This is a genomic window from Pseudochrobactrum sp. B5 (assembly GCF_001939785.1).
In the GTDB taxonomy this organism is placed as follows: domain Bacteria; phylum Pseudomonadota; class Alphaproteobacteria; order Rhizobiales; family Rhizobiaceae; genus Pseudochrobactrum; species Pseudochrobactrum saccharolyticum.
This window is the reverse complement of sequence record NZ_MOYL01000002.1, coordinates 1-230,686: the sequence shown is the minus strand read 5'-3', so window position 1 is coordinate 230,686 and position 230,686 is coordinate 1. Positions and strand designations below refer to the sequence as shown.

Annotated in this window: 213 protein-coding genes, 2 tRNA genes, 4 pseudogenes and 1 riboswitch (1 of these 220 cut by a window edge); of the genes and pseudogenes, 84 read left to right on the top strand and 135 right to left on the bottom strand. The window is 51.4% G+C overall.

Features of this window, described 5'->3' with window-relative positions; all coding sequences use genetic code 11:
* On the bottom strand, positions 1–238 hold the 5' portion of the coding sequence (locus BKD14_RS07590) for an L-serine ammonia-lyase (protein ID WP_075654957.1). Its footprint begins 1,166 nt before the window's first position; only the first 238 of its 1,404 coding nucleotides appear in the window; its start codon is at positions 236–238; its stop codon lies off the left edge, out of view.
* 1,081 nt (positions 239–1,319) lie between these two features.
* Here BKD14_RS07590 and BKD14_RS07585 point away from each other — a divergent pair.
* Entirely contained in the window at positions 1,320–2,282 is a 963-nt protein-coding gene (locus tag BKD14_RS07585) for a heparan-alpha-glucosaminide N-acetyltransferase (RefSeq protein WP_083646999.1), read from the top strand.
* Between the two features lie 35 nt (positions 2,283–2,317).
* On the opposite strand, the gene BKD14_RS07580 is transcribed toward BKD14_RS07585, so the two are convergent.
* Positions 2,318–2,704: a MerR family DNA-binding transcriptional regulator gene (locus tag BKD14_RS07580; RefSeq protein ID WP_022711931.1), complete on the bottom strand. Its 387-nt coding sequence runs from the start codon at positions 2,702–2,704 to the stop codon at positions 2,318–2,320.
* 278 nt (positions 2,705–2,982) lie between these two features.
* Entirely contained in the window at positions 2,983–4,404 is a 1,422-nt protein-coding gene (gene mgtE / locus BKD14_RS07575) for a magnesium transporter (RefSeq protein ID WP_075655737.1), read from the bottom strand.
* A 498-nt stretch (positions 4,405–4,902) separates the two neighbouring features.
* Between mgtE and BKD14_RS07570 the strand changes: the two genes are divergently transcribed.
* Both BKD14_RS07570 and BKD14_RS07565 read left to right on the top strand, forming a co-directional pair.
* The gene (locus BKD14_RS07570; RefSeq protein ID WP_022711934.1) at positions 4,903–5,262 is read left to right on the top strand and encodes a hypothetical protein; all 360 of its coding nucleotides are present in this window, start codon (positions 4,903–4,905) and stop codon (positions 5,260–5,262) included.
* Entirely contained in the window at positions 5,263–5,610 is a 348-nt protein-coding gene (locus BKD14_RS07565; protein WP_022711935.1) for a VanZ family protein, read from the top strand.
* A 130-nt stretch (positions 5,611–5,740) separates the two neighbouring features.
* On the opposite strand, the gene BKD14_RS07560 is transcribed toward BKD14_RS07565, so the two are convergent.
* Positions 5,741–7,006 (bottom strand): Glu/Leu/Phe/Val dehydrogenase, encoded by a 1,266-nt coding sequence (locus BKD14_RS07560; protein WP_075654953.1) that lies wholly within the window; start codon positions 7,004–7,006, stop codon positions 5,741–5,743.
* Between the two features lie 371 nt (positions 7,007–7,377).
* A riboswitch (cobalamin riboswitch) is annotated at positions 7,378–7,574 on the top strand.
* Positions 7,575–7,637: 63 nt separating this feature from the next.
* Here BKD14_RS07560 and metE point away from each other — a divergent pair.
* From metE to BKD14_RS07545, 3 genes are all read left to right on the top strand, one after another.
* A complete protein-coding gene (metE, locus tag BKD14_RS07555) occupies positions 7,638–9,986 on the top strand; it encodes a 5-methyltetrahydropteroyltriglutamate--homocysteine S-methyltransferase (protein ID WP_075655735.1) in 2,349 nt (782 codons plus the stop codon).
* Between the two features lie 372 nt (positions 9,987–10,358).
* Positions 10,359–11,213, top strand: a complete 855-nt coding sequence (locus tag BKD14_RS07550) for an acyl-CoA thioesterase (protein WP_245293594.1) — start codon at positions 10,359–10,361, stop codon at positions 11,211–11,213.
* Positions 11,214–11,423: 210 nt separating this feature from the next.
* On the top strand, positions 11,424–11,927 hold the full coding sequence (locus BKD14_RS07545) for a Dabb family protein (RefSeq protein WP_083646925.1): 504 nt from the start codon (positions 11,424–11,426) through the stop codon (positions 11,925–11,927).
* A 69-nt stretch (positions 11,928–11,996) separates the two neighbouring features.
* On the opposite strand, the gene BKD14_RS07540 is transcribed toward BKD14_RS07545, so the two are convergent.
* The 7 genes from BKD14_RS07540 to BKD14_RS07510 form a co-directional block, all read right to left on the bottom strand.
* The gene (locus BKD14_RS07540; RefSeq protein WP_075655729.1) at positions 11,997–13,169 is read right to left on the bottom strand and encodes an iron-containing alcohol dehydrogenase; all 1,173 of its coding nucleotides are present in this window, start codon (positions 13,167–13,169) and stop codon (positions 11,997–11,999) included.
* 34 nt (positions 13,170–13,203) lie between these two features.
* Positions 13,204–14,589 (bottom strand): aldehyde dehydrogenase family protein, encoded by a 1,386-nt coding sequence (locus tag BKD14_RS07535; RefSeq protein ID WP_075654951.1) that lies wholly within the window; start codon positions 14,587–14,589, stop codon positions 13,204–13,206.
* A 27-nt stretch (positions 14,590–14,616) separates the two neighbouring features.
* The gene (locus BKD14_RS07530; RefSeq protein WP_022711943.1) at positions 14,617–15,987 is read right to left on the bottom strand and encodes a glutamine synthetase family protein; all 1,371 of its coding nucleotides are present in this window, start codon (positions 15,985–15,987) and stop codon (positions 14,617–14,619) included.
* A gap of 82 nt (positions 15,988–16,069) precedes the next feature.
* Positions 16,070–17,140, bottom strand: coding sequence for a TRAP transporter substrate-binding protein (locus BKD14_RS07525; RefSeq protein WP_075654949.1), 1,071 nt, complete (start codon positions 17,138–17,140; stop codon positions 16,070–16,072).
* 175 nt (positions 17,141–17,315) lie between these two features.
* Positions 17,316–18,641 (bottom strand): TRAP transporter large permease subunit, encoded by a 1,326-nt coding sequence (locus tag BKD14_RS07520; RefSeq protein WP_075654947.1) that lies wholly within the window; start codon positions 18,639–18,641, stop codon positions 17,316–17,318.
* Positions 18,638–19,198 carry a TRAP transporter small permease subunit gene (locus BKD14_RS07515; protein ID WP_075654945.1) on the bottom strand — a complete coding sequence of 187 codons (561 nt, stop codon included), beginning with the start codon at positions 19,196–19,198 and terminating at the stop codon, positions 18,638–18,640. The genes BKD14_RS07520 and BKD14_RS07515 overlap by 4 nt, the downstream gene beginning before the upstream one ends.
* A 129-nt stretch (positions 19,199–19,327) precedes the next feature.
* Positions 19,328–20,101: an N-formylglutamate amidohydrolase gene (locus tag BKD14_RS07510; RefSeq protein WP_075655727.1), complete on the bottom strand. Its 774-nt coding sequence runs from the start codon at positions 20,099–20,101 to the stop codon at positions 19,328–19,330.
* A gap of 216 nt (positions 20,102–20,317) precedes the next feature.
* Here BKD14_RS07510 and BKD14_RS07505 point away from each other — a divergent pair, with 216 nt between their 5' ends.
* Together BKD14_RS07505 and BKD14_RS07500 are read left to right on the top strand one after the other, a co-directional pair.
* Positions 20,318–21,163 (top strand): MurR/RpiR family transcriptional regulator, encoded by an 846-nt coding sequence (locus BKD14_RS07505; protein ID WP_022711948.1) that lies wholly within the window; start codon positions 20,318–20,320, stop codon positions 21,161–21,163.
* A 265-nt stretch (positions 21,164–21,428) separates the two neighbouring features.
* On the top strand, positions 21,429–22,664 hold the full coding sequence (locus BKD14_RS07500; protein WP_075654943.1) for an MFS transporter: 1,236 nt from the start codon (positions 21,429–21,431) through the stop codon (positions 22,662–22,664).
* Between the two features lie 76 nt (positions 22,665–22,740).
* Here the strand turns inward: BKD14_RS07500 and BKD14_RS07495 are convergent, their stop codons facing one another.
* Positions 22,741–23,844 (bottom strand): branched-chain amino acid ABC transporter substrate-binding protein, encoded by a 1,104-nt coding sequence (locus BKD14_RS07495; protein ID WP_022709445.1) that lies wholly within the window; start codon positions 23,842–23,844, stop codon positions 22,741–22,743.
* A 116-nt stretch (positions 23,845–23,960) separates the two neighbouring features.
* Positions 23,961–26,582 (bottom strand): PAS domain-containing sensor histidine kinase, encoded by a 2,622-nt coding sequence (locus tag BKD14_RS07490; RefSeq protein WP_075654941.1) that lies wholly within the window; start codon positions 26,580–26,582, stop codon positions 23,961–23,963.
* 551 nt (positions 26,583–27,133) lie between these two features.
* On the opposite strand from BKD14_RS07490, the gene BKD14_RS07485 reads away from it, so the two are divergent.
* Complete coding sequence (locus BKD14_RS07485; RefSeq protein ID WP_075654939.1) at positions 27,134–28,285, top strand: flagellar biosynthetic protein FliO; 1,152 nt, start codon at positions 27,134–27,136, stop codon at positions 28,283–28,285.
* A gap of 95 nt (positions 28,286–28,380) precedes the next feature.
* On the opposite strand, the gene dksA is transcribed toward BKD14_RS07485, so the two are convergent.
* Complete coding sequence (gene dksA / locus BKD14_RS07480) at positions 28,381–28,797, bottom strand: RNA polymerase-binding protein DksA (protein WP_022709440.1); 417 nt, start codon at positions 28,795–28,797, stop codon at positions 28,381–28,383.
* A 474-nt stretch (positions 28,798–29,271) separates the two neighbouring features.
* Here dksA and BKD14_RS07475 point away from each other — a divergent pair, with 474 nt between their 5' ends.
* The 4 genes from BKD14_RS07475 (at position 29,272) to BKD14_RS07460 (ending at position 33,326) form a co-directional block, all read left to right on the top strand.
* On the top strand, positions 29,272–29,796 hold the full coding sequence (locus BKD14_RS07475) for a histidine phosphatase family protein (protein ID WP_075654937.1): 525 nt from the start codon (positions 29,272–29,274) through the stop codon (positions 29,794–29,796).
* Positions 29,797–29,968: 172 nt separating this feature from the next.
* Positions 29,969–31,444, top strand: a complete 1,476-nt coding sequence (locus BKD14_RS07470) for a YcjX family protein (protein WP_075654935.1) — start codon at positions 29,969–29,971, stop codon at positions 31,442–31,444.
* A 9-nt stretch (positions 31,445–31,453) separates the two neighbouring features.
* The gene (locus tag BKD14_RS07465) at positions 31,454–32,509 is read left to right on the top strand and encodes a TIGR01620 family protein (RefSeq protein WP_022709437.1); all 1,056 of its coding nucleotides are present in this window, start codon (positions 31,454–31,456) and stop codon (positions 32,507–32,509) included.
* Positions 32,510–32,789: 280 nt separating this feature from the next.
* On the top strand, positions 32,790–33,326 hold the full coding sequence (locus BKD14_RS07460; protein WP_028233258.1) for a hypothetical protein: 537 nt from the start codon (positions 32,790–32,792) through the stop codon (positions 33,324–33,326).
* Positions 33,327–33,374: 48 nt separating this feature from the next.
* Here the strand turns inward: BKD14_RS07460 and BKD14_RS07455 are convergent, their stop codons facing one another.
* The 4 genes from BKD14_RS07455 to folP form a co-directional block, all read right to left on the bottom strand.
* A complete protein-coding gene (locus BKD14_RS07455; RefSeq protein ID WP_075654933.1) occupies positions 33,375–34,040 on the bottom strand; it encodes an O-methyltransferase in 666 nt (221 codons plus the stop codon).
* 68 nt (positions 34,041–34,108) lie between these two features.
* On the bottom strand, positions 34,109–34,636 hold the full coding sequence (gene folK, locus BKD14_RS07450; RefSeq protein ID WP_075654932.1) for a 2-amino-4-hydroxy-6-hydroxymethyldihydropteridine diphosphokinase: 528 nt from the start codon (positions 34,634–34,636) through the stop codon (positions 34,109–34,111).
* Positions 34,633–34,995, bottom strand: coding sequence for a dihydroneopterin aldolase (gene folB, locus BKD14_RS07445; RefSeq protein WP_022710840.1), 363 nt, complete (start codon positions 34,993–34,995; stop codon positions 34,633–34,635). The genes folK and folB overlap by 4 nt, the downstream gene beginning before the upstream one ends.
* A 112-nt stretch (positions 34,996–35,107) precedes the next feature.
* A complete protein-coding gene (folP, locus tag BKD14_RS07440; RefSeq protein WP_075654931.1) occupies positions 35,108–35,974 on the bottom strand; it encodes a dihydropteroate synthase in 867 nt (288 codons plus the stop codon).
* A gap of 193 nt (positions 35,975–36,167) precedes the next feature.
* Here folP and BKD14_RS07435 point away from each other — a divergent pair, with 193 nt between their 5' ends.
* Positions 36,168–36,803, top strand: a complete 636-nt coding sequence (locus BKD14_RS07435) for a DUF922 domain-containing protein (RefSeq protein ID WP_075654930.1) — start codon at positions 36,168–36,170, stop codon at positions 36,801–36,803.
* A 203-nt stretch (positions 36,804–37,006) separates the two neighbouring features.
* Here BKD14_RS07435 and BKD14_RS07430 read toward each other — a convergent pair whose 3' ends face one another.
* Positions 37,007–38,032 (bottom strand): NAD(P)/FAD-dependent oxidoreductase, encoded by a 1,026-nt coding sequence (locus tag BKD14_RS07430; RefSeq protein ID WP_022710837.1) that lies wholly within the window; start codon positions 38,030–38,032, stop codon positions 37,007–37,009.
* Between the two features lie 463 nt (positions 38,033–38,495).
* The gene (locus BKD14_RS07425) at positions 38,496–38,819 is read right to left on the bottom strand and encodes a 2Fe-2S iron-sulfur cluster-binding protein (RefSeq protein WP_028233614.1); all 324 of its coding nucleotides are present in this window, start codon (positions 38,817–38,819) and stop codon (positions 38,496–38,498) included.
* 621 nt (positions 38,820–39,440) lie between these two features.
* On the opposite strand from BKD14_RS07425, the gene BKD14_RS07420 reads away from it, so the two are divergent.
* The 3 genes from BKD14_RS07420 (at position 39,441) to BKD14_RS07410 (ending at position 47,661) form a co-directional block, all read left to right on the top strand.
* Entirely contained in the window at positions 39,441–44,180 is a 4,740-nt protein-coding gene (locus tag BKD14_RS07420) for a kinesin (RefSeq protein WP_075654929.1), read from the top strand.
* Between the two features lie 198 nt (positions 44,181–44,378).
* Positions 44,379–45,830 (top strand): NAD-dependent succinate-semialdehyde dehydrogenase, encoded by a 1,452-nt coding sequence (locus BKD14_RS07415; protein ID WP_075654928.1) that lies wholly within the window; start codon positions 44,379–44,381, stop codon positions 45,828–45,830.
* A gap of 268 nt (positions 45,831–46,098) precedes the next feature.
* On the top strand, positions 46,099–47,661 hold the full coding sequence (locus BKD14_RS07410) for an ABC transporter substrate-binding protein (RefSeq protein ID WP_245293616.1): 1,563 nt from the start codon (positions 46,099–46,101) through the stop codon (positions 47,659–47,661).
* A gap of 68 nt (positions 47,662–47,729) precedes the next feature.
* Here the strand turns inward: BKD14_RS07410 and BKD14_RS07405 are convergent, their stop codons facing one another.
* Positions 47,730–48,179 (bottom strand): universal stress protein, encoded by a 450-nt coding sequence (locus tag BKD14_RS07405; protein WP_075654927.1) that lies wholly within the window; start codon positions 48,177–48,179, stop codon positions 47,730–47,732.
* A 321-nt stretch (positions 48,180–48,500) separates the two neighbouring features.
* Here BKD14_RS07405 and BKD14_RS07400 point away from each other — a divergent pair, with 321 nt between their 5' ends.
* Positions 48,501–49,073, top strand: coding sequence for a hypothetical protein (locus BKD14_RS07400; protein WP_022711693.1), 573 nt, complete (start codon positions 48,501–48,503; stop codon positions 49,071–49,073).
* A gap of 70 nt (positions 49,074–49,143) precedes the next feature.
* Here BKD14_RS07400 and BKD14_RS07395 read toward each other — a convergent pair whose 3' ends face one another.
* Positions 49,144–49,941, bottom strand: coding sequence for a hypothetical protein (locus BKD14_RS07395; protein WP_022711694.1), 798 nt, complete (start codon positions 49,939–49,941; stop codon positions 49,144–49,146).
* A gap of 193 nt (positions 49,942–50,134) precedes the next feature.
* A complete protein-coding gene (locus BKD14_RS07390; RefSeq protein ID WP_022711695.1) occupies positions 50,135–50,944 on the bottom strand; it encodes a helix-turn-helix transcriptional regulator in 810 nt (269 codons plus the stop codon).
* Between the two features lie 255 nt (positions 50,945–51,199).
* On the opposite strand from BKD14_RS07390, the gene BKD14_RS07385 reads away from it, so the two are divergent.
* The gene (locus BKD14_RS07385) at positions 51,200–52,405 is read left to right on the top strand and encodes an MFS transporter (RefSeq protein ID WP_075654926.1); all 1,206 of its coding nucleotides are present in this window, start codon (positions 51,200–51,202) and stop codon (positions 52,403–52,405) included.
* A gap of 149 nt (positions 52,406–52,554) precedes the next feature.
* Here the strand turns inward: BKD14_RS07385 and BKD14_RS07380 are convergent, their stop codons facing one another.
* Entirely contained in the window at positions 52,555–52,827 is a 273-nt protein-coding gene (locus BKD14_RS07380) for a hypothetical protein (RefSeq protein ID WP_075654925.1), read from the bottom strand.
* A 190-nt stretch (positions 52,828–53,017) separates the two neighbouring features.
* Here BKD14_RS07380 and BKD14_RS07375 point away from each other — a divergent pair, with 190 nt between their 5' ends.
* Positions 53,018–53,386, top strand: coding sequence for a hypothetical protein (locus tag BKD14_RS07375; protein ID WP_139316356.1), 369 nt, complete (start codon positions 53,018–53,020; stop codon positions 53,384–53,386).
* A gap of 36 nt (positions 53,387–53,422) precedes the next feature.
* Here the strand turns inward: BKD14_RS07375 and BKD14_RS07370 are convergent, their stop codons facing one another.
* On the bottom strand, positions 53,423–53,947 hold the full coding sequence (locus BKD14_RS07370; RefSeq protein WP_075655723.1) for a GNAT family N-acetyltransferase: 525 nt from the start codon (positions 53,945–53,947) through the stop codon (positions 53,423–53,425).
* A gap of 380 nt (positions 53,948–54,327) precedes the next feature.
* On the opposite strand from BKD14_RS07370, the gene BKD14_RS07365 reads away from it, so the two are divergent.
* Positions 54,328–54,951 (top strand): GGDEF domain-containing protein, encoded by a 624-nt coding sequence (locus tag BKD14_RS07365; RefSeq protein ID WP_245293593.1) that lies wholly within the window; start codon positions 54,328–54,330, stop codon positions 54,949–54,951.
* Between the two features lie 95 nt (positions 54,952–55,046).
* Here BKD14_RS07365 and BKD14_RS07360 read toward each other — a convergent pair whose 3' ends face one another.
* From BKD14_RS07360 to BKD14_RS07290, 15 genes are all read right to left on the bottom strand, one after another.
* Positions 55,047–56,120, bottom strand: coding sequence for a linear amide C-N hydrolase (locus BKD14_RS07360; protein WP_075654922.1), 1,074 nt, complete (start codon positions 56,118–56,120; stop codon positions 55,047–55,049).
* A gap of 26 nt (positions 56,121–56,146) precedes the next feature.
* On the bottom strand, positions 56,147–56,905 hold the full coding sequence (locus BKD14_RS07355; protein WP_348625523.1) for a hypothetical protein: 759 nt from the start codon (positions 56,903–56,905) through the stop codon (positions 56,147–56,149).
* A 219-nt stretch (positions 56,906–57,124) separates the two neighbouring features.
* Positions 57,125–57,445 (bottom strand): Dabb family protein, encoded by a 321-nt coding sequence (locus tag BKD14_RS07350; RefSeq protein ID WP_075654920.1) that lies wholly within the window; start codon positions 57,443–57,445, stop codon positions 57,125–57,127.
* An 8-nt stretch (positions 57,446–57,453) separates the two neighbouring features.
* Positions 57,454–59,109, bottom strand: coding sequence for a GMC family oxidoreductase N-terminal domain-containing protein (locus BKD14_RS07345; RefSeq protein ID WP_075654919.1), 1,656 nt, complete (start codon positions 59,107–59,109; stop codon positions 57,454–57,456).
* A gap of 39 nt (positions 59,110–59,148) precedes the next feature.
* The gene (locus BKD14_RS07340) at positions 59,149–59,925 is read right to left on the bottom strand and encodes a 3-ketoacyl-ACP reductase (RefSeq protein WP_075654918.1); all 777 of its coding nucleotides are present in this window, start codon (positions 59,923–59,925) and stop codon (positions 59,149–59,151) included.
* Positions 59,922–61,457: a GMC family oxidoreductase gene (locus tag BKD14_RS07335; protein WP_075654917.1), complete on the bottom strand. Its 1,536-nt coding sequence runs from the start codon at positions 61,455–61,457 to the stop codon at positions 59,922–59,924. The genes BKD14_RS07340 and BKD14_RS07335 overlap by 4 nt, the downstream gene beginning before the upstream one ends.
* 9 nt (positions 61,458–61,466) lie before the next feature.
* Entirely contained in the window at positions 61,467–62,582 is a 1,116-nt protein-coding gene (locus BKD14_RS07330) for an ABC transporter ATP-binding protein (protein ID WP_075654916.1), read from the bottom strand.
* Between the two features lie 3 nt (positions 62,583–62,585).
* Positions 62,586–63,470, bottom strand: coding sequence for a carbohydrate ABC transporter permease (locus BKD14_RS07325; protein WP_022709424.1), 885 nt, complete (start codon positions 63,468–63,470; stop codon positions 62,586–62,588).
* Positions 63,470–64,348: a sugar ABC transporter permease gene (locus BKD14_RS07320; protein WP_022709423.1), complete on the bottom strand. Its 879-nt coding sequence runs from the start codon at positions 64,346–64,348 to the stop codon at positions 63,470–63,472. The genes BKD14_RS07325 and BKD14_RS07320 overlap by 1 nt, the downstream gene beginning before the upstream one ends.
* A 151-nt stretch (positions 64,349–64,499) precedes the next feature.
* Positions 64,500–65,729, bottom strand: coding sequence for an ABC transporter substrate-binding protein (locus tag BKD14_RS07315; protein ID WP_245293615.1), 1,230 nt, complete (start codon positions 65,727–65,729; stop codon positions 64,500–64,502).
* A gap of 211 nt (positions 65,730–65,940) precedes the next feature.
* Complete coding sequence (locus tag BKD14_RS07310) at positions 65,941–67,467, bottom strand: aldehyde dehydrogenase family protein (protein ID WP_075654914.1); 1,527 nt, start codon at positions 67,465–67,467, stop codon at positions 65,941–65,943.
* Entirely contained in the window at positions 67,467–68,246 is a 780-nt protein-coding gene (locus BKD14_RS07305) for an enoyl-CoA hydratase/isomerase family protein (RefSeq protein WP_075654913.1), read from the bottom strand. The genes BKD14_RS07310 and BKD14_RS07305 overlap by 1 nt, the downstream gene beginning before the upstream one ends.
* The gene (locus BKD14_RS07300; RefSeq protein ID WP_075654912.1) at positions 68,239–69,864 is read right to left on the bottom strand and encodes an acyl CoA:acetate/3-ketoacid CoA transferase; all 1,626 of its coding nucleotides are present in this window, start codon (positions 69,862–69,864) and stop codon (positions 68,239–68,241) included. The genes BKD14_RS07305 and BKD14_RS07300 overlap by 8 nt, the downstream gene beginning before the upstream one ends.
* Before the next feature lie 4 nt (positions 69,865–69,868).
* Positions 69,869–70,879 carry a Gfo/Idh/MocA family oxidoreductase gene (locus tag BKD14_RS07295; protein ID WP_075654911.1) on the bottom strand — a complete coding sequence of 337 codons (1,011 nt, stop codon included), beginning with the start codon at positions 70,877–70,879 and terminating at the stop codon, positions 69,869–69,871.
* Positions 70,876–71,925, bottom strand: a complete 1,050-nt coding sequence (locus BKD14_RS07290) for a LacI family DNA-binding transcriptional regulator (RefSeq protein ID WP_075654910.1) — start codon at positions 71,923–71,925, stop codon at positions 70,876–70,878. Before BKD14_RS07290 ends, BKD14_RS07295 begins: the two co-directional genes overlap by 4 nt.
* A gap of 168 nt (positions 71,926–72,093) precedes the next feature.
* Between BKD14_RS07290 and BKD14_RS07285 the strand changes: the two genes are divergently transcribed.
* From BKD14_RS07285 to BKD14_RS07270, 4 genes are all read left to right on the top strand, one after another.
* Entirely contained in the window at positions 72,094–73,266 is a 1,173-nt protein-coding gene (locus BKD14_RS07285; protein WP_075654909.1) for a dihydrodipicolinate synthase family protein, read from the top strand.
* Between the two features lie 126 nt (positions 73,267–73,392).
* Positions 73,393–74,712: an Hsp70 family protein gene (locus BKD14_RS07280; RefSeq protein WP_075654908.1), complete on the top strand. Its 1,320-nt coding sequence runs from the start codon at positions 73,393–73,395 to the stop codon at positions 74,710–74,712.
* Positions 74,713–74,788: 76 nt separating this feature from the next.
* Positions 74,789–75,031 (top strand): YdcH family protein, encoded by a 243-nt coding sequence (locus BKD14_RS07275; protein WP_028233253.1) that lies wholly within the window; start codon positions 74,789–74,791, stop codon positions 75,029–75,031.
* A gap of 209 nt (positions 75,032–75,240) precedes the next feature.
* Positions 75,241–75,990: a F0F1 ATP synthase subunit A gene (locus tag BKD14_RS07270; protein ID WP_075654907.1), complete on the top strand. Its 750-nt coding sequence runs from the start codon at positions 75,241–75,243 to the stop codon at positions 75,988–75,990.
* A 25-nt stretch (positions 75,991–76,015) separates the two neighbouring features.
* Here BKD14_RS07270 and BKD14_RS07265 read toward each other — a convergent pair whose 3' ends face one another.
* Positions 76,016–76,942: an alpha/beta hydrolase-fold protein gene (locus tag BKD14_RS07265; protein ID WP_245293592.1), complete on the bottom strand. Its 927-nt coding sequence runs from the start codon at positions 76,940–76,942 to the stop codon at positions 76,016–76,018.
* Between the two features lie 214 nt (positions 76,943–77,156).
* Here BKD14_RS07265 and BKD14_RS07260 point away from each other — a divergent pair, with 214 nt between their 5' ends.
* The 7 genes from BKD14_RS07260 (at position 77,157) to BKD14_RS07230 (ending at position 80,541) form a co-directional block, all read left to right on the top strand.
* Complete coding sequence (locus BKD14_RS07260; RefSeq protein ID WP_075654906.1) at positions 77,157–77,618, top strand: calcium-binding protein; 462 nt, start codon at positions 77,157–77,159, stop codon at positions 77,616–77,618.
* Between the two features lie 18 nt (positions 77,619–77,636).
* Positions 77,637–77,978 carry a hypothetical protein gene (locus tag BKD14_RS07255; RefSeq protein WP_245257278.1) on the top strand — a complete coding sequence of 114 codons (342 nt, stop codon included), beginning with the start codon at positions 77,637–77,639 and terminating at the stop codon, positions 77,976–77,978.
* Positions 77,979–78,206: 228 nt separating this feature from the next.
* Positions 78,207–78,404 (top strand): hypothetical protein, encoded by a 198-nt coding sequence (locus BKD14_RS07250; RefSeq protein ID WP_022709411.1) that lies wholly within the window; start codon positions 78,207–78,209, stop codon positions 78,402–78,404.
* A gap of 153 nt (positions 78,405–78,557) precedes the next feature.
* Positions 78,558–78,857 (top strand): hypothetical protein, encoded by a 300-nt coding sequence (locus BKD14_RS07245; protein ID WP_245257277.1) that lies wholly within the window; start codon positions 78,558–78,560, stop codon positions 78,855–78,857.
* A gap of 39 nt (positions 78,858–78,896) precedes the next feature.
* A complete protein-coding gene (locus tag BKD14_RS07240) occupies positions 78,897–79,142 on the top strand; it encodes a hypothetical protein (RefSeq protein WP_022709409.1) in 246 nt (81 codons plus the stop codon).
* 228 nt (positions 79,143–79,370) lie between these two features.
* On the top strand, positions 79,371–80,057 hold the full coding sequence (locus BKD14_RS07235; RefSeq protein WP_075654905.1) for a hypothetical protein: 687 nt from the start codon (positions 79,371–79,373) through the stop codon (positions 80,055–80,057).
* 220 nt (positions 80,058–80,277) lie between these two features.
* Positions 80,278–80,541, top strand: coding sequence for a hypothetical protein (locus tag BKD14_RS07230; RefSeq protein WP_022709407.1), 264 nt, complete (start codon positions 80,278–80,280; stop codon positions 80,539–80,541).
* A 95-nt stretch (positions 80,542–80,636) separates the two neighbouring features.
* Here the strand turns inward: BKD14_RS07230 and BKD14_RS07225 are convergent, their stop codons facing one another.
* Positions 80,637–80,924 carry a hypothetical protein gene (locus BKD14_RS07225; RefSeq protein ID WP_075654904.1) on the bottom strand — a complete coding sequence of 96 codons (288 nt, stop codon included), beginning with the start codon at positions 80,922–80,924 and terminating at the stop codon, positions 80,637–80,639.
* A gap of 292 nt (positions 80,925–81,216) precedes the next feature.
* On the opposite strand from BKD14_RS07225, the gene BKD14_RS07220 reads away from it, so the two are divergent.
* The gene (locus BKD14_RS07220; protein WP_022709405.1) at positions 81,217–81,711 is read left to right on the top strand and encodes a DUF2165 domain-containing protein; all 495 of its coding nucleotides are present in this window, start codon (positions 81,217–81,219) and stop codon (positions 81,709–81,711) included.
* A gap of 172 nt (positions 81,712–81,883) precedes the next feature.
* On the opposite strand, the gene BKD14_RS07215 is transcribed toward BKD14_RS07220, so the two are convergent.
* Positions 81,884–82,306 carry a VOC family protein gene (locus tag BKD14_RS07215; RefSeq protein ID WP_075655719.1) on the bottom strand — a complete coding sequence of 141 codons (423 nt, stop codon included), beginning with the start codon at positions 82,304–82,306 and terminating at the stop codon, positions 81,884–81,886.
* An 824-nt stretch (positions 82,307–83,130) separates the two neighbouring features.
* On the opposite strand from BKD14_RS07215, the gene BKD14_RS07210 reads away from it, so the two are divergent.
* On the top strand, positions 83,131–84,234 hold the full coding sequence (locus BKD14_RS07210; RefSeq protein ID WP_075654903.1) for a porin: 1,104 nt from the start codon (positions 83,131–83,133) through the stop codon (positions 84,232–84,234).
* A gap of 255 nt (positions 84,235–84,489) precedes the next feature.
* Here the strand turns inward: BKD14_RS07210 and gcvA are convergent, their stop codons facing one another.
* Positions 84,490–85,392: a transcriptional regulator GcvA gene (gene gcvA, locus BKD14_RS07205; protein ID WP_075654902.1), complete on the bottom strand. Its 903-nt coding sequence runs from the start codon at positions 85,390–85,392 to the stop codon at positions 84,490–84,492.
* A gap of 117 nt (positions 85,393–85,509) precedes the next feature.
* Between gcvA and BKD14_RS07200 the strand changes: the two genes are divergently transcribed.
* The gene (locus BKD14_RS07200) at positions 85,510–86,430 is read left to right on the top strand and encodes an EamA family transporter (protein ID WP_245293591.1); all 921 of its coding nucleotides are present in this window, start codon (positions 85,510–85,512) and stop codon (positions 86,428–86,430) included.
* Between the two features lie 432 nt (positions 86,431–86,862).
* Here the strand turns inward: BKD14_RS07200 and BKD14_RS19075 are convergent, their stop codons facing one another.
* Entirely contained in the window at positions 86,863–87,084 is a 222-nt protein-coding gene (locus BKD14_RS19075) for a hypothetical protein (RefSeq protein ID WP_139316355.1), read from the bottom strand.
* Positions 87,085–87,370: 286 nt separating this feature from the next.
* Here BKD14_RS19075 and BKD14_RS07195 point away from each other — a divergent pair, with 286 nt between their 5' ends.
* Positions 87,371–87,682 carry a hypothetical protein gene (locus BKD14_RS07195; RefSeq protein WP_075654901.1) on the top strand — a complete coding sequence of 104 codons (312 nt, stop codon included), beginning with the start codon at positions 87,371–87,373 and terminating at the stop codon, positions 87,680–87,682.
* Positions 87,683–87,944: 262 nt separating this feature from the next.
* Here BKD14_RS07195 and BKD14_RS07190 read toward each other — a convergent pair.
* A tRNA-Thr gene (locus BKD14_RS07190) sits at positions 87,945–88,020 on the bottom strand.
* 141 nt (positions 88,021–88,161) lie between these two features.
* On the opposite strand from BKD14_RS07190, the gene BKD14_RS07185 reads away from it, so the two are divergent.
* Both BKD14_RS07185 and BKD14_RS07180 read left to right on the top strand, forming a co-directional pair.
* On the top strand, positions 88,162–88,935 hold the full coding sequence (locus BKD14_RS07185; RefSeq protein ID WP_022711433.1) for an NAD kinase: 774 nt from the start codon (positions 88,162–88,164) through the stop codon (positions 88,933–88,935).
* 371 nt (positions 88,936–89,306) lie between these two features.
* Complete coding sequence (locus BKD14_RS07180) at positions 89,307–90,842, top strand: DEAD/DEAH box helicase (protein WP_075654900.1); 1,536 nt, start codon at positions 89,307–89,309, stop codon at positions 90,840–90,842.
* A gap of 56 nt (positions 90,843–90,898) precedes the next feature.
* Here the strand turns inward: BKD14_RS07180 and sufA are convergent, their stop codons facing one another.
* Positions 90,899–91,279 carry a Fe-S cluster assembly scaffold SufA gene (sufA, locus tag BKD14_RS07175; protein ID WP_075654899.1) on the bottom strand — a complete coding sequence of 127 codons (381 nt, stop codon included), beginning with the start codon at positions 91,277–91,279 and terminating at the stop codon, positions 90,899–90,901.
* 311 nt (positions 91,280–91,590) lie between these two features.
* On the opposite strand from sufA, the gene BKD14_RS19000 reads away from it, so the two are divergent.
* Positions 91,591–92,445, top strand: a complete 855-nt coding sequence (locus tag BKD14_RS19000) for a hypothetical protein (protein ID WP_139316354.1) — start codon at positions 91,591–91,593, stop codon at positions 92,443–92,445.
* A gap of 57 nt (positions 92,446–92,502) precedes the next feature.
* On the opposite strand, the gene BKD14_RS07165 is transcribed toward BKD14_RS19000, so the two are convergent.
* Positions 92,503–92,949 carry a carboxymuconolactone decarboxylase family protein gene (locus BKD14_RS07165; protein ID WP_075654898.1) on the bottom strand — a complete coding sequence of 149 codons (447 nt, stop codon included), beginning with the start codon at positions 92,947–92,949 and terminating at the stop codon, positions 92,503–92,505.
* A gap of 86 nt (positions 92,950–93,035) precedes the next feature.
* Here BKD14_RS07165 and BKD14_RS07160 point away from each other — a divergent pair, with 86 nt between their 5' ends.
* Positions 93,036–93,530, top strand: a complete 495-nt coding sequence (locus BKD14_RS07160; RefSeq protein ID WP_075654897.1) for an Rrf2 family transcriptional regulator — start codon at positions 93,036–93,038, stop codon at positions 93,528–93,530.
* Between the two features lie 37 nt (positions 93,531–93,567).
* Here BKD14_RS07160 and BKD14_RS07155 read toward each other — a convergent pair whose 3' ends face one another.
* From BKD14_RS07155 to BKD14_RS07130, 6 genes are all read right to left on the bottom strand, one after another.
* Complete coding sequence (locus tag BKD14_RS07155) at positions 93,568–93,975, bottom strand: SUF system Fe-S cluster assembly protein (RefSeq protein WP_139316353.1); 408 nt, start codon at positions 93,973–93,975, stop codon at positions 93,568–93,570.
* 5 nt (positions 93,976–93,980) lie between these two features.
* Positions 93,981–95,225 carry a cysteine desulfurase gene (locus BKD14_RS07150; RefSeq protein WP_075654895.1) on the bottom strand — a complete coding sequence of 415 codons (1,245 nt, stop codon included), beginning with the start codon at positions 95,223–95,225 and terminating at the stop codon, positions 93,981–93,983.
* A 130-nt stretch (positions 95,226–95,355) separates the two neighbouring features.
* Positions 95,356–96,627, bottom strand: a complete 1,272-nt coding sequence (sufD, locus tag BKD14_RS07145; protein WP_139316352.1) for a Fe-S cluster assembly protein SufD — start codon at positions 96,625–96,627, stop codon at positions 95,356–95,358.
* A 14-nt stretch (positions 96,628–96,641) separates the two neighbouring features.
* Positions 96,642–97,397 (bottom strand): Fe-S cluster assembly ATPase SufC, encoded by a 756-nt coding sequence (gene sufC / locus BKD14_RS07140; RefSeq protein ID WP_022711442.1) that lies wholly within the window; start codon positions 97,395–97,397, stop codon positions 96,642–96,644.
* A 90-nt stretch (positions 97,398–97,487) separates the two neighbouring features.
* On the bottom strand, positions 97,488–99,011 hold the full coding sequence (gene sufB, locus BKD14_RS07135) for a Fe-S cluster assembly protein SufB (protein WP_075654893.1): 1,524 nt from the start codon (positions 99,009–99,011) through the stop codon (positions 97,488–97,490).
* 221 nt (positions 99,012–99,232) lie between these two features.
* Positions 99,233–100,447 (bottom strand): cysteine desulfurase family protein, encoded by a 1,215-nt coding sequence (locus tag BKD14_RS07130; protein WP_075654892.1) that lies wholly within the window; start codon positions 100,445–100,447, stop codon positions 99,233–99,235.
* Between the two features lie 287 nt (positions 100,448–100,734).
* On the opposite strand from BKD14_RS07130, the gene BKD14_RS07125 reads away from it, so the two are divergent.
* A complete protein-coding gene (locus BKD14_RS07125) occupies positions 100,735–101,409 on the top strand; it encodes an alpha/beta hydrolase (RefSeq protein WP_022711445.1) in 675 nt (224 codons plus the stop codon).
* Between the two features lie 41 nt (positions 101,410–101,450).
* Here the strand turns inward: BKD14_RS07125 and BKD14_RS07120 are convergent, their stop codons facing one another.
* Positions 101,451–102,572: an anhydro-N-acetylmuramic acid kinase gene (locus BKD14_RS07120; protein ID WP_075654891.1), complete on the bottom strand. Its 1,122-nt coding sequence runs from the start codon at positions 102,570–102,572 to the stop codon at positions 101,451–101,453.
* Positions 102,573–102,823: 251 nt separating this feature from the next.
* Between BKD14_RS07120 and tyrS the strand changes: the two genes are divergently transcribed.
* Positions 102,824–104,077: a tyrosine--tRNA ligase gene (gene tyrS, locus BKD14_RS07115; protein WP_075654890.1), complete on the top strand. Its 1,254-nt coding sequence runs from the start codon at positions 102,824–102,826 to the stop codon at positions 104,075–104,077.
* A 71-nt stretch (positions 104,078–104,148) separates the two neighbouring features.
* Here the strand turns inward: tyrS and BKD14_RS07110 are convergent, their stop codons facing one another.
* On the bottom strand, positions 104,149–107,790 hold the full coding sequence (locus BKD14_RS07110) for a DUF3971 domain-containing protein (protein ID WP_075654889.1): 3,642 nt from the start codon (positions 107,788–107,790) through the stop codon (positions 104,149–104,151).
* A gap of 382 nt (positions 107,791–108,172) precedes the next feature.
* Here BKD14_RS07110 and bcp point away from each other — a divergent pair, with 382 nt between their 5' ends.
* Together bcp and BKD14_RS07100 are read left to right on the top strand one after the other, a co-directional pair.
* Positions 108,173–108,670 (top strand): thioredoxin-dependent thiol peroxidase, encoded by a 498-nt coding sequence (bcp, locus tag BKD14_RS07105; protein WP_075654888.1) that lies wholly within the window; start codon positions 108,173–108,175, stop codon positions 108,668–108,670.
* A 356-nt stretch (positions 108,671–109,026) separates the two neighbouring features.
* Positions 109,027–109,386, top strand: coding sequence for a hypothetical protein (locus BKD14_RS07100; protein WP_075654887.1), 360 nt, complete (start codon positions 109,027–109,029; stop codon positions 109,384–109,386).
* A gap of 68 nt (positions 109,387–109,454) precedes the next feature.
* Here the strand turns inward: BKD14_RS07100 and prfB are convergent.
* The 3 genes from prfB to BKD14_RS07085 form a co-directional block, all read right to left on the bottom strand.
* Positions 109,455–110,583, bottom strand: a protein-coding gene (prfB, locus tag BKD14_RS07095; protein ID WP_116087919.1) for a peptide chain release factor 2 whose coding sequence is annotated in 2 segments (ribosomal slippage) — positions 109,455–110,513 and positions 110,515–110,583 — 1,128 coding nt in all. Because the reading frame shifts where the segments join, the coding sequence is not laid out codon by codon here.
* A 137-nt stretch (positions 110,584–110,720) separates the two neighbouring features.
* Positions 110,721–113,189, bottom strand: a complete 2,469-nt coding sequence (locus tag BKD14_RS07090) for a penicillin-binding protein 1A (RefSeq protein WP_022711452.1) — start codon at positions 113,187–113,189, stop codon at positions 110,721–110,723.
* Positions 113,190–113,570: 381 nt separating this feature from the next.
* Complete coding sequence (locus BKD14_RS07085; protein WP_245293590.1) at positions 113,571–114,680, bottom strand: N-acetylmuramoyl-L-alanine amidase; 1,110 nt, start codon at positions 114,678–114,680, stop codon at positions 113,571–113,573.
* A gap of 1 nt (position 114,681) precedes the next feature.
* On the opposite strand from BKD14_RS07085, the gene BKD14_RS19530 reads away from it, so the two are divergent.
* Positions 114,682–114,873, top strand: coding sequence for a hypothetical protein (locus BKD14_RS19530; RefSeq protein WP_245293589.1), 192 nt, complete (start codon positions 114,682–114,684; stop codon positions 114,871–114,873).
* 1,135 nt (positions 114,874–116,008) lie between these two features.
* Positions 116,009–118,984, top strand: coding sequence for a ribonuclease E/G (locus tag BKD14_RS07075; protein ID WP_075654884.1), 2,976 nt, complete (start codon positions 116,009–116,011; stop codon positions 118,982–118,984).
* Positions 118,985–119,191: 207 nt separating this feature from the next.
* On the opposite strand, the gene BKD14_RS07070 is transcribed toward BKD14_RS07075, so the two are convergent.
* On the bottom strand, positions 119,192–120,340 hold the full coding sequence (locus tag BKD14_RS07070; protein ID WP_139316351.1) for an aminotransferase class I/II-fold pyridoxal phosphate-dependent enzyme: 1,149 nt from the start codon (positions 120,338–120,340) through the stop codon (positions 119,192–119,194).
* Positions 120,341–120,889: 549 nt separating this feature from the next.
* Between BKD14_RS07070 and BKD14_RS07065 the strand changes: the two genes are divergently transcribed.
* From BKD14_RS07065 to aat, 6 genes are all read left to right on the top strand, one after another.
* Positions 120,890–122,227, top strand: a complete 1,338-nt coding sequence (locus BKD14_RS07065; RefSeq protein ID WP_116087922.1) for a M48 family metalloprotease — start codon at positions 120,890–120,892, stop codon at positions 122,225–122,227.
* 108 nt (positions 122,228–122,335) lie between these two features.
* Positions 122,336–123,109, top strand: a complete 774-nt coding sequence (locus BKD14_RS07060) for a DsbA family protein (protein ID WP_022711458.1) — start codon at positions 122,336–122,338, stop codon at positions 123,107–123,109.
* Positions 123,110–123,287: 178 nt separating this feature from the next.
* Positions 123,288–123,737, top strand: coding sequence for a type II 3-dehydroquinate dehydratase (aroQ, locus tag BKD14_RS07055; RefSeq protein WP_022711459.1), 450 nt, complete (start codon positions 123,288–123,290; stop codon positions 123,735–123,737).
* 218 nt (positions 123,738–123,955) lie between these two features.
* A complete protein-coding gene (accB, locus tag BKD14_RS07050) occupies positions 123,956–124,429 on the top strand; it encodes an acetyl-CoA carboxylase biotin carboxyl carrier protein (protein WP_022711460.1) in 474 nt (157 codons plus the stop codon).
* Positions 124,430–124,533: 104 nt separating this feature from the next.
* A complete protein-coding gene (gene accC, locus BKD14_RS07045) occupies positions 124,534–125,889 on the top strand; it encodes an acetyl-CoA carboxylase biotin carboxylase subunit (protein ID WP_075654881.1) in 1,356 nt (451 codons plus the stop codon).
* Between the two features lie 5 nt (positions 125,890–125,894).
* Positions 125,895–126,509: a leucyl/phenylalanyl-tRNA--protein transferase gene (gene aat / locus BKD14_RS07040; protein ID WP_022711462.1), complete on the top strand. Its 615-nt coding sequence runs from the start codon at positions 125,895–125,897 to the stop codon at positions 126,507–126,509.
* A gap of 12 nt (positions 126,510–126,521) precedes the next feature.
* Here the strand turns inward: aat and BKD14_RS07035 are convergent.
* The 12 genes and pseudogenes from BKD14_RS07035 to BKD14_RS06980 all read right to left on the bottom strand — a co-directional run.
* A pseudogene (locus BKD14_RS07035) lies at positions 126,522–126,860 on the bottom strand (DUF2155 domain-containing protein); the annotation flags it as partial.
* A 309-nt stretch (positions 126,861–127,169) separates the two neighbouring features.
* Positions 127,170–127,565, bottom strand: a complete 396-nt coding sequence (locus BKD14_RS07030) for an NADH:ubiquinone oxidoreductase subunit NDUFA12 (RefSeq protein WP_022711464.1) — start codon at positions 127,563–127,565, stop codon at positions 127,170–127,172.
* 216 nt (positions 127,566–127,781) lie between these two features.
* On the bottom strand, positions 127,782–128,285 hold the full coding sequence (locus tag BKD14_RS07025) for a GNAT family N-acetyltransferase (RefSeq protein ID WP_022711465.1): 504 nt from the start codon (positions 128,283–128,285) through the stop codon (positions 127,782–127,784).
* The gene (gene gatB, locus BKD14_RS07020) at positions 128,285–129,784 is read right to left on the bottom strand and encodes an Asp-tRNA(Asn)/Glu-tRNA(Gln) amidotransferase subunit GatB (protein WP_022711466.1); all 1,500 of its coding nucleotides are present in this window, start codon (positions 129,782–129,784) and stop codon (positions 128,285–128,287) included. Before gatB ends, BKD14_RS07025 begins: the two co-directional genes overlap by 1 nt.
* A gap of 247 nt (positions 129,785–130,031) precedes the next feature.
* The gene (locus BKD14_RS07015) at positions 130,032–130,499 is read right to left on the bottom strand and encodes a GNAT family N-acetyltransferase (RefSeq protein WP_139316350.1); all 468 of its coding nucleotides are present in this window, start codon (positions 130,497–130,499) and stop codon (positions 130,032–130,034) included.
* A 103-nt stretch (positions 130,500–130,602) separates the two neighbouring features.
* Positions 130,603–132,021 (bottom strand): trigger factor, encoded by a 1,419-nt coding sequence (tig, locus tag BKD14_RS07010; RefSeq protein ID WP_075654880.1) that lies wholly within the window; start codon positions 132,019–132,021, stop codon positions 130,603–130,605.
* A 412-nt stretch (positions 132,022–132,433) separates the two neighbouring features.
* On the bottom strand, positions 132,434–133,900 hold the full coding sequence (locus BKD14_RS07005; RefSeq protein ID WP_083646922.1) for an amidohydrolase family protein: 1,467 nt from the start codon (positions 133,898–133,900) through the stop codon (positions 132,434–132,436).
* A gap of 295 nt (positions 133,901–134,195) precedes the next feature.
* Positions 134,196–134,278, bottom strand: a tRNA-Leu gene (locus BKD14_RS07000).
* Positions 134,279–134,412: 134 nt separating this feature from the next.
* The gene (locus BKD14_RS06995; protein WP_075654879.1) at positions 134,413–134,994 is read right to left on the bottom strand and encodes a GDYXXLXY domain-containing protein; all 582 of its coding nucleotides are present in this window, start codon (positions 134,992–134,994) and stop codon (positions 134,413–134,415) included.
* Positions 134,991–136,166, bottom strand: a complete 1,176-nt coding sequence (locus BKD14_RS06990; RefSeq protein WP_075654878.1) for a DUF2157 domain-containing protein — start codon at positions 136,164–136,166, stop codon at positions 134,991–134,993. The genes BKD14_RS06995 and BKD14_RS06990 overlap by 4 nt, the downstream gene beginning before the upstream one ends.
* Before the next feature lie 93 nt (positions 136,167–136,259).
* Complete coding sequence (locus tag BKD14_RS06985) at positions 136,260–137,198, bottom strand: sterol desaturase family protein (RefSeq protein WP_075654877.1); 939 nt, start codon at positions 137,196–137,198, stop codon at positions 136,260–136,262.
* A gap of 83 nt (positions 137,199–137,281) precedes the next feature.
* A complete protein-coding gene (locus BKD14_RS06980) occupies positions 137,282–137,728 on the bottom strand; it encodes a hypothetical protein (protein ID WP_175576079.1) in 447 nt (148 codons plus the stop codon).
* 458 nt (positions 137,729–138,186) lie between these two features.
* Between BKD14_RS06980 and BKD14_RS06975 the strand changes: the two genes are divergently transcribed.
* A complete protein-coding gene (locus tag BKD14_RS06975) occupies positions 138,187–138,339 on the top strand; it encodes a DUF1127 domain-containing protein (protein WP_022711474.1) in 153 nt (50 codons plus the stop codon).
* 395 nt (positions 138,340–138,734) lie between these two features.
* The gene (gene trmFO, locus BKD14_RS06970) at positions 138,735–140,138 is read left to right on the top strand and encodes a methylenetetrahydrofolate--tRNA-(uracil(54)-C(5))-methyltransferase (FADH(2)-oxidizing) TrmFO (protein ID WP_028233777.1); all 1,404 of its coding nucleotides are present in this window, start codon (positions 138,735–138,737) and stop codon (positions 140,136–140,138) included.
* Between the two features lie 128 nt (positions 140,139–140,266).
* Here trmFO and BKD14_RS06965 read toward each other — a convergent pair whose 3' ends face one another.
* The 4 genes from BKD14_RS06965 to yajC form a co-directional block, all read right to left on the bottom strand.
* The gene (locus BKD14_RS06965) at positions 140,267–141,142 is read right to left on the bottom strand and encodes a phytoene/squalene synthase family protein (protein ID WP_245293588.1); all 876 of its coding nucleotides are present in this window, start codon (positions 141,140–141,142) and stop codon (positions 140,267–140,269) included.
* Between the two features lie 4 nt (positions 141,143–141,146).
* Positions 141,147–141,536 carry an Mth938-like domain-containing protein gene (locus tag BKD14_RS06960; RefSeq protein WP_075654875.1) on the bottom strand — a complete coding sequence of 130 codons (390 nt, stop codon included), beginning with the start codon at positions 141,534–141,536 and terminating at the stop codon, positions 141,147–141,149.
* Positions 141,537–141,725: 189 nt separating this feature from the next.
* Positions 141,726–144,080: a protein translocase subunit SecD gene (gene secD, locus BKD14_RS06955; RefSeq protein ID WP_245293587.1), complete on the bottom strand. Its 2,355-nt coding sequence runs from the start codon at positions 144,078–144,080 to the stop codon at positions 141,726–141,728.
* A 186-nt stretch (positions 144,081–144,266) separates the two neighbouring features.
* Positions 144,267–144,608 carry a preprotein translocase subunit YajC gene (gene yajC / locus BKD14_RS06950; protein WP_022711479.1) on the bottom strand — a complete coding sequence of 114 codons (342 nt, stop codon included), beginning with the start codon at positions 144,606–144,608 and terminating at the stop codon, positions 144,267–144,269.
* 468 nt (positions 144,609–145,076) lie between these two features.
* On the opposite strand from yajC, the gene BKD14_RS06945 reads away from it, so the two are divergent.
* Complete coding sequence (locus BKD14_RS06945) at positions 145,077–145,943, top strand: ATP-binding protein (protein WP_075654874.1); 867 nt, start codon at positions 145,077–145,079, stop codon at positions 145,941–145,943.
* Positions 145,944–146,050: 107 nt separating this feature from the next.
* Here the strand turns inward: BKD14_RS06945 and BKD14_RS06940 are convergent, their stop codons facing one another.
* The 12 genes from BKD14_RS06940 to BKD14_RS06885 form a co-directional block, all read right to left on the bottom strand.
* Positions 146,051–147,511 (bottom strand): LysM peptidoglycan-binding domain-containing protein, encoded by a 1,461-nt coding sequence (locus BKD14_RS06940; protein ID WP_075654873.1) that lies wholly within the window; start codon positions 147,509–147,511, stop codon positions 146,051–146,053.
* Between the two features lie 198 nt (positions 147,512–147,709).
* Positions 147,710–148,387 carry a protein-L-isoaspartate(D-aspartate) O-methyltransferase gene (locus BKD14_RS06935; protein WP_022711482.1) on the bottom strand — a complete coding sequence of 226 codons (678 nt, stop codon included), beginning with the start codon at positions 148,385–148,387 and terminating at the stop codon, positions 147,710–147,712.
* Positions 148,388–148,524: 137 nt separating this feature from the next.
* Positions 148,525–149,976 (bottom strand): serine--tRNA ligase, encoded by a 1,452-nt coding sequence (gene serS, locus BKD14_RS06930; RefSeq protein WP_075654872.1) that lies wholly within the window; start codon positions 149,974–149,976, stop codon positions 148,525–148,527.
* Between the two features lie 155 nt (positions 149,977–150,131).
* Positions 150,132–150,968: a twin-arginine translocase subunit TatC gene (gene tatC / locus BKD14_RS06925; RefSeq protein ID WP_022711484.1), complete on the bottom strand. Its 837-nt coding sequence runs from the start codon at positions 150,966–150,968 to the stop codon at positions 150,132–150,134.
* The gene (tatB, locus tag BKD14_RS06920; protein ID WP_075654871.1) at positions 150,965–151,615 is read right to left on the bottom strand and encodes a Sec-independent protein translocase protein TatB; all 651 of its coding nucleotides are present in this window, start codon (positions 151,613–151,615) and stop codon (positions 150,965–150,967) included. Before tatB ends, tatC begins: the two co-directional genes overlap by 4 nt.
* Before the next feature lie 111 nt (positions 151,616–151,726).
* Entirely contained in the window at positions 151,727–151,951 is a 225-nt protein-coding gene (locus tag BKD14_RS06915) for a twin-arginine translocase TatA/TatE family subunit (protein ID WP_022711486.1), read from the bottom strand.
* A gap of 285 nt (positions 151,952–152,236) precedes the next feature.
* Positions 152,237–152,947 (bottom strand): SMC-Scp complex subunit ScpB, encoded by a 711-nt coding sequence (scpB, locus tag BKD14_RS06910; protein WP_075655703.1) that lies wholly within the window; start codon positions 152,945–152,947, stop codon positions 152,237–152,239.
* A gap of 35 nt (positions 152,948–152,982) precedes the next feature.
* Entirely contained in the window at positions 152,983–153,828 is an 846-nt protein-coding gene (locus BKD14_RS06905) for a ScpA family protein (RefSeq protein WP_083646988.1), read from the bottom strand.
* A 94-nt stretch (positions 153,829–153,922) separates the two neighbouring features.
* Positions 153,923–154,945 (bottom strand): beta-N-acetylhexosaminidase, encoded by a 1,023-nt coding sequence (nagZ, locus tag BKD14_RS06900; protein WP_075654869.1) that lies wholly within the window; start codon positions 154,943–154,945, stop codon positions 153,923–153,925.
* 190 nt (positions 154,946–155,135) lie between these two features.
* Positions 155,136–158,723 (bottom strand): SPOR domain-containing protein, encoded by a 3,588-nt coding sequence (locus BKD14_RS06895; protein WP_075654868.1) that lies wholly within the window; start codon positions 158,721–158,723, stop codon positions 155,136–155,138.
* 189 nt (positions 158,724–158,912) lie between these two features.
* Positions 158,913–160,670 carry an arginine--tRNA ligase gene (gene argS / locus BKD14_RS06890; RefSeq protein WP_075654867.1) on the bottom strand — a complete coding sequence of 586 codons (1,758 nt, stop codon included), beginning with the start codon at positions 160,668–160,670 and terminating at the stop codon, positions 158,913–158,915.
* A gap of 129 nt (positions 160,671–160,799) precedes the next feature.
* The gene (locus BKD14_RS06885) at positions 160,800–161,999 is read right to left on the bottom strand and encodes a deoxyguanosinetriphosphate triphosphohydrolase (protein ID WP_139316348.1); all 1,200 of its coding nucleotides are present in this window, start codon (positions 161,997–161,999) and stop codon (positions 160,800–160,802) included.
* Positions 162,000–162,264: 265 nt separating this feature from the next.
* On the opposite strand from BKD14_RS06885, the gene erpA reads away from it, so the two are divergent.
* Both erpA and xth read left to right on the top strand, forming a co-directional pair.
* Complete coding sequence (gene erpA / locus BKD14_RS06880) at positions 162,265–162,591, top strand: iron-sulfur cluster insertion protein ErpA (protein ID WP_075654866.1); 327 nt, start codon at positions 162,265–162,267, stop codon at positions 162,589–162,591.
* A gap of 80 nt (positions 162,592–162,671) precedes the next feature.
* Positions 162,672–163,451 carry an exodeoxyribonuclease III gene (xth, locus tag BKD14_RS06875; protein WP_075654865.1) on the top strand — a complete coding sequence of 260 codons (780 nt, stop codon included), beginning with the start codon at positions 162,672–162,674 and terminating at the stop codon, positions 163,449–163,451.
* Between the two features lie 102 nt (positions 163,452–163,553).
* Here the strand turns inward: xth and BKD14_RS06870 are convergent, their stop codons facing one another.
* Positions 163,554–164,312, bottom strand: a complete 759-nt coding sequence (locus BKD14_RS06870) for a tetratricopeptide repeat protein (RefSeq protein WP_139316382.1) — start codon at positions 164,310–164,312, stop codon at positions 163,554–163,556.
* A gap of 765 nt (positions 164,313–165,077) precedes the next feature.
* Here BKD14_RS06870 and BKD14_RS06865 point away from each other — a divergent pair.
* From BKD14_RS06865 to BKD14_RS06855, 3 genes are all read left to right on the top strand, one after another.
* On the top strand, positions 165,078–165,620 hold the full coding sequence (locus tag BKD14_RS06865; RefSeq protein ID WP_245293586.1) for a thermonuclease family protein: 543 nt from the start codon (positions 165,078–165,080) through the stop codon (positions 165,618–165,620).
* 133 nt (positions 165,621–165,753) lie between these two features.
* On the top strand, positions 165,754–166,416 hold the full coding sequence (locus BKD14_RS06860) for a uracil-DNA glycosylase family protein (RefSeq protein WP_075654864.1): 663 nt from the start codon (positions 165,754–165,756) through the stop codon (positions 166,414–166,416).
* 118 nt (positions 166,417–166,534) lie between these two features.
* Positions 166,535–167,014 carry an Lrp/AsnC family transcriptional regulator gene (locus BKD14_RS06855; protein ID WP_022711499.1) on the top strand — a complete coding sequence of 160 codons (480 nt, stop codon included), beginning with the start codon at positions 166,535–166,537 and terminating at the stop codon, positions 167,012–167,014.
* A gap of 444 nt (positions 167,015–167,458) precedes the next feature.
* Here BKD14_RS06855 and cobT read toward each other — a convergent pair whose 3' ends face one another.
* Positions 167,459–168,484: a nicotinate-nucleotide--dimethylbenzimidazole phosphoribosyltransferase gene (cobT, locus tag BKD14_RS06850; RefSeq protein WP_075654863.1), complete on the bottom strand. Its 1,026-nt coding sequence runs from the start codon at positions 168,482–168,484 to the stop codon at positions 167,459–167,461.
* Between the two features lie 180 nt (positions 168,485–168,664).
* Here cobT and BKD14_RS06845 point away from each other — a divergent pair, with 180 nt between their 5' ends.
* Together BKD14_RS06845 and dusA are read left to right on the top strand one after the other, a co-directional pair.
* Positions 168,665–169,369, top strand: a complete 705-nt coding sequence (locus BKD14_RS06845; protein WP_075654862.1) for a TIGR02281 family clan AA aspartic protease — start codon at positions 168,665–168,667, stop codon at positions 169,367–169,369.
* A gap of 88 nt (positions 169,370–169,457) precedes the next feature.
* Positions 169,458–170,498 carry a tRNA dihydrouridine(20/20a) synthase DusA gene (gene dusA / locus BKD14_RS06840; RefSeq protein WP_280949115.1) on the top strand — a complete coding sequence of 347 codons (1,041 nt, stop codon included), beginning with the start codon at positions 169,458–169,460 and terminating at the stop codon, positions 170,496–170,498.
* Positions 170,499–170,650: 152 nt separating this feature from the next.
* Here the strand turns inward: dusA and BKD14_RS06835 are convergent, their stop codons facing one another.
* From BKD14_RS06835 to BKD14_RS06820, 4 genes are all read right to left on the bottom strand, one after another.
* Positions 170,651–171,811, bottom strand: a complete 1,161-nt coding sequence (locus BKD14_RS06835) for an alpha-D-ribose 1-methylphosphonate 5-triphosphate diphosphatase (RefSeq protein ID WP_075654860.1) — start codon at positions 171,809–171,811, stop codon at positions 170,651–170,653.
* Between the two features lie 23 nt (positions 171,812–171,834).
* Positions 171,835–172,584 carry a DUF1045 domain-containing protein gene (locus BKD14_RS06830; protein ID WP_022711504.1) on the bottom strand — a complete coding sequence of 250 codons (750 nt, stop codon included), beginning with the start codon at positions 172,582–172,584 and terminating at the stop codon, positions 171,835–171,837.
* 343 nt (positions 172,585–172,927) lie between these two features.
* Positions 172,928–174,385, bottom strand: a complete 1,458-nt coding sequence (locus BKD14_RS06825; RefSeq protein ID WP_075654859.1) for an NAD-dependent succinate-semialdehyde dehydrogenase — start codon at positions 174,383–174,385, stop codon at positions 172,928–172,930.
* A 115-nt stretch (positions 174,386–174,500) separates the two neighbouring features.
* Positions 174,501–175,457, bottom strand: a complete 957-nt coding sequence (locus BKD14_RS06820; protein ID WP_075654858.1) for an AEC family transporter — start codon at positions 175,455–175,457, stop codon at positions 174,501–174,503.
* Positions 175,458–175,827: 370 nt separating this feature from the next.
* Here BKD14_RS06820 and BKD14_RS06815 point away from each other — a divergent pair, with 370 nt between their 5' ends.
* The 7 genes from BKD14_RS06815 to purB all read left to right on the top strand — a co-directional run bounded on the left by BKD14_RS06815 (position 175,828) and on the right by purB (position 183,134).
* Positions 175,828–176,109, top strand: coding sequence for an acyl carrier protein (locus tag BKD14_RS06815; RefSeq protein ID WP_075654857.1), 282 nt, complete (start codon positions 175,828–175,830; stop codon positions 176,107–176,109).
* A 259-nt stretch (positions 176,110–176,368) separates the two neighbouring features.
* Positions 176,369–177,532 (top strand): beta-ketoacyl-ACP synthase, encoded by a 1,164-nt coding sequence (locus BKD14_RS06810; RefSeq protein ID WP_075654856.1) that lies wholly within the window; start codon positions 176,369–176,371, stop codon positions 177,530–177,532.
* Between the two features lie 12 nt (positions 177,533–177,544).
* Positions 177,545–178,819, top strand: a complete 1,275-nt coding sequence (locus BKD14_RS06805; protein WP_075654855.1) for a beta-ketoacyl-ACP synthase — start codon at positions 177,545–177,547, stop codon at positions 178,817–178,819.
* A 55-nt stretch (positions 178,820–178,874) separates the two neighbouring features.
* Positions 178,875–179,903, top strand: coding sequence for a zinc-binding dehydrogenase (locus BKD14_RS06800; protein WP_075654854.1), 1,029 nt, complete (start codon positions 178,875–178,877; stop codon positions 179,901–179,903).
* Positions 179,904–179,991: 88 nt separating this feature from the next.
* Positions 179,992–180,915, top strand: a complete 924-nt coding sequence (locus tag BKD14_RS06795) for a lipid A biosynthesis lauroyl acyltransferase (protein WP_075654853.1) — start codon at positions 179,992–179,994, stop codon at positions 180,913–180,915.
* A gap of 115 nt (positions 180,916–181,030) precedes the next feature.
* Positions 181,031–181,708 (top strand): ribulose-phosphate 3-epimerase, encoded by a 678-nt coding sequence (gene rpe / locus BKD14_RS06790; RefSeq protein WP_075654852.1) that lies wholly within the window; start codon positions 181,031–181,033, stop codon positions 181,706–181,708.
* Positions 181,709–181,820: 112 nt separating this feature from the next.
* Positions 181,821–183,134 (top strand): adenylosuccinate lyase, encoded by a 1,314-nt coding sequence (gene purB / locus BKD14_RS06785; RefSeq protein WP_075654851.1) that lies wholly within the window; start codon positions 181,821–181,823, stop codon positions 183,132–183,134.
* A 324-nt stretch (positions 183,135–183,458) separates the two neighbouring features.
* On the opposite strand, the pseudogene BKD14_RS06780 reads toward purB, so the two are convergent.
* Positions 183,459–184,256, bottom strand: a pseudogene (locus BKD14_RS06780) (VOC family protein); the annotation flags it as partial.
* 330 nt (positions 184,257–184,586) lie between these two features.
* Here BKD14_RS06780 and BKD14_RS06775 point away from each other — a divergent pair.
* A complete protein-coding gene (locus BKD14_RS06775; protein ID WP_075654850.1) occupies positions 184,587–185,135 on the top strand; it encodes an alpha/beta hydrolase in 549 nt (182 codons plus the stop codon).
* Positions 185,136–185,175: 40 nt separating this feature from the next.
* Here the strand turns inward: BKD14_RS06775 and BKD14_RS06770 are convergent, their stop codons facing one another.
* Together BKD14_RS06770 and BKD14_RS06765 are read right to left on the bottom strand one after the other, a co-directional pair.
* A complete protein-coding gene (locus tag BKD14_RS06770; protein WP_075655694.1) occupies positions 185,176–185,943 on the bottom strand; it encodes an HpcH/HpaI aldolase/citrate lyase family protein in 768 nt (255 codons plus the stop codon).
* Positions 185,944–186,105: 162 nt separating this feature from the next.
* The gene (locus tag BKD14_RS06765; protein WP_075654849.1) at positions 186,106–186,426 is read right to left on the bottom strand and encodes a DUF1476 domain-containing protein; all 321 of its coding nucleotides are present in this window, start codon (positions 186,424–186,426) and stop codon (positions 186,106–186,108) included.
* 314 nt (positions 186,427–186,740) lie between these two features.
* Here BKD14_RS06765 and purC point away from each other — a divergent pair, with 314 nt between their 5' ends.
* From purC to BKD14_RS06715, 9 genes are all read left to right on the top strand, one after another.
* Positions 186,741–187,505: a phosphoribosylaminoimidazolesuccinocarboxamide synthase gene (gene purC, locus BKD14_RS06760; protein WP_022711521.1), complete on the top strand. Its 765-nt coding sequence runs from the start codon at positions 186,741–186,743 to the stop codon at positions 187,503–187,505.
* 107 nt (positions 187,506–187,612) lie between these two features.
* On the top strand, positions 187,613–187,855 hold the full coding sequence (gene purS / locus BKD14_RS06755; RefSeq protein WP_022711522.1) for a phosphoribosylformylglycinamidine synthase subunit PurS: 243 nt from the start codon (positions 187,613–187,615) through the stop codon (positions 187,853–187,855).
* A gap of 173 nt (positions 187,856–188,028) precedes the next feature.
* Positions 188,029–188,700: a phosphoribosylformylglycinamidine synthase subunit PurQ gene (purQ, locus tag BKD14_RS06750; protein WP_022711523.1), complete on the top strand. Its 672-nt coding sequence runs from the start codon at positions 188,029–188,031 to the stop codon at positions 188,698–188,700.
* 93 nt (positions 188,701–188,793) lie between these two features.
* Positions 188,794–189,444 (top strand): glutathione S-transferase family protein, encoded by a 651-nt coding sequence (locus tag BKD14_RS06745; RefSeq protein ID WP_022711524.1) that lies wholly within the window; start codon positions 188,794–188,796, stop codon positions 189,442–189,444.
* Positions 189,445–189,537: 93 nt separating this feature from the next.
* On the top strand, positions 189,538–189,936 hold the full coding sequence (locus BKD14_RS06740) for a hypothetical protein (protein ID WP_075654848.1): 399 nt from the start codon (positions 189,538–189,540) through the stop codon (positions 189,934–189,936).
* A gap of 101 nt (positions 189,937–190,037) precedes the next feature.
* The gene (purL, locus tag BKD14_RS06735) at positions 190,038–192,269 is read left to right on the top strand and encodes a phosphoribosylformylglycinamidine synthase subunit PurL (protein ID WP_075654847.1); all 2,232 of its coding nucleotides are present in this window, start codon (positions 190,038–190,040) and stop codon (positions 192,267–192,269) included.
* Between the two features lie 200 nt (positions 192,270–192,469).
* Positions 192,470–192,703, top strand: coding sequence for a BolA family transcriptional regulator (locus tag BKD14_RS06730; RefSeq protein ID WP_022711527.1), 234 nt, complete (start codon positions 192,470–192,472; stop codon positions 192,701–192,703).
* A 260-nt stretch (positions 192,704–192,963) separates the two neighbouring features.
* A complete protein-coding gene (gene grxD / locus BKD14_RS06725) occupies positions 192,964–193,296 on the top strand; it encodes a Grx4 family monothiol glutaredoxin (protein ID WP_022711528.1) in 333 nt (110 codons plus the stop codon).
* Positions 193,297–193,870: 574 nt separating this feature from the next.
* The gene (locus tag BKD14_RS06715; protein WP_022711531.1) at positions 193,871–195,160 is read left to right on the top strand and encodes a multidrug effflux MFS transporter; all 1,290 of its coding nucleotides are present in this window, start codon (positions 193,871–193,873) and stop codon (positions 195,158–195,160) included.
* Positions 195,161–195,211: 51 nt separating this feature from the next.
* Here the strand turns inward: BKD14_RS06715 and BKD14_RS06710 are convergent, their stop codons facing one another.
* From BKD14_RS06710 to BKD14_RS06700, 3 genes are all read right to left on the bottom strand, one after another.
* Positions 195,212–196,036: an inositol monophosphatase family protein gene (locus BKD14_RS06710; protein WP_075654845.1), complete on the bottom strand. Its 825-nt coding sequence runs from the start codon at positions 196,034–196,036 to the stop codon at positions 195,212–195,214.
* Positions 196,037–196,048: 12 nt separating this feature from the next.
* Entirely contained in the window at positions 196,049–196,906 is an 858-nt protein-coding gene (gene ttcA, locus BKD14_RS06705) for a tRNA 2-thiocytidine(32) synthetase TtcA (RefSeq protein WP_075655692.1), read from the bottom strand.
* Positions 196,907–197,123: 217 nt separating this feature from the next.
* A complete protein-coding gene (locus BKD14_RS06700) occupies positions 197,124–198,239 on the bottom strand; it encodes a P1 family peptidase (protein ID WP_210215502.1) in 1,116 nt (371 codons plus the stop codon).
* Between the two features lie 1,281 nt (positions 198,240–199,520).
* Between BKD14_RS06700 and uvrA the strand changes: the two genes are divergently transcribed.
* On the top strand, positions 199,521–202,442 hold the full coding sequence (gene uvrA, locus BKD14_RS06695; protein ID WP_075655688.1) for an excinuclease ABC subunit UvrA: 2,922 nt from the start codon (positions 199,521–199,523) through the stop codon (positions 202,440–202,442).
* Positions 202,443–202,528: 86 nt separating this feature from the next.
* Here the strand turns inward: uvrA and BKD14_RS06690 are convergent, their stop codons facing one another.
* Positions 202,529–204,088 (bottom strand): bifunctional ADP-dependent NAD(P)H-hydrate dehydratase/NAD(P)H-hydrate epimerase, encoded by a 1,560-nt coding sequence (locus BKD14_RS06690; RefSeq protein ID WP_075654844.1) that lies wholly within the window; start codon positions 204,086–204,088, stop codon positions 202,529–202,531.
* 377 nt (positions 204,089–204,465) lie between these two features.
* Here BKD14_RS06690 and BKD14_RS06685 point away from each other — a divergent pair, with 377 nt between their 5' ends.
* Together BKD14_RS06685 and glnA are read left to right on the top strand one after the other, a co-directional pair.
* A complete protein-coding gene (locus tag BKD14_RS06685) occupies positions 204,466–204,804 on the top strand; it encodes a P-II family nitrogen regulator (RefSeq protein ID WP_028233793.1) in 339 nt (112 codons plus the stop codon).
* Between the two features lie 66 nt (positions 204,805–204,870).
* Entirely contained in the window at positions 204,871–206,280 is a 1,410-nt protein-coding gene (gene glnA, locus BKD14_RS06680) for a type I glutamate--ammonia ligase (RefSeq protein WP_022711540.1), read from the top strand.
* Between the two features lie 177 nt (positions 206,281–206,457).
* On the opposite strand, the gene BKD14_RS06675 is transcribed toward glnA, so the two are convergent.
* The 4 genes and pseudogenes from BKD14_RS06675 to BKD14_RS06660 form a co-directional block, all read right to left on the bottom strand.
* A complete protein-coding gene (locus BKD14_RS06675) occupies positions 206,458–207,258 on the bottom strand; it encodes an ATP12 family protein (RefSeq protein WP_075654843.1) in 801 nt (266 codons plus the stop codon).
* Between the two features lie 41 nt (positions 207,259–207,299).
* Positions 207,300–207,953 (bottom strand): HAD-IA family hydrolase, encoded by a 654-nt coding sequence (locus BKD14_RS06670; protein ID WP_075654842.1) that lies wholly within the window; start codon positions 207,951–207,953, stop codon positions 207,300–207,302.
* A 71-nt stretch (positions 207,954–208,024) separates the two neighbouring features.
* Positions 208,025–208,960 (bottom strand): annotated as a pseudogene (locus tag BKD14_RS06665) (DMT family transporter); the annotation flags it as partial.
* A 58-nt stretch (positions 208,961–209,018) separates the two neighbouring features.
* Positions 209,019–210,002 (bottom strand): RluA family pseudouridine synthase, encoded by a 984-nt coding sequence (locus tag BKD14_RS06660; RefSeq protein ID WP_022710968.1) that lies wholly within the window; start codon positions 210,000–210,002, stop codon positions 209,019–209,021.
* 507 nt (positions 210,003–210,509) lie between these two features.
* Between BKD14_RS06660 and BKD14_RS06655 the strand changes: the two genes are divergently transcribed.
* Positions 210,510–212,306: a glucan ABC transporter ATP-binding protein/ permease gene (locus tag BKD14_RS06655; RefSeq protein ID WP_022710967.1), complete on the top strand. Its 1,797-nt coding sequence runs from the start codon at positions 210,510–210,512 to the stop codon at positions 212,304–212,306.
* A 165-nt stretch (positions 212,307–212,471) separates the two neighbouring features.
* On the opposite strand, the gene BKD14_RS06650 is transcribed toward BKD14_RS06655, so the two are convergent.
* From BKD14_RS06650 to rpsM, 6 genes are all read right to left on the bottom strand, one after another.
* A complete protein-coding gene (locus BKD14_RS06650; protein WP_075654840.1) occupies positions 212,472–213,785 on the bottom strand; it encodes a replication-associated recombination protein A in 1,314 nt (437 codons plus the stop codon).
* A gap of 101 nt (positions 213,786–213,886) precedes the next feature.
* A complete protein-coding gene (locus BKD14_RS06645) occupies positions 213,887–215,359 on the bottom strand; it encodes a DegQ family serine endoprotease (RefSeq protein ID WP_075654839.1) in 1,473 nt (490 codons plus the stop codon).
* Between the two features lie 295 nt (positions 215,360–215,654).
* Positions 215,655–216,080, bottom strand: coding sequence for a 50S ribosomal protein L17 (rplQ, locus tag BKD14_RS06640; RefSeq protein WP_022710964.1), 426 nt, complete (start codon positions 216,078–216,080; stop codon positions 215,655–215,657).
* Positions 216,081–216,122: 42 nt separating this feature from the next.
* Positions 216,123–217,136 carry a DNA-directed RNA polymerase subunit alpha gene (locus BKD14_RS06635; protein WP_022710963.1) on the bottom strand — a complete coding sequence of 338 codons (1,014 nt, stop codon included), beginning with the start codon at positions 217,134–217,136 and terminating at the stop codon, positions 216,123–216,125.
* A gap of 105 nt (positions 217,137–217,241) precedes the next feature.
* The gene (rpsK, locus tag BKD14_RS06630; RefSeq protein ID WP_022710962.1) at positions 217,242–217,631 is read right to left on the bottom strand and encodes a 30S ribosomal protein S11; all 390 of its coding nucleotides are present in this window, start codon (positions 217,629–217,631) and stop codon (positions 217,242–217,244) included.
* 236 nt (positions 217,632–217,867) lie between these two features.
* Positions 217,868–218,236 (bottom strand): 30S ribosomal protein S13, encoded by a 369-nt coding sequence (gene rpsM / locus BKD14_RS06625; protein WP_075654838.1) that lies wholly within the window; start codon positions 218,234–218,236, stop codon positions 217,868–217,870.
* Positions 218,237–218,340: 104 nt separating this feature from the next.
* Between rpsM and BKD14_RS19430 the strand changes: the two genes are divergently transcribed.
* Positions 218,341–218,535: a hypothetical protein gene (locus tag BKD14_RS19430; RefSeq protein WP_075654837.1), complete on the top strand. Its 195-nt coding sequence runs from the start codon at positions 218,341–218,343 to the stop codon at positions 218,533–218,535.
* A gap of 183 nt (positions 218,536–218,718) precedes the next feature.
* Here the strand turns inward: BKD14_RS19430 and BKD14_RS06615 are convergent, their stop codons facing one another.
* The 24 genes and pseudogenes from BKD14_RS06615 to BKD14_RS06500 all read right to left on the bottom strand — a co-directional run.
* Entirely contained in the window at positions 218,719–219,303 is a 585-nt protein-coding gene (locus BKD14_RS06615; protein ID WP_075654836.1) for an adenylate kinase, read from the bottom strand.
* Positions 219,300–220,640: a preprotein translocase subunit SecY gene (secY, locus tag BKD14_RS06610; RefSeq protein ID WP_075654835.1), complete on the bottom strand. Its 1,341-nt coding sequence runs from the start codon at positions 220,638–220,640 to the stop codon at positions 219,300–219,302. Before secY ends, BKD14_RS06615 begins: the two co-directional genes overlap by 4 nt.
* A 152-nt stretch (positions 220,641–220,792) precedes the next feature.
* Complete coding sequence (gene rplO / locus BKD14_RS06605) at positions 220,793–221,266, bottom strand: 50S ribosomal protein L15 (RefSeq protein ID WP_075654834.1); 474 nt, start codon at positions 221,264–221,266, stop codon at positions 220,793–220,795.
* A 20-nt stretch (positions 221,267–221,286) separates the two neighbouring features.
* Positions 221,287–221,484 (bottom strand): 50S ribosomal protein L30, encoded by a 198-nt coding sequence (rpmD, locus tag BKD14_RS06600; protein WP_022710956.1) that lies wholly within the window; start codon positions 221,482–221,484, stop codon positions 221,287–221,289.
* 48 nt (positions 221,485–221,532) lie between these two features.
* A complete protein-coding gene (rpsE, locus tag BKD14_RS06595) occupies positions 221,533–222,093 on the bottom strand; it encodes a 30S ribosomal protein S5 (protein WP_022710955.1) in 561 nt (186 codons plus the stop codon).
* A 276-nt stretch (positions 222,094–222,369) separates the two neighbouring features.
* Positions 222,370–222,732, bottom strand: a complete 363-nt coding sequence (gene rplR / locus BKD14_RS06590) for a 50S ribosomal protein L18 (RefSeq protein ID WP_075654833.1) — start codon at positions 222,730–222,732, stop codon at positions 222,370–222,372.
* A gap of 12 nt (positions 222,733–222,744) precedes the next feature.
* Positions 222,745–223,278, bottom strand: a complete 534-nt coding sequence (rplF, locus tag BKD14_RS06585; RefSeq protein ID WP_022710953.1) for a 50S ribosomal protein L6 — start codon at positions 223,276–223,278, stop codon at positions 222,745–222,747.
* Positions 223,279–223,318: 40 nt separating this feature from the next.
* Positions 223,319–223,717 (bottom strand): 30S ribosomal protein S8, encoded by a 399-nt coding sequence (gene rpsH / locus BKD14_RS06580; RefSeq protein ID WP_075654832.1) that lies wholly within the window; start codon positions 223,715–223,717, stop codon positions 223,319–223,321.
* Positions 223,718–223,730: 13 nt separating this feature from the next.
* Positions 223,731–224,036, bottom strand: a complete 306-nt coding sequence (rpsN, locus tag BKD14_RS06575; RefSeq protein ID WP_022710951.1) for a 30S ribosomal protein S14 — start codon at positions 224,034–224,036, stop codon at positions 223,731–223,733.
* A gap of 26 nt (positions 224,037–224,062) precedes the next feature.
* Complete coding sequence (gene rplE / locus BKD14_RS06570) at positions 224,063–224,620, bottom strand: 50S ribosomal protein L5 (protein ID WP_022710950.1); 558 nt, start codon at positions 224,618–224,620, stop codon at positions 224,063–224,065.
* The gene (rplX, locus tag BKD14_RS06565; RefSeq protein WP_022710949.1) at positions 224,613–224,924 is read right to left on the bottom strand and encodes a 50S ribosomal protein L24; all 312 of its coding nucleotides are present in this window, start codon (positions 224,922–224,924) and stop codon (positions 224,613–224,615) included. The genes rplE and rplX overlap by 8 nt, the downstream gene beginning before the upstream one ends.
* A gap of 13 nt (positions 224,925–224,937) precedes the next feature.
* Positions 224,938–225,306: a 50S ribosomal protein L14 gene (rplN, locus tag BKD14_RS06560; RefSeq protein ID WP_022710948.1), complete on the bottom strand. Its 369-nt coding sequence runs from the start codon at positions 225,304–225,306 to the stop codon at positions 224,938–224,940.
* A 79-nt stretch (positions 225,307–225,385) separates the two neighbouring features.
* Positions 225,386–225,616 (bottom strand): 30S ribosomal protein S17, encoded by a 231-nt coding sequence (rpsQ, locus tag BKD14_RS06555; RefSeq protein ID WP_022710947.1) that lies wholly within the window; start codon positions 225,614–225,616, stop codon positions 225,386–225,388.
* A 12-nt stretch (positions 225,617–225,628) separates the two neighbouring features.
* On the bottom strand, positions 225,629–225,829 hold the full coding sequence (gene rpmC / locus BKD14_RS06550) for a 50S ribosomal protein L29 (RefSeq protein WP_022710946.1): 201 nt from the start codon (positions 225,827–225,829) through the stop codon (positions 225,629–225,631).
* Positions 225,830–225,840: 11 nt separating this feature from the next.
* Positions 225,841–226,254, bottom strand: a complete 414-nt coding sequence (rplP, locus tag BKD14_RS06545; protein WP_075654831.1) for a 50S ribosomal protein L16 — start codon at positions 226,252–226,254, stop codon at positions 225,841–225,843.
* A gap of 39 nt (positions 226,255–226,293) precedes the next feature.
* The gene (gene rpsC / locus BKD14_RS06540; RefSeq protein WP_022710944.1) at positions 226,294–227,004 is read right to left on the bottom strand and encodes a 30S ribosomal protein S3; all 711 of its coding nucleotides are present in this window, start codon (positions 227,002–227,004) and stop codon (positions 226,294–226,296) included.
* Positions 227,004–227,393, bottom strand: coding sequence for a 50S ribosomal protein L22 (gene rplV / locus BKD14_RS06535; RefSeq protein WP_022710943.1), 390 nt, complete (start codon positions 227,391–227,393; stop codon positions 227,004–227,006). Before rplV ends, rpsC begins: the two co-directional genes overlap by 1 nt.
* A gap of 2 nt (positions 227,394–227,395) precedes the next feature.
* The gene (rpsS, locus tag BKD14_RS06530; RefSeq protein WP_022710942.1) at positions 227,396–227,674 is read right to left on the bottom strand and encodes a 30S ribosomal protein S19; all 279 of its coding nucleotides are present in this window, start codon (positions 227,672–227,674) and stop codon (positions 227,396–227,398) included.
* 15 nt (positions 227,675–227,689) lie between these two features.
* Positions 227,690–228,523, bottom strand: a complete 834-nt coding sequence (gene rplB / locus BKD14_RS06525; RefSeq protein WP_022710941.1) for a 50S ribosomal protein L2 — start codon at positions 228,521–228,523, stop codon at positions 227,690–227,692.
* Positions 228,524–228,543: 20 nt separating this feature from the next.
* Positions 228,544–228,837, bottom strand: coding sequence for a 50S ribosomal protein L23 (locus BKD14_RS06520; RefSeq protein ID WP_022710940.1), 294 nt, complete (start codon positions 228,835–228,837; stop codon positions 228,544–228,546).
* Positions 228,834–229,454 carry a 50S ribosomal protein L4 gene (gene rplD, locus BKD14_RS06515; protein WP_022710939.1) on the bottom strand — a complete coding sequence of 207 codons (621 nt, stop codon included), beginning with the start codon at positions 229,452–229,454 and terminating at the stop codon, positions 228,834–228,836. Before rplD ends, BKD14_RS06520 begins: the two co-directional genes overlap by 4 nt.
* Complete coding sequence (gene rplC / locus BKD14_RS06510) at positions 229,454–230,182, bottom strand: 50S ribosomal protein L3 (protein WP_022710938.1); 729 nt, start codon at positions 230,180–230,182, stop codon at positions 229,454–229,456. Before rplC ends, rplD begins: the two co-directional genes overlap by 1 nt.
* A 26-nt stretch (positions 230,183–230,208) precedes the next feature.
* A complete protein-coding gene (gene rpsJ / locus BKD14_RS06505) occupies positions 230,209–230,517 on the bottom strand; it encodes a 30S ribosomal protein S10 (RefSeq protein ID WP_002964363.1) in 309 nt (102 codons plus the stop codon).
* A gap of 81 nt (positions 230,518–230,598) precedes the next feature.
* A pseudogene (locus tag BKD14_RS06500) lies at positions 230,599–230,686 on the bottom strand (elongation factor Tu); the annotation flags it as partial.

Below are 230,686 nucleotides of genomic sequence, written 5' to 3'. Positions count from 1 at the left end.
GCAAAAACCCGCAAAGACCGAGAATAACCGCCCGATCCGTCGCATGGCCGATACCGGTAAAAGCCAGCGAACCATGCAGATAGGCCTTGATACGTGTCACTTTCGCATTATGCGGACGTGGCCACTCGCCGTCTTTCAGCTCTTTCAGAAACTGATGCCCTGCCGTCATCGGCCCCATTGTATGGGAACTGGACGGCCCGATGCCAATTTTAAACAGATCAAAAACTGACAGGAACATAGAAGATACCGTTCTTTCATATCCAGAGCATATCGCAGTTAAATGGACTCATTTAGCGTCCGCGAATATGCGACAAAGCAAAGAATCCAGAGCGAGCGCTATGATCCAATCTGGACGTAAACCGCTCTAAAAGTGCAGGCAAATCACCGCCCGCAAACTCCCTCATCTCAAGCCCTATATAACCCGTTATGCGGTTCTGTAAAACCGGATCAGATAAGTGTCTCACTTAATATGGTGGCAACATGCGCGGATTGCACCAAAAAACAGCAAGAAAGCGACAATGTTTGAAATATCGCCCTTTGAAAAAGCAGGCTCCAGAGCATTTCACAGTCAAGTTGGATCAACTTGACGCTCTTAAATTCGCCAAGTTGGATCAACTTGACGGCTGTGATAATGCGGCAAATTAAAGAATCTAGAGCGAGCACTGTGATCCAATCTGGACGTAAACCGCTCCAGCAAAACCGACAGCACAATAAAAAATCACCGGGCTTAAAAGCACCGGTGATCTGAACGCTCTGAAATTTCTTTTGAATATCCGTAATTACACGGAGAACAAATAGGTCAACAAAATTACAGCGGCCAATCCAATAACTGCCCAAAGGGTTACACCCCAGCAGGACTTCTGAACTGTTTCATCCATGGAATATTTTACTCGTTTCCGGTATTTCATTCATGAGAACATGCACCGCACTCATTGCTATGCCTGTCCCTTATTTATAATCCAAAGCCGGTTCACAAGCAATCTGCAATTGCGACGAAACCATGACATAGCAGCTATGCAAATTTACCATGATAGAAATTACCATTTAAATTCAATTATCTAATTGTAAAACCTCATCTTGTCATATTTACCATTTCGGCCAAATTCTGTCTGAACTACATGTAATAACCACACATTAAAGCCAGTTACCCTCCGTTACCGCACCAGTCTGACCACCAAATCACGACAAATCTCCTGTCATCTGTCAGCTTGTCACCGGCATGAACTCATTATAGCTATAGGCAATCAAATCCGTACAAACGCATCAGCTGAAAGTCTGCAATGAATCCGGCCAGCACTGCCATTAACGCTGAAACACCGATGAAATCCGGTTCACGTCTTGGACGATTGGATATTGCCCGCGGGCTGGCACTGATTGCCATGGCGATTTATCATTTCGGCTGGGATCTGGAGTTTTTCGGCTATCTGGTGCAAGGCAGCGCCAGTCAGGGCTGGTGGCGGATTTTTGCCCGCTGCATCGCTTCCAGCTTTCTCTTTCTGGTCGGCTTCAGTCTGGTGCTTGCCCATGGCCGCGCCATTCGCTGGCAGCCATTTTTCAAACGTCTAACGCAAGTGGTTATTGCCGCCGCCGCAATCAGCCTGCTGACATGGTTTTTCATGCCGCAAGGCTTTATCTTCTTCGGCATTCTGCATCAGATCGCACTGGCAAGCCTGCTCGGCCTGTTATTCCTGCGCATGCCCGTATGGATCACTGTTGCACTGGCCGCAGCAATCATAGCAACACCGGTTTATTTCCGCGCAGAAATTTTCGACCATCCGGCACTGTGGTGGGTTGGTCTTTCGACCATTAATCCGGTTTCCAACGATTATGTGCCGCTGTTTCCGTGGTTTGGCGCAGTGCTGCTTGGCATTGCGGCGGCGCGTATCATGCAGTCAACCGGTTTGCTGCGCTTGCTGCAAGGCGGGATCAAACCGCAATGGCTGGAACGTCTGCTCATCTTTATCGGCCGTCACAGCCTGATCTTTTATCTGGTGCATCAACCGGTTCTGATCGGTCTGCTCTATGGGGTTTCGGCAATCTTTCCGCCGTCACCGGCAATTCAGGCGGCCAATTTTGTCCAGCAATGCACTGTTCAGTGCAGCGCCGACAGCGATCCGCAACTATGCCGGATCTATTGCGATTGTATGCTGGAAAATATCCAGAGCAACCAGCTGACCAATCTCTTGAAAAGCAGCACCACAACAGATGAAGAGCGCGAAAAACTCAGCACATTCTCCGCGCAATGTGTCGCTAAAACGCAAGAAGGGCAGCCTGTTCAATAAGAATAGACTGCCCTTCCGATTAATTAAACGTGCTGTCAGGTACGCACACCCAGCTCGGCCATGCGTCCGATGCAGGCTTCTTCAACCTGATCCAACTCGCTCAATGTCTCGTCAATATCGCGGCGTTTCTGGCGTAAATCCTCGCGCTTTTCTTCAACGCGCTTAATGAGCAGGCGCAGCTGACCGGCCTCACCCGGCGGTTCGCGATACATCTGGATAATTTCGTGAATTTCAGCAATCGAAAAGCCGAGCCGTTTGCCACGCATAATCTGTTTAAGCAAATGCCGGTCTGAAGGACGGAAAAGACGTGTCCGACCACGACGCAGAGGATGAATTAACCCCTCGTCTTCATAAAAGCGCAGAGTTCGTGTGGAAATCCCAAACTCCCTCGTCAGCTCCGTAATCGAATAATATTCACGCATTCAGTCCACCAACTTGTTTTCTTCTCTTTGTGACATCGCATTTACGTAAAAGTCAATATTTCATTCGCAATTGCTTGATAGTCATTGCCGGATTAGTTTTGCCGGATTGTTTTTGGGAGTACCCGAAAAACAATCCGGCCTGTAAAAATCTCATTTTTGCTGTAAATCGCGAAAATCCCCGCTCACAAAGCAAAATATCATTCAATATTAAATAATAAAAAATACGCAACAAAAAATCGCATAAGACGCATATTACGCAACTTTAAAACACACAGGATTTAAGAGAACGAGAAGCCGAACCACCAGGTCGCCAGACCGAGAAAGGCGAAGAAGCCGATCACATCCGTCACAGTGGTCACAAAAACCGCAGACGCAATGGCCGGATCCGCACCCAGACGGTGCAACAGCAACGGAATGAGAATTCCGCCCAAGGCTGCCGCCAGCATATTGATAATCATTGCACTGCCGATAATGCCGCCGAGATGCCAGTTATCAAACCAATAACCCGCAACTGTGCCGATCATAATTGCAAACATCATGCCGTTAAGCAGCCCGATCAGCGCCTCACGGCGAATAACGCGTGCCGCATTGTGAATATCAATATTACGGGTGGCAATCGCACGCACAGTCACTGTCATGGTCTGGGTTGCCGCATTCCCGCCCATTGAGGCAACAATCGGCATCAGCACCGCCAGCGCCACCATCTGCTGGATGGTACCGTCAAACAGACCAATCACTGAGGCAGACAGAAAAGCCGTAAACAGATTGACGAACAGCCACGGCGAGCGCGAGCGGGCAATAGTCATGAAGCTGTCGGACAGTTCTTCATCACCCACACCACCGAGACGCATAATGTCTTCTTCGGCTTCTTCCTGAATAACATCCACCACATCGTCAATCGTCAGCACGCCGACGAGACGTTCATTCTCATCGAGAACAGCAGTGGACAGCAGGTTATATTGTTCAAAAATCTGTGCGGCTTCTTCCTGATCCATCGTCGCGGGAATAGCGTGGCGTGCCTCAACCATCAGGTCTTCCACACGCACAACACGCTGCACACGCAGCAGGCGGTCAAGATCAATCGTGCCAAGCAGATGAAAAGCCGGATCGATTACAAAAACCTGCGAAAATCTGTCCGGCAGGTCGTTGTCTTCACGCATATAGTCAATCGTCTGACCAATCGTCCAGAATGGCGGCACGGCGACAAATTCCGTCTGCATACGGCGCCCTGCACTGTCTTCCGGATATTCCAGCGCACGACGCAGCCGGATACGCTCGGTAAATGGCAGCTTGGCCAGAATCTCGTCCTGATCCTGCTGGTCCATATCCTCAAGAATATAAACCGCATCATCGGAATCGAGTTCCTGCACGCCCTCGGCAATCTGCTCGTTGGGCATGGCATCCACGATCTCAAGACGGATCGCTTCATCAACCTCGGTCAGCGCTTCAAAGTCGAATTCTTCACCGAGCAATTCCACCAGAGACTGACGCTCAGTGGCATCCAGTGCTTCAAGCAGATGGCCGAGTTCTGAAGGGTGCAGATCGCGCACTTCATCGCGCAGAAGATCGGCATCGCGCGCTTCAAGCGCAACCTCAATACGGGTTACAAGCGCCTCACTGACAGAACCGTCCTCATCATACACATCGTCGCGGATATGTTTTTCGGAATCAATATTTTGGGACGGGTCAGTGTGCTGCATATGAACCGTTTCAGTGAGAGAGCAGAAAATGGACGGGAAAGAACGCAATCAGGAAAACAGCGTCTAACAGAACTGTATATCCGTTTTGTGTCGTATCTGTGCAATGCGCACAGCAACTCTATAAAAAGCCAAAAGCATAATAACAAGGTACTGCACCGCAGCAAACCACCGGAAAAATGACTTATCATCGCTGATATGTCCGATGTGCAACACAGCTGAAATACGGGCAAAAGGTGCTCAATCCATAAATCTGCTCTGTAAAGCTGTCATAATTCATTCAAGCGTAGTCTAGAGCGGTTTGCGTTCAGATAGGACCATAGCGTCCGCTCTAGGTTCTTTATTTGGTCGCATTTTCACAGCCGTCAAGTTGGGTCAACTTGGCGAATTTAAGAGCGTCAAGTTGCTCCAACTTGACTGGGAAATGCTCTAGCCCTCAATCCCCCTCCGTGCTAAGGCGGCAGACAGAAGCCTTCCGAACCCGCTCCAGACAGGTTTACGATGAGAAAAGCAGTCATTGCATTGATCGGCATTGGTGGTGTGGTCGCAGCATCCTGCGCTGGCACCTATTTCTATACAATGTCTGCCGGACAGCAGTCTCTGAAACAGCTTGCTCAGGAAGGCGGGTTTTGTAAAGACACCCGTCAGACAGATTGCGCAGACGGCGTAGAATATGCCAAATCCTATCTCTCGACGGAGTTCGGCCTTTCTCCGCGTGGCGTGCAATGGTGCATCGGCGTCGATGAAATCGCCGGCCGTGATTTCCTTCTCGGCGAGACTGTCAAAACGCTGTTTACCGAAATGCTGTATCTTCCCTGCAATGAGGATGAAACCCAGCAGCTACCGACTGACGAGGAATAAATGCGCCGTTTTCCTGTATTGCCTGTTCTTGCCTGGTTGATGCTGGCCTTGCTTCTTGCAGTCACCATTAGTCCGATCGGCTTTCGTCCGCATATTCCGGGCTATGTGACAGCCGAGCGTTTTACAATGCTGCTGGTAATCGGCCTGCTGTTTTGTCTGGCCTATCCGAAGCGCTGGGCGCTGGTTCTGATTATGCTGATTTCTGCTGCCGGTTTGTTTGAACTGATGCAGCGCCTGACGCCCGACAGACATGGCGAAATCTCGGATTTCATTGTCAAATCCGCTGGTGCTATTGCCGGTGTTACACTCGGAAAAATCATTCTTTTCTGGAAACAATCTTTAAAATAATCAAAAAGATACTTCATCTTCTTCATAAAATGAAAAAGGCCGGTTTCACCGGCCTTCATTATATTTTGTATTTGCATCGGGGATCAATTCCCGTTCCCTTTTCAGGCAACAAAATCACCCCCATTGCGTCTTACGCAACAAAGTCACTTTGCGTGCCATGTGCTTCAATCGCCTGCGAGAGACGCAACAGCGCATGAACATAAGCGGCGGTGCGCATGGTTACGCCTTTGTCCTTGGCAACATTCCAGATAGCGCGACCTTCCCGCTCCATAATCACGCGTAAGCGCGAATGGATTTCTTCCAGCTCCCAATAATAGCACTGACGGTTCTGCACCCACTCAAAATAGGAAACGGTCACGCCACCGGCATTAGCCAGAATATCAGGCAAAATGGTTACGCCCATTTTTTCCAGAATAGCATCGGCTTCGGGTGTCACAGGACCATTGGCCAGCTCCACAATCAGCTTGGCTTTCACAGAACCGGCATTGCGTGCATGGATCATATCTTCCATAGCTGCAGGCACCAGCACATCACAGGCAACGCCGACCAGATCTTCCGATGCCAGTGCCTCATGACCGCCATGTCCGACTGTTGCCAGAACCGAGCGGCCATTCTGCTTCGCATGGATCAGCGCCGCAACATCCAGACCGGATGCACAATAAACCGCGCCCTCAGAATCCGATACCGCAACAATCTTATGACCATCACTGGTCATCAGCTTGGCCATATGCTGACCGGCATTACCAAAGCCCTGAATGGTGACATGCAGTTCTTCTGACAGCCCGAGATCGGCAGCCAGATGGCGCACCAGATAGAAACCGCCGCGCGCCGTTGCATCATCACGACCAAGCGAACCGCCGAGCGCAATCGGCTTACCGGTAATCACCGCAGGCGATGACTGGCCAACCATCTGCGAATATTCGTCGGCCATCCAGCCCATAATCATCGAATTGGTGTAAACATCCGGTGCCGGAATATCGCGGTCAGGCCCCAGTATACGGGCAAAAGCCTGAATATAAGCGCGTGACAACCGTTCCAGCTCTGCCTTGGAGAGTTTACGCGGATCAACCTGAATTGCGCCCTTGCCGCCGCCATAAGGCAGATTCATCACTGCGCATTTGAAGGTCATCCAGAACGCCAGTGTTTCCACTTCTTCAGCTGTTGATTCAGGATGGTAACGGATGCCACCCTTTGTCGGGCCGCGTGTATCATCATAACGGCAACGCCATGCAATAAAGGATTTTCGTGATCCGTCATCCATACGGATCATCAGTCGCACCTTGGTAGTCTCTCGGGCAAATTTCAACTTTTCGATAACATCCGCGTCAATATCCAGATGGCTGGCGGCTTCATCAAGACGAACAAGTGCATTTTCGAGAGGATTATCCTGCGACATCGAAATTTCCCTTTCTTGCGATTGCAGCATGAAAAATTACGTTTTGCATAACTTTTGCCAGCCATTCGCGCAATAAAAATATGGCAGCTATACTGACATTATGCAAAATCAGCACAATATCAGACCGTAAGCACATGATTAATGCGACATGCGCTGACGCGGAAATGTATATTAGAAAAATAATCTGACGCCGTGTCCGCACAAATCCCTGATGGCGCATATTTTCACCATTTGATTCGTATCAGCGAGACTTCACCTCTGCATCCTGCCAATGATTTTTACGCATCATTGCGCAACTCCACTGCAATTCATAACTATATATCCATATAAACAAATCTTTATATCATAATTGACATTCGTTTTTTGATGAGGCAGTCTCTCCATATCGTGGTTCTTCCTGCAATTGCGCAATCCTCCCAAACCTTTGCCCGATTGTATGAAAGCTAAGAGGGAATGCGGAGCGGCCAACAAATCGGCTTTCAGGCAACTGAAATGGCAACATTTCGGGAAGGCTGGAGCGAATGATGACCCGCAAGTCAGGAAACCTGCCCGTTACATTTTTAAGAGACATAAAGAGCTGCGCGCCTCCTGCCCGCAGCAACAATTTGCCAGCATTCGTCGGGGTATTGAAATGACCGTTACTACAGCCAATCTCGGTTTTCCGCGTATCGGAAAACAGCGCGAACTCAAATTCGCTCTTGAATCCTACTGGGCAGGCAAATCCTCACAGCAAGACCTGCTTGCCACGGCCAAATCCTTGCGCGCCGCCAACTGGAAACTGCAGCAGGAGAAAGGCATCAAGAACATTCCGTCCAATGACTTCTCCCTCTATGACCATGTGCTTGATCTGGCTGTAACGCTCGGCGTTATTCCGGCAGTCTATGGCTGGAAAAGCGGCAAAGTTGATCTGGACACCTATTTCGCACTGGCACGCGGGGGTAAGGTCATTATACCGATAGAACTGGCAAGTTGCAGCTGCGGCCGTGATCACGGCAACGGCGCCTCCGGTAATGGCGTACCCGCGCTGGAAATGACCAAATGGTTCGACACCAATTACCATTATATGGTGCCGGAATTCAGCGCCGGTCAGACATTCACCCTGACCGACAATAAAGCGCTCAACGAATTCAATGAAGCTAAAGAACTCGGCATTCACACCCGCCCTGTTCTGCTCGGGCCAGTGTCATTCCTCAAGCTCGGCAAATCCAACGATGCCAATTTTGATCTGAACAAGACACTGGAAGCCCTACTGCCGGTCTATACGGAAATTCTTGCCCAGCTTCATGCGGCAGGCGCTGACTGGGTGCAGATTGATGAGCCGGTTCTGAGCCTTGATCTTGATGCCCGCGACCATGAATCTATCCGCACGACCTATGAGTTTCTGGCGGAAAAACTGCCGGAACTGAAAATCCTGCTGGCCAATTATTTCGGCTCCTATGGCGACAATCTGCTGACCGCTATCACACTGCCGGTTGCCGGTTTGCATCTGGATTTGGTTCGCGCACCACAGGATCTTGATGCCGCTGCTAAAATCGCCCGCCCCGATCTGGTGCTATCACTCGGCGTAATCGACGGCCGCAATATCTGGCGCGCTGATCTGCGTGGCATTAGCGAGCGCGTGAAATCAGTCATCGCCAAGCGTGGTGCAGATACTGTGCAAATTGCACCATCCTGTTCGTTACTGCATGTGCCGATTGATCTGACATCGGAGAAGAAACTCGATACGGAAATCCGTCAGTCCCTGGCTTTTGCTGTGCAGAAACTGGAAGAACTGGCTGTGCTCGGCACAGTTCTTGGCGACAAGCCGGAAACAGCAGAAGCCGCTTTAAAGGCCTCGGATGAAGCTATTGCCGCCCGCAAGGCCTCAGCCAAAGTCAATAATAAAACAGTGCAGACACGCGTTGCAGCGATTACCGATGCGCAGTCACATCGCAACAGCCCGTTTGATACACGCGTCAAATTGCAGGCAAATCATTTAAAACTGCCGCTTTACCCGACAACAACCATCGGTTCTTTCCCGCAGACCACAGAAGTCCGTCAGGCACGTTCGCGATTTACTAAAGGTGAATTGTCTGCTGCCGACTATCAGACCTTCCTTGAGCAGGAAACCGAAACAGCAATCCGCTGGCAGGAGAAAATCGGCATTGACGTTCTGGTACACGGCGAATTCGAACGCAATGACATGGTGCAATATTTCGGCGAACAGCTCGACGGCTATGCCTTCACCCAATCCGGCTGGGTACAGAGCTACGGTTCGCGCTATGTGCGCCCTCCGGTAATCTATGGTGATGTTTCCCGTCCGGTTGCCATGACTGTCGAATGGGCAAAATTCGCCCAGAGCAAAACCGACAAGCCGATGAAAGGTATGCTCACCGGCCCTGTTACCATGCTGCAATGGTCATTCGTACGCGATGATCTGCCACGTTCCGAGGTTTGCCGCCAGATTGCTCTGGCATTGCGTGATGAAGTGACTGACCTCGAAGCCGCAGGTATCAGCATTATCCAGATTGATGAACCGGCTCTGCGTGAAGGTTTGCCGCTGCGTAAAAGCGACTGGGCTGCCTATCTGGAATGGGCTGTGACAGCCTTCCGTCTTAGCGCCGCCGGCGTGAAAGACGAAACCCAGATCCACACCCATATGTGCTATTCGGAATTCAACGACATTATGCCTGCGATTGCAGCACTGGATGCCGATGTGATTTCGATTGAAACCTCACGTTCCAAAATGGAACTGCTGAGCGCTTTCTCCGAACAGGGCTATCCGAACGAAATTGGTCCGGGGGTCTATGACATTCACTCGCCACGTATTCCTGATGTGGAAGAAATGGTCGATCTGATCGAAAAAGCAGCGCAGAAACTCAAGGCGCAGCAGATTTGGGTCAATCCGGATTGCGGTTTGAAAACCCGTGGCTGGGCAGAAACCAAACCGGCTCTTGTCAATCTGGTTGAAGCTGCCCGTCAGCTGCGCGCCGCTGCCTGACAATAAAGACAAGCAGCACAAACAAGATAAAGGCCGTGACAGTCCCCACTGTCACGGCTTTTTCATTATGTGACAAATACGGATTGAATATTGAAAAACAATAAGATGGAATATCTTCCTGATATAACAGGTCAATAACCGGCATCACTATGCCGTCACCAAACCTTGTATAATGGCCTTATGCGCCGTAAAAGCGCGAAAGATAGAGCATGGCGCAGCTAAATGGACTCATTTAGCGTCAGCGAACATGCGGCAAATTAAAGAATCTAGAGCGAGCACTGTGATCCAATCTGGACGTAACCGCTCTAGTGTTTAAATACCGGATAAGGACATGCCTTCTGCAATCCGACAGAGGCATGCAAGGACAAATCCATGACAGCGCCCCTGAATGATGACCAGAAAATCCAACCATCTGATGAGATGATTTACGGTCAGGATGTGCCTCTGATTTCACGTCTCGTGACAGTTGTTTTCCCCGGAGACACCAACCATCACGGCACATTATTCGGCGGCGCAGGCTTTGCGCTGATGGATCGCGTGGCGTTCATTGCTGCCACCCGTCATGGCCGTGTGCCTTTTGTTACGGCCTCCTGCGAACGTATTGATTATACAGCGCCGGTTAAGCTCGGGCAGATTGTTGAACTGACGGCCAGAGTTATCCGTGTCGGCCGCACCTCGCTTTCGGTTGAAGTGGAAATGGTGGCTGAGAATATGATCGGCGGCGAGCGTGTGCTCTGTACCCGCGGACTGTTCCACATGGTTGCTAAGACAGAGCTGACAAAAGACAAAGCATGGAGCCTGCCGCCTATGCCGAAGACAGAAACAGCAGAGATTATTGACGACCAATCGACACTTTTACGTATGTCGGATGTGGTATTTGCGGATCAGGCCAATTCCTATGGCACCATGTTCGGTGGTGAGGCTATGGCTGAAATGAGCAAAAGTGCTTTCATTGCCGCTACCCGTTATTGCCGCCTGCCAACTGTGCTGGCTTCTTCCCGCAGAATGGATTTCAAATATCCGGTGCGTGTGGGGTCTATTCTTGAACTCGTGTCTAAAGTCATCAAATCCGGTCGCAGCTCTGTCGTTGTTTCCACAGAACTCTGGTCGGAAGATCTGATGAGCGGCGAACGCCTGATGACTGCAAAAGGTGAATTCACCATGGTAGCAGTAGATGAAAGCGGCCATCCGGTGCCGGTACTGGCCGAAGAAGGCTCACGCCCTTAACTGCATCAATCCATGCCGGCAAAATCTTGTAATTTTGCCGGCGCATCCGGCCAGTTAACCGTCAATTGCGCCGCAAATACAACAACTTACAAAAAACACTTTTATTAAAATCATATTTTGTATATTTCTCAAAGCCATAATATTTCATACTAAAGTGCATTTAATTTCAGAATACTTATTGAATATCATAAAATAAATTTTGAGGCCATTATGCATCAATTCATTAAAGCCACAGCATTATTACTCTTCCTCACCCCTTCCGCGCAGGCGCAATCTATCTGGCACGGCAATCATATTCCCGTTATATTCCAGCAGGATGAAAAACCGGAAATTTTTACAGCGCCGGACTATAAACCCGGTGTCATTCGCCACATTGTCCTGTTTCGCTACAAGCCCGATGTAAGTGATGCACAGCGCATGGCCGTTTTGCTGCGTTTCCGGAATATGAAGCACACAGCAAGGCGCAATGGTGAGCCTTATATTGTTTCCATTCATGCAGGCAGACAAAACAGTTTTGAAAATCTTGGTCAGGGTTTCGATCAGGCATTTATTGTCAAATTCCGCTCTGAAGGTGACCGGAACTATTATGTCGGCACACCGGCCGTGATCGATCCCGCTTTTTACGATCCGGAACATCAGAAGTTCAAAGAATTTGTTGCACCGCTATTGGCCGATCGGGGCTCGCTGGTCTTTGATTTTGTCTCCGACAAATAATCCATGCTCCAAAAACAAAAAGGCGGCAGCTTCATGCTACCGCCTTATTCTGTACAGCAACTCACACTGTCAGGCTGTGCCTTTAAGCGCCTGATTAAGCAGCTTCAATGCGCCTTCTTTTGTCAGCTCAACCGGATTGCCACCGGCTGTCGGATCAACAATGGCCATTTCCGCAATCATATCCTTGCGGGCATCATCCATTTCCAGACCTTTGATAAATTCCGGCAGGCTGTCCGGCACATTCAGCTCTTTGCGCAGTTTCATCACTGCTGCAACGAAGCCGTCAAACCCGCCTGCAATACCAAGATAGTCAGCCAGACGACTAATACGGGTTTCAATCGCTGCACGATTAAACGCGAGCACATAAGGCATGAAGACCGCATTGGTCATGCCGTGATGCGTATCATAAAGCGCGCCGATCGGATGCGACAGTGAATGGATAGCGCCAAGCCCCTTCTGGAAAGCTGTTGCGCCCATTGCCGCCGCAGCCATCATATTGGCACGCGCTGTAATATCGCGACCATTCGCATAGGCGACCGGCAGATTTTCAAACACCAGCCGGATACCTTCCAGCGCGATACCATCCGCCATCGGGTGATAACCCGGTGCGCAATAAGCTTCCAAGCAATGCGCCAGTGCATCCAGCCCTGTGCCAGCCGTGATGAAAGGCGGCATACCAACGGAAAGTTCAGGATCAGCAATCACCGTCACCGGCAGCATTTTCGGATGGAAAATCACTTTTTTGGTGTGCGTGGCTTCATTGGTCAGCACTCCGGCGCGGCCAACTTCCGAGCCGGTACCGGCTGTTGTCGGCACCGCAATCACCGGTGCAATCACCGCGCTGTCTGCGCGTGTCCACCAATCGCCGATATCTTCAAAATCCCAGACCGGACGTGTCTGCTTGGCCTGAAACGCAATCAGCTTGCCAAGATCAAGCGCTGAGCCACCGCCAAATGCAATCACACCATCATGATTGCCGTCATTATAGACTTTAACACCGGCTGTCAGATTGCTCTCGACCGGATTAGGCTTCACTTCAGTAAAAGTGCCGTATTTTACACCGACTTCATCCAGCACTGCCAAGGTCGATGCCACAACCGGCAGCTTCGCCAGTCCCGGATCGGTGACGAAGAGCGGGTTACTGATACCGGCAGCTTTCAGCACTGCAGGCAGTTCTTTAATACGACCGGCACCAAACAGCACAGTGGTCGGAAAGTTCCATTTTGAGATCAATGTTGTCATTGCATTTGCTTTCACATCAAAATTCAAAGGCAGATCAGATTTTTTCACGCAGGTGATAGGATTTCGGACGGGTGAGATTGCCGTAACCGATTGACGACAGCGAAGCGCCCTTGCCCGTATCTTTAACACCGGTCCAGACCAGTCCCGGATCGAGATAGTCACAGCGGTTCATAAACACGGTGCCGGTTTCAATCTGATCGGCAATATTGGCCGCACGATCCGTATCCGGTGTCCAGAGCGATGCTGTGAGGCCGAAATTGCTGTCATTCATCAGCGCAACAGCTTCTTCATCGCTGCGCACTTTCATGATGCCGACAATCGGCCCGAAGCTTTCTTCGCGCATCACGCCCATCTGATGATCGACATTCGTCAGCACTTCCGGCGCGATATAAGGCGAACCGGCACGGTCATTCTCGACCTGCATATTGATATGGGCTTTTGCACCCTTACGCAGTGCTTCCGCCTTCTGTTCGCGGATCAGATCGGCAAAACGCGCATGTGCCATTGGCCCCAATGTTGAGGATGCATCCAGCGGATTGCCCACCACATATTGACTGGTCAGATCAACAAAGCCGTCAACGAATTTGTCATAGACCGCCTCATGCACATAGATGCGCTCAATACCGCAGCAGCACTGGCCGGAATTGAAAAATGCACCATCTACGAGATTGGCAACTGCATGCTCGACATTAACATCCGGCAGCACATAGGCAGGATCTTTACCGCCAAGCTCCAGCCCGATACTCATAAATGTACCGGCAGCGGCCTTTTCAATCGCACGCCCGCCGCCAACTGAACCGGTGAAATTCACATGGTCAATTGTGCCAGAGGCCAGCAGCGCTTCCGTGGTTGCATGTCCCAGCACCACATTACTGAAAACACCTTTCGGCAGACCGGCAATCTCAAAGGCTTTGGCAAAGCGCTCACCGGCCAGTAATGTTTGCGTGGCGTGTTTGAGGATAACCGTATTCCCCGCCATCAGCGCCGGAATAATCGTGTTCACCGCAGTAAGATACGGATAGTTCCACGGCGCAATTACCATCACCACGCCAAGCGGCACATGCTTCACATAGCGGCGGAAACCGTCTTTCTCTTCCGGAACCAGCGGTTTGAGCGCCTCTTCCGCTATATTAATCATATATTGACCGCGTTCCTGCACGCCGCCATTTTCTCCGCCATAGCGTACCGGCCGCCCCATCTGCCAGGCAATTTCCGGCACCAGCTCGTCATTCATTGCGGCCAGAGCAGCGAGCGCCGCCGAACAATATTTTGCGCGTTCAGCAATGCTCAGCGCTGCCCAGCCTGCCTGCGCCTGTCTGGCTGCAGAGACGACAGCCTGCACCTGCCCCAGATCAAGGCAGGCACGTTCCGCATAAACAGAACCGTCAATCGGAGAAATCAGTCTCGCCACTTCGCTCATGGCTTCATTCCTTTTATAATTCTTAAATCAATAGCGCTCGAAACCACGATGCAGCTCCCAGTCAGTGACACGGCGGTCATATTCAACCTGCTCCCAATCAGCCGTATGGACATAGTGATTGAGAACCTTCTCGCCCAAAGCCTCTTTCAGGAATTCAGAATTCTTCAGCGTTTCAATGGCATCGCGCAGGGTGTATGGAATTTCTTGCAGCTTCACCGCCGCATAGGCATCGCCGACAAACGGTTCTTCCAGTTCCAGCTTCTCATCAATACCGCGTAAACCCGCAGCAATCAGTGCAGCAAAAGCCAGATAAGGGTTGAGATCAGAACCGCCGATACGGCATTCAATACGAATACCTTTGGTACCCTCGCCGCAAAGGCGGAAACCGGCTGTGCGATTATCCCGGCTCCATGTGATCTTGGTCGGCGCGAAGGTGCCTGCCTGAAAGCGCTTGTAAGAATTGACATATGGCGCGAGGAAATAGGTGTAATCGGCGGCATATTTCAGCTGTCCGGCCACCCATGAGCGCATCAATGGCGACATGGTGTAAGGTGCATCCGGATCGTAAAACAGTGACTTACTGCCATCCAGACTCCACAGGGAATTATGCACATGGCTGGAGCTTCCGGCTTTGCAATAATCATATTTCGCCATGAAGGTGATGCATTTGCCCTGCGCCTCGGCAATTTCCTTCATTGCATTTTTCATGATGACATGGCGGTCGGCCATATCCAGCCCTTCGGCATAGCGAACATTGAGTTCCTGCTGACCGGAACCTGCCTCGCCTTTTGAATTCTCAATCGGAATACCGGCTTTGGCGAGATGATTACGCATCGCACGCAGCACTGGTTCTTCCTTGCTGGTCAGATGGATCATATAATCCTGAATATACGGAGAGGATGTATCCATATGTTTCCAGTATTTATCGCGGGCAGATTTATAAGTCTCATCAAAGAGATAGAATTCAAGCTCTGAAGCAAAATAGGCGCGGTAACCGCGCTCTTTCAGCCGTGCGAGCTGTTTCTTCAGCATTGCGCGCGGTGAGTGCGCGAGATCGGAATGATCGTGATGGTCGAGCACATCGCATAATACCAGAGCGGTTTTCTCCAGCCATGGCGCAATCCGCAGCGTGGACATATCCGGCTTGATGACAAAATCGCCATAGCCCTGATCCCAGCTGGCAGCCTCATATCCGGCAACCGGTTCCATATCGATATCATCGGCCAGCAAATAACTGCAACCATGGGTTTCATCATAGGCAGATTCAACAAAAAACTGCGCATAGAAACGCTTGCCAACCAGTCGTCCCTGCATATCTGTCAGGCAGACGAGCACGGTATCAATCTCATCATTCGCGACCGCTTTTTTCAGCGCATCAAAAGTCAGGTTTCCGGTCATTTACAACTCCGTGCTTCATCGGCATTTTATTAGAATGGAGTGTCGCCGCCCCTCCGGCGGCGACAGTTTTTGTAAATTTTGGTTATGCTCCGTAGCGATATGGTGCACCGGCTTTGCGCATGGTTTCCTGATATTTCTTCAGGATTTCGACCACTTTGGCATTGCGCGGGCTCTTGGCCGCAATTTCATCCCAGAACTTCATGGCCTCATCTTCAACTTTGCCCCATTCCGCTTCCGGAATAGTTGTCAGTTCAAGCTTGCCGCCGGTGGTGCGGTAATGGGCTTCACCCCACCAGTACCAATGCTGGCGGTAGTAATGGGAGCTGTCCATGCTGAGTTTAAACAGCTGCTGCAAATGCGCAGGCACGGCATTCCATTTTTCCGTATTGGCAAAATAGGAACCTGCCCATGCCCCGCTGATATTATTGGTGAGATAATATTTATTAATATCAGCCCAGCCGACGGTATAAACTTCGGTCGCGCCCGACCAGCACACGCCGTCCAGCTCGCCGGTCTGAATGGCCACTTCAATATCTTCCCAAGGCAGGGTCACAGGCACCACACCAAAACGGGTGAGGAACTGACCACCGGTCGGGAAGGTAAAGACGCGCAGACCTTTCAGGTCTTCCAGCGAACGGATCGGCTTGGTGGTTGCGAAGTTGCACGGATCCCATGAACCGGCGCTGAGCCATGTTACACCCGGAATTTCCTTATAGGCTTCTTCCCAGATTTCATTCAGGCCGTACCAGTTGAACAGTACCGGCACATCAAGACTGTAACGCGAAGCGAACGGGAAATACGCCCCGAACACCGACACGTCCACCGGCGATGCCATGGAGTCATCATCAGACTGCGCCGCATCAATAGTACCCGCCTGCACAGCACGGAACAATTCGCCCTGCGGCACCAGCTGATCGGAAGTATAAAGCTCGATCACCATCTCGCCATTGGCAGCCTTGTTGAAGGCATCAATAGAAGGCTTGATGACGTGTTCTGCCAGAGCAGGCCCTGCATAGGTTTGCAGGCGCCATTTAATCGGGCTCTGTGCTTTCACATAAGGGGTGGCGAGTGCAGTTGCGCCAACAGCCCCGACAGTGGTCAATGCAGACTTTTTAAGAAAGTCGCGCTTATTCAGAAATTTGCTGTCACTCATTTGCGTGTCTCCCGTCGCAATGGGCAGTTTCTGAGAAAAGTGGTAACCGGTTTTCCGCCAATTTTCTCAGTTTGAAACTGCGATAACAAACTACTTCACATTCAGTTTTGGTTCCCTTCACCGCAGTTTTGGCTTGTTGCCTTTTTTTGAACTGCGTTATGCACTTCACACTTTATCAGCGTCCCGAATACCAGTTTGGCAGCCACAGAGCGATCTGCGGGAAGATCATCAGAATGATGACCGTCAGCACCATCAGGAAGAAGAACGGAACGATAGATTTATAAATATCAACCATGGTCACGCTGGACGGTGCGAGCGCCCGCATCATGAACAGGTTATAGCCGAAAGGCGGGGTGATATAGGCAATCTGACAGGTGATCGTGTAGAGAATACCGAACCAGATCGCATTGAATCCGAGGCTTTTAACCAGCGGAATATAGAGCGGTGCCACGATAACCAGCATCGCCGTGTCATCCAGAAACATGCCGAGCACAACAAAGGACAGCAGCATCAGGATCAGAATTGTCCATGGCGACAGATCAAATGTACCGATCAGCAGTTTTTCAATCGCCTTTACCGCGCCAAGACCATCATAAACGGATGAGAAGCACAGCGCCGCGAGAATGATCCAGAGGAACATACAAGAGATCATCAGCGAGTTGCGGGTTGTGGTTTCCCAAACTGCTTTGGTCATCCGCCCTGTGAACAATGCCGCCAAAGTTGCCAACAAAGCGCCGACTACGGAGCTTTCAACCAGACTGGTTACACCGGTCAGAAACAGCCCCATCATTGTGCCGAAAATAATCAGAGGCAGCAGACCGGCGCGCAGCGTTGAAAACTTCTCCGCCCAAGTAATGCTGTCCAGCTCTTCTTTAGGCAATGTTGGCCCGAGCTCAGGATTAATCCGGCAGCGGATATAGATATAGACTGCAAATAATGTGGCCATCAGCAAGCCCGGCCCGATACCGGCCAGCCATAATTGCAGCACCGGCTGACGCGCAATCATCGCATAAAGCACCAGCACCACGCTCGGCGGGATCAGAATACCCAGCGAGCTACCCGCCTGAATAACGCCGGTCACCATAATCTTGTTATAGCCGCGCTTCAGCAGCTCCGGCAGTGCCACCGTTGCACCAATGGCCATACCGGCCACACTCAGGCCGTTCATAGAGGAAATCACAACCATCAGCCCGATGGTACCAAGTGCCAGACCGCCGCGAATACCGCCGAACCAGACATGGAACATGCGGTAGAGATTGCTGGCAATGCCGGATTCCGAGAGCATATAGCCCATAAACACAAAGAACGGCACGGTAATCAGAGGATACCAGTTCAGCACCGCAAAAGTGGCATTGAACGGCATTTCAAACGCGCCGTTACCCCAAAGCAGCAGCGCCGCCAGCGAACCGACAAAACCGATCACACCGAATACGCGCTGCCCTGTCATCAGCAGCACCATCATTGTGGCAAACATGAAAAGAGTAATGAATTCCGAACTCATACAGTTTGCCCTTCCTGCGGTGCGGCATCAGGTATGTAAGCAGCAGGTTTGATCGGCGTGCCGCGCCAGATCGCGAAATCTTTGATAAGATTGGATATGCACTGCAGCAGCAGCAGGAAAACACCGAGCGTCATCAGCGTTTTGATCGGCCACAGCACCGGAGCCCATGCCGTGTAATTGCGCTGATTATAGACATAGGCGTATTTGGTGCTGGAAAGCCCGCCGGCGAACATCACAACGAGATAGAAAATCACGCAGAGAATGGTAATGACATCTGTCAGCGCCTTCTTCTTCGGCGCAAAACGGTCATAAAACAAATCCATCCGCACATGAGCGCCCTGCTGCATCGCATAGGCACCGCCCAGCAGATAATAGGCCGAGAGAATGAACTGGGACATTTCCAGCACCCAGTTCACCGGCGCGCCCAGCACAACCCGCGAAAAGGTGGAGTAAAGCAGGCAGGCTGCCATCAAAAAGATGAGATACATCGCACAGCGACCGACCCGATAATTCAGCGCATCGACATATTTTACGAAGAGTCTGAGTATTTTCGGCACTTTTTTGTTCCCGTTGTTTTAGGCGTTTTATGGCCGGTTTTCCGGCTCTTTTGCCTGTATTCACCAGTTACCTGTTTCCCTTAAATCCCGCCTGCTCCTCAACAGAATGCGGTTAAGGTCATCATCTCCTCACTTCAGCTCAATTTCCTGTAAGATTGATGACAGACGGGCAGCCCAAAGCGCCTGCCCTTTCTCGTCAGCAATTTCATTATTACGGATTTCCACCATCGCGCAGAGATCACCGCGTTTACGCGCATGACATTCCACGGTGTAATAAACACGATCATCCGGCGAATAAGGCTGGTTCACGCCAACATTGACACCTGAGCTTTCGCCGTCTTTGCGCAAACCCGCGATCATACGCGCACCCAGCCTGTCATCAGCATCATGAATGATCCCGATTTCCCATGGCCGCCCGACACCTTTATAAACCGGCGTATAGGAGTGAATGGTTATAACGCGGCTTTCCTGTCCGCGTTTTTTGCGCGCCTTAATAACTTCTTCGATTTTATCGTGAAAAGGCTTGTGCGACAGGGATATACGCTCCTGCCGCTCTGCCTCTGACAGATTGTGATTGCCCGGTATCACCGTAAACTCACTGATCTCAGGAATAAGATCCGGCGCGGAAAGCGGCCGGTTACAATCAATCAGCAAGCGGGAAAGACCGGCCTCAACAAGCGTAGCATCCAGCGCTTTGCTCATGCGTCGCGCAACCTCAGCTGCACCCGGATCCCATGCAATATGGGCGGACATATCAGCCTCGCTCAATCCGAGGCGTGCAAATCTCTCCGGCATAAAATTCGTGGCATGTTCACAGATCAGCAGATACGGGCTTTCACCCCGCTCGTTGAGAACAGTGACAGCCGGTACATCGCCACCGGCATCAGAATAACGGGTATGCATATCATTGCCGTGAGAATCGCGAATTTCCGCCATTCTTCCCCCCTCATGCGAGTAAATTTTATCATTTACACATGTAACTTATGTTACGTTATTTTTTATTTCGCACTATTGTGTATCATCTCATACGCATTATTATCTTTTGTCAAATAGTATTTTTAAATGGGTTGAATCAAAAAGCGGGCCATTCAGTCCACTGATGCAAACAGGTGTTTTATGATGAACAATTTCACCAGTATCGCCGAACTGATAACCGAGCGGATTGACACAATGCCTCCGGGTGAGCGCAATGCCGCACAAACGCTGATTGCCAGCTATCCGATGCTTGGCCTTAAAACCGTTGCCGAATTTTCTGCTCAGGCAGGGGTAAGTTCCCCGACTATTCTGCGGTTTATCAACCGGCTCGGTTTTCAGAATTATTCCGATTTTCAGGCGCGTTTGCAGGATGAACTGGCCGCTCAGCTGCAATCTCCCCATAACCGCAATGAAAACCGGCAAAGCCAGCCGGACACCGATTATCCGGCAGTCGAACACAGTCTTGAAAATATCCGCGAAACTTTCCGCCATATCAGTGAGAAACAGTTAAGCGATATCGTCACTGCGCTGGCCTGCGCACGCGGCAATATTTATCTGATCGGGGGGCGTTTTACCGATCCCATTGCGCAATATATGGCTGCGCATATGACCGTGATCCGCCCGCATGTTTTCCACCTGTCGGGGCAGGAAAGCGCATGGCGTGACAGGCTGCTGGATATGGGCAAAAAGGATATATTGATTGTCTTCGACATCCGCCGCTATCAGGACAGTCTGCTGCATCTGGCTGAAACCGCCAAAAGCCGTGGCGTTGATATTGTGCTGATAACGGATCAGTGGCTGTCGCCGATTGCCCGTTTTGCCCGTCATGTGATTGCAGGGCGCACCGGCGTTCCCTCGGCATGGGATTCTTCCGCCGCGTTGTTTGTACTGGCGGAAAGCATCATTCGCGAAATGACCATACAGCTGGAACAAGACAGTGCCGCGCGCATTAAAGAACTGGAAGGTCTGCGCTTCAGAAACCGGCCATAATAAGCTTCACATTTCTCCGGTAGAGATTTTTATAAAAACTCTTTTCTTCCAACCATGCATCTTTCGATGTAATGGGAAGGCGACAAAAATTCAGATGAACCGCGCGTGTGGGAGGCACAAACGGATTTGGCTGACTTCCTCTTCAGGCCGGATCACGCCCTGAGCTTTTAAAATAAACGCACATAATGAGAGTTGCCTCAGACACTTTCATTTGTGTCCGCCCCCTATCAGAAACAGTCGCACATGCTGTTTCAGGAAAAATGAAATGACAGATTCCTCCCCCGCCATGGTGCTGGACGCGCCAGCTCTGGCCGATGCTGAAACATCTGCTACAAGCGCAGATACAACAAATTTCAAACTGGTTTTGCTGGCACTGGCAATGGGTGGCTTTGCTATCGGCACCACCGAATTTGCGGCCATGTCCCTGCTGCCTTATTTCTCCGCAGGCTTAGGCATTGATGAGCCAACCGCCGGTCATGTCATCAGCGCCTATGCGCTGGGTGTGGTTGTCGGCGCGCCAATTCTCGCTGTCTTCTTCGCACGTATGTCACGCCGCACGCTGGCTATGGGGCTGATGGCTGTATTTGCCGTCGCCAATGTGCTCAGCGCTCTATCGCCTTCTTATCACTGGATGCTGCTGTTTCGCTTTATGAGCGGCCTGCCGCATGGCGCTTATTTTGGTGTGGCCGCACTGATGGCCGCCTCACTGGTGCCAATGAACCGCCGTGCATGGGCTGTTGGCCGTGTTATGCTCGGCCTGTCTATCGCAACCGTAATCGGTGTGCCTTTTGCCACATGGCTCGGGCAAAATCTCGGCTGGCGCTGGGGTTTCGGCGTTACCGGTATTCTGGCCACGCTTACTTTTCTGATGATTATGGCTTTTGCCCCGAAAGACCCGCCACGCCCCGGCGCCACACCGCTGCGTGAACTGGCCGCTTTGAAGAACCGTCAGGTCTGGCTGACGCTTGGCATTGGTGCTGTCGGTTTCGGTGGTCTGTTTGCAGTCTATTCCTATATTGCCTCCACCCTGCTGGAAGTCACCGGTGTTGCGCCCTATTGGGTTCCGGTTGTGCTGACTGTTTTCGGTGCGGGTATGACCTGCGGCACGCTGATCGGCTCTTGGGGTGCTGACCGCGCTCTGATGCCGACTGCCGGTATTCTGCTGCTGTCAAATGCAATCTTTCTGGCAATCTTCCCATTCGTGGTGATGAATGTCTGGATTTTGACCGCGCTGGTTTTCCTGATCGGCTGTACCGGCGGCCTCGGAACTGTCCTGCAAACCCGTTTGATGGATGTGGCGCAGGATGCTCAGACCCTTGCCGCAGCGCTTAATCACAGTGCCTTCAATGTTGCCAATGCCCTTGGCCCGTGGCTGGCTGGCCTTTCCATTGCCGCAGGCTATGGCTTTGCCTCTTCCGGTTTTGTCGGCTGTGCACTGGCGCTGGGCGGTCTCATCATCTGGGCAATTGCCCTGTGGGATGCACGCCGCAGCGGCACCTGAGACCATAAATACAACCAATAAAAAAGCCGGCAGAACCATCGTTCTGCCGGCCTTCTCTTTAGCTCAAAAGACCTGATTAATTGGCAACGATTTTGCCGTCTTCCCATTTATAGACCACGAAGGTCGGGGAAGTCAGATCGCCGTTTTTGTCATAAGTCAGGTTACCGATAATGGTTTTGGCTTCCAGACCGTCATGCAGAGCCTTGGCAACGGCTGCCGGATCATCGGCTTTACCGACTTTCTCGATACCGTCCTTCAGCACCTGAACAGCAGCATAACCATTCAGTGTGAACACTTCCGGCGCAATATTCTTGGCCTTCAGCGCGTCCACAGCTTCAGCAGCAGCAGGGTTCTGCGTCACATCAACAGCATTGGTGAAGAGTGTGCCTGCACCGGTTTCACCGGCAATCGCCCAATATTCAGTATTGGACAGGCCTTCACCACCGATCAGCAGGAGTTTCACGCCCTGATCTGAAAGCTGACGGGACAGAAGACCGGCTTCCGGATGATAACCACCGAAATACAGCACTTCCACGCCGCTGTTTTTGATCTTGCTCACCAGTGCGCTGAGATCTTTTTCACCCGGTGTCAGGGATTCATACAGAACCTCTTTCACACCGGCCTTGTTCAGGCTGTCTTTGAAGCTGTCTGCAAGTCCCTGACCATAAGGGGCTTTATCGTGCAGAACACCGACTTTTTTGTCAGCCAGATTTTTCGCCACATATTCAGCAGCAACAACGGCCTGCTGGTCGTCACGGCCGCAGGTACGGAAAACATTTTCCAGACCGCGATTTGTCAGGTTAGGTGAAGTTGCTGTCGGTGTTACCATAACCACACCGGCTTCAGCCAGCGCATCGGAAACGGCCATTGCCGAACCGGAGGTCACAGGACCAACAACAAATTTAACGCCGTCACCGATCAGCTGGTTGGCGCCGGAAACACCCTGTTTCGGATCTGCCGCATCATCAACAAGCTTCAGAACGACTTTCTCACCAAGAATACCGCCGTTTTTATTGATATTTTCTACAGCGGTTTCGGCACCGTTTTTCACCTGAATACCATAGGCAGCCACGCTGCCGGTAACCGGTGCGATCAAACCAATGGTGATATCAGCCTGAGCCTGGGAAGCAAACGCAAGTGTTGCAGCAAAGGCTACTCCGGATAATAAAGACAGACGCATTTCTTCCTCCAATACAGTCCCCAACGGGACAGTTAAAACATAAGCCCCGTATACGCATTAATGTTGCGCACCGGTTCAACCTCGCCCCCCGCCTGTCCCAATAACTGGTCAGACACTCAGTCTTCTTTCTCCAGCATCTCCTTCACAGCGGTTGCCAGCTGCTTCAGGGAGAACGGCTTCGGAAGGAACCCGAATTGAGCATCTTCAGGCAGATTCTTTGCAAAAGCATCTTCAGCATAGCCTGAAACGAAAATAAACTTAATGTTTGGATAGGATTTGCGCAACTCTCTTAACAGCGTAGGACCATCCATTTCCGGCATAACCACATCGGAAACGATAATATCGACCTTGCCTTCCAGTTCTTCCAGCACTTCCAGCGCTTCAACGCCGGACGAAGCTTCATGAACTGTGTAACCTCTGGTCTGCAATGCGCGGACACCGCCCATACGCACCGCATCCTCATCCTCAACCAGCAACACGGTTGCGGAACCGGACAGATCAGCCTGTTTTTCTGCTTTCTTTTCAACGGCAGCAGGCTTTTTGGCGACCACAGCCTGCTCATCAGGCTGACCATTGGCATCCAGTACAACCGGTGCTTTTTCTTCAATGAAACGCGGTAGATAGATACGGAAGACCGTGCCTTTACCCAGTGTCGAGTCACAGAAAATGAAACCGCCGGTCTGTTTGATAATGCCATAGACCATCGACAGACCGAGACCTGTGCCCTTGCCTACTTCTTTAGTCGTAAAGAACGGCTCGAAAATCTTGGCAAGAATATCCGACGGAATACCTGTGCCCGAATCTTCAACTTCATAGAGCACATAATCGGCCTGCGGCAATTCGCGATAGCCAAGCGCAACAGTCTCGGCTTCTTCAACATTGCGGGTGCGGATTGTAATCGTTCCGCCATCCGGCATCGCATCGCGGGCATTGACCACGAGATTGACTGCAACCTGCTCAAACTGACCAAGATCAGCTTTCACTGGCCACAGATCACGGCCATGTTCAATTTTCAGGGCAATATCCGTACCGACAAGACGCGCCAGCAACATACGCAGGTCAGCCAGAACATCGGTGAGATCAAGCACTTCAGGACGCAAGGTCTGACGGCGCGAGAAAGCCAGCAACTGGCGCACCAGCGAGGCGGCACGGTTGGCATTCTGCTTGATATTCATAATATCAGGGAATGACGGGTCAGACGCACGGTGATTACTCAGCAGCAAATCCGACGACATGATAATAGCTGTCAGCACATTGTTGAAGTCATGGGCAATACCGCCTGCAAGCTGGCCGACAGCCTGCATTTTCTGGCTCTGCGCCATCTGGCCTTCCAGCGCCTTCTGCTCTGTGGTCTCCACCGCAGAAACAATCGCGGCTTCTTCTATCGCCTCGCCGCCAATGTCAGACACCGGACTGACATAGAAACGGATATGGCGTTCATCATTGCCCGGCAGAACCGTATCAATCGGCGAGATCGTTGCCTGCCCCGCAAAAGCGGAGGCCAGCGCACGGGAAATCGTCTCACGGTCACGCGGATGCACCACGCTTTCCAGAGAAATCTGTTTATCCAGCGTATCGCGATCCACATCAGAACCGAAAATATCCAGAAAACGTGCATTAGTCGAAAGAATACGGCCATTCACATCCACCGAAGCAATTGCCATCGGTGCGGAATTGAAGAAGCGGGTAAAGCGCACTTCGGCGGAACGCTGCGCAGCGGAGGAATCATTACCCTCGGCGCGGTTCAGCACAATGGTGCGGCTGGTGCCGCGCGAACCGTCACGCGGCTGCTGCACACGGTGATAAAAGCGCACAGCAAGGCTCTGGCCGTTGCTCTTTGTCAGATCAAGATCAATCACCGTATTGCGGCTGGAGCCCGGATCGGCACGAACCGCATTAATCAGCGACATACCGTTACCGGCAACAATATCCTGTAAGGTCAGCGAACCGGCGGTGAATTTGGTGAGATCAATCCCCAGCCATTCAGCCAGCGTGGCATTGATATAAATGATGCGGCCTTGCGCATCGGCCGAGAAAAATCCGGCAGGCGCGTGATCCAGATGGTCGATTGCTTCCTGCAAATCCTGAAAAAACCGCTCCTGCTCAGCACGCTCTTCCGAAATATCGGTAATCTGCCATGCAAACAAAGGTCCTGCGGTTTCGCTGAGCGGATTGGTCTGCGGTGCAATCACCGGCCGTGCTTTCACGCGATACCATGCAGCGGCTTCCATCCCCTTCGGCGAGGCACCGGTGAGACGGATTTCTTCCTGTGCGGCCAGACCATCACGCACAGCATTGTTCAGACGGTAAACCGCTTCAAGCGCCGAAGGCTCTCCGGCCAGTACAGCATCAAGCGTCGGTAATTCTGCCGCATTATCCGCCCCCATCATCTGTGCATAGGCCTGATTGGCATAGACAATATGCCCTTTGGCATCGGTGATTACCGTACCTTCAGGCATGGAATCCAGCAGCGTATCAACCACATCGTCATGATCTTCACGCGGACTGAACTGGATCAGGCCGGTTGCCCAGCCGATCAGGCAAAAAACACCCATAATCGACAACAGACCGAGCAGGATCAGCAAAAAGGCATCACCCAATTGTTCACGGAACACAAAATACAATCCCGCTACGGCAATCAGCAGAATACCCAGCGTCAGCAATCTGAGTGCAGCGGGGTTTTTCTTGGCAGGAGCGGTGGTTTTCGGAAAAGAATGCGTCCGTGATGGCTGAGACATAAGCCCCATTATCCCTTTTCTTGCGCCGTAACATCGGCGGTTCAGCAGATCCGTCGCTGATGCGTCGTCCGCAATTTCGGGCATCGGCCTATCGGATCAGGCTTGTGATATCAGGCCTGAACAATTCTGATAAAGCGTAGCCTTATGAGGTTTTTCAGAATTATGCTTTAGAGTATTTCACAGTCAAATGGAATTATCTCATAGTGCCATTATTGCCTGCACAGTCTTCACAAGCCATTAATTCCGGACTGTTTTCTTGTTAAATTGCGCATTTTAAAGACATAAATACCAATTATGACAGGCGTCAGTCACGGGCATTTTCAAGCCGATAAATATGTTTTAAAGTTTCATTCAGCTTAAAGATTTACTTTCCGGGCAATATGCGTTTTTACAAATGCAGATTATGCTCCGATTTTTTACAGGATACCGGTTTCAAGCGCCCGTTACGGCCTGAAAACCGTGTTGAAAAACAAGCCGATTATGCAATTTGTCTGATTATGCGTTTATGAAACGCTGCAGAAATTGCATGATTCTTATAAGGACGATTAAATATGATGGATTGGCTGAGCGGGCTGGTGGGCGAAAATACAGCTCATATAATCAGCTTTATCGGGCTTTTTGCACTGTTTCTGGCAGGTGTTTTTGTTGTTTTTGCTGCTATCAAGCGCATGACAGCCGGAACCTATGTGACCAAAAACCATGATGCGGCTCCGCGCCTGACCGTAACTGATGCCGCCGCCGTTGACGGCCAGCGCCGCCTCGTTCTGGTGCGCCGCGATGATGTGGAGCACCTGATCCTGATCGGCGGACCATCCGATATTGTGATTGAGCAGAATATTACCCGCCATCAACGCGATCAGCCTGAACAGGCAACGCCCCGCGCCCGTCCGCTGGAAGAACTGGCACCGGCTACGCCGGTTACTGCAGCAATCGTTGCTGCACCTGCAGCACCGCAAATATCTGCGGCGATTGCAACGCCGGAACTCAATATTGCACCGGCTGATATTATCTCAGCCGTACCGGCCTATAAGCCGGAAGCAGAAGCCGCACCTGCACAACAGCCGCGCCCTGCGGCGACCGCTGCTGCGCAAACACCTGTTGCCGCGCCAAGCCAGCCTTTGCAAACCCATGCGCAGCAGGTAGCGGCTGCCGCCCGCCAGCAACAGCAGCGCCAGACTCCGGCTGCACGACCGGCAGAAACAGCACCAAAGCTGCATCCGGTTTATCCGCTGGGTCAGGTCTCTCGCGGTGTGATTGCAGCAACATCCGGTCTGGCCGCCGCAAGCAATGCAGCGCAGCAGGAGCTGATTGCTGCTGCCAAGCGCGATAATCGCAGCGCCTCACCTTCGCTTGATGATGTGCGTCCGGGTCCTGATGCAAAAACCGCAGAAGGCACACCTCTGGTCTTGCAACGGGCAACTCCGCAAATCGCACGCCCTGCACAGCAGGAACCATCCTTCAGCGCCGCGCCTGCTCCGGCTGCCAAGCCTGTAGCGCAGCCGAATTTTGAGCTTGATCTTGAAAGCGCGGTTGCAGATGCCCTGTCTGACAAGGACTTGTCAGCTGACAATGAAATTTCCTTTGAAGATTTGCTCTCGTCCGAAATGGAACAGCATTTCGCAAGCACGGAAAAAGCGGAGCCTGCTGAAAAACCGCAATCGAGTTTGCCAGCCGGAATGCTTGATATTTCCCCGCGCAAATAAGCTCCGAAAAACAGATAATAAAAAAAACGCAGCGCCCTCCAGCACTGCGTTTTTTAATTTCTCGCGAGTATGTGCGAAGCACAAAACCCTATAATTTAGTCGTCGCGATAAACTTTTTCACGACGCTCGTGACGTTCCTGCGCTTCGATCGACAAAGTAGCAATCGGACGGGCATCCAGTCGCTTAAGGTTGATCGGGTCGCCGGTTTCCTCACAAAAACCATAGGTTCCTTCATCAATACGAAGCAAAGCCGCATCAATTTTGGAGATTAGCTTACGCTGGCGGTCACGGGCACGCAGCTCGATAGACCGATCCGTTTCTGATGAGGCCCTGTCAGCCAGATCAGGATGATTAGCATTTTCACGCTGCAATGCTTCCAGCGTTTCGCGTGCTTCACGCAAAATGTCATTCTTCCAAGCGATCAGCTTGGCACGGAAATATGACTTCTGCCGTTCATTCATGAACGGTTCGTCATCCGTGGGCTTGTAGTTAAGGTCGATTAATTCACTCATTTTGAATCACCCCACACCTAGGAGACGAAGCGCCTTATAGGTCTATAAGCGACACGATACAACCTGAAAAAACAGCAGTTCAAGTATTTTCAACCTGCACCTGAAAAAATAGCCGCATTATCCTAAAGTCATATAAGCAGATATCTGCAAATTTTAAAATCGAAGATACCGCATCAACTTAAGTAAAACAAAATTTTCACATGACACTATTTTAAAATATCAATGTATAAAAATAAAAACCTAAAAATTAACGATATAATTACTCAATATTATATCCTGATTTACAGAATTTTTGCCGCCACAACCTCCGGATAAATTTCTTTTTTGATATATTTCCCTCTCAATCCGGCAATAACTTCAAAAACAATACGCTGCTGACATAACAAACAAGTTACCCGAAATCCGCTTTCGGCACTTATTTTTAGCCTGTTCAGCACCCTATCTTTTCAGTGCAAAACCTGCAAAATTGCCAATATGCGCACAATCTTATTCCTTCGCCATGCCCAAGCCGTTCTGCCTGACAGCAGCGGAAAAGATTTTGACCGGCGCCTGAATGCGGCCGGTGAGACCGATGCTGAAAATCAGGCAAAGCGCCTGATCAATGCAGGTATTCTGCCCGATTTTATCCTCTGTTCTCCGGCAGCACGCACGAGACAGACGGCAGATATTTTCAAAACTGCCCTCGCTAATGCACTCCCCGCGCATCCGGTCACATTGCAGGAAGCCCCCTCGCTCTATCGTGCAAATGCCGCCGGTTACATTCAGGAAATCCGCAGTCAGATACCGAATACATCCCGATGCGCCCTGATTGTCGGACACAATCCGAGCATTGAAGATTGCGCATTGCTGTTTGCGCGTAGCAGCCATCAATTTGAACAGCGGATTGGCTATGGCTTCCCTACTGCTGGACTGGCCGAAATTAAAACACAGGCAGATTTTTCAGCCTTCTCTCCTGAAAATGCACAACTGACAGCCCTTTACCTTCCGCATGAAGATTAAGGGCTTACCGGCTGTTTATAAAACATAATTGTCCGTGATAATGCGAATATAAATCAGCATAATGGTTTAACGCCCTGCAATTACGGATTTCACATCCTATATTCAGGGAGCTGCGTTAAACATCATAACGTATTGCGCTTAGCGAATATCAACAGTCTTTACGGGGGCATCTTTGGCCAGACTGACCACTTTAACGGATGAAGCCAAAATTGCTTTTGATACATTGATGGAGCGCACCGGCAGCTTGGTAACACCGTCACTGCGCCTTGGTGTTACAGGTCTTTCCCGTGCCGGTAAAACCGTTTTCATCACCTCACTGGTGCATAATCTGGTACAGGGCGGACGCCTGCCCTTGTTTGATGCCTATGCATCCGGCCGTATTGCCCGCGCCTATCTCCAGCCGCAGCCGGATGATGCCGTCCCGCGTTTCCAATATGAAGATCATCTGGCGGCATTGGTAAAAGACCGTATCTGGCCGGATTCCACCCGTGCGATTTCCGAATTACGCCTGACAATTGAATATCAGTCGGCTTCCTCATGGGGGCGCATGCTTTCTGCGGGCAAGTTGTCGATTGATATTGTCGATTATCCGGGAGAATGGCTGCTCGACCTGCCCCTGCTCGGCAAAAGCTATGCCGAATTTTCCCGCGATTCCTTTGCCCTTGCCAATGAGACAGCACATCTTGGCTTTGCCGGAGACTGGCTGCGGGAAGCTGCAACGGCTGATGCGCTGGCTCCTGCTGATGAAATGACGGCGCAACGGCTGGCACGCAGTTTCACCGATTATCTACGTGCAGGCAAATCCGATGAACAAGCATTATCTACCCTGCCACCGGGGCGATTTCTGATGCCCGGTGATCTGGAAGGCTCTCCGGCTCTCACCTTTGCGCCTTTGCCCGACCTGCCTGAAGGCAGTTTCAAAACCGGCTCACTGGCGGCGATGATGGAGCGGCGTTATGAATCCTATAAAACCCATGTGGTGAAACCATTCTTCCGCGAGCATATTGCCCGTCTTGACCGTCAGATTGTGCTGGTTGATGCAATGCAGGCGATTAATGCCGGTGGTGCTGCTGTACGCGATCTGGAGCGCGCACTCACCGAAATCCTCGCCTGTTTCCGTGCAGGACGCTCCAATATTTTCACCGGTCTGATCCAGAAGCGTATCGGCCGTATTCTTATTGCGGCCACCAAAGCCGATCATCTGCATCATGAAAGCCATAACCGGCTTGAAGCCATCGTGCGCAGACTGGTTGATCGTGCCGCCAAAAATGCGGACATGTCCGGCGCTGAGATTGATGTTCTGGCCATGGCCGCGGTGCGCGCCACCCGCGAAGCGACAGTCAACCAGAATGGTGATACATTACCGGTCATCGTCGGCACTCCGCTGAAGGGCGAAGTGATCGACGGTGAAGTCTTTGACGGCGAAACGGAAACTGCGATTTTTCCGGGTGATCTGCCGCACAATGTGCAGGCAATTTTTGACCAGCCGGAATTATCACCACGCGACCGTGCGCATGAAGCACCGATCCGCTTCGTCCGTTTCAGGCCACCGGCGATTAAAGCGGATCTGGATGGTATTCATCTCTCGCTTCCGCATATCCGCCTTGACCGCGCCATGCAGTTTCTGCTCGGCGACCGGCTGGCATAAGGAGCAGTCATGTCGGATAAGCCAAGAAAACCCACGAGCTTTAGCGTAAACCCGCAGGCAGATGAAAGCCAGCCGCAGGCACCACGCAAACCGGTTGCCATCCGCGACCTGTCCGCAGTCACGGCAGAGCCGGTCGATGTGTTCGAGCAGGAGGCGATTGATGCCGGTGCGCAACTGACCCCGCCGCCTGCAAGTCTCCTCAAGCGGCGCTTTACTCTGCGCAGTGTGTTTTTCACTGCACTGGGCCTGTTACTCAGTTTTGCCGTCGGTATCTGGACGGAGGATCTGATCCGCGCCATGTTCAGCCGTGCCGACTGGCTCGGCTGGCTCACATTCGGCGTTGCACTCATCGCCCTTGCCTCACTGATTGCACTGGTGGTGCGCGAAGGACTGGCATTGCGCCGCCTCTCCGCAGTGCAGGAACTGCGCTTCGCAGCAGCAGAGGCCACCGAGCGCAATGATGCGGAGAAAGCCCGCAAAGTCACAGACAGGTTGCTGGAAGTGGCAGCCAGCCTGCCGCAAACCGCACGCGGACGCACGACATTAGAGGCATTGCGCGGTGATATTATCGACGGACGCGATCTCATCCGCATTACCGAGCGGGAAATTCTGCACCCGCTGGATCGTGAAGCGCGGATGCTGATCCTCAACGCTGCGAAACGCGTTTCTATCGTTACAGCCGTCAGCCCGCGCGCTTTAGTGGATATTGCCTATGTGATCTTCGAATCATCGCGGCTGATCCGCCGCCTCTCCGAGCTTTATGGCTGCCGTCCGGGTTCTTTAGGCTTTTTGCGGCTTGCCCGCAGTGTGATTGCCCATCTGGCGATTACCGGCACCATCGCCATGGGGGACAGCGTGGTTCAGCAATTGCTGGGTCAGGGTCTCGCCTCGCGCCTCTCGGCCAAACTCGGTGAAGGCGTGATAAACGGCATGATGACCGCACGGATCGGCATTTCCGCCATGGATATTGTGCGCCCACTGCCGTTTGATGCGGAAAAACGACCGAATATCAGTGACTTTGTCAGCGATATCGTAAAAGCCACAACTCAGAAAAAACCACTCTGAAACCTGTTTATCCCTTGTTTTAATCATGCTAAGCATGTCGCAGCTAAATGGGTTCATTTAGCGTTTGCGAACATGCGACAATTAAAAAACTCTAGAGCGAACACCATGAATTTCCTAAAATTCAACACGCTCTAGAAACCAGCTGTTAACCATTCCGGCCGATTATAAGGGCTGGTTTTGGTATCTTGTTTGACAGCATTTCGCGCCCTGAAAAGTGATGATGCAGGTCCTGCAAAGAACTGAAAAGCCGCCCTCAAACTATCCGGAACAGAGTTCTGTTATGATTACACGTGCCACTGCCGCCTGCCTTATTTTATTCGCTTCTGCGGCCAGCACTGTTTCTGCGCACGCATCGGATAAAGACGAAGCTTTCTTCCGCAATGTCGAAGGTCAGTGGAGCGGCCCCGGTGAAGTTGTTGCCGGTAAATATAAGGGCACGAAATTCGTCTGCAATCTCTCCGGCACCACGCCGGATGGCAACATTGGCATGACACTCGACGGCACCTGCCGCGTCGGCGTCTTTTCCCAGCCGATGAAAGCAACTGTAGTGCGCACCGGCAAAAGCTATAGCGGCACTTTCAATGACGGCGCTGAAGGCAAAGGCCTGAATGTAACGTCCGGCTCGGTCAACGGTAACCGCGTAGTGCTGTCACTGGCACGCAAGCAGCTCAACGGCGCGATGCTGGCACGCGTCACCGACCAAAACACCATGAATGTTACCGTGTCGGTCAAAGTTGAAGATACAATGGTACCGGTTGTCGGCATGAGCCTGAAACGCGTTGACGGCGGCACCGTCAGCAGCATTGCACGGAATTAGACCCCAGCCCCGACAGTTTCACTCTCGGGGCATTTTTATATCAGGAAATCACTTCACAATCGCCAGCGTAAAACCGTCCCAACCTTTGGAACCTACGGTTTGCAAAGCTGTTGCCTCAAGGCGCGGCTCGGCCGCCATCATATCAAAAAACCGCCGGACACCGATCACATTGGCATCCTCCGACTGCGGATCAGTCACAGCACCGTTGCGCACGACATTATCGCCGATAATGACTGTTCCTTTGCGGGAAAGTTTCAGCGCCCATTCCAGATAGACCGGATTATTCGGCTTGTCGGCATCGATAAAAATCAGATCAAACGGCGCGCGATCCTGCAATTGCGGCAAGGTTTCCGCTGCCGCACCAATCAGAATTTCTATCTTTTCCGCAACACCGGCGGCATCAATATTCTGCTGTGCGACTTCGGCATGTTTTGCGGAATATTCCAGCGTCACAACCTTACCGCCCTCAGGCAGCGCCCTCGCCAGCCAGATTGTGCTGTAGCCACCGAGAGTGCCGATCTCCAGCACATGTCTGGCACCGCACATTTGTGCAAACAGATTAAGCAGCTTGCCCTGATTGGCCGCCACATCATGGTTCGGCAGCCCTGCATCCGCATTGCGCTGCAACACGGCATCCATTACCGGATCTTCCGCAATCAGCTTCTCAGCCATATAGGCATCAACCTGTTTCCACTGATCTTCTGACTGGTACATAATCACTCCTGAATTTTGAGCAGTTTGATACCATGCCGTAAAGACAGCAGAATGACAGTAACGGGATTTTACAGTCCCGTATCCTGCCACCAGCGATGGCCATAGCTCAGGCGCTGTATCTCACTACTGTCAACTTTTTGCAGGAGGTCAGAAACAATCTCGCCGCGAATTTTCAACTCCGGAGCAATTGTTGCCAGCGGCACCAGCACAAAAGCACGCTGCTCAATGCGCGGATGCGGCAAAATCAGATCCGGCATTTCCAGCGCAAAAACGCTTTCGTAAGCCAGCATATCAATATCAATCGTGCGCGGTCCCCAGCGCTCACTGCGCACACGCTTCAACCGCCGCTCAATCGTCTGGGTCACTTCCAGCAATTCCGGCGGTGTTAATATCGTCGAGATTTCAGCACAGGCATTATAAAACCAGTCCTGATCGGTATTTCCCCAAGGCGGTGTACGGAAAACCGGCGAAACGGTTATAACCCTGACATCCTGCCGTTCATCCAGCAGTTGCAGCGCCTGTGCCATTGTCTGCACAACATTTCCGATATTACCGCCCAGACACAGCCAGGCTTTGTGAACCTCGCGTGCTTTCATCTATGCGGCCACCCGACCGTCACTTCAACATAATCCAGCACACCGGCAACCGGCGCATTCGGTTTACGCACGGTAATCTCTGCATGTTGAATTTGCGGAAATGCATCGCACAGCGCCTTGGCAACATCCAGTGCCAAAGCTTCAATCAGATAGCGGCGGGTGCCCGTAATAATCTTCTCGATCATGGAGAAGACAATACCGTAATGCACTGTTTTATCAATATCATCATTATCCAGCGAGTCGCCCGGATCAACCGTCAGCGCGGCATCCACATAGAAACGCTGGCCGAGCTTTTCTTCTTCTTCAAAAACGCCGTGATGCGCAAAAAACGCGCAATTTTTCATACGGATCGTGTACAAAAAGCCCTCATTTCTTTACTTTTTCGTTATGAAACAGCTGTTCACAACCAAAGTTCATAATCGTCAGCCATTCATTCGTCAGCAGACTATACCGCAATTCTGAAAAACCGGTTCACGCTTTTTTTGTAAGAGCTGCGGCATTTAAAACCGCATCCGCCATCATCAGCGCATCACGGTTCAGTGCAACATTGTGCACCCGAAAAATATCCGCACCGCTGAGACGCAGCATAACACTGGTTGCCGCTGTTGCCGCATCTCTTTCAGCGGCAATTTCACGACCACTAACGGCACCGGTGAAACGCTTGCGGGAGGTGCCGACCAGCCATGGCAGGCCAAAACTCTGCAACTGCTCAAATCGTGCGATCAGCTCCACATTCTGCTGCGTGTCTTTGGCAAATCCAAAGCCCGGATCAAGCATGATCTGCCGCCGATCAACACCCGCAGCAGACGCGATTTCCAGAGAGCGCTCTAAAAACACATGCTGATCTTCAATCACATCAGCGGCAACGTCTCTGTCCCGTCCGGTATGCATAATCACCAGTCCAGCACCGGTTTCAGCCGCAAGATTGGCAATATCAGGCTCTTTCTGCAATCCCCACACATCATTCACAATATGCGCGCCTGCTGCGACTGCCAATTTTGCAGTCTGCGCCCGATAGGTATCGACAGAGATCAGACATTCAGTTTCCCGCGCCAGCGCTTCAATCACCGGCAATACGCGATCCTGTTCTTCCTGCGCAGTCACAGTCGCTGCATCAGGACGGGTCGACTCGCCGCCCACATCAATAATCACCGCACCGGCATCCAGCATGGCACGGGCGGAACTCAGCGCTGCATCGAGCGTCTTATGGCTGCCGCCATCGGAAAAAGAATCCGGCGTAATATTGAGAATTCCCATAATTACTGACTGAACACCCGTTTCAAGAACGCGTCCGTGCGCCAGTCGCCATTCTCTTTTTATAGGGAAACTCTTAATCATATTCGGAATTAACCTTTTAAAATTGCTTTGCTTTCCAAACCAGCCATAAGTTCTTTACACATTTCATGGACTGATAAAAGCCAATGGCTGATAACAGCATAATGCAGCAGAAGACAATTCTGCCGTAATTTGTGCTACAACCGGTAATTTCTGAGTGCTCATTCCGTGAGCGCCCGCAATAAAGGAACAGACAATGTCCGGCAAATTTCTCGCGCTTACCCTCACCGGTCTGGTTCTGTTATCCGGCACGCTCGCCTCTACAACGGCAGATGCGGCCTCAGTGACACGGAAATATCGCTATTTTCCGGTTTATGGCACGACGGCAGAGCAGCTGGACAAATCTCTGGCTAAGAACGGTCCGAAACTCAATAATGGTGGTGAAAGCCATCCGGGCGCGACAAAGATCGCTTTTGATGCCCGTGTAAAATACCGCTCTGACGGCAAATATTGCCGTGTCTCAGATGTGCGCGCCAATGTGACCGCCACTATTTCACTGCCAAGCTGGCAGAGCCGTCGCCGTGCCAGTGCCGACACAAGAATGGTCTGGGATGTGCTGGTGAAAGATATCCGCCGTCACGAAGAAAGCCATATCATCATCGCCCGCTCCCATGCTTCGGAACTTGAGCGGCAGATCCGCTCCATGCGTAATGAGCGTGACTGCGCAAAATTGCGCGCCAATGTCGACAAGATCACCGACCGGATTTTTGCGAAACATGACAAGGCGCAGCAATATTTTGACCGCGTGGAAACTATCAATTTTGAATCGCGGTTTGAAAATCTGATTACCAAAAGCCTTGAGAAACGCCTGCGGCAGCAGAAGAAATCCTGAGATAGTTTCAGACAAAGAAAAAGCCCTGCATCACAAATGCAGGGCTTTTTTTATTTTAACTCACATTCAAGCGCCGACGTAAAAAAGTGTCAGGCCGTGGCGAAAATGGTGATTTTTGAGAACCGGCGCGGAGCGTACTTAAAGTACGTGAGCACCGGAAGCGTAAAAAATTGCCATTTGCAGACCGGCATGGCACTTTTTCATCAGCTAACGCCGAGCTTCTTCTGCAGACTAGTCGAAGAAGTCGTGTACTGGAACACAACGCGTTCACCCGGGCTGACGATACGCTTGGCGGCCTGTGTCATCAGTGCGGCTTCATGGAAACCGGAAAGGATGAGCTTCAGCTTGCCCGGATACCAGTTGATATCGCCAATGGCGAAAATGCCAGGCTCGGAAGTTTCAAACTTCTCGGTATCAACGGTGATCAGGTTTTCATGCAGGTTAAGACCCCAGTCAGCAATCGGACCAAGCTTCATGGTCAGACCGAAGAATGGCAGCATACGTGTTGCCGGCAGAACGGTTTCGCCGTCAGCACCTTTGATCTTCACAGCGGAGAGATCACCATCTTCACCTTCAAGACCGGATACCTGACCGACTTCAAAGCGGATCTTACCGGCATCAACCAGTTCGAACATTTTCTTCACACTGTCCGGTGCCGCGCGGAACTCCGGACGACGATGCACAACAGTCATGCTTTTTACGATCGGCTGCAGATTCAGCGCCCAGTCCAGAGCACTGTCACCGCCACCAACGATTACTACGTCCTGATCGCGGAAAGCTTCAACACGGCGCACGGCGTAGTAAACGCTCTTGCCTTCATAGGCTTCAATGCCCGGTACCGGCGGACGCTTCGGCTGGAAAGAACCGCCACCGGCAGCAATCACCACAACCTTGGTTTCAAAAACTTCGCCTTCATCGGTTTCCACATGGAAAGAACCGTCTTCCAGACGCTCAAGCTTGGTCACCATACGGTTGAAATGGAACTGCGGCGAAAACGGCTTGATCTGTTCCATCAGCTTGTCGGTCAGCATCTGACCGGAGATTTCCGGCCATGCCGGAATGTCATAAATCGGCTTTTCAGGATAAAGCTCGGCACACTGGCCGCCCGGACGATCCAGAATATCAATCAGATGGCATTTCAGGTCATACAAACCCAGCTCAAAAACAGCAAACAGCCCGACAGGACCGGCACCGATAATGACAACATCTGTGCGGATAACTTCGCTCATATCTTCAATCTCACTGAATCATAACAGCTGCGCCAGCCATTACGATCTGTCACATTAATCTTATGCTCTGCCAGCTGTCACACAGAACATGCTCTGTAAGTGCTGCCCGCGGGAGAGTGGGACAACATCAATACCGGAAACCCGCTGATCTCCGGCGATCCTGTGCAATGCATCTGAAAAACTCAGATGAAACAGCACCGGACAAAATTCAACACGAGTTCTATAGTCAAGTTTAATTCAAATGCCTATAGTTTTTGCCGAAATTGATTTGATTAATACCTGATCTTTTTACAGGCATGTTACGGCACTCATTCTAATGCCTGACAAAAAAACAGAGATACAGACACAAAACTGTGTTTAAACCGCTGAATGCGGAATGATATTGCGCCAAAACAAATAAATAAAAAGCGGCCTGCCTTTTATGCAGACCGCTTTAGGAACCGTAACGAATTGTCCGGACAGGTCAGCCCTGACGCTCAGGCACCTGAACAACCAGACCTTCAAGCTCGTCGCGCACGATAATCTGGCAGGACAGACGCGAATTGCCGCGCACATCATAGGCAAAGTCCAGCATATCTTCTTCCATCGGCTCAGGACCGCCAACCACATCTGTCCAGTCTTCATCGACATAAACATGGCAGGTTGCGCAGGCGCAGGCACCGCCGCATTCCGCATCAATACCCGGAATACCGTTGCGAATGGCATTTTCCATAACAGTGGAGCCGTTTTCAGCTTCAACTTCATTCCGCATCGCGCCGTCAGCAGAAACAAATGTGATCTTGGTCATGTAGTCATCCTGTAAAATGCCGGCAAAATCATCCGGTGCAGTGCAAACCGCAGCCGATAAAGCTGACACTCTGTAAAAATACTTGTTGCAGGGCAGATACGTGCTGCAGCCAAGGAGTTCAAGCTGTAAACAGCACCTCCCTGCCCGTCTGCGTCAATTCGATCACTCAGGCACATTCCGAAAACTATGCAGCGGTGTTCGGATGAGACACATGGTAAAACGAAAAGGCAGAGCCTTTCGTCACTATATATGTTAATCATTTCCGAAAGATTGAGCGCTGTTTCACCGGTGCAGAAGCACTAATTTCTTGCCGGACTATGGCAAAATATGCCACAATTCAGGGCATATTATATTCATATCTGATGTCTGCTTAAAGATTTCCACAATTAGATAACGCTTAAAAAAGCCCGCATTTGCTTTGTTTTCAATGCCCCTACGAGTGCCGCGTTAACCTTATCTTTAAACATTTCATCAACCGCAATTTCCGTAGTTCCCATATGGCTCCGGAAGTTTTAACCTATAGACTGCGCAACGTGTCTTTGTATCTGCCGTTAAGAATTGAGCGGCAGCAACTCAGAGCATGGTTTTTGCGTATAAGTATGAGTACGGGGTAAAACGGCTATGGCACAAAATACAAAAGCGCAAAAGCTTGAGCTTGATATGGAACAGGCCCTCTCTGACGGGCTGGATCTGGATTTCAGCGACGACTTTGAGCTGGATTTGAATTTTGACGCTCCTGAAGCAGAATTCTCGCTTGATGATCTGGAAAGCCAGATTTCGCGCGCAGCAGAAGAACTGGCACTGGAACAGAACGGCGCTTCAACAATAGCCGCCGCTGCTGCAGGCACTGCCGTTGCCGCTGCCGCCGTGAAAGGCAAAGCAGAGACGCTGGCACAGTCAGAGCCGGAAAAGCCTGTTAAAGAGAAAAAAGCAGAAAAAACCGTTCTGCCTGCCGCACCGGTCACACCGGCTGCGCCTCCTGTTGTTACAGCCTCTGCCAATACCCCGGGCAGCGTGACTGTTTTACAGGCCGCAAACCAGCCGGAAGCCACGGCCCCCGTTCACAGTGCCAAATCCGAAACAATATCCGCACGCAGCGATGCAGAAATGCAGGCTGAAACTGTGCTGGCAGATCCTGTAGCTGCACGCCCTGCAGCCACTCAGGCAGCACCTGCTGCCGCAGCCTCCCCGTTTACACCGGCCAATGACGATCTGCGCAACGATAACTTGTTGCTGCGTCGCACCAATGGCCGCAATGCAAATGTGTTCTGGACTACCACAGCCATCAGCGCCCTCTGGACAGCAGGCGGTCTTACCCTTGCCCATGCGCTGAGCCCGCAGGGTCTCACCTCTTTCTCGGCAATCAAAGATTTCTTCGGCACTCCGGCCGGTATCGGTGTTGCAGCCGGTATTGCCGTGCCGGTTGTGATGTTCTGGGGCTTTGCCCAGATGGTGCGCCGTGCACAGGAACTGCAATCCGCTGCCCGTCAGATGACTGCCGCCGCTATGCGCCTCGCTTCGCCTGAAGCCGCAGCCGGTGACCGCGTTTCCACGCTCGGTCAGGCCGTGCGCCGTGAAGTTGCAGCGATGAATGAAGGTATCGAGCGCACACTCGCCCGTGCCGTTGAACTGGAAACTCTGGTTCAGACCGAAGTGCACCAGCTTGAACGCGCTTACAGCGATAATGAAGTGCGTATCCGCGCATTGATTGCCGAACTTGGCAATGAGCGTGAAGCGGTCATCAGCCATGCTGAACGCGTACGCTCCTCGATCTCCGGTGCCCATGAGCACCTCAAGACTGAACTGTCATCGGCCAGCGATATCATCCGCGACAATGTTCTCACCGTTTCCAGCGAGCTGACCTCTTCCCTGTCCCATGCAGGTGAAACAATGATCAGCCGCCTGAATGAAAGCGGCGCGGCCATTTCCGAGGCGATTGATACCCGTAGCACAGATATTTCGACACGCATCAGCTCTTCGGGCGGTGATTTTGTTGAAATCCTTGATACACGTATCGCCACATTGGAAGAACGCTCACGCGGTCTCACCGAAACCCTGACCGAAGCGCTGGATGCACGTACATCCAACATCGCTTCGCTGCTCGGCGATGCAACCATGAATATGGTCACCGAATTCGATCAGCGTCTGGCCAATCTGAACGCCACACTGGCAGAACGCGGCCATTCGCTGCTCAATGAATTTGAAGGCCGCGCACAGGCAATCGACAGCAGCACTGAGAAACTCAATGCGGCTCTGGAAGTCCGTTCGCGTCAGATCAATGAAAATCTGATTGCCCGTACCCGTGAGATCGCAGAAACCTTCTCCGGTGTTCGTTCATCCATCAGCACTGTGGTTGACGAAACCAAAGACAAACTCAACGGCGAATTGTCAGGCATTACAGATTCTGTTGCCGGTCTGCTCAATGACCGCGCCGGTCACTTCATCGCTCAGATTGCTGACAGCCGTGAATCCCTGTCATCGACACTCTCCGGTGAAGCTGACCGCATTGCAGCTGCAATGCAGCAGCACAGCCAGACGATTACAGAGCGTGGCGCTGATATTGAACGTGCCATTGCAGGCAATGCAGCCAATCTCGACCAGACTGCCAGCCAGCATGCCGCTATTCTGGAACAGCGCACCAATGATATGCGTGAAGCGATGGCTGCCCATAATGCCAAGCTCAACGATATTTTTGCAGAAGAGGAAGGCCGTTTCGAAGGTCGCACCTCAGCTCTCAAAAGCTCGCTCGACCAGCAGCATGCGGAATATGCGCGGGCACTGGATGAGCGTAATCAGCAATTCTCTGACAGCCTGCAGAACAACAGCGCTGCTGTCAGCTCGCTGCTGAATGAACATATCAATACTGTCGGTGACCGCGCCTCGCAATTGCAGGCAGCGATGCTGAGCGGTTCTGAAAGCCTTGATGCCAATCTGCGTCAGCACAGCGATACGCTGGTACAGCGCACTGTTGCCCTGCAGGATGCTGTTGCTAATGCAACCGGCGTATTGCAAAGCTCGTTTGACAATCAGACCGGCATTATCGAAGAACGCACCTCCACTATGGAACGCGCTCTGAGCATCGGTGTAGACAATGTTCGTAAATCGCTGGAGCAGAGCGCTTCGGTTGTTGCCGGAACACTGCGTGAGAAAATCACAGAAGCTGCCGGTTCCCTCACCGCAGAAGCTGCCAAGGCCGGTGATGCACTGCATGGCTTTGGTGAAAACTTCAACGACCGTCTGATTGAAAATCTGGCCGGTACAGAAGCCCGTCTCGGCGAACGCGCCAGCCAGATTGCATCCGGTCTGGAAGCGATTGAAACCCGCCTCACCGGCGAACTCAGCGGCATTGAATCGCGCATTGCAGAAACCGCATCGCGTACCAGTGACGTGCTCGGCTCCCATAGCGAAGCTTTCAGCGCCCGTGTTCTGGAAAACCTGTCCGGCACAGAAGCCCGCCTCACTGAACGTGCGGAAGCCATTGCTTCCGGCATCAATGATGTGAGCAACCGTCTGACCGGCGACCTCAGCGGCATTGAAACACGAATTGCGGAAACCGCATCCCGCGCCAGCGATGTTCTCGGCTCCCATAGTGAAGCTTTCAGCGCCCGTGTTCTGGAAAACCTTTCCGGTACAGAGGCACGCCTGACTGAACGTGCTGATGCGATTGCCATGGGTCTTGGTGAAATCGGTTCGCGCATTACCGGTGAACTCGGTGTGATCGAAGCCCGCATTTCCGATGCGACGCAGAACACCTCCTCCACACTGGAAGAACGTACCCGTGAGCTGAATGCGGTTCTCGCAGCCCGCTCGCAGGAAATCACCCGTATTCTGGCCGATACCGCAGAACCTCTGGTACAGCGCCTTGCCGACAGCGGTCAGGGTCTTGCAAGCCAGCTGGAAGAAGCGACCCATGCAGCAACCGACCGCCTGCGTTCGGAAAATGCAGCACTGGTCAATGCACTGGCCAGCCGTACGGCTGAAACCATCTCTGCGGTGCAGGAAGCCAAGTCCAGCCTGTCCGATGGTGTTGGCGGCCTGATTGATCGTCTGGCAAGCTCCAATGCGGAACTTGGTCAGCTGATCGACAAAGCCACACTCAACCTCAACGATATTGATACACGTCTGGTTGAAACAACGTCGAACTTTGCTGACAGCACCAACAAGGCTGCGCAGATCTTCTCCAGCTCCAGCGTTGTGATCGATAATAATATCGGTGCCCTGCGCTCGCTCTCCGGCAATACGCTGTCGCAGATTGCGGATATCGCCAAGCGTTTTGAAGATCACAGTGCGGTTCTGTCCCGTGCATCTGACCTGATCAACACTGCTCAGAATGGTCTGACTGACACATTGTCCGACCGTCAGGATGCTCTGGAACGTCTGTCTGCCGGTCTGCTTGCCAAATCTGAGAACATTGAGAAAGTGATGCAGGGCTTTGAAACCCTTGTTACTTCCGCTCTGGAACGCACCGAAGGCCGCACACGCAATTCGACAGAACAGCTGCGCGCTGCCATTTCCGAAGTTGTGGAACAGGCCAGCCAGAAGTTTGCAACAGCAACGGATGAAATCCGCCGTTCGGCCGCTGAAATCCGCGGTGAACTGGATGCAACCCGTGGCGAGCTGAAGCGCGGCGTATTGGATATGCCGGCGGAAGCCAAGGAATCCACCACTGCAATGCGCAAGGCAGTTTCCGAGCAGATCAATGCGCTGAAAGAACTGGCATCCATCGTCAATAAATCCGGCCGTCTGGTCGATGTGGGCGACAGCCGTGCAGACCGCACTATTGCAAAACAGACAGCCGCAGCGCAGCCTGCTCCGGCCTATGTTGCACCAGTGGTCACACAGACTGCGGCTCCGGTACAGCAGCCACAGAGCTACACAGTTTCCGCAGCACCTGCTCCACAGGAAAGCGCACGCGGCGGCTGGGTTTCCAATCTGCTGGCACGCGCTTCCGCAGATGAGGAAACAGCTTCGGCACCGCGCAACCAGAGCAATGTAACACCGCAGCGTTCAGCCGCCCATGTGGTCGACAGCCTGAACTCCCTGTCGGTTGATATTGCCCGTGCGATTGATCATGAAGCATCGGTAGAACTTTGGGATCGCTACCGTCGCGGTGAACGCAATGTCTTCACCCGCCGTCTCTACACTCTGAAAGGTCAGCAGACCTTTGAAGAGATCAAACGCAAATACCAGATGGATGGTGATTTCCGCCGTGCGGTAGACCGCTACATGGATGATTTCCAGCGTCTGCTGGAAGATGTTGCCCGTAATGATCGTGATAATATGGTCACCCAGACCTATCTCACATCCGATACAGGCAAAGTCTACACCATGCTGGCACATGCATCGGGTCGTCTGCGTTAACCGGATACCACATTCAGAAAGGCGGGATTTTTCCCGCCTTTTTTATTTTCTGACGACCCCTGACAAAGCGTCTCAGCTGCTCATAATTTTACCATACCACTCTTGCCAAATGACGGGGCAGAGCTTCTATAGTGAGTTCTACAGAATTACATTGCGGCATGTCATTTGCTGCTCACAAGCATATATACCGGAGGAACTATGTCTCAGACTGCACCGCGCTATCCAGATACCCAGCTTTTGATCAACGGCGAATGGCGCAATGCGCAAAGCGGGCGCACAATTGATGTGTTCAATCCGGCCACCGGCGAAGTGATCGGCAAGGTTGCCCATGCTGAGAAAGTTGATCTCGACGCAGCACTGGATGCCGCTGCCAAAGGCTTTAAAATCTGGAGCGCAAGCTCGCCATTCGACCGTTCCAAATTCATGCGCCGCGCGGCAGATTTGCTGCGTGAGCGGGCAGATGCCATTGCACCGATCCTTACCCTTGAGCAGGGCAAGCCGGTAGCGGAAGCCAAAGGTGAGATCCTTGCCGGTGCAGATATTATCGACTGGTTTGCTGAAGAAGCACGCCGCACCTATGGCCAGATCATTCCGGCACGCGCTGCCGGTGTATCGCAGATGGCATTCAAACTGCCGGTCGGCCCTGTCGCTGCTTTCACCCCATGGAATTTCCCGATCAATCAGGTGGTGCGCAAGCTCTCCGCTGCCATTGCCGCCGGTTGCTCGATCATTGTCAAAGCGCCGGAAGAAACACCGGCCTCACCTGCCGAACTGATCCGCGTTTTTGTTGATGCCGGTATTCCGGCCGGTGTGGTCAATCTGGTTTATGGCGTACCGTCAGAAATCTCCGAATATCTGATCCCGCATCCGGTAATCCGCAAAATCTCGTTCACCGGCTCCACACCCATCGGCAAAATGCTGGCCGGTCTTGCCAGCCAGCATATGAAACTTTCGACCATGGAACTCGGCGGTCATGCACCGGCGATCATCTTTGATGATGCCGATGTAGAAGGCGCGGTTAAAACACTGGCTATGTCCAAATTCCGCAATGCCGGTCAGGTTTGCGTTTCGCCGACCCGCTTCCTCGTGCAGGAAAAGGTCTATGAGCAGGTCGTTGAATCCTTCACTGAAAAAGCCAAAGCCATCAAAGTCGGCAATGGTTTTGACGAGGGTGTGCAGATGGGGCCGCTGGCCAATGAACGCCGTATCCCTGCCCTTGAATCCCTGATTCAGGATGCCGTGGACAATGGCGCACGTCTGATGACCGGTGGCCGCCGTATCGGCAATGTCGGCAATTTCTTTGAGCCGACCGTGCTGGCCGATGCGCCTAAAACCGCACGTATCATGAATGAAGAGCCTTTCGGCCCTGTGGCTGTCTTCTCATCCTTCAAGACACTGGATGAAGTGATTGATGAAGCCAACCGCCTGCCATTTGGTCTGGCGTCCTATGCCTTTACCCGTTCCGCTGAAAATGCACGCGAACTGGGCATGCGCATTGAGGCTGGCATGACAACAATCAACCATCTCGGCCTCGCACTGCCGGAAGTGCCGTTCGGCGGCATCAAGGATTCCGGTTATGGTACAGAAGGCGGCTCAGAAGCGATCAATGCCTATCTGACCACAAAATTTGTGACCCATCTGGTTATCTGACATTATTTTATTGCCAGACATTACGCCCCGCCGGTGATCACACCGGCGGGGTTTATTTTACCCTCATGACTAATAAAATTATTCAGAATTCGTTTGATCTTTCAGATTGTTGCGTTACGCTCCTGACCGAGCCGGCCAAAAACAAAAACACGGCCGCGTGAATGAGGGGAACTACAGCATGACACTGATGACAACAGTCAAAAAACACAAGCTGAACAAGCTCGCACTGGCGCTGGCATTCAGCACAGCTTTAACAGGCTCAGTGCTGATGAGTGCAGCCAATGCAGCCACACCGGCGGATACGCTGGTGATCGCCATGGCGACAGATGATGTGATTTCGCTGGATCCGGCGGAATCCTTTGAAATTACCACCGCAGAAATTCTGGCCAACAGCTATGGCCGCCTGCTGCGCACAGACTATAAAGACCCGTCCAAGCTGGTCGCTGATATTGCCGAGAGCTGGGAAGTTGCCGAAGACGGCAAGACTTTTACCTTTAAAATCCGCAAGGGTCAGAAATTTGCCTCCGGCAATCCGATTACCGCACATGATGCTGCTTTTTCGCTGCAACGCGCGGTGAAGCTCGATCAGAGTCCTGTTTTCATTCTCAGCCAGTTCGGCCTGACCAAAGACAATGTGGATGAGAAAGTCTTTGCCAAAGATGATGACACGCTGATTTTCACCTCGGAAAAAGCCTTTGCACCAAGCTTTGTTTATAACTGCCTGACTGCCACAGTCGGCTCTGTCGTTGACAGCAAGCTGCTCAAAGAACACGCGAAACCGGTCACACCGACTGCGGATTCCAAAGCAGATAATGATTTCGGCCATGAATGGCTGAAGCGTAATTATGCAGGCTCCGGCGCTTATGCAATCAAGGACTGGCGTCCGAATGAAATCATTATGATGGAGCGCAATGAGTCTTACGACGGTGAAAAACCACCGCTCAAGCGCATTATCTATCGCTATGTGAAGGAAAGCGCGTCGCAGCGTATTATGCTGGATGCCGGTGATATCGACATTGCCCGCAATCTGGAACCGGGCGATCTTGAAGCCATCTCCAAAGATGAGCGCTTCCACACTGCCAGCGCGCCGAAAGGTACTATCTATTATTTCAGCCTCAACCAGCAGAACGAGACATTGTCCAAACCGGAGGTTCGTCAGGCTGTAAAATATCTGGTGGATTACAGCGCTATTCAGTCCACGCTGATTAAGGGTATCGGCACGATCCACCAGAATTTCCTGCCCGCCGGTATGCTTGGTTCAACGGACGAGAACCCGTTCAGCCTTAATGTTGAAAAAGCCAAGGAACTGCTGGAAAAAGCCGGTCTGAAAGACGGTTTCACCATTACCATGGATGTACGCAACACACAGCCGGTCACCGGTATTGCAGAATCCATTCAGCAGACTTTTGCCAAAGCCAATATCAAACTGGAAATCATTCCGGGCGACGGCAAGCAGACACTCACCAAATATCGCGCTCGTAAGCATGATATTTATATCGGCCAGTGGGGCATCGATTACTGGGATCCGCATACCAATGCCGATACATTCGTGACCAATCTGGACAATAGCGACAATGCGGTTTCAAAAACCAGTGCATGGCGCAATTCATGGGAAATCCCTGAACTGACCCAGAAAACGCTGGCCGCTGTCATGGAAAAAGACGCTGACAAACGCGCACAGCAATATCTGGATCTTCAGAAAGAGTTCCGCGACACCAGCCCGTTCACCATGATTTATCAGCTGAATGAAGTGGCGGTTGTGTCCAACAAGGTGAAAGACTTCATCATTTCACCGGATACCAATTATGTGCTGAAAGCCTCAAAAGAATAGCAAACAGAAACGGCCGCAGACTATAAATCTGCGGCCGTTTTCATATCCTGATGCTAAAAGGTCGCCTTTTAGCGCACAACTAATATAGCCGTTTTGGTATGTGTCAGCACTTCACTGGTCTGGCTGCCCAGCAACAAGCGGCCGATACCGCGGCGGCCATGGGATGTCATCACAATCAGATCAACATCGCTGTGCTGGCTGAAATCGATAATTGCCTCGGCAGGCCAGCGCTCATCAATATGTTTCAGCGTGGCAGTAATACCGGCTTTGGTGGCCGCCTCACCAGCCGCTTTGAGAATATCCTGCGCCTGTCGCGCCTGATTTTCATTATAGATTTCGATATCTTTCGGGCTGGCAATCCAGCCTGCGCTGCTCGCGGTTGCCATCATCGGAAACGGCTCGGTCACAGTCAGAATAGTCACTTTGCTTCCAAGTTTAGAGGCCAGTTGCAGCCCCTGTTCCAGACCTTTTTGTGCAAGCTCAGATCCGTCCGTAGCAATCAAAATATGCTTATACATTATGCTGTCCCTGCCCCGTTAAATGACCTGTCTTCAGTGAAGCCGGAGCCAAAGCATCAGTAAACCTCACGCTGAAGCAGATTTTATCTTAAAACGCATAATACCATGTGTGAAGCCGGATTCCGCACATAGAGATCAACAAAATAGCGCAAAACGGCAGAGATCCAAGAATTACCGGCAATTACAACTTAAAATAATAAAATATTGTGATACCATCATTTCAGTAACATGGTAAAATTATCATGTTACTTCAAAGAAAATAACTTTGAAGAAGGCAGACTTTATTCCGGAAAGGTACTCAAACGCTGCAGGAGAAATAAAATGAAACTTATTTCTAGAATTTACGATCATTACGGCTCTGCAAAACAGGTCGTGCATAATCTTGAGGCTGCAGGCTTTCCTCACTCTGACATTGTCATTGTCAGCCGCAAATTTGCGGAAGAAGATACAACCATGTGCGATGAAATCGTCAACTATGCCGGTATCGGCACTGTGATTGGCGGTATTGCCGGTTTGATTACAGGTTTCGGCTTGATCGCGGTGCCGGTTGTCGGCTCTGCGGCTTTAACTGCCGGCTGGCTGGTTGCCGCTTCAATCGGTATGCTGACCGGCGCGGCCATAGGCGGCATTATCGGCAGTGTTATCAGCTCCTTTGCCTCCCACGGCATCAGCAAGGAAGATGCCCGCCTGTGCATTGAAGCTTCCAAGCTCGGCAATACGATTGTCAGCCTGCGCCTGAAAGGCGGAGCCGGAAACCTCACTGAAACGCAGGTCAGCCAGATCATGGATGTTCAGGGGGCAATGACTGTTGACCAGTTCCGCGACCGTATCCAGCAACAGCGCAATGCGAAAAATGCGGGTTCCTATACAGGAAAACCGGTTCACCGCACCTGAACTGACAGCGCGACTATGCTGGCTGAGCTTGACGTGATGCCGGTATAACCGGCATCAGATAATGAATAGGCTATCCTTTTTTATGGAAAGCCTCCGGCAAGCTCATCGCATTTTTCTGGCTCGTAAACAGCACAGTCGGATCAATACGCCCGACACCGCGATAAGGGCTGGTATGGATCGCCAGAATCCACATACTCATCGTTGCAGTCACAATATAAATGGCGAGCGCTTTGCGCCCTGCTTTCGGCCGATCCGCATGAACAGAAGCTATAACAACCAGAGTCAAAACAGTCAGGAAAAATACCAGATACCACTTGTAATGATTGACAGAGCTTGATCCCAATGCAAGGCGCGCATTACGGGCATCCTGCATTTCATCAAAATCCCGCACCATCTGCGACATCAAAGCCCCCGGTATATCGCCGCGTGCAAGGCTGATCATCGAGACACGGATATTCTGCAACGCCTCCTCAACCGCGCGGGCGGGCTGGGTATTGTAGCCTTTATGCCATTCCTCAGAAATCACTGTTACACGGTAAACTGTGAGCGCCTTGAGCAAAACCGGATCATTCAGAGCCTCCGGCCGTGCCATACCGATCAGACGGGTGATAGATGAGCGTTCTTCGCTAGCGGCCTGATCTGCACGGCCATTCACAGTCCAGATATCGGCAGCGACAAAGCCCAGCGCCAAAGCCCATGCCGTTGCAATTGTGCCGACAAATGCTGCGATCGGCAGCGTCAGAATATCTTTCGATGCTTGTCTTGCGAAAATGCGCAGAAACACCAGTCCGACTGCATAGAAAATGATGCCACAAACACAAAACAGCAAGAACATCAAAGCTGGTGATATACCGAACAAATGGTGCATTCTGCCCCCTCCGAGCAAATAACGCGCAAACTATAATAGAAAAAGTCCGGAGTGCTTTTGCGCTCTCTTCACTGTTTGCACAATATACTGCCGTACATTAAATAACAGTTCAATGCCAGAGCATGTCTCGCAAAGGTGGGGACTGATTTGAGTACCAAGCCATGCGTAAAAACAAAGAATATCTCATCCCTTGTTATCCGGCATAACCGGCTTGCTGGCGCATATAATCTCGCGGAGAACTGCCGAGCATTCGCTTGAACATTGTGGTATAGGCCGCAGCGCTTTCATAACCGGTATCGAACGCAACAGATGTAATCGGCTCACCGGAGGCAAGCTTTGGCAATGATGCGAAAATACAGGCCTGCTGACGCCATGTCACAAAACTCACGCCGGTTTGCGCGCGGAACAGCCTTGTAAAAGAACGGCGGCTCATACCCATTTTCTCTGCCCAGCTGTCAATATCCGCAGCCGGATCAGGCGCTTTTAAAAATGCTTTGCACAATGCGGCCAGTGCCGGCTTTTCCGGAAACGGCAGTCCCAGCTCACGCACTGGCAGGCGCTTAATCTCATGGAGCAGCAGATCAAAAAGCAAACCGCTGCGCTCATCATCCGCATCAGGCTTTTGCAGCTTCACCACCTCTGCGAGCAGGCTGCGCACCAGCTCATTCACTGACAACACGCAAGGATGACCGCTATGGTCATAGTCACGCATATAGACCGATTGCATTTCAACACCGGAGAACATTTCAACCCGATGTTCGATACCGCGCGGAATAAGCAAAGCATGATCCGGCGGGATCATCCAGCGCCCGCGCTCAGTTACAACCAGTGCAACGCCTGAACGCGCATAAAGAAACTGCGTTCGGGAATGGCGGTGCATTGGGATCAGCAAGCCGCCCGGATATTGTCTGGCAAGGGCGACAACCGGATCAGCGGCATGTTCGATCAGATGAAAACCCTGCGAAATCAGTGTATTTATATCATCGGGACTATTTAAATGCATGATTTGGCCCAGTTAAAAAACTTTACGTCCTTAGCACGAAAGCAGGCCAGAGAAAAGCGGACTAAGCAGAATGCTGCCAGTCAGAGAAAAATCAAAAAGCGGCATCCGGTCAGATAGGCACAGAGCATCATCTTTATCGGCGCTGAACGCTACATGAAATATTGACCTCTGACTTACAGAAAGAATGCATATATCCGGCTAATGCCGGACAGCGCGTGACTTCAAAAAAGGCATAACATATCCGGAGCACTTGCAATGACGACCGTGACCAGCCAGTCACCAAAAATAACTGAAGCCACAACCGTTTCACTGATTGTGGTTGTCAGCTTCTGCCACATGTTCAACGATATTATGCAATCGCTGCTGTCAGCGATCTATCCGTTGATTAAAACCAATTATAATCTGGATTTCCGTCAGATCGGCTTCCTGACCATGACCTTCCAGATCACGGCCTCCCTTCTGCAACCGGTCATCGGCATTATCACCGATCGCTGGCCGATGCCTTATTCTCTGCCACTCTCCAGTGTCAGCACATTCACCGGTCTTTTGCTGCTCGCCAATGCCGACAGCTATACGGTGCTGCTGATCGGCTCCAGCCTGATTGGTCTGGGATCGGCGATCTTTCATCCAGAGGCTTCACGTGTGGCGCGTATTGCCTCCGGTGGTCGCCACGGCTTTGCCCAGTCCCTGTTTCAGGTCGGCGGCAATTTCGGCTCGGCACTCGGCCCTCTGCTTGCCGCTTTCATCATTCTGCCAAATGGTCAGTCGAGCGTTGCATGGCTGGCAATCATTGCGGTTTTCGGCTTTATCGCGCTGACCCGCGTCAGCCGCTGGTATGCTGAAAAACAGCGTCAGAGCAAAAACAAACCTGCTGCAGACCGCACTCTGCCGCTGCCGCAGGGACGCGTGATGTTCGCCATTTTGGTTCTGGTGCTGCTCACCACGACCAAGAATGTGTATATGGCCAGTATTTCCAGCTATTTCACCTTCTTCGTCATCGAGAAATTCGATGTCACGGTACAAAATGCCCAGCTGATGCTGTTCCTGTTCCTCGGTGCATCGGCAGCCGGCGTTTTCATCGGCGGCCCGATCGGTGACAGAATGGGCGCCCGTTTCGTCATCTGGTTCTCGATCCTCGGCGTTATTCCTTTCGCCCTGATGATGCCTTATGCCAACCTGTTCTGGACCTGTGTTCTGGCCGTTGTCATCGGCATTATCTTCTCCTCGGCATTCTCCGCAATTGTGGTCTTTGCGCAGGAACTGGTACCGGGACGTGTCGGCATGATCGCCGGTGTGTTCTTCGGCTTCGCATTCGGCGCAGGCGGTATCGGAGCTGCATTGCTCGGCGATTTTGCCGACAGCCACGGCATTGAATATGTCTACTGGCTGTGTTCATTCCTGCCACTGCTGGGCGTGCTGACAATATTGCTGCCGCGCCTGCCGAAAAAAATGGCCGCATAATCGGCCTAGAAAAGAGAACGGGGAAGACCTTGCGGTCTTCCCCGTTTTTTATCTCAATCATTATTCCGGAGCGCACTTTTCCGTCGGGACCTAATCGCCGGAAAAGCAAAAACGGGAACCGCCGCCTGCTCCGGAACAAAGACCGGATATTATTTCTTGATGCTTTCCAGCAGCTCGTCATAAGCCTTGCAGGCTTCATTCATATCAGTGGTACCCTGATATTTGGTCTGCATTTCCTGCGACTTTGTCATAATTTCCTGAGCGCGGCTCGGATCTTTCGTCAACACTTCCTGAATTGCAGCAGTTAAGTCTGTTGCTTTCTTGGTCAGTTCTTCCTGCGTGCAGGCAGATGCTGCGGAACTTGCAGCAGCAGAGATGAGCAGTGCAGAAAAGGATGCAGCAACCAGTGTTTTGAATTTCATAGAAGTATCTCTCTTTATGATCTGTCGATAAACGAGCAATATTTTATGCACCGGCAGCTTATGTTGGTGTTTTTATCTTTCAAAATAACAAATTATTTTCACTTAAAACAAAAACCACCTGCCAGTGACAATATTTCCATTTCTGCCGAAAATGGATTATAGAAAGCAACAGGACTATGGGGGGAGCAATATGTTGCGAGTAGTGTTTTTGTCTGTTTCGGTACTGGGTATGACGACAAATGTCTGGGCACAGCCCATAGATACATACTGGGCACGCTTGAGCAAACAGGATCATTACAACTCATCAGGCGTGGCGCTGAACTCCGCAGCCACGATTATCCGTCAGGATCGCGCCAATTTTTACATTTTTGGCAAAATGGATCCGGAAGATGAATCCGATGTGTTTTTCAACGACAAGGCGAACCGCGCAAAGCTGGAGAAAATGCTTTCCGAAGGCTCACTTTCCGACCGCGACCGTGCAATTATTGAAAACGGCACACCGCTGATACGCGTGGATATTCATCCGGAACATGTCGAAGTCACTGTCGCGCAGGACTAGAGCGTGTCGCGTTTAATTGCACACGCTGCGCTTGCTCTAAACAGATTTCAGGTCTTTCCAGAAATAGATCGTACCGGTCAAAGTGCCGAAAGGATCGAGAGCGAAATCCGGCACCTCGCCGACCCGCTTAAAGCCCAGCCGCTCATAGACTGACACCGCAAGACTGTCACTTGCCGTATCAAGCATCAGATGTGTGCGGCCATGCTGCAATGCCAGAGCTTCCGCAGCCTGCATCAGCAATGTTGCCACACCGCGCCCGCGACAGGAGACAGAGGTCATCAGCTTGCTGATCTCCGCACGATGCGGCTGGTTCGCGGTCTGCACCAGAACCAGACTGACTGTACCGGCAAGCTTCTCACCGTCAAAAGCACCGAGAATAATCCGCTCTCCGCTCTGCGCAGAGTTCATCGCACCCTCCCAGAATGCCTCTGCCGTTTCCGGCTCAAGAGGATGCATGAAGCTGACAGAGCCGCCGCTGGCGACTGTTTCAACCAGAAGATCGCGCAGCTGTGCGATATGTATATTATCATAAGGCAGAGGTTTAATTTCGAAGCCAGTCATAACCATCAGCTTTCACAAGAATGAAAATCCGCATAAATTATTTGGAGCGTGTTCCTGCTGTAAACAGCATAAATTACTAGCTTTAAAAAAATCAATAAATATTTGAATTATCTAATTTAAAACAGAGCCAATATGCTCTCAAAATAAAAAAGCAATTTAAAAAACTTGCCCTCATAATCGGGCAAACTTGCTGGTCATAATTAGGAAAGCTGCTTAAGAGCAACCTTAGCAATGGTCTGGGGGCTGATGTGTATCAAATTCTTTTAAAAGCAACATTCGTGACTGCCTTGGTCGTCGCGTTGAGCCAGATATTTTCATTCAGCATCCGTTATGCATCCGGCCAGCCCTTCACTGCTTTTGTTTTTCTGATGAATTCAATCATGCCTGTACTGACCGGCTTTCCGATCAGCATGTATATTTTCATACAAAATGCCAAACTGAAAAAGACATCAGATGAGCTGACTGAGGCTAACAGGCTGTTGCAGATACGCGCCGACACTGACAGCATGACCGGTCTTCTGAACAGAAATGCTTTTCTCGAGCAGGTCAAACACGCCAACAAAAACTGCACGCAAGCAGCATTGCTGGTGATAGACGCCGATAATTTTAAAAATATCAATGATCTTTACGGTCATCACGCCGGTGACAAAGCTCTGACTGCAATTGTCAGCGCGCTTCGCTCGTCATTGCGGGTGGATGACCTTATCGGCCGTATCGGCGGTGAAGAATTTGCCGTATTCCTCAGCAATACCGATATGGCTGAGGCGCAGAATATTGCCGAGCAATTACGCAAGAGCGTTGAGGCAATCAATTTCACGCCCTTGCCGGATCAGCCTTATCCGCTGACAATCAGCATCGGCATCGCCCTTTCCTCCGGCATTGTGACCACCGCACAGCTCATCCGTATGGCAGATCAAAGCCTGTATCAGGCAAAAGCAAACGGCCGCAATCAGGTGGTACTCAACCAGCAAAGCCTTAGCCACAACCGCAACACCATCGGTTAAGACGATTATTAGCGCACGGACATATCAGCTCACAAAAAAGACCGTTCGCAAAGTCTGCAGAACAGTCTTTTTCGTTTGAGTGCTAGTGAAAGCGCTTATTCGAGTCCGAGAAACTGAAACGGTTCTGTTTCCTTAAACTGCTCATTCACATTGCCGGCAAAAACATTGGTCTGATTTTCACCCAGATCGAGCTTTTTGACCTTACCGGTCTCAGCGGAGAAATCCATGCCTTTCAGATCGACCCAGAATGTATTGGGTGTGAGGGCAGACTCAAAGAAATAGAGTTTGCGCTTCTGATCGGCCACAGTTCTCCAGCGTGTGGAAGAGATATTCGGCTGATCCGGTGTGGTAATACCATATGGCACCGACACATTGCGAATAACGCCAAACACACTTGCCAGCGCCACATCCGGATTTTCGCTCTTCGGAATGGCATTAATATAGAATGATGCGCGGGCAAAACGGTCTGCGGCACGATTGGTGCCCGGCAGCATGACTGTGCCGCCGATTTGCTGCCAATAGCTGTTCAGTGCCAGCTGCTGGTCAAAAGTCGGGGAATTCGTCATGACCTGATATTTACGGTTGTGATGAATAACCTGCTTGCCGTCGATATATTCGATAATTGCGCTGTCACCACTCGCATCGGAAATGGCCAGATGCAGCGTTGCCAGTCTGCTTTCACCCGGAACTTTATCGGTAACAATTGTATAAGGCTCGGTCTTCAGCGCGGCGACGGCCTCTTCCACCGTTGCATAATTATCAAGCACATATTGCGCCCAGGCAGCAATTGTCAGGCCGGGCTTGTCTTTTGTAAATTCCGGATATTCGGATTCTACCAGCCATAAAACGCTGGCAGAAAGCCCGACTTCATTCATGCCGTCTGTGGTTGCAATATCATAGCCCGAAGCGATGACGCTGCCATATTTCGATGTCCACTCAATCGAGTTTTCACCGGCCTCGCCATTCCGCTTCATACCCTTCGGAAACAGCCAGAGATTGGTCGCCACATCCACTTTCCAGTCCATGGAACGGGCCGTGATCACATCATCATTTGCACCCTGATAGACGACACGGGTGCAGGCTTCCGCAATCAGCGGCGAAGCGAATAAGGACAATGCAACTGTTTTAGCCACAAGCGCGGAACGAACCGCTTTACGGTGCAGAAACATCAGAAAACCCCGCTTTTTGAATAAGATCAGAACCGCATGGACAGGCCGAGAACCGGACCGTGCTGCACGACATCCCATTTAAAGGTGTGGCCGGTAAAATCGTCACCCTGATAATCCTGCGACAGAACGCGGTAGCCAATGCGCAGATTGGTCGGGCGGTCAAACAGGAAAGTCCGGTAGCCGAGATAGGCCTGTGCATTCACGCTGAGTTTGGAACCGACACCGAAACCGCCGATATCAGCCTCACCGGACAGGTTCCAGCGCTCGTTCAGATCAGTTTTCAGACGCACACCGATAAACGGGTCTGTCCATTCTGCTTTTTTGGTGACACTGAATCTTCCGACAGCAAGATCAGCTTTGATCTTTGTCCAGCGTACACCCACTGTCGGCTCGACTGTAAAACGCTGCGGATCATTGAAAACAGTTACGCCGCCCAGTTCCTGCTCATAAACGCGATAGAATGCACCACCGGCAATCGAGGTTGTCTTCACATTCAGAGCCAGCTCATTGGCGAACAGGTTTTCGTCCTGTGTGGTGGAAACATATTGACCGTCGATATAAAAACCCAGCGGGCCTTTAACAATCTCAACATTTCCCATCACCGCCATATCAAGATTATCAAAAATCTCGGAGAACGGGATATTCACATCCGTATGAATACCGGCCAGAGCAGATTTACCTTTGAGCGAAGCACCCCAGACATAAGGACTGACGATAATCTTCCAGCCATCTTCGGCAATATATTGCGGCTGAGCCACATCGGCAGCCATTGCGTTACACATCATAGCCAGACCGGAAAACGCTGAAGTCGTTAGAAGTGCAATATTACGCATAAGCAGGCATGCCCCTTGCCGATAAATTAAGAATCTATTGAGAAAATAGATGATTATGGCAGCGGGTCAACTTCCGTCCGAAGTATTCAGCCGGCATTTCCAATAAATAACATGATAAGACAAAAATAAATTGAACAAGCGGATTAAAAAAGCTGCAACAGCAAGCAATATTCAAACGGTTTTTATTTCCAGATCATAGACCAGCACACCACCTGTACCGCCCTGCGCCGCAGCCACAATTTTCGCGCCGGTTTTCTGATGCTCAGGATCAGCAAGATAGGTATCACGGGATTCAGCATCAGCAAAATCCACAATAAAACCTTCCGAATAACCTTTATCCATGCCGGTTTCAGGGCTGACATTCTTACCAAGATGCACGGCGAGGAGCCCTTTTAAGCGAAATTTTAATGCCACGATTTCTGCAAAAATCGCATCCTTCTCAGCCTGTGAAACCGATGCTTTAAAGTGAATGAAGACACAGTGACGGATCATAAGGTTGCCTATCTAATTTGTGTCCGTGCACGCGGACGGAAATCATTGCGCTCATCGGCAAAAATCGCGGCAGGCAGCGGCGGTAAACCGCGGATAATATCCGCTGCTTTTTCTCCCACCATAATTGTTGGCGCATTGGTATTGCAGGACGGCACGCGCGGCATCACCGAACTGTCACAGACACGCAGTCCCTCCAGCCCATGAACTTTAAGATCAAGACCGACAACTGCATCCTCACCCGTTCCCATTTTGCAGGTGCCTACCGGATGATGATCGGTTTTCGCATTGGCACAACCATAATCAAACAAGTCCTGATCACTCATCACCTGCTTACCCGGTAGTTTTTCCGCCAGAATAAAAGGTTTCAAAGCCGCCTGATCGAAAATTTCACGCGCGATTTTCAATCCCTCAATCGACATTTTAACATCATGGGGATCAGACCAGTAATTCGGGTCAATCAGCGGCGCAGCCGCCGGATCAGCCGAGCGCAACCGCACCGTGCCGCGCGAACGTGGATGCAGATAGGCGGAATTAAGCGTGACACCGGCATTTTTGAGTTTTGCAACACCGGCTTCGATACCGGAGCCGAGGCCAAGATGAAACTGGATATCCGGCGAACGAGCTTGCGGGTCTGCATACCAGAAACCGCCGGTCTCAAACAGGCTGGATGCGACAGGCCCTGAGCGGAACAACATATATTCCAGCCCTGCCCACAATGTGCGATGCAGCTTGGCGACATTGTCATAGGTATGATCGCCCGTGCATTCTGAAATCACAAACAGGTCAAGATGATCCTGCATATTGGAACCCACACCGGCCAGATCATGCTGAACCGCAACACCGGCAGATTTCAGATGATCCGCAGGACCAATACCCGATTGCAGCAATAGTTTCGGCGAGCCGATAGCACCGGAGCACACCAGCACTTCGCGCTCGGCGCGGATAATCTCTGTGCCTCGGGTCGTGGCAATTTCCACACCAACTGCCTGCGATCCTTCCAGCACAATGCGCGTTACGGCAGCGCCGAGCCGGATTGTCAGGTTCTTGCGGTTTTTAACCGGCTCAAGATAAGCAAGGGCTGCCGAAGAGCGGCGGCGGTTACGTTGCGTCAGCTGATAGAACCCGACACCGGCCTGTGTCTTACCGTTAAAATCATGATTATAGGGAATACCAAGCTCCTGCCCCGCGCGGATATACGCATCGCAAATCGGCAAGGCAGAAACCGGCATCGACACGCCAAGCGGCCCGCCATAGGCATGATAATCATCAGCAAAACGCTGATTATCCTCAGCACGTTTGAAATATGGCAGAACCTCGCGATAGCTCCAGCCTTTGCAACCGTCTTCCTCAGCCCAGAGATCATAATCCGCCGCATTACCGCGTGTATAAAGCTGGGCATTAATCGTCGAACCGCCGCCGATGACTTTAGCCTGTGTATAGCGCAGCACCCGCCCCTTCATATGTTTTTGCGGAACAGTCTCCCAGCCCCAGCTGGCAACACCTTTGGTCATCTTTGCAAAGCCTGCAGGCATATGAAACAACGGATTACGGTCGCTGCCACCGGCTTCCAGCAGCAAAACCTTCACATCAGGGTCTTCTGACAAGCGGTTTGCCAGAACACAACCGGCAGGCCCCGCACCGGTGATAATATAATCATAATGCATGGTTCTGATCCTTAAATCAGGTCATTTCAGAAATGCACGTCAGAAGCGCGCAATTGACAGGCCGCCATCCGCAGCAATCACTGTTCCCGTGGCAAAATGCATGGCACCGGAGGCAAGACCGGCACAAATCGCTCCGATATCCGCCGCCTCTCCCCAACGTCCGGCAGGCACCAGTCCTTCAGCAATCAGCGCATCATATTTTTCTGAGACTTTTGCAGTCATATCTGTGCGGATAATGCCGGGACGAACCTCAAAAACCGCAATACCACTCTGAGCAAGCCGCAAAGCCAGCCCCTGACTAAATGCCGATAAACCTGCTTTGCTGACACAATAATCCAACCGCTCGGGTGAACTGGCAGATGCGGAAACCGAGGTAATATTAATGATTGTACGGGCTTTCTGACTGTGCTTCACCGCCAACATTGAGCGTACAACAGCCTGCGTAAAAAAGATTGTACCCCGCAGATTAACATTCATGACCGTGTCAAAATTCTCCGGAAGCAACTCCAGAAAATCCCCGCGTATAACCGAGCCGATACCCGCATTATTCACAAGGCAATCAATTGTGCCAAAGTGCTGAAATATCGCATCAACCGTTGTTTGATGCTGACTGATATCAGACAAATCCGACTGCCAGTAATGCGCATCGGCACCCAGCGCACCGAGTTCCGCGAGTACAGGATCGTCAGTCTGAACGGCCTCTATTCCGGTGACCGCTATATCAAATTCCGACTGCGCAAGCGCTTTGGCAATCGCGAAGCCAATACCGCGACGGCCGCCGGTAATCAGAGCAACGGGACGCTGTGCAACTGTCATGACTGCAAATCCTTTGCAGAAATATGTGCGGCCACACGCAACGCCTGCGCAGCAATTGTGAGTGCAGGATTAACCGCTGCAGATGTCGGCAAAAAAGATGCATCAACCACAAACAGATTGGGATGGTCATAGGCACGGCAAAAAACATCCAGCGGTGCCTGTGCCGGATCACTCCCCATCCGCACCGTTCCGCATTGATGTGACGGTGTACGCTTGTCAAAAACACGGGACAAAACGAGCGGAAAGCCAGCCGCCTTCAGCACTATTTTCAGCTTTTTCACCAGATCAAGATGCGCCTGCCAATTGGTGCGCTGCCACTGCATGATGATGCGCTCGCCATCCACCATAATCCGGCTGTCCGGATGCGGAAGATCCTCGCTCATCGCGTAGAAATCGATGGCATGGGCGGAGAGTTTATTCAGCATCCATAGTGGTACTTGCGGCAGGCTGGCTTTGAGAATCTGTCCGGAAATACGCCCCAAAAGCTGTACATTCCCTAAAGGGGCGCCACCCTCGCCATCGGAAAGATAGAAATCATTAAGGCCGAAAGTCTTTTGATAAACGGATGTGTTTTTATACCATGGCGACACAGCCAGAACCGCACTCGCATTATGATTCATGAAGTTACGGCCAACCTGCCCTGAGGAATTGGCCAATCCCTGAACGTGCTGCGCATTGGCTGAGCGCAGCAGCAAAGCGGCAGATTGCACCGCTCCAGCAGACAGGATCACCAGTTTCGGTGTCAGGCGATGCTCAGTGCCGTCTTTCACATAGCAGACACTCTCAATATGCCTATCATCAGCCGCCGTGTTCAGTTTTGTAACCCGTGCCCCCGTTTGCAAGCGTATATTGGAATGCTGCAAAGCTTTGGCCAGCGCAGTCGTTTCAGCATCCATTTTGCCGTCATCGCAATTGGGATGCGCATCCCACGGCGTTTTCGCCTTGCGCAACCAACGCTCCACGTCCACACCCAGAGGCAGTGAAAAAGGCTGCAAACCATTAGCCTTCAGCCGTGCCCTTACCTTAGCAATTGCAGGCTCTTCCGGCACAGGCGGAAAGGCATAGGCTTGCGAATGAAACGGCTCAGTCGGATCGTCACCCGCAGCGCCCCGCACCTGATAAAGCTGCTCGGCCTCGCAATACCACGGCTCAAGCTCTTCATAGGCGAACGGCCATGCAGGAGACACGCCCTCTCTGTGTTGCATCTCCTCAAAATCCTCGGCACGGTAACGCAACAGCACCGCACCATAGAATTTTGAATTGCCGCCGACATTGTAATAATTACCGGGATTAAAAGCGGTATATCCGCCTGCACTGCCGCTTTTCTCATACCAAAACTCGTCTGGCCGGAAAAAGCCGCGCTGAAAAATTGCAGCCTGATCGCGATTTTCCGGTCTGTCCGGCAAATGCCCGCCAGCCTCAAGGATCAGAATATCAGCGCCGCTCGCCGCCAGCCCCGAAGCGATTGTTGCCCCGCCGATGCCTGAACCGATAATGACAATATCCGGTTGCTTTGATGAAGAAACACTCATGCACTTATCTCACGCAATACGCTGTTGCGTTTGCGGATCAAAGAACACAGCTTTATCCAGATTAAAGGCCAGCCGCGCGGTCTGCCCCGCATGGATATGCGCATCTGCCCGCAATCGCGCTACCACTTCCTTACCGCCGAGCTTGGTCACGGCAAAAGTGTCCGAACCTGCCGGTTCTACAACTTCGATATGGCAATCACCTTCCGCGATTGTGCCCGCATTGCGGTCTGTTCCGTCAGGATCAGTCAGCGCCTCAGGACGGATACCGAAGACCACTTGTTTACCGGCATAGGCATCCAGTTCCTTCTGTCTCGCAGGCACCGGCAGTTTCAGCGGGCCGCTATCTGGTCGCTCAAGTGAAATCTGCAGCCCCTGCGCACTGTTTTCTACAGTTGCTGTCAGCAAATTCATGGCTGGTGAGCCCATAAAATCCGCTACGAACATATTGACCGGACTGTTATAAATTTCTGCCGGTGTGCCGAATTGCTGCAGAATTCCGTCTTTAAGAACGGCAATTTTTGTTGCCAGTGTCATCGCTTCAATCTGGTCATGGGTCACATAAACGATTGTGGTTTTCATACGCTGATGCAGACGTTTGATCTCAGTGCGCATATCTACACGCAGTTTGGCATCAAGATTGGATAATGGTTCATCAAACAGAAAGACCTGCGGATTGCGCACCAGCGCCCGCCCCATTGCCACACGCTGGCGCTGCCCGCCGGAGAGCTGGCTGGGTTTGCGATCCAGTAAATGCCCGATCTGCAACATTTCCGATACGTCGCGAATGGCTTTTTCACGTTCGTCTTTCGGAACGCCGCGCACTTCCATGCCGAATGCGATATTTCCGGCAACCGTCATATTCGGATAAAGCGCATAGGACTGAAATACCATGGCAATATCGCGCTTGGACGGCGGCAGATCAGCGACCGCTTGACCATTAATAGCAATATCACCCGCGCTGATCGGCTCCAGTCCGGCAATCGTGTTGAGCAAAGTGGATTTTCCGCAGCCGGACGGCCCGACAAGCACCAGAAAACCGCCCTCCTCAACCTCAAGACTGATATCTTTGAGAATTTCTACCGCGCCGTATGACTTGCGAAGGTTTGTAATTTTAAGAAATGACATGCTTTATCCCTTCACAGCACCGGACATCAGACCACGTACAAAATAGCGGCCGGAAACGATGTAAACGATCAGCGTTGGCAGCGCGGCGAGGATCGCCGCTGCAAAATGAACATTATATTCCTTCACCCCCGTTGAGGATGAGACGAGATTATTCAGCGCCACCGTCATCGGCGTGGATGACGCACCGGAAAATGACGCACCGAACAGAAAGTCATTCCAGATATTCGTGAACTGCCAGATGACTGAAACCACGATAATCGGCCCCGAAGACGGCAGCAGAATGCGCCGGAAAATCTGCATGAAACTTGCCCCGTCGATCTGGGCGGCACGTACCAGTTCTGTCGGAAATGCCTCGTAATAATTCCGGAAATACAGAGTTGTGAAGCCAAGACCATAGATGACATGCACCATGATAAGCCCCCAGATTGAACCGGAGAGCCCCAGCATTCCGAGAATACGCGCCATCGGGATCAGCACAATCTGAAACGGAATGAAGCAGGACAGCAGCAGTAATCCGAAGAAAATATTCGAACCGCGAAAACTCCATTTGGTCAGCACATAGCCGTTGAGCGCGCCGACAATGGTGGAAATCGCAACAGCAGGCACCACCATCAGAATGGAATTGATGAAGAACGGCTTCACGCCGGTTGGCTGCACACCGATCTGCGCTGTAGACCATGCAGACAGCCACGGCTCGATCGTCCAGCTTTGTGGCAGATTGAGCATGCCGCCCTGCCGGATTTCCTCCAGCGGCTTGAAAGAATTGACCACCATCACATAAAGCGGCAGCAGATAATAAACAGCGAAGATCAGCAGCAGCGTATAGATCAGTGCCCGTGTCAGCCTTTTATGCGAGATTGCATTTTGCGGATTGTCAGAACCACTCATCAGCGCTTCCCTCCGCGAATTTCTGCATAAAGATACGGGATGATGATCGAGAAAATCATCGCCAGCATAATAATCGCCGAAGAAGCACCGATCCCCATCTGATTGCGGGTAAATGTATAGGAATACATAAAGGTTGCCGGCACTTCGGTTGCCTGTCCGGGGCCGCCGCCGGTCAAAGCAACAACAAGATCATAGGCCTTGATCGCCAGATGCGCGAGCACCACAAAAGCCGACAGGAAGACCGGTCGCATCATCGGGATAATAATCCGGCGATAGGTCGTAAATGTCGATGCGCCGTCTATCTGCGCGGCCTTGATGATTTCATTATCCACGCCGCGCAAACCAGCCAGAAACATCGCCATGATAAAACCGGAAGACTGCCAGACAGCTGCAATCACCACACAGTAAATCGCGTAATTGCGATCTTTAATCCAATTGAAGTGAAAGCTCTCCCAGCCCCAGACCTGCATCGTATGTTCAAGCCCGATGCCCGGATCGAGAAACCACTTCCATGCTGTACCGGTTACAATGAAAGACAGCGCCATCGGATAAAGATAGATCGGGCGCAGAAAACCTTCACCGCGTATCTTCTGATCCAGCATAATCGCCAGAAACAGCCCGATTACCGAGCAGATAATGATATAAAGCGACGCAAAAATCGCCAGATTGGAAATTGCCCGCCACCAGTGCGGCAGCGCCCAGAGCTTGGAATAATTCTCCAATCCTACAAAATTATAGGATGGCAACATCTTACTGTCTGTCAGCGACAGAAGCCCCGTATAGGCAATGAAGCCATACACAAAAATCAGGATAATAAAAAAGCTCGGAGCCAAGACAAGTTTTGGCAACAGCTCCTGCAACCAGCTGCGGCTATTCATGGTCAATCACCACACTTGGCACATATCCGGCCAGACAACCGGACAGGCGCTTAAAAAAATTCAATTTCAAATGCTGTCAATAAATGACCGGTCACAATCGGTGCCGGATCACAGAGGCTGCCCAAAGGCAGCCTCCGGTTTTGCAATCAGTTTACTGAGCGGCGGCAACGGCTGCCACAAGCTCTTTCACAGCTTCTTCCGAAGTCAGTTCACCGTTAAATTCGCGGGTTACAACGTCGTAAATCGCATTTTTAACAGCAGCAGGATTGGCATAGCCATGCGCCATGGAACCGAGCATTGTGCCCTTCTCACTGGCTTCCTTCACATCGGCGATTGCCTTTTTACCGCAGGCATCAAAGGCGGTATCCGGTACATCGGTACGTGCCGGTGCCGAACCTTTAACGACATTGAAAGCGGACTGGAATGTCGGGCTTTCAATCGCGGAAGCCATTTGCAGCTGCGCCGGAACTTTGTCTTCCGCAACTTTGAACATCGCAAACATATCGGAGTTGAAAGTTACAGCGCCCTGTGTCCCCGGATAACGCATACAGACGAAATCCTCACCCGGTTTCTTACCGGCTTTGACAAATTCGCCCTTTGCCCAGTCGCCCATAAATTGCAGACCGGCTTTCCCCTCAATCACCATCGCTGATGCCAGATTCCAGTCACGACCGGAGAAATTGTCATCCACATAAGAGCGCAGCTTGGTCATACGATCGAAAGCCTGTTTCATCGTATCACTGCCAAGGGCCTCCGGATCGAGATCAATAAAGGCTTTTTTGTAGAAATCCGTGCCGAATGACAGCACCACAGCATCAAAAATCGTGCCGTCCTGCCATGGCTGGCCGCCATGGGCTACAGGTGTAATGCCCTGTTCCTTGAACTTGTCCAGCAGTGCAATCAGCTCATCCCAATTGGCCGGTTCTTTACCGCCTGCCTTGTCGAGGGCTGCTTTGTTGATCCACATCCAGTTGGTGGTGTGAACATTCACCGGAGCGGCAATCCAGTGACCGTCATATTTGGCAAATTCCTGCAACGGTGCCGGAATAACCTTTTCCCAGCCTTCTTTACCCGCAACTTCATCCAGATTACCGAGTGCGCCTTCTTTTGCCCAGTCACGAATATCAAAACCGAGCATCTGCACGGCGGTCGGCGGATTTCCCGCTGTAACGCGGGCACGCAGAACGGTCATCGCTTCTGTACCGCCGCCACCGGCAACCGGCATATCCGTCCAGCCGATCCCTTTACCTTCGAGATCTTTCTTCAATACATCCAGAGCTGCCGCCTCGCCACCGGCTGTCCACCAGTGCAGCACCTCTACATTCTCCGCAGCCTGAGCCGCACCTGCCATAAAACCTAAAGCCATTGCTGTTGTTGTCATAAACTTGCGCATCGTATTCCTCCCGTTTGCAAGTTGTCAGCAGCGGAATCCTCCCGCTTGGTCATTACGTGCTGTCCTCCCGAACAGCATAAATTTTCGGCTCGCAAGATTGATCGGGCTATTCTTTTACGACCAACCGTCAGGCGAAATAGGACGTTACAATTCTCCGTTCGTCAAGCAGTGTTCTGCAAAATTCAAATCGATTAAAATATTATTCTTCAGCCGCGCTCCCGCTACGCACCCAAAGCGTTTTTCGTGAGCCGATATGCATATTCAGAGTTTTTGTTTCTGTGTAATCTTCAACGGCATGGCGGCCAAGCTCTCTGCCCTGCCCGGATTGTTTATAGCCGCCAAACGGCAATTCCGATGCGCCATCCATGAAAGTGTTCATCCAGATTGTACCAGAACGCACCTTGCGCCCCACAGTCAGGCATGTATCGAAATCACGGCTCCAGACACTGGCTGACAGGCCGTAATCTATGGAATTTGCAATATGAATTGCCTCTTCCGCAGTTTCAAATGTCAGCACAGACAAGACAGGGCCGAACACTTCCTCACGCGCCACGGCCATATCCGGCGTAACGCCCGACAGCAAAGTCAGCTCCATATATTGACCGCTGTCAAAATCCACGGTTCCGCCGCCGGCACTCACTGCTGCGCCATCCGCTTTGGCACCGGATATATAGGTTTTGATTTTCTCCAGATGCTGCTGACTGATAATTGCACCGACCTGCGTTTGCGGATCAAGCGGATCACCCAGTCTCACCTTTTTTGTAAGATCAATAATGCGGGAGATCACATCATCCGCGATATCTTTATGCAGAATCAGACGTGAACCCGCATTGCAACATTCACCGGCATTGAAATAAGCTCCGAATACCGCAGCATCGATAAATGCATCCAGATCAGCATCCGGAAAGACAATTTGCGGGTTCTTACCGCCAAGCTCCAGCGATACTTTTTTCAGTGTCTGAGCTGCATTCGCCATAATCAGACGACCGACACCGGTTGAACCGGTGAAAGACACCATATCCACATCGGCATGCGTGCTCAGCAGCGCACCCGCACCGGCACCTGTACCGGTGATAATATTCACAACACCGGCAGGAACACCCGCTTCGGTCAGAATTTCACCGAGGATCAGTGTGGAAGCTGATGTCATTTCCGAAGGTTTGACCACACAGGAACATCCGGCAGCAAGAGCAAAAGGCAGCTTCTGGCTGATAATCAGAAACGGAAAATTCCACGGCGTAATCATCGACACAACGCCGATTGCCTCACGCAACACAACGCCCAGCGTGCCGTCACCGAGCGTATTATAACTCTCACCATGCAAATCACGGGCAAGTGCCGCCGCATAGCGCCAGATATCAACAGCACCGGCAATCTCGCCCCGCACCTGACTGATCGGCTTTCCGGCTTCGACAGCATCCCAGAAGCTCAGTTCTTCTGCACGTTTTTCAATCATATCCGCGATTTTCAGCAGGATATTGGAGCGTTCGGCACCGGTTTTGCTGTGCCATATTCCTGTATCAAAGCTTTGTTTTGCAGCTGCAATCGCGCGTTCTGCATCAATATGACTGCCTTCAGGATAACGGCTCACCGGCACTCCGTGCCCCGGCGCAATGCGTTCCAGCATCCTGCCGGAGACTGCGGCCCCCCATTCGCCAGCAATCAGCATTTTAAAATCACGAACAGCAATATCTGCCGGAGTCTTGGGCGCAATCAGAACGGCCATTACCATTCTCCTTTAAAATTTGCCGGACGTTTGCCGCTGAAAGCCGCAACCCCCTCCCTGAGATCACCGGTCTTGGCAACCAGCATCGAACCAAGTGCCTCAACGGCTGCGCCATTATCCTCGCCATTGGCAACACCGATCATCAGCTTGGATATTTCAAGCGCCGCAGGTCCGCGTGTCACAATACGCGCTGCGTAGGTCTTGGCAGCCTCCAAAGCTGAGCCGCTTTCAACAACCTGATCCACCAGCCCCAATTTGCAGGCTTCTTCAGCAGCGAACATCTCGCCGCCCAGCACCATACGCCGGATAATCTGCGCACCAAAACGCTGCACCAGACGCTGTGTGCCAGACCAGCCGGGAACCATGCCGAGCGATGTTTCTGGCAGGCCGATTGTAACATGTTTTTCCGCAATGCGGATATCCGCCGCTCCGGCAAGTTCCAGCCCGCCACCAAGAGCATGACCATTTATCGCGGCGATCAGCGGCATCCGCAATGTTGCCAACCGCTCAAAAACCCGATGTCCGAAACGCACCCATTGATGGCCGAATTCATTGGCCTGCATCGCGCCCCATGCTTTGATATCACCACCGGCAGAAAAGGCCTTGCCCACGCCGGTGAGAATAACAGCCCGCACAGCACTATCCGCCTCAACCGCATCACAGGCCGCCGACAATTCCTTCAGCATTTCAATATCAAATGCATTGAGCTTATCCGGTCGTGTGACAGTGATCGTGGCAATGGCACCGTCACGGGAAGTTATGATACGCGGCTCAGCCATGAGCTGCCCCCTCGATCTGCTCTTGCAAGATACGCTGCGGTTTTTCCGGCAAAGTCAGGCCAAGAATCTCATCCCTGAATAAAGCCGCATCCATCAGTTTCAGTTCCGGCGAAATGATGAGCGGAAATTCCGACTGCTCCAGAATATGCGCCTGCAAATCCACACCCGGTGCAATTTCCGTGAGCATAATGCCTTGTGATGTCAGCTTCATCACGCAGCGCTCAGTCACATAGGTAATATCCTGTCCTTGCGCGACGGCACGGCTGCCGGAAAATGTGACATGCTCCGTTTTATTGACCAGTTTCTTCAGCTTGCCTTCTTTTTCAATGACCAGTCTTCCGCCCTCAATGCCGAGCTTTGCTCCCGCATTGAACATGCCGGAAAAGACAATCTTCTTTGCCCGCGCAGTAATATCGACAAAACCACCAGCGCCCGCCGTCACATGCGGGCGGAAAGACAACCGCGATACATTGACGGAGCCGTCACGCCCGATCTCAAGAAAGGACAGCAGCGAAGCATCAAAGCCGCCGCCCTGAAAATAGGTAAACTGATAGGGCGAAGGCATATAGGCATCAGCATTGGAGGCGCAACCGAATGCAAAATCCAGCAGCGGCACACCGCCGACAGCGCCCTGCTCGATCACCCATGTGACTGAACCGTGCAGCCCCTCTTCCATCAGAATACGCGGCACATTGGCTGAAATACCAAAACCGAGATTAACGCAGCTTCCCGCTTCAAGCTCCTGCGCAACACGGCGCGCAATAACCTTCTGCACATTGAATTCTGGTACGCGGAAACTCTCCAATGGTCTGAAAATCTCACCGGAAATCGCCGGATCATAAAGGGTCTGCGTTGTCTGCTTCTGTTCAGGATCAACAATAATATAATCGACCAGCATCCCCGGAACACGCACATCATGCGGCTTCAGCGAGCCCTGCTTGGTAATGCGCTTCACCTGCGCGATAACAATGCCGCCATTATTGCGGGCGGCCAATGCCTGATCCAGCCCGCCGAGAGTGGCTCCCTCATGCTCATAAGTGAGATTGCCGTGTTCATCAGCCGTTGTTGCCCGAATAATGGCAACCTGCGGTATGATATTGGGAAAATAGAGCCATTCTTCATCCGCAAATTCGATCTTGCGCACGAGCGGCTCCCGCTGTGCTGCCTCGTTCATGGCGCAGCCCTGCCGGTCAGGATCGACAAAAGTATCCAGTCCGATTTTAGTTATCACGCCAGGTCGTTTGGCAGCAGCCTCACGATGCATATCGAACAGAATGCCGGAAGGCATATTATAGGCAGGAATTTCATTCGCGCCGATCATCTGCCAGATCAGCGGCGGTTCTGCCGATGACGGGCCGGACGGATAGGAGCCGCCGATAATTTTCGCCAGCAGACCTTTTTTGGCAATATGATCAATACCTTTAATACCGCTCATATCCCCAGCCGCAATCGGATGCAGCGTCGTGAGATTACGCGGATGCCCCGTTGCCTCAAAGTGCTCACCGATAGCTCTGAGCATCAGATCAGGGCAACCAAGCCCGCTTGATGAGGAAACGGTAACCACTGCATGATCGGGGATCAGAGCCGCAGCCTGTGCGGGAGTAATATGCTTGCTCATATTATCACTCTCCCAAACCGGTTCTGATTTGCACGGCACTGCCGCTTTTCACGGATTGCGCCACAGCAAGCGCGGTTGCTAGTGACCAGACACCATCGGTCCCACTTGCAGAAACTGCGCCTTTGCCCTTAACTGCATTGTGAAATGCCTCCAGCGCGGCTTCATAAAGATTGCGCTGCTCCAGCGGCAAAACCTGCTCACCTTCCGCATTGCGCAAAATGACAGAACCAACCGGCTTCTGCGTCATCACATTACGGGCAATCAGTGAGCCTTCTGTTCCATGCACTTCAAAACCTGTTTCGGCAAATTGCGTGGTGAACCCATCATGAAACTGAGCCAGCACACCGGATTTAAAGCGCAGAACGCCCATTACCGCATCTTCCAGCCCTTGTTTTCCCATCCCGCCGGACTGACCGAAAGCCACCGCCTCAACCGGATCATCATTCAGCACAAAGCGCAGTGTGTCCGCATCATGCACGGTTATATCGAGGATAACACCGCCACCGGCCTGCGGCCTATCAAGTCGCCAGCCCTGCAAATGCGGCGGTAGATAAACCGCATGAAAAACCCGTGCGGAAAGTGGTTTGCCGATCCTGCCTGCAGCAATGGCGTCACGCATGGCACGATGACTGGCAGCATTGCGCAAATGATGATTGGTGGCAAAAACCACCCCCGCCGCTCTGGCCGCCTCAACCATGGCACGGGCATCTTCAAGGGAAAGTGCCAGCGGTTTTTCACACAGCACATGCTTGCCTGCTTTTATCGCAGCGATAGCCTGATCGCGATGCAGCTCATTTGTGGTCGAGATATAGACAGCATCGGTTTCCGTATCATTGACCAGCGCATCAAGCGTGGTGACAGATCGGGGAATTCTGTTCTCTTCCGCATAGGTGGCGCCGCGCTCAGCACTGCTGCTCATCACGCTGACAACCTCACCACCCGTTGCACGGATTGCATCAATCACCCATTCTGAGGCGATTGTACTTGCGCCGATAAGACCCCACCGAACTGTCATCCCGTAATCCTCCGCTGTTCCCCTTGCCTTGTCGCACCGCAGCTTTCCCGCACGACTAGGCGCACAGAACTGACAATCGCCTCGGCTTCCGGTTGCCCTGCATTGATTTGCTTGAGCAGTAACTGTGCCGCCTTTTGCCCCATGCCCTGCGGATCGACGGAGACCGTGGTAAGTGCCGGAACCGCAGATTTGGCCTCAATCACATCGTCAAAACCGATAACGGCAAAATCAGCCCCCGGTTCCAAGCGCTGCGCCCGCAACCCGTCACACACACCGAATGCCACCGCATCATTGAAACAAAGCGCGGCTGTCGGTTTGTCAGCAAGCTGCATTGCGCGCATTATGGCATCCACACCACCGGCGCGGGACGGCGCAGAACCGATAACCAACGCCTCTTCAAGCACAATGCCTGCCCGTTGCAGAGCATCCGCATAACCCTGATAGCGCTCAGTAAACACGCCCGTATCAGCAAAACCGCCGAGAAAAGCGATGCGGCGATGCCCCAGCGCCACCAGATGCTCAACCGCAGCCATCGCCCCGCCGTGATTATCCGACATCAGAGAAGAAACTTTGGCACCAGCCACATTACGCACAGTCGCAACAACCGGAATTCCGCTGGCGATCAGCGGCTTCAGATCAATGGCTTGCGTGCCGCGCGCAGGCGACACAATCAGTCCGGAAATACCGTGCTCACGCATAGAGGTAATGACTTCGCGCTGACGATCCGGACTTTCTCCCGTATGCGAGAGAAACTGCACATAGCCTGCCGACTGCACCACCATATCAACCCCGACCGCAAGTTCTGCGAAGAAGCTGTTGGTCAGATCATTGACGACAAGGCCGATAATTTTTGAATTGGAGCCGGACCGGCGCAGATTGGCCGCACCGCGATTATAGACATAACCAAGCTCGCGGATAACAGCGGTCACTTTAGCTCTTGTGGCCTCATTCACCAGCGGAGAATTTTGCAAAACAAGCGATACGGTCGACTTGGACACGCCCGCAGCCTGTGCAATTTCAACAACGGTGACACGCTTTTTATTCACGGCATTCTCCCTGTCTTCCTCATAAAATTAGATCGTTCCAAATTTGTCAAGTGAAGATTAATCCGGAAAATCGATGCAAATTGCCTGTTGCATCTGCAAAAAATTGAATTACTCTTTCAAAAATTGGAACGATCTAAATTTTATCGCTTTTCCGGAGATTACAGCACCATGGCAATGTTGCGACTTCCGAATGCAGACGGCACCATCACAGACTATCATCTGACAGGCACTGTCGTGCCTCGTCCGCAAACGGCGCCGCAGTTCAATCGCATCGCCTATGCTGCCGCCCATATTGTCTCCGATCCGCTGCGTGAAACTGATCCGTGGAACCGCCCCGCCATAGACTGGGACGCAACCATGGCGTTTCGTCATCATCTCTGGAGCCTCGGCTTCAAAATCGCCGAAGCCATGGATACATCGCAACGCGGTATGGGGCTGGACTGGAACGGCGCACAGCAACTCATCCGCCGCTCACTGGAAACCGCCCGTACAGTCAAAGGTGCCGATCTCGCTTGCGGGATTGGAACTGACCAACTTGCCCCAGTTGAGGCCAGATCTCTTGATAATGTGATCAGAGCCTATGAAACCCAGCTGGAATTTGTGGAGAAACATGGCGGCCGCGCCATTATGATGGCCAGTCGCGCTCTGGCACATATCGCCCGCAGCCCCGATGATTATGCGCTTGTCTATGGTCGGATTCTCTCTCAGGCGCAGAACAAAATTGTCCTGCACTGGCTGGGTGAAATGTTTGACCCGCAACTTGGCGGCTACTGGACGGGTCAGGCAGACAGCCCCTTTGATGATGCACTCACAAATGTTCTGGCAATCATCAATGATAACCGTTCCCGTGTTGAAGGCATTAAAATCTCATTGCTCGACAGTGCCTGCGAGATTGCACTGCGCAATCGCCTGCCTGAGAATGTACTGTGCTTCACCGGCGATGACTTTAATTATGCAGAACTCATTGAGGGAGATGGCAATCGCTACAGTCATGCCCTGCTCGGCATTTTCGATGCTGTCGCTCCTTCCGCCTCCTATGCGCTGAGTGCGCTTGCCGCCGGTGACAATGCAACATTCCGTTCGGTGATCGAGCCGACCGTGCCTTTATCACGTAAAGTTTTTGAGGCGCCGACACAATATTACAAGGCAGGCGTCGTGTTTCTGGCATGGCTCAACGGCCATCAAAATCATTTCACCATGCCTGCTGGTATGCAATCGGCACGCGGCCTGTTGCATTACACCGATATTTTCCGGCTGGCAGATCAGGCCAATGTGCTCGACAGGCCGGATCAGGCCATCCGCCGCATGCAAAACTGGTTAAGCACACAAGGCGTGGAATAAGTCTCTTCACTCTTGAAATCCTGCTCTCTGTTCAATTGACCCTGCGTTCCAAACGGCTATAAAGGCGGCTTTCTCAAAGATGCCTCCCCAATATCTCTCTCGGGCACAGATGCAAGGATTTGAACAATGACTGCGGGAAATCACTCACCCTCGGAGAAGATAACCCTCGGCCTTGATTTCGGCACAACCAACACTGTTATTGCCGTGGCAGATGGTAATGGCATTGCCGAAGTTATGAGCTTCCCGAAAGATGATGCTATCGTTTCAGCCTATCGTTCCGTGCTGTGCTTCTGGCAGGATGGTAATAAAGGCCATCGCAATGTTGAGAGCGGACCGTGGGCAATGGATCGTTTCATTGCTGATCCGCATAATTGCCGTTTCCTGCAATCCTTCAAATCCTTCGCCGCGAGCAAATCCTTCACCGATACGCCGGTCTACGGCAAGCGCTTTAAGTTTGAAGATCTGCTGCAAACTTTTCTGGAAACACTGGCTGAACGCCTCGGAGACAGACTGCCCTCCCGCGGCAACAAAGTCATCGTCGGTCGTCCGGTTACTTTTGCAGGCCATAATCCTGATGAAGCTCTGGCAATGGCACGCTATGAAAAAGCACTGCGCGCCTTCGGCTTCACGGATATTCATTATGTTTATGAGCCGGTTGCAGCGGCATATTTCTATGCGCAGAAGCTGACTGATACATCGACGGTGCTGGTTGCCGACTTTGGCGGCGGAACGAGCGACTTTTCGATCGTAAATTTTGAGGTGGGCGCAAGTGGTTTGACTTCAACACCACTCAGTCAGGTTGGTCTGGGCATTGCCGGTGATACATTTGACTACCGTATCATTGATAATGTGGTCTCTCCGAAACTCGGCAAGAAGAGCAATTACAAGTCTTTTGGCAAAGTACTGCAGGTTCCGAACCATTATTTTGCGAATTTTGCCCGCTGGAATACCCTGTTTCTGATGAATTCCCCGTCCACACTTCGGGAGCTTCATGAGCTTGCATCGCAGGCAGAACATCCGCAAGCCCTCAACCACTTCATTGAAATGATTGAAGGCGATTACGGCTTCGAGCTTTACCGCGTCGTGTCTGATGTCAAAGCAGGCCTGTCCTCATCCCAGACATCCGATCTGCAATTCAAAGCCGAGAACTTTAAAATCGAAGCCCAAATTCAGCGTTCGGATTTTGAAAAATGGATTGCCGAAGATATGCAGGCGATCTCCGCCTCCGTTGACAGCGCAGTACGGAATGCCGGTTTGCAAGACAAAGATATTGACCGCGTCTTCCTCACGGGCGGCACATCCTTTGTGCCGGCGATTAAAACCCTGTTCTCGCAGCAGTTTGAACATGCGGATGTTTCCAGCAGCAACCAGTTCGACTCCATCGCCACCGGTCTCGCACTGATCGGTCAGAGCAATGATATTGAACGCTGGTCAGTCAAGTTCTGATTGATCCTGATCAATGTAAAGAGCGCAGACTCATGCGAAGAATCCTTCAACAAAATAAATCAAGGAAGGAAACAGCATGTCCAACACACCGCATACACTTGGCGAAGAATTTCCGGGCAAACTGGATGAAATTCATGCCCTGAAAGCCGCTGATCCGCGCTTTGCCAAAGTGCTTGAGGAATATGACGACGTGAATGATCAGATTCACCGCGCAGAGACAAAGATTGAACCGACAAGTCAGGACAATGAAACAGCTCTGCGCAAGCGTCGTCTTGCATTGAAAGACGAGATTGAACAGGCACTCAGCCAGCAGGCCTGATATCTCACATAGCGACTGAAAACACAGCCCTCATGAGCATTTTCAATCTCAACCATTGAAAATGCTCTTTTTTTGACCGGCCAATTATTTTCTACAATTGATAGCGTGCCCTGTCCGAATCGCTCTACTCTGCTGCAAGCACATAGCGCAGGACGACCTGCGCCGGTGTAACCCACGGGGACGACCCCGCCTGCCAGGGAGTACATCATATGGCCGGACCAATTGAACAATTTCAAATCAAACCACTGGCAGAATTTGGTGAAGTCGGCGGCTTTCAGATCGCTTTTACCAATTCAGCCTTGTTCATGCTGATTGCCACAATCGGCGCCGGTGCCTATCTGTTCTTATCGGCGCGCGGCAGAACCCTTATCCCTGACCGCTGGCAATCCTCGTCCGAAATTTTATATGAATTTGTGTCCACGACATTGCGGGATAATACCGGTGAAGAAGGCAGACGTTTCTTTCCGCTGGTCTTTTCCCTCTTCATGTTCATTCTCACGGCCAATCTGCTCGGAATGTTCCCTTATGCCTTCACTGTAACAGCGCATATTATTGTAACATTCGGCCTTGCCATGACTGTCTTCCTGACCGTGACAATCTATGGCTTTGTGCGCAACGGAACCAAATTTTTCCGCCTTTTCATGCCGTCAGGCGTGCCGCTTATTCTGGCGCCGATTATTGTACCGATTGAGATTATGTCTTTTCTCTCAAGACCGGTCAGCCATTCGGTTCGTCTCTTCGCCGTTATGCTTGCAGGTCATATTACGCTGAAAGTTTTCGCAGGATTTGTTGTCTCCCTGACAGGCTTTGGCACATTGGGCGTTATCACCGCCATTTTGCCGCTGGCAATGACAGTCGGCATCACCGCCCTCGAATTTCTGATGGCAGTGATTCAGGCCTATGTCTTCACCATGCTCACTTGCATGTATCTGAATGATGCATTGCATCCGTCCCATTAAAATATCAGAGATCTTCAGCCGCCACTTACTCCGGCGGCTGAACCGGCTTCACATCTTCCAGTACAAAACGCAGCATATCTTCAACGGCATAAGGCAGCATTGATCCGTGACTTTCACCGGCAAACTGATGGAAGCTTGCTGAAACGCCAGGCAACGCAACCAGCTCCTGATAAATATCCCTGCCATTCGGCCCGCCACGCAATGCCTTCAGCTGCGCTGCACGATCCTTGTCAACGCCCTCACGCATCACTGACTTGCCTGCCGTTTCGATCAGCACTTTGACCGGCTTACCCGTCTCTGTTGTCTGCTCAATGAAACGATCCTTCTCTTTCAGAATTGAGCGGTTATTCCACCAGACAGACGGATCAGCGGCGCTATAAGTCTGAAAGCTTCCTCTTTCACTGAAAAGCGCATGCAGCGTGAATAAGCCCCCGAGGGAGTGGCCGAACAGGGTCTGATTGTTTTTATCAATGGCATAGCGCCGCTCTATTTCCGGTTTCACTTGCTGTTCAATGAAATTCAGGAATGCGGCATTGCCTCCGGTGCGCGGCAGATCAGCACCATTTCCGCGTGAAGGGATCAGCTCCGCAGGCGTTTCCGGTGTCAGATCATAATATCTGGAGCGCACAATATTTTCGCGCGATTGTGTCGGATAGCCGATACCGACAATCAGTGCGCGCAATTGCGGCCTTTTTTTCACCACATCCACGGCCATCGGAAAGGTCGAATTGCCGTCAATCATATAGATGACCGGCATGGGCTTGTCATTTTCCGCAGTTTTTGGCGCAGCAACAAAAATCCGGTAATCAATTCCGTTTGCACGCATATCAAAAACTGAAGTCACCGGATCACCCTGCTCTGCCGCCATCACATTAGTCATTCCATAAAGCTGCATCGCTAAAAAACTGCCAAGAAATGCAATGAGATAAAGTAGTTCAGACGTCTTATTCAAAATACGCATCAGTACCAACATTCATTTATTATCGGGCATTATCTGGTCATGGCAAATTACAGGCCGGATTGAAAATATGACAGCCTGAAATTCATACTGCAGAACATTACAAATTTGTAATTGGCTTGTTCATATTCAGTACACATTTACAGCTAGATATTACTCCTATGCCAATTAAAGGCTCAAGTTAATTTGTGACGGAGTTATAATTACCATGAATACAAAAACTTTAATTCTTGCACTCGTTGCTTCATCTGTACTCGCATCACCTGTTCTTGCACAGGATGCATCGAAAACGAATACTGAAAAAACTGTTGAACAGACCTCCAAAAAGCCTGAGCGTGAGCCGATTGATCTCGCAAAATTCTCCCGCATGGATGAGTTAAAAGCGGCCGACACCGATAAGGACGGCATCCTCTCCCGCGAAGAAATTGAAGCCCATGCTCTCAAAATGATGGTGAAACGCTCGGCAGACCGCATGGAGCGCCGCCTTGATGTGAATGGCGACGGAAAAATCTCGCTTGAGGCCGTTGAGAAAAAGCGCGCAGAACGCTTTGCCGAACTGGATAAAAACAAAGACGGCAAACTGGACCGGAGCGAGTTAAAAGCCGGTAAGCGCCATGGCAAAGACGGACACCATGGCAGACATGGTCAGGGTGAACATCCGAAGCCATAAAACCAACAGCCCGGCTTAATGCCGGGCTTTCTTTTTTCCCGAGCAAAAACCCGTCCCGCTCATCAAAAAGTGAAATTTTTAGTCATTGATTTTCTTTTTATTTTAGTACCAAATTATAGAAACAGGAGAGATATCATGCCTTTTCAAAAGACTGATTATCTTGGAATTTACAAACCTGAACAAATAAAGACACTTCAGACCGCCTATAATGAGGTCTGCGAGATTCTCGGTTATTGCCCGACAACGGACGAGAATAAAGATCAGTTAGCGCGCACCGTCATTCGTATTTATGAAAGCGGAATAAAAGACCCGAAGGAAATCGCCGGATTGATCGCCCGCATTGAAAATCTCCGCTCCTGAACCTGCCTGAAACCTGCTTTGCTTGATCCTAATCAATGCACCACAATCACTTGCGCGATAAAACCTCCCTGTAATCTTTGAAAGAACTGACCGCTTCGGAAATTGCCGTTTGCGCAGAGAACAGCCTGCGAATGCAGCTCACATCTGCCTGCAGCTTTTCACGAAACCGGCCAGAGACAAAGGCACAGAGCTTCTGGTTCATATTGAGAACCACTCTCGGAGGGACAAATGTCGACTAATTTCCATCTGGCATCAATGATCGGCTCAATCGCATTTATTGTTCTGGTCGGCTCAGGATTCATTGTCGTTCTGACAGTGCCTTCTCTGGCACAAAAACCTATTTATCCGATGCTGGCGGTTGTCGGTGCGGCTCTGCTCATCACACCGGTTATCGGGTGGTATGTTGCAACCCGTATACAACGGTAAGACCCTGTATTCTGCAGGTGAAGCATAAATATCGCATCTGCAGAATATGCATCAAGAATGTGAGAGCATATCAGCAATCACTTGCTAAATTTCCGCTTGCCTGAAATACTTGATTTATCCTGACATTGCTCCTCAGATCTTGCCCTGAGAACCATGTCAGCGGAACCATTTCTTTGTGGTGACGTTGATATGACAGAGCATAAGGGAGGCAATGAAATGTCCACTCGTTTTCAGATTGCCGTTTTACTCAGCCTGATGATTAACGCAGTTCTTTTCGGAATTGGGATGATCATCGTTCTCACAATCCCTGATCTGGCGCAAAACGCCAAATATCTTATTCCTCTGGTTATTGGCTGCAGTTTTCTGATTACACCATTTATCGCCTGGTTCATGGCACCGCGCATGCGAAACCGATACTGGCAGAACAGAAACCACAAAACCGGAAGTTTTTGATAGGTACAGGTCAGGGTCTCAAACAATAAGGGTCTTACCATGCGTATGTTTATAATTGCTGTGGCCGCCATTGTTGCACTTTCCGGCTGCACAACGACAGAAAAAGATCTCAGCGTTGGTACAGCGGCAGGCGCAGTCATCGGCGGCATTGCCGGCGGCGGCAGAGGCGCATTGATTGGCGCAGGTGCAGGCGCTCTCGGTGGTCTTCTGGTTCGCAATCTGCGTAACGGTTATTGTGAATACCGTAACAGCCGCGGCCAGATTTATACCGCACGCTGCAAATAACAGCGCAACATAGCGCCGGCCAGAACTGGCCGGTATGCACGACCTGAAAGCGGCCTCTGCAAAGACGGCCGCTTTTATCTTTGCTGTTGCCTCCTGAAAGTGAAGTGCACCCGCACAGATATCTGTCTGCCCTGCACTTCACAGCGAACGGTCTGTGCTTTAATTTCAGCACTTCAGAATACGGGAACAGAAGTCCCGCGCTATAAAATCAATGAATAACGGCTATCGATGTCATCATTTGCACCCAAAACACCAGGCAGAACCGTTATTGAAATTCTGAAAGTCATGTTCATTACCATGCCCATGACGGCAGTGGTTATGTTTGCCGTGATTGGCACATTGATTTTCATCAATAAATATTATCCGGATTCGACGATTACCTTAGAAGATGTGATGAATTACGTCACCGTCGGCATCACAGTTCTGCTGACAATGCCGCTTATGCAACGCGGCATGCACCGGTATTTTTGGTATGTGCAGAATAATCCAAACTCAAAAATTCCGCCTTGGGGCACAGCGGTTCCGCCGGTTCCTTATGTAAAAAATCCGGCAAGCATTCATCTGCTTCGCATCGCTCTGTATCTGTTCGCAATCATTTCATTATTGCTGATCTTTGCGCCCTTATCCCATCAGAAAGCCCTGTTTCGCACAACAATGAGCGTTCCGGGCATACACCGAAATTTCTTTCCGTTCTTACAGATCGTAGCCTATTTTTTGATTTTCGGTTTCTTGTTGCTGATCGCTTTTGCATCAATACAATATAAGAAATATCTGGCAACAAGAGCAGTTACAGAGGCGGATATGCTTCGTTATAACCTGAACGAATGCTGGCTCTTCGCCTTCTCCGTCACCTATGTCCTGACAGGATTGCTGTGCTTTATCTTTGGCGCCATGATAATTCGCACACTCACTTAAACAGTTATTTTAAAATCACACCCGCATTTAAAGACAATACACATATTGCATCAGAATATCGCAAGTAGTGATTTAGAATGCATCAATTTCCAAGATAATCTTTGGCCTGAACCGGTATTACTGCCGATTCCCAAGCAAAATTCATACTGAAAGAGACACCTGCTCTTTATCAGGATCAGGCAGTTAATAAATCTCATTCACAGATCAGAGAGATACACCGATGAAAAGCATTTTAGGTATTGCTCTTATTGTTGCTGCAACAACAATAGCTGGCTGCTCGAAGGAGCCAGCATGCACACCGGAAATAATTGCCAAGAAAGCGCAGGAACTGAATGCTGCCTTACAAGAGTCGATCATGAAAGACCCGACTAAAGTGCAGGAATTGTCGGCAAAAGTTCAGGAACTTGCCACTAAATACAATGGCGCGGATGATTCTCAGGCATGTAAGGCATATGATGACTTACTGTCTGCCATAAAAGGCTAAAATATAACGGGCTCCTTATCCTCTAAGGAGCCCGCTTTCTTGAAATACAGCTATATAGATAAGCCCCGCAGCGTGAGGCATGATCTGAGCTCATATCAGGCCGTTTTGCGCTGACGGGTAGAAAACAGCACCAAAAGCCCTGCTGCAAAACCATAGACAGCCCATTTATAAGGCAGCAGATCAGCGATTTCGCTGCGTATAGCACGAACGGCGACAGTACCGGGGCGCGTTTCTACGCCCGTTTGGCCATCATTGCGCGCCTGTTCAATTGCCTGCGGTGAAACAACCCACTCTGCATCCGTATATTTATCATAGGCCATAAAACCGAAACCGACGATGAGTGCCACTACGACTGCAGCTATCAGGCGAGTTCGAATATTCATCTGCGATCTTCCATGATTTAAACAATAGTTGTGCAGTAAATTCATCAACAAGAAGTTTTCAAGATATCAGTTCGTCTGAGTTAATTTTGACAATCATTAAGCACCAAAAAAGAATATAATACCGGCATATCCTCGCAGAAAATCCCACATCTGAATTCGAGTATTTTGTTTATAAAAAATATATCAGCTTAAAATTATTGTTTTAATTATAAAACCAACCTAAGCACTCCCGCAGATAAGCGCTTATTATATCCGAGTGCTTACGCGCCCGATAAATAAAGAAAGTTACAATATGATCATACGTCTATCAAAAATCTTTATGGTGATGGCAATTGCCCTATTTGCATCCTTGGTAGCATTTGGCAACATCACAGATTACGGCTCAAACTTTGCATTTGTGCATCACGTATTCCTCATGGATACAATCTTTCCTGATGCAACAATCAAGTACAGAGCCATTGAATCTGAATGGCTTCATCACGTAGGTTATATTGGCATTATAACCCTCGAAACACTGACTGCCATTATCTGCTGGGTTGCCGGTTTCAAACTGCTGGCAGCACGCAATGAACCTGCCAAAGTTTTCAATAAAAGCAAAAACCTTGCAGTTGCAGGTCTCACCCTCGGCTTTCTGACATGGCAGGTCGCCTTTATGTCGGTGGGTGGTGAATGGTTCGGAATGTGGATGTCCAAACAGTGGAATGGCGTACCTGACGCATTCCGCTTCTTCGTGACCATCATTCTGGTTCTGATTTATCTGGTTCAGCCGGATAAAGACGACGAATAAGATTTAAATAACAGTCCTGCCGCAGCCATATGCGGCAGGGCTTTGCTTTTCCTCAACAAAAGCCTGAACTGACGGTCGCGTGCAATACAGCCCGCATTCAAGACTCCGAATGGCCGCCATATTTGATGCTATAATCAGGCTATATTTTGCGAAGACTTATTGCTGGCAGATATCAATCCGCTGGCAGCATCTTCGGGTTCCAGACTATTTCCCATAAATGCCCGTCGGGATCGGTAAAATAGCCCGCATAACCACCCCAGAATGTATTCTGCGGTGCCTTCACGACTTTTGCACCTGCACGCTCAGCTTTGAGCATTACGTCATCGACCTCTTCCCGCAGCAGAACATTATGCCCGATACTGACAGCGGTAGAACTGACCGGATGCTTCGGTAATCCGCAGTCATAGGCCAAATCATCCTGCGCGAAAACTGCGAGTTTCAGGCCAGCGGAGAGATCAAAAAACGCCACAGCACCATGCTCGAATTCACACCCGAAAATGCCTTCAGACGGCAATCCCAGCCCATCATGATAGAATGAAAAAGAATGTTCGAGATTGGCCACGCCGAGTGTGAGAACAGAAATACGTGGTTTCATATCCATACCCTTCCTATTTAGCGTCCGCACCATACGGACACTTCAATAGTCATGGGCCGTCAGCTTTTGTGACAGAAGGACCCGCAAAGCGGGGGCCGGGCCAACCTTCCCGAACCTAACCTGTTTTTGACCGCCTTATGATAACTACAGGCCAAATACAGGTCAATATTCGTGTTTTCAGAGCCAAACTGCTGCAAAGCCTGCAACGAATTTCCATTTACAAATAAAACACGGATACATGCGCACCAGCACATAATTTGCACTTAGCGAAAGCAGCCGACTACAAGAATCATGAATATTCAATGCGCATTTCAAGTCAAAATGCGACATGCCTGTCCGCTAATTATTTTACAAACAGCGATATTTCGGAAAAGTTCAGGAAAGCTGAAACGTGATGAAAAACACTGCTTTCAACTTATTGTGAGTGAAGAAAAGTGCTGCCAGTCATTGAAAATAGCGCTGTAATAAACACGTCACAAATATCATAAAAACCAACGATAATCATTTCGAGCAATATCAATATAAGTAATTGATTTTATTTAGCAATTTTGCGACTCTCCATATTCATGACACTAATTTTAAGGTAAGGCACCTCTTTAAAAAGGTCTCATCCGATCAGGCGTTTTTCCACGCCAATCTCACAACAATTCTACCAATCACTAAATTGTGACCTAAAAGATACAGGGTCATTTTTATGTGATATTTCAGTAATTTTTCATATTTCCAACTCTTCCCGCCTTCCATATCAACCGCAGCGCAAGATGTTTCCGAATCTCAAAATTGGAAAGTCTCAACAAACAATCGCTTACGCGGGAGAATACACAATGACCATTAAGAGCCTTCTTCTCGGCTCCGCTGCAGCACTCGTTGCAGCAACCGGCGCTCAGGCTGCCGACGCCATCGTTGCACCAGAACCAGAAGCAGTAGAATATGTGCGCGTTTGCGACGCTTACGGCGCTGGCTACTTCTACATTCCAGGCACAGAAACCTGCCTGCGTCTTTCCGGTTATGTTCGCGCTGACTTTAAAGCTGGCGATGACGTTTACAAAGGTCATGACCGCGAAACTTGGTCAACCAACACCCGCTTCACACTGCGCACACACACAGCTTCGGAAACCGAACTCGGCACACTGAAGACCTTCACCGAAAACCGCTTCAACTTCGGTGACGGCGCACAGGGCAGCCACACTCTGAAGCACGCTTACATTCAGCTGGGCGGCCTGCTCATCGGTAAAACCGATTCAGCATTCCACACCCTCACCGGTTACCTCGGCGACGTAATCAACGATGACGTTGTATCGCCAGGTGCATACAACACAAACATCATCAGCTACACCTTCAAAGGCGGCAACGGCTTCTCGGCAGTTATCTCCGCTGAACAGGGTGAAGATCTGTCTGATAAAGATGGCAATGGCTTCGCCTGGAAGAATTCAACCGTTGGCAAAAACGGAAAATCTTACAACGGCGTAATCAACGACTACATGCCACACGTTGTTGGTGGTCTGAAGTTCGAACAGGCTTGGGGTTCGATCGCTGGTGTTGCAGCTTACGACTCTGAAATCGAAGAGTGGGCTGGTAAAGTTCGCCTCGATGTAAACGTAACTGACGTATTCTCTGTATGGGTACAGGGCGGTTACGCTTCTTATGAAGAAGCTGTTGGCATGTACGGCAACTGGGGCGGCGATTGGGCTGTCTGGGGTGGTCTGAAGTACAAAGCAACCGACAAAGCTACTTTCAACCTGCAGGCTGCTTACGAAGATTTCGGCAAACAGGCTTACACTGCAAACGTAGCTTACCAGCTGGTTCCAGGCTTCACAATTACTCCTGAAGTTTCCTACACCAAGTGGAAAGACACCGACAAGTACGCTACAGCTGTTCGCGGCGAAGGCGCATTCGGTGGTATGATCCGCTTCCAGCGTTCGTTCTAATAAAATTTATTAGGGGGATGAATATAACGCATCTCCCTAAGAGCGTAGTCTAGACTTGGTTATGACCTCCAGTCATCAAAATACTATCCATTCAGCTACGCTCACGGGACACGGCGGGAAATCAAACATCTCGCCGTGTTTTTATTTTCTAAACGCAATAAGATATTCCAACCTGATTTTATAAACCGCCCTTCGGTATTATCCTTCTCATTGAAAAGGATTGGCACGCCAAGCACTTAACCGAGGATAAGAGTGCTATTCAGACCTATTAAACCGGCGGATTTCCTCATTCATCCAATCTCTGAATGCACAAACTTTCGGATGATCACGGCTACCTTTTGCGTAAATAAGATCATAGCCATGCTCAACTTCCAGACGGAATGCAGGAAACAGTTCCACCAGCCGGCCTGAAGCCAGATCCTCGGCAATAAGTACGCTGCGTCCCAGCGCCACGCCCTCACCTCTGATTGCCGCCTCTATGGACATACTTCCATGACTGTAACCGGCACCGCGTATATTACTGCCTTTTACCCCGAAGAGCTCAAACCAACGATGCCAGTCTGTTTTCATTCCGTTTTCATGTATCAATTTACAGGAAAGCAAATCTGAGGCAGTGGCTATACCTCCCGTTTTCTCACGATAAGCAGGTGAACAAACCGGACTTACAGTCTCGTCCATGATGCGCTCACTATCCGCATTGGGATATATGCCATTCCCGTAACGTAAAACGACATCCGCGGAGGAAACATTAAAATCGACAGCATTTTCATTCACCTCGAGATGGATATCGTAATCGGGGTAACAGCTCATCAAGCGATGCAAACGCTGCGCTAACCATTTGCTCGCAAATGAAATACTGCAATTTATGACCAGTTTTGCGTCAGTATTTCTAGTCCGGATATTTTCAGTCTCCCGCGCCAGTTCCGACAGCAAGTGAGTAACTGCGGCAAAGTAATTTGCCCCGTCATCCGTAAACTCAATTTTCCGCGTCAAGCGCTTAAATAGCCTGCAACCAAGATCATCTTCCAAAGCTTTGATCTGCCTGCTGACGGCTCCGTGCGTGACACACAGCTCTTCTGCAGCAAGCGTCATACTCAATCGCCTGCCCGCAGCCTCAAAAGCACGAAGCGTTTGTAACGGAGGAAGATGGCCTGCCATATTTTACACCCATACATGACAAAATCTCACGCATAGTGTGATTATAAATGGTTTGTCTGCAAGAGGCAGAGAGCGGTAAATCATAAGAAAATCTCGCGCTATTTTGAGGATTTCTCAATGAGTCAAACCTTAAGCAACAAAACTGCATATATGGCAATTTCTCACAAGCCGGTCACGCTTGTCAGCTTTGGTGCAATGTTGCTTCTGGCGCTGATGTGGGGGCTCTCGATACCGGCAACCAAGCTGGGTCTAAACTCAACACCACCATTGACACTCACCGCATTGCGTTATGCAGTCGCCGTGCCGTTTATGCTATTGCTGTTAATCGGGAAAAAGCCCTTACCGTGGAAAGCAGTCCCCACCGTGGCTATGCTTGGCATCATCGGCATTGGTTTGGGACAGGTCGCGCAGACAATAGGTGTAAATGGCACATCGGCCTCAGTCGGAACCATTCTCTCCGCAACCATTCCCTTGTTTATTGTGATCTTTGCAACATACCGGTTAAAGCAGCCGATCACGATTATTCAGATATGCGGTGTTGCGACAGCGTTTATTGGCATTGTCGTTGTTGCGTTTGAGAACACATCTCCTGACATAACCACCACGTTTTCAGGGCCTGTCTGGATACAGATTTCGGCTATTGCGGTTGCATTCTATTATGTCTGGAGTGTTGAACTGACGCTTAAATATGGAACCGTTGTAGTCGTAACATGGAGCACATTCTTCGGGCTGCTGGCAATGATCCCGCTTGCGGCCTGGGAAACTTATCAGGCTCCCTTCACACTCACGGCCGTTTCACTCGGTGCCGCTGCATATCTTGGATTAATCGTGAGTGTAGCCGGATTATTCTTATGGATCGGTATTTTAAAGAATGTACCGGCACCGGTTGCAGCCAGCATTCAATATCTTCAGCCAGTATTTGGGATCATTGCTTCAGCCATTCTGTTCGGTGACAATATTGGCTTACAATTTTTGCTCGGTGTCTCACTTATATTGGCAGGTCTCGCACTCACTATGCGTAATAAAAAGGCACGGTAAATATAGGTATCGATCAATCAGCCGACGTATAATTGCCAAAATCGCACCATGTATTTCCTTATCTGAACATTGCAACACGCCGCACAGGAATGAAAATTTGATAAGAGCTTGTTTTGAAATGAAAAGAGCTATTCCTCTGCTCATTGCCGCCCTCGCATTAACGGCCTGCGGCGCGGGCAAAGTTGCAATGGACTCAGGTAAAAGCTTTGACCGTTACGCCTGCATGTCCAAAAGCCTCAAAGGACAAGAGCCCTGCTCAAACCCGACTGAGCCGGCAACGCAGCCATAATATGCGATGCTATAATAAGTTCAGGAGCCTACTTAACACCGGACAAACCAGCCACAACAAATGCCAGCGACATTATAAAAAACCCCGCCGAAGCGGGGTAAAGTTTCGCAAGCTCATATACTAAACAGCACGTCTCTTTAATTCTACAAATCAAAAGCGCAAAAAATCACTTGAGCAAAAAAACTGCCCCAATTTGCACCGGCTTCCCCACTCTTGTACGGGTTTCCAACTGCAGGATTTCCCGATGGCGGCTTAATTTGTTGTTCTCGGGCAGCATCACACCACGGGCCAGCATTGGCGACCCCGAGACTTGATCCGGTAGCCATTGAAGCTATTAAAAATACGACAATAATAGATTTTTTCATATATCCACCCTCCAATATACAAAATTAATAATATTGTAGTTTGGCACGAAATAAATCCCAGTTCTGAGGCCACAATTAAAGCCCCGCAATAAGCGACGGCTAGAACACTGACACACGTCCTGAACTGGTGGCTTAAGCAGTAAACGGATAATTATAACTGTCAGACGCAATTCAGCCTCTCAGCCGATATGCTGATTGGTAGCAGGCACTATCCACACCAAAACTTCACACATTGCAGCGATGATCAAAGTGAATAAATGAATTCCCCCGACATCCGAGGTCGATAATGTATGCTGCTGGGTTTATCGTTCTGTTGTTAATGAGTTTAATTGCCATAGCAGCAAATAATAAACTTCATCACCTGCACAGACTTCCGATGCAATGGAGTCTTTCCGGACAGGTTAACTGGTCAGCTCCGAGAGTTATAGCACTGGCTTCATTTCCTGCCATTTTTGCGGCGATCAGCTCTGCGCTTATTCTCACCAGTATTTCTGAGCATGAGCAATCAACAACTCAATCCCTTATTTTTCTGGGCATCGTGATGATTGGCTTACAGATATTACATCTCTGGCTCGTCCATACAAAAAGCGGCTATTAAGCCGCCTTTTCAAAACTATAATTTTACTCTCCCCAGCGCTCTGACAATAGCGAACAAGAAGCCGAATCCTGACGGCGGAGAATCAACCTTCGGTCAGTCAATGATTACACAGCATCAAACATGCTGCCAAAGAGATGGCAGGAATAGCCTTTGCATTAAGCGATAATATGTGTGGGAAAAGATTATAAATGCTTCGTATTATCAAATCTCAATTCTGAGATTAGTTGAAAAAGCACAACAATTACAATGAGAAGATTGTAAGTGGTGCCCCCAGAGAGACTCGAACTCCCGACCCCCTGATTACAAATCAGGTGCTCTACCAACTGAGCTATAAGGGCAACTGACGGCTAGATAGCATATTCTTTTTGTTTGTAAAACGGAAAATCGCTTAGACGCAGAAAAAATAACAATGTTTTGCCTCTTATCCACATTTAGGCTACAAATCCTCATCCAATCATGCAGCTTTTCGGCAGAAACTGATGAAATACCCGTATAAAAAATTCTTTTATATCACTTCAGGCACTCCGGAATCGGTCTCGGCCGCGGAATCATTACGCAATCGCTATGGTGAATCACCTGCAGATGAAGCAGATGCCCTCATTGTGCTTGGCGGTGACGGGGTTATGTTGCAGGCTTTGCACGATCATATGAATCACGAGCGCCCGATTTACGGCATGAATCGCGGCTCGGTCGGCTTCCTTATGAATGAGTATCACGAGGAAGATTTGCCCAAGCGTGTTGCAGCCGCTCATGCAGAAACCATCCGCCCTCTTGAAATGATTACTGAATCGCGTGAGAGCGGCACCGTCAAAGCACTGGCCATTAATGAAGTGTCCGTTTTGCGCCAATCTTATCAGGCGGCGAAAATCCGCATCAGCATTGATGACAAGGTGCGGTTGGAAGAACTGATCTGCGACGGACTGATGGTGGCCACCCCTGCCGGCTCCACCGCCTATAATCTGTCTGCTCAGGGGCCAATCCTGCCACTCGACTCTCCGCTGCTGGCTCTGACCCCCGTCAGCCCTTTCCGTCCGCGTCGCTGGCGCGGTGCGTTGCTGCCGAAATCAGTGACTGTGCGGATGGATATACTTGAAGTCGACAAGCGACCGGTCAATGCCGTGGCGGATCATACAGAAGTAAAGTCCGTCACTTCTGTAACCGTGCGCGAAGATACGCAAAACCGCGTCACCCTGCTTTTTGATGAAGAGCACACATGGGATGAACGCATCCTCAATGAGCAGTTTCGTTATTAAGCGCCGTGCGCCTATTGGGCGCACAAAACTCGTACTAGTCAGAAAGCCAAGGAAAATCCGGCCAAAACCGCATAGTTAGTCATACACGATCTGCAAAACCACTGATAAAACAGAGATAAACAGCATCGCTTTATAACAATGCGATGCTTCTATTGGCAGATCATACAGTTGTGGGCTGACGGAATATCAATTATATCAACCTAAATCGAAGCAAAAACGGCATTTTTGTTGACTTTTTGGCCTGTTCCCCGTAACGGCTTTATTAATTTTAACGCAATGCGCAAACATAAGCGCTTTTCCTGTCCTGTTGTCATGCGGACATTACCGGTCGGGTCCAGTGCGCTTCTTCCAAAAAGAGAGCTACGCCTCCATTGACGACATTTGCAGAACTCGGTCTGTCACCGAAAATACTGGCAGCGGTAGAAGCCGCCGGTTACACCACCCCTACTCCTATTCAGGCTGGCGCCATTCCTCAGGCCTTGGAACGTAAAGACGTTCTCGGCATTGCCCAGACCGGTACCGGTAAAACAGCATCCTTTGTATTGCCGATGCTGCATCTGCTTGAAAAAGGTCGTGCACGCGCACGTATGCCGCGCACACTCATTCTTGAACCAACCCGCGAACTCGCAGCGCAGGTTGAAGAGAATTTTGTAAAATACGGCGTTAATCACCGTATTAACGTTGCTCTGCTGATCGGCGGCGTCTCCTTTGATGAGCAGGAACGCAAGCTGGAACGCGGTGCTGATGTGCTGATCGCTACTCCTGGTCGTCTGCTCGATCATTTTGAGCGGGGAAAACTGCTGCTGACCGGTGTTGAAATTCTGGTTATCGACGAAGCAGACCGTATGCTGGATATGGGGTTCATTCCGGATATCGAGCGTATCTGCAAGCTGATCCCTTTCACCCGTCAGACCTTGTTCTTCTCGGCAACCATGCCTGCGGAAATCACCAAGCTGACTGAGCAGTTCCTGCATTCGCCAGCGCGCGTTGAGGTTGCCAAAGCATCGACAACCGCGAAGACTGTGACGCAGCGCCTGGTTAAATCGGCTAAGAAGCCATGGGATAAACGCGCAGTGCTGCGTGATCTTATTCAGGCCGAAGGCGATGATCTGAAAAATGCGATCATTTTCTGCAACCGCAAAATGGATGTGTCAGAACTGTTCCGCTCGCTGGTAAAGCACGGCTTCAATGCCGGTGCGCTCCATGGCGATATGGATCAGCGCGCGCGCATGACCATGCTGAGCAATTTTAAAGACGGCAATCTTCAGCTTTTGGTGGCTTCCGATGTGGCTGCCCGTGGTCTGGATATTCCGGATGTCAGCCATGTGTTCAACTATGACATTCCGATCCATGCGGAAGATTATGTCCACCGCATCGGCCGTACCGGTCGTGCAGGCCGCTCGGGCAAGGCATTCTCGATCATCACCGGTGCAGATACCAAATATCTTGATGCCATCGAAAAAATGATCGGCGAAAAGATTGAATGGCTGGACGGTGATCTCTCCACTCTGCCTGCACAGGAAGAGACCGAAGAGACCGGTCGCCGCGGCCGCAACAACCGTGGTAAGAACGGCAAGAAATCCCGTGATAAAGATCACAAGGAAAAACAGACACAGCCACGCGTTGCAGAAGAAAAAACTGCTGAAGCACCTCAGGCCGTGGCTGACATTTCTGCTCTCAATGCGCCGCAGCCTGTTCTGCCGGATAATGTTTCCATCGGCACTGCCGTTACAGCGGAACCGGTTCGCCCTGCTCCGCACAAAAACGGCCATGAAGATCGCCGCCAGAACCACAACCAGAATGGCCAGCAGAATAAACGCCATCGTCGTGATTTTGACGATGAGCCGTCACCGCTGGGCTTCGGCGATGATATTCCGGCCTTCATGCTGATACCGATCAATATTTAAAAAAGAAAAACCCGCCGAATGGCGGGTTTTTTATTATCTGTAAGTCAGATTAAAAATCAGGCAGCGCGATGCGCAGCATCCAGTGCTTCCTGAGTAACCGGTGCAAGCTCAACGGATTCACCACAGCCACAGGCCGATGTCTGGTTCGGGTTATTGAAAACAAAACCTGTGCGCAGAGTTGTCACTTCAAAATCCATCTGTGTGCCAAGCAGGAACAACGCAGCTTCCGGCGCCACATAGACTTTTGCACCTTCATGCTCGATGAGGTCATCACCGGCTTTGGCTTCTTCAGCCAACGCAATCGTATATTCCATACCGGCGCAGCCGCCCTTTTTCACTCCCACGCGGATACCCAGAGCATCCTCATGAGAGGCCTGAATTTCGCGCACGCGTTCCGCTGCTGCGTCGGTCAGGGTCATGATGGAAAAACGTCCCATAAAATTTCTCACTTGTATCTGATACATGGTTCAAGGCCATGTAGTTTCAACTTGCGAGGCCAACCTGAAATCCTGCACTAAGCCCCGATTGTCCAGTTTACCTCTGATACTATATCTAGTCTCACACAGTCCTGACTGCAAGTAAAGCAACGCTCTGATCCTGCTTTTAACGCAAGATTTTCTGTTCTTTACAGCGCATAAGAATAAAATGAATAATTCGCAAAACGCGTAAAATTGCCATGATCTGTTTGCAGTCTTTTGCGAATAAAAGAGCATCTCAGGTTCTTTGCCTCAGCTAAGCGGAGATTTTAATGGGTATTCAGCAGAGCCGTCATAACCCCGCATCGCATCGTCCCGTTGCATTGGCCATCACACAGGATCGCGCTCGGCAACAGCGCCTTACTATCATGCGACTGCTTGGAACCACGATTATCGGTGCAGCTTTGCTGACCGGCAGTGCGATTTATGCCAAGGCGGCAGGGACAGCTGAAACCAAAGACAAGCCTGCAGCACAGCAAAAGGTAAAGCCAGATGCCTTAAAAAAGGCCGGTGAAGCAGCAGCTAAAGATTCTGAGGAAGAAAAAGCCAAGGTAGAGAAAGCGAAAGCGGAGAAAACTGAAGCTGAAAAGCCGAAAGAAGATGCTTTGCCTGCAGATAAGCCGGATGCTAAAAAATCCACAGAAGCCACAGACAAGCCCGATGCTCCGGCTCCTGTACCCACAAAAGAAGTGGCTGAGGGTTTGGTTCTGCCCGATTATGTGGATGACCGCAGCACACCGCAGAAATTGCTGGAATCCTATTACAATGCCATTAACCGCAAAGAATATGTGCGTGCCTACAGCTATTATGCTGAAGGCCAGCAAGGCGATGATTTTGAGAAATATGCCAAGGGCTATGCCGGTACAGAATCTGTCAGCATTAAACTCGGCAGCAGCGAACCTGATCCGGGTGCCGGTCAGATCTATTGGTCTGTGCCGATTGCTATCGAATCCAAACTCGCTGAAGGTAAGTCGCAGTTTTATACCGGTTGCTACACGATCAGCATGAGCAATCCTGCCATGCAGGCAGTGCCGCCATTCAAACCAATGGCAATCATGGCAGGCACGCTGTCAAAATCACCGCTGCCACTTGAAAAAAGCGTGCCGGAAGAATGCGGAGCTCCGTAACTCCTCTGTCGATCACCTGTAGGAAAGCCTGTCATCACTGACAGGCTTTTTTTTGTTTTATGGCTTACGCGGATGAATGAGCTGTGTGCTGACACCAATCCGGTTCCACAAATTAATCATGCCAATAGCCACAATCAGCTTGGCAATCTCTTCTTCGGAGAACAGCGCTTTCACACGCTCATAAAGAGCATCCGGCACGCCAAGTTCTGCAACCCGCGTGAGATGTTCGGTCCATTCCAGAACAGCACGGTCACGCGCATCAAAGCACGGCGATTCACGCCATGCGCTTGTCATATATAAAGTCTGCATATCCATACCGTCTTTATGAGCATCACGGACATGAATATCTGTACAATAGGAACATCCGTTAATCTGTGAAGCGCGGATTTTCACCAGATGCAGCAGACGCTTATCCAGCCCCGCAGCATCAACGGCTGCGTCCAATGCCTGTATTGATTGATAAAGCTCTGGTGTAATTTTCGCGATATTTATTCTGCTTTGCATATCATTTGTCCGAAATAAAAGTTTGCCCTAGAATCATCGATATAATATATCGATGATATGAAATTAACAAATCTCAAGGTTGTGATATGCGCAGAATGAGCGACGGTGTTGAGGCGGCATTGCATTGCGCACTCGTGCTGTCAGGGCTGCCGGAGGATAAGGTTTTGGCGGGCAAACATCTCGCAGAGCTGCATGGCGTATCCGAGAGCTATCTGCTGAAGCACCTGCGTGCCCTCACCGCTGCTGATGTGATTATAGCTATTCCGGGGCCGCGTGGCGGCTACCGGCTCGCACATATTCCGCAACAGATTACATTGCTCGATATTGTGGAAGCGATTGACGGCAAAGAACCGGCCTTTATTTGCAGGGAAATTCGCCGCCGCGCACCGGGAAAATCACAAGATCCCTGCAACTATAAGAGAGATTGTTTCATCAAATCGCGGATGCTGGCCGCGGAACAGCTCTGGCGCGATGCTTTACGCAGCCAGACTGTTGCCGATCTCATGCAGGACGGCGAGCAGCAGATCAGCCCTTCCAGCAAGCTACTCGTGTCCGATTATCTTAGCTTACATGCCCGCTAAGGAGATAAAAAACGCTGCGTTTCCGCAGCGTTTAAAATCAGTACCAGCCCACAGCAACCTGAGCTTCTTCGGACATACGGTCCGGTGTCCATGGCGGATCAAAGGTCATAGTCACTTCCACATGGGAAACGCCCTCAACCGCGCCAACAGCATTTTCTACCCAACCCGGCATTTCACCGGCCACAGGGCAACCAGGCGCAGTCAAAGTCATATCGATTTTGACCGTACGGTCATCTTCAATATCAACCTTGTAGATCAGGCCGAGCTCATAAATATCTGCCGGAATTTCCGGATCATAGACAGTTTTCAGCGCGCCGATAATATCATCGGTCAGGCGCAGCAATTCTTCTTCCGGAATTGCGGAAGCGGAAAACACTTTTGAAGCACTGTTTTCTTCATCTGCTGCGATCACATCTGCGACCGGCACTTGCTGTTTAGTATCCATATTCATCATCCAAAAAACTGTCTTGCTTTTTCAAGCGCTGCAACCAGAGCATCCACTTCCGCGCGGGTATTATACATAGCGAAGGAAGCACGGCAGGTCGATGTTACTCCAAAGCGTTGCAGCAATGGCTGAGCACAATGGGTGCCTGCCCGCACTGCAATTCCTGCACGGTCAATCAGGGTTGAAACGTCATGGGCATGAATACCCTGCATCTCAAACGCAATGATCGCGCCTTTATCCGGTGCATTGCCGACAATACGCAGTGAGTTAATTTTCGCCAGAGACTCATGCGCATAGAGACGCAGATCAGCCTCATGGGCAGCAATAGCCTCACGACCTATGCTCTCTATATAGTCAAGCGCTGCGCCCAATCCAATAGCCTGCACGATCGGCGGTGTTCCGGCCTCAAAACGATGCGGCGGATGATTATAGGTAACATTATCAACGGTTACCTCTTCAATCATTTCACCACCACCCATAAACGGGCGCATCTGTTCCAGCATTTCCATACGGCCATACAGCACGCCGATACCTGACGGGCCATAAAGCTTGTGGCCGGTCATAATATACCAGTCACAACCGAGATCACGCACATCTACCGGCATATGCACGGCAGCCTGCGAGCCATCTACCAGCACCGGAATACCCCGCGCATGGGCAAGTTCGACGATCTTTTTAATCGGCAGAACCGTACCCGTCACATTGGACATATGGGTCAGCGCAATCAGCTTGGTTTTCGGGGTAATGCATTTCTCGAATTCATCAAGGTGGAACACACCTTCATCATCCACCGGCGCAAAAACCAGCTTGGCACCCTGACGCTCGCGGATGAAATGCCAAGGCACGATATTGGAATGATGCTCAAGAATGGTGAGCAGAATTTCATCGCCCTCACCGATCTTCGGCATGCCATAACCATAGGCAACCGTGTTGATCGCCTCAGTCGCCGATTTGGTAAAGATGATCTCGTCTACAGAACCGGCATTGAGAAAGCCGCGCACTTTTTCACGCGCACGCTCATAGGCATCGGTCGTCGCATTAGAGAGGTAATGCAGGCCGCGATGCACATTGGCATATTCGTTGGAATAAGCATGCGTTATCGCATCAATAACCGCCTGCGGCTTCTGTGCCGAGGCACCATTATCGAGATAGATCAGCGGCTTGCCATAGACTTCACGCGACAGGATCGGGAAATCACGACGGATTGCTTCAACATCATAATTTTGCAGTACAGACGATAATTGATTCATAATCGTACTCCTGAGCACTTTGTGCTCAAAAAAGCAGGCAAGAGCACTGGGTGCTCACAAAAATCAGTAAGGCACCATGTGCTCTATATCAGGGAAGAAGAGCGGGAAATTTCCCGCTCTTTTTGCATCATCAAGCGTGCTTTTCGAGCCAGCTCTGCAAAATATCTTCAAGCTTTTCAACGAGGGTTTCGTTTTCCAGCTCTTCGATCACTTCTGCGATAAAGGCTTTGACCAGCAAGCCACGGGCTGTATTTTCAGGCACACCGCGCGCCATCAGATAGAAAAGGTGATCCTTTTCAATCTCACGCACAGTCGCACCGTGACCGCAGGCCACGTCATCAGCAAAGATTTCCAGCTCAGGCTTGGCCGCAAATTCCGCGTCATCTGACAACAGCAATGTGTTACAGGCCATTTTCGCGTCAGTCTTCTGAGCGATCTGCGCAACGCGGATCATGCCCTGAAAAATACCGCGCGCTTTGTCTGTCACCACATTGCGCACAACCTCGGTCGAGGTGGTGTTTTCAACGAGATGACCAACATTCATGGTCACGTCAGTCACTGTTTCGCCGCCAAGCAGGTTGAGCGTACGAAGCTGGAAGTCAGAGCCTTCGCCCTTTACATCCACATTGATTTCCTGACGCACCAGTTTGCCGCCGGCATTCATCACGAACAGGATCAGCTTGGAATTCTCACCAATTGTCACATTGATCTGCGACAGCTGCGTGGAAAGATCCGTATGCTCACGCACGATAACCCAGACGATTTCTGAATTATCAGCAATCGTCACATGGCCGATACTGGTTGCGAAAGTTTCTGCTTCACCGCCGATCTGGCGCTCGATAAATGTCGCTTTGACATTCGAGCCGATCTTGACCGGAAAACGCACATGGGACTGACCGGAAGGCTGCAAATTCTGCAGCTCAACAGCCTGTTCCAGCTCGGTACCGTCAGCAACAGACAGCCCCCAGCCATCGCTGGCATAGGCTGCGTTGACCTGACCGATTGCATCATCATCACCACGGGTTTTCAGGGTATGGGCAGCAATGCCCTGTCCCAGAATATCGCGGATCGCTTCAACGCGCACGCCTTCGATCTGCACAGGCTTCTGCGCAACACCATTGGCAACAGTCAGCACGGCAGAACCGTCAAGCAGCGGCGCAACAGATTTATGGCTCACATTCGCATCGAACGGCGCAACCGAGCGCAGCAATGTGCGCAGATCTGTATAGTGCCAGCTTTCAATACGACGGCCAGGCAGACCGTTGATTTTCAAAGCTTCCAGTGCGTTATCGCGGGCGCTTACGACTTCCGTATCACCCGGCAGATCACCGACGCGGACAGCGAATGCATCAATCAATGCACTCTCAGCCGGCGTTCTGACCTTCTGAAGATGGACGTTCATATTCATCCCTCTCTTTAAGCAGCTGCGCCGATGATTTCAGCGTATCCGTTTTCTTCCAGATGCAGAGCGAGGCTCTTATCGCCGGATTTGATCACCTGTCCTTTGTAAAGAACATGCACACTGTCCGGTACGATATATTCAAGCAGACGCTGATAGTGAGTGATAACGATCACAGCACGGTCAGGCGAACGCAGAGCGTTCACACCATCGGAAACGATCTTCAGCGCATCAATGTCCAGACCGGAGTCGGTTTCATCGAGAACACAGAGTGATGGTTCCAGAAGCTGCATCTGCAGAATTTCCGCACGCTTCTTCTCACCGCCGGAAAAGCCGACATTGAGCGGACGCTTCAGCATGGCCATATCCATGTTCAGGCCGCCGGCAGCTTCCTTAACGCGACGCAGCAGTTCAGGAATTTTCAGCTCTTCTTCACCGCGTGCCTTACGCTGCGCATTCATCGCAACTTTCAGGAATTCCATTGTGGCAACGCCTGGAATTTCCAGCGGATACTGGAATGCAAGGAAGATGCCCTTGGCTGCGCGTTCCGCAGGATCGAGTTCCAGAATGCTTTCGCCGTTATACAGAATGTCACCGGAGGTAACTTCGTAGTCCGAACGACCGGCCAGAATGTAAGACAGGGTGGATTTACCCGAACCGTTCGGGCCCATGATCGCAGCCACTTCACCGGCTTTAACAGTGAGGTTCAGACCACGGATGATCTCTGTATCCGTGTCAGCGATTTTGGCGTGCAGATTAATGATCTCTAACATGAGTGTAACCTTTAATGCCGGATCTCTCAGGATCCGAAAATATCAATGAATGTTAGTTAAAGGGGCGAAGTCACACTCCGCCATCCCTGTTTAACCAACCGAACCTTCGAGCGAGATACCGATAAGCTTCTGAGCTTCCACGGCAAATTCCATCGGCAGTTCCTGAATAACTTCCTTAACGAAGCCGTTCACGATCAGAGCAATCGCCTCTTCTTCCGGAATACCGCGCTGCATCACATAGAACAGCTGATCTTCAGAAATTTTCGAGGTTGTTGCTTCATGCTCGAACTGCGCAGTCGAGTTTTTCGCTTCGATGTAAGGCACAGTATGCGCACCGCAATCATTACCGATCAGCAGTGAGTCACACTGAGTGAAGTTACGGGCATTGGTTGCTTTACGATGGGCAGAAACCTGACCGCGATAGGTATTGTTGGAATTACCTGCCGAAATACCCTTGGAGATGATGCGGCTCGATGTGTTCTTACCGAGATGGATCATCTTGGTACCGCTGTCGATCTGCTGATAACCGTTGGATACCGCAATCGAGTAGAACTCACCGCGTGAATCATCACCACGCAGAATGCAGGACGGGTATTTCCATGTGACCGCAGAGCCGGTTTCGACCTGTGTCCAGGAAATCTTCGAACGGTCGCCACGGCAATCGCCGCGCTTGGTCACGAAGTTATAGATACCGCCTTTGCCTTCCTTATCGCCCGGATACCAGTTCTGGACTGTGGAATATTTGATTTCGGCATCATCAAGCGCAATCAGTTCAACAACAGCTGCATGGAGCTGGTTTTCATCACGCTGCGGTGCTGTACAGCCTTCCAGATAGGACACGTAAGCGCCCTCTTCGGCAATAATCAGCGTACGCTCGAACTGGCCGGTGTCTTTTTCATTGATACGGAAATAGGTCGACAGTTCCATCGGGCAGCGAACGCCTTTTGGTACATAGACGAATGATCCGTCCGTAAAGACAGCGGAGTTGAGTGTGGCGTAATAATTGTCCGAAACCGGCACTACGGAAGCCAGATATTTCTTCACCAGATCCGGATATTCGCGGATTGCTTCCGAAATCGAGCAGAAAATCACACCGGCTTTGGCAAGCTCAGCCTTAAAAGTGGTGACAACGGAAACACTGTCAAACACCGCATCAACAGCCACGCGGCCTGATGCATAGACATTGTCTGCCGGATTGCCGTCAATCTCGCTCGGTTCACCCTGTTTGCGTACACCGGCCAGAATTTCCTGCTCACGCAGCGGAATTCCGAGCTTTTCATAGGTACGCAGCAGTTCCGGATCAACTTCATCCAGAGACTTAGGGCCGGTCTGATTTTTAGGAGCCGCATAATAGCGGATATCCTGAAAATCAATTTCCGGATAATCAACACGCGCCCATTTCGGCTCTTCCATAGTGAGCCAGCGGCGGTAAGCATCCAGACGCCATTCCAGCATCCATTCCGGCTCTTCTTTTTTAGCAGAAATGAAACGGATAATATCTTCGTTCAGCCCCTTAGGAGCTTTATCCATTTCGATGGTTGTTTCAAAACCATATTTATACTGGTCCACGTCAAGCGTGGCGACCTGATCGATCGTTTCCTGCACTGCAGGCATCGCCGTTCTCCATCCTTGTCAGGGTCAAGGCCCGACAGTTAAAAACGCTATGGCAGCAAAGATTTTGCTGTCATAAACATATAGTGCGCATTGATGCGCTATAAAAGCCTGTCAGCTGGCGATGTTTTAAAGAGCACCGCCTCAGACTTTGAACTCCGGCCGGTTTTGCATCACATTACTGTGCGCAAAACCACAATGGCCATTCAGAAATACCTGCCCTCTCAGGCGGCATTGTTTTCCGATTCGCTCAAAAGCGGTGCCTGAACCGGACTGCGAGTCTGATCCCGTCTGGCTACCAGTCTTTCAAAAATCGTCAGAAATGCTTCCGCGTCCTGCATTGTCGCCGACTTTTCTGTCGAGACGCGCAATGCACCGCATTCATCCTCATAGCCCATCGCCGCCAGCACATGGCTTGCGCCAACCTTGCCGGAAGAACAGGCCGAACCGGCAGAAAGTGCAATACCGCCCAGATCAAAGGCGATCTGCATGGTCTCGGCCTTCATACCGGGCAAGGAAATAAAACTCGTATTCGGCAGGCGCGGCACAGCATTACCATGCACCAGCACATCATCTGCCAGTTTGCGCACACCGTTCTCGATTACCGTACGGATTGCATCCGACCAGCGCAGCAGATTGCTGCCCTCTTGCTGCGCTGCCAAAGCCTCGCGTGCAGCTGCACCAAAACCGGCGATCAGCGGCAATGCTTCAGTACCGGCACGATGCCCCTTCTCCTGCCCGCCACCGCGCACCAGCGCAGACGGCATAACCAGATCAGAGATCGCAACCACAGCACCAACGCCCTTAGGGCCGCCGATTTTGTGGGAAGAAAGAATGAGATAGTCGGCAGAGGCTGCAGCAATATCAAGCGCGATGCGCCCTGCAGCCTGCACGGCATCGACAATGAAGAAACCACCGGCAGCTTTTACCAGCGCACCGATTTTCGCTACCGGCTGAATAACACCTGTTTCATTATTCGCCCACTGGATTGCCACCAGCGGCAGGCCTTTGGATTTATCATGCGCTTTCAACGCCTGTTCCAGTACATCAAGATCAACAATGCCCTGATGATCAACCGGCAGCACAGTCATATTCTCCGCAGCAAAACGCCCGCCGGACAACATACACGGATGCTCAGTCGCCGAAACATAAAGATGCGACAGGCGCAGTTCCGAGCGCCCCATCTTATAAAGCGGAGTCAGCAATGTGTTTGCTGCTTCGGTTGCACCGGAGGTGAAAAACACATGATCCGGCTTCGCACCGCAAAGGGCGGCCACGTCACGTCGTGCTGATTCAACCAGCGCACGCGCTGCACGGCCTTCCTGATGCACAGAAGACGGATTGCCTGTTACATTCAATGCCGCGACCACAGCCTCGCGCGCGGCTTCACTCAGCGGCGCACTGGCATTATAATCGAAATAGATACGTGGCTTTGGCATTGCAGACTCTTTCGCGAAGCACCATATTTGCGTTAAACGCGCAATTATCTTGAAATTTCAAACCAGAGCAGACTATTAAGCTGCATGAGTGTTTTTTTACACCCTCCAGTTTTGAAAGATTCTAAAGTCGGTTGTAAGATTTATGAGCGAAACAGTCAAGGATTTGCTCAGAATTTAAGCCGTAAAGTCGTGATTGGTAACAATCAGGCTTATAAATAACAAATACGACACTTGTGTTGCGAACCGGCCATTTGGTCACGCAACCCGGCGGTTATAGCGGAGTACATATGCCAGAAGTCATCTTTAATGGTCCTGCGGGTCGCCTTGAAGGGCGTTATCAGCCTTCAAGCGAGAAGAATGCACCAATCGCCATCATCCTGCATCCGCATCCGCAATTCGGCGGCACCATGAACAACAAGATCGTTTATGATCTGTTTTACATGTTCCAGAGCCGCAATTTCACGACTCTGCGGTTTAACTTCCGCGGAATCGGACGCAGTCAGGGTGAGTTTGATCACGGCGCCGGTGAATTGTCCGATGCGGCAAGCGCACTGGACTGGGTGCAGTCGCTGCATCCTGATTCCAAAACCTGCTGGGTTGCCGGTTATTCCTTCGGTGCGTGGATCGGCATGCAGTTGCTGATGCGTCGCCCTGAGATCGAAGGCTTCATGTCGATTGCACCGCAGCCGAACACCTATGATTTCTCGTTCCTCGCACCTTGCCCTTCATCGGGCCTGATCATTCATGGTGATCAGGATAAGGTTGCACCGCCGAAGGATGTGCAGGTTCTGGTTGATAAGCTGAAAACCCAGAAGGGTATCACCATCACGCAGAACACCATGGCCGGTGCCAATCACTTCTTCTCCGGCATGGGTGATGAGCTGATTGCAGAATGTTCGGAATATCTGGATCGCCGCCTGATGGGCGAGTTGACAGAGGTCCGCCAAAAGCGCCTGCGCTAATCGACAAAAGCAAAAGACCGGCTAATCGCCGGTCTTTTTTGTTATGCCTTTACCAACACGCCACCACTCACCGGCGTATCGCAGCCGGTTGTAGACGGATAAGTCAGCGGCAAGCCTTTCAAACTACGCACAGCCAGATAGCCCCAAGCCTCAGCTTCCATGGAATCACCGTCCAGCCCGGCTGAATCCGCATCAATCACCACGGCACCTTCAGCTTTCGCCAAGGCAGACAACTCAGCCATAATCGCAGCATTCTTGCGCCCGCCGCCACTCACAACATAACTGCGAGGCTTCTGCGGCAGATGGGACGCTGATTGCAGGATCGAAGCCGCTGCCACATAGGCCAATGTGCGGGCACCATCTTCCAATGATACAGCACCTATCGAAGGCACAGCAAAGTCCCCGCGATCCAGTGAGCGGCGCTGATTACCCGTGAAAAATGCATTGCTCAAATAATGTGCTGCCAGATCGCTATTCACAGTGCCACTCAATGCCAGTGCACCACCGGCGTCGAAACTGCCCTGTCCGTGCAGTTCCATCCACTGGTCGATCAGCATATTACCGGGACCACTGTCAAAAGCTGCCAGCCGTCCTGTCTCATCGACATAGGTCAGATTGGAAATCCCGCCAATATTGACAAAAACAACCGGCATATCCGGCTGCTGCTCCAGATTATGTGCCAAGGCCGCATGATAGGCAGGGATCAGCGGCGCGCCCTGCCCGCCATAGCGCATATCCTCAGCGCGCATATCATAAACCACATCAATACCGGTTTCCTGTGCCAGTAGTGCACCGTCACCGATCTGCACGGTCAGCGCATCATCAGGGCGATGCAGCACCGTCTGCCCATGAAAACCGATGACATCAACATCATCCGCATTCAGACCATTGGCAAACAGAAAATCCTGCACCGCCACCGCATGCAACAATGTCAGATCATGCTCAAGTTTTTCAAGAATACCAATACGCTCATCACGCTGCGTGATGCTTCGGGCATCGACAAGCCCCTGTTTCAAACGGGCGCGGAAAGCATCGGAATAATTCATGCTGCCGGAAGCAATGCGCTCAACCATCTGCTCACCGTCTGTCCGGATCAGCGCCAGATCAATACCATCCATAGAGGTGCCGCTCATCAATCCAAGTGCGCGATAGAGTGCAGTCATCTTTGTCTTTCCGCTTTCAATATTTCCGGTTTTGTACGGTTGGCAGGTACAAGCAGGTTACATAAACCACACAAACGGCACAAAACGACAGCAATTTGCGATAAAATCGCCTTTTACGATGTCACACCTTTATTGTGATTTGCCCTGCAATAATGTTAAACGCTGGATTGTGTCAGTCACCGGAATAATATTCACGGCCTGCTCTCTGGGGTCTTCCCATATCACAATCCTTTGTCAGACAGGAAAAATCAATGTCCGGCTTTAAGTCCGATTTTCTACGCACACTTTCCGAACGTGGCTTTATTCATCAGGTCTCCGATGAATCAGGTCTGGATGAACTCTTCACCAAGGAAACTGTGACTGCGTATATTGGCTTCGACCCGACAGCATCCAGTCTGCATGCGGGCGGCCTCATTCAGATCATGATGCTGCACTGGATGCAGAAAACCGGCCACCGTCCGGTTGCGCTGATGGGCGGCGGCACCGGTATGGTTGGTGATCCGTCATTTAAAGAAGAAGCCCGCAAGCTGATGACGGTTGAAACCATTGCCGACAATATTGCCGGTATCAAAAAGGTTTTCACCAATTACCTCACTTTCGGCGAAGGCAAAACCGACGCGCTGATGGTCAATAATGCCGACTGGCTGGCAGGTCTCAACTATCTCGAGTTCCTGCGTGATGTCGGCCGTCATTTCTCCGTCAACCGCATGCTGTCCTTTGACTCGGTTAAAACCCGCCTTGATCGTGAACAGTCGCTGTCCTTCCTCGAATTCAACTACATGATCCTTCAGGCTTATGACTTTGTTGAGCTCAGCAAGCGCTACGATATGCGCCTGCAGATGGGCGGCTCTGACCAATGGGGCAATATCATTAATGGTATTGATCTCGGTCACCGCATGGGTACACCGCAGCTCTACGCGCTGACTTCGCCGCTGCTGACCACCTCTTCCGGTGCGAAAATGGGCAAGTCGCTCAATGGTGCTGTCTGGCTCAATGCTGACATGCTGAGCGCTTACGACTTCTGGCAGTACTGGCGTAATACTGAAGATGCCGACGTAGAACGCTTCCTCAAGCTCTACACCACCATGCCTATGGATGAGATTGCGCGTCTGGCAGCACTTGGCGGCTCGGAAATCAACGAAACCAAGAAGATTCTGGCCACCGAAATCACTGCAATGCTCCACGGCCGTGAAGCTGCGGAACAGGCGCTTGAGACTGCACGCAAAACTTTTGAAGAAGGTGCAATTTCTGACAATCTGCCAAGTCTGAGCATTGCCAAGGATGAACTGACCGCCGGTCTCGGCATTCAGGCTCTGCTGGTTAAAGCCGGTCTTGCCTCTTCCAATGGTGAAGCACGCCGTCATATTCAGGGCGGTGCGGTGCGCATCAATGATGTGGCTGTTCAGGATGAACGCGCTGGTATCACTGCCGGTGACGTTACCGAAGACGGCATCATCAAACTGTCGCTGGGTAAGAAAAAGCACATTCTGGTACGTCCGGAATAAGCAGTTCTCATCACGAGAAATCAAAAAAGCGCGGAGTAATCCGCGCTTTTTTTATTGTGTCCGGTTACAAATCAAAACTCGAAGATCGAGCGGAAAATCCCCGGCGCAATCGCAGAAATCGGATTGACGATAATATTCGGCTGCTTGGCATTGCCTGCTAGCTTATAGGTAATCCCGATCAGACCACGGTCGCGGCCATTGCCGAGAATTGCCCCCAGCACCGGCACTTCACCAAATAAACGGTTCAAACCATAGGCAGGCATGAATGTACCGGTAACGGCCATATTGCCATTGCGGTCGTAGAGAATACCCTGAAAAGTAGCACCGATCAGAGGGCCGCGAAGAACACCGTTCTTCAGCGTCAGATAACCGGAGCCCTTTTCAATCTGCGAATATCCGCGTTCAAAGTCGACCCGCGTCACATCAATATTACCGCGCACGGCCTGATTGAGGCTCTTACCGCCATTAGAACTGGTAGAAACCAGCTTATCCAGACGCGGCTCATTAATGACCGAGAAATCACGGGCATCAATAGCGCCATAAAGCGGCCCCGTGCCCTGCGAGGTCAGATTAACGGTAATTCTGCCGCCGCGCATCTTGTCGTAAAAATCAAAGAAGCGCAGCACCGCTCCGGCATTAGCCGAGCTCAGCGCCACAGAACTGGCACCTTTCTGATTGCTGGATGTCGCACTGACCTGTGCGCCGTTTCCGGTCACCGCATTCAGCGACACGCCGGAGACCTTCGCCCCTGCTGTTTCATAAGACACGGTGACATTGCGCAGGCTCTCGTCATAGAACCCTTTCACATCATCAATCTGTGCATTGACGACAATGCGCGGCATCACCCCGTTTTTACTTTGACCGGCTTTCTTTTCATCCGTATTGCCTGAAACCGCCTGCTGGATCAGCGCCCGCGCATCAAAAGCCGTACCACGAACATCCGCACGGAAGCCATTACCGGATTTGCGCACTTCAAGGCTGAGATCATCATTACGCGTCAGATTCAGCTTGCGGATATTTGCACTCTGCAATTCATTATTTTCAAGCGTCAGATCACCGCTGACATGAAAACCGGTGCCGTCAAAGACAAAGTTACGAACCAGTACCGGCCCTTTGCCTTCCTTCGGCAGCTTCATATCCATTGTGAGCTTCGCAGGAATACCTGTACCTTTTTTCCAGCCGAGCCATGGCAGATTGACCTGCGTCTTGCCGAGATCAGCGGAGATTTTGCGCATCTCGCCCTGTTCCTCGCCCAGATCCAGCGTCAGTGGGCCTTTAAAAATATCGTTCAGCCCCGGATAATAAGTCTCACGCGTTTTATCATCCAGCTCCAGCCGGATATTTTGCTGACGCTTGATATTTGTATCCGCCAAAGGCTCCACCAGTGCCAGCTTGGCCGGAATATTATTCAGCCGTGCAGTCGCATCGATTTTAGCCACATCATCATTGACGCTCAGATTGCCTTTGGCCTGCGTCACATTCTGACCGTTAAACGGTTTCTTCAAAGTCACATCGCTGAAAGCCAGATCAGCCTGCCATTTCAGACTATCTTTCGGTGCATCTTTGGTAACCGAAAACGCAACTTTTACTTTCGCATTCACATTGCCGTTGAGATCTTCCGCGCTGAACGGCAGTTTGCGCAAGGCATTGATCGGCTTATAACCAACAAGCTCTGTGATCGCCGGTGCCTCACCGCTGAGATCCAGATCAAGATCCGCAATCACCGGACGCTGACGTCCCCAAGGCACAAATAATGTTCCGCCATCCACATTGATCTGACGGTTAACCGGTGTAAAGGCCGTACCTTTTTCAAGCTTGATGGTTGTATGCGCACCGCGCACCGCAATCGTGCCCGTTGCATCACGCACCGGCGGTATCTCACCAATCACGTCAAAACGTGTGCCTTCAACCCTGAAATCAGCCTTGATATCGGATTCTGTCAAATCCGGCGGCAGCCCCGGTCCGTTGAAGTGACCGGCAGGCAGTGCAATATCAATCCGGCCTTCGGTCATATGACCGCCAAACAGATTCTTCAGCACCCAGTCGCGCGCGCCGTCAGCCACATTGAGCGGCCAGAGCTGCTTGGCCTGTGCGACCGGCATACCCGGTATGCGCAGCATAAAAATCATCGCCGGAGAGCCATGACCAAAGATCATCCGTCCCTGTCCATACAACTCACCGGAATCTGTTTTGACATTCAGATCATTGAAATCAACGCGGCTGGCATTTTGCATCAGACGACCGGCAATCTTCACGCCGAATGGCAAAGGCGCTTCGGCAGAGTTTTCCGGCGCACTGACGGCTTTTCTGGATACAAGCTCAAAACGGTAAGCCGGTTTCTCCGCAATATCGGTTTCCGTTTGCGCAACCGCAGATCGTGTACTCTTCAAAACAGGCAGAGTGTCTGTCTGCTGCCCTGCAGCTGGCATTTCACCATTCGCAATCCGCGCTGCCTGTTCGCGGATTTTCTGGGCTGCACTTTCCGTTTCAGCAACCGGCTCTCCCCCGAATGCACCTTCAAGCACCGTGGACAAGCCTCCAAGATTGAGATCAAGCGCCTTAATCTCAAGTTTCTCGCCACCGGCGATATGCTCAAAAGACAGTGCCATATTGCCTTTGATGCCGCGCTCACGCCCCATATCCACGACAGCATCATCAAGCGTCAGCTTGCCGGAGAGGGTTTCTTTTTGCAGCTCGGTAGAGGCCTGTCCGGTTAAAGCCAGTGATGCCGTGCTGTTCACATGGAAATAAGCCGGATTTGGCCGGTCATTGCCCATTTGTGGCATGACCTCTTCCGGTGAACCAAGACTGACCGGAATATTATCCAGTGTCAGGGAGAAGTTAGAGGCATGTGCGGGATCATCGGAACGGATCATTTCCGCCTGCAATGCCGTGCTTTTGCCCTGCCAGACAAATTCGGCATCCAGCGTAACTTTCTGCCCGTTCTGCCTGACCTGCGCATTACGGATCAGGATTTCCTGATCTTTCTCCATCGCGCGAAAAGCAAATGTCACATCATGCAATGCAATTGCTTTTGTGCCGCGCATATCCAGCAGTGCCAGTGTCTGATCGATACCCGCAAAGACTTCACGTGACAGCTGATCAAAATCGACCAGTCCCCTGTCATTAAACGGCAAACGGATAAAAGGCTTCGGCTTGGCTTCCCCCTCTTGCAGGCGGATTAAAGCATCGCCGATTTCAATCTGGGCAACCTGAACTGAGCCGGTCAGCAGCGGCAAAGGTGCCAGCCCCAGTCTGACAACGCCCAGCTTTTCTACGGACACATCCTGAATGCGGCTGTTCAGAGCAACATCACGCGCTTCAATTGCCAGATGTCTGTTACCGTCCAGCGAAACCTGCGCCTTGCTGATCGACACACCGGCATCAGGCCCTAAGATTTCCTGCAATCTCTGCTGTGCTTCATCGCGCAACATATCGCTGCTGATACCGGTACGCAGTACGAGAAAACCAATGCCTGCCAATACAATCAATGCAAAACTGACAGAAATAAAAGCGCGCCAGCATTTCGCAATAAAGCCTTTGCGCTTTCTGCGCGCTGCCTTGCGGGCTGCTCTGTTATGTAAGCCGGTCTTATAATCAGGGCAGTCTTTCAGCACAGCTTTATTCTCAGGCCCCGCACCGGATGACGGATACTGATCAAGATGCTGTATGTCACGCTTGTTAAAGCGGATTTTTCTTGGTTTTTCTTTCAAAAACTTAAATCACTATCCGGATTGGCTGCACCTGAACTGCATAATTTTCAAAAGAAATTCTGTCATTTCTCATCAATATAAAACAGATCAGATTGCTGTCATTGATGAATCGTTATTTCAAAGCCCTGATTAACTGACAAAATTTCAGAAACAACACATGATTACAAGTCGCGGAAATAAATCAAATCACCTACCCCCGGGAAAATGACACCGGATGCTTTGAGTTTTTCTATTATCCGGCACAACATTAATCCTCGTGCAGAATCATTGTAGAACACATCTCAACCATTCACATGAATAACAGGCAGAGCGGGTGTCGCGGATCAGATGAAACGTAACACGCTCAGTCCTTGCTCCCATAAGGATGAAGAAAGGCGCACTTATGACCAACCCGACAGATAATGTTGCCGCAATTGCTTTGCAGGCAGGTGATCCGGCTCCGGCATTTTCCCTGCCTAAAAACGGTGATGACATGCTCTCATCTGCCGCTCTTCAGGGCAAAGCCTATGTGCTGTATTTTTATCCGAAAGACGACACCAGCGGCTGCACCCGCGAGGCAATTGACTTCAGCGCATTGAAACCGGAATTTAATGCCATCAATGTCAGCATTATCGGCGTATCCCCTGACAGCGTACGCAAGCATGACAAATTTATCGATAAACATGATCTTACCATTGAGCTTCTTGCTGATGAAGAAAAAGCTCTGAGCAATGCTTATGGTGTCTGGGTAGAAAAGAGCATGTATGGCCGTAAATATATGGGCATTGAGCGCTCCACCTTCCTGATCGGCAAAGACGGAAAAATCGCACAGGTCTGGCGCAAGGTAAAAGTTGCCGGTCATGCCGAGGCTGTGCTTGAAGCCGCCCGTAAACTCGGTTGAAGACCGAAAATATACGGCACGGAAACCCTTTATTAACTCTGTTACGGTGTATGATCTGCGCAACAGTCCAGAATAGTTTTACCCGTCCGCACAGTTTGTTATAGTTGCAGCATTTCCAGCAAAAGTGGGAACCGGTTTTGCGTTGGATAATGCGAAATAAAGATAAGACAGAGCGGTTCTACGCTTCAACTTTACTAGAACCGCTCTGCAAGTGATCTGCTCAGACGGTACTTGCGAGGCAGTAAAGGCAGCTTATCCTGCCATACAAAACCCGCAAATCTGTCTGAGATAATATCACAGAGCTGCTTTTCTTTGATGAAAAGCAGAACGAACAGCAGGCTTTACGGGATAAGACTATGTCAGTCACAGGTAAGATCATGACCCGTTATCTCTCACCACTCTCCGCATCGGTTGCGCGACTGCGTTTGCCGTCCCGCGCAGGCAATTTTCTGCTTGCCGGTCTCATCGGCTATGGTGTGAGTGCAGGTGTGCTGATTGCCGGTGCTTTGGCTGCCTCTGTTCTGCCGGCTCAGGCTCCGCTGCCTGATACATCCCTGACCATGCTGAAATCTGAGAAGAGTGTCGCCGCCCAGCCGATGCCGCCACTGCCGGATCAGATTTATGATGCCAGATTCCACGAAGGCGTGGTTGATCTGAACACCGCTGCCAGTTTTGCCGGAATTGATCCTTTCATCACCGGCCCGGTTCCGAAATAACCGATCATAAAAAAAGCCGCCGGTAAGATCATCTCACCGGCGGCTTTTTTTCATTTAATCAACTCAGATCAGTCAATATCCTGTACATCGGCATCCTTGCCGTGTACGCGCTGCGCCAGAGCAGCTTCCATAAACTCATCCAGATCACCATCCAGTACATCGTCCGGACTTGTGCTTTCAACACCGGTGCGCAGGTCTTTGACCAGCTGATAAGGCTGCATGACATAAGAGCGGATCTGGTGTCCCCAACCGATATCTGTCTTGGAAGAATTCACCTCATTGGCGGCTTCTTCACGCTTCTTCAGCTCTTCTTCGTAAAGACGTGCGCGGAGCATCGACCAGGCCTGTTCACGGTTTTTATGCTGTGAACGCTGGGTCTGACACTGCACCACAATACCGGTGGCAATATGCGTAATACGAACCGCCGAATCTGTGGTGTTAACGTGCTGACCACCGGCACCGGAGGCGCGGTAAGTATCAATACGGACATCGGATTCCGATACTTCGACTTCAATATTGTCGTCGATCACCGGATAGACCCAGATACTGGCAAAGGATGTGTGGCGGCGGGCATTGGAGTCAAACGGCGAAATACGCACCAGACGATGCACACCTGATTCCGTTTTCAGCATACCGTAGCTGTTATGGCCCTTCACGAGGATGGTTGCGGATTTAATACCCGCTTCTTCCCCTGCCTGAACTTCCAGAACTTCCACCTTACGACCGTCGCGCTCACCCCAGCGCGAATACATGCGCAGCAGAATGGACGCCCAGTCCTGACTTTCCGTACCACCGGCACCGGCATGAACTTCCAGATAAGCATCATTGCCGTCAGCTTCACCGCTGAGCAGCATTTCAATCTGACGCTTGTCGAGTTCCGCCTTGATCTCGCGAATACCGTTTTCCGCATCGGTGATGATGGACTTATCGCCCTCTTCTTCACCCATCGCGATCAACTCGATATTATCATCGAGCGAACGGGTCAGCGCCAGAATACTGTTAATGCTGTCATCCAGCTGCTGGCGTTCACGCATCAGCTTCTGTGCTTCCTGCGGGTCATTCCACAAGGTCGGATCTTCAGCACGGCTGTTCAGATATTCGAGTTTCTTCAGTGACTGATCCCAGTCAAAGATGCCTCCTCAGCAGGCTTATGGCCTGCTTGATTTCGTCAACCAAGTTCTCAATCTCGGCACGCATAGCTGCGGCTCCTTTGTCAGTCTTAATAATTTCGCAGTCAAACCTGAGCTTTAAATACAAAAGCATACAGGCATTTTTCATGAAGCCTGTATGCTGATTGTGTTTAAGCCTGTCAATATTTCAGGCTTAGGGCAGGCTTAATAAAGACCGCCAGATCCGGAATTAATTGCCTTATTCGCCTGCGGCGATTGCGGCTGCACCGGTGAGCCTTCCTGGAAGCTGTCGGCACCGATCACAGAATAGCTGTCGGCTGGGCCTGTTCCCGGTTTAAAGGCTTCCATAATCACATCAGGGCCACCCGGCGTTGCACGCATACCGGTACGGCGGTTGATCGCAATCATGGTCATGCCTTCAGGCACACGGAAGTCCACTTTCGGTGCCCCCTGCATTGCCACGGTCATGAAATCCTTGAACACCGGCACAGCAAGGCCGGAACCTGTACCGCCGCGGCCGAGCGGTGCAGGCTGATCCATACCGAGATACAGACCGACAACCATATCCGGCGTGAAACCGACAAACCACGCATCTTTTTCGTCATTTGTCGTACCGGTTTTACCGGCAATCGGACGGTTCAGGCTCAGCAGCATACGCGCAGTACCGCGCTGAACAACACCTTCCATCATTGATGTAATCTGATAGGCGGTCATCGGGTCGAGCACCTGATCGCGCTCGTCAACCAGTTCAGGTTCTTCCTGATTGTTCCACTCTTCCGCATTACAATTCTGGCACTGACGCATATCATGCTTGAAAATAGTCTTGCCGTAACGATCCTGCACGCGGTCAATCATTGAAGGTGTGATCGACCGTCCGCCATTGGCCATGATCGAATAGCCGGTGACCATGCGCAGCACAGTGGTTTCACCGGCACCAAGCGACATGGAAAGCACCGGCATCATCTTGTCATAAACACCGAAACGCTCTGCATATTCCGCAACGGTCTTCATGCCCATATCTTGTGCCAGACGCACAGTCATCAGGTTACGGGACTGTTCGATACCATAGCGCAGGGTTGAAGGGCCGGAGAATTTGCCGGAATAGTTTTTCGGGCTCCAGACGCCGAGCGAACCGCCCTGATCGACAGAGATCGGGCCGTCAAGCACCACGGATGCCGGTGTATAGCCATTATCCAGCGCTGCCGCATAAACAAACGGTTTGAAGGCCGAACCCGGCTGGCGATAGGCCTGCGTGGCGCGGTTAAACTCCGACTGCGCATAGGAGAAGCCGCCAACCATAGACAGCACGCGGCCGGTATGCGGATCCATAGCAACCAGCGCACCGGAGATTTTCGGCACCTGACGCAGACGGTAAGCATCGCTGCCCTCGCCTTTTTTCTCCACATAAATCACATCGCCGACCTCAAGCACACCTGCCGGTGATTTCGCTGTCGAGCGCTTGCCGCCGATATTCATGCGCATCGCCCATTTCATATCCGCAGCGGCAACGCGGCCGGTCGCACGTTCTTCACTGATTTTACCGGACGGATCACGGGCCGGCTGCAATCCGATTTCCAGCGCATCCGGTGTGGCGTCCAGCACAACAGCCAGATGCCATTCTGGCACGTCAGTCAGACCGGCAACTTCACCCAGTTCCTGACCCCAGTCTGTGCTCAGATTGAGATGTTTGACAGGGCCGCGATAGCCTTGCGCCTCATCATAACGGATGAAACCGTTATGCAATGTTTTACGCGCCATGACCTGCAGTTGCGGATCAAGCGTTGTGCGCACGGAAAGCCCGCCTTCAAGCAGCGAAGCATTGCCGTAACGGGTTACAATCTGACGACGCACTTCTTCGGCGAAATATTCACTGGCGAACAGACGGCCATCCGCATTATGCGGCTTCACGCCCAGCGGTGTTTCTTTGGCTTCTTTTGCATCCTCAACAGAAATATAGCCGTTTTCCTGCATACGATCGATGACCCAGTTGCGGCGCTCAATCGCGCGCTGGGCATAACGATACGGATGATAATTGGCAGGGCCCTTGAGGAGTGCTGCAAGATAAGCAGATTCGCTGATGGTCAGTTCATTGACCGACTTGTCGAAATAGGTCAGCGCAGCACCGGCAATACCGTAAGCGCCCATACCGAAGAACATTTCATTGAGATAAAGCTCAAGAATCTGGTCTTTGCTGAAAGTACGCTCCATACGCAGCGCAACAATTGCTTCCTTGATTTTACGGTCATAAGTCTGCTCGGAAGTGAGCAGCATATTTTTGGCAACCTGCTGCGTGATGGTCGACGCGCCCACAGGACGGCGGTCATTACCGGTCAGCTTATTGACAATATTGGTGGAGACCGCACGGGTAAGGCCGAGATAATCCAGCCCGTGATGCTGATAAAAGCTCTTGTCTTCCGCTGAAACAAAGGCTGCTTTCACGCGATCAGGAACCGCCTGAATCGGCAGGAACATGCGGCGTTCTTTGTAATATTCCGCCATCAGACTACCGTCTGCGGCATGCACGCGCGTTGTTACCGGCGGCTCATATTTGGCCAGCACTTCATAATCCGGCAAGTCCTTGCTTATGCTGCCGACATAGAAGGCAACGCCTCCCGCAACGATCAGCATCAGCACCGTTCCGATGCCGAAAAAATATCCGATGAGCCGTACCATATTTTATCCGGTGTCCGTTTCAGATTATCTGCTACATATCATTAACTTAGAGCATTTCACAGTCAAATTGGATCAATTTGACGACCGTGATAATGCGGCTACTAAAGAATCCAGAACGAATGCCGCGATCCAATTTGGACGTAATCCGCTCCGGTAAAAATTCACAGGCAATTTTAGCAGGCTTTGCAGCGTAAAATTGTTTTCAACCTGATGAACCCTTCCAAGCCATTCATCTCTGAGCCCTGACCTGAACCCTGATCCGGTGTTAAACCAGACCAACAGCGTGGTAGTGAACAGCAAATACGTCAAAGACAAGATGAATTTACTGTTTTTAACTCTTTATTCATTTCTGTGACGCTTTTGACGCAGCCCTCACAGATTTTACGGCTGCGCCTGAACATTGTTGCGCAGCGTATAATATTTATCCACTGCATGGGAAATACGCTCCACCGCACGTTTGCGCCATGAAGCATCTTTCAGCAGCTTCTCATCGTCTTTATTCGACAAATATCCGATTTCGACGAGAACCGAAGGAACATCCGGTGCACGCAACACCTGAAATCCGGCAAAACGATGAGGATTATTAATCAGATTAACCTTGCCCTGCAGAGATTTGACCAGCCCGTCAGCAAAATTCAGCGAAAAAGAATGCGTTTCACGCTGGGTCAGCTCCATGAGGATATCATGAACGACCGGCGCTTCTTCACTGTAAATACCCGCACTGGCATCAGAATTATTCTCGCGTTCCGCCATAGCTCTGGCCACATCATCCGATGCCTTGTCAGACAATGTATAGACCGTTGCACCACGGATATCCTTATGGCGGATCGTATCGGCATGAAGCGAGATAAACAGATCCGCCTCATGCTGGCGCGCCAGACGCACCCGCTCCCCGAGCCGCAGGAAAGTATCATCCTCGCGGGTCATGAGAACATTGATATTCTTGTTCTTCATGAGTTCATCACGAAGCTCGCGCCCGAAAGCAAGCGTCACATTTTTTTCCAGCGTGCCGCTCACACTTTCCGCGCCGCTGTCGATGCCGCCATGCCCCGGATCAATCATCACAGTAAACTGGTGGCTTGAGCCAAGCGTATCGCTGATGGCAGGAGATGCCCCGCCAGCATCGGCATTTAATGAGGCCGTAGTCACTTTCTGATCGGCAAGAGCCTGTGCAAATTCACGGTCAGAACTGGCGACAATATCGGCAACCATACGATAGCCGGACGAAGATTCGTTTTTTACAACTTCCAGCTTTTCAACTTTGAAAGGCCCTTTGGCATTGAGAATCAATCGCGACCGCGTCTGCGCAATCAGTCCGTAGCGCACCTCGGAAATCAGACCGCGCGGCGTCAGCGATTCCTTGTCAAAACCGAAACTGGTTTCCGGCAGGTCGATCACAAGACGATGCGGACGCTCCAGAAGATGCGTCTCTACATTCGGCTCATTGTCAAACATAACCACGATACGGCTGCGCAGATCATCACCGGCCATTTTGAAGGTCAGTGCAGAGAGTTCAGATTTGCCGCCCTGCGCTGCAAATGCAGAATTTATCGGTATTATTGCCACAAAAGCCGAAAGCAGCGCCTGCCGCCGCAAAAACTTGCGAAAAGCCGGTTTTAAAGAAAAAAGATTGGCTGTCAGAATTCGTAAAAACATCGTCTCGATCAAATTATTGCAAAGCTGAGATTCGTTCAGATCCTGCACATAGTTTGCAATCCCCTGCCCGCAAATCAGCATTTACGAACACCCGCCCGTGATCGGGCATTATGATTGCCTTTGCGGCAGTTCGGTGACGTCTGAGCAGTTTCATTTCTCCTGTTTCAGAAAAACCACACTGCCTCACCCGCTCCTGCCGGATGCTGCAACCGCCCGTAACACAGATATGCTAGAGCTTTATCGTTAATGAAGCCTTTGCAAATTTCATCAAATCTGTCTCTGCATCCGGCATCCATGATTACAAAATTTCAATGCCATTTCCCGTCACAACCGGCAACTGACAAAGCTGCGTGCACAAATCACGCATGAAATAAAGCCGGCTTAGATTCCGCCCGCCGTATCTTCACTTAAATCCCGTGTCAGCGACATCAGAAAATCACTCTAAAACATTGAGATAAATGTCGAAATTATAAAATTCTTGCCTGATTTGTTTGAACGGAGTGTGACGCATTATTATATTCTGCTTGTCAGAGGGGCGATCAGGTCCTAAAAGCATTATCAGGTTACAAATCCGCCATCGGAATCATTCTCTGTCCAGCGTCCGGTTAGCACCCGCGGACAGGCTCTTATCGTGGCAGATCAGCTCAGAACCTGACGTTACAACCGTCAGAAAACTGCAGAACGGCCGTTTGTGATAATTCTGATTTGAAAGATTATCCGGCGGCTCAGCGTAACTGAACAAGGATTCAGCACTGGCACGGTTCCCCCGGCCACTGCTCATAAAGACTGCTGACTATGTGAGAAATCATAATCGGCAATCTGTTATCTGCGGCATCACGCGTTGTAAGAAACGCAGTTTACAATGCCGTAACACTTTTGAATTGCTGCATATTTTATCCTTTGGGATTTATGCGGCACTATAATCGGCCTGTTTATCAGGTCTTTCGAGGTCGTTTCGATCGGAACCGCTATGGGTCACGCAGACTTGACCATTGCCAGCCTGAAAATCGCGATTGCCGCAAGGCATCAGCGCGTGAAGACTGTACTCTGCGTTCCGGCGAACCTTAATTTATCCGGCAACCGCGAATATATACGAACCGGCGCTCCCGAAGCGTCTCCGGTTCCTCTTGATTTGCGTTTTTCCGCCGGAAGGAAAAACACTTATGTCGAACAAAATGCTTATCGATGCCTCCCACCCGGAGGAAACGCGCGTCGTAGTGGTGCGCGGTAACAAAATCGAAGAATTCGATTTTGAATCTGAGCATAAGAAGCAGTTAAAAGGCAATGTATATCTGGCACGCGTAACCCGCGTTGAGCCGTCATTGCAGGCTGCTTTTGTGGAATATGGCGGCAACCGCCATGGCTTCCTCGCCTTCTCCGAAATTCATCCGGACTATTACCAGATTCCGGAAGCTGACCGTAAAGCGCTGCTGGAAGCAGAAGCCCGCGCTGCACGTGATGAAGATGATGAAGAGCGTGAAGAAACACCACGCCGCAATCGCCGCGGTCATAATGACCGTCGCGGCTCGGGTCGTCACCGTCATCACAACAACAGCAGAGATCATGCTGCAGCACCGGCTGTACCGGCACCTGAATTTGTCGGCGACTTCGCTGCCGAAGCGCAGGAAGCCTATGCACAGGCATTGCTCAATGCCGCTCAGGAACAGACAAATGACGATGCGGATGATAATGCATCCGTCATGGCCGCCTCTTCCGATCAGCCGGTAATCCGCGAAAAAGCACCGCGCAAACAGCACGCATCAGACAGTGACGACGATGACGATCACGATGATGAAGACGATCAGGTTGAATCGGTCGGCGCTGAAGATGCTATGGAAGAACTGCCGGGCAGCAACCGTGCGCATCGCAAGCACTACAAGATTCAGGAAGTTATCAAGCGCCGCCAGATTATTCTGGTGCAGGTGGTTAAAGAAGAGCGCGGCAATAAAGGCGCTGCTCTCACAACCTATCTGTCGCTGGCAGGCCGTTATTCCGTACTGATGCCGAATACTGCACGCGGTGGCGGTATTTCACGCAAGATCACCAATATTCAGGATCGCAAGCGCCTGAAAGATATCGTCAAGGAACTCGAAGTGCCGCAGGGCATGGGCGTGATCCTGCGTACAGCCGGTGCCAACCGCACCAAGGCAGAAGTGCGTCGTGACTATGAATATCTGATGCGTATGTGGGATAATGTCCGCCAGCTGACCATGCAGTCGCAGGCGCCTGCCCTCGTCTATGAAGAAGGCAATCTCATCAAGCGTTCGATCCGCGACCTTTATAACAAGGATATCACAGATATTCTGGTTGCCGGTGAAGCCGGTTACCGCGAAGCCAAAGATTTCATGCGGATGCTGATGCCGACCCATGCGCGCGTCGTCCAGCCTTACCGTGAAACCACGCCGATTTTTGCCCGCAACGGTATTGAAGCCCAGCTTGACCGGATGCTGCATCCGCAGGTTACACTGAAATCCGGCGGCTATATCATCATCAACCAGACTGAAGCTCTGGTTGCGGTTGACGTCAACTCCGGTCGTTCAACCCGTGAAAATTCGATTGAAGAAACTGCATTGCAGACCAATCTGGAAGCCGCAGAAGAAGTTGCGCGCCAGCTGCGTCTGCGCGACCTTGCCGGTCTGGTTGTGGTTGACTTCATTGATATGGAAGAAAAGCGCAACAATCGTGCCGTTGAAAAACGCATGAAAGATTGCCTGAAAGATGATCGCGCCCGTATTCAGGTTGGCCGTATTTCGCATTTCGGTCTTCTCGAAATGTCGCGTCAGCGTATCCGTGCATCGGTTCTTGAAAGCACCATGCAGCCTTGCCCGCATTGCGCAGGCACAGGTCTGATCCGCTCGGATTCCTCGATGGCGCTTTATGTCATCCGCTCGATTGAAGAATTCCTGCAGCGCAATTCGCAGAACAATATTACTGTTCGCGCACCGCAGGCCACAGCGCTGTATGTGCTGAACCACAAGCGCCACCTGCTTGCAGAAATGGAAAGCCGTTTCGGCCTGACAATTGAACTGCAGATCGATGAAACCGTTGGTCATCAGCATCTGGCGATTGATAAGGGCACACCGGCTGCCGGTCCTGTTAATCCGGTTCCGCAGACAATCCAGTTCATGCCTTATGACGAGGAAAATGATCCGGAAATCATCGATGTGGAAGATGATGCGGAAACCGAAGCAACATCAGGCGATGAAGATAACGCACGCGACGATAATAATGACGACCGCAAGCGCAGCCGTCGCCGCCGTCGTCGTCGCGGTGCCCGTGAACGCGATAATTCGGAAACACAGGGCGAAGCCGCTTCGGATGAAGATGAAGGCGATGATGCAGACGCAGATGACGCACCTTCCCAGTCGGAAGAAGACCGTCGCAAGAAGCGTCGTCGCGGCCGTCGTGGCGGACGTAAAAACCGTCGTGGTGAATATGACAATGACAACCGCATGCCTGCGGTGGAATTTGTCGGCTTCAGCCGCGATGAAGCTGTCACCCGTCTGACTGCCTATAAACAGGCTGTGAAAAAAGCTGCGGCTCCTCTGCCTTCACCGGAATTCGTGGGCTTTAACCCGCAGGTGAAATCAGCGGCTCCGGCTGCGGCCCTGACACAGGATGCTCCGGCCAAGACTGAAGCAGCCCCGCAGACTGAGGTAAAATCCGAGAAGAAGACTGCAAAACCTGCCCGTAAACGCCCTGCGAAGCCACGCGGTGCAAAAGTAACGGCTGAAACAGTTGCGGAAACTGTGACTGAAGTGACAGAACCTGCCGGTGAACCGGTTGTTGCAGCGGCTGTGGTTGCGGAAGCTGAAACTGTGAGTGATGAGGCTCCGGCCAAAACCACACGCAAAAAAGCTGCAGAAAAACCGGCCAAGCCTGCCCGCAAGCCGCGCGCTAAAAAAGCAGCGGAACCGGTTGCAGAAACACAGGCTGAAGTTGCTGAAGCCGTTATTGTGACTGAAGTGGCAGAACCTGCGGCGGAACAGCAAGCAGAAAAGCCTGCCCGTAAACGCAGCAGCACACAGGAAGCATCCAAGCCGGTTGTGACCTCGCAGATCAGTCAGGCTGAAAAGCAGGAAGAACCGGCAGAGCAGCCTAAACGCGGCGGCTGGTGGCAGAAAAAGGGCTTCTTTTAAGCCCTGCCGATAAAACCCATAGAATAGAAAAGCCGCCGGAATTTCCGGCGGCTTTTTTGTTACTGTGTTATGCCTGCGACTTAAACACTAGAGACGTCCAGATTGGATCATAGTGCTCGCTTTAGATTCTTTATTTGGTCGCATTATCACGGGCGTCAAGTTGATCCAACTTGACTGTGAAATGCTCTATCCATCAAATGGATAGCTTCAGAGCCAGCCTTCCAACCGGCGCATTGCTTCACGCATTTCATCAGCTGTGCCCGCATAGGAGAAGCGCATTGTGCGGTGACCTTCCAGCGGATCAAAATCCAGCCCCGGTGTAGCCGCCACATTAATCTCGGCAATCATTTTGCGGGCAAAGGCCATGCTGTCATTGGTAAAGCGTGACACATCGCAATAGGCGTAAAAAGCACCATCCATAGGCGCAGCCAGTGTCAGCCCCATTTTCGGCAGATGCTCGCCAAGGATAGAGCGGTTCAGCGCATAACGCTGCTTGATAATATCCAGCTCATCCGTTGCCTTAAAGGCCTCAATCGCCGCAATCTGTGACAGTTCCGGTGCAGAAATATACAGGCTTTGCGCAATACGTTCATTCGGGCGCACCGCCTCTTCCGGCAGCACCATCCAGCCGATACGCCAGCCGGTCATGCAATAATATTTGGAGAAGGAATTAATCACCGTCACACTATCATCAATGGCCAGTGCAGTCTGGTCAGGACGGTCATAGGTCAGGCGATGATAAATCTCATCGGAGATCACACGAATATTGCGTTCGCGAGCTGCCTCCAAAATGGCTTTCAACTCATCATCTTCAATGATTGCGCCGGTCGGATTGGCAGGACTGGCGAAAAGCACACCTTTGAGCGGCTTTTCCGCATGGGCAGCAATCAGGCTTTCAGCGGTCAGATTGGCACTTTTACCGTCACCGGTGCCGATTTCAACAACTTCAACGCCAAGCGCTTTCAGAATATTGCGATAGGCCGGATAACCCGGACGGGTAATCGCCACACGGTCACCGGCATCAAAATAGGTCAGGAAGGCCAGATTGAACGCGGCCGATGAGCCGGTCGTCACGGCAATGCGCTGCGGGCTGACTTCAACGCCATATTGCTCGGCATAATGGGCCGCAATCGCTTCACGCAGACCAATCAGGCCCAGCGCATCCGTATAACCGATTTTACCATCAATCAGAGCTTTTTGCGCAGCTTCACGCACGCGGAGCGGTGCCGGATCAGCAGGCTGACCAACCGCCATGGAGATCATCGGCGCGCCTTCTGCACGGCGCCGGTTCGCTTCAGCGAGCACATCCATGGCATGAAACGGATCAACTTCACTCCGGTAGGAAAAAACTCTCACTTCTCTGCCCTCAAAAAACACCTGCCCTGCCACCTGTATGAAACAACAGCCTGCAGAACCGGTTAAGCTTTAAACACCGGATGTTCCATAGCCCGAACTGCACAGTGCAACAACAGCATAACAATCACAAAATATTAGCTATAAAACAGCAAAACGAGCCGAAACTTTAAACTTCTTAAGCCTGACTTCAGTTCAGGTCATAAAAAAGGCCTGAAATATCATGAAATAAACTGTGGTTCACAACTGCGGATTCCTGACGGAATATATCATTCTGTTTTTCGCATCCTGTAAGCTAGAACAGCATTATAAATAGTGCAGCTGATTCACACCTGATGCATGTCCCTGTCCAAACTGACCTGTTTGGATACATCATGCGGTAAATGAAAGTGTCCGGAGCGAATGCGATACCGTATTACCGCTCTTGATCGTTTTTAAAACAGGATTTTATTGATGGCCGAAACCGCTCTTCTTTATACAGCCCCTGCGCCGCAACCGGCAGCACCGGCACCGGTTCCCGTCCGCAACAGGTTGTACCGCCCGCTTTCTCTGATGATTTCCGCCGCTATTCTGGCCAGTTCCGCAGTCACTGCCTCAGCGCAATCGCGCTCAGTACCGGTCGTGCGTGATGCAGAAATTGAAGCCCTCGTTACCGATTACACGACCCCAATTCTCAATGCCGCAGGCCTTGGCAAAAAGCGTATCGGTACAATTCTGGTCAACAGCCCGAGCTTCAACGCTTTTGTCGACGGACGGCGCATCTTTATCAATACCGGTGCCCTGCTCCAGTCTGAAACCCCGAATGAGATTATCGGTGTTATCGCTCACGAAACCGGCCATCTTGCCGGCGGCCATCAGGATCGTCTGCGTGAACAGCTCAAACAGGCCAAAACCATGGCTGTTATCGGCACATTGCTCGGCCTTGGTGCGGGGATTGCCGGTGCAGCCACCCGTAACAGCGCCATTGCCGGTGCCGGTGGCGGTATTGCTGCGGGCGGCGGTGAAATCGCCATGCGCAGCCTGCTGTCCTATCAGAGAACGGAAGAAGCAGCAGCTGACCGCTCGGCAATCAATTATCTGAATAAAACCGGCCAGTCCGCCAAAGGCATGCTGACAACATTCGAGCGCTTTGCCAGTGCCCTGTCGATCAGCGGCACGCAGGTTGATGCCTATCGTATCAGCCACCCGTTGCCACGTGATCGTATTGCCAATCTGACAACTCTGGCTCATCAAAGCCCGTATTTTGAGAAAAAAGACCCGGAAGCCCTGCAGCTTCGTCATGATATGGCACGGGCAAAAATCGCGGCCTATTCCGGCGGCCTCGGCTCTCTGCAACGCATGTTCCGTAACAATCCGCGCGGCGTTGGCGCCCGTTACGGCGATGCGATTTACACATTCCTCAATGGCAATCCCCGTAATGCCATTCCGAAAATTGATGCATTAATCAAAGAACAGCCAAAAAACCCTTATTTCCGCGAAATAAAGGGCGAAATGCTGCTGAAAGCCAATAATCCGGCCGGTGCTGCTGCCGAGTTCAAACAGGCTGCCGCGCTTGATCCGCGCAAATCCAGCCTGATCCGTATGAGCTATGGCCGCGCTTTGATGCTGACCGGCAATAAAGCCAACATGGAAGCAGCTATCCGCGAGTTGAAAGCGGGTATGGTACGTGATCCGGAATTTTCGGAAGGTTACGGCTATCTGGCACAGGCCTATGGCCAGTCCGGACAGATGGGGCTTTCGGACCTCGCAACTGCGGATCAGCATTATTATGCAGGCCGCATCAATGAGGCCAAAATTTTTGCAACCCGTGCGCAGACACGTCTGAAATCCGGTTCGCCGGACTGGCTGCGCGCGCAGGACATCATCAATACCAAGACCAAAAAGAAATAAAACACGGCACCAATACCGATTTTCCGTAACAGAACTTCACATTTCGCCAGTATGGCGAACTACCACCATTAACCCGAACGACAAGGCCGGTTTATCCGGAGTGATCCTATGACCATTCATTTCAAGCGCCGTTTAGCTACCACTGTTTTCGGCGCAGCTGCTCTGGTTTCTGCCGTTGCAGCTTCCCATGCACAAGAAGCAAAGCCGCTCGATAAAGCTGCCGTTGAGAAAATCGTCCGCGAATATCTGATCGCCAATCCGGAAGTGATGCTTGAAGTGCAGGACGCTCTGGAAGAAAAACAGGCTGCATCAGCCCGTGACAGCCAGTCCAAGATTATTGCAGAAAATCATGATTCGATTTTCAACGATGCCAATGATGCCGTTTACGGCAATCCGAAAGGCGACGTGACCATCGTTGAATTCTACGATTACAATTGCGGCTATTGCAAACGCGCAATGCCGGATATGCAGGCGCTGCTCAAAGCCGACCCGAATGTTCGCTTTGTCCTGAAAGAGTTCCCGATTCTCGGACCGGATTCCATGCGCACCCATCTGGTTGCACAGGCATTCAAGCGTCTGATGCCTGAAAAATACATGGAATTGCACGAAGCGCTGATGAAAGAGCCGAAAAGCTCTACCGAAGAGAGCGCAATGAAGATTGCTACCTCTTTGGGCGCAGATGAAGCAAAGCTGCGTGAACTGATGAAAAGCAAAGAGGTCGTGACCTCCTTCCAGAGCGCTTATAATGTTGCTCAGGCGCTGAATATTTCCGGCACACCGTCTTATATTATCGGTAATGAGCTGGTTCCGGGTGCGGTCGGTCTGGAAACATTGTCTGAAAAAATCGCTGAACAGCGTCAATCAAACACCGGCAACAAATAAAATTCATAATTTTATCTATAAAATTTGAATTTAGTGCCGGAAAATGCAGTTAAAGCCTGTACGGATACAATTTACAGGCTTTAACCGCAAAGCATTCCCCATTATATGGGAAGAGTTAAAGACTTCAGACAAGCTGAATTCATACGAATAACGGAATCGTAAAGCGACACCACACCCGATGGCACAAGTGATTTTCATTCTGAACGGCCCGAACCTGAATATGCTGGGTAAAAGAGAACCGGCAATTTACGGCTCAACGACCCTTGATGATATTCACGTAAACTGCCGCAAAGAAGCTGAAAAGCTGGGTGTGGAAATTGACTTCCGTCAGTCTAATCACGAAGGCGATCTGGTCACATGGATTCAGGAAGCCGGTGAGAAAGGCGCGCAGGTTCTGATTAACCCTGCAGCCTATACACACACATCTATTGCGCTGCTTGATGCCATCCGTGCAGCTCAGGTGACAGTGGTTGAGGTTCACCTCTCAAATATTCACGCCCGTGAAGAGTTCCGCCACAAATCCTTCGTTTCTCCGGTTGCCAAAGCTGTATTGTGCGGCTTCGGTGCGGAAGGTTATTTGATGGGTCTGCGGGCTCTCGCCGGTTATCAGCATAATCGCGAAAGTTGACCGGATTTTCAGAGTGGATTATGCCACGCATACCTAACCAGCATAATGTACCCTGACCGTCAGGCATATGCTAAAAGCAGTTAAGGCAAAAACGGGAACCGGTTTTCCGTTCAAAACTGCGAAAATAAAAATGGGAGCCTATTCCGATCTGCCTTAACCGGATCGGAATAGGCTCTGAAGAAACAACAATATATATCAGCGGTAAAGGGGCCAGACCCATGACGAACAAAAGCTCCGGTATCGATCAGGCGATCATTCGCGATCTCGCGAACATCCTCAAAGATACCGATCTGACAGAAATTGAAGTTGAACAGGATGATCTGCGCATTCGCGTTTCGCGCAATATCACTGTTCAGGCTGCAGCACCTCAGCAATATTTTGCCCCTGCTGCCGCAGCACCGGTTGCCGCCGCTGCGCCTGCTCCGGCTGCAGAAGCACCGAAAGCTGCTGACAAATCCAAAAATGCCGTGCCTTCGCCAATGGTTGGTACCGCCTATCTCGCACCGGCACCAGGTGCCAAGCAGTTCGTAGAAGTCGGCCAGAGCGTTAAAGAAGGCCAGACCGTTCTCATCATCGAAGCGATGAAAACCATGAACCAGATTGCTGCTCCGCGTGCAGGTACAGTGACTGCTATTCTGGTCAGCGACAGCCAGCCAGTTGAATTCGGCGAACCTCTTATCGTCATCGAATAAGATCTTTCACAGATCACGGCTGTATTTTCAAACATACAACCATCGCTGACCAATTTGAATTAATGCATAGTCTACCTCAGACTATGCCTGAGGCAGGAGCTCCGATGTTTCAAAAAATCCTCATAGCCAATCGCGGCGAAATTGCCCTGCGGGTGCTGCGCGCCTGTAAGGAGCTTGGCATCAAGACTGTTGCCGTTCACTCCACTGCCGATGCCGATGCCATGCATGTGCGTCTCGCAGATGAAAGCGTATGTATCGGACCACCATCATCGCGCGACAGCTATCTGAATATTCACCAGATCGTTGCCGCCTGCGAAATCACAGGTGCTGATGCAATCCATCCGGGTTACGGCTTCCTCTCCGAGAATGCCAAATTCGCTGAAATTCTTGAAGCTCACGATATTACCTTCATCGGCCCGACCGCTGCGCATATCCGCATCATGGGCGATAAGATCGAAGCCAAGAAAACTGCAAAACGCCTCGGCATTCCGGTTGTTCCGGGGTCTGACGGCGGGGTTGCCAGTGAACAGGATGCAATTCGTATTGCTTCCGAAATCGGCTATCCGGTCATCATCAAGGCTTCCTCCGGTGGCGGTGGTCGCGGGATGAAGGTTGCCAAATCGGCAGAAGATATCTCGGTTGCCTATAATACTGCACGCTCGGAAGCTGCAGCTGCATTCGGTGATGATGCTGTTTACATCGAGAAATATCTCGAAAAGCCGCGTCACATTGAAGTTCAGATCGTTGGTGATGGTGCAGGCAAGGCTGTGCATCTGGGCGAACGTGACTGCTCGCTGCAGCGCCGTCACCAGAAGGTCTGGGAAGAAGCCAATTCCCCTGCCCTGAATTCCGAAGCCCGTGACAAGATCGGTATGATCTGCGCCAATGCGGTTGCAGAACTGGGCTATCGCGGTGCCGGTACAATCGAATTTCTCTATGAAAACGGTGAGTTCTATTTCATCGAAATGAACACCCGTCTTCAGGTTGAACATACGATTACCGAAGCGATCACAGGTATTGATCTGGTTCATGAACAGATCCGTATTGCCGCCGGTCTTGGCCTGTCGGTCAAGCAGGACGATGTACGTTTCTCCGGTCATGCGATTGAATGTCGTATCAATGCGGAAAACGCACGCACATTCACACCGTCACCGGGCACGATTAAGCATTATCACACACCGGGTGGTCTGGGCATTCGTGTCGATTCCGGCGTCTATAGCGGCTATAAAATCCCGCCATATTACGACAGCATGATCGGCAAACTGATTGTGCATGGCCGTAACCGCGTGGAATGCCTGATGCGTCTGCGTCGTGCGCTGGATGAATTCGTCGTTGACGGCGTTGATACAACCCTGCCGCTTTTCCAGGATTTGATTGCCAATCCGGATATCGCCAATGGCGATTATGATATCCATTGGCTTGAAAAATATCTGGAAAAGAAAAACGCATCGGATCAGTAACTCCGGTGGCGGGACGCAAATCCCCTCCGCCTCAAAATTTAAGTCCGGAGCTTTTGCTCCGGGCTTACGCCTCCGGCATTTTCCCTATGTCAGAAAGTGCTGATGATCCGGAAATATTCTGGGTACGACCGGAACAACGCGGCATTATTCCGCTCGATAAGTTCCACATTTCCCGCAGCCTGCAAAAAACACTGAAGCGCTCCCCGTTCGAGATCAGCTATGACACCGCCTTTGAACAGGTGCTGGAAGGCTGTGCGATCAGGCGGGATCCCAATGCCGGTACATGGATCAATCAGACGATCCGTGACGGCTATATTGCCCTGCACAAAGCCGGACACTGCCATTCTGTTGAAGCATGGCAGGACGGGCAACTTGTCGGTGGTCTTTATGGTGTGTCGCTGGGTGGCGCATTCTTTGGTGAAAGCATGTTCAGCCATGTCACCGATGCTTCCAAGGTCTGCCTCGTGCATCTGGTGGAGCGGTTGCGTGCACATGGTTTCAAACTGCTGGACACGCAGTTTACTACAGGGCATTTACAGCGTTTCGGCGCTGTTGAAATTCCTGCAAAGGATTATGAAGATATGTTGCTGCCAGCGATTTTAACGCCTGCGCAATTCTGAAGCTGCCAAACCTTATTGCGGCGCAGGAATGTCTGACGTCTGCTTGCAGTCTTTCAGCCAGATATCATACACCGGATGATCCACAGCATTCAGACCCGGACTATCGGCAAACATCCAGCCGGAGAAGATGCGGCGGATTTTACGATCCAGTGTGATTTCATCCACCTGCACAAAGCTGTCAGTGCGCGGTGCTTCATTATCCGAGCGGCTGTAGCAAACCTTCGGCGTTACCTGTAACGCACCGAATTGCACTGTCTCATTAATATAAACGTCAAAAGTTGTGATCCGGCCGGTGATCTTGTCCAGACCGGAAAATTCAGCAACTTTATTGGAAATACGCTCGGCACGTGCCTCAGATGCTACGCCCAGACCGGCAAGTGCCAGCCCTGCAACCAGCAGAAATGTTGTTCCAAAAGATCGTCCGGAAGAAACATTCATACACATTCTGCCTTTGGTACTGGTTGCATAAACGGATGCGGAGAAAACATCCGCCGGAAAATTAGCCTGTTCTTTACGGCATTTGTGAGAAAAAGACTCGCCGGACAGGGTTTTCCCCAATCCAGAGCGGCAGACAGCTGCACCGGACGTCAATTTAGGGGAAAGATAAAGGCGGCACAGCTGAAAAACCATGCCGCCTGTCAAATCTATCAGGACTGAAACTTAATTCGGTGTCCATGCATCATAGTCGCCGCCCACTTTAGGGCGCTGACCGGATGCGGAGATCGCACCCTGCGGGCGATAAGCATAAGGCGTACCGGTCAGGTTCTGCTGGTGCGGCTTCTGCCATTCGCGCGGCTGATAGTTTTCTTCAGTCGGCGGCGTATCGGTGCGGTGATGCATCCAGCCATGCCAGCCGGCAGGAATTGCACTGGCTTCGCTATAGCCGTTGAAGATAACCCAACGACGGGTGCGGCCTTCAGAATCCTTACCACCGGTATAATAAACATTACCGAACTCATCTTCACCGACGCGCTTACCTTTGCGCCATGTATGAAGACGGGTGCCGATAGTCTGGCTGTTCCACCAGGTAAAGACCTGAATAATAAATTTTTTCATAGCACTTCCGGATCCTGAACTATCCTGACCATAAAGGCACAGGATCATGCAGATTATTCCCTGCTTATGCCCTTATCTGAGGCGCATCGCAAGGGTCAAGTTGCCGCTGTTTTCAGCATTTCTCAGTTAAGTGATGCCATTAACACCAGAGAACACTTAACGCAAAAAACTTTTTGTACGGGCGCAACAGGCACAATTAAATGCGGGATGCTCCGGTTACATAGACCAGCCTGTCAGAGACTTTTCCATTTTAATAACCGGAATATCCAGTTTCAGTGTACCCCAGTCATTCGTCTCGCCGGTCTTTTCAAAACCTTTGCGGGTGTAGAAGTCCAGAGCTTTCTGATTCTTGGCAATCACCTCGAGAGCAAGCTTCTCCACATCAGGAAAAGCCATTTCAATCTCCGCCAGCAACATGGTGCCGATACCCTGAACCTGCTGCTCAGGATCGACATAAAGCTGGTGCAGCTCCGCAATACCGTCTTTGCTCTGGCTGGCATAAGCCATGCCGACGAGGTTGCCCTCGCCGTCATCCGCCACCACAAATTCCGAATAAGGCTTGGCCAGATTACGCGTCAGCGCAGCAACAGAATGATATTCACCTGTCACCTTATTGACGGTCTCAACGCCCAGCACATCATCAAATGTGGCATGCCAGGTTTTGACCAGCAACTGGTGCACGGCCTTCAGATCATCCTTATTTGCAGAGCGCAGCCACATTATTCGATGCCCAGTTTCGCTTTAACCAGATCATTCACAGCCTGCGGATTAGCTTTACCGCCGGTTGACTTCATCACCTGACCAACAAACCAGCCCGCCAGTGTCGGCTTTTCTTTTGCCTGAGCCACTTTTTCAGGGTTGGCAGCGATGATTTCATCAACGGCTTTTTCAATCGCGCCGGTATCAGTCACCTGCTTCATGCCGCGGGCTTCGACGATCTCTTTCGGATCACCGCCCTCGTTCCAGACGATTTCAAACAGGTCTTTAGCGATTTTACCGGAGATTGTGCCTTCCTTGATCAGATCAAGAATAGCACCCAGCTGTTCCGGAGAAACCGGAGCATCTTCAATATCCTTACCCGCCTTGTTCAAAGCGCCGAGCAGATCATTGATGACCCAGTTTGCAGCAACTTTACCATCACGGCCTTCTGCAACCGATTCGAAATAGTCAGCAATGGCTTTCTCAGTGATCAGGATGGATGCGTCATAGACAGACAGACCCATGGTTTCAACCAGACGGGTTTTCTTGTCATCCGGCAGTTCCGGCAGAGCTGATGCCAGTTCATCCACATAAGCCTGTGTGAATTCCAGCGGCAGCAAATCAGGATCAGGGAAATAGCGGTAATCATGCGCTTCTTCTTTCGAGCGCATCGAGCGGGTTTCACCCTTTACCGGATCATAAAGACGGGTTTCCTGATCAATCTTCCCGCCATCTTCAAGAATACCGATCTGACGACGTGCTTCATATTCAATCGCCTGACCGATGAAGCGGATCGAGTTCATGTTCTTGATTTCGCAACGGGTGCCGAATTCACCGCCCGGACGACGAACAGACACGTTCACGTCTGCGCGCATCGAGCCCTGATCCATATTACCGTCACAGGTGCCAAGATAACGAAGAATGCTGCGCAACTTGGTCATATAAGCGCGTGCTTCATCCGATGAGCGGATATCCGGCTTGGAAACGATTTCCATCAGCGCCACACCGGAACGGTTCAGATCGACATAGGACATGCTCGGATGCTGATCGTGCAGGGATTTACCGGCATCCTGTTCCAGATGTACACGCTCGATACCAACTTCAACATCTTCAAACTGGCCTTTGGAATCAGGGCCAACAGACACAGTTACAGTGCCCTCACCCACGATCGGCTGCTTGAACTGAGAAATCTGATAGCCCTGCGGCAGATCCGGATAGAAATAGTTTTTGCGGTCAAAAACCGATTTCAGATTGATCTGTGCTTTCAGCCCGAGACCGGTACGAATGGCCTGCGCAACACATTCCGCATTGATAACCGGCAGCATACCCGGCATCGCGGCATCCACCAGCGAAACATTGGCATTTGGCTCGGCACCGAATTCGGTGGAAGCACCGGAGAACAATTTGGAATTGGAAGTCACCTGCGCATGAACTTCCATCCCGATCACGATTTCCCAGTCACCGGTGGCACCGGAGATCAGGCGTTTCGGGTCTGGCGTGCGTGTATCGATAAGGGACATGGGCTCTTAAATCTCTGTTTTGCGGCGCGAGTTAAACTCCGCCGTTTTCTCATGCTTCTGGCTAAAACAAACCGGCCTGACTGGCAAGTGTTCTGTGCATCACAACAGCACTGTTTCAGCATCAATAAACGATCATGGCGCGGACTATAAACATTATGGTGCAACAGTGCACCCTGCATTGACGGAAAAAGTACAAATTCCCGTAACAAAGCATGGGCTTGTAAAGATAAATGACCTCACAGCACGGTCATATATCGACCATACCAAGCCGGCGATAGAGCCGCTCTGCTCCAAAGGGGTTATTACTCTCCACTTTGAGACAAACACTCTCCGCACCGCGTAATTGGAAAACCTGAAAACAATGCAGCAATAAGGCTTCGCCGATGCCCTGTCTGCGCCAGTCGGGATGCACGACAATATCCTTGATAAAAGCACTGCTCCAGCATTGCGCAAAAGCAATGAGTTGCCCTTGGATATCTGTCACCGGAAAAATCAGACCGGCATCATATTCCTCATCATTAGACAGGGCCTGCCACCAGTCACGCAATGGCGGCACTATATTGCCAACAGCTTGATAGGAAGCCGTCAGCAAAGTATGGAGTTCTGCAATCATATCCGGCCGGAAGGCGGATAAAACCACATTCTTTGACCAGACAGGCTGCGGCGGCTCGTCACTCAGCGATTTACATAAATGATAATACGGTCTTGGTTGCATTACACCACAATAGCGCAACACGGCCGGCAGTAAAGCACCGCTGACAGCAAACAAAAAAGCCGCGTTTTGCAACGCGGCTTTCTCATAACTTTATGCGGGCTGATTATTCAGCTGCATCATCAGCTTTTTTAGCTGCTTTTTTCTTTGGAGCAGCTTTTTTAGCAGGCTTTGCTTCTTCAGCTGCGCCTTCTTCTTCAGCTGTCAGCTCTTCTTTGGTCACTTTCTTATCGGTGACGGAGATTGTGCCGAGCAGGTGATCAACAACCTTTTCTTCAAAGATTGGTGCACGCAGATTAGCAACTGCATCAGGAGTTTTACGCAGGAATTCATAAACCTGCTGTTCCTGACCTGGGTAACGACGAACCTGATCGTAAACAGCGCGCTGCAGTTCTTCTTCGGTTACTTCTACACCGGCCTTTTCGCCGATTTCGGAAAGAACCAGACCAAGACGTACACGGCGTTCAGCCAGCTTGCGATATTCTTCACGAGCAGCTTCTTCAGTGGTTTCTTCGTCTTCAAAAGTCTTGCCAGCCTGCTGCAGGTCGAAATTGATCTGCTGCCAGATGTTGTTGAACTCAGCATTAACCAGACGTTCTGGTGTTTCGAACTGATATTCTGCATCCAGACCGTCGAGGATCTGACGCTTAACTTTCTGACGGGTGATCTGGCCGTACTGACCTTCGATCTGTTCACGAACAACAGTGCGCAGACGGTCAAGGCTTTCGATGCCGAGCTTCTTCGCAACTTCGTCATTCAGTTCCAGCTCAGCAGCTTTAGCAACTTCCTTCACAGTGATGTCGAAGGTTGCTTCTTTACCCGCCAGATGGGCAGCGCCGTAATTTTCAGGGAAAGTTACTTTAATCTGCTTTTCGTCACCGGCTTTTACGCCGACCAGCTGATCTTCAAAGCCCGGAATGAACTGGCCGGAACCGAGTACCAGCTGTGCATCCTGATCTGCGCCGCCTTCGAAAGGAACGTCTTCCAGCTTACCGAGGTAATCCATGGTAACGCGGTCGCCGTCTTCAGCTTTGCCTTTTTTCGCTTCGAAAGTACGAGCGGAAGAAGCAATCTTCTTAACCTGCTCTTCAACTTCTTCGTCCGAAATATCAACAACTTCACGGGTCACTTTAAGACCGGAAACGTCTTTGATTTCGATTGCCGGCAGAACTTCGTAATTCATGGTGAATTCGAAATCAGCTTTACCGGCCAGAACCTTTTCGGCTTCTGCATCGTCTTCGCTCATTGCAACTTCTGGCTGGGTTGCAGCTTTTTCGTTGCGGTCAGCAAGGATCGAACGGGTTGAATCGTTCAGAATTTCGTTAACGATCTCAGCCATGAAAGACTTGCCGTACATCTTACGCAGATGTGCTGCAGGAACTTTACCAGGACGGAAACCATCGATCTTAGCGCGACCGCGAGCGGTTTCGAGGCGCTCAGCAAGCTTTGCTTCAAGATCCTGTGCCGGAACCACGACTTTGATCTCGCGCTTCAGCCCTTCATTGAGCGTTTCGGTAACCTGCATGTCAAAACCTTCACTTTGTCTTCGTTTCGCATGACCGGCCACATGACCGTAGCCGCCGTGGCTAGCGAAATTTCTTGTTTTTCTGTTTGTCACATACCGCGCACAAATATGCGCAAAGGCTATGGGACATCCCGGAACGGATATAAAGCCTGCCGGATTATGACAGTGACTCTATATATAAATGGTACGGATTTTAAGCAGCCATACCTGATTTCTGCTATTGAATTTCCTGCACAATATCTGCTCATTCACCGGCATAAAGTCACATTTCGTAACAGAGCCCGTGCGACAGCATTGCGCCAGAATCCCATTTATCGCAAACCCATTACAATCAGCGCCCGCAAAATACAAGATGCGATTGAATGTTCACCCTGCAATCCATCGGATTTTATCGGCCTTTTACCGATGCGGATTATGCAGTCAGTATATTTTTATAAACAGCACCGTCTTTCATAATCAGCTTCATATTCTTGTCCGGATCAGCAATCAGAGACACATCCTCCAGCGGATTACCGTCGATCAGCAGCATATCCGCCATTGCACCTTTTTCGATAACGCCGACAGCTGCACCATAAGGATTACGGTTTCCTGATAGCGTCAGCAATTCGGCATTGGTGCCGGTCGCCATTTTCAGCACGTCACCATTATCAAACCAGCGCGCCAGTTTCGCCAGCTGACGTCCCTGCGAGGCTGTGCCTTTCGGGTTGAACAGAATATCCGTCCCCCATGCCATTTTGACATTATATTTAGGCCCCAGTTCAAATGCACGGATCGTGCCTTCGGCAATCATTTTCTGCTGGTCGCGCTGTATCTGCGAGGCATAAACATTGGCATCCTCATCCGCCAGAAACGGCTGAATGCTCCACCATGCACCGGCATCAGCCATTTGCTTGACGGTTTTCTCATCGGCCAGCTGGCCATGTTCAATTGACTGCACACCGCAAGCCAGCGCCCGCTGAATACCGGCTGAGGTATAAACATGCGCACTGACATAAGTACCCCAATCCTTGGCAGCCATGACCGCAGCACGGATTTCAGCCTCGGTAAATTGCAGGGAATCCAGCGGATCATAGACCGATGCCACACCGCCACCGACCATGATCTTGATCTGGCTGGCACCCAGCATCAGCTGCTCCCGTACGCGACGCAGCACTTCGGCCTCACCATCCGCAATCGCAGCAATACCGGCAGATTCCGCAAGGCTCAGATCATTCGCACTATGGCGCGGAATATCACTGCGCTGGCGGAAATCGCCATGACCGGAGGTTTGTGACACCATCGCGCCGGACGGATAAATACGAGGTCCCGGAATACGCTTTTCATCAATCGCACGCTTCAGCGCAAAGGAAGGCCCGCCCATATCGCGCACGGTCGTAAAGCCACGCATCAAAGTACGCTGTGCTTCCTGTGCCGCAACAAGATGCACATAGGCAATATCGGATGTCATCGCCACCATTTGCGGAATAGCCGCCAGAATACTGTGCCAATGGGCATCAATCAGACCCGGGATTAGCACGCGATTGCCGCAATCAATCACCTGCGCATCAGCAACATTTTCTGAAGCTTTGAGAATATCCGCAATTTTTCCGCCGCTTACCAGAACATTATGTCCTTCAAGCAGCTTTGACGATTTTCCGTCGAAAATGCGCAGATTTTTCAGCAAAACAGGCTGGCCTGCAACAGAAACCGGCGTCTGAGCCAGCGCCGAAACCGGATCAGCCACCACGGCACCTGCCATCACAGCCGCAAGGCCGCTCAGGACAGAACGGCGGCTCAGCCCGCGGCCAATGCGTTCATTCAGCTGTGTGATTGCCGGACTATGGCACAAGCATCCAAATCCATGAGCATATTGCCCGTAACGCGCACCATAGTTTCCCATAGTCTCAAACCTTTCTAAAGCTTTGATAAGACTGCATCAGCATAAATATATTATGCGGAAACTTCGGCCATAAAGTTTTAGAATTGATGAAATTCAGCACGACCCGTCAGGATATATTTGCTGCGGAGACTATAAACAGCAGGCAATGAGAAAAAATGCCATCTCAAACTGCATTGTAACCCAATTTGTAACACAATTTGTATCACAAAACCGGCCCAAAACGCACCTTCGCCAAAATTGCAGCATCAAACATGCAGCAATTACAAAGACTTACAAAAATCAAAGAGAATAAAAGTGGTGCGGATAGAGGGACTCGAACCCCCACGGTCTCCCGCCAGAACCTAAATCTGGTGCGTCTACCAATTTCGCCATATCCGCAACCGAAGCACGTATGCTTTGATGTGCGCCGCTCTATAGCATTCAATTTTCCGGCTTCAAAGGGGAAAAACAGATTATTTTTGATAAGAGACCGTCATACACAGATCTTATCACTTCCCCTTTGCCGCCTCACCTCAGAACAGCGGTTCATCAAAAACCTGTTTGCCGTCAATCCTGAGCGCACGGATCGCCGCGACGCCTTTTTCATTCACTGACAGGACGATATCCACGTTGCTGTCGCGCTGGGCATTTTCAACGGCCAGCCCCTCGCCCTCCGGCACATAATAGCGCTCAATGCCATAAACAACAGGCAGGATTGAATAGCTGTCAAAGAGCTGAAACGGAGCCTCAACCTCCCCGCGCAAAAAGATTTCACCGTCTTTTAATGCATCCGGAACATCAAATTGCGCCCGCTTCGCCTCCCACAAACCATCGGCCTGTTTCTCCAGCACGACATAAATATAATTCAGTCCGCTTTTGCGTTTCGGCTGACCGCTAATCATATGTGCAGGCAAGCGGGAAATTTCATAGCTCAGAATAACATAATCGCCGCGCATCAGATCACGCGGATCAACCGGCAAAGTCCGCAGCACCACTTCCGAACCGCTGCGCAAAATACTGATACGTTGCTGAACACCTGCCAGCATCACCCCCGACTGCAGCAATGCTGCAAGAATTGCAGCCACATAAAGCCAGCGTTTTTTAAGAAAACTCATGGTTGCTGCTCCCCATCATGAACGGACACCGCTTTAACAGTTGAGCCATGCAGATATTTTTCCATGCGGGTAACCAAATAAGCCAGCCCCATCACCAGCAGACCGCCGATCAGGAAGACACCGGACGTGCCAATCATCGTCCCCACGGTCACGGTCGCCAGATACAACACATGCAGAGAGAAGCCCGCATAGGCGAACCAGCGTAATTGTCCGCTTTTTTCACCGGCGATAATCAGCGCAAAAACACAGACGGCAATTGCCACCAGCGAATAGACCGCATCGGCACCGGCCTCATAACTATTGAACAAGTCTTTATGCTCAACCTGAAAGATAAACAGCGCGATCAGCAGAGAAGTCAGACCATAACCGGCCAGCTGCGAGCCAAATCCGTAGCTGTAGCGTTCAAAGGCCGGCCAGCGCCCCTGACAAATCACCAGCACAGCGCCAAGGGCAATCATCAGGATCAGGATCGCCTGATTTTCAATGTCAAAATACAAAGTGAGGAAATAGGCCAGCGTCAGCGCTGCCAGCAAATGCATGGCCTTATCCGCTTTTGTATAGATAATGGCACCGACACAGGCGAAGATGTAAAGCGGCATAACCCAGCGATAGGATGCAACCAGATTGACCTGCCCGCCAAGCTCATTCAGCACGGTTGACAGATAAAAGCCACCGATACCCAATGCCGCAGCGGTCAAAATCGGCGCGCGCAGCAGCACCGCGGCAACCAGCACACCAACGCCCCATGCCAGCGCCGCCGTCGTCATATCACCGGACATATGATACATCTGTCCGATCAGCGCGATACCGGCACCATAGGTAATGGCCGAGAGCAGATAAAGCGCCGGTGCAAAAATCGCCGCCAATGTGTTGCTTTGCCCGCTTTCACCACGTCTTTGCAGCCATGCGCCGCCAAGATAACCGCTCCACATGACAAACAGGATAAGCGCCACGCGCCAGACACGCGGTATGACTTCCCAATTGGCTGCAACAAACAGGATCAGCGCCGCGCCAAGCAACAATGCGCCAAGCACGGCGAGAACACCGCCAATACCAAAGCCGTTCTTGCGGGTTTTAACATCAAGACGCAGCCTGTCTGCAGTTTCCTGATCCAGCAGCCCTTGGGACTGCCATTGGTCAATCTGGTGTGCAAGGGAAACAAAAATGGACAAATGGCGATCCTGTTATAATGGTTGCTCCGGCTTGCATAAGAACAAACCTGCCCGATGCAAGAGACGAGCGCATAGCTTTACTATCGTGTTAAATTAAGACGAGTGCTCAGGCAATCCCGGCTTACCGGCTTCATCAGGGTTCAGGCGCACATAATCCGCTTTCAGATCTTCCGATGTTTTGCGGCTGCCGTCATGGCTCCAGCCAGGCGGCGCTGCCATATACATCAGCCTTTGCCGCAGGCTCAGCCCCGGCGCAAACACATCTTTCATCATCCCCGCCCATTCATGAAATGCCACCCGCACCGGATTGAAAGTACCGATATTGCGCACGATCCCGTAGCGCGGCATATCCTCCGGCAATTCTTCCACAAATGTGCCGAATAATCTGTCCCAGATAATCAAGGTGCCGGCAAAATTCGCATCCAGATATCGCGGATTGGTCGCATGATGCACACGGTGATGCGACGGCGTATTGAAGATCAATTCAATAGGCTTCCACATTTTGCCGATTGCTTCCGTATGAATCCAGAACTGGTAGATCAGGTTAAAGCCATAGACAAAAGCAATCACTGCCGGATGAAAGCCCAGCAATACCAGCGGCACCTGCAATATAAACATGCCGGTAATCTGCCCTGTCCAAGACTGACGCAGCGCTGTGGTCAGATTATAATGCTGGCTGGAATGATGATTGACATGCTCCGCCCAGACCCAGCGCACCCGATGGGCAATGCGGTGATACCAGTAATAGCGCAAATCATCGAAAATAAAGGCAGCGATAAAGACCCACCAATGCAGGCCGAGATCAAAGAAACGGAACTGCCATACCCACAGCAAAGCTGTAACAGACACAAAACCGAGCAACAGCCCTGCCACAACATTACCGGTGCCCATTAGCAGACTGGTCAGCGCATCACGGGTCTCAAATTCGCCCTTGCGGTGCCAGTAACGTACCGCAACCAGCTCAATCATAATCGCAAGGAGATATAAGGGCACTGCCAGCAGTGTTACGTCGAAGAATGCCGGATCATTCATAAAGACAACTCCCCTTTTTATTGTTGAGGCCGCGCTAGAGCGGTTTACGTCCAGATTGGATCATAGCGCTCGCTCTAGATTCTTTATTTGGTCGCACTATCACGGGCGCCAAGTTGATCCAACTTGACTGTGAAATGCTCTAGCCATTCACAGACCTGATCACGTGTCTTTTTGTCATCGAAAGAAAAAGTAGCCGCAGGCCATGTAAAATCATGCATCTGCAGAAACAGTCTTGTTTCGTCCTGCTTGCGGATTTCCGCAATATCTTGCGCTTTTAAAATGCGTGTCAGAAATTTAGCACCCACCGCATGAACAAGACCTGTTCCCTGCTGCGGCAGGTCGAAAAAAGCAGTGCGCCGGTCTTGAGTATAATAAATGCGGGTGATCAGGCTTTCCGGATAATCCTGCCGGAAACGCTCCAGCACATCCTTATCGCTGTCTAAAACCGCCTGCCGGTTACCGCCAAGCAGATGAACAGCCACTGCGCCGATGATAATACCAGCGACGATCATGCCAATGAGTACAGGCAAACTCAGCAAGCGACCTGATCTCCCCCTATAAACAAGCCGTTCCCCTTCATGAAAACAAGGTTCCCACGAAAATTCCCCGTATTCAAGTATCCAAAAATCGCACAGGTACTCAATAACCAGCCCGCAATTTTACCAGTCGCTAACCTTAATGCGGTGCTGCTTTGCATAGCTCTTGAAATGTCACAATTTCTACACAACCCACAGGCGATATTTTTGTGAGGCTTAATGCGTGATACCGCATTTAAATTACCCGCAATCACAGTTTAACGAACGAAAATTGCGACCGGCACTAATTTTGTCTAAATAGCGACTAAATAGCGATTTAAATCGTTTAAATGAGGTCTGCAAGGCTCGCAGAGGAGCTATGCAATCTTGTCTCTCCTCATTTCTGATCGCCCGGGCTATATACAGGACAACAGATTACACAACACAACTGAACACAATCGAGGGTTTTAAAAATGAACATCATTCGCTCTTTCAACAACTGGCGCCGTTACCGTGACACAGTTTCCGAACTGAACCGTTTGTCCAACCGTGAACTCGGTGATCTCGGTATCTCCCGCTCCGACATTCCTTACATCGCCCGCAAGTCCAACACTGCCGGTATGTAATTTAAGCAAGTCATTGCTAAAACTGTCAGGATCGGGAATCCGCCTGAACTGATAGTATGTATGCCACGAAATATCTGTGCCGGAGTTTTTCAACCACCGGCGCGGACGGATAAACATCCTCCCCTTTCATGACCGGTATTCCTCCTCCCGTACCGGTCATGTTTTATTGCCTGCTGTTGTCCCTCCCGTTTTTCAGCAGGCATAGCGCTGTCAGGACTATGTCCTCCATTCTGCGCTGACTGATATCCCCCCATATCAGTCCTCCTTAAGATAGCTCTGTCGCCCTCCCTCCTGCGACAGGGCTATTTTTTTATCCATTATTCCTATCCGCAAAAGCTTGTGATCTGGCACAGAGGTGATTGATGCCGCGTTGCAAAAGCGGTATTGGACAAAGCATGTCCAATTTATCATCCTATTCACCTGTTCACATTATCGGCGGCGGCCTCGCAGGCAGCGAAGCGGCATGGCAGATTGCTGAAGCAGGCATTCCCGTCATCATTCATGAAATGCGTCCGGTGCGCGGTACAGATGCGCATAAAACCCACGGACTGGCTGAGCTTGTATGCTCCAATTCCTTCCGCTCGGATGATGCTGAAACCAATGCCGTTGGCGTGCTCCATGCTGAAATGCGTCTGGCCAATTCGCTGATTATGGCCTGCGCCGATGCCAATCAGGTTCCGGCCGGTGGTGCGCTGGCTGTTGACCGTGACGGCTTCTCTGATGCGGTCACTGCAAAGCTTGAAGCGCATCCGCTCATCACCATTCAGCGTGAAGTGGTTGAAGGTCTGCCACCGGAAGACTGGGGCAATACCATCATCGCCACCGGCCCGCTGACTGCTGCAGAACTGGCAGAGGCAATCGCGCAGGAAACTGAAGCCGATTCCCTCGCCTTCTTTGATGCAATCGCACCGATCATCCATTTTGACAGCATCAATATGGATGTCTGCTGGTTCCAGTCGCGCTATGACAAAGTTGGTCCGGGCGGCACAGGCAAAGACTATATCAACTGCCCGATGGATAAAGAGCAATATCAGGCATTTATTCAGGCTTTGATTGACGGCGAAAAGACCGAGTTCAAAGAATGGGAAGGCACACCTTATTTCGACGGCTGTCTGCCGATTGAAGTGATGGCAGAGCGCGGCCCTGAAACATTGCGTCATGGCCCGATGAAACCGATGGGGCTGACCAATGCCCATAATCGCGATGTGAAGCCCTATGCGGTTGTGCAGCTGCGTCAGGATAATGCGCTTGGCACGCTCTATAATATGGTCGGTTTCCAGACCAAGCTGAAATATGGCGAACAGACCCGGATTTTGCGCATGATTCCAGGTCTGGAGAATGCGGAATTTGCCCGCCTCGGCGGTTTGCACCGCAATACCTATCTCAATTCACCGATCCTGCTTGATACCAGCCTGCGCCTGAAATCCCGCCCGCAGATCCGTTTTGCAGGCCAGATAACCGGTTGTGAAGGCTATGTGGAATCTTCAGCGATGGGCTTGCTCGCCGGTCGTTTTGCGGCTGCACAGCAGCGTGGCGAGACTTTGCCGCCACCGCCTGTCACGACAGCTTTCGGCGCCTTGCTCAATCACATTACCGGCGGCCATCTTGTCAGCGATGATGAACCGGGCAAACGTTCTTTCCAGCCGATGAATGTGAATTTCGGCCTGTTTCCGGAAGTTACAGTTCCGAAACAGGAAGGTGTGCGTCTGCGCGGCAAGGAAAAGACACAGGCCAAAAAACGCGCTCTTAGTGCCCGCGCTTTGAGTGACTTCAAAGTCTGGCTGCAAGAACAGCAATAACATTTAAAAAGCCGCCTCCAAAGCATGTCTCCCAAAAGCGGGCACCGGTTTTGGGGTAAAGACATGCGTAAAAACAAAGCACTAGAACAGATTAAACGCAACACGCTCTAGAGGCGGCTTTTTATTACTTATGATTTGAGTGAGGACTTTAAGTAAATCCACTGGCGCCGTAATTGTGACAAGTCAACGCCCTGCTCGGCCACCAGATCAGCCTTGCGCTCTGCGCGTTTCAGCACCAACGGAACCAAACGCACCGGCAGATAGGCTGCTTTCAGGCTTGCCCGCATAGGTTGTTTTTCAAAAGCCGCGTAATGTTCCCGCGCCAGAGCTGTCACCACAGCCACGACACGCTGCATCGCCGCTTTGTCATCACCCTTGATAAATTGCTCTGTCGTAACACCCACCGCCTGCAACATATCTTCCGGCACATAGACCTGCCCACGACGGCGATGCAAAGGCATCAGCCGCAGCAAACCGCTGACAGCCTGCGCAACACCCGCATGGCCGGAGAGTTCTGCCGAAGATTTCGCCGCATCGGCATCCAATATCATTGCTGCCATTTGCAAAATGGCACAGGCGGTTTCGCCGCAATAGCCTTCCAGATCATTGCGGCTCGGCATTGCATCATTATACAGATCAAAAATCCGTGCCTCACAATAAGCATCGAAGACACTGCGCGGCAGCTGATAATCCTGAATGGCTTGCAGCAATAAAGCAGCCACCGGATTGCCGGTCACTGCACCATGTTCGGTGCCATTGATAAGATCACGCCACCATTGCAGACGCACTTCCCCCGGCAATGCATCATGTACCACATCACGGATACGGGCGATTTCTGCATTGAATGCATAGAGTGCAGCAAGCGCAGGCCGCCTATCTTCCGGCGCATAAAGCACTGCCAGATAGCGGTCAAAATCACTCTGGCGCAAAAATTGCAGGCAATGCTGGTAATGTCCGGTCTCGGCCGCTGAAAATGTCACGGCTTTATTGTCAGTTTCAGCCACGCTCTCACTCCACGGCAATCAGAGCGGCGGCAACAGCGCGGTCTTCCGCAAGCAGCACATTATAGGTGCGCACGGCAGCGCCGGTGCTCATCGGATCGGATGAAATGCGGTGCTCACGCAGTACAGCCTTAACATCCTCCGGTATCCGGCACAGATCCATACCCGTGCCAACCAGCAGAATTTCAATATCGCTTGCCTGTTGCAGGATCATGTCCAGATCAGCCACCGTCAGAATTGGCGGCTGTTTTGGCTCCCAGCCATGAATGCCGGATGGCAGACACATTAATGAACCGCGATGCGACATTTCCGCAAAACGAAACCCGCCATTTCCATAGGCATCAATCGGTGCCCGTCCCGGAAAATGTGCCTCACGGATTTCAATGCCAGTGTTCATTTCGTCTCTCTTTATCTTGATCGCTATAATCTGCTCAGCCCCGCATGGATGGCAAGCAATAATATGCGCCCCTTCTACAACAATATGGGAGTTTTACCAGTTCATTACAGTGCATTTCAGCCTGATTAAAACAGCATTGCCCGCAGGAGAACCTGCGGGCAATGTTTATTCTAATATATTGCTGATTACTCAGCTTGCGGTTTGTGGTTCCGCATTTTCACTGACATCCGACGGTCTGATACCGAGCAGCCATAGCAGCGGCCCCGCAATATAGATCGACGAATAGGTCGCGATAATAATCCCCAGCGACATCATCACTGCAAAGGAACCGATATCCGCACCACCAAAGATGTAGAGCGGGATCAGCGCCAGCAGCGTGACCAGTGAGGTCAGAATTGTACGGGACAGCGTCTGATTGATCGCAGCATCCACCAGCATACTGACCCGCGTCTGCGGATAGCGGCGCAAATTATCACGCACGCGGTCATACACGACCACCGTATCGTTAAGTGAATAGCCGATAACCGTCAGCAGCGCCGCAAGGCTCCACAAATTATATTCAAAGCGGAACAGCGCAAAAACACCGATCATAATGATGATATCATGTGTCGTTGCCAGCACGGCACCGACAGCAAACTGCCAGCGGAAACGCAGCCACAAATAGGCAAAAACGCCGATCAGTGCCAGTCCGAGCGCTGCATTACCAATACGCGATAAATGATCGGAAACCGTTGGCCCAACCACTTCAACGCGCTGGAAATCATAATCCTGCTCGAACTCGTCGCGCAATTTCACGACTACGGTCTGCTCGGCATCATCACCGGCATCCTGCGAGCCGATCAGCAGCTCGGCAAGGTTTTCATTTTTACCCTGCACCACCCGCGCACCGTCAATATTCAGCTCGGACAGACGCAAACGAATATCATCCAGATCCGCAGGCCCTTCACGCGACTGCAGTTCGACAGAAGAACCGCCGTCGAAATCGATACCGTAATTCAGTCCCATGGTGAAATAAAACACGAGGGCAGCAACACAGGCAGCGGCAGAGATAATTGCCGTAATGCCGCTCAGTTTCATAAAGCCGATCTTGGTATTGGTTGGCACCAGCTTAAGGAAACGTGCCGGAATCACTGTTGGTTTTGACTGACGAACCCAGAGAGAAATCAGGAGACGGGAGAAGGTGTAGGTTGTGAAAAGTGACGTCGCAACACCAATGGTCACGATGATCGCAAATTCATGCAACGGCCCGCTGCCGAACATCAGCAATACCAATGCCGCGATCAGCGTTGTCAGGTTGGCATCCACAACACAGGCTCGCGCACGGGAAAAACCGGATTCAATCGCCTGTACAACAGAATAACCGTTACGGCGATCTTCACGCATTTTCTCAAACAGCAGAATATTGCTGTCCACCGCCATACCGATGGTCAGCACCAGACCGGCAATGGTTGCCAACCCGACTGCAACACCGAAGAATGACACGACGGCAATCATCAGCATGACATTGACACCGAGCGCAATCACAGAGATCAGACCAAGCAGGCCATAGGACAGCACCATAAACAGAGCGACAACCACAAGCGCGCTCAGTGCAGTAATCAGTCCGTAGCTTGTATAATTCTGGCCAAGTGCCGAAGCAATGCTGCGCTCTTCCAGAACCTGAACCGGAGCCGCCAGTGGCCCCGAACGCAGAACAACACCAAGATTGCTCAGTGTTTCCAGATCAAAATCACCGGTGATCTGCAAATTGCCGGTCGTAATTGCTTCCTGAATACGCGGAGCCGACACAATCTGATTATCAATCACAACAGCAAGAACAGAGCCGGTATTCTTGGTCGTAAAGTCGGCCAGATCCTTAGTGCCCTCTTCCGTCAGGGAGATGGTAATCACTGAATCCTGCGCGGTATTTACACCGACTTCCGCATCGGCAATGTCTTCACCGGTAAGAACCGGTGCTTTTTTAACAATATAACCAACCGGCGGATCATCAAATGAATAGATGATTTCCGAATCCTGCGGAACCAGCCCTTCAGCCAGCGGATCAGGTGTCGTTACAATTTTCGCCTGACGGAAATTGATATCGCCTTTCAGGCTCAGCAGATCTTTGATGAGCTGTGCGTCATAAACATCCGGCACTTCAGCGCGTATCTGGTTTTTGTTCTGCACATTGATACGGGCATTATCATAGCCCAGCTCAGACAGACGGTCGGCCATAACGGCTGCGCTTTTATCCAGATCTTCCGCAGTAATTTTCGGCGATGCCAGAACAACGCGCGTACCGCCTGTCAGATCAAGACCGGTGATAATCTGCCCTTTCGGGAAACCGTCAGGCAGACCCGACAATTGCTGAGCGGAAAAGAAATTAGGTAATGCGAAGATAAAACCGGCCAGAACGACCAGCCAGATCAGTACCGATTTCCAGCGCGGGAAATAGAGCATCGGCAATCCATCCGTAAAATTGATGCCGCTTTGCAGCAAATCCGCAAAACAGACAGGATCAGACGTAACAGTAATGTTTTTGAGAATAACTGCCGAATAAAACACGGCAAATTCTGCTTACACCACCTCATTTTCTGATCTTATACGTGATTCGTACAAATCTCAGCAGGCACACAGTCGGATGGCGCAGATTTTAAGCTGATGATGCGCTATTGCAGCACATCAAATTATAGTTTCAGGCCAATAAAAAAGCCCGCTCAAAGCGGGCTTTAATAACAATCAGCAATAAGCTTACTTGTTCTTGTTGTCGGCAACCGGTTCACCACGGGTGCGCACATCACCAATGGTGGAGCGCAGAACGCGGATTTTGATACCGTCAGCAATTTCAGCTTCCAGTTCATTATCATCGATCACTTTGGTAACTTTAGCGATGATGCCGCCACCGGTAATGATCGTGTCATTGCGGCGGATATTGGTCAGCATTTCGCCGCGTTTTTTCATCTGATTACGCTGAGGGCGGATAATCAGGAAATACATAACAACGAAAATAAGGATAAACGGCAGAATGCTCATCAGCATATCCGCGCCACCGGCACCACCGGCGGCCTGAGCGTAAGCAGGGGTAACAAACATGAAAGTGACTCCTCGTCAAACTGAAAACTGTCCGATGCTTCTCGGCTGCAGAATTCCTTAAACCGATTGCGGGTTAGGGAATTATGTAGCCAAAGCCGTCATATTTCACCGGCATGCATCAAATTTATTCACTGCGCATTACAACGGTTATACGCCGTTATGCAACCATAGATGCAAATTCTTAATCCACTTTACCAGTGCGGCCATCATTTTTTTCACTCCGGCCTTGGCTACAGGCACAAATACAATATTTTCACACAACCGTACCCATGGGTACTATTCAAAGACAATAATCTTGCTAAAGTCAGACCGTTCTTGAAGGCAGTCTTTAAGCAGCAAACAGAAACAGTCCGGTAAAGCCAGTAGCGAATGCTCCAGCGCTTTACTTAAAATCCGGGCATTCTTGCATCCCGCCATAAGTCTGATGACCGGATACAAGAGTGCCGCGGATAGAATACAGGCTTTAAAATGAACACGACTGAGCAAATATTGAGTGCAAAACTGGATCAGCTGCTGGCTGTTCTTGAGCGCATGGCACCACCTGCCCCGAAACCATTGCAGGCAGAGAGTGCCGATACATTTGTCTGGGAGCCCTCCCGCCTTGAACTGGCACCGGTCAAAAAGGTCAACCGTGTTGATCTCGGTCTCATTCATGGTGTTGACCATGTGCGCGATCAGCTGGTGAGCAATACCGAGCGCTTTGCCCGCGGCCTGCCCGCCAATAATGTACTGCTCTGGGGTGCACGCGGCATGGGCAAATCCTCACTGGTCAAAGCCGCGCAGGCTTCAGTCAATCAAACCGCCGAAAAACCGCTGAAGCTCATTGAAATTCACCGCGAAGATATCAACAGCCTGCCGGTATTGATGAATCTCATCAAGGAGAGCGACTACCGTTTCATTCTGTTTTGTGATGACCTGTCCTTCGACCATGACGACACATCCTACAAATCACTGAAAGCTGCGCTTGAAGGCGGTGTCGAAGGCCGTCCTGATAATGTGATTTTCTATGCCACATCCAACCGCCGCCATCTGATGCCGCGTGAAATGATTGATAATGAGCGTTCCAGCGCTATCAATCCGTCTGAAGCGACAGAAGAAAAAGTCTCACTCTCCGACCGCTTTGGTCTGTGGCTTGGCTTCCATAAATGCAATCAGGATGATTATCTGGCAATGGTCGATGGCTATGCCGCGCATTATGGCTTCAATTATCCGGTTGAGAAACTGCATGCGGAAGCCCTTGAATGGTCAACCACACGCGGCAACCGTTCAGGCCGCGTTGCCTGGCAATATGTACAAGATTTGGCCGGCAGGCTTGGCATTTCCATTCATGCATAAACAAAAAAGCCCGCTGCATGATGCAGCGGGCTTTTTTCAATTCAGAGCATAATTTTAAAGAGTTAGAACGTCCTTTGCATGGCACATGGCGCTCTATATTCCGAGAATTATGTTTCCAGATATTTCGACGGATTAACCGGCGTAGAATTCTTACGCACTTCAAAATGCAGCTTTGGCGATTTTGCATTGCCGCTCATACCGGAACGGGCAATTTCCTCACCGCGACGTACTTTCTGACCACGCTGCACATTGATCTTGCTGTTATGACCATAGACAGTCACAAGACCATTTTCGTGGCGCACCAGAACAGTCTGACCGAATTCCTTCAGCCCGTCACCGGCATAGATAACCACACCATTTTCGGCTGCTTTAACCGGTGTACCTTCCGGCACCATAATGTCGATACCGTCATTCACAGTACCGCCGTCACGCTGACCAAAGCTGGTCAGCACCTTGCCGCGTACCGGCCAGCGCATCTGCGAGATACCGGTTGCAGAAGGCGCCATGGCGACATCCTGCTCGGCTTCTTCAATCACCTTATTGCTCGCCTGCGGCGGTGTATAAGGCTTTACGCTGCCATCCGGCACCTGTTTTGCAGCTGCAGGTGGGGTTGAAGCTGTTTTTACTGTCGTATCAACTGCGGCCTGAACCGGCTTGGCAACAGCCGCGACCTGCGTTGCGGCAGCAGTCGCTGCAACAGGGATCACCAGAGACTGACCGACGCGGATTGTACCGTCGCTCATGCCGTTCGCTTGTTTCAGAGCTGCAGCCGTCACACCATTGCGCTGGGCAATCGCATGCAGCGTATCACCGCTCTGCACAGTATAACCGCCGGTCGCAGCAGCTACTTTTGCGCCTGCATTGGCAACAGCATTATTCACTTTGTTCGTCGCAGCCTGCTGAGCATTGGCAACAGCCTGTGTACCGTTTGATTTCAGCTGACCAAGGGTCTGCGTACCACCATTGGCAGCAGCAACCAATGCGCCGCCGGCAGCGGCTTTAACGCCCGGAATTGTCAGTGTCTGCCCTGCCCGCAGCATATTCGGGTCAGTAATATTATTCGCAGCCATCAGATCATTCGGAGACACATTAAACCGGCGGGCAACGCCGTAAAGTGTTTCACCCGGCTGCACCATCGCATTATTAACCGAACTTGCCGCAGCATTGGTCATATTGCTGCCAGCCATTGCAACCTGCTGTGTCGCCTGATCGCGTACGGACTGAACAGAGTTCTGAACATTATTCTGCACAACCTGTGCAGCGCCCATCGGTGCGGCAGTTCCTACCGGCGGCAACTCGTTACGCTGCACATTACCGGAAGCCACACGCTGCGCAGCCGGCATCGACGGATAGTTATCCGCGCCGTTATTCTGCTGATAGGACTGATTCTGTGACTGCATAATCGCGCGCTGATTATTCGTCGATCCAGTCGTAAGGCCATCCGTAAAGCGTGTCATATCCCCGCTACAGCCAGCAACCACACCTGCAAGCAGGATGACCGCGCTATGACGCAGAAGACGCTCGGACGCATGATGCAAAACTTTTTTACGCATATTCAACCCGTCCATACCCGAAACTCTAAGTAGACTTATTAAAGCGCGTTAATGTTACCTGCTGGTTAAAATTGCTGTAAAAAAATTAAAAGATTCATCAAACGGATACCATAATCGCTAAATCAGGCAAATTTGATACACGACATGCTGCTCCGAAGCCTGTCAGAGCGCTGTGACAACCATAAAAACCGGGAAATAAAATCAGCCGAAGTTTCAGAGAAACGCAGCAGAGCCTTCGATAAACGGCTGATAACGCACCATCATCAGGTCTTCACGCTCAAAACGGCTGCCGACTTTGGCCATGCGGCACATGACCTGCTGCCCGTCACCCTGCCCGACCGGTGCAATCATCACGCCATGCGTTGCCAGCAAATCCAGATATTGCCGCGGCATTGCATCCGAAGCCAGCCAGACGATAATGCGGTCATAAGGACCACCAGCTACACCATGGCGGCCATCTGCATGTTTGCAAACAACATTTTCGATCTGATGTGCCTGAAACTGATTGCGCGCGGCTTCTGCCAGAGTCTTATAACGCTCAATCGTTGTCACACGCGCGGCAAGGCGCGCCATGACAGCGGCAGTGAAACCCGAGCCTGTGCCGATTTCCAGCACGCGATGTCCCGCTTCAAGCGACAAAGCCGAAAGAAAACGCGCCTGATCGTCCAGCCCCTCAATTGATTCGCCGCAAGCCAGCGGCAAAACACGATTGCTATAGGCAAAATCCTGATAGGCCGAATTGATGAAATGCTGACGCGGCGTAGCTTCAATTGCTGCAAACAAACGCGGATCGTGCAAACCGCGACTGCGCATACGCAATACAAAAGAGGCAAAACCTTCTTTGCCGCTCATGCGATATTTGCCCGTATTTGCCTGCATGTGAATATTCATGAACCCTGCCCGAAGTCAGATTTATAGCCGATCAGGCAGCATCATCCTTTAAAATTGTAAATTCAGAGATAATGCGAAGAAATAAAAATGCCGGAGACATTTCCGCCTCCGGCATTTCCTTAATCCAGACCTGAATATCAGGCTTTTTCGATACGGGTCATGCCGCCCATATAAGGCACCAGAGCCTCAGGAATGGTGATGCTGCCATCTTCTTCCTGATAATTCTCCATCACAGCGATCAATGCACGGCCAACAGCAACACCGGAACCGTTCAGCGTATGAACGAAACGGGTCGCTTTTTCACCGGCAGCACGGTAACGCGCATTCATGCGACGTCCCTGAAAATCACCGCAGACCGAGCAGCTGGAGATTTCGCGGAATGTGTTCTGACCCGGCAGCCATACTTCGATATCGTAGGTTTTCTGTGCGCCGAAGCCCATATCACCGGTGCAAAGTGTAACAGTGCGGAATGGCAGACCGAGACGCTTCAGAACTTCTTCAGCACAACCGGTCATGCGTTCCAGTTCGGCTTCCGAGCTATCCGCATCGGTGACTGATACCATTTCCACTTTCCAGAACTGGTGCTGACGCAACATACCGCGTGTATCGCGACCAGCAGAACCAGCCTCTGATCGGAAACAAGGCGTCAGCGCAGTCACACGCATCGGCAGTTCAGCACCATCCACAATCTCGCCATTGACCAGATTGGTCAGCGGCACTTCCGCAGTCGGGATCAGCCAACGGCGGCTTGGATTATCAGCCAAGCCAAATGAAACCCGTTCTGGCACCTTTAAAATATCTCTTAATTCTCCGAGAACTTCAAATGCTGTCCGGTTAGGATCTCGCATAATTGCTTGCTGAGCAACATCCCATGCTGCATCATATTGCTCTTTGATATCTCGCTCTAAGTTTTCTTGATCTGCTGTTCGAAACAAATCTTCCGAAAATTTTGGAAGCTGGCCTGTACCATAAACAGCTTTATCATTAACCATCAGCGGAACCATAGTTTCAGAATAACCATGTTCTGTGGTGTGCAGATCAAGCATGAACTGACCGAGCGCACGTTCCAGACGCGCAAGTGCACCTTTCAGCACGGTAAAGCGCGAGCCGGACATGCGGGTAGCGCGCTCGAAATCCATCAGACCGAGGGCTTCGCCCAGTTCAAAATGCTCTTTTGGTTCAAAACCGTAATTACGGATATTGCCGACACGACGTGTCTCGACATTATCATTCTCATCTTTACCGACAGGAACGCTGTCATAAGGCACATTCGGCAGGCTCGAGAGAACATCATTCAGCGCTTTATCGAGACGACGTTCTTCTTCTTCCGCTTCAGTGAGGAAGGTTTTCAATTCGGCAACTTCCGCCTTCAGGCGGTCAGCGGTTGCCATATCTTTTTCGCCCATCGCTTTGCCAATCTCTTTCGAGGCGGCATTGCGGCGCTCCTGCGCTTCCTGCACCTTGGCAATATGCTGACGGCGGGCTTCATCCAGCGCCAACACATCGGAGGATACAGCAGAGGCTCCGCGCTTTTGCAGAGCAGCATCAAGAGCTTCAGGGTTTTCGCGTATCCATTTAATGTCCAGCATTGGAAGTACCGTTATTTTTAGGTTCAGGTTCACCGTAATCACAACAAGCGGTTACGGCAGGCTCTTATATCGCAACACGATCACAACTGATCCGCTGCAATGCATGAAAAGGCAGCATAAATGCTGCCTTCAATTTCTATCACATGATACGAAAATCAGGACGATTTTTGCTCATTATCATCTGCAGGTGTGAGATTATTGAGAATTTCGGCCTGAGCGCGCTTCTTCTCAATCATCTGTGCCAGCCAGATCGAGATTTCGTAGAGCAGGATTGCCGGTATAGCAAGACCAATCTGGCTCGCCGGATCCGGCGGTGTCAGCACGGCAGCCACCACAAAGGCAATCACAATCGCATATTTGCGCTTATCCCGCAGGCCCTGTGCAGTCACCAGTCCGACCTTGGCCATCAGCGATGTGATAACCGGCAGCTGGAACACCAGACCGAAGGCGAAAATCAGCGTCATAATCAGACTGAGATATTCCGACACTTTCGGCAGCAGGGAAATCTGCACTTCGCCATCCGCACCCGATTGCTGCATGGCAAGGAAGAACCACATCACCATCGGTGTGAAGAAGAAATAAACCAGCGCACCGCCCAGCAGAAACAGCAAAGGCGAAGCAACCAGAAACGGCAGGAATGCCATACGCTCATGCTTATAAAGGCCGGGCGCAACAAACTTGTAAATCTGCGAAGCAATCATCGGAAAGGCAAGAACCAGACCGCCGAACATCGCCACTTTCACCTGCGTGAAGAAGAACTCCTGCGGTGCGGTATAGATCAATGCAGCTTTGCTGCGATCCATCCCTGCCCAGTCCAGCGCCCATTGATAAGGCAGAACCAGCAAATTGAAGAGATGCTTGGCAAAAGCAAAGCAGAGTACAAAGGCCAGAAAAAAGGCCACAATCGACCAGATCAGGCGGCGGCGCAGCTCAATGAGATGCTCAAGCAATGGCGCAGCGCTCTGGTCTATTTCATCCTGATCACTGCTCACTGCTCAGTTCCTGTCTTTTTTGTTGTTTTCGCTGCGGCTTTTGCACGGGGCGCAGCAGCTTTTTTCTCTGCGGCTTGTTTTGCCGGTGCAGCTTTAACCGCAGAATCGCTTTTTGCCGGCGCTTTCTTTGCAGCAGGTTTTGCCGCTGTGTCAGTCGTAGCTTTTGAAGCTCTGGGTTTCGCGGCTTTTTTCACCGGTTCTGCAGCAGCAGGCTCGGCAACAGCAGCTGAAGGCTTTGCAGCAACAGGCTGTGCAGCAGGCGTTGCCGCTTTCGCCTCTTCCTCTTTGATTTCAGAGAGATCCAGCGGCGAATCCATAGGCACGGCCGGTGTTTCCTCCGGCTTCGGCGATGCATTATTCAGGCTGGCACGCAAATCATCACCGGCGCTGCGCACCGGTTCAAAAATATCCGTCACCGTTTTGCGCGGGTCATATTGCTTCACGCCGTCAATTGTTTTTTTGACTTCGTCCAGCTCTGCCTCACGCATAGCTTCATCAAAATGCGTCCGGAACTCGTTCGCCGTGGCGCGCAGCTTTCCTGTTGCCTTGCCAAAGGCGCGCAACATTTTCGGAAGATCCTTCGGGCCGACAACAACGATCATAACAACCGCAATTACCAGAAGCTCCGACCAGCCTATATCTAACATCGGCGTTCCATTTCACCATCTGTCCGCCTTTGGCCTGTGTTCAAAGCGAACGCGTGGCCAAAGTCTATCTGCGCCGCATAAGGCGGCACAGTCCGGCAGAATGATCTGTAATTACAGTTTTGTCGTTTTCTTTGTCGGCTTGACCTGTTCGCCGGTCTCATTGTCGATGGTCTTGGAAGAAGCAACATCGGTTTCTTCAGGCTCGTTCATGCCCTGCTTGAAGTTTTTGATGCCCTTGGCAACATCGCCCATCAGTTCAGGAATTTTGCCGCGGCCAAACAACAGCAGCACAACCGCCAGAACAATAAGCCAATGCCAGATCGAAAAACTACCCATCTTATATCCCCTAAATGCTCTCGCGGCATATTCATACCGGAGCAGGATTATCCAAATTCAGTCTCTATTTAAGCGTAATCACAGCATTGTTCAAACAGAACCGGTGAAATTTCTCTTTGTTCTACAGCATAGTTACAAAAATAAAAAACATTTATCCGGCAGAACCCCGCTGAAGCCCTTATCCGGTAACGTGCCGCTGTTTGAAATGGCTGCAACCCCGCCGCTGCTTAAAAGTTAACAAGCACAGAATTATGACAATTTTAACAGTAGAAGCAGCGAAAAGGGCTATTTACGCTCATCATCTTCGACCTTCGGCATGAAAAGACCTAGCTCTTCAATATCACCGGCAGTCAGCGGGTCTTCATCCGCCAGCAACTCATCCGGCCGCACACTCGGAACCGGCACAGAGAAATTCGAAGGCAGACGTGCGGAGAGCAGCCCTGCCCCGCGCAATTCATCCATACCCGGCAGATCGCGAATCTCTGCCAGACCGAAATGATCCAGAAAACTGTCTGTCGTGCCATAGGTCACCGGACGTCCCGGCGTGCGTCTGCGACCGCGCAGTTTCACCCAGCCGGTCTCCATCAGCACATCCAATGTGCCTTTTGAGGTTTCCACACCGCGAATATCTTCCATCTCCGCACGGGTTACCGGCTGATGATAAGCAATAATTGCCAGCACTTCGAGCGCCGCACGCGACAGTTTCTTCTGCTTGACCAGATCGCGGCTCATCAGAAAGCTTAAATCCGATGCTGTGCGAAACGCCCAGCCGTCACCGGCCTTGACCAGATTGACACCGCGCAGACGATATTCACTTTGCAGCACTTTCAGCACCGGCAGCAGTTCCACATCCAGCGGCAGTCGCTCCGACAGCATTTTCTCCGTAACCGGCTCGGAAGACGCGAAAATAATCGCCTCAACCATACGCACCACATCACCCAGCGCCTCGCGTGACGGTACGGACGGATTGGTATCATCGGAAGATATGATCGGCATTTCAGCCTCAGCAGCTGTCAAAATTTCAGTCTCGCTCACGCTTCATCCTTATCTTCGCGATCCGTCTTCAGATCATCGGGCACACTGCTCACCGGTTTGCGTTCGGCAGCGCGTACAAAAATCGGTTCGAAAGCTGCATTTTGGCGCAATTCCATCCGCCCTTCACGCACCAGTTCAAGACTGGCGGCAAAAGAACTGGCAATCGCACTCGCACGATCTTCCGGTCGCGCAATATAATCCAGCAGAAACGCATCCAGCGCCACCCAGTCCTGCAATTCCCCAACCATGCGCACCAGCAGCACCCGCGCCTCTTTAAGCGACCAGACTGTGCGCTTGGCAATCTGCACATGGGAAACCGCCTGCCTCTGACGCTGTGAAGCATAAGCCGTGAGCAGATCATAAAGCGAAGCGCTGTAAAGGCTGGTCTTTTCCACCAGCACCGTTTCCGGCATACCACGGGCAAATACATCGCGCCCCAGCCGGTCACGATTGACCAGCTTGCCCGCCGCATCACGCATCGCTTCAAGCCGTTTCAACCGGAATTGCAAAACAGAAGCCAGCTGTTCGCCGGTCTCGCCATCCTCATCTTTGACCTTGGGGATCAGCAAACGCGATTTGAGATAGGCCAGCCATGCCGCCATCACCAGATAGTCCGCCGCCAGTTCCAGCTTACGGTCGCGTGCCAGTTCAATGAATTTCAGATATTGCTCGGCAAGTGCCAGCACGGAAATCTGTGTCAGATCAACCTTCTGATTGCGTGCCAGATGCAGCAGCAAATCCATCGGTCCTTCAAAACCCTGCACATCCACATGCAGGGTCAGATCTTCGGCACTGTCCGGCGGAATGATGAGTGCCGTCTCCGACTGCCACAGATCATCCATAGGCACATCGGCCTTTGGTGTCTGGGGATTATCCGTCTTTGCGGTTTCGGTACTCATCATCCGGCCTGTTATTTATTGAAGTTCTGCCCGATTATCAGGCAACAGCGACCTCTGGGAATAAAGCCTTAAATTCCGCACGGACCGCTGCCTCATTGCTCAGATCCGCTTCACCTGCAAAGACTTCAGCCAGTTCCGCACGGCGCAGACTCTCATCTTTCAGATCAGGAATAGCAGCGGCAACGGCAATAGTTTCTTCCAGCACGCCGCTGCAATGCAGCACCACATCACAACCGGCAGCGATAATCTCACGGGCAATATCATCCAGATTACCGGACAGCGCCTTCATGGAAATATCGTCGCTCATCAGCAAGCCGTCATAATCCAGCATATCACGGATCACGCAATTGATAACCACCGGTGACAGCGTTGCAGGACGTTCCGGATCAAGCGCCTTGTAAACAATATGCGCAGTCATAGCGGCCGGCAGATCATCAAGCTGGCAGAATGGTACAAAATCACGGGCGCAGAGTTCACTCAAAGGCGCATCAACGCTCGGCAGTTCCTTATGGCTGTCGGCAAATGCACGACCATGCCCCGGCATATGTTTCATCACCGGCAGCACACCACCGGCCATCAGTCCTTCAGCAACCGCATTACCCAATACCGCAACAGTTTCCGGATCATAGGAGTAAGCGCGCGAGCCGATCACCTCATGAGAGCCTTCAACCGGCACATCCAGCACCGGCAGACAATTGGCATTGATGCCAACGCCCATCAGATCAAAAGCATGAAGACGGCCGAGCAGCCAGGCGGCGCGCATGCCTTTTTCCTCATCCTGTTCATAAAGCGCACCGATCTGCGACGCTGACGGATAATTCGGCACCAGCGGCGGGCGCAGACGCTGCACACGTCCGCCTTCCTGATCGATAAAGATCAGTGTCTCATCCCGTCCGGTTACATCGCGGATTTGCGCGGTCAATGCGCGCAACTGCTCCAGACTTTCCACATTGCGGGCAAACAGAATAAAGCCCCACGGACGCACACGACGGAACAATTCCTGCTCGGCTTCGGTCAGCATTGTACCTTCGAAACCGGTAATCATGGCTTTAAATGTCATTGCGGCAATGCTCCTCGCCTATTGGAATATGACAAATCAGACAGGCATTTCGCAGATAAATGAGATCATTTAACGTCCGCGATAATGCGACAAATCAGATAATGCTCTCTGCATAACCCATAAAGAGAAAATGCGCTGCGTATTTTAAAGATACACAGCGCATTTCATGTTTGTTTTACATATTTTCAGATCAGAGTGTCGGGAAGCAGCTGCCGCCGGCAGATTTCAGACGCTCGCAGAGCGCTGCGGCTTCAGCCTTAGTACCACCCGGAATACGGACACGGTAATAAGTACCCTTACCGGCAATATCCGCTCGTTTGATATCAACACCACGACCACCGATAACATTACCGTAGCGCGAGCTCATATTGGCATAGCTCTTCTGTGCCAGTTCTGCACTCGGCTGCGAAGCGATCTGAATGAACCATGTACCCGCAGGAACATTGGCCGAAACATTGGCTGCAGGCGCAGTGGCGCTGGCAACCTGCTGCGGCGCAGTATTTTGTGCAGGACGCTCCACATTGCCTACAACATTAACCGGCTGCTCGGCAGGGCGGGACGGCACAACCGGAGCTGTTGTCACTTCACGCGGTTTGACCTGTTCACCGGAAGCGGTGAAAGTCTGCGTCTGTACAACGCGCGGTGCTGCTGCACTCTGTGCAGAAGGTGCCGGTGCATCAGTACCCAGACGTTCAGGAACAGCACTCTGGCTGATCAGGCGGGATGCCTCATCAAGACCATTATCGGTTGCAGCTGCATTATTATTTGCAGGCGCAGTGGCCGCCGGTGCTTCACTCGGTACGATTGTACCGTCAGCACGCACAACCATGGTTTTGACCGTGCGTGGTGTTACCAACTCACGCTCAGCCTCTTGTGCTTGATTATTGGCAGCAGGAGGCGTCGCACTATTGGTGCTTTCCGGTTCATCTGACAGCAAACGGTCTTCTTCCGCATCTGCCCCCTGCAACAGGCCTACATCAACCGGCTCTTCTTCCGTATTGATAAGGGTCTTCTGTTCAGGCGCAGCAGGCTTGGTACCGGAAACCTGATCGTAAACAGCCTTATCTTGATTTGGTACAACCATACCGCCCGGATTTTCCGGCTGGACTTTAACCGGCTGGCTGTCAGCCCGCAGAACTGCAGGTTCGCCGCCGACAACACCGCCGGATTTGAGCATATAGTAACCGCCGCCCAGAACGATCAGAGCTGCTGCAGCGACCGATGCCCAGAGGATAGGTTTACGCAACGGGTTCTCTTCACGCGGACGGGCTTCCGTATAGTCATCCTCATCGCGGGCAAAATTTTCGGACAGATTATAGGTGTCGAAATCATTATTCTGCGCACCCTGAGCCGCCCAGTGATTGTAATAATCATCCTGCGTGGCATTGCCTGTCTGGCCTGCACCGCTCTGCGCGGAGGAACCACGCAGTGCTGCACCCGCTACGGCTGCACCGGCAAGACCAGCTGCAGCACCGGCAATAGTGCCGAAACCTGCACCATTTGAACCGGTGTCTTCCGGCTCAGCTTTGACGCTCGTATGATAGTCTGCGAAATTATCCTGCAGGATATTTTCGAAAGCCTTGTCCGCCTCACTGGTTGTATCCGGTGCAGCAGCTTCATTCACACTGATCGTGCTGAAAATTTCTGCAAATTCTGATTCGAGGCTGTTCAGCCCCGTTTCTTTAACATCATCGCCATAGCTGACCTCAGGCAGATCAAGCGCCTGTGTCTGCTCAACCTTGTTTTCCGACACAACAACGGATTCAATTTCCGGTGCCGGTACAAACGGCTTGGAGGCTGCACTCTGAGCTGGCTGATAGGCCGGAATTTCCGGTTCATCATTCAGATCAAGATCAAGCGACAGTTCTTCCGATGCTTCTGCAACGGCGAAATCATCGGCAGGCTGCAGGTCTTCATCAAATGAGAAATCGAAATCATCATTGCTGAAGAAATTATCCGCCGCGACCGGCTCCTCATAGACTGGTTCTTCATAGGAAGCGGCTGCAACAGGAGCGGCATCACGCACAGGCTGCGAAGCATAGGCAGACGGAATAGCTGCAATCGTATCCGCAAAGCTGCTGACAGAGCGTTCTGCTGTACTTGCTGCAGATGTGGTTGCAGCCGCAGCTGCCGGTGTCGCCGCACCGAATGTGTAGGAAGAATAACCGCGCACTGCATTATGCGCCAACGGAGCCACAGGCTCATTATACGCCGATGGAGCCACAGGCTCATTATACGTCAATGGAGCCTCCGGCTCCGGTACATAAGATTGCTCTATGGCCTGTTCTGCAACGGGCGCGTTTTCTTCTGCTTCGTAGAAATCATCGCCGAAGTTGAAATTTTCAGTCTGTTGCTCTTCTTCAAAAGCGACTGCCTGTTCCGGCTCATAGGTTTCGGTTGTTTCTTCCGCGTAATCAGACTGTGATCTGGCGCCGAACAGATCAGCAAAGGAACTGGCAACCGGAGCTTCAGCTGTATCAGCACTGTCCTCTTCCCAATTGGTCTGGGCGCTGGCTGTGCGGTTTGGCAAGCGGCTCAGATCGGGAGCAGCAAAGAACTCATCATCAATCTGATCGTAATTCTGCACCGGTGCAGCCTGCGTATAATCATCCTCGCCCTGCATATCTGTATGGGCATAATGATCCGCAACCGGCTCCTGACCGTCAAAATCGGCTACAGCAGGCGCAACCTCAAGGGATGGTGCATCAAACAATGGCTCGATATCGGTTAGCGGAACAACTTCATCCTCATAAGCCGCAACCGGATCAGCATAGGCCGTTGCTTCAGGTGTTGCTTCAAACGGTGCCTGATAAGCATAATTATCCGTCTGAGCCGGTGCCGCAGCAGGTGCTTCATCCTGCAGCAGGAATGAAAGCTCATCCTCAAAGCTGGTATCAGACTGCTGTGCTGCATTCACAGGGCGGTAAGCCTCGTTTTCCGCAAAAACATTGTCATAGCTCTGGGCAACAAATTCCTGTTGCGGCTCACGGCCGATATCAGAAAAATCGAAATCATCTGCATTCAGTTCATGCAGATCAAAATCCTGAGCGACCTGTTCTTGTGAAACATTGGCCGCGGCTTCCGAATATTCAGGCGCATGGGAACCATAACCCGCCTGATAAGGCTGGGCATACTGGTTCTCCTGATAATACGGCTCAGCAGCAACCTGCGGAGCGGCTTCCGGTTCAAAGCTCTGGCTCAGCTCATTTTCCAGCGAAGAGAAATAATCTTCATTCGCAGCCTGCACAGGCTCTGAAAATGCTGCATCCTGAGGCAGATCGGAATAGGCCTCATAATACGCATTCTGCGGTTCCGCAGCCGTATAATCCTGCTCTTCCGCATAATATTGCGGAATATCCTGCTGAAAGGCAGGCTGGGACTGTTCCGGTGCTTTTTCTTCTGCATAGGCACGCTGCAACGGCGCATAGCCGGTAAAGCGCGGCTCGACAGCCTGCTGGTAAGAGCGGCTCTCAGCAGCTGTCTGCTGAACAGGGCTGAACGCTTCATCCTGCGGCTGGAAATTGCTGGCTGGCTGTGCCGGTTCAGCAGCGAAGTCAGCCGCGAATTCAGCATCGAAATCTGCCATCAGTTCCCGCTCAAGGCTCATCTCGGAAGACATTTCCGGTTCAGCCTGCACATTCTGCATATTTTTTTGTTCTGCCGGTTCATCAAAGCCAAAAATGCGCGACAATTCAAACAGCGGATCATTATCCCGCGCCGATTCGTCGCGAATATCACTGTGATTCTGATTGCGGCCCGTCACGCTACTGTCAGTCATGGCGTTTTCCTAATTTCAACTGGAGCGCCCGCCGACGTCTCCCTAATCATTGCTAATATAGCAAGGCAATGTGGGCAAAACTTGACAGTAGTTTCCTGCAAAAACGGCACGAAAACGCAGCAAATGCGCCTTTCGTGCCGGTCTTTACCTGAACATCAGAGGCGGTAACTTAAACCGCCCTCACTCTATTCAGCGCATTTCTGTCGGAGCATCCGCGCCGATAATCGACAATCCGGATACCAAGACATCAGAAACAACCTGCACCAGCCCTAACCTGGCAAGTGACAAGTTTGTATCGTTAACCTTAATAAAACGTAAGTCCGGGTTGTCCGAGCCACGATTCCACTGAGAATGGAACGCACTTGCGAGATCATAGAGGTAAAATGCGAGCCTGTGCGGCTCCTGATGAATGGCCGCAGTCTCAATCAGACGCGGATATTCAGCGAGCTTACGCACCAGCGCCACTTCGCTCTCATCCGTGAGCAGAGACAGGTGTTTTGCCGCCTCTTCACGTTCGATTTTTTCCAGACCAAGCTGCTCTTTTGCCTGACGGAAAACCGAGTTCGCACGTGCAGACGCATATTGCACGTAGAATACCGGATTGTCTTTGGACTGTTCCGTCACCTTGGCAAAATCGAAATCCAGCGACGCGTCATTTTTGCGGTAAAGCATCATGAAACGCACAGCATCGGAACCAACTTCATCCACTACATCGCGCAGCGTAATAAACTGGCCTGAACGCTTGGACATACGCACAGGTTCACCATCACGGAACAGTTTGACCATCTGGCAGATCAGCACTGTCAGCTCAGCCTTGCCTTCAGCAACAGCTTTCGCCACCGCTTCCAGACGCTTGATATAGCCGCCATGATCAGCACCGAGGACATAGATCATTTCCTCAAAGCCGCGATCAAACTTGTTTTTGAAATAAGCAACATCCGCAGCAAAGTAAGTGAAACTGCCGTCAGACTTAACCAGCGCACGATCCATATCATCGCCGACTTCAGTTGAACGCAGCAATGTCTGCTCACGGTCTTCCCAATCGTCCGGCAGCTGGCCTTTTGGCGGCGGCAACTTGCCTTTATAGACATGACCTTTGAGCGTCAGATCATTGATCGCGGTGCGGATCAGCTTGGCATGATCGGCATGCAGGCTGCGCTCGGAGAAGAACAGGTCATGATGCACATTGAGGGAGGCCAGATCATCGCGGATCAGCGCCATCATGGCATCAATCGCACGGTCTTTTACCAGTGGCAGAACTTCTTCTTCCGGCTTTTCCAGCAGCGACGAGCCAAATTCCTTGGCCAGTGCCTGACCAAGCGGCACCAGATAATCGCCCGGATAAAGACCGGCAGGAATTTCGCCAATATCTTCGCCCAGCGCTTCGCGGTAACGCAGCATCACGGATTTAGCGACAACATCAATCTGCGCACCGGCATCATTGATGTAATATTCTTTGGTTACGTCATAACCGGCAAATTTCAGCAGATTGGCCAGCACATCGCCGACAACCGCGCCACGGCAATGACCGACATGCATCGGACCGGTCGGGTTAGCGGAAACATATTCTACATTGACCTTACGCATACCGCCCATTTTCGAACGGCCGTAATCAGTGCCTTCTGCCAGCATAACGCCCAGCTGACGCTGCCAGTAATCATCATTCAGACGCAGATTGATAAAGCCCGGACCTGCCACATCAACGGATGCAACATCCGCATCGCCTTTCAGCGCTTCAGCAATTTTGGCTGCCAGTTCACGCGGATTGCTGCCAACCGCCTTGGAGAGCACCATGGCCGCATTGGTGGAAATATCACCATGTGTAGCATCACGCGGCGGCTCAACACCAACACGGGAAACATCCAGTTCACCACCGTCTTTGTCTTTCAAACCAAGATCTTGCAGTGTTTTTTTAATTTTAACGTCGAAATCAGCAAAGATATTCATAATCTGTCCTGTCGGAACATAAATGCGGAGCAAGGCCGCGATTCACATTCAATCAATTGAACGTCATGCAATGGGGAAGCTCAGCGCCTCGCAAATCACACAGTCAGAAATGGCAGTTTTGCAGCCCGTTTAAGCCAAGTCGGGCGTATGGTCAAACAATCGTCGGTGTTCACGCACGGCATAATTATCAGTCATGCCTGCAAGGAAATCCGCAATCTGACGCGCAAAGGCCGAAGTCTCGTTACCGGCAATCCCTGCCCGCCAGTCGGCAGGCATCGCATCCGGCGCCGTCATATAAGCATCGAACAGGTCTTTCACGACCTGATCGGCATTTTTGCGGATCGGCACGACCTGCGCGTTGAAATAGAGATTCCGGTAGAGAAACCTCTTCAAGGTTTTCTCGGCAATTGCCATATCCGGCGAAAAACCGACCATCATCTCACTGGCCGCACGCACATCATCCACACTCTGCGGATTGAATTTTTTGATCTGATCCTGCGCATGCGCAATCACATCCTCAACCATACGGGTGATCTGCCTGCGCATCAGTTCATGGCCACGACGTACCGGATCAAGCTTCGGATAAAGGCGATGCACTTCCTGCAGAATATCGCGGGTCAGCGGCACTTCCTCCAGTTGCTCGAGCGTGAGCAGACCGGAGCGCAGACCATCATCAATATCATGAGCATTATAGGCAATGTCATCGGCAATCGCCGCACATTGCGCCTCAGGACTGGCAAAGCCGGAAAGCTCCAGATCAAAACGCTCATTATATTTAAGGATCGAACCCGGAACCGGCTCCCCATCCGAATAAGTACCGGTCAGCGGGCCGTTATGTTTGACCAGCCCTTCCAGCGTTTCCCATGACAGGTTGAGCCCGTCGAATTCCGCATAGCGCTTTTCCAGCAAGGTCACGATGCGCAGCGACTGCGCATTATGATCAAAGCCGCCATAATCCGCCATTTTCTCATTCAGGGCATCTTCGCCCGTATGGCCAAATGGCGTATGACCGAAATCATGCACCAGCGCCACGGCTTCAGCCAGATCTTCATCCAGCCGCAATGCACGCGCCAAAGCACGGGCAATCTGCGCCACTTCAATCGTGTGCGTCAGCCTTGTGCGGTAATGGTCGCCTTCATGGGCGATAAACACCTGTGTCTTGTGCTTTAATCGTCGGAAAGCAGTTGAGTGGATAATACGGTCGCGGTCACGCTGATAAGGCGTGCGTGTTCGGCTCTCGGTCTCATGCACCAAGCGTCCGCGCGTTTGCGCAGGGTCGCATGCATAAGGAGCACGTTCACGATAGCCGAAACCAATACTGTCCATCATTCTTCCTGTTATGATTTGTGTTTCATCAACCAAAATCCGCAAGCTTGCGCAAAGCACATCAGGCCTTTCGCAACAATTGCACTCTGCTGCATTATCATGATTGCAGTGCAAAATAACAGGTTTGATATGCAGTGCAGTATAAAACTTTAGGGCAAATGACGTGTGACAGGAGATTGCGCCCTCTGCACCTCTGACCTATATTATAGTCCTATCAACATATATCCTGTGCGGAACTTGAACCGCCCATGATTTTAAGGTGACTATTATGACGGACATTTCCGTATCGGATGCGGCGGCCAAACGCATTGTCAAAATTCTGCAAAAGCAAGCCGACAAATCAGCCCTGCGTATTTCCGTTGAGGGCGGCGGTTGCTCAGGCTTTTCCTACAAATTCGATCTTGTCAGCGATACCAATGATGATGATCTGATTATTGAAAAAGACGGTGCCAAAGTGCTGATCGACAGCATTTCCGTGCCTTATATTGACGGTTCGGTTATTGATTTCATTGACGATCTGATGGGACAGTCCTTCCAGATCAACAATCCGAATGTCACATCATCCTGCGGCTGCGGTGTCAGTTTCGCAATCTGACCGGTTTCTGCCATGAATAGCTGCCGCATGATCTGAAATGCGGCAGATTTTTTTATAAAACTCAATACGGGGATACGTCTTTGAAAATTGCCACATGGAACATTAACGGTGTCAAAGCACGTATCGAAAATCTGCTGCACTGGTTGCAGGAATGCCAGCCTGATGTCGCCTGCCTTCAGGAAATAAAATCCGTAGACGATCTGTTCCCGCGATTGGAAATTGAAGCCCTTGGCTATCACGTAGAAACCCACGGTCAGAAAGGCTTTAACGGCGTTGCCATTCTCTCGAAGGTCTCACCGGTTGAAGTCAATCGCGGGTTACCAGGTGACGACAGCGATGAGCAGGCACGTTTTATCGAAGCCGTTTTCACCACTGAAAAAGGTGTGATCCGTGTCGTTTCGCTCTATCTGCCAAACGGCAATCCGGTGGATACGGAAAAATACCCTTACAAGCTCGGCTGGATGCAGCGTCTGGAAGACTGGGCGAAAACCCGTCTGGAACTGGAAGAACCGCTGGTGCTCGCCGGTGACTATAATATCATCCCGCAGCCGATTGATGCCAAACATCCGGAAAACTGGGTGAATGACGCGCTGTTCCTGCCACAGAGCAAACAGGCATTCCGTCGTCTGGAAAATCTCGGTTTTTATGATGCGATCCGCAATGTCAGCGATGAGCAGATGTTCTCATTCTGGGATTATCAGGCCGGCGCATGGCAGAAAAATAACGGTATCCGCATCGACCATCTGATGCTGTCGCCGGAAGCTGCCAATCTGCTGGATGGCGCGGAAATCGAGAAACACACACGCGCATGGGACAAACCGTCTGACCATGTGCCGGTTGTTATTCAGCTTAGCTGCTGAAATTATTCAATAATTTTAAGATCATAGCGCCGCAACCTGAATCATTTTGCTAAGTTGCGGTGCCTGCACAACTATTTCTACTCAGAGTAAAACAAACAAGTGCTAGTGCTGGCCGACGAGTGCAATCGCATTACGGCGGTCAGCCTCACCGGCAACCGAAAACGCCTGTTCCTGCATCGCACGGATCCATTCGCAATCCTGATCCGAACAACGCTCAAAAGCAGCCGTCAGCATCGCAAGGCCGCGAACAGTCTTACCGGCCTGAAACAGCATATTGCCGAGCATAGCCTGCGCATTGGCATTGCCTTTTCTGGCAGCCAGCTGGAACCATCGTGCAGCCTGCGTTTTGTTCTTCTCTACCCCGTCACCTTTGAGCAGCATAGCGCCAAGCTCATATTGGGCAGTCGAGTCGCCAAAATTGGATGCGGCCTGCACATAGAGATCACGGGCCATATCAGGATTGGAACTCACAGGGGTGCCGGGAATACCGCGCTTGAGATAGCGCGCCATCTGCACCAGTGCACCGGCCACATAAGATTCGTTCTGCGAACCCGGCTCTGCGCCTTCATGGACGATTTTTTCAAAAATTTTATAGGCTTCGTAATCGTTTTCCGGAACACCGTCGCCCTGAGCATACATGCTCGCCAGTTTCCAGTTCGCGCCCGGATGTCCCTGATCTGCCGCATAGCGCAGAGCTTTCAGCGCTTCATCCTTATGGCCGTTCTTAAAGGCGGATACCCCGAATTTGAAAACCTCAAACGGATTGCTCTTCTTGTCCGCATTGTCCGGAATATCAAAGGCAAACGCACTGCTGCACACCAGATAGAGTGCAACACCGGCTCCACAAACAGAATACGCGATTTTCTTAAACGACCCGATCACGACAGCATTCTTTCATTATCGTTTGCCAAAATAACTTTGGTAAAGGACAAGTTAACAAGATGAGAAAAACTAGCCATTTTTTCAGGCAAGATTGCGACCTGTGAATAAAGTCGGCTAAACAGATTTCCTTCAGCAGAGCCCGCACCTAAAGTCATCATGCAAGACTGCACGCTAACCTGCGGATTTTTTTGAGAAAAACTAGAATTCTGCAATTACCGACCTCAATGAAAGGCAAAGATTGTTTCACATTTTGTCAGGACTAAACTTTGCCTGCCTCCCATCGGTGCTCCGCATTTATGGCGGGAAATAGGCCAAGTTCGTCTCCGTGAACCTTAGCGCGGCTGAAAGGTAAATACTGTTACCAAAACAACACAAATTTACGCTGATATATAAAATTGCCCCCTCAAAACCACGAAACAATCCGGTTTCAGAGCGTCATAGTTGTCATCCCGTTGCGAAATATAGTTAAGCAAGTGATTATAAATCTTGGTTTTATAGAGAAGCAGGATTTTCTGAAGAATCGCTGTCCAGAATCGATTCTCTGTGTGTCAGCAGAGATGCATATACGATTTCAGCCGTGCTTGCGATAATCCTCTTTTCTTCAGACAACAGCGCCTTATAGTCCGCCTTATGAAACCATCTGCTTCGGGGCGCAGACCTCAACCTTACAGACGACAGCCGCAGCGCCGCAGCAATCGCAGGCACTATCGCAAACCCTATTCCTTCCTTCGCCGGTCAGGGATTGTGACTGCACTGCTGTTGCTGGGCATATATGCTTTGATGCAGTCTTTTATGCCGCAATGGGCAGAAACTGTTTCCGGCAGCAATCAGCCGCGTCAGCCTGTTCGTGCGAACAAGAATGAAGCCTTGCCAGCGCAACTGAGCGGTCGCGGCGGCAGTCTGCATATTTACGATGGTGATACAATTGCCATACAGGGGCAGCGCATAAGGCTGAAAGGCATGGATACGCCGGAAACCCAACAGAATTGTAGAATTGACGGTAAAGATTATAGCTGCGGGCGCAATGCGACTGCGGAATTACGTCGCCTGATCGGCAATCAGACTGTTACCTGTACAGCGGACGGACGAGATCAGTATGATCGCATCCTTGCCTTCTGCAAGGCCGGAGAGACGGATCTCAACCGCACGATGGTCGAGCAAGGCTGGGCAGTCTCCTACGGCCTCTATCAGCGTGAGGAAGCACAGGCACGCAAGAATAAACGCGGATTATGGGCGGGGGAATTTGAACGCCCCGGCAAATGGCGGCGGGAAAATCAGTCACGCTAGAGCATTTCACAGTCAAGTTGGACCAACTTGACGGCTGTGATAATGCGACCAAACAAAGACTCTAGAGCGAGTGACATGAATACACTTAAGTGCGACACGCTCTAGAATGAGCGCAACCGGAGCAATCAGTAATATGGCAACGGCATTGCAGACACTGCAAAATCAGATCAATGACTGCAGAATTTGCCGCGATCAACCGCTTGGTCCACGCCCGCTGGATCATGAGCCAAGGCCGGTATGCATCTCCTCCCCGACAGCCAGAATTGCCATATGCGGTCAGGCGCCGGGTATCCGTGTGCATAATACCGGCATTCCGTTTAACGACCCCTCCGGTGTGCGGTTGCGCCAATGGCTCGATGTGACACCGGAAGAGTTTTATGACGCAGAGCGCTTTGCGATCATTCCCATGGGTTTCTGCTTTCCGGGCTATGACAAACATGGCGGCGACCTGCCCCCGCGCCGTGAATGTCGCCTGACATGGCATGACCGGCTGTTTGATCTCATGCCGCAAATCGAGCTGATTATTGCCATTGGCAGCCATGCGCAGGCATATCATCTCACCCGCAATCCGAGTTATCGCGAATATTTACAGGCACAGCAAAAACCGCTCAATATGACCGAGACTGTGAAAAACTGGCGGCGCTTTATCGAGAGCAATCAGAATGACGGCCCTGCCGTGCTGCCGCTGCCACATCCGTCATGGCGAAACAGCGGCTGGCTGAAACGTAATCCGTGGTTTGAAAACGAGCTTTTGCCGGTGCTTCGTCAAAAAATCCGGCCTTTATTGTCGAGATAAAAATAATTTCTAACTTAATGCAATTTGATAGTATTATATTCTTCGCGTTTAATCGCGCGCTCATCCATAAGGTATATAGTTTCAAAATTATACAATTCGGCCCTTAATGTGAGGCAAAATGGACAGACTTGACAGAAAAATTCTCCGTCTGTTGCAGGAAGATGCAACGCTGGCAGTAGCAGATATTGCCAAAAAAGTTGGCCTGTCCACCACTCCGTGCTGGCGCCGTATTCAGAAACTGGAAGAAGACGGCATTATCAAACGCCGCGTCGCTGTGCTTGATCCGGTCAAGATCAATGCGCGTGTCACAGTCTTTGTTTCGGTGCGCACCAGCTCTCACAGCCATGAATGGCTGAAGCGTTTTGCTGAAGTCGTGCAGGAATTTCCGGAAGTGGTGGAATTCTACCGTATGAGCGGAGATATTGATTATCTGCTGCGCGTTGTAGTGCCGGACATTGCCGCCTATGACGCTTTCTACAAGCGCCTGATCAGCAAAATCGAAATCCGCAATGTTTCTTCATCTTTCGCCATGGAGCAGATCAAATATACGACAGAACTGCCACTGGATTATATGGTGCTTGATAAAGACGGTAACTAACCCCATCCCCAAACGATGAAGCAACATAGAAACAGACAGAGCATTTCCCGTATTACAATTCCAAAAGGAAATGCCCGGCTCCACAAAAAATGGCACTATCCCACGGCAAGGATAGTGCCACTTTTGCTACAGGCGACATGAAATACCGGCCAATATAAATTGTAAAAAACGCAGCGGATATACCAGCGTAAATACATCCTTCGGCTGACTTCTCAGCAAATATTACTTTGAGTAAAATTGTCGCCTGCTCTTAAAACCCTCATACTCCAATACGCATCTATCTTAAAAACTGACAGGCTGCGCACAACCGCAATTAATTGCAGTTTTGGCAAATTATTTTTGAATCCCAATAAAAAATTACCGAAAAAGCACCGCCTCAAAGTTGCAAAAAATCCGGCGCGCTCACACGGCCGGATTTTTTTATTTCTGAGACTGTGTTTCGAATTACGAAACGCTGCGGCCATTCATACCGGCATCTTCAGCAGTTGCCATAGAGACATGACATTGAGCAGCGGTTTTCACCAGACCGGCTGCCAGTGCAGCACCTGTACCGGAACCAAGGCTGATATTCAGATCAAGCAATGGTGTCTTACCCATTTTCTCCAGCAACAAGCGATGCCCCGGCTCGGAAGACACGTGGGAGAACAGGCAATGATCCAGCGCATCACCATTCATCGCCAGCAGAATGGCTGCGGCGGCGCTGGCGACATAACCGTCAATCAGCACCGGAATTTTCTCGGCACGCGCGGCCAGAATTGCACCGGTGATCGCAGCCAGTTCACGGCCACCCAGACGGCGCAGCACTTCCAGCGGATCACGCAGATTACCTTCATTGAGAGCAACAGCTTTTTTCACCGCAGCGATTTTTGCAGGCAACACACTTGCATCTTCACCGGCTGCCAGTGACACCCAGTCCTCAGCCTGACCGCCAAACAGCGCCAGAGAAATCGCCGCCGCAATGGTTGTATTACCAACGCCCATTTCACCGATGCACAAAAGATCCGTACCACCGGCAATTGCTTCCATGCCAAAAGCCATAGTTGCCGCACAGGTACGCTCATCCATCGCCGCAGTCACGGTAATATCTTCGGTCGGATGCTCCAGCGCCAGATCAAAGACCTTCAACCCCAGATCATTGGCAATGCAAATCTGGTTGATGGCAGCGCCGCCCGCAGCAAAATTATTGACCATATCCATAGTCAGCGATTGCGGCTGCGAGCTTACACCTTGCGCCAGCACACCATGATTACCGGCAAAAATTGCCACCAGAGGACGCATGATCTGCGGCTTGGCTTTACCGCTCCATGCAGCCAGCCATTCCGCGATCTCTTCCAGACGCCCGAGTGAGCCGACAGGTTTGCTCAAACGCGCTTCACGTTCACGCACCGCTTCGCCAGCGAATTCGCTCGCTTCCGGAAGCTGGCTGATAAGTTCACGAAAATCATCAAATGGCAGTCCGCTGGTACTCACGTTATCAAATCCGTCTTTTAGCCGTAGTGGGGGAAATTCATCTGCGCCTGCTATACGCCCTGCTCACAGTTTTTCAAAGTGCAGAAAAATGAAATTATTGTGCCCGCAGGCCAAAGCCTCCATATAAAGACATGCTCTGCTTCGGCAGGATCATCCGACAGTCTCAGGAACAATGACTTCATGAACCGTTTATTCTGGCTGGTTATCGCAGCAATTGCCATTCTTCTGCTCGTTCTGATCGTCAATGACGAGAGCGGCACAACACTCGGCCTTGCCAATGATGATTTTGCCGATGCGGCCTATATGAGCATTTTCGGCATAGTCGTGGCTGCCGGTTTGCTGGGTTCCGGTATTCCGCTCAATCATATGATGCGCAATATTGCGATTTGGGCGGTGATTATTCTCGGTCTCGTCACCGGCTATCAATATCAGTATGAACTGACCAATATTGCCAATCGCGTCACCGCTGGGCTGATACCGGGCAATGCAATCAGCGGAAATAGCATTGATGGTGCTGAAACTGTCAGTATCGGTCAGTCGTCCAACGGTCATTTTGAAGTCAATGCACTGGTGAACGACCAGCGCGTGCGCTTCATGGTCGATACCGGTGCCTCCACAATCGTGCTGACACAGGCTGATGCTGAAAAAGTCGGTATTGATGTCAGCAGTCTCAGCTATACGAATCCTGTCAGCACAGCCAATGGCCGCACTATGGCTGCATCGGTACGGTTGCAGGAAATCCGCATCGGCAATATTACCCGTCAGAACCTGCGCGCACTGGTTTCACAGGAAGGCCAGCTCAGCGGCAGCCTGCTGGGTATGAATTTCATGAACAGCCTGAGCGCCTATACTGTGCAGCGCGATCAGTTGATCCTGACCGACTGAAAAAAACCGTCAAGCTGGACAGGCCGGTCTTTAACCATTATGTCCGCGCAGAAACATCCGCAGAGAAGACGCCGTAAAGAAGATCATTGTGACCAGACCAGAAAAACTCTATGCCGCCAAAACCTTTTCCATCGCGCCTATGCTCGACTGGACGGACAGGCATTGCCGTTTTATGCACCGTCTGCTCACCCGTCATACTTTGCTCTATACGGAAATGGTGGTGGCCGATGCTGCCATCCATGGCAAGCGTGACCGTCTGCTCGGCTTCTCGGAACAGGAACATCCTGTCGCTCTGCAACTTGGCGGCTCTGATCCGGTGAAACTTGCCGAGGCCGCCAAAATCGGCGAATCCTTCGGCTATGACGAGATCAATCTCAATGTCGGCTGCCCGTCAGACCGCGTGCAGTCGGGCGCTTTCGGTGCCTGCCTGATGCTGACACCGCAACTGGTAGCAGACTGCGTTGCGGCTATGAAACAGGCCGTGAAAATTCCGGTAACAGTGAAATGCCGTATCGGCGTGGACGATCAGGATCAGGAAGCCGCACTCTCAGAGCTCAGCCGCATGGTGATTGCGGAAGGCGCAGATGCGCTATGGGTCCATGCGCGTAAAGCGTGGTTGCAGGGGCTATCGCCGAAAGAAAACCGCGATATCCCGCCGCTGGATTATGACCGCGTTTACCGCCTGAAACAGGATTATCCGCAGCATTTTGTCGGCATTAATGGCGGGATTACCAGCCTTGATGACACCACAACCCATTTGCAGCATACAGACGGCGTGATGATGGGGCGAACGGCTTATCACACACCGATGGTGCTGCGTGATGTGGATCGCCTTGTTTATGGTGATGAAACCGCACCGATGTCGATGGAAGACGTACTGGACGTGATGTGCGACTATGCTGACCGGCATATTACCGAAGGCGGCCGTCTTGCTCATATCAGCCGCCACATGGTCGGGCTGTTTCAAGGTCAGGCGGGTTCACGCCGCTGGCGGCAAATTCTCTCGACAGATGCCACACGCAATGATGCGGACAGCAAGATCATCCGCAAAGCCTATCAGGTGATGTGCGAAACCGCTGCCGAGGTGGAAGAAAACAACGCCGCCCGTGCGGAACAGGCAGCGGAATAATTGCAACTATTCTGCAAATATAAAGCGCAGACCTAATCTGCCTTATGGTGAGACGAAAATTGTGCCTTTTGAGAACCGGAGCGCAGCGTACTTATAGTACGTGAGCACCGGAAGCGGAAAAAGGTGCAATTTGCAGGCCATCAGAGGGCAGATCAACTCACTCTTTTAGATTCTCGCCAGACTGAGCGCACTACCGGCACATCGTCAATGGCATGAACGCGCACGAGATCGGCACGCAGACCTTCTGCGATTGAGCCGCGATCTGTCATACCGACAGCTTTTGCCGGATTGGTGCTGACCATGCGGATAGCCTGCGGCAGATCAATATGCTCCACCACATGAGCAAGGTTGAAAGCCCCCTGCAACATGCTGAAAGGGATGTAATCCGACGAGATAATATCCAGATAGCCTTTTTCGGCCAGTTCCAGAGCAGAGACATTGCCGGAATGGGAGCCGCCGCGCACGACATTCGGCCCGCCCATCATCACGCCGATACCGTTGGAGTGCGATGCCGCAGCGGCTTCAACCGTTGTCGGGAACTCGGCAACCGCCACACCATGAGCCACGGACTCATCGACATGGGCTTGCGTCGCATCATCATGGCTTGCCAGCATAATGCCGTTGGCATGGCAATAATCAGCAATCAGCGCACGGTTTTTCGCGGAGTTGCGCTGTGATTCACCAACGCGCCGGTCACAATAGACCTGATAATCGTCTTCGCTGACTTTGTTCTTGCGCATGAAATAGATGCGGTAAGATTCCATATCCGGAAACTGCCGCTGCCCCGGTGCGTGATCCATCAGGGATGCAAGGCGCACTCCCGATGCGCCACGCAGACGCTCAAACGCACTGATACAATCATTGGACGAAACTTCGCAGCGCAGATGCAGATAATGCTCGGCGCGCAAACGGCCTTTGCTTTGTGCAGCCTGCAATGCATCTGCTAGCAATAGCATGTCATCAATCACGACTTCACATTCGCCGTCATGGCCGACGCGCAGTGCATCAAAAACCGTTGTGATACCGGAGGCGGCGATCTGCGCATCATGCGCCTGAATAGCCGCCAGCGGGTTCCAGCGCACTTTCGGTCGTGGTGCATAATGGCCTTCAAGATGATCCGTATGCAACTCAACCAGACCGGGGATCAGATAATCCCCGTGCATATCCTTACCCGATGCCGAGATTGTATTATCAATCGCAGCAATCTTTCCGTCGCGCATGACAACCGTGCCCCTGATAATTTCATCAGGCAGCACGATCCGTGCATTGGTCAGGATTGTTTCGGCAGATTTACTTTGGTTTGGAGCGGACATATCTTCTCTTAAATTTTATAGGACTATTCAGCCGCGGCTTTTTCCAGCTGCAATTCCGCTGAAACCGTATTCTGCGCAGCAACCGGCTTACCCGTCAGCGGGTGAAGCGAGTGCACTTCGAATGGTACACCCGATTCTGCCTCGGTAAACAGAGCCAGATTGGTGATCTTGACCGGTTCATTCAGCACGGGCGCGAAAAACTCTTCCAGCACATTACGCACATGCGCCTGTTTTTCCTCCGGCACTGCGCCGGTCAGGGTCATATGAAAGCGGAACTGCTCGAACACATAAGGATAGCCCCACTGGTCGAGATTGGCACGGTGGATCGCATCCATTTTCTCGGGCTTGCGCTTGGCCAGTTCCTGCGCATTCAACGGCGCACGAAAGCGCTCAAAATGCACCACCACATCATTGGCCAGCTGCTGAAGTTCCGCACAAGGCTCGGATACGACCAGCGCAAAGAAAGGTCCGATCTGCGAAACTTTGAGCTTAGGCAACTGCACAGCCTGATAGCTGGAGGCAAAATGCATCATCGCAGAGAGAAGCTGGTGTTCTTCATAATCATCATGCAGGCGAAACGGTGCTTTCAGCGTCGCATGAAAACCGTAGCGGCGTGGCTCTTCAGTCAGAGCACTGACCTCATCAGGGCTGACGGAACCAATCACCGGCGTGCGCACAACCATACCGTTAAAAGCATTGCGACCGAGCCAGTTTGCAGCCACCCGCAGCAACGGATCATGAGCAGAAGGTGTGAAATATATTCCGTATCGCATAAAAATCCCTTTTTCACAGGTTTACGAACCGGCATGTCAGACGGTGTCATACCATGCTTTGCCATAAGTGGCCTGATGATGCGGGCTCTATACCCTCACAGTCCGCACCTATTATGACAAGATGCTGAAAAAACGCCTCAATACCCAAAAAACTGAAAAACACCGGACAGGTTTTTACAAAAAGACGTTTTGAATCAACAGAGTTAAGCGTCTTTTGGCCAGTCCGGCAATCACATTGGTAAAATAGGTCAGAAAAGATTTCCGATAACTGCCAAAAATCTCAGCCTGAAACGGATGGCATTGATATCCATATGCCATCCGGCGATTTAAAATATGCTCAGGCTTACAGGCCTAATCCGCCGATGCAGACATATTTGGTATCGAGATAGTCTTCGATTCCCTGATGTCCGCCTTCTTTGCCAAGACCGGACTCTTTCAGACCACCAAACGGTGCCTCAACGGTTGAGATAAGTCCTTCATTGACGCCGACGAGACCATATTTCAGCCCTTCCATCACACGGAAGGCGCGACCAAGATCCTGCGTATAGAAATAGCAGGCAAGGCCGTATTCGGTATTATTGGCCTGTTCGACTACATCTTCTTCGGATTTGAATTTATACACCGGTGCAACAGGGCCGAAAATTTCTTCTTTGGTGAAACGCATACGTGGTTTGGCATCGGCAATCACGGTCGGCTCGAAATAGCTGCCGCCCAGTGCGTGGCGCTTGCCGCCGGTAACAATACGGCCGCCTTTTTTGGTCGCATCAGCGATGAATTCTTCAACCTTTTCGACTGCATTCATATCAATCAGCGGCCCCTGCTGGGTACCGGAATCCATACCATTGCCGACTTTAAGCTGCTCCACAGCTTCTGTGAATTTCTCAACAAAGCGGCTGTAGATTTTGGATTGTACGAAGAACCTGTTGGTGCAAACACAGGTCTGGCCGGAATTTCGGAACTTGGCGGCAATCGCACCGGCAACCGCGCGATCCAGATCAGCATCATCAAAAACGATAAACGGCGCATTGCCGCCCAGTTCCATCGAGACTTTTTTGACAGTGCCTGCTGTCTGCTTCATCAGCAGCTTACCGATTTCGGTCGAGCCGGTGAAGGTCAGTTTGGCAACCTGCGGATTGCGGGTCAGTTCGCCGCCGATTTCGCTGGCAGAACCGGTGAGAATATTAACCACACCTGCCGGAATCCCTGCTTCTTCACACAGTACGCCCCATGCCAGACCGGAATAAGGTGTCTGCGTTGCCGGTTTCACCACGACTGTACAGCCCGTTGCCAAAGCAGGGCCGATCTTGCGTGCCAGCATGGAAGACGGAAAATTCCACGGTGTAATCGCCGCGACAACGCCCACCGGCTCTTTGGTCACCATAATACGGCGATCTGCCCAAGGGGACGGCACCACATCACCATAAACGCGCCGCGCTTCTTCCGCATACCACAGAATATAGGCGGCAGAGCTTGCTACCTCACCTTTGGCTTCCGTGAACGACTTGCCCTGCTCCATGGTCAGAATTTCAGCCAGCGCATCCTGATTGGCCAAAATCAAATCATGCAATTTGCGCATTTTCTGCGAGCGCTCATTGGCTGTGGTTTTGCGCCAGGTTTTAAAAGCTTGTGCAGCGGCTTCAATCGCGCGCGCAGTCTCTGCCTTACCGGATTTCGGGATTGTGCCGATCGCCTTGCCGGTCGCCGGATTCATAACATCGATCGTGGCACCGCTATCTGCAGCCACCCACTGGCCGCCGATCAGATTAGCCTGTTTGATAAACCGGCTGGTATTCGCATTCATAACTTCTCTCCTCACGACAATACATGCAATTACCCTCAAAATCGCATGCTTGTTTCCCGCTCAGATCAAGGGCTTTGGCGCGGATAATGTCAAGGGATCAGCGCGAAAAACCGCCTCACTCCCAAACCGCCTGCGCCAGAGCGATCCACATTGCCAGCGTAACAGCAGATGCAGCCGTCGCCAGCACCATCGAGGTTGAAGACAGTCCCTGTCCCACGCCGAATCGCGTAGCAATCAGATAGGAATTAACACCCGATGGCAGCGCCGCAGCGGTAATTGCCACCTTAGCCGTCAAAGGCGGCAGCCCGACCAGCCATGCCATAGCAAAAACCACAGCAGGCATCAGCATCAGTTTGAAAGACGCATTCACACCGGCGGCAATCACATTGCCGGAAATGCCGAATTTCTTCAGCCCCATCCCCATGGCAAACAGCGCCAAAGGTCCCGATACATCTGCCAGCATCGAAATCAGCTGCATCGATAATTGCGGAATAGAAAAGCCCGAAAGGCGCACCAGCCAGCCCGCAAGAATGCCGATAACCAGCGGATTGCGCAGCAAAGACGTGATAAATTTAACCGCCGTGTCATAACGGCTGGTTTCACCGCTGATTATGCCGTCTTTGCGCAAAGCCCATTCATTCAGCATCAGCGATGCGGCCATCATCAGCGGCATATGAATACTGATAATCAGCGAAATAATCACCAGCCCCGCCTCGCCGTAAATGCCGAGCATCAGTGGCATACCGAGAAAAACCAGATTGGAAAAAGCGCCGGTCACACCGGCGACCACACCTGCCCGCCGGTCACGGCCGAACATGAAACGGATTCCGCAATGCGCGGCAGTCCATGCAATAACGACACCGGTAAAATAGACCAGCCACAATTCCCAAGGATTACTCGACTGAAAATCGGCAGTCATCATTGTGCGGAAAAGCAACAACGGCGTAGAGACGACAAATACGAAATCAGCAAGACCGTCTCCGGTCGTATCGCTCAATATCTTCAGCCTCGCAAATATGTAGCCAAGCATAATAATGCTGAAGATAATTGTAATTGTGGCCGCGAGACCCATATTTCACCATACTTATCTGCAATGCCGCGAAGAAATTATGCTTTAAAGCATTCTTGATTCCTGCGCAGATTTACAAATTTCTTGTAAATCGCCAAACTCTTGCTGATTTCTTCATAAATTTGCGCAATATGAAAGATCAGTCAGGGCATATTCTGAAAATTGCATAACGGTTTTCAGAATATAATATGTGTAAATTGATCCCCGCTTATCAGACAAGCTGTTGCAAAATGGCACAAGCGGAAGATCTTCATATTCTCAGGGTCTTACTCAGAGGGGGAATATATCTTTCCCTTTTGAGCGAAAAACGCTAGACACGCCCTGATTAAACAACGATGCCTGCTGGTTCGGGCCTGATACAAGGATTTTCAAATTGTCCTCAACATTTGACAAAGTAGCTGATATTATTGCTGAAACCAGCGAAATTGACCGCGCTTCCATTACGCCTGAAAGCCATACAATCGACGATCTGGGCATCGACAGCCTCGATTTCCTCGACATCGTTTTCGCAATTGATAAAGCTTTCGGTATCAAGATTCCTCTGGAACAGTGGACTCAGGAAGTGAACGAAGGCAAAGCAGATACTGAAGAATATTTCGTTCTGAAGAATCTCTGCGCAAAAATCGACGAACTCATCGCTGCCAAACAGGCCTAATTTAAGTTAAATTGACGCGCAGTGTGGAAAACAAACCATACCGCGCGTCTTTTTACAGGCAGTGGTTTATAATCGCGTGTTATCTCAAACACGCAGTACTTTATAATTGTGATTACAATCACAAAACATTGATCGCCGCTTGATGCGGCTTTTGTCATTGATAAGTATGTTTCAGGGATAAATCTGCCCCTGTCATAATTATACCACTGTAAGATCCTGCCTTCGGGTAAGTTACGACCGGAAATCAAGCGAGCAGCTCATGCACAGCAAAAAAGTTCTCATCACCGGCATCGGCCTCATCACCTCTCTGGGTGAAGGCGTGGAAGCCCATTGGTCTGCCCTCACATCAGCAGGGACGCAGCCGAAGCTCGATACAGAGAATTTCGCTCCTTACACAGTTCACCCGTTGGGCGAAGTTGACTGGTCTCAGCAAATTCCGAAGCGCTCCGACCAGCGCCAGATGGAAACATGGCAGCGTCTCGGCACCTATGCGGCAGGTCTTGCCTTGCAGGATGCCGGCATCAAAGAGAATGAAGCCCTTTGCTCCACAATGGATATGATCGTGAGCGCCGGTGGCGGCGAACGCGATATCAGTGTGGACACACAAATTCTCGATGCAGGCCGCGGCAATAACCAACCGGGTCTGATGCTCAACGAAAAGCTCTCCACAGAACTGCGCCCGACGCTGTTTCTGGCTCAGCTTTCCAACCTGCTTGCCGGCAATATTTCAATTGTTCATAAAGTTACCGGCTCTTCGCGCACTTTCATGGGTGAAGAAGGTTCCGGCATTTCCGCAGTGGAAACCGCAGCAGCCCGCATCCGCACCGGCCAGAGCACCCATGCTCTCGTTGGCGGTTCTTACAACGCGGAACATTTCGACATGCTGCTCGGCCACGAACTCGGCGGTTTTCTGAAGTCTGACGGCTGGGCTCCTGTCTGGGCACGTGAAGGCTCACAGGGCGGCGGTATGATCACCGGTTCCGGCGGCATCTTCCTCGTTCTCGAAGAAGCCGAACACGCCAAAGCCCGTGGCGCACGCGCCTATGGTGAGATTGCATCCATTTCCAGCGGTCAGATCCGCCGCGGCAAAGAAGATCTTACCGCAGCTGTTTCCGCGCTGATTGAAGACAATAGCTTTGTTGTGACCGGTGCATCCGGTGCTCATCAGCCGACAGCCGCAGAAAAAGCAGCTTTGAGCGCTAAATCTGCCAGCTATCGCGGTGTATCCGGCCTGTTCGGCCATATGCGTGAAGCGCAGTTCCCGCTGGCACTTGCGCTTGCCGCACTCAGCGTCTGGAAAGGCGAAGCTTTTGCTCCGCTTTCCGGTGATGAAACAGCCCGCAACGGTGCACTTGAACGCGCCACAGCACTGACCGTCGGAGCCACCCGCTCCGAAGGTGCAGCCATTATTGTAAAAGCCTGATCGGAGGTCACCATGTCAAAATTTACCGATCATCTCGGCCGCCCTCTCGTAGCCATTACCGGTGCCGGTGTTGTTTCCCCGCTGGGAACCGGCAAGGAAGATAACTGGAACGCCCTGACCGGCGGTCAGTCCGGTATTCACGAAATCAACCGCTTCCCGACCGAAAATCTCAAGACCCGCATCGCCGGTACTGTTGATTTTCTGCCGGAAAGCACAATCGGCGCGTCTGCTCTGTCTGAAAAACTGGCACGTCTCGCCGGTGAAGAAGCCATTGCCCAGTCCGGCCTGTCGGTTACAGATTTCGGCGGCCCGCTGTTTCTGGCAGCGCCACCGGTTGAACTCGACTGGAAAAGCCGCTTTGCTCTGGACGCACTGGTAAAAAATCAGGGTGAGCCAAGCTATCAGCTGCTGCTCGAAGCCTGCCGCAACAATCCGCGTATGGATGAATTCAACACCACGCAGTTCGGCTATATTGCCGAGCGTCTGGCAGATATTTTCGGCACGCGCGGCCTGCCTGTAACCATGTCCACCGCTTGCGCATCGGGTGCTACCGCTATTCAGTCCGGCGTTGAAGCCATTCGCCGAGGCGAAAGCGACCGCGTTCTGGCCATCGGCACAGACGGTTCTGTTTCCGCCGAAGCACTCATCCGCTTCTCATTGCTTTCCGCTCTGTCCACGCAGAATGACCAGCCGCACAAGGCTTCCAAGCCATTCAGCAAAGACCGTGATGGTTTTGCTATGGCTGAAGGTTCCGGCGCTCTGGTGATGGAATCGCTGGAAAGTGCCATTGCCCGCAGTGCAAAAATTCTCGGTATTCTCAAAGGCTGCGGCGAAAAGGCGGATGATTTCCACCGCACCCGTTCAAGCCCTGACGCTTCACCGGCTATCGCCACTGTGCGTGCAGCCTTGGATGATGCAGGTCTGACCATTGACGATATCAGCTATGTCAACGCCCACGGCACATCGACACCGGAAAACGACAAGATGGAGTATCACACTCTGTCCTCCGTCTTCGGTGAACGCATCAGCTCAATTCCGGTCTCTTCCAACAAGTCGATGATCGGTCATACGCTGACTGCTGCCGGTGCGATTGAAGCCGTGTTCTCGCTGCTGACCATTCAGACAGGCACACTGCCTCCGACCATCAATTACGACAATCCTGATCCGGCTATCGCGCTTGACGTGGTGCCGAATGTAAAACGGGATGCCAATGTCACTGCCATTCTGTCGAACTCTTTCGGCTTTGGCGGTCAGAATGCCAGCCTCGTGGTTGCAGCGCCGCTTTAAGCGGCTTTGCGCTCCCCGATCAGGCACTCAAATTTAATAAGGATAGAACTCAAACATGCGCGCATTACAGCTCCTCGATGACCGCCGCTTGGAAATCACCGACATTCCGGCTCCTGAAAAGCCGGGTTTTGGTGAAGTTACCGTCAACATCAAAGCGGTTGCCCTCAACCATATCGATGTATGGGGCTGGCGTGGCATGGCTTTTGCCAAACGCAAAATGCCACTGGTGATCGGCGCGGAAGCATCGGGCGTCGTCACCGCAATCGGCGAAGGCGTATCCAATGTTCTGCCGGGTCAGCTGGTGTCGATCTACGGCGCCCGTACCTGTGGCCTGTGTAAAGCCTGCCGCGAAGGCCGCGACAATCTTTGCGAACATGTTTCCGGTGTTCATGGCTTCCACCTTGACGGTTTTGCCTGTGAGGCTGTTAATCTGCCAGCACGCCTGCTGATCCCTGCACCTCCGGGTGTTGATGCAATCGGCGCGGCTGTTGCCCCTGTCACTTTCGGTACCGTTGAACATATGCTGTTTGACAATGCCAAGCTGCAGCCGGGTGAAAGCATTCTTATTCAGGCCGGTGGTTCCGGTATTGGTACCGCTGCTATTCAGCTTGCCAAGAAAATGGGCTGCACCGTCTACACCACAGTTGGTTCAGACGACAAAATCGAAAAAGCCAAGGCGCTCGGTGCCGATCACGTTATCAACTACCGTGAAGACCGTTTTGAAGGTGTTATGCGCAAGCTCACCAAGAAAAAAGGCGTCGACGTGGTATTTGAGCACGTTGGTGCCGATACATGGGCTGGCTCCATGCTGTCGCTGAAGCGTGGCGGCCGTCTGGTCACTTGCGGCTCCACCTCCGGTGTTTCGACAAATATGAACCTGATGATGTTGTTCCAGCAGCAGCTCAAACTGCTCGGTTCCTTTGGTTGCCGTATGGAAAACATGGCCGATGCCATGCAGAAAATGGCTCAGGGCATTGTCTCTCCGGTGATTGATACTGTGGTCGGCTTTGAAGATATCGACACAGCTCTGAAGCGCATGGAAACCCGTGACGTCTTCGGCAAAATCATTCTGAAAATTGACTGATCCTCAATTTATCAATGCGGATTATCTTGCAGCGCCCTGTGTTTTAACGCACAGGTCGCTGTAAATTTATCAAGACTTAAGGCACCACATGTTCAAGCTGAAACTCCTTGCGTTCAAATATTGGCAAAAGCTGAAAATTGCCAATTACTGGCTGTGGGCGCAGGCAGTCTTCATTTTGCTGGCGCTGCTACGTTTGCTGCCTGCCAAAGCCGCCATCCGTTTTTCCGCATGGGTTGCCCGCAAGATCGGCCCGTTGTCATCGCGCCATAAAGTGGCAACACGCAATCTCGCCAATGCCTATCCGGAAAAATCTCCGCAGGAGATTGAAGAAATCGCGCTGGAAATGTGGGACAGCATGGCGCGTCTGCTGGCTGAATATGTGTTTCTCGATGCGATCTTCGATTTTGATCCGGATGCGAAAGAAAAAGGCCTGATTGAAGTAGAAGGCGAAGAGATTTTCCGCCGCCTGCTCGATGAGAAAAAGCCGCATATTTTCTTCACCGCACATACCGGTAATTTTGAGCTACTGCCGATTTGCGCCGCAACTTTCGGCCTCAATGTTACCGCGCTTTTCCGTCCGCCGAATAATCCGTTTATCGCGCGCAAAGTGCTGAAAGCCCGCCGCACCAATATGGGGCATCTGGTGCCGTCCAAAGCCGGTGCTGCATGGTCGCTCGCTGCCGTGCTGGGGCAAGATGACAATGTGGGTATGCTGGTTGACCAGAAGTTCGCCCGCGGCGTACCAAGCACATTCTTCAACCTGCCTGTAAAAACCAATCCGCTTTTGGCCAAACTTGCGCGTCAATATGATTGCGATGTTTATCCGGCACGCTGCATCCGCCTGCCTGGCGGTCGCTACCGACTGGAATTGTCGGAAGCAATGGAATTGCCGCGTGATGCAAATGGTCAGGTTGATATTGCCGCCACAGCCCAATTGCTCAACGACACGGTTGAAGGATGGGTGCGTGAATATCCGGGACAATGGATGTGGTTCCACAAACGTTGGGGCTAATCCGTGACTTTAGACACATGCGACCTCACATAAACTTGTATGGATGCGCATAGCGTGCTAACCGCCTGCAAACGGAACAGAGCCTCGCTCAAGGCTTAGAAACAAGGATCTCCTCATGTCCCGCCCGATTATCATTGCACCTTCTATTCTCGCATCTGACTTTTCCAAGCTTGGTCAGGAAATCAAAGATGTTGTGACTGCCGGTGCAGACTGGATTCATATCGACGTGATGGACGGGCATTTTGTACCAAACATCACTTTTGGTCCGGATGTGGTAAAGGCAATCCGCCCGCATACAGATGCAGTGTTTGACACCCATCTGATGATTGCCCCTTGTGATCCTTATCTCGAAGCATTTGCCAAGGCTGGTTCGGACATTATCACCATTCACGCAGAGGCAGGCCCTCACCTGCACCGCTCGTTGCAGGCCATTCGCAATCTTGGCAAAAAAGCCGGTGTTGCGATCAATCCGGGCACCCCTGCCTCGGTGCTGGAAAATGTGATTGATGATGTTGATCTCATTCTGGCGATGACAGTTAATCCGGGCTTCGGTGGTCAGAAATTCATCACCTCCATGCTGCCGAAAATCGAACAGCTCAATGCACTGATCGGCAACCGCCCGATTGATTTACAGATTGACGGTGGTGTCACGGCAGAAAATGCCGGTGCTGCAGCCAAAGCCGGTGCAAATTCTCTGGTGGCCGGTTCCTCCATTTATAAGGCCGGCAATCTTGAAGGCTACCGTGCCAATGTCGAGGCAATCCGCAAGGCTGCGGAACAAGGTCGCGCTTAAAACTTTGATCATCAGGCGGATAGCAATATCCGCCTGATGCATTTTTAACCAACCGGTTCATCTCTCCCGTAAAGGCAACCGGTACTTCTATCTTTGCTGTTAGGAAACGCACATGATCCCGCGCTATTCCCGCCCTGAAATGGTTGCCATCTGGTCGCCGGAAACCAAGTTCCGCATCTGGTTTGAGATTGAAGCTCACGCCTGTGATGCATTGGCTGAAATCGGCGTTATCCCGAAAGAATCCGCGAAAACCATCTGGGAAAAAGGCGGCGCGGCGAAATTTGACGTTGCCCGTATTGATGAGATCGAAGCTGTCACCAAACATGACGTGATCGCATTCCTCACCCATCTGGCTGAATTTGTCGGTCCTGACAGCCGTTTCATCCATCAGGGCATGACCTCGTCGGACGTTCTCGACACCTGCTTCAATGTACAGCTGATGCGTGCCAGCGATCTGCTGCTCGCTGATCTCGACAAGCTGTTGGCAGCGCTGAAAACCCGCGCTTATGAGCATAAAGACACCATCACCATTGGCCGCAGTCATGGTATCCATGCCGAACCAATTACGTTCGGCGTTAAAATGGCACTGGCTTATGCGGAATTTGAACGCTGCCGCGCCCGTCTGGTTGCTGCACGCGAAGAAATCGCGACCTGCGCCATCTCCGGTGCAGTTGGCACATTCGCCAATATCGACCCGCGCGTTGAAGAACATGTTGCCAAGTCGCTCGGCATGAAAGCCGAGCCGGTTTCCACTCAGGTTATCCCGCGCGACCGTCATGCGATGTATTTCTCGGTTCTGGCGGTTATCGCTTCTTCTGTTGAGCGTCTGGCTGTTGAAATCCGTCACCTGCAGCGCACAGAAGTGCTGGAAGCAGAAGAATATTTCTCACCGGGTCAGAAGGGTTCGTCGGCAATGCCGCATAAGCGCAACCCTGTGCTGACAGAAAACCTGACCGGTCTTGCCCGCATGGTTCGCTCCATGGCGCTACCTGCAATGGAAAACGTGGCTCTGTGGCATGAGCGCGATATTTCGCACTCTTCCGTTGAACGTATGATCGGCCCTGATGCGACGATCACGCTCGACTTCGCCCTTGCCCGTCTGACCGGCGTAATTGAGAAGCTGCTTGTTTATCCTGAGAACATGATGAACAACCTGAACAAGTTCCGCGGTCTGGTGCATTCGCAGCGCGTGCTGCTGGCCCTCACTCAGGCTGGCGTATCGCGTGAAGATTCCTACCGCCTCGTTCAGCGCAATGCGATGAAGGTCTGGGAACAGGGCAAAGATTTCCTCGAAGAACTGCTGGCCGATGCGGAAGTCCGCGCAGCACTCTCCGAAGAGCAGATCCGCGAGAAATTCGACCTCGGCTATCATACCAAACACGTTGATACGATTTTCAACCGCGTGTTTAACACGCAAGCAAAATAATACCGTGTTTAAATAATAGAGCTTATATTCAAGCAATTAAAAGCCCCGCCTGAAATTTCAGGCGGGGCTTTTTTTCATTGAGGCGACCAATGTCTGAATCAAAAAGCGGCAGACGCCAGCGAAAATGGTGATTTGCGAGCACCGGAACGGAGCGTACTTCTGCATAATCCTTTCATCGCTCGATGAAAGATGAGATTATGCAGCAACTAAAGCTCATGGCGTCCTTTGCACGTCCTACGGACGTGCGGCGCCATGTGTACGTGAGTACCGGAGCACAGAAAATTGCCATTTGCAGCCAAGTCGGGTGGCTTTTGGGTCAGACATTTATACTTTGTTGATGCGGATTTCATTCCCCCACGGATCATCAATAACACGGGTTTTTACATCACGCGTATCATTGATCTGCACAAAAGACAGACCGCTGCGGTCAAGGTCACGTTTCCCCGCACCAGCACTCTGCCAGATATTATTGGCAATGTGGTGGTGATAACCACCGGAAGACAGAAACACAGCTTTTGAGCCGTATTTTGCTACGGTATCGAATGCCAGCTCATCATGCCACCAGTCATCCGCAGGCTGAATTTGCCCGACACGCAGATGCACATGGCCGACAACAGTGCCTTCCGGCGCTTTAGTCCACTCTGACGGCGCATTGTTCAACTCCTGCAAAAGACCGTTCACATCCATTGCATCGGTTACCATATGCACCTGATCGCCGTTCCACTTCCATGTATCCGGCGCGCGGTCGGTATATATCTCAATACCATTTCCATCCGGATCGGTCAGATATACCGCCTCACTCACCGCATGGTCGGATGCACCGGCAACCGGCAGCTGCTTGTCAATAGCGCGACGTATCCAGCGTGCCAGATCCGCGCGTTCCGGCAGCAGAAACGCGGTATGAAACAGACCGGCACTGCGCGGATCTTCCGGCTTCAATGCCGAGGATTGTTCAATCTCCAGCAATTCCCGCCCGCCTGCGCCAAGAATAATCGAGGAGCCGCGGCGTGCCATTTCACGCAGACCGACAATATTTTCATAATATTGCGCCAGCGTTTCAGCATCGCGCGACTTCAGCCCGACGCGTTCAACATAAGCCGGACGTGTCACTGCAAATGGTAATTTTGTCATAATTTCATCCCCGTTTCTGCACCGCGGAATTGTCTGCCGACAGCAATAACAGGCTTAGCGGTTACTTTCAGATAACCTATAAATCGCTCGTCGCCGGACAAGTTGCAATACACAGAGCGGCAAACACGCTGTTCACAAAATAAAGTACAATCACCGCAGAAATCGCAAAACTGTCCACTGAGATGAAACAATTTACGGCATCATCTTTAAAATATGTCTCTGAATAATAATATGAATGGCAATGAAAACTGCGCTCTCCGTCAAGCAGAGATACGCAGAAGCAATATTGAATAAACGCTTCAGGCAGAGTAAATCAGGCATATGAAAGTTAAAGACGCAGATATCCTCATCATCCCCGGCTACACCAATTCCGGCCCTGACCACTGGCAGACACGCTGGGAGAATAAACTCTCCACCGCCCGCCGTGTGCAGCAGGCAGAATGGTCAAAGCCTGTTCGCGAAGACTGGGTTGCTTCCCTCATCAAGCATGTTGAGGAAGCCACTAAGCCTGTCGTGTTGGTCGCCCACTCACTTGGCGTTCCGACTGCGGTTCATGCTATTCCGCATATCAAAGACAAGGTTGTCGGCGGCTTTTTCGTCGCGCCGCCGGATGTGCTGGATGAAACGATTCGCCCTAAACATCTGATGACTTTCGGCCCCTATCCGCGCGAGCGTCTGCCGTTTCCGGCCATCACCATTGCCAGTCGCAATGATCCGTTCTCAAAATTTGAGTCGGCCGAAGATATTGCAAATGCATGGGGCTCACTGCTGATTGATGCCGGTGAAGCCGGTCACATTAATGCAGAATCCGGACACGGCCCATGGCCGGAAGGCACCATGGTCTTCACCCAGTTTCTGTCCAAGCTCTGAAAGAAAAAGCCGCTTAAAAGGGGCTTTTTTTATTATCTCATCACTCGTCCCATGCTTTAAGCATTGCCGATGCACCGGCGGCCAGATAGCCCCGATCCGAGGCCAGCGTTATGAAACGGAAGCCGAGAGCATTATACCGTTTGGCGAATGCGCTGTTGGGCGCATAAATTCCGGCCAGCTTGTTACTGGCGGCTGCTTTTTGCGCAATCCGCGTCAGCGGTTCAACAATATCCTCGGAAAGCGGATTGGCTTCACGGCCGTTGCTCCATGCAATTGAAAAATCTGCAGGCCCGACAAATACACCATCAATTCCGCGCACAGCCAGAATATCATCCAGTGCCTCATAGGCTGCACGGGTCTCAATCATCGCAAAACTCAATGTCTCCTGATTGACCGTGAGCAAATATTCATTGGAACCGGCCTGCCCGTAGCTGATATCACTGCGCAATGGCCCCCATGAGCGCTCACCGACCGGCGGATATTTCATGGCAGCGGCAAAGGCTTGCGCATCTTCAACGGAATTGATCATCGGAGCAATCACCGCATTGGCTCCGAAATCCAGAGCGCGGCTGGCTGTATCAAAGCGACCGACTGGAATACGCACAATAGCAGGCTTACCGGCAGCTTTTATCGTGCCGATACCCTGACAGATGCTGGCCTCGGTATGCGAACCATGCTGCATATCCATCGTCACCGCATCAAAGCCCAGAGCGCTGATATTCTCCAGCAAAAGCGGATCAGAGATAGTACTCCATGCTGAACGAACCGTTTCGCCGGAGCGCAAACGGGTGGCCAAAGAGTGTGATATTGTCATGAATGCACCTGTATGTGTCTTATATTTCAGAATGTTCCCGACGGACACCTTAGAGCGCAATGGAAAAGGCGTCTATGCGCTTCACAGTAAACATTAAATAAAAAAGCCGCACGGAATGCTCCGTGCGGCTTTTCAGAAAGTCTATAAAGGTACTGATTATTCAGCGCTGATCTGCTTGGCAGCTTCCTCAAGCAAATCAAGCAGTTGCACACGCAACTCAGCATCGCTGACATTGACCGATGCGGCACTGAAATCAGCGGTAATTTTGCGGATAACATCCTCGTCACCGGCTTCTTCAAAATCTGCACGAACCACTTCACCGGCATAAGCCTGTGCGTCTTCTCCGGTTTTGCCGAGTTTTTCAGCAGCCCAGAGGCCAAGCATTTTATTGCGACGGGCAATCGCGCGGAACCGCAGATCTTCGTCATGGGCAAATTTGTTTTCGAATGTATTGCGACGTTCGTCCATTCCGCTCATAGGTCCCTCACATATCAGTTAGTCGGTTTATTCTTGATCTTTATTATACGCCGCCCGCAACGAAATCACAGTGTAATGCGTGGCTGCTTTAGGCATATAGGGTTCGCATAATGGCACAACCAGAGGCTGCGCACAGAAAAAGCATAAAACAATCACTGAAAAACAGCATAGCGGCATAAAGGATGATTGTTAAAAGTTATCATTTGCGCTAGGGAACGCAGACATTGCGGCTGCAGTGGCCGCTTCCTGAAACATCGGGATGAGACGGGACGTCTCAAAACGGTCTCAGCAAACCCCAGAGGTTCCTAAACCCCATGAATCGACGCCGCCGTATTTACGAGGGCAAGGCCAAGATCCTTTACGAAGGACCGGAGCCAGGCACTCTCATTCAGTTTTTCAAAGATGATGCCACCGCTTTCAATGCCAAAAAGCATGAAGTGATTGATGGCAAGGGAGTGCTGAACAACCGCATTTCCGAATACATCTTTACGCAGTTGAACAAGATCGGCATTCCGACCCACTTTATCCGCCGCGTCAACATGCGCGAGCAGCTGATTAAAGAAGTCGAAATCATTCCGCTTGAAGTCGTTGTGCGCAATGTTGCTGCCGGCTCACTGGCCAAGCGTCTGGGGATTGAAGAAGGTACCGTTCTGCCACGCTCAATCATTGAATTCTACTACAAAGCCGATGCGCTCGATGACCCGATGGTCTCTGAAGAGCACATCACTGCATTTGGCTGGGCAAGCCCTGCGGAACTCGATGATATTATGGCACTTGCCATCCGTATCAATGACTTCCTCACCGGCCTGTTCCTCGGCGTCGGCATTCAGCTGGTCGATTTCAAAATCGAATGCGGCCGTCTGTTCGAAGGCGACATGATGCGCGTGGTTCTGGCCGATGAAATTTCGCCTGACTCAGCCCGTCTCTGGGATGTTGCCACCAACGAGAAAATGGACAAAGACCGTTTCCGCCGCGATATGGGTGGTCTGGTTGAGGCCTATCAGGAAGTGGCACGCCGTCTCGGCATTATCAACGAGAACGAGCCGCCGCGCCCTACCGGCCCGACACTGGTTAAATAAGTCATTTCAGCCCGGGAAGTCTGCCGCTTTCCGGGCTGTGTCTTTCAGGCAGTATTTCCGCATTGCGGAGACTGTACATTCCCTCTTCTAAAATACAGGATAACAAAGTGATTAAGGCACGCGTCACCGTCACACTGAAAAACGGCGTTCTCGACCCTCAGGGTAAAGCCATTGTCGGCGCTCTCGGCAGCCTCGGCTTTGATGGCGTCAATTCTGTACGTCAGGGCAAGGTTTTTGATGTTGTTCTTGAAACTGCGGACAAAGCAAAGGCTGAAGCCGAGCTGAAAGCCATGTGCGAAAAGCTTCTCGCCAATACCGTTATTGAAGATTACAGCTTCGACATCGCCTGATCTCTTTCTTTTGATGTCATCTGACATCATATTATGAAGAGTAGTTAAAGCAGTTGCAGGAAAAGCGGAAACCGCCTTTACGGGCAATCAGATTACCGGCAGTTCGCCGGCTGATAATTTTCCGCTCCGATCCGTCCGCTACTGCGTTGGATTAAAAGAAAGTAATCTGCACTATGAAATCAGCAGTTATCCTTCTTCCCGGCCTGAACCGCGACCGCGATATGATTGCCGCACTGACAAAAATCGGTGGCAAAGCTCCGCAGACCGTGTGGCAGACCGACACAGAAATTCCTGATGTTGACCTGATCGTTATTCCGGGCGGCTTTTCCTACGGCGACTATCTGCGCTGCGGTGCGATTGCAGCCCGTATGCCTGTTATGCAGGCATTGCGCAAAAAGGCAGAAGCCGGTGTGCGCGTCATCGGTGTCTGCAACGGCTTCCAGATTCTGCTCGAAGCAGGTCTCCTGCCGGGCGCGCTGATGCGCAATACTTCGCTGAAATTCGTTTGCCGTGAAGTAAAGCTCGAAATTGCCAATAACCAGACCGTCTTCACCCGCGGTTACGAACAGGGTCAGATCATTCGCAGCCCCGTTGCCCATCATGACGGCAATTATTTTGCTGAAAGCGATGTTCTGAAATCGATCGAAGACAATGGTCAGGTTGTGTTCCGTTATGCGGAAGGCACTAACCCGAATGGTTCAGTCAATGACATTGCAGGTATTACCAATGCACAAGGCAATGTTCTCGGCATGATGCCGCATCCGGAAAATCTGATCGAACAGGCGCATGGCGGTACCGACGGCCGCGCGCTGTTTGCATCGGCGCTGGATCGTCTGGCTTCCTAAATCAGGTTATGCCCGCTTTGCGCAATAACGCGGCGCGGGCATTTCCTTTTACAGCAGCATGACCTGCATAACAGCAAAACGGGAGGAAGTACTATGAAGCTCTATAACAAGCCTTTATCACCCTACTGCGCCTTTATCCGCATTATTGCTGAGGTCAAAGACCTGCCGCTGAAACTGATCGATGCGCCTGCCGGACCACCGCTGCCGGAGAGCTTCCGTGAAATCTCCCCGATGCGCCGCATTCCTGTGCTGGTCACCGGTTCCGGTGAGACATTGTTCGAAGCCTCTGTAATTGCGGAATATCTGGAAGAGCGTTTCCCTGAAAAACCGATGCTGCCGGCCGATCCGAAAGACCGCGCACAAATTCGCATCATTATGCGTCTGCTCGATCTGGATGTGCTGCCGTCGATCATCCCTGTTTTGCTGGCAGGCCCTGCCAATCCGCTTCCTGCGGATAAAGCAGCGAAAGTCTTCAACCATGTACACCATGCGCTAAAAACCGTTGAAGACCGTATTTCTTCCGGCCCATATGCATTGGGTGAGCATGTGACACTGGCGGATGCATGGCTTGCACCAACGCGCTTCCTGCTGGAAAGCCTGCGTCGTTTTCCGGGTTTTGAAACCATTCTGGACGATTGCCCGAATATTGAAGGCTATCAGACCAATGCCCAAGGTATTCCTGAAATCGCTGCCGTTTTAGGCGAAATGCAGGATGCCCGTAAAGCTCTGGCGAAAGCTAGTTAATGCCTAAAATATGCAAAGCCTGACAAACAATAGTCAGGCTTTGCAAATGCTGAAATACCATACAATCATTTCCCCTGCGGAGCTCAGTCTTTTATGAAATTGGCGCATATAATTGTAATGGCTTTGTCCGCAGTTGCTTTAAGCGGATGTCTCGCGTCTAAAAAATCCCCGTCTCCCGCATCGGGTAATGTCAGTCATACGGCTTTGGCGACCATGGAGCGCGTGGCGCTTGGTGCAAGACAATGCTGGTTTAAATCCGGCGACCCTCAGTTCCGCCAATATACGCTGGCGCCGGAACTGGTTTCTTATACCGGCCGACCGCGTATTCTCGTCGTCCCAGCAAAGAACCCGAATGACCGGCCTTTGCTGGTTGTGCAGGCACAAGGCAATCCGGGACGGATGGAGCGTTTCGGCCCGTTAATGCAAAGCCCGCTTTCCGAACGCATCGAGCGCGATACAGCGCGCTGGGCTTCCGGACAAAAAAGCTGCTAACCGATTATGCCAGCGAAGCTGGCGGCATATAAGAATTAAGCATCGAACCTATCACATATCCGAGCTCCGGCTCATAGATCAAAGAAGACAGCGACACCGATATGGACAGCAAAAAGTCAATCCGTAATGATTACCCGATCACACCGGAACTGATTGCCTCACACGGCCTCAAGCCCGACGAATACCAGCGCATTCTTGACCTGATCGGTCGTGAGCCAAGCTTTACGGAGCTGGGTATTTTCTCGGCAATGTGGAACGAGCATTGCTCGTATAAATCCTCCAAGAAATGGCTGCGCACTCTGCCAACAACCGGCCCGCGCGTTATTCAGGGCCCGGGTGAAAATGCCGGTGTTGTCGATATTGATGACGGCGATTGCGTTGTTTTCAAAATGGAAAGCCACAACCACCCGTCTTACATCGAGCCATATCAGGGCGCGGCGACCGGTGTCGGCGGTATTTTGCGTGACGTATTCACCATGGGTGCCCGTCCGGTTGCAGCCATGAATGCTCTGCGTTTCGGTGAGCCAGACCATCCGAAAACCCGTCACCTCGTTTCCGGCGTTGTTTCCGGTGTTGGCGGTTACGGCAATGCTTTCGGTGTACCGACTGTCGGCGGTGAAGTTGAATTTGATGCCCGTTATAACGGCAACATTCTCGTCAATGCTTTTGCAGCGGGTCTCGCAAAATCCGATGCGATTTTCTATTCCAAGGCTGAAGGTGTTGGCCTGCCGGTTGTTTATCTCGGTGCGAAAACCGGTCGTGACGGCGTTGGCGGTGCAACAATGGCATCGGCTGAATTTGATGAATCGATTGATGAAAAGCGCCCGACCGTTCAGGTTGGTGATCCGTTCACCGAAAAATGCCTGCTTGAAGCCTGCCTTGAGCTGATGGCTTCCGGTGCGGTTATCGCTATTCAGGATATGGGCGCTGCCGGTCTCACCTGCTCTGCTGTTGAAATGGGCGCCAAAGGCGATCTCGGCATTGAACTGAACCTCGACACCGTACCGGTGCGCGAAGAACAGATGTCCGCCTATGAAATGATGCTCTCGGAAAGTCAGGAACGCATGCTGATGGTGCTGCGTCCTGAACAGGAAGCAGAAGCACAGGCGATCTTCAAAAAATGGGGTCTGGATTTTGCTATCGTTGGTAAAACCACGGATGACCTGCGTTTCCGCGTCTTCCATCAGGGTGAACAGGTTGCCGATCTGCCGATCAAGGAACTCGGCGATGAGGCGCCTGAATATGATCGTCCGTGGACACCGGCTGTTGCACCAAAAGCGCTGGCTGCCGATGATGTACCGGCTGCCGATATTGCTGACAGCCTGATTAAGCTGCTCAATTCCGCCAATGGTTCTTCCCGCCGCTGGGTCTATGAACAATATGACACGCTGATTCAGGGCAACTCTCTGCAATTGCCGGGTGGCGATGCCGGTGTGATCCGCGTTGACGGCCACGAAACCAAAGCTCTGGCTTTCTCTTCCGACGTAACACCGCGTTATGTGGAAGCTGATCCGTTTGAAGGCGGTAAGCAGGCTGTAGCCGAGTGCTGGCGCAACCTGACAGCAACCGGTGCTACACCGCTTGCTTCGACCGACAACCTCAATTTCGGTAATCCAGAGCGTCCTGAAATCATGAGCCAGCTGGTTCATGCGATCAAGGGTATCGGCGAAGCCTGCCGCGTGCTGGAATTCCCGATCGTTTCCGGTAACGTCTCGCTCTACAACGAAACCAATGGTCAGGGCATTCTGCCGACACCAACCATCGGCGGCGTTGGTCTGATCAAAGACTGGTCGAAAATGGCACGCATCCGCTTTGCGGGCGAAGGCGAAGCCATTCTGCTCGCAGGCGCACCGGAAGGCTGGGGTACACATATCGCCCAGTCCGCCTATATGCGTGACGTTCACAACCGCATCGACGGCCCTGCTCCGCATGTTGATCTGGCACATGAAAAAGCAACCGGCGACTTCGTTCGCGGCCTGATCGAAGATGGTCTGGTCACAGCAGTTCACGACTGCTCATCGGGCGGTCTGGCTCAGGCTGTGGCTGAAATGGCTATCAAAGGCGAAATCGGCGCAACCATTAATGAACCGGCAGCCCATAATCCTGTTCTCACCTTCTTCGGTGAAGATCAGGGACGTTATGTGCTGACCGTGACCGAAGCCAATCTGGCACAGGTACAGAGCCGTGCAGAAAAAGCCGGTATTGCAGCACCATTCATCGGCCGCACCGGTGGTAAGTCTGTTATCCTCGGTTCCGCAAAGCCTGTATCTGTTGAACAGTTGCATCAGGCCTATGAATCATGGTTCCCTGACTATATGAACGGCGAGATCTAATACCAGATTTTAATACCCGTTAATAACGGAGCCTGCGTCTTGAAACACCGAGACGCAGGCTCCAATTTAAGAAGAGTATCCCCAAAAGCTTAAGACAGGTTTTGGACAAGATGCTAAAACAAAAAAACAGAGCTGGTGCGACAGAACAGATCGGTCGCGGCACACTCTGATCAGAAAAAATGCTCTCGGAGGATTTTAATATGGCTATGGCACCTGGTGATATTGAAGACATGATCAAGGCAGGCATTCCCGGCGCTGTTGTCAGTATCCGCGACCTTGCCGGAGACGGTGATCATTACGCTGCCGAAGTCGTAGCGGAAGCCTTTCGCGGTAAAACCCGCGTTCAGCAGCATCAGATGGTTTATGACGCCCTCGGCGGCAATATGGGCGGCGTGTTGCACGCATTGGCATTGCAGACCCGCGCACCGGAATAACAATTCACTGAGCCTGAGTGCAGTGCAGTCAGGCTCACAAAATACCCTGCGGCAACAGGCGTTCTGGAAGATGTTTCCTGCATCGCTTAAAAAGCAGCCGATATTTAAAGCATTTCCAGCAAAAGTGGGAACCGGTTTTGCGTCAGGAAATGCGTTAAAACAAAGAAATAGAGCATTTACTCTGATACAATCAAAACCGGAAATGCTCTAAAGCCTAACTCTGGCGGAATTTGTCCCGCCGGCAATGAAAGGACACTCCCATGAGCGGCATCACTGCGCTTATCGATAATGAAGTCAAAAACAACGATGTCGTGCTTTTCATGAAAGGCACACCGGATTTCCCGCAATGCGGTTTCTCTGGTCAGGTTGTTCAGGTGCTGGATTATATCGGCGTTGACTACAAAGGCATCAATGTTCTGGCTTCTGACGAAATCCGTCAGGGCATCAAGGAATATTCCAACTGGCCGACAATTCCTCAGCTTTATGTAAAAGGTGAGTTCATTGGCGGTTGCGATATCGTGCGTGAAATGTTCCAGGCCGGTGAATTGCAGGCTCTGCTGACTGAAAAAGGCATTGCCACCAAGGCAGCCTGATCCGCAGCAAAGACTTCACGAATATGTGATTATCAAAAAAACGGCAGATCTTCTGCCGTTTTTTTTCATTTAAACTATTAAATAGAATTTATCATTCCGGCCAGATTGCGCTCTGCGCAAATCCCTATATGTTGGAATATACCGGCCTGTAAAACTGCTTCGCCAGAAATTTGAGCGCAGTATCTCACGAATGCGGCGAAAAGTTTTTCCGGTATCAATATTTTCAAACAGTATTTATCTGCGGCACTGCCTGCATAAGGCTGCATCAAATTGCTGCGGTAAATGCTCTTCCTGAAGTTTCAGGTCACAAGATTGCGGACGCCCCTGTAACCGTTTTGAGGCTGCACGGCTTTCGCCCTTTATAGCTCGGCAGATACCGGACTGTTTCTGCCTGCGCGCTATTCAAAACACCTCTGTTCCGTAAACAATCCGAGTTTCAGCGGTTTACGGAACATCGCTTCAGTATCCGGCCACAGACACAACAATAGCAAATTGTGTCATCATCAGTCTGCCGGTTGCTGATCCGCAATAGATTTTTCCGACCGCATTTCCGGCCGGACAAGGCATGTAAAAGATGAAAAGTGAACTTCCTGCAGATGCGGTATCTGCATCCGGCAATCAAGCCTCCGACGGATTTAAATTATCCAGACCGGAATTTATTGCCCTTATCGCGGCACTGATGGCAATCAATGCGCTGGCTATTGATGTCATGCTGCCCGCTTTGGCCGAAATCGGCAATTCTCTCGGTGTTCTGACACCGAACCATCACCAATATGTCGTTACAGTTTACCTGTTCGGCTTTGCAGTCTCACAGCTGCTTTATGGCCCGATCAGTGATCGTTTTGGCCGTAAGAAACCACTGCTGATCGGTATCGGCATTTATGTCGTCACCTCGCTGGCCTGCGTCTGGGTGCCGGAATTCAATATGCTGCTGGTTCTGCGCTTCCTGCAGGGGATCGGTGCCGCAGCTACCCGCGTCATGACTGTTTCGATTGTGCGTGACCGCTATTCCGGCCGTGCTATGGCTGAAATCATGTCGCTTGCCATGATGGTCTTTATGATCGTTCCGGTGATTGCACCGGCAACCGGCGAAGTCATTCTGATCTTCTCCGAATGGCATATGATCTTCGGCTTTATGGCTTTGTTTGCCTGTGTGATCGGCTTCTGGGCCTATTCCCGTATGCCGGAAACTCTGGCACCGGAAAACCGCCGTCCTTTCACAGCCAAATCCATTATCAGCGGCTTCGGCATAGTTATCGGTAACCGCGTGGCATTCTGCTACACGCTGGCTGCATCTTTCATGCTCGGCTCGCTGTTCGGTTTCATCAACTCTGCACAGCAGATTTATGTCGGCATTTATGATCTGGGTCGCGGCTTTCCGGTGGCATTTGCTGCCGTTGCCGCCTTCATGGCACTGTCCGCCTTCCTGAATTCACGGATGGTCGGACGTTTCGGCATGCGCCGGATTTCGCAGGTATTGCTGATTACATTTATCAGCCTCAGCCTGCTGCTGTTCCTGCTGTCGGTGTTTTTTGAAGGGCCGGTGCCGTTTCCGATTTATATCGTGATTTTCGCACTGATCATGTTCTGCTTCGGCTCTATCGGCGGTAACTTCAACGCCTTGGCGATGGAACCGCTCGGACAGGTTGCAGGCACGGCTTCTTCCGTTCTCGGCTTTGTACAGTCACTGACCGGTGCAGCGATCGGTATGCTGATCGGCCAGTCCTTCAACGGCACAACCGTACCAATGGCACTTGGCTATTTCATCGTCGGTGCTATTGCGATGGTGTTTGTGCTGATTGCAGAACAGGGCAAATTGTTCCGCGCGGTATCGCCTTCACCGCAGCATGTGATTGAGAAATAAAACCAATAAAAAGGCCGCATTAAGCGGCCTTTTTATTTATAGATCAGATAATTACTTCTGCCACAGCGCTTGTTTGATCGCCTGCCAGCTGTCTTTATCCGGTGCGATAATCAAACCGCCATCAACATGACCCGGTCTATAAGCACTGCCGTCAAGCCGCGCAGTATAACCACCGGCTTCCTGATGGATCAGATTGCCGGGCAGATGATCCCAAGGCATCAGCTTGTTATAAACCGCAAAATGCGCGGAACCGGTGGCAATCACGCGATATTCATGCGCTGCACAGCGATAGCCGAGATGCGAGAGAAACTTCGCCTGATTACCGGCAACCAGCGTACGATCCGGCTCCGGCAGATATTGCCATGACACACAGCCGGTCATTTCCTTGAGCGCCGGAGCGTCAGCAACACGCACTTTATGTTCACTGCCATCGGCACGGCGAATATAGCTGCCCGCCCCTTTAACGCCGATCAGCCAGTCACGCCCCATCGGGTCATAGATGATACCGGCAACGGTCTCGCCTTTGATATTAACCGAGAGCATGACACCAAACAGCGGCACACCGGATGCGAAATTGAATGTGCCATCCACCGGATCAATAGTGAAAGCCAGATCCGCAGAATTCAGACCATCCAACAGCGCCGGATTGTCACTGCAGGCTTCTTCACCAACGATCATCGCACCGGCAAAGCGCTCACGCAGAGCAGCGGTGATCACCTTTTCCGAATTAACATCAGCCTCAGTCACCAGATCAGCAGCCGAGGTCTTCTGACGGATATCGCCACTGTCCAGCCGGCGAAAGCGCGGCAGAATTTCAGTGTCAGCGGTCGAGCTGAGCAAATCAGCCAGCCAGTTAATCTCGTGATGATCAAACATAGTCTGCTTCCGTTATTCTTCTGAGGGGGAGGATAGTTCCGGCGCTACCAGCGACGCAAAATCAAAAATCTTACGATCCAGCAAATGGCTCGGGCGCACATTGGCCAGCGCGCGGATCATCGTATCTTTACGACCCGGCATACGCTTTTCAATATCGGTCAGCATCGCCTTCATCATATTGCGCTGTAAGCCGTCCTGACTGCCGCACAGATCGCAAGGAATGATCGGGAACTCCATCGCTGTGGCAAATTTTGCCAGATCATCTTCCGCTGCATAGGCCAGCGGGCGCAAGACCAGCAAATCGCCCTCATCATTCAGCAGTTTCGGCGGCATCGATGCCAGACGACCACCGTGGAACAGATTCATGAAAAAGGTTTCGAGAATATCTTCGCGGTGATGACCAAGCACCAGCGCCGAGCAGCCCTCTTCACGCGCAACACGGTAGAGATTACCGCGACGCAGACGGGAGCAAAGCGCGCAATAAGTTTGATTTTCAGGCACCTTATCCGTCACGATCGAATAGGTGTCCTGATATTCAATGCGGTGGATAATCTGATTTTTGGTCAGATAATCCGGCAGAATATGTTTCGGGAAATTCGGCTGTCCCTGATCGAGATTACAGGCAATCAGATCAACCGGCAGGAGACCACGCCATTTCAGATCAAGCAGCAGCGCCAGCAAGCCGTAAGAATCCTTGCCGCCGGACAGTGCCACCAGCCAGCGATCACCCGGACGCACCATAGCGAAATCATCCATCGCCTGACGGGTCTGACGCAGCAGGCGCTTGCGCAGCTTATTGAACCCGACCGAGGACGGCACATTGCGAAACAGCGGGTGACAACCGTCTCCGCCCATATCCTCATCACTCATGGATGCATAATCATCCAGTTCCTGACTGATATCGGAAACCGGCGCAGATTGTTCTGCTTTATCCTGCACGGTTGAGGGGGTGCCGCCATTCAGCGTGGTGTCGTGAATATTCATAATATCTCTGCTGCAAAAAACTGCTGTTAGAGCCTCGAATAAAGCGAACTGCCCCTGTTCGCAACAAAGAAGCGGCTTTTCAGCCGCCTCCCGATCACAAATTTCATTCAGAGTGTCTGTTATACTTCTTCATAACTTCAACAAGCCGGTCATGCGGAAGCGCGTAGGAGATATTATCGTCCCGCCCCTTCATAGTTTCCGCAGCAATCATCGCATTAATAATCGCCTCTTCGGTTGCCAAAGCAGCAGCCTGAATGAGCGGATCCATTTTATTATTGGAAACCATCTCCATTTGTGTGGTTTCTTCACGGCTGAAAGCATCAGGATTGGCCGTTGAAAAAGCGATAAAAATATCACCGCTGCCATTGGCACCAAAACCACCGACACGACCAATGCCAACAGGCACACGACGCGCCAACCGTTTCAATTGATGCGGCAACAGCGGCGCATCCGTTGCCACGACAACGATAATCGAGCCGCTCTCCTCACGCGTCCATGAGGTATCCTGCATCAGCTCGGTAATTTCCTCACCAACCGGCACACCGGAAATCATCAAATCCTGCCGTCTGCCGAAATTACCCTGCACCAAGACGCCGACAGTATAACCGCCCTCATCTTCGCTCAATTTACGGGATGATGTACCGGTGCCGCCTTTAAAATGGAACAAGTTCATACCGGTGCCGCCGCCGACATTACCTTCTGCAATTCTACCGCCCGCAGCATTATCCAGCGCGGCATAGACATGTTCTTTCTTCACATGCATGCCGTTGATGTCGTTCAGGATACCGTCCCATGTTTCAGCTACCACCGGCAGCAGCCAGTAAAGATCTTTGAAATGCGGCCCCGTCAGATCATTATCAATCAGCCATGAAACTACAGAATCCCGCACCACGCCAACGCTATGCGTATTGGTGATCGCTATCGGCCCCTCAAGAAAACCGCTCTCCTCCACCCATGTTGTGCCGGTCATCTCGCCATTGCCGTTGAGAGAATACCAGCCGGAGAAAACCGGATTGAATGCTTTTCCCCGTGGTAGAATGGCTGTAACGCCGGTGCGTACAGGGCCTTTACCGGTCTCTAACTTGCCCTCCCCCTCGATAATCGTCGAATAACCAACCGTCACGCCTTCAACATCAGTAATGGCATTATTCGGGCCGGTTGTGCCTGTAAACGGAATACCGAGATCACGCGCGCGCGGTTTATGCGATATGCTTGTCATTAAAATTATTTCCATATTCTGCAATCAAAACAATTCCGCCAGAAGCAGGAGCCGCCGCTGTCGCAAACTGTCTTCAGGCAAAAACACAGCGTCTTTGCCCTGATTTTTGAGAACCCTCCGTGGCGGTATGTCGTCATGCTCCCCGATACCACCACGGGCATATAAGCACCGCAAATTTATCCGCGCAATTGCTTTCATCCGCCGTTATCAGCAGGCTTATGGCATCACTACTAAGCTGGGAGAGAAGATGAGAAAGGATAGAGGCACATCTGCCTCGGTAATAAGTTTATGCAAGATACAAAAATGCCCTGCCGCTCACTTATTTTGGCGCGCAGGGCTTTTGATTGGGGTTCATCCCATTTTGTCGGTAGTCATTCGCCGACAAGCTTTCAGAAAGCTGCCCTAAAGGCAGGTTATCTGCAGAAATGATAAATTGTTGCTCTTTCAATAAAACCACACTTCAACTTTCATTTGTGACAGTCTGGCTCTGAACCGCAGATATAGCATTCAGCTATAATTTTCAGAACCTTACCACTTTCAGCAAATCCTATATTCTGCGATTTGCTGCCGAAGCACACAGACCGGTGAATATAGTCATTGATCTTTCTATGCATACTATCTTCACAGATAGTCCTTACAGAAATCCGGTAGTTTCAGAAAAAACATTATTTTTCGACGATACAATATCGTCATGCATGGTCAGGTGGACTCATCCTTATATTCCTCCTGTTTCGCGCGGAACAGTATAAGTTCCTGTCTGGGCTTTCGCCCGTCTTCAGCTGTTCGGGACTTTACATCCCTTTCCTCCGCTGATGCTGAAGACAATTTCAGTGTGCTCTCAGGACAGCGCATCGTCAACTGATAGGTTTTCACATTATATTACATCGTCATTTGATGAACTTAGAGCATTTCACAGTCAAGTTGGATCAACTTGACACCCGTGACAATGCGACCAAATAAAGAATCTAGAGCGAGTGCTATGATCCAATCTGGACGTAAACCGCTCTAGACAAGAAATTCTGCTTTGCTGCGATTACAACCAAAATCTGACTGGACTTAAGTTCATATTTTGTTCTATAACCTTTTGCAAAATTGCGGGAGAGCAACTGGACTGTCATTGGTGCAGCGCGGTTCCGCAAAACAGAGTACAAATCCGGTCAATATTGAGTTTGAGCAGAGCGCACCTATATAAATGTCTGAGTTTCGGCTGAGGCATTGTAAATCCTGCCATTCTCCTGTTTCCGGCCAAATTGTTACGCACCAACCGCAGGCACAATGCTGATGAGCGATCAAAAATTTATTTCCATTCGCGGCGCCCGCGAACATAATCTGAAAAATATTGATATTGATCTGCCGCGCGACAAGCTGATTGTCATGACCGGTCTGTCCGGTTCCGGTAAATCATCGCTCGCTTTCGACACGATTTATGCGGAAGGTCAGCGCCGTTATGTCGAAAGTCTTTCAGCCTATGCACGCCAGTTTCTGGAAATGATGCAAAAGCCGGATGTTGACCAGATTGATGGTCTGTCACCGGCTATTTCCATTGAACAGAAAACCACCAGCCGCAACCCGCGCTCGACAGTTGGTACTGTCACCGAGATTTACGATTATCTGCGCCTGCTCTATGCGCGCGTCGGTATTCCGTACTCCCCTGCCACCGGCCTGCCGATTGAAAGCCAGACTGTCAGCCAGATGGTTGACCGCGTGATGGCTTTTGAAGAAGGCACCCGCCTCTATATCATGGCGCCGATTGTACGCGGCCGTAAGGGTGAATACCGCAAAGAACTCGCTGAACTGCAGAAAAAAGGCTTTCAGCGCGTCAAAATTGACGGTGTTTTCTATGAAATAGCTGACGCACCGGTACTGGATAAGAAATACAAGCACGATATTGATGTGGTGGTTGACCGCGTTGTGGTGCGTCCTGATCTGGCTTCGCGTCTGGCCGACAGTCTGGAAACCTGTCTGCAACTCGCCGAAGGTCTGGCGATTGCAGAATTTGCGGATAAACCGCTGCCACCAGAAGAAACTGCAGCAGACAGTGCCAATAAATCCAAGAATGACACCCATGAGCGCGTGCTGTTCTCGGAGAAGTTTGCTTGCCCTGTCTCCGGTTTTACCATTGCCGAGATTGAGCCGCGCCTGTTCTCCTTCAACAATCCGTTTGGTGCCTGCCCGACCTGTGACGGTCTGGGTTCACAACAGGCAATTGATCCGAACCTGATTGTGCCGGATGAAACTCTGCGTATGAAAGACGGTGCAATCGCACCTTGGGCAAAATCCTCCTCGCCATATTACAATCAGACATTGGAAGCACTGGGCAAAGCCTATGGTTTCAAGCTGACCGATAAATGGCAGGATTTGAGCGAAGATGCACAAAAGGCTGTACTTCACGGCACAAAGGGCAAAGAAATTACCTTTGTTTATAAGGATGGCTCACGCTCTTACGAAACAACCAAGACATTTGAAGGTGTTATTCCCAATCTGCAGCGCCGCTGGAAGGAAACCGATTCCAACTGGTCGCGTGAAGAGATTGAGCGCTATATGTCTGCCACACCCTGTCCTTCCTGCGCAGGCTATCGCCTGAAACCGGAAGCACTGGCGGTTAAGGTCGGCATGATGCATATCGGTCAGTTGACAGAAATGTCGATCCGTAATGCAGATCAGTGGTTCAGCACGATTGACCAGCAGTTCAATGATAAACAGAACGAAATTGCTGCCCGTATTCTGAAAGAAATCCGCGAGCGCCTCCGCTTCCTTAATGATGTGGGGCTGGACTATCTGTCACTGTCGCGTAATTCCGGCACGCTTTCCGGCGGTGAGAGCCAGCGTATTCGTCTGGCCTCGCAGATCGGTTCCGGCCTGACCGGCGTTCTCTATGTGCTGGATGAACCATCCATTGGTTTGCACCAGCGCGATAATGCGCGTCTGCTCGATACGCTGCGTCATCTGCGCGATCTCGGCAACACCGTAATTGTGGTTGAGCATGATGAGGATGCAATCCTCACTGCGGACTATGTGGTCGATATCGGCCCGGCGGCCGGTGTTCATGGCGGTCAGATTATTGCTAAGGGCACACCGTCCGAAGTGATAAACAATCCAAATTCTATCACCGGCAAATATCTGTCCGGTGCAATGCAGGTTATGGTTCCGGCGGAGCGCCGCAAGATCACCAAATCCAAACGCATCAAGGTTGTCGGCGCCCGTGCCAATAACCTGAAAAACGTAACCGGTGAAATTCCACTCGGTACCTTTACCGCAGTAACCGGCGTATCCGGTGGCGGCAAATCCACATTCCTGATTGAAACCCTGTATAAAGCTGCTTCACGTAAAATTATGGGCTCCCGCGAGCATCCAGCCGAACACGACCGGATTGAAGGTCTGGAACTGCTGGACAAGGTCATTGATATCGATCAGTCACCAATCGGCCGTACACCGCGTTCCAATCCGGCAACTTATACCGGTGCATTCACACCAATCCGTGACTGGTTTGCCGGTCTGCCGGAAGCAAAAGCACGCGGCTATCAGCCTGGGCGCTTCTCATTCAACGTCAAGGGCGGACGCTGTGAAGCCTGTCAGGGTGACGGTGTTATCAAGATTGAAATGCACTTCCTGCCGGATGTTTACGTGACTTGTGATGTTTGTAACGGCAAACGCTACAACCGCGAAACACTGGAAGTTCTGTTTAAAGGCAAGAGCATCGCCGATGTTCTTGATATGACGGTTGAAGAAGGTGTGGAATTCTTTGCTGCGGTGCCAAGTATCCGCGACAAGATGGAAACGCTGAACCGCGTCGGTCTTGGCTATATCAAGATCGGCCAGCAGGCGACCACGCTCTCCGGCGGTGAAGCCCAGCGTGTTAAACTTGCCAAGGAACTATCCCGCCGCGCAACCGGCAAGACGCTGTATATTCTTGATGAGCCAACCACCGGCCTGCATTTCCATGACGTTGCCAAACTGCTGGAAGTGCTGCACGAACTGGTCGATCAGGGCAATACGGTTGCTGTTATCGAGCATAATCTTGAAGTCATCAAAACGGCGGACTGGGTTCTGGATCTGGGCCCTGAAGGCGGTGACGGCGGTGGTGAGATTGTGGCCGTCGGTCGTCCGGAAGATATCGTCGCCGAACCGCGTTCTTATACCGGCCACTTCCTGAAGGAACTGCTGGAACGTCGCCCTGACGGCAAAACACTCGCAGCTGAATAAATAACAACGCCGCCTCATAAAAGAGGCGGCGTTTTTATTAAATGATACGGGAACGAAAATCAGCTCTGTGGTCTGGTTTCCTTATCTCAGTGCTTTCCATTTTTCAGGGATATGCTGTCATTTGTGAGCAAGCCGTTTTTCGCAAGTCTTGCCCATACTTTTACAATCAGGTCAGGCATATCTTCGGCGATTAAACCGACCGGTGCTTCCTCAGCAAAACAATTTGCAGCTTCCGCATGTATCCACACTGCCGCACAGGCAGCTTCAAAGGCTGGCATACCCTGCGCACATAGCCCCGCAATAATACCGGTCAGTACATCACCGGAACCGGCAGTTGCCAGTAATGCATTACCGTTGCTGTTAATTGCAGCACGACCATCCGGTGCGGCAATTACCGTATCCGCACCTTTATAAATCACTACACTATGGCTGAGCTGAGCAGACTTCCGCGCTTTCTCAACTTTACTCTGACTATCCGTCACCAATCCGCCGAATAACCGCTGAAACTCTCCCTCATGAGGTGTCAACACCAGCGAACAGCCTGATCGTTCTGCGGCAGCAAACAGCATTTGCGGCTGATCTTTAAATGCTGTGATGCCATCAGCATCCAGAACCAGTGTTTTCAAACCGGCTCCATCTGCACTATCCGCCAATAATGCACAGACCAAATCCCGCGCTCTTGGCACATCGCCAAAGGCAGGCCCCAAAACCACAGTTTTGACTTTTCTCGCTTTAATAAAATTCAGAACATCAACAGTTTCACCTAACGGATACAGCATTGTGCCCGTCAGATGTGCGGCATGAACAGGCAATGCATCCGGCGGTGCAATCATTGTCACCAGCCCCGCCCCTGCACGCGCGGAAGCCGCCGCACTCAGACGTGCAGCACCGGTGGACATCATCCCGCCGGAAAATACCCCGACATGGCCGCGTGTAAATTTATGGGCATTGACCAGTGTAACAGGGAGAGCATCACACCAAAGCTCCGGCAGATTTTCATAAAGCCTGACCGGTATTGTTTCGAATACCGTATCTTCAATGCTGATATCGCGGACCTGCACTTCACCGCATAACTCACGTCCCGGCTGCAATAAATGTCCGGGCTTCTTACGAAAAAACGTAACCGTGTGCTGCGCCTGCACAGCAGCGCCTTTAATCTGCCCGTCCAGTCCAGATACACCGCTTGGCAGATCAATCGCACAGACAGATATACCGGACATGTTCAGCCTTGTGATACAAGTTGTCAGCTCTCCGCTTACATCACGCACCAGCCCCGCACCGAGCAAAGCGTCCACAACCAGCGAATAATCTTCAGGTATAAAATGATGAAGCGGCAGAACCTGCCCGCCCAAAGACACATAGTCAGCATAGGCAAGAGCCGCATCACTGTTCGTTTTGGGTTGTTCCGTATAAAAGCAAGCCACAGATATGCCCACAGTCCGCAGCAGCTTTGCAACGACATAGCCATCGCCGCCATTATTGCCGGAACCACAGAGCACAGCGACAGAACAGGCATCAGGCCAAAATCTGACAATCTCCTCAAGCACCGCCTGTCCAGCGCGCTGCATCAGATGATAGCCTGCAATACCACCCGCAATGGTAATCCGGTCAGCCTGCCCCATCTCTTCCGGCGTCAATAATTCCATATCAGGCTCCTGTAAGAACGCTTACTGCTTCACACATGCTTATTAAAAACGCACAATGCCTAAATTTTAGGCAATCATAATCCGGCAATCATATTTATCACTGCCATTTTTTCATGCAAAGGCAACGCAGATGCGGCCTTGCCTGAAATTTCTGCATATTCTTTGCCTCAGCTGAAATTCACCTTTCGGCATCATTTAAAAATAAACCAAACATTTCAACAAGCTGCAGCAAAAGCTGCCAATTAAAATTCTGCCTGCCCATAAAAAATTATAAAATTTTACCCGTCAGATTATAAATTCGCAGATTTTGGCACGATTTATGCTTATGATATTTCAAGGCCATGTAAGGCTCAGAAATAAACGGAGGCAGCATTCTGATGAAAAAAATCGAAGCTATCATTAAGCCTTTCAAACTTGATGAAGTCAAAGAAGCACTTCAGGACGTCGGCCTGCAAGGTATCACCGTTCTGGAAGCTAAGGGTTTCGGCCGTCAAAAAGGCCACACTGAACTGTATCGCGGCGCGGAATATGTTGTCGATTTTCTGCCAAAGGTAAAAATCGAAGTCGTGCTTGCCGATGATGCAGTCGATGCAGCGGTAGAAGCCATCCGCAAAGCCGCACAAACCGGCCGTATCGGCGATGGTAAAATCTTTATCTCCAGCGTTGAAGAAGTGATCCGCATTCGTACCGGCGAAACCGGCCCTGATGCTATCTGATATGTAAGTCACCGGTTTTGCCGGACAAATTTTCTCAGTTTAACGTCGTTCAATAGGAAAATGCATATGACGACCGCCCATGACATTCTGAAACTGATCTCTGACAACGACGTAAAATTCGTTGACCTGCGTTTTACTGACCCTAAAGGCAAGCTGCACCATGTGACTATGGATGTGGGCATGGTTGATGAAGACATGTTCACCGACGGCGTTATGTTCGACGCCTCCTCCATCGGCGGCTGGAAAGCCATCAATGAATCCGACATGGTTCTGATGCCTGATCCGGCTTCCGCTCACATGGATCCGTTCTTTGCAGCGTCCACTCTGGTTCTGCTTTGCGATATTCTCGATCCTGTTACCGGCGAAAACTACAACCGCGATCCGCGCGGCACTGCCAAGAAAGCAGAAGCCTATGTGAAATCGCTTGGCATCGGCGACACTGTTTTCATCGGCCCGGAAGCTGAATTCTTCATCTTCGATGATGTGAAATACAAAAACGATCCTTACAATACCGGTTTCAAGCTGGATTCCAGCGAACTGCCATCAAATGATGACACCGACTACGAAACCGGCAATATGGGTCACCGTCCGCGCGTTAAAGGCGGCTATTTCCCTGTTCCGCCAATCGACAGCTGTCAGGATATGCGCTCGGAAATGCTCACAGTTCTGTCCGAAATGGGCGTAACCGTTGAAAAGCATCACCATGAAGTTGCAGCCGCTCAGCACGAACTCGGTGTGAAGTTCGACACCCTCGTCGCTAATGCCGACAAGATGCAGCTCTTCAAATATGTGGTTCACCAGACTGCAAATGCCTATGGTAAAACCGCAACTTTCATGCCGAAGCCAATCTTCGGTGACAATGGTTCGGGCATGCATGTTCACGTATCGATCTGGAAAGACGGCAAGCCGACTTTCGCCGGTAATGAATATGCCGGTCTGTCAGAAAGCTGCCTGTTCTTCATCGGCGGCGTGATCAAACATGCCAAAGCACTGAATGCCTTCACCAACCCGTCGACCAACTCTTATAAGCGTCTGGTTCCTGGTTATGAAGCGCCTGTTCTGCTGGCTTATTCCGCCCGCAACCGTTCAGCTTCCTGCCGTATTCCATTTGGCAATTCGCCAAAATCAAAGCGTCTGGAAGTCCGCTTCCCTGATCCGACAGCAAACCCATACTATTGCTTTGCTGCCATTCTGATGGCTGGTCTTGACGGCATCAAGAACAAGATCCATCCGGGTCAGGCAATGGATAAAGATCTTTATGATCTGCCAGCTAAAGAACTGAAAAAAATTCCTACCGTTTGCGGTTCTCTGCGTGAAGCCCTCCAGAGCCTCGACAAAGACCGCGCCTTCCTCAAAGCTGGCGACGTGTTCAGCGACGACCAGATCGACAGCTTCATTGAACTGAAAATGCAGGAAGTCATGCGCTTTGAAATGGCTCCGCATCCGGTTGAATTCGATATGTATTACTCCTGCTGATACATCCTCCCGAAACAAGAAACCCCGCCATTGGCGAGGTTTTTTATTTGCCTGACAATCAATGAATCTAATTGGCAGGCGATCCATGTAAGACTCTGATTATTTTATATTTATCGATAGAAAAAACCGCGCCGGACAAACCGGCGCGGCTTAAATTCATAGCAATTTCAGCGTTGATTAGAGTGCACGCACCAGCGCATCAGCTGCACGGATTTCCCGCTCCCGCCATGCACGGCGCGCCTGCGCCTCTTCATCTTCGCCCCATTGTTCAATCGTCCAATCTTCATCGACATGGGCGACCTTCCATGCCGTATCCACATCAATGGCACCCTTAAACAATGCCAGACCGGTAATTGCTGAGCCGCAAAGTGTGGTCATCACATGCAGAGCAGCCAGTGCAACAGGATCAGAAACCATACGCAGATGTGCACCGAAAGCAGCCAGCGCCTCACGCGGCTGCGCCACATGCATCAGGCCTTCTGTAACCTCGAAATTCGCACCGAGTGTCGCGGCCCAATCAAGCAGCGGATCCCAATGTTCACGCTGGCGGTCAACCAGCTCTTTCGGGCTGTCTGCGCGATAGCACAGCAGATCAGTACCGGCGAAGCGCAGAATTTCTTCCAGCACCGCCTGCGTTTCCGCAGCAACACCATCAATCGCCGTATTCACCAGACGGGTTGCAGGCATATCGGCCGGATTAATATGTGTATCCTGACGGGCAAATTCTTCTGCCACGATCTGCGCAGCGGCTTCCGTTGGCAGAACCAGCTTGTTTCGCAGCGGCGTATTGATCAACTTGCCATCCAGTAATATGGCAAAACCACCGGCTTCATAGGCACCGACAGTCACGTCCTTATAGAAACGCTTCGGCAATGGCGTCAGCATCTGCTTTTGTGCGCGGATAACCGGATCAGGATCAGACAGCATCGCCTCGTGATCGAGCCGTGCCTGTTCGATATCTTCAAGAATATTGCGCATTTTATTTCCTAAATATTTCGGTTCAGAATCTCACCACGCCTTCAGCGGGCAAGTTGACCCAACAAATCTAACGGATGGTGCAATATAGTTGCGGCACCCGCTTCACTTAATCTGTCCGGCTTATGATAGCCCCAGTTTACACCAATTGCTGTGGCTCCGGCACTGCCTGCCATCATCATATCGTAAGTCGTATCACCGATTACAAAGGTCTGCGACACATCGCAACCCGTCTCATGGCAACATTCCAGCACCATTGCCGGATGCGGCTTGGACGGACAATCATCTGCGCAGCGGGATACAAGAAAATTCCGGTCGAAACCATGGCGTTCCATTACCGATATCACGCCACGGCGGGATTTTCCTGTCACCATGCCCAACAGAATATCATCCTGCTGCGCCAGAGCATCAATCAATTCGGCAATACCGTCATAAAGCGGCTCGTCAAAATCATGCTCCAGCCGGATTTTACGAAATTGCTGCTTATATTGCTCGGTCAGGTTCTCAATTTCAGCACCCATAGGAATACCGGAAATCTGCGAAATCGCCAGATTGAGCGTCAGGCCGATAATTTCCTGTGTCTCGCTTAGCTCAGGAATGCGCAGACCTGCACTCGCAAAGGTCTCGGCCATACAACGATGAATAACGCCGCCACTATTCACCAGCGTTCCGTCACAATCAAACAGCACCAGTTTCATAGCGAGGCTTTTTCCTGCATAGTTTTTGCCAAATCAGCATCAAATTGCTGCGCTGCTTTGCGCACCGCAATACGCTGCGCATAATTGGCAATAAATAATCCGCCTGCGATCAGGCCAAGCGCTGCAAATAGCTTCCAGCTCATAGGCTCACCCAGCACCAGTCCGCTCAGCATCACCCCGAAGGCAGGGATCAGCAATGCGAAATTTGACAGGGCTGAAGCAGGATAACGGCGGATCATCCAGAACCACAGCGGATAGGTAAAGGCGACAATAAAGGCCGATTGGAACACAAAAGCCGCATAGGTCAGCATGGTCGGGTCACGAACAGCATCCCCCAGCATCGGCGCGAAAGGTAAAGGTACAATCGCCGCAATAAGCAACTGATAGAGCAAGGTTTTTTCCGGTGCAGCGTCGCTCAGCGGCGTCTTCTTGATAACCAGTGTCGTTGCCGCCCAGAACACGCTGGAAATCAGACAGAGAATATCGCCGTAAATGGCATTCTCGCCGGGCATCGACAATTCATCCGAGAGAACCAGCACCACACCGCTAAATGCAACAATCATACCGACAACGGTGAGTATCCGCATCCGCTCGCCCAGCAGAAAATGCGCACCGATTGCCACCCAGAACGGCATAGTATTCATCATCAGCGTAGAGCGTCCGGCACTGGTGAAATCCAGCCCCGCAAAAATCAGAACAAATTCCAGACCGAACAACAGCCCGATCACCAAACCGGGAATAAGCGTTTTGTCTTTTTCAAACAGGGCAATACCGCGAAAACGGCACCAGAGGAAAACGAGAAAGCCGCCAACGAAAGAGCGCGCAGCCGCCATATACATCGGATTGAAACCCTGATTGCCGATTTTAATGGCAACCTGATTCATCCCCCAGCTGACGCAGATAAACAGCATCAGCGCCACGCCCATTGTATCTATCGTCGCGCGGCGCTCATAACCTGTCACCAGCCGTCCTGTTGCCGACGCCGCGCTCCCTGCTGCCCTGCCCATTTCATCCCCGCTTCAAACACATTCCGGCCTGTTATGCGGCGGAACATACAATCAACTATCAGTCCTGTTCCGCATCCGCATCGAAACCAAGCAGGTTCCATGACTGCACCATATGCGGCGGCAAAGGCGCAGAAACATCAATCATACCGCCACCCGGATTAGGAATGCGGATACGGCGCGCATGAAGATGCAAACGGTTCTGCACACCGCCCGGGAAATCCCAGTTGATATCGGCTTCAAAATATTTCGGATCGCCGATAATCGGATGACCAAGATACTGCGCATGTACGCGCAACTGGTGGGTACGGCCGGTATAAGGCTCCATTTCCAGCCAGGACAGGTTCTGACCGGCTGTTTCCAGCACGCGGTAGAACGATACAGCGTGATCGGAATCCGGCTCACCATGCTGGCAAACGCGCATACGGTCGCCATCTGGCGTGCTGTCTTTTACCAGCCATGTGGAGATTTTGTTCTCGCGCTTGCGCGGTACCCCCTTCACCAGAGCCCAATAGGTTTTCTTGGTGTCGCGCTCACGGAAAGCCTTGGTCAGCGCCTGCGCGGCACCACGGGTTTTCGCCACGACCAGAACGCCCGATGTATCGCGGTCAAGACGGTGTACCAGACGCGGCTTTTCGCCTTTTTTATTGCGCCATGCTTCCAGCATCGAATCGACACTGCGCACCACACCCGAACCACCCTGCACGGCCAGGCCGGATGGTTTATTGAACACATAAACCTTCTCATTCTCAAAAATCAGCATTTTCTTGAGAACATCGCCATCACCCTGATTGCGGATGGTCTTGCCGGTCAGCGGAGTGTTGTCTTCTTTTTCATCGAGTCCCAGCGGCGGAACACGCACGGACTGTCCAGCCTGCAAACGGCTATCAGCTTTCACCCGCCCGCCATCCACACGGATCTGGCCGGAGCGCAGCAGCTTTTGCAAATGCCCGAAGCCCAAGCCCGGAAAATGCACTTTGAACCAGCGATCAAGGCGCATGCCTGTTTCGTCTGCATCTACAGTTTTAAGTTCTACGCCAGCCATATTCTGTTTATTCCGCTAAAATTCGGGGCACAATCACGGCGACAAATGCAATGTCTTCCGTGCAGCCAATATACTCTGAAATATGCTCCTAGAGCATTTCGCAGCCAAATGGAAACATTAGATGACACAGGAACTGTTCAGAACATGTTTTCTGCACGGACTCATGCTTAAAGGCGACCTGTCCCCGTCTGTAACCGTAAAGTGCAAAAACACTTAAGAATAAGCTCTCTGGCACCGGATTCTCACCGAATATTTAAATCCATTAAACTTTCTGAACATTTTATAAAATCATGCATTTTCAGCAGGTTACATAAAACTATCACAGCAGGTTACAATCCGTTGTAATTTATGGTCGGTTTCGCACTTAAATTGCCACTTATGAACACCAATTTCCATTGCAGTTTCAGGCAATCAGGATCATGTTCCCGCTGCCGCTAAACATTTGTTTTTCTGACCGCAATCTGACTGGCGGATATAATTCGGTCAGACATTATACCGGAGTGGCCCGTGTCTATTGTGCGCGTTTACTGGAGATCCCTGCAATATCTCTCAGCCGAGAGAACAGCGACAGCGCTTATCGTGCTGGCGAATATTGCGCTTGGCGTGATCACCATTTTTGAACCTGTGCTGTTCGGTCGGGTCATTGATGCGATTTCGCAAAAGACCGTGATTATCCCGACCCTCGCTCTGTGGGCAGGTCTCGGTGTGTTCAACATTATCGCCGTGGTATTGGTTGCACGCGGCGCTGACCGGCTGGCGCATAAGCGCCGTCTCGGCGTCCTGACCAAATCTTACGAAGGCATCATCACTATGCCCTTAGCATGGCATCAGCAGCGCGGCACCTCCAATGCATTGCACACGCTGATCCGTGCAACCGACACGCTGTTCACGCTGTGGCTGGAATTCATGCGCAACCACCTCACCACCATTGTGGCGCTGGCTGTGCTGATCCCGACCGCGCTGAGCATGGATGCGCGCCTGACACTGGTGCTGATGGTACTCGGTGCGATTTATGTGATGATCGGCCAGCTGGTTATTCAGAAAACCAAAGATGGACAGGCTGCGGTTGAGCGCCACCATCACAAAGTGTTTGAACATATCAGCGATACAATCAGCAATATTTCCGTATTGCAGAGCTACAACCGCATCAATGCGGAAGCCTCTGCCCTGCGTGATTACGCGGCAACTCTGGAAAAAACCCAGCGTCCGGTGCTGAACTGGTGGGCACTGGCCAGCGGTCTGAACCGTATGGCTTCCACCATTTCTATGGTGATCGTGCTGCTGATCGGTGCCTATCTGGTTTCCAAAGGCCAGCTGCGCGTCGGTGAAGTGATTACCTTTATCGGTTTTGCCCAGCTGATGATCGGCCGTCTCGACCAGATCAGCAACTTCATCAACCAGACCGCCTCTTCACGCGCAAAACTCGAAGAGTTCTTCGCAATGGAAGATGCTGTGGCTGTGCATGAAGAGCCACAAGCTGCCAATGATCTGAAAAATGTGCAGGGTGAAGTCGTCTTCGACAAAGTGACCTATGAATTCCGCAATTCCGGTCAGGGCGTCTATGACATTTCCTTTACCGCCAAGGCTGGTCAGACTGTGGCGATTGTCGGCCCGACAGGTGCGGGTAAAACTACACTGATTAATTTGCTGCAGCGCGTTTATGATCCTGTGGCCGGTCATATCAGCATTGACGGCACAGATACCCGCAATGTCAGCCGTTCATCGCTGCGCAAAGCCATGGCAACCGTGTTTCAGGATGCCGGTATGTTCAACCGCTCGATTGAGGATAATATCCGTATCGGTGCGGAAGGTGCGACCAATGAAGAAGTGCATGCCGCTGCCAAAGCTGCCGCTGCCCATGAATTCATTCTCGCAAAAAGCGAAGGCTATGACACAGTTGCCGGTGAGCGCGGGTCGCAGCTTTCCGGTGGTGAGCGTCAGCGTCTGGCGATTGCCCGTGCTATCCTCAAAGATGCACCAATTCTGGTGCTTGATGAGGCTACTTCTGCGCTCGACGTGGAAACCGAAGGCATGGTCAAACAGGCTATTGATGATCTGAGCTCTGACCGCACAACCTTCATCATCGCGCACCGTCTTTCGACTGTCCGCAATGCCGATCTGGTGCTGTTCCTTGATAAAGGCCACATCATTGAAAGCGGCAGCTTCAATGAGCTGGCAGCCAAAGGCGGTCGTTTCGCCTCTCTGCTGCGTGCAGGCGGCCTGATGGCCGAAGAAGCAGACCTGACAAATGACATTGATGAAAACAGCAATGTCACACGTTTCCCGTCAAAAGCTTCTGCATAAAGCACTTCAGAATCTAAATACAAGGAAACCCGGCTTGAGCATTTTACAGCTAAATATTTATTTAGCGTCGTACAAATGCGGCTCAAAAAAGGGTTAGAGCGGTGTGCATGATTCAATTCATGCACAAACCGCTCTAACCACCGGGTTTTATTGTATTATACGATATTATTTTTGATTACGTTCAATACGCAACTTCGCCCAATAATCGAGGCGTTTGCGGATTTCCCGCTCAAAGCCACGCTCCGGCGGATTATAATATTGCTGACGCCCCATTTTTTCAGGGAAATAATCCTGCCCTGAAAACGCATCCGGTTCGTCGTGATCATACCGGTAACCCTCGTTGTAGCCCTCATCGCGCATCAGCTTGGTTGGTGCGTTGAGAATGTGCTTTGGCGGCAGCAGAGAGCCGTTTTCTTTGGCAGCGCGTCTGGCGGCTTTATAGGCCATATAAACACCGTTGGATTTTGGTGCGGTTGCCAGATAGACACAGGCCTGTGCCAGCGCCAGCTCCCCTTCCGGCGAGCCCAGATAATCATAGGCATCCTTGGCAGCATTGCAGATGACAAGCGCCTGCGGGTCGGCAAGACCGATATCCTCTACAGCCATACGTACCAAACGCCGCCCCAGATAGAGCGGATCTTCCCCTGCATCAAACATACGGCTGAGATAATAGAGTGCCGCATCGGGATCAGAACCGCGTACAGATTTATGCAGTGCCGAGATCAGATTATAATGCCCGTCCTGCCCTTTGTCATAGACCGGCGCACGACGCTGAACAATGTCCTGCAGTTGCTCGGCGGTAAACATTTCTTCCGGCCTTGCCGCACGCCAGACTTCCTCAGCGAGCGTAAGCGCCGCACGGCCATCGCCATCTGCCATACGCACCAGACTGGCACGGGCATCCACATCAAGCGGCAATGGCTTCTGCTCCACCTCTTCAGCTCTGGCAAGCAAAGTGGTGATACTGTTCTCATCATGTGGTTTGAAGGTCAAAACCCGCGCACGCGACAACAGAGCGGCATTGAGTTCAAAGGACGGGTTCTCGGTCGTCGCGCCGATCAGCACAACCGTGCCGTCTTCCATCACCGGCAGAAAACTATCCTGTTGCGCACGGTTGAAGCGATGTATCTCGTCGACAAACAGCAATGTCTGGCGGCCGGACATACGCCGTGCCCGTGCCGTTTCAAAAACTTTTTTGAGATCGGCAACACCGGAGAAAATTGCCGAGATCTGCTCAAAGGCCAAATCCGTATGACCGGCCAGCAATCGCGCTATCGTGGTCTTGCCGGTTCCGGGAGGGCCCCAGAAGATCATTGAGCCGAGGCTGCCGGAAGCAATCATGCGAGAGAGAATGCCCTGCTCGCCGGTCAGATGCTCCTGTCCTGTGACTTCACTCAAGTCTCGCGGACGCATACGGTCGGCCAGCGGACGGTTACGATCGGCTAAAGGATCAACAGCAGATGAAAATAAATCACTCATAGCAACAGGCCGGATTGCTTTCGCAAACCGGCCTCCCCGTTTCAATCATGCACAAGCGATTTCAGAAAATGAGGTTTCCCCTCAACCGCTTGTGATAAAAATCAGCGAACAAACTGACGGTAAATTACACCATCGCGCTCAATATCCAAACGCCATAATGCACTGCGTCCGGCAGAAAGCACAGCCAGCAGATCGTCGACATTGGCAATGGCTGTACCATTCACGCCGCGCACAATGTCACCAGCCTTCAAATTCATCGCCTGTGCAGGCGTGTTGTTTTTCACACCGCTGATAACCACACCGCGCGTAGTCGGTGCGAGACCGGATTTGCGTGCCAGTTCCGGTGTAATATTCTGCACTTGCGCACCAGCCAGCGGATTGCGGCCTGTGACTTCCCGTGCAGGCGCTTCTTTTGGCGGCTGAGCAAGCGTTACAGCAACCTCGCGGGATTTACCGTCATTCAGCACAGTCATCTGCACTGTCTTGCCAATACCGGCAGTGGATACGCGATAGGCCAGCGCATCCGGATTATCGACCTTCACACCGTCAATTGCTGTAATCACATCACCGACTTTAATACCGGCTTCTGCCGCAGGGCTTTTTTCAGCCAGATCAGTAATCAGTGCACCGGAAGGCTGTCTCAGGCCAAGACCGGCAGCAATATCCGGTGTAATCGCCTGAAAAGTTGCACCGACATAAGGGCGCTCGAATGTGTCACTGCCGCTCTCCGCAGATTTGACCACAGCTGAAACCATATTCGACGGAATAGCAAAACCAATACCGACAGAACCGCCGCTACGCGAATAAATCGCCGTGTTGATACCAATCAGATTACCGTTCATATCAATCAACGCTCCGCCGGAATTACCCGGATTAATCGCTGCATCGGTCTGAATGAAGAAGTCGAAATCCGAGACACCAACCTGTGTACGTGACTGCGCAGAAACAATACCGCTGGTCACGGTCTGCCCGACACCAAACGGATTACCGATTGCCAGTACCAGATCACCGACCTCAACCTTGTCGGAATCAGCAAGCTTAATGGTTGGCAGCTCTTCCTTGGCATCAATCTTCAGAATCGCCAGATCGGTCGTCACATCATTGAGGAGCAGCTTTGATGAGAATTCACGGCCATCAGCCAGCGCGACTTTAATATCATCCGCACCATCAATAACGTGATTATTGGTCACGATCAGACCGGAACTGTCTACGATCACACCGGAACCCAGCGACTGCTCCAAACGTGGCTTATTCGGACGCATCTGACCGCCGAAGAACTGTTCAAAAAACGGATCACCGGCAAATGGCGAACGTTGCTGCACTTTACGGCCGGCATAAACATTCACCACCGCACCGGAAGTCGACTTCACCAAAGGCGCGTAGGAAAGCTGAATGTCGCTATGGGACTGCGGCACCTGTTTCTCAGCAACTGCTGGTGTGCTCACGGCAGGCGCAAACACAGAAATCGTTCCCGCTGCAATAACGCCGGTGAGTAAAACAGCCAGACCGGCCTTGTAAATTTTACCTAAGCGCCCTGATTTATTGACCGGATCATTCTGCAGATGTGAAGCCATACTTGTATCCCACGTTTCGGAAACCGACTGATTAGGATGAATATAGGCTTCAAAACCAGACGGAAAAGAGGCCGGACAACAAACATAAAATTAAATTATTGTAATAAAACAGTGCATTAGAAGCGATTTCACATAAATCCCCTGTTCTCAGAAGAATACAGGATCATCGCAAAACCGAAAACCTAGACAAAAGTGGATAATAAGCCCTCATCTCGGAAGGCAAGAATATTAAACCTAAAAACAAAAAAGGGGCCGTGAGGCCCCTTAATTTATATAATCTGCGTTAAAACAGATATTATGCAGCTTCTGCTTCAGCAGCTTCAGCTTCAACGCGTGCGCGATCAGCAGCACCTTTAGCAGTGATGTCGCGTTCTACGAACTCAACAACAGCCATCGGAGCGTTGTCACCGGTACGGAAACCGGCTTTCATGATGCGGATATAGCCGCCGTGACGGTCAGCATAACGGGTTGCCAGAACGTCGAACAGTTTCTGAACCAGCTGTACATCGCGGATAGCCGAAATGGCCTGACGACGTGCATGCAGATCACCGCGCTTGCCGAGAGTGATGAGCTTCTCAACGATCGGACGGATTTCCTTTGCCTTAGGCAAAGTGGTTACGATCTGTTCGTGTTCAATCAGCGAAGCAGCCATATTGGCGAACATTGCCTTACGGTGGCTTGCAGTCCGGTTCAGCTTACGGAGTGTCTTTCCGTGGCGCATGAGCCTTCTCCTTTAAAATCTATCTTCCGGTCGCAACCGGTCTCAATATTGATCTTCGTAGCGCTTAGCGAGATCTTCGATATTTTCCGGCGGCCAGGTCGGGATTTCCATACCGAGATGGAGTCCCATCGACGCCAGAACTTCTTTGATTTCGTTCAGCGACTTGCGGCCGAAATTCGGAGTCCGCAGCATTTCGGCTTCTGTCTTCTGGATCAGATCGCCGATATAAACGATGTTATCGTTCTTCAGGCAGTTTGCAGAACGGACAGACAGTTCCAGTTCATCCACTTTCTTAAGCAGAGCCGGATTGAATGCGAGTTCAGCAACCTGTTCCTGCGGAGCTTCCTTCTGCGGCTCGTCAAAGTTGACGAAGATCGCAAGCTGGTCCTGAAGAATGCGGGCTGCATAAGCAACTGCATCTTCACCAGTGACAGAGCCGTTGGTCTCAACATTGAGGATCAGCTTGTCATAATCGAGAACCTGTCCCTCACGGGTGTTTTCGATCTTGTAGGAAACCTTACGTACCGGTGAATAGAGGCTGTCAACCGGAATAAGACCGATCGGAGCATCTTCAGCGCGGTTACGGTCAGCAGGCACATAGCCCTTGCCCGTATTGACAGTGAATTCCATGCGGATTTCAGCGCCCTCATCGAGGGTGCAGATGACGTGATCCGGATTAAGGATTTCAACATCACCAACCGTCTGGATATCACCAGCCGTTACGACGCCTGGTCCTTCCTTGCGGACAACCATGCGCTTAGGTCCATCGCCTTCCATACGGATAGCGATTTCTTTAACATTCAGTACGATATCGGTTACGTCTTCACGCACGCCGTTGATCGACGAGAATTCATGCAGAACGCCGTCAATCTGAACAGCAGTCACCGCAGCACCGCGCAGCGAAGAAAGAAGAACGCGACGCAGCGCGTTACCCAATGTCAGACCGTAACCGCGTTCAAGCGGTTCAGCCACAACAGTGACCTTATTCTTCGAGCCCTGGGTAAGAAAATCAACCTTGTTAGGCTTGATCAGTTCCTGCCAGTTTTTCTGAATCATGTGCTTTCCTTTAATCTAGCTTTGCCACTATCCAATCGTGGCAACAGAGAGCGGAAACCACGAAAGACCTGAACATAAGTCCGGGCCCTTGCGGCGATGGACTGATTAGACGCGACGCTTCTTGCGTGGACGGCAACCATTGTGCGGGATCGGGGTCACATCACGGATCGAAGTGATTGTGAAACCGGCAGCCTGCAGAGCGCGAAGTGCGGATTCACGGCCGGAACCCGGACCGCAAACTTCAACTTCCAGCGAACGCATGCCGTGTTCCTGAGCCTTCTTGGCGCAATCTTCAGCAGCGATCTGAGCAGCAAAAGGAGTCGATTTACGCGAACCCTTGAAGCCCTGCGCACCAGCTGAAGACCAGGCAATCGCATTGCCCTGTGCGTCAGTGATAGTGATCAGTGTGTTGTTGAACGACGAATTAACGTGAGCAACACCCGAGGAAATATTTTTACGTTCGCGACGACGAACGCGACCGGCATCTTTAGCCATAACTAGTCCTTCCAATTGATCTCGACACCGCCGTAATACCAGCGGCTCCACCGACATATCTGACCATCAGGCTAGACATATCTGGATCTGTTTATTGGCACCTTTCGGAGCCAAACTTTTAAGACGCCCCATAAACGGAGCATAATCTGCGCTTATCTCTGATCTGCGCCCTAAAGGTGATGCAGAGACGAGCAAATACCGGAGCCGTTTTATAAAACACCTCCGGTACCAGCAAATTACTTCTTCTTACCGGCGATTGCCTTTGCAGGACCCTTACGGGTACGAGCATTGGTATGGGTACGCTGACCGCGAACCGGCAGGGAGCGACGATGACGCAGACCGCGGTAGCAGCCCAGATCCATCAGACGCTTGATGTTCATCGAAACTTCACGACGCAGATCACCTTCAACCTGGTAATCACGGTCAATGGTTTCACGGATCTGCAGCACTTCAGCATCTGTCAGCTGGTTTACACGGCGATCAAGCGCAATGCCGACCTTTTCCATGATTTCAGCAGCAAATTTAGGGCCGATACCGTGAATATACTGAAGTGCAATGATCGCACGCTTATTCGTTGGAATGTTTACGCCAGCAATACGTGCCATGCGCTTTCTCCTGTATGAACCGCAAGATAACAGCCGCATCGGCATGTTTTATAATCATACGGTAGTTTAAAATATTACAGCACCGGAAGCCGGTTCACGCTGTAATGAGCTCTACCGAACGCTATCCGCAAGTTATTCTCACAAAAATATGCGAGTTAACTGCTAACAACACGTCCGAAATCCAAGAGATCCACCGGACTTTCAACAAAGCCGGATCTGTTCTCTATGCCTGCACCGAACCACCGGATACAGACAGCATAAAAATGAACGAAACCGGAAAACCGGTTGCGCCCATCTGAATTAAGCGAATTGTCGCTGTCTTTGACGGAATCGTGAGGAAAAGTCAACCTCTAAGAGAGAACAGGCGTAAATGCTTATCATTCCGTTAATAACGAATAGCCAATAGCAGCCCTCAAAGACAAAGCGCCGACCCGATATTATCAGATCAGCGCTTTGAATTTTCAAAAAACCGGATCAGACGATCAGGCAGGAAGCAGAAGTTTTTCAATCTCTGCGGTAACATCAGCCATAGCGGCCATGCCGTCTACCAGCTTCAGTTCACCGGTACCTGCATAATAGTCAGACAGAGGTGCGGTTTTCTCACGATACTCAACCAGACGCTTGCGGAAAGCCTCAGGATTGTCATCTGAACGGACAGTACCGCCTGAAGCAATGGTTTCCGCAACGCGGTTTTCCATACGCTTGATCAGAGCGGTCTCATCGACCTTCAGTTCAATCACTGCATCCAGTTCAGCATGCTTTTCTTTCAGCATACCTGTCAGCGCCTGCGCCTGAGGCACTGTACGCGGATAACCGTCAAGGATAAATCCGCCTGCACAGTCCGGCTGATCAATGCGATCCGAAACAATCGCATTCACGATCTCGTCCGAAACCAACTGACCTGCGTCCATAACTGCTTTGGCACGTTTACCAATTTCAGTCTGTGCAGCCACAGCTGCACGGAGCATGTCACCGGTCGAGAGCTGGGGAATAGCATATTTCTCAGTGAGAATTTTTGCCTGTGTGCCTTTGCCTGCGCCCGGAGGTCCTAAAAGTATGAGTCTCATCTCGCCCGTCTTCCCCCACGAAGTTTGGATTTCTTGATAAGCCCTTCATATTGATGAGCAATGAGATGACCCTGAATCTGAGCAACTGTATCAAGTGTTACGTTGACAACAATAAGCAGGGACGTACCACCGAGATAGAAAGGTACACCAGCCGCTGAAATCAGGAACTCAGGTATAAGACAGACCATCACGATATAGATAGCGCCGATCACCGTGATACGGGTCAGAACATAATCAATATATTCAGCAGTGCGTTCACCCGGACGGATACCCGGAATAAAGCCTGAATGCTTCTTCAGCTGGTCAGCGGTATCCTTAGGATTAAAGACAATCGCAGTATAGAAGAAGCAGAAGAATGCCATCAGCGCCGCATAAAGGAACATATAGATCGGCTGACCGTGACCGAGAGCGGCCAGCAGCGTACTACCCCATGCAGGCATGCTTTCTGTATTTGCAAAACCGGCAACAGTTGCAGGCAGCAGCAGCAGAGAAGATGCAAAGATCGGAGGAATAACACCGGCAGTGTTCAGCTTCAGTGGCAGGTGCGAAGTTTCCCCCTGCGCCATACGGTTACCCACCTGACGCTTCGGATACTGGATCAGCAGACGACGCTGTGCGCGTTCAACAAACACGATCACTGCGATGAGTGCAATTGCGAGAACAATCACACCAAGGATCAGCGCTGTTGACAGAGCACCTGTACGACCGAGTTCGAGCGTACCGGAGATAGCCTGCGGAAGGTTTGCAACAATACCTGCGAAGATGATCAGGGAAATACCGTTACCGATACCACGCGCAGTGATCTGTTCGCCAAGCCACATCAGGAACATCGTACCGCCGACAAGCGTAATCACCGAAGTGATGCGGAAGAACATTCCCGGCTCAGACACAATACCGCTGCCGGATTCAAGCCCCACAGAGATTGCATAGGCCTGCACAAGCGCCAGAAGCACCGTACCGTAACGCGTATACTGGTTGATAACTTTACGTCCGGCTTCGCCCTCTTTCTTCAGCGCTTCAAGAGAAGGCACCACAGAGGTCATAAGCTGTACGATAATCGATGCCGAAATATACGGCATAATCCCGAGCGCAAAAATCGCCATACGGGCAACAGCACCGCCGGCGAACATATTGAACAGCCCCAGCACACCCTGGCTGTGCTGCTGGAACGACTGGGCCAGCGCGTCAGGATTAATGCCCGGCAAAGGAATATAGGTACCGAAACGATACACAAGCAGAGCCCCGAGCGTAAACCAGATACGCTTCTTGAGCTCAGTCGCCTTCGAGAAGGCTGAAAAATTCAAATTGGATGCAAGCTGTTCAGCAGCCGATGCCATGAGATTACTCCGGTCTGTCGTACGTCAGAATCTGACGCCCCTCCCCAGATATGCCCATAGACAACAAGGCGCAAGTAGGCACATGCAATCAATAGGCATAAAGTTGAAAACGGCGGCACTAAGGCCGCCGTCTTGAAGGTATTTCTGAGGCCTTATTCGGCAGAAGCAGCTTCAGGTAATTTTACCGAACCGCCTGCTTTTTCGATCTTTTCGATCGCAACCTTAGAAGCACCGGCAGCTTCAATCACCAGCTTAGCTGTGATTTCGCCATCGGAAACAACGCGGAAACCATCCAGAGCGCGACGGATGATACCGGCAGCGATCAGGGCTTCAGAGGTAACGGATGCTTTTGCATCCAGCTTACCGGCATCCACAGCTTCCTGAATGCGACCAACCGACACAACATTGAACTTCTTAGCGAAGATGTTGGTGAAACCGCGCTTTGGCAAGCGACGGTAGATTGGCATCTGGCCGCCTTCAAAACCATTGATGGACACGCCTGAACGGGACTTCTGACCCTTCACACCGCGACCACCGGTCTTGCCGGAGCCGGAACCGATACCACGGCCAACGCGTTTGCGGGCCTTGGTTGCACCTGGGTTTTCACGCAGATCATTAAGTTTCATGATAATTCTCCTGCGCTTGATTAAGCTTCGTCCACAACGCGGACGAGGTGCGCAACCTTGGCAATCATACCGCGAACGGAAGGTGTATCTTCCAGTGTGCTGCGGCGGCGCATTTTGTTAAGACCGAGACCAACGAGCGTAGCGCGCTGTTCTTTCGGACGACGAATTGGGCTACCAATCTGTTCAACGGTAACCGTTTTGCCTTTAGTCGAAGACATAACTTTGTTCCTTAAGTCCTTGCGGGGCTAACGCCCCTCACCCAATGGTTATTCTTCACCGGCAACTACGTCGTGACGACGAGCCTGCAGTGTGGAATACTTAATACCGCGCTGTGCAGCGATATCTTTCGGGTGCATCTGATGCTTCAGCGCATCAAAAGTTGCACGCACCATGTTGTATGGATTGGATGAGCCAAGCGACTTGGCTACAACGTCCTGAACGCCGAGGGTTTCGAAAACCGCACGCATTGGACCACCAGCGATGATACCTTTACCGGCAGGTGCCGAGCGAAGAAGAACCTTGCCGGCGCCATGACGACCCTGCACATCGTGGTGCAGTGTACGGCCTGAGCGCAGCGGAACAAAAATCATATCGCGCTTGGCAGCTTCAGTTGCCTTGCGGATTGCTTCAGGCACTTCGCGAGCCTTACCATGACCAAAGCCTACACGGCCCTTCTGATCACCAACAACGACCAGAGCAGCAAAACCGAAACGACGGCCGCCTTTAACAACTTTGGCAACGCGGTTGATGTGTACCAGCTTATCGACGAATTCGCTGTCACGCTCTTCGCGGGCGCGATCTTCGCGATTACGTTCTTTCTGTGCCATTTCCTAATTCCTTTTTCTTTTCCGGAAGCACAAGTGAAACATTAACAAGCTATTAAACCCGAAAATGCACAAATTGACACCCGCAGTTCAGCTCTCTGATAAATCAGAAACCAAACCGGAAGTGTCATTACATCAGACCAGAACCGTAAACGGTTATGAAAATATGATGCGTAGTCAGCTTACAGCAATAAAAAGTGAGTCACTTAAGCCTCACGGCGCTGTAATACAGAAAAAATGTCGTCAAATGCAAGCACCTGACGACATTTTTTAATTTTATTAGAAGCTGAGACCAGCTTCGCGTGCTGCGTCTGCAAGAGCTTTCACACGGCCGTGGAAAATATATGCACCACGATCGAAGACAACTTCTGCTACACCGGCTTTAGCGGCGCGTTCTGCAACCAGCTTGCCAACTGCAGCGGCAGCTGCACTGTCTGCACCAGTCTTCAGGGACTTTTTAAGGTCACCGTCAAGGGTGGAAGCAGCAGCAACAGTGTGACCACGTACATCATCGATAATCTGTGCATAGATATTCTTAGATGTACGATGTACGCTCAAGCGCAGGCGGCCATTCGAAACAGCTTTGAGCTGACGACGAACGCGTGCAGCACGGCGCTGAATAGTTTGTTTAGGCGATGCCATAACACGTGTTCCTTATTTCTTCTTACCGGCCTTGCGGACGATAACTTCACCGGCATACTTAACGCCTTTACCTTTATAAGGTTCTGGCGAACGGTATTCGCGGATCTCGGCAGCAACCTGCCCGACAACCTGCTTGTCAATACCGGAGACAACGATTTCCGTTGGCTTAGGTGTTGCAACAGTGATGCCAGCTGGAACATCGTATACAACTTCATGGCTGAAACCCAGCGAAAGCTGAAGGTTTTTGCCCTGCATAGCAGCACGATAACCAACGCCGGAGATTTCAAGTTTCTTTTCGAAACCGTCTTTAACACCGACGAAGATGTTGCTGATCATGGTACGGGCCATGCCCCACTTAGCGCGGGCGTCTTTCGACTGGGACAGAGGAGTAACGCTTACAGCGCCCTCTTCCATCTTCACGCTTACTTCATCACTTACGACGAACTTCAGTTCGCCTTTCGTGCCTTTGGCAGTAACAGTCTGACCATCAACGCTGGCGGTCACGCCTGCCGGAACCGGCACGGGTTTTTTACCGATACGAGACATTGTTAACCCTGTCCGTTTCTATGTTCACCACTCAGCCACATCAGAAGATGCGGCAGAGCAGCTCACCACCAACGTTTTGCTCACGAGCCTGATGATCAGCCATTACACCCTTAGGGGTGGAAAGAATGCTGATACCAAGGCCGTTAGCGACCTGAGGAATCGACTTTACTGAAACGTAAACGCGACGGCCCGGCTTGGAAACGCGGGTCAGTTCACGGATTACTGGCATACCTTCGTAATATTTCAGTTCGATTTCGATTTCGGATTTACCGTTGTCAAAATCAGTCTGTGTATATCCGCTAATATAGCCTTCAGCCTGCAACACGTCCAATACGCGTGCACGCAGCTTGGAAGCCGGGGTTGTAAGCTTGGTCTTTTTACGACCGATAGCATTACGGATGCGGGTCAGCATATCGCCGATAGGATCTGACATAGTCATATTATAACTCTCCTTACCAGCTCGATTTCACGATGCCTGGCACCTGGCCGAGCGAACCCAGCTGGCGCAACGCAATACGCGACATCTTAAGCTTGCGGTAGAAACCGCGTGGACGTCCGGACACTTCGCAACGGTTGCGAATGCGAACCTTGGAGGAGTTACGTGGCATCTCAGCCAGCTGAATGGTAGCGCGGAAGCGCTCATCCAGAGGCAGGGACTGATCCATAACAATTGCCTTCAAACGTGCACGCTTTTCAGCATGACGCTTAACCAACTTTTCGCGGCGCTTGTTTTTTTCGACTGCGCTAGTCTTGGCCATTTTTGATTACCTCGCTACGCTTGCCGTTACTGGCGGAACGGGAAGTTGAAGGCGCGCAGAAGAGCGCGGGCTTCATCATCCGTTGGTGCAGTCGTGCAAACGATGATGTCCATGCCCCAGATCTGATCAACTTTATCGTAGTTGATTTCTGGAAACACGATGTGTTCCTTGATACCCATGGCGAAGTTGCCACGACCGTCAAAGCTTTTAGGATTCAGACCGCGGAAGTCGCGAACGCGTGGAAGCGCGATCGTGATCAGACGATCCAAAAATTCGTACATACGCTCACCACGCAGGGTGACTTTCGTACCGATCGGCATATCTTCACGGAGTTTGAAGGTAGCGATCGAGTTGCGTGCACGGGTGACAACGGCTTTCTGACCGGCGATCTGAGACAGATCTTCGGCAGCACGCGCAGGCTTTTTGGAGTCTGCAGTGGCTTCGCCAACACCCATATTGATTACAACTTTCGAAACGCGTGGAATCTGCATTTCGTTGCTGTATTTGAACTCTTCAAGCATAGCTTTACGGATTGTATCCTTATAAAGCGTCTTGAAGCGTGGTTCACTCTTTGCTTCAGCCATCGATCGACTCTCCGGAACGTTTTGCTACGCGTACCTTCTTGCCGTCTTTCTCGACGAAACCAACGCGGGTTGGTTTACCGTCTTTAGGATCAGCAATCGCCAGGTTTGACAGATGGATTGCGGCTTCTTTCGAAATAATGCCGGCTTCCTGAGTCTGTGTCTGACGCTGATGGCGCTTAACAATATTGATACCGCTTACGAAAGCCTGATCTTCTTTCGGCAAGACCTTGATCACTTCACCGGTACGGCCCTTGTCCTTACCGGCAAGCACAACAACGCGGTCGCCTTTGCGAATCTTTTGCATCGTCGAACTTCCCTTACAGAACTTCTGGAGCCAGCGAGATGATCTTCATGTGGCTCTTAGCGCGAAGTTCACGCGGAACCGGTCCGAAGATACGAGTGCCGATAGGCTCTTTCTTGTTGTCAATCAAAACAGCAGCATTGTTATCAAAACGGATAACGCTACCATCTGGGCGACGAATGTCTTTAGCTGTGCGAACCACAACCGCTTTCATTACGTCACCTTTTTTAACGCGGCCACGAGGAATCGCTTCCTTGATGGACACCACAATGATGTCACCAACGGAAGCGTATTTCCGTTTCGAGCCGCCCAGCACCTTGATGCACATGACACGACGTGCGCCGGAGTTATCCGCCACGTCGAGGTTTGTTTGCATCTGAATCATGACTGGCCGCCTTCTTATCTCTCAGCTGGTTAAGGGCTCCTGCCCTACCTAAGCTGCGTGTTTAATGTTAGCCCGTTGCTTAGTTCGCGAGAACTACCCAACGTTTGTCTTTCGAAATTGGAGCAGATTCCTGAATGGAAACCTGATCACCAACCTTGAACTGGTTGTTTTCGTCATGCGCTTTGTACTTCTTCGATTGACGAATAATCTTCTGAAGCAGTGGATGCGCGAAACGGCGCTCCACTTTAACAACGACTGTTTTGTCGTTCTTGTCGCTGACGACAACGCCCTGCAGAATGCGTTTAGGCATTATTTAAATTCCTTATGCCTTGCTTTCGGCCGCCTTCTGGCGGGCAATAGTCTTAATACGTGCGATGTCGCGGCGAACCTGCTTCACACGTGCGGTTTTTTCTAACTGACCAGTGGCTTTCTGAAAGCGCAGGTTAAACTGCTCTTTCTTCAATCCACCCAACTGTTCAGTCAGTTGGTCGAGGCTTTTAGCCCGGATGTCTGCGGCTTTCATAGCTGTCTCTCTTATTCAGCGATGCGTTGAATAAAACGCGTCTTGATCGGCAGCTTCGCAGCTCCGAGTCGGAGAGCTTCACGTGCCACATCTTCTGATACGCCGTCAAGCTCAAACATAACACGACCTGGTGCTACGCGGCATGCCCAGTAGTCTACTGAACCCTTACCTTTACCCATACGGACTTCGGTAGGTTTGGAAGTTACTGGCAGATCCGGGAAGATCCGGATCCATACACGACCGGCACGTTTCATGTGACGGGTAATGGCACGGCGAGCGGCTTCGATCTGACGTGCGGTAACGCGTTCAGGCTCGACTGCCTTCAGACCGAAAGCACCGAAGTTCAGATCCGTACCGCCCTTGGATTCACCGTGAATACGGCCCTTGAACTGCTTACGGAACTTTGTGCGCTTAGGCTGCAACATTGTTCTCTACTCCAATATTCTAACCGAAAACGCTTAAAATTAAGCGTTTTCGCGGCGGCGGTTCGACTGCGGACCCTGAGCGTCGGCTTCAATCGCACGACGTTCGGAAGCCATTGGGTCATGCTCAAGGATTTCGCCTTTGAATACCCAAACTTTCACGCCGCAGATACCGTAAGCGGTCTGTGCTTCAGCTGTACCGTAGTCAATATCAGCGCGCAGAGTGTGAAGAGGAACGCGACCTTCACGGTACCATTCCATACGAGCAATTTCTGCACCGCCAAGACGCCCCGAACAATTAATACGGATGCCTTCTGCGCCGAGACGCATTGCGGACTGAACAGCACGCTTCATAGCGCGACGGAATGCCACACGGCGTTCCAGCTGCTGAGTGATCGACTGAGCAATCAGGGTAGCGTCAACTTCTGGCTTGCGAACTTCAACAATGTTGAGAACCGCATCAGAGTTGGTCATATCGGAGAGCTTCTTACGGAGCTTTTCGATATCTGCACCCTTCTTACCGATAATGATGCCCGGACGAGCCGAGTGAATGGTCACACGGCACTTCTTGTGCGGACGTTCAATCACGATTTTGGAGATCGCAGCCTGCTTGAGTTCTTCAGTCAGGTATTTGCGGATCTTCAGATCTTCATGAAGGAGCTTACCGTATTCGCCGGTATTCGCGTACCAACGCGAATCCCAGGTACGGTTAATGCCCAGACGAAGACCGATCGGATTAATCTTCTGGCCCATTATGCGGCCTCCCCTTTTTCGGCGACTTCGCGGACAACGATGGTCAGGTGAGAGAACGGACGTTCAATCCGGCTCGCCTTACCACGGCCACGCACATGAAAGCGCTTCATGACGATCGACTTGCCAACAGAAGCTTCCGCGACGATCAAAGCATCAACATCGAGGTCGTGATTGTTTTCTGCGTTGGCGATTGCCGATTCAAGCGTCTTCTTAACTGTCTCTGCAATGCGCTTGCGCGAGAATGACAGATCAGCAAGTGCCGCGTTGACTTTCTTGCCGCGGATCAGAGCCGCGACAAGGTTAAGTTTCTGCGGGCTAACGCGAATCGTGCGGGCGACGGCTTTCGCCTCGTTATCCTTAAGCTGGCGCGGAGCCTTGGCCTTGCCCATACTTACTTCCTCTTCGCTTTCTTGTCCGCACCGTGACCGTAATAGGTACGGGTTGGAGCGAATTCACCGAACTTGTGTCCGACCATTTCTTCGGAGATGGACACAGGAATGTGTTTATTACCGTTGTATACACCAAAGGTCAGGCCAACAAACTGCGGCAGGATCGTGGAGCGACGGCTCCAGATCTTGATGACCTCATTACGACCGCCGGAGCGTACCTTCTCAGCCTTCTTGAGAAGATAGCCGTCAATAAACGGTCCTTTCCAAACTGAACGAGCCACTTTAGACTACCTCTCTTATTTCTTACGCTGATGACGCGAACGCATGATGAATTTGTCCGTCGCCTTGTTCGAGCGTGTCTTCTTGCCCTTCGTAGGTTTGCCCCACGGAGTAACAGGATGACGACCACCCGAGGTACGACCTTCACCACCACCGTGTGGGTGATCAACCGGGTTCATGGCAACGCCGCGTACGTGTGGACGCTTACCGCGCCATACGGAACGACCGGCTTTACCGTCGTTGGTGTTGCCGTGATCCGGATTGGATACAGCGCCAACAGTTGCGAGACAACCGGAATGTACCAGACGCTGTTCACCGGAATTCAGGCGAAGGATCGCCATGCCCTGGTCACGGCCAACGAGCTGTGCATAGGTACCGGCCGAGCGAGCGATCTGACCGCCCTTGCCTGGCTTCATTTCCACGTTGTGGATGATGGTACCAACCGGCATCGCACCGAGTGGCATCGCGTTACCTGGCTTAACGTCAACCTGTGCGCCGGAGATAACCTTGTCGCCAACAGCAAGACGCTGTGGTGCCAGGATGTAGCTCAGCTCACCGTCTTCGTAGCGGATCAGCGCGATGAATGCGGTACGGTTTGGATCGTATTCCAGACGCTCAACAGTAGCGGACACATCGTGTTTCGTACGCTTGAAATCAATAAAGCGATACGTACGCTTGTGACCACCGCCCTGATAGCGAACAGTGATACGACCGGTGTTGTTACGACCGCCCTTTTTAGTCAAACCTTCGGTCAATGCTTTGACCGGCTTGCCTTTGAAGAGCTCCGAACGATCCACGATGACCAGCTGACGCTGGCCAGGAGTGATCGGGTTAAAGTGCTTGAGTGCCATTGTCTTTACTCCACGGCCTCTCAGAGACCAGTCGAAACGTCGATGCTCTGGCCTTCAGCCAAAGTTACGATCGCTTTCTTGACATCGCTCTGGCGCCCAACAATACCGCGGAAACGCTTCACTTTGCCTTTACGCACAGTGGTGTTCACAGCTGTAACTTTCACGCCGAAAAGCGCTTCTACTGCAGCTTTGATCTCTGGTTTCGTGGCCTTGCGGGCTACGTTAAAGACGATCTGGTTAAATTCGGAAACCATGGTCGACTTTTCGGTAATGACCGGGCTAACGATCACATCATAGTGACGAAGATCTGTCATTTGAAACGCTCCTCGAGGGCTTCGACAGCTGCCTTGGAAAGGACGAGCTTGCCACGGCGAAGAATGTCGTAAACGTTGATGCCCTGTACCGGCAGCACATCAATATTCGGGATATTGGATGCAGCCAGCTTGAAGTTGGCGTCGATTTCCGAACCACCGATCAGCAGTGCGTTTTCCAGACCGAGATTAGCAAACTGGCTTACCAGCAGCTTGGTCTTGGCTTCTGCAGCTGCCAGATCATCAATGATGATCAGATCAGAGGCTTTAACCTTAGCCGAAAGGGCGTGACGCAGAGCCAGAGCACGAACCTTCTTAGGAAGATCATGTGCATGGCTGCGGGCTACAGGGCCATGAGCCTTACCACCGCCACGGAACTGTGGTGCACGAGCGGAATGGTGACGGGCGCGGCCGGTACCCTTCTGCTTGTACATTTTTGCACCGGTACGTGCAACTTCACCACGGGTCAGAGTCTGGTGGGTACCCTGCTGACGGCGAGCGAGCTGCCAAAGGACAACGCGCTGAAGGATGTCATCGCGCGGCTCAAGACCGAAGATTTCTTCGGACAGCTGCACTTTACCGGCATCCTTGCCTTCAAGTGTTGTAATTGTGAGATCCATTATTCGGCTCCCTCAGTCGCTGCAGGTTCTGCAACCGCAGCAGCTTCACCTTTAGCTTGGCGCAGGCCAGCTGGCTTAGGAGCATTTTCTGGCAGCGATACTTTTACAGCATCACGAACATAGATCCATGCACCCTTGGAACCAGGAACAGCACCGCGAACAAGGATCAGACCGCGATCGAGGTCGGTAGAAACGACTTCGATATTCTGCGTGGTTACACGGGTCTGACCCATGTGACCGGCCATTTTCTTGCCTTTAAATACTTTACCTGGATCCTGACGCTGACCGGTCGAACCATGGGCACGGTGGGATACCGAGTTACCATGAGTTGCGCGGCCGCCGCCGAAGTTGTGACGCTTCATAACACCGGCAAAACCTTTACCGATTGTTGTACCTGTAACGTCAACTTTCTGACCGGCTACAAAATGCTCAGCAGTGATTTCTGCGCCTACATCCAGAAGATTGTCTTCTGAAACGCGGAATTCAGCTACTTTCGCTTTCGGTTCAACTTCAGCCTTCGCGAAGTGACCGCGCAGAGCCTTGGTCGTGTTCTTCACCTTGGCCAATCCTACGCCAAGCTGTACGGCTGTGTAGCCGTTTTTTTCTACTGTGCGCTGAGCTACAACGTGGCAGTTCTCCATGCGGAGTACTGTCACCGGTACATGCTCGCCAGCGTCTGTATAAACGCGGGTCATGCCCAGCTTTTGTGCAATAACACCTGAACGCATCGGTTCGTTCCTTCCGTCCTCAAGCCTTACAGCTTGATCTCGACATCAACACCAGCCGACAGATCCAGCTTCATCAGCGCATCTACAGTCTGTGGGGTTGGGTCAACGATATCGAGAAGACGCTTATGAGTGCGCATCTCGAACTGCTCGCGGCTCTTCTTATCGATGTGCGGCGACCGGTTAACTGTGAACTTTTCGATCCGTGTTGGCAGAGGGATCGGTCCGCGCACATTGGCACCGGTACGCTTGGCAGTCGACACGATTTCGCGGGTCGAAGCGTCAAGGATCCGATGGTCAAACGCCTTAAGGCGAATGCGGATATTTTGACCGTTCATTTGATTTGTTCCTTATTACGCGGGACGTTTGGCTTTGAAGATGATTTTAAACCACCAAACCAAACGCCCTGCACAAATCTATTATTCGATGATCGAAGCGACGATACCTGCACCAACGGTGCGGCCACCTTCACGGATCGCGAAACGGAGTTTTTCTTCCATAGCGATT

What these genes read in the sequence shown, in the direction of transcription:
- BKD14_RS07585 (WP_083646999.1), top strand. Translation starts at nt 1,320, where the DNA reads ATGAAATCCGGTTCACGTCTTGGACGATTGGATATTGCCCGCGGGCTG.
- BKD14_RS07580 (WP_022711931.1), bottom strand. Translation starts at nt 2,704, where the DNA reads ATGCGTGAATATTATTCGATTACGGAGCTGACGAGGGAGTTTGGGATT.
- mgtE (WP_075655737.1), bottom strand. Translation starts at nt 4,404, where the DNA reads ATGCAGCACACTGACCCGTCCCAAAATATTGATTCCGAAAAACATATC.
- BKD14_RS07570 (WP_022711934.1), top strand. Translation starts at nt 4,903, where the DNA reads ATGAGAAAAGCAGTCATTGCATTGATCGGCATTGGTGGTGTGGTCGCA.
- BKD14_RS07565 (WP_022711935.1), top strand. Translation starts at nt 5,263, where the DNA reads ATGCGCCGTTTTCCTGTATTGCCTGTTCTTGCCTGGTTGATGCTGGCC.
- BKD14_RS07560 (WP_075654953.1), bottom strand. Translation starts at nt 7,006, where the DNA reads ATGTCGCAGGATAATCCTCTCGAAAATGCACTTGTTCGTCTTGATGAA.
- metE (WP_075655735.1), top strand. Translation starts at nt 7,638, where the DNA reads ATGACCGTTACTACAGCCAATCTCGGTTTTCCGCGTATCGGAAAACAG.
- BKD14_RS07550 (WP_245293594.1), top strand. Translation starts at nt 10,359, where the DNA reads ATGACAGCGCCCCTGAATGATGACCAGAAAATCCAACCATCTGATGAG.
- BKD14_RS07545 (WP_083646925.1), top strand. Translation starts at nt 11,424, where the DNA reads ATGCATCAATTCATTAAAGCCACAGCATTATTACTCTTCCTCACCCCT.
- BKD14_RS07540 (WP_075655729.1), bottom strand. Translation starts at nt 13,169, where the DNA reads ATGACAACATTGATCTCAAAATGGAACTTTCCGACCACTGTGCTGTTT.
- BKD14_RS07535 (WP_075654951.1), bottom strand. Translation starts at nt 14,589, where the DNA reads ATGAGCGAAGTGGCGAGACTGATTTCTCCGATTGACGGTTCTGTTTAT.
- BKD14_RS07530 (WP_022711943.1), bottom strand. Translation starts at nt 15,987, where the DNA reads ATGACCGGAAACCTGACTTTTGATGCGCTGAAAAAAGCGGTCGCGAAT.
- BKD14_RS07525 (WP_075654949.1), bottom strand. Translation starts at nt 17,140, where the DNA reads ATGAGTGACAGCAAATTTCTGAATAAGCGCGACTTTCTTAAAAAGTCT.
- BKD14_RS07520 (WP_075654947.1), bottom strand. Translation starts at nt 18,641, where the DNA reads ATGAGTTCGGAATTCATTACTCTTTTCATGTTTGCCACAATGATGGTG.
- BKD14_RS07510 (WP_075655727.1), bottom strand. Translation starts at nt 20,101, where the DNA reads ATGCATACCCGTTATTCTGATGCCGGTGGCGATGTACCGGCTGTCACT.
- BKD14_RS07505 (WP_022711948.1), top strand. Translation starts at nt 20,318, where the DNA reads ATGAACAATTTCACCAGTATCGCCGAACTGATAACCGAGCGGATTGAC.
- BKD14_RS07500 (WP_075654943.1), top strand. Translation starts at nt 21,429, where the DNA reads ATGACAGATTCCTCCCCCGCCATGGTGCTGGACGCGCCAGCTCTGGCC.
- BKD14_RS07495 (WP_022709445.1), bottom strand. Translation starts at nt 23,844, where the DNA reads ATGCGTCTGTCTTTATTATCCGGAGTAGCCTTTGCTGCAACACTTGCG.
- BKD14_RS07490 (WP_075654941.1), bottom strand. Translation starts at nt 26,582, where the DNA reads ATGTCTCAGCCATCACGGACGCATTCTTTTCCGAAAACCACCGCTCCT.
- BKD14_RS07485 (WP_075654939.1), top strand. Translation starts at nt 27,134, where the DNA reads ATGATGGATTGGCTGAGCGGGCTGGTGGGCGAAAATACAGCTCATATA.
- dksA (WP_022709440.1), bottom strand. Translation starts at nt 28,797, where the DNA reads ATGAGTGAATTAATCGACCTTAACTACAAGCCCACGGATGACGAACCG.
- BKD14_RS07475 (WP_075654937.1), top strand. Translation starts at nt 29,272, where the DNA reads ATGCGCACAATCTTATTCCTTCGCCATGCCCAAGCCGTTCTGCCTGAC.
- BKD14_RS07465 (WP_022709437.1), top strand. Translation starts at nt 31,454, where the DNA reads ATGTCGGATAAGCCAAGAAAACCCACGAGCTTTAGCGTAAACCCGCAG.
- BKD14_RS07460 (WP_028233258.1), top strand. Translation starts at nt 32,790, where the DNA reads ATGATTACACGTGCCACTGCCGCCTGCCTTATTTTATTCGCTTCTGCG.
- BKD14_RS07455 (WP_075654933.1), bottom strand. Translation starts at nt 34,040, where the DNA reads ATGTACCAGTCAGAAGATCAGTGGAAACAGGTTGATGCCTATATGGCT.
- folK (WP_075654932.1), bottom strand. Translation starts at nt 34,636, where the DNA reads ATGAAAGCACGCGAGGTTCACAAAGCCTGGCTGTGTCTGGGCGGTAAT.
- folP (WP_075654931.1), bottom strand. Translation starts at nt 35,974, where the DNA reads ATGATTAAGAGTTTCCCTATAAAAAGAGAATGGCGACTGGCGCACGGA.
- BKD14_RS07435 (WP_075654930.1), top strand. Translation starts at nt 36,168, where the DNA reads ATGTCCGGCAAATTTCTCGCGCTTACCCTCACCGGTCTGGTTCTGTTA.
- BKD14_RS07430 (WP_022710837.1), bottom strand. Translation starts at nt 38,032, where the DNA reads ATGAGCGAAGTTATCCGCACAGATGTTGTCATTATCGGTGCCGGTCCT.
- BKD14_RS07425 (WP_028233614.1), bottom strand. Translation starts at nt 38,819, where the DNA reads ATGACCAAGATCACATTTGTTTCTGCTGACGGCGCGATGCGGAATGAA.
- BKD14_RS07420 (WP_075654929.1), top strand. Translation starts at nt 39,441, where the DNA reads ATGGCACAAAATACAAAAGCGCAAAAGCTTGAGCTTGATATGGAACAG.
- BKD14_RS07415 (WP_075654928.1), top strand. Translation starts at nt 44,379, where the DNA reads ATGTCTCAGACTGCACCGCGCTATCCAGATACCCAGCTTTTGATCAAC.
- BKD14_RS07410 (WP_245293616.1), top strand. Translation starts at nt 46,099, where the DNA reads ATGAGTGCAGCCAATGCAGCCACACCGGCGGATACGCTGGTGATCGCC.
- BKD14_RS07405 (WP_075654927.1), bottom strand. Translation starts at nt 48,179, where the DNA reads ATGTATAAGCATATTTTGATTGCTACGGACGGATCTGAGCTTGCACAA.
- BKD14_RS07400 (WP_022711693.1), top strand. Translation starts at nt 48,501, where the DNA reads ATGAAACTTATTTCTAGAATTTACGATCATTACGGCTCTGCAAAACAG.
- BKD14_RS07395 (WP_022711694.1), bottom strand. Translation starts at nt 49,941, where the DNA reads ATGCACCATTTGTTCGGTATATCACCAGCTTTGATGTTCTTGCTGTTT.
- BKD14_RS07390 (WP_022711695.1), bottom strand. Translation starts at nt 50,944, where the DNA reads ATGCATTTAAATAGTCCCGATGATATAAATACACTGATTTCGCAGGGT.
- BKD14_RS07385 (WP_075654926.1), top strand. Translation starts at nt 51,200, where the DNA reads ATGACGACCGTGACCAGCCAGTCACCAAAAATAACTGAAGCCACAACC.
- BKD14_RS07380 (WP_075654925.1), bottom strand. Translation starts at nt 52,827, where the DNA reads ATGAAATTCAAAACACTGGTTGCTGCATCCTTTTCTGCACTGCTCATC.
- BKD14_RS07375 (WP_139316356.1), top strand. Translation starts at nt 53,018, where the DNA reads ATGTTGCGAGTAGTGTTTTTGTCTGTTTCGGTACTGGGTATGACGACA.
- BKD14_RS07370 (WP_075655723.1), bottom strand. Translation starts at nt 53,947, where the DNA reads ATGACTGGCTTCGAAATTAAACCTCTGCCTTATGATAATATACATATC.
- BKD14_RS07365 (WP_245293593.1), top strand. Translation starts at nt 54,328, where the DNA reads ATGCCTGTACTGACCGGCTTTCCGATCAGCATGTATATTTTCATACAA.
- BKD14_RS07360 (WP_075654922.1), bottom strand. Translation starts at nt 56,120, where the DNA reads ATGTTTCTGCACCGTAAAGCGGTTCGTTCCGCGCTTGTGGCTAAAACA.
- BKD14_RS07355 (WP_348625523.1), bottom strand. Translation starts at nt 56,905, where the DNA reads ATGATGTGTAACGCAATGGCTGCCGATGTGGCTCAGCCGCAATATATT.
- BKD14_RS07350 (WP_075654920.1), bottom strand. Translation starts at nt 57,445, where the DNA reads ATGATCCGTCACTGTGTCTTCATTCACTTTAAAGCATCGGTTTCACAG.
- BKD14_RS07345 (WP_075654919.1), bottom strand. Translation starts at nt 59,109, where the DNA reads ATGCATTATGATTATATTATCACCGGTGCGGGGCCTGCCGGTTGTGTT.
- BKD14_RS07340 (WP_075654918.1), bottom strand. Translation starts at nt 59,925, where the DNA reads ATGACAGTTGCACAGCGTCCCGTTGCTCTGATTACCGGCGGCCGTCGC.
- BKD14_RS07335 (WP_075654917.1), bottom strand. Translation starts at nt 61,457, where the DNA reads ATGAGTGTTTCTTCATCAAAGCAACCGGATATTGTCATTATCGGTTCA.
- BKD14_RS07330 (WP_075654916.1), bottom strand. Translation starts at nt 62,582, where the DNA reads ATGTCATTTCTTAAAATTACAAACCTTCGCAAGTCATACGGCGCGGTA.
- BKD14_RS07325 (WP_022709424.1), bottom strand. Translation starts at nt 63,470, where the DNA reads ATGAGTGGTTCTGACAATCCGCAAAATGCAATCTCGCATAAAAGGCTG.
- BKD14_RS07320 (WP_022709423.1), bottom strand. Translation starts at nt 64,348, where the DNA reads ATGAATAGCCGCAGCTGGTTGCAGGAGCTGTTGCCAAAACTTGTCTTG.
- BKD14_RS07315 (WP_245293615.1), bottom strand. Translation starts at nt 65,729, where the DNA reads ATGACAACAACAGCAATGGCTTTAGGTTTTATGGCAGGTGCGGCTCAG.
- BKD14_RS07310 (WP_075654914.1), bottom strand. Translation starts at nt 67,467, where the DNA reads ATGGCCGTTCTGATTGCGCCCAAGACTCCGGCAGATATTGCTGTTCGT.
- BKD14_RS07305 (WP_075654913.1), bottom strand. Translation starts at nt 68,246, where the DNA reads ATGGCTGAGCCGCGTATCATAACTTCCCGTGACGGTGCCATTGCCACG.
- BKD14_RS07300 (WP_075654912.1), bottom strand. Translation starts at nt 69,864, where the DNA reads ATGAGCAAGCATATTACTCCCGCACAGGCTGCGGCTCTGATCCCCGAT.
- BKD14_RS07295 (WP_075654911.1), bottom strand. Translation starts at nt 70,879, where the DNA reads ATGACAGTTCGGTGGGGTCTTATCGGCGCAAGTACAATCGCCTCAGAA.
- BKD14_RS07285 (WP_075654909.1), top strand. Translation starts at nt 72,094, where the DNA reads ATGGCAATGTTGCGACTTCCGAATGCAGACGGCACCATCACAGACTAT.
- BKD14_RS07280 (WP_075654908.1), top strand. Translation starts at nt 73,393, where the DNA reads ATGACTGCGGGAAATCACTCACCCTCGGAGAAGATAACCCTCGGCCTT.
- BKD14_RS07275 (WP_028233253.1), top strand. Translation starts at nt 74,789, where the DNA reads ATGTCCAACACACCGCATACACTTGGCGAAGAATTTCCGGGCAAACTG.
- BKD14_RS07270 (WP_075654907.1), top strand. Translation starts at nt 75,241, where the DNA reads ATGGCCGGACCAATTGAACAATTTCAAATCAAACCACTGGCAGAATTT.
- BKD14_RS07260 (WP_075654906.1), top strand. Translation starts at nt 77,157, where the DNA reads ATGAATACAAAAACTTTAATTCTTGCACTCGTTGCTTCATCTGTACTC.
- BKD14_RS07255 (WP_245257278.1), top strand. Translation starts at nt 77,637, where the DNA reads ATGCCGGGCTTTCTTTTTTCCCGAGCAAAAACCCGTCCCGCTCATCAA.
- BKD14_RS07250 (WP_022709411.1), top strand. Translation starts at nt 78,207, where the DNA reads ATGTCGACTAATTTCCATCTGGCATCAATGATCGGCTCAATCGCATTT.
- BKD14_RS07245 (WP_245257277.1), top strand. Translation starts at nt 78,558, where the DNA reads ATGTCAGCGGAACCATTTCTTTGTGGTGACGTTGATATGACAGAGCAT.
- BKD14_RS07240 (WP_022709409.1), top strand. Translation starts at nt 78,897, where the DNA reads ATGCGTATGTTTATAATTGCTGTGGCCGCCATTGTTGCACTTTCCGGC.
- BKD14_RS07235 (WP_075654905.1), top strand. Translation starts at nt 79,371, where the DNA reads ATGTCATCATTTGCACCCAAAACACCAGGCAGAACCGTTATTGAAATT.
- BKD14_RS07230 (WP_022709407.1), top strand. Translation starts at nt 80,278, where the DNA reads ATGAAAAGCATTTTAGGTATTGCTCTTATTGTTGCTGCAACAACAATA.
- BKD14_RS07225 (WP_075654904.1), bottom strand. Translation starts at nt 80,924, where the DNA reads ATGAATATTCGAACTCGCCTGATAGCTGCAGTCGTAGTGGCACTCATC.
- BKD14_RS07220 (WP_022709405.1), top strand. Translation starts at nt 81,217, where the DNA reads ATGATCATACGTCTATCAAAAATCTTTATGGTGATGGCAATTGCCCTA.
- BKD14_RS07215 (WP_075655719.1), bottom strand. Translation starts at nt 82,306, where the DNA reads ATGAAACCACGTATTTCTGTTCTCACACTCGGCGTGGCCAATCTCGAA.
- BKD14_RS07210 (WP_075654903.1), top strand. Translation starts at nt 83,131, where the DNA reads ATGACCATTAAGAGCCTTCTTCTCGGCTCCGCTGCAGCACTCGTTGCA.
- gcvA (WP_075654902.1), bottom strand. Translation starts at nt 85,392, where the DNA reads ATGGCAGGCCATCTTCCTCCGTTACAAACGCTTCGTGCTTTTGAGGCT.
- BKD14_RS07200 (WP_245293591.1), top strand. Translation starts at nt 85,510, where the DNA reads ATGAGTCAAACCTTAAGCAACAAAACTGCATATATGGCAATTTCTCAC.
- BKD14_RS19075 (WP_139316355.1), bottom strand. Translation starts at nt 87,084, where the DNA reads ATGAAAAAATCTATTATTGTCGTATTTTTAATAGCTTCAATGGCTACC.
- BKD14_RS07195 (WP_075654901.1), top strand. Translation starts at nt 87,371, where the DNA reads ATGTATGCTGCTGGGTTTATCGTTCTGTTGTTAATGAGTTTAATTGCC.
- BKD14_RS07185 (WP_022711433.1), top strand. Translation starts at nt 88,162, where the DNA reads ATGAAATACCCGTATAAAAAATTCTTTTATATCACTTCAGGCACTCCG.
- sufA (WP_075654899.1), bottom strand. Translation starts at nt 91,279, where the DNA reads ATGGGACGTTTTTCCATCATGACCCTGACCGACGCAGCAGCGGAACGC.
- BKD14_RS19000 (WP_139316354.1), top strand. Translation starts at nt 91,591, where the DNA reads ATGGGTATTCAGCAGAGCCGTCATAACCCCGCATCGCATCGTCCCGTT.
- BKD14_RS07165 (WP_075654898.1), bottom strand. Translation starts at nt 92,949, where the DNA reads ATGCAAAGCAGAATAAATATCGCGAAAATTACACCAGAGCTTTATCAA.
- BKD14_RS07160 (WP_075654897.1), top strand. Translation starts at nt 93,036, where the DNA reads ATGCGCAGAATGAGCGACGGTGTTGAGGCGGCATTGCATTGCGCACTC.
- BKD14_RS07155 (WP_139316353.1), bottom strand. Translation starts at nt 93,975, where the DNA reads ATGGATACTAAACAGCAAGTGCCGGTCGCAGATGTGATCGCAGCAGAT.
- BKD14_RS07150 (WP_075654895.1), bottom strand. Translation starts at nt 95,225, where the DNA reads ATGAATCAATTATCGTCTGTACTGCAAAATTATGATGTTGAAGCAATC.
- sufD (WP_139316352.1), bottom strand. Translation starts at nt 96,627, where the DNA reads ATGAACGTCCATCTTCAGAAGGTCAGAACGCCGGCTGAGAGTGCATTG.
- sufC (WP_022711442.1), bottom strand. Translation starts at nt 97,397, where the DNA reads ATGTTAGAGATCATTAATCTGCACGCCAAAATCGCTGACACGGATACA.
- sufB (WP_075654893.1), bottom strand. Translation starts at nt 99,011, where the DNA reads ATGCCTGCAGTGCAGGAAACGATCGATCAGGTCGCCACGCTTGACGTG.
- BKD14_RS07130 (WP_075654892.1), bottom strand. Translation starts at nt 100,447, where the DNA reads ATGCCAAAGCCACGTATCTATTTCGATTATAATGCCAGTGCGCCGCTG.
- BKD14_RS07125 (WP_022711445.1), top strand. Translation starts at nt 100,735, where the DNA reads ATGCCAGAAGTCATCTTTAATGGTCCTGCGGGTCGCCTTGAAGGGCGT.
- BKD14_RS07120 (WP_075654891.1), bottom strand. Translation starts at nt 102,572, where the DNA reads ATGACTGCACTCTATCGCGCACTTGGATTGATGAGCGGCACCTCTATG.
- tyrS (WP_075654890.1), top strand. Translation starts at nt 102,824, where the DNA reads ATGTCCGGCTTTAAGTCCGATTTTCTACGCACACTTTCCGAACGTGGC.
- bcp (WP_075654888.1), top strand. Translation starts at nt 108,173, where the DNA reads ATGACCAACCCGACAGATAATGTTGCCGCAATTGCTTTGCAGGCAGGT.
- BKD14_RS07100 (WP_075654887.1), top strand. Translation starts at nt 109,027, where the DNA reads ATGTCAGTCACAGGTAAGATCATGACCCGTTATCTCTCACCACTCTCC.
- BKD14_RS07090 (WP_022711452.1), bottom strand. Translation starts at nt 113,189, where the DNA reads ATGGTACGGCTCATCGGATATTTTTTCGGCATCGGAACGGTGCTGATG.
- BKD14_RS07085 (WP_245293590.1), bottom strand. Translation starts at nt 114,680, where the DNA reads ATGGCCGGTGATGATCTGCGCAGCCGTATCGTGGTTATGTTTGACAAT.
- BKD14_RS07075 (WP_075654884.1), top strand. Translation starts at nt 116,009, where the DNA reads ATGTCGAACAAAATGCTTATCGATGCCTCCCACCCGGAGGAAACGCGC.
- BKD14_RS07065 (WP_116087922.1), top strand. Translation starts at nt 120,890, where the DNA reads ATGATTTCCGCCGCTATTCTGGCCAGTTCCGCAGTCACTGCCTCAGCG.
- BKD14_RS07060 (WP_022711458.1), top strand. Translation starts at nt 122,336, where the DNA reads ATGACCATTCATTTCAAGCGCCGTTTAGCTACCACTGTTTTCGGCGCA.
- aroQ (WP_022711459.1), top strand. Translation starts at nt 123,288, where the DNA reads ATGGCACAAGTGATTTTCATTCTGAACGGCCCGAACCTGAATATGCTG.
- accB (WP_022711460.1), top strand. Translation starts at nt 123,956, where the DNA reads ATGACGAACAAAAGCTCCGGTATCGATCAGGCGATCATTCGCGATCTC.
- accC (WP_075654881.1), top strand. Translation starts at nt 124,534, where the DNA reads ATGTTTCAAAAAATCCTCATAGCCAATCGCGGCGAAATTGCCCTGCGG.
- BKD14_RS07030 (WP_022711464.1), bottom strand. Translation starts at nt 127,565, where the DNA reads ATGAAAAAATTTATTATTCAGGTCTTTACCTGGTGGAACAGCCAGACT.
- BKD14_RS07025 (WP_022711465.1), bottom strand. Translation starts at nt 128,285, where the DNA reads ATGTGGCTGCGCTCTGCAAATAAGGATGATCTGAAGGCCGTGCACCAG.
- gatB (WP_022711466.1), bottom strand. Translation starts at nt 129,784, where the DNA reads ATGTCCCTTATCGATACACGCACGCCAGACCCGAAACGCCTGATCTCC.
- BKD14_RS07015 (WP_139316350.1), bottom strand. Translation starts at nt 130,499, where the DNA reads ATGCAACCAAGACCGTATTATCATTTATGTAAATCGCTGAGTGACGAG.
- tig (WP_075654880.1), bottom strand. Translation starts at nt 132,021, where the DNA reads ATGCAGGTTACCGAAACGCTCAATGAAGGGCTGAAGCGCGAGATCAAA.
- BKD14_RS07005 (WP_083646922.1), bottom strand. Translation starts at nt 133,900, where the DNA reads ATGGGAAACTATGGTGCGCGTTACGGGCAATATGCTCATGGATTTGGA.
- BKD14_RS06995 (WP_075654879.1), bottom strand. Translation starts at nt 134,994, where the DNA reads ATGAGTTTTCTTAAAAAACGCTGGCTTTATGTGGCTGCAATTCTTGCA.
- BKD14_RS06985 (WP_075654877.1), bottom strand. Translation starts at nt 137,198, where the DNA reads ATGAATGATCCGGCATTCTTCGACGTAACACTGCTGGCAGTGCCCTTA.
- BKD14_RS06975 (WP_022711474.1), top strand. Translation starts at nt 138,187, where the DNA reads ATGAACATCATTCGCTCTTTCAACAACTGGCGCCGTTACCGTGACACA.
- trmFO (WP_028233777.1), top strand. Translation starts at nt 138,735, where the DNA reads ATGTCCAATTTATCATCCTATTCACCTGTTCACATTATCGGCGGCGGC.
- BKD14_RS06960 (WP_075654875.1), bottom strand. Translation starts at nt 141,536, where the DNA reads ATGAACACTGGCATTGAAATCCGTGAGGCACATTTTCCGGGACGGGCA.
- yajC (WP_022711479.1), bottom strand. Translation starts at nt 144,608, where the DNA reads ATGTTTGTTACCCCTGCTTACGCTCAGGCCGCCGGTGGTGCCGGTGGC.
- BKD14_RS06945 (WP_075654874.1), top strand. Translation starts at nt 145,077, where the DNA reads ATGAACACGACTGAGCAAATATTGAGTGCAAAACTGGATCAGCTGCTG.
- BKD14_RS06940 (WP_075654873.1), bottom strand. Translation starts at nt 147,511, where the DNA reads ATGGACGGGTTGAATATGCGTAAAAAAGTTTTGCATCATGCGTCCGAG.
- BKD14_RS06935 (WP_022711482.1), bottom strand. Translation starts at nt 148,387, where the DNA reads ATGAATATTCACATGCAGGCAAATACGGGCAAATATCGCATGAGCGGC.
- serS (WP_075654872.1), bottom strand. Translation starts at nt 149,976, where the DNA reads ATGCTGGACATTAAATGGATACGCGAAAACCCTGAAGCTCTTGATGCT.
- tatB (WP_075654871.1), bottom strand. Translation starts at nt 151,615, where the DNA reads ATGTTAGATATAGGCTGGTCGGAGCTTCTGGTAATTGCGGTTGTTATG.
- BKD14_RS06915 (WP_022711486.1), bottom strand. Translation starts at nt 151,951, where the DNA reads ATGGGTAGTTTTTCGATCTGGCATTGGCTTATTGTTCTGGCGGTTGTG.
- scpB (WP_075655703.1), bottom strand. Translation starts at nt 152,947, where the DNA reads ATGCCGATCATATCTTCCGATGATACCAATCCGTCCGTACCGTCACGC.
- BKD14_RS06905 (WP_083646988.1), bottom strand. Translation starts at nt 153,828, where the DNA reads ATGGATGATCTGTGGCAGTCGGAGACGGCACTCATCATTCCGCCGGAC.
- nagZ (WP_075654869.1), bottom strand. Translation starts at nt 154,945, where the DNA reads ATGACATTTAAAGCCATGATTACCGGTTTCGAAGGTACAATGCTGACC.
- BKD14_RS06895 (WP_075654868.1), bottom strand. Translation starts at nt 158,723, where the DNA reads ATGACTGACAGTAGCGTGACGGGCCGCAATCAGAATCACAGTGATATT.
- argS (WP_075654867.1), bottom strand. Translation starts at nt 160,670, where the DNA reads ATGAATATCTTTGCTGATTTCGACGTTAAAATTAAAAAAACACTGCAA.
- BKD14_RS06885 (WP_139316348.1), bottom strand. Translation starts at nt 161,999, where the DNA reads ATGATGGACAGTATTGGTTTCGGCTATCGTGAACGTGCTCCTTATGCA.
- erpA (WP_075654866.1), top strand. Translation starts at nt 162,265, where the DNA reads ATGACGGACATTTCCGTATCGGATGCGGCGGCCAAACGCATTGTCAAA.
- BKD14_RS06860 (WP_075654864.1), top strand. Translation starts at nt 165,754, where the DNA reads ATGGCAACGGCATTGCAGACACTGCAAAATCAGATCAATGACTGCAGA.
- BKD14_RS06855 (WP_022711499.1), top strand. Translation starts at nt 166,535, where the DNA reads ATGGACAGACTTGACAGAAAAATTCTCCGTCTGTTGCAGGAAGATGCA.
- BKD14_RS06845 (WP_075654862.1), top strand. Translation starts at nt 168,665, where the DNA reads ATGAACCGTTTATTCTGGCTGGTTATCGCAGCAATTGCCATTCTTCTG.
- BKD14_RS06835 (WP_075654860.1), bottom strand. Translation starts at nt 171,811, where the DNA reads ATGTCCGCTCCAAACCAAAGTAAATCTGCCGAAACAATCCTGACCAAT.
- BKD14_RS06830 (WP_022711504.1), bottom strand. Translation starts at nt 172,584, where the DNA reads ATGCGATACGGAATATATTTCACACCTTCTGCTCATGATCCGTTGCTG.
- BKD14_RS06825 (WP_075654859.1), bottom strand. Translation starts at nt 174,385, where the DNA reads ATGAATGCGAATACCAGCCGGTTTATCAAACAGGCTAATCTGATCGGC.
- BKD14_RS06820 (WP_075654858.1), bottom strand. Translation starts at nt 175,457, where the DNA reads ATGGGTCTCGCGGCCACAATTACAATTATCTTCAGCATTATTATGCTT.
- BKD14_RS06810 (WP_075654856.1), top strand. Translation starts at nt 176,369, where the DNA reads ATGCACAGCAAAAAAGTTCTCATCACCGGCATCGGCCTCATCACCTCT.
- BKD14_RS06805 (WP_075654855.1), top strand. Translation starts at nt 177,545, where the DNA reads ATGTCAAAATTTACCGATCATCTCGGCCGCCCTCTCGTAGCCATTACC.
- BKD14_RS06800 (WP_075654854.1), top strand. Translation starts at nt 178,875, where the DNA reads ATGCGCGCATTACAGCTCCTCGATGACCGCCGCTTGGAAATCACCGAC.
- BKD14_RS06795 (WP_075654853.1), top strand. Translation starts at nt 179,992, where the DNA reads ATGTTCAAGCTGAAACTCCTTGCGTTCAAATATTGGCAAAAGCTGAAA.
- rpe (WP_075654852.1), top strand. Translation starts at nt 181,031, where the DNA reads ATGTCCCGCCCGATTATCATTGCACCTTCTATTCTCGCATCTGACTTT.
- purB (WP_075654851.1), top strand. Translation starts at nt 181,821, where the DNA reads ATGATCCCGCGCTATTCCCGCCCTGAAATGGTTGCCATCTGGTCGCCG.
- BKD14_RS06775 (WP_075654850.1), top strand. Translation starts at nt 184,587, where the DNA reads ATGAAAGTTAAAGACGCAGATATCCTCATCATCCCCGGCTACACCAAT.
- BKD14_RS06765 (WP_075654849.1), bottom strand. Translation starts at nt 186,426, where the DNA reads ATGAGCGGAATGGACGAACGTCGCAATACATTCGAAAACAAATTTGCC.
- purC (WP_022711521.1), top strand. Translation starts at nt 186,741, where the DNA reads ATGAATCGACGCCGCCGTATTTACGAGGGCAAGGCCAAGATCCTTTAC.
- purQ (WP_022711523.1), top strand. Translation starts at nt 188,029, where the DNA reads ATGAAATCAGCAGTTATCCTTCTTCCCGGCCTGAACCGCGACCGCGAT.
- BKD14_RS06745 (WP_022711524.1), top strand. Translation starts at nt 188,794, where the DNA reads ATGAAGCTCTATAACAAGCCTTTATCACCCTACTGCGCCTTTATCCGC.
- BKD14_RS06740 (WP_075654848.1), top strand. Translation starts at nt 189,538, where the DNA reads ATGAAATTGGCGCATATAATTGTAATGGCTTTGTCCGCAGTTGCTTTA.
- purL (WP_075654847.1), top strand. Translation starts at nt 190,038, where the DNA reads ATGGACAGCAAAAAGTCAATCCGTAATGATTACCCGATCACACCGGAA.
- BKD14_RS06730 (WP_022711527.1), top strand. Translation starts at nt 192,470, where the DNA reads ATGGCTATGGCACCTGGTGATATTGAAGACATGATCAAGGCAGGCATT.
- grxD (WP_022711528.1), top strand. Translation starts at nt 192,964, where the DNA reads ATGAGCGGCATCACTGCGCTTATCGATAATGAAGTCAAAAACAACGAT.
- BKD14_RS06715 (WP_022711531.1), top strand. Translation starts at nt 193,871, where the DNA reads ATGAAAAGTGAACTTCCTGCAGATGCGGTATCTGCATCCGGCAATCAA.
- BKD14_RS06710 (WP_075654845.1), bottom strand. Translation starts at nt 196,036, where the DNA reads ATGTTTGATCATCACGAGATTAACTGGCTGGCTGATTTGCTCAGCTCG.
- ttcA (WP_075655692.1), bottom strand. Translation starts at nt 196,906, where the DNA reads ATGAGTGATGAGGATATGGGCGGAGACGGTTGTCACCCGCTGTTTCGC.
- BKD14_RS06700 (WP_210215502.1), bottom strand. Translation starts at nt 198,239, where the DNA reads ATGACAAGCATATCGCATAAACCGCGCGCGCGTGATCTCGGTATTCCG.
- uvrA (WP_075655688.1), top strand. Translation starts at nt 199,521, where the DNA reads ATGAGCGATCAAAAATTTATTTCCATTCGCGGCGCCCGCGAACATAAT.
- BKD14_RS06690 (WP_075654844.1), bottom strand. Translation starts at nt 204,088, where the DNA reads ATGGAATTATTGACGCCGGAAGAGATGGGGCAGGCTGACCGGATTACC.
- BKD14_RS06685 (WP_028233793.1), top strand. Translation starts at nt 204,466, where the DNA reads ATGAAAAAAATCGAAGCTATCATTAAGCCTTTCAAACTTGATGAAGTC.
- glnA (WP_022711540.1), top strand. Translation starts at nt 204,871, where the DNA reads ATGACGACCGCCCATGACATTCTGAAACTGATCTCTGACAACGACGTA.
- BKD14_RS06675 (WP_075654843.1), bottom strand. Translation starts at nt 207,258, where the DNA reads ATGCGCAATATTCTTGAAGATATCGAACAGGCACGGCTCGATCACGAG.
- BKD14_RS06670 (WP_075654842.1), bottom strand. Translation starts at nt 207,953, where the DNA reads ATGAAACTGGTGCTGTTTGATTGTGACGGAACGCTGGTGAATAGTGGC.
- BKD14_RS06660 (WP_022710968.1), bottom strand. Translation starts at nt 210,002, where the DNA reads ATGGCTGGCGTAGAACTTAAAACTGTAGATGCAGACGAAACAGGCATG.
- BKD14_RS06650 (WP_075654840.1), bottom strand. Translation starts at nt 213,785, where the DNA reads ATGAGTGATTTATTTTCATCTGCTGTTGATCCTTTAGCCGATCGTAAC.
- BKD14_RS06645 (WP_075654839.1), bottom strand. Translation starts at nt 215,359, where the DNA reads ATGGCTTCACATCTGCAGAATGATCCGGTCAATAAATCAGGGCGCTTA.
- rplQ (WP_022710964.1), bottom strand. Translation starts at nt 216,080, where the DNA reads ATGCGCCACGGAAAGACACTCCGTAAGCTGAACCGGACTGCAAGCCAC.
- BKD14_RS06635 (WP_022710963.1), bottom strand. Translation starts at nt 217,136, where the DNA reads ATGATTCAGAAAAACTGGCAGGAACTGATCAAGCCTAACAAGGTTGAT.
- rpsK (WP_022710962.1), bottom strand. Translation starts at nt 217,631, where the DNA reads ATGGCTAAAGATGCCGGTCGCGTTCGTCGTCGCGAACGTAAAAATATT.
- rpsM (WP_075654838.1), bottom strand. Translation starts at nt 218,236, where the DNA reads ATGGCACGTATTGCTGGCGTAAACATTCCAACGAATAAGCGTGCGATC.
- BKD14_RS19430 (WP_075654837.1), top strand. Translation starts at nt 218,341, where the DNA reads ATGAGCTCTACCGAACGCTATCCGCAAGTTATTCTCACAAAAATATGC.
- BKD14_RS06615 (WP_075654836.1), bottom strand. Translation starts at nt 219,303, where the DNA reads ATGAGACTCATACTTTTAGGACCTCCGGGCGCAGGCAAAGGCACACAG.
- secY (WP_075654835.1), bottom strand. Translation starts at nt 220,640, where the DNA reads ATGGCATCGGCTGCTGAACAGCTTGCATCCAATTTGAATTTTTCAGCC.
- rplO (WP_075654834.1), bottom strand. Translation starts at nt 221,266, where the DNA reads ATGAAACTTAATGATCTGCGTGAAAACCCAGGTGCAACCAAGGCCCGC.
- rpmD (WP_022710956.1), bottom strand. Translation starts at nt 221,484, where the DNA reads ATGTCTTCGACTAAAGGCAAAACGGTTACCGTTGAACAGATTGGTAGC.
- rpsE (WP_022710955.1), bottom strand. Translation starts at nt 222,093, where the DNA reads ATGGCACAGAAAGAACGTAATCGCGAAGATCGCGCCCGCGAAGAGCGT.
- rplR (WP_075654833.1), bottom strand. Translation starts at nt 222,732, where the DNA reads ATGGCATCGCCTAAACAAACTATTCAGCGCCGTGCTGCACGCGTTCGT.
- rplF (WP_022710953.1), bottom strand. Translation starts at nt 223,278, where the DNA reads ATGTCTCGTATCGGTAAAAAACCCGTGCCGGTTCCGGCAGGCGTGACC.
- rpsH (WP_075654832.1), bottom strand. Translation starts at nt 223,717, where the DNA reads ATGACTATGTCAGATCCTATCGGCGATATGCTGACCCGCATCCGTAAT.
- rpsN (WP_022710951.1), bottom strand. Translation starts at nt 224,036, where the DNA reads ATGGCCAAGACTAGCGCAGTCGAAAAAAACAAGCGCCGCGAAAAGTTG.
- rplE (WP_022710950.1), bottom strand. Translation starts at nt 224,620, where the DNA reads ATGGCTGAAGCAAAGAGTGAACCACGCTTCAAGACGCTTTATAAGGAT.
- rplX (WP_022710949.1), bottom strand. Translation starts at nt 224,924, where the DNA reads ATGCAAAAGATTCGCAAAGGCGACCGCGTTGTTGTGCTTGCCGGTAAG.
- rplN (WP_022710948.1), bottom strand. Translation starts at nt 225,306, where the DNA reads ATGATTCAGATGCAAACAAACCTCGACGTGGCGGATAACTCCGGCGCA.
- rpsQ (WP_022710947.1), bottom strand. Translation starts at nt 225,616, where the DNA reads ATGCCTAAACGCATTCTGCAGGGCGTTGTCGTCAGCGACAAGAACGAC.
- rpmC (WP_022710946.1), bottom strand. Translation starts at nt 225,829, where the DNA reads ATGAAAGCCGCAGACATCCGGGCTAAAAGCCTCGACCAACTGACTGAA.
- rplP (WP_075654831.1), bottom strand. Translation starts at nt 226,254, where the DNA reads ATGTTGCAGCCTAAGCGCACAAAGTTCCGTAAGCAGTTCAAGGGCCGT.
- rpsC (WP_022710944.1), bottom strand. Translation starts at nt 227,004, where the DNA reads ATGGGCCAGAAGATTAATCCGATCGGTCTTCGTCTGGGCATTAACCGT.
- rplV (WP_022710943.1), bottom strand. Translation starts at nt 227,393, where the DNA reads ATGGGCAAGGCCAAGGCTCCGCGCCAGCTTAAGGATAACGAGGCGAAA.
- rplB (WP_022710941.1), bottom strand. Translation starts at nt 228,523, where the DNA reads ATGGCACTCAAGCACTTTAACCCGATCACTCCTGGCCAGCGTCAGCTG.
- BKD14_RS06520 (WP_022710940.1), bottom strand. Translation starts at nt 228,837, where the DNA reads ATGACAGATCTTCGTCACTATGATGTGATCGTTAGCCCGGTCATTACC.
- rplD (WP_022710939.1), bottom strand. Translation starts at nt 229,454, where the DNA reads ATGGATCTCACAATTACAACACTTGAAGGCAAGGATGCCGGTAAAGTG.
- rplC (WP_022710938.1), bottom strand. Translation starts at nt 230,182, where the DNA reads ATGCGTTCAGGTGTTATTGCACAAAAGCTGGGCATGACCCGCGTTTAT.
- rpsJ (WP_002964363.1), bottom strand. Translation starts at nt 230,517, where the DNA reads ATGAACGGTCAAAATATCCGCATTCGCCTTAAGGCGTTTGACCATCGG.